Source organism: Sinorhizobium sp. B11, from assembly GCA_039725955.1.
GTDB lineage: Bacteria > Pseudomonadota > Alphaproteobacteria > Rhizobiales > Rhizobiaceae > Rhizobium.
The window spans coordinates 228,605-459,290 of the sequence record CP091033.1 but is presented as its reverse complement, the minus strand read 5'-3'; the positions used below and the strand labels follow the sequence as shown (position 1 = coordinate 459,290).

Below are 230,686 nucleotides of genomic sequence, written 5' to 3'. Positions count from 1 at the left end.
GCCGCCAGCGCTTCAAGCAGCGCGCCGAACGCCGCCTGATGAATATCAAGACCGGCACAATAACCTTCCGTCGGCAGCGCGAGCGTGGGTTCGCCTTCGCCAGCTTCAATCGTCTGGCACCAGACGACCGGGATCCCTGCTGGCGATGGCGCATACCAGAAGGCGGCCGATATTCCGTGCTCGGCGATGCGTGACAGAAGATCTTGAGCCGCTGCTCCCAGTCCCGACAACGACAGCCTCATCCGGTCCATAAGGCCGTGGGTTTCGAAAGCACGCGCCATCGCATCCCGCTCTATGCATTCCAGTAGCCCATGCAGTAAGGCGGCAAGGTCTGACCGGTGGCATGCAAGGCCGGTCGTGGTGCGCAGAAAGACGCCGTCACGCCGAGGTGGTGGATCGGTGTAGATCGTATGCACAAGTTCAAACGGCACGGGGGTGAGAGCGCCGGTCGCAATATCGACGCCCATGATCCAGTCGATCTCGCGCTCGCGCCAATTTTCCCGAGAAGCTGCGGGACTGAAACCATCGAAGAATCCGGCGCCAACCTGCAGTCTTTCTGCAGTCGACACGAAGACGCGAGAAGCAGGGATTGCCTCGGCGTAATAGCGCTCGAGCGACTCCATGATTGCACCGATGGCAGCAGTCGCTTTGGACAATCCGCGGCCGAGCGAGGTGACTTCGGACAATGCCGCGGGTCGTATGGCCTGGATGACCGGAATCCCGATCCGGTCGAGGCCGGTCAGGTCGGCGATGCGTGTGATCCGGGCGCGACGACAGAGAGGCAGCAGGGAGCGGAAATAAGCCTCTGCATCTTCGGGGTCCGATCCTGCCGATGTAGGAGACATGTTTCCATCTCTGATCCCGGCATAGAATGCCGAGAGCATCTCGCTGACGCCTGCAGGGCAAATGTCAGAACTCGCCAGCAAGGCCGAGCTCCTTCAAGGACCGTTGCGTCCGGTGCAGCAAGGCAACCGCGCCCTGCTCTTCCGCGATGGCGACGGCGATTCTCAGATCGGACAGGAGCGCCGTCTTTTCAGCCTTGGCGCTCGACAGCAGCAGCGCGCGACGCCGGTGGAGTTCGGCTAGCCAGTAACCATGGCCTGTCGCCCTCGCTTCACGGATCGCGTCGGTGGCGACATCGATCGCAGCTTGATACTTGCGCGCATGGCCGAGCATGGTCGCATGCATATAGAGATAGATCGGCAGATCCGCGACAGCCCCAAGCTCCTTCAGGAGCGCCAAACCCGTGCGGAACATCTCATGGCCGCGGGACAGATTTTCAACATGCGCAGTCGCCCATCCGCGAAAGAGCATTGCGAGGGCAGATAAGGATTGCAGTTCGTGTTTTTTCGCGAAATCACCCATCCTGCTGGAAATCTCGATCAGACGAGCATGGTCGTTGCGGTAGAATGCCGATACTGCCTCGGTATCCAGCGAGTGCGCCTTGCTCGGCATATGAGCGATGCTGTCCGCAAAGGCGACCATATCGGCAAGCGCCTTGCTTGAAGCCTCGGTCTGGCCGGTCAGCCAGAGGGATAGCGCCAACTGTCCGAGACCACAGACCTTCGCGTCATGGCCGCCGAACACGTTGCGGCTCGCCTTGGCCGCCTCATTGTCGTAAAGCGCAAGCCCCGCCCTTATCGCTTTCTGGGCATCTTCCTGCCTGCCGACATTGAACTCGATCGCCCAGATTGAATGATTGACCTGGAGTTCGATCTCGCGATCGGCAATTCCCGAAAGCATGACCTGAACTTCACGGGCACGGCTGCGCATCTCCATGAAGTTCTGCCCGGTCAGCCACCAACCCCAATAGACCGGAAACCACTTGGGCTGATCCTCCTTGGCCTGGCGTCGTGCGACCTCGACGCCTTTTTCGTAAAGGATCCGCGCCGGTGCCGAGTTGGGACCGACCGTTGCCGTCAGCAGCGGCCCGAGCTCGGTCAGCACCGAGAGGTATAAGCCATCGGCGGCACCGCCGGGAACGGTCTCACACAGCGCCAAGGCGCGTTCAAAATGGTGGCGCGCTTCGACCATTGCCGAACGTCTGGCGAGCTCCTTTCCGGCCTTTATGAACAATGCAATCGCATGCTCCCGGAGGCCTGCGGACTCTGCGTGCTGGGCAAGTGCGCCCGCATCCAGCCAATTTACGACCGGACGATTGCTGTTTGCTGCCGTGAACAGGCGCCGGTGGAGAAGCTGACGCTGGGTCTTAAGTAGGCCGTTATAGATGGTCTCCTGGATCAGAGCATGGCGAAAGCCATATGCGACATCGCCATGAGCACGCACGCGGGTCAAGAACCCGGTCTCGCAAAGCGTTTCGGCCGCATGCACGAGCGATTTCCTGCTCGTGTCCGGCAGCAACGCGCGAAGCAGCGGAATGGTGAAACGATCACCCACAACGGCTCCGGCACGGGCAACGTCTCTGGCCGGACCCAGGTGTTCGAGCCGCAAGTCCAATATTCCTTCGAAGGCGGAAACATGGCTGCGGGAGGTGTTTGGGGGCACGCTCATCGCGTCCCTAGACGTTATTTCAGAGGCCCATTGACATATTTCCTCGATGAAAAGCGGCACGCCGCCGGATATGCGCTCGGTTACTTCGAACAGCTGCGGTAGTGCATCCTGGCGATCCGTCGGCCAGCGCGCCGCGATCGCCAGCCGTGTTTCATCGCGATCGAGCGGGCCGAGGGAAATATGTTCCGCGGCGTCCGCGTCGAACATGCCGGCCTCAGAACCGGGTCGGCAGGTGACAATCAGCAGCACAGGCAGCGTGGGCACGAGCCGGGCCACTTCGTGAAGAAGATGCTCGGAAGTCGGATCGATCCAGTGAATGTCCTCGACGGCAATGACCAGCGGCGTTTCCTCGCAGATGACGCTCAATGCCTTTGACAGCGCCTGTCGTGCGCGCTGTTGTATCACTTTGGGGGAACTGCCTGCGAGAGCTTCATTGCGCCCATCGGCACCGAGTAGATAAGAAAAAATGTCGATGACTTCCGGATCCTGAATACCCTGTCGAGCGAATTGGGCGGCAACCATATCGACCGTCAGGCGTCCGCCGCCAGCGGTTTCGGATCGGCGCTGGGGGAAACTGTTAAGCAGCGGGTGAAGCGTCGAGCGAACGCCTCCCGGCAGGCATTGGAAGAGCAGCGATCTTGCGGGCTCCGCATGGATCATTCGCCTGACTTGCCGAAGCATCCGCGACTTCCCGATACCGGCCTCGCCGGTGACGACAAGGATCCTGCCCTTGCCTTCAGCGGCGGCAGTCCAGGCTTGCCCGATCCGTTCGAGTTCGTGGACACGGCCAATGAAAGTGCCGTCCAGCCTTCCGAAGGCGTGAAACCGGTCAACCTCCCGTTTGTGGCCGATCGCTCTCCAGACACTTTCGGGCTCCGAGAAGCCTTTCAACAGGCGCGTGCCCTCCGATACGAAGGCGTGGGAGCGACCGGCGAGATTTCGCGTCTCGTCCGAAACCAGGACGGTGTTTGGCTGGGCAGCGGCCTCGAGCCGTGTTGCAAGAGCGAGTGCGGCACCCGTGACGGGCTCGTGTATCCAGTTCTGCAACTGCGCTTCCCGGATGAGGGCAACGGAAGTGGCGACCCCCACACGCACTTGCATGTCATCGCGCTTGAGATCGCGGGCAAGGCGCTGGCACGCTTCAACGATTCCAAGGCCGGCGCGGATCGCAGCCGATGCTGCATCTCTCGGTCCGAGTTCGATCGGGAAAAGCGCCACTCCGCCGTCCCCGGCTTCGACCCGGATGACGCCGGAATGCGCGGTGATGGATTGGCGCGCCGCCTGCAGGAAGGCCGCCAGCAGATCCTGGTAGTCTTCGAGATCCATCAGATTGAAGAGATTTGTAGAGCCGACCAGATCATAGCAAAGCGCAGTCACGACCCGCCGCTCGCCATGAATTTCAGAAGAGCGGCTATCGCCGGTCGTGATACTTGCAGACCGCCCCTGTTTATCGATTGGCGTGTCGCGAGTCATACGCGGCTCCTGCCTTCAAAACATCGACAATCACTTCTATTCAAGCAAACGATAACATACGTTTTCCGCATTGTCGGCGGACAAAATGCATGATCGCCGGTGCGTTGAATGGCGTTGGAAAAAGCGCCAGCGGGGCGTGCAATTTCCTCGCATCGCCCTCGCCGAATGCGGTGGATTTCACGATGGCGGCAGGCACCCAAGCGAGATGATCAAACAAGAGTTTGATCATGATGCGGAAGCCATAAGGACAGATAGAAATTATCTCGTGAATCAAAACGGCGGCCCGGAAGGCCGCCGCTCGTCAAATCCGTTCAATTTTCCTGGTCGACAACCTTCCTGGTCGACAACGCTCAAGCGACGTTCGACTGCCGCTTCGGCAATTTCCAGCCCGGACGAGCGAAGTGGCATGTGTAGCCATTCGGAATACGTTCGAGATAGTCCTGGTGTTCCGGCTCAGCGTCCCAGAAATCGCTGACGGGAACGACTTCCGTCACGACCTTCCCGGGCCAGAGGCCCGAAGCATCCACATCGGCGATCGTGTCCTCGGCAATGCGATGCTGGGTCTCGTCAGCATAGAAAATTGCGGACCGATAGCTTGCGCCAATGTCATTGCCCTGGCGATTGCGGGTCGATGGATCATGGATCTGGAAAAAGAATTCCAGGATATCGCGATAGCTCGTCTTTTGCGGATCGAAGATGATCTCGATCGCTTCGGCATGGTTGCCATGATTGCGGTAGGTTGCATTGGGGACTTCTCCACCGGTGTAACCGACACGCGTTGAAACAACGCCGGGAAGGCGTCGAATAAGGTCCTGCATTCCCCAGAAGCAGCCGCCAGCAAGTACTGCACGCTCTGTCGTCATAGAACTGTCCTTTCCAATGCGCGAGTTGGACGGGAATCGTCAGGTGCGCTTCGTTGACGCCTATATGGGTACTCGGCTCAATAATCGCCAGTCCACCACAGTGACATCGAAACCTTCATCAAGAGACGTCCGGCTTCCAGAAGCTCGCAAAGCCAAGGCATATTTCGACGGAACGAGATTGACCGGCTGTATTGGGCACAGCATTCTGCGCCCACCCCGCGCCGACCGATCATCCGGGTGGGCTTTTTCCAGTACGCAACTTCTGGCCTCGCATCTTAAAAATGGCTGCGCGCGTCGTCCAGGGACTACAGATGGCACCGGAAAAACGAACGACCCTGGAGCTCGATAGGGAAACCATCCAGCGGATCGTCCAAAATCTCGATCCTGGGCGTGTCGCCGACGGCTTTGCCCGCCTTCATGGCGGCAGCACGGAGGTCTACAGGATCGACTTCGCCGGCGCTGACCGCGAACCGCTGGTTCTCAAGATCTATCCCGACGAACCTGAATGGGGACCGGCCAAGGAAAAGCTTGTGACCGGCTGGTTCACGGAACTGACGCCGCTTGCGCCAAAATGGCTTGAGATCGACGAGTCGCGAAGCCTCTTGCCGCTGCGATATGCCTTACTGCCGCTGCTGCCCGGCCGCTCGCTACGCGGGTGGGTGGCGGAGCCGGATATCGGCAATGCCTACCACCAGATGGGTGCATTGCTGAGACACATCCATGCAATGCCGATGCCGGCCTATGGCTACGTACTCGGCCACGGGATCGCCAAACCGATGCCGACGAATGCCGACTATATGACATCAGCATTCGAGGATGTGTTCCGGCGGTTCCGCGACTTCGGCGGCGATGCCGATCTTGGGCGTCGTCTGCAGCAACTGGCAGAAGGAAGCTTCGACCTCCTGCGGGAAAGCAGCGGTGCCGTCCTCTGCCACGACGATTTTCATCAGGGCAATGTGCTGGCCCTGCGCACCGATCCAGGCGGACTTCAGCTCAGTGGGCTTGTCGATTTCGGCAATGCGCGGGCAGCGGACAAGCTCTTCGATCTTGCAAAGGCGCTCTTCTGTTCGGCACATGAAGATCCGCGCAGCCGGAAACCCATCCTCGAGGGCTACGGCGCTCTCGATCATCCCGATATCGAGCGGGCCCTCTGGCTCTATACGCTGTTCCATCGGGTCAGCATGTGGTGCTGGCAGACGAAGCTCGGCCTCGAACCCACCAACGAAAACGGTCCCGGCGGATTGATCCGGGATCTCCGCACGATGACCACGGGACCTGGCTCTTGACGTCGTTACTGAAGCCGCCATTCCCGACATTGGCTCTCATGGGATATCGATCCGAGCTTCGTTCATCGCTCCGCTATCGATCGGGCAATGCTGATGGCTTCGATGCCGATTTGACGCAAAAGGCCTGTTGAGGCCGGATTGAACCCGCAGAAATAAAGACCGTCACTCCCCGGCTGGAGATCTCCTTTTTTCGGCCTGTCGGCGCCATCAAATCTCTCGGCAAAATCCGGCAATATTGCTTCCAGCAAGGGCCGGTAACCAGTCGCCAGGACGATGATGTCGAAATCCGCCGATCGGCCATCGGCGAAATGCACTTGCTGACGATCCGAGCTTTCAATGCCCTTGTATATTCTGATCTTCCCGACCCTGATCTCTGCCATGGTTCCAATATCGATCAGGGGTGTGCGATCTTTCTCCGCGATATTGGTCAGAGGACCATCGGTGGATTTTTGCAGCCCCAATCTCTCCATGTCGCGGTAGCGCAGACGCAGAAGCGGCGCGTTGAGGGCATCGACAAGTCGGTACGGAAAGTAACGTTGCGCAATGGCGATTGTCGCGGTTGGAATTCCGAACATTTCCAGCGGGACGATGTTCACCGGCCCGCGCACAGACATGCCGACCTCAAGACCCTCCTCAGCGCATTCGAGCGCGATCTCGCCGGCTGAATTGCCAAAGCCGACGACAAGCACCCGGCCCCCGCCAAATGCCTTTGCATTGGCGAACTCCGAGGAATGCAAGATCTTCCCCGCGAAGCTCTCCTGGCCTTTCCAGACGGGCCTTATCGGGGCTTTGGAAAGCCCGGTCGCGATCACCACGGTTCGGGCGTCGAAGGCGTCTCCATCGATCGTCTCGACGATCCAGCCTTGCTCCCACCGGATACGCGTGACCGGTTTGCCAAACCGTACCCTGACATCGTTGGCGCGGGCATAGGTTTCGAGATAGTCGATTACCTGCAGCCGCGAGGGATATCTTGGAAACTCTCCCGGCATCGGCATTCCGGGCAGCCCTGAATGGGCCTTGGCGGTATGCAGATGCAGCCGATCATAGTGCCTTCGCCACGAGGCAGCCAGATTGTCTGCACTCTCGAGAATTAACGAGGAGCGGCCATTTTTCCTGAGCGCCGCCGCACAGGCAAGACCGGCGGGACCTGCTCCGACGATCACTGTGCCCGTATCGGTCATGAGCCCCTCCCGCCCATTTAACGTAGCCGAAGGGTACATCATTATCATGGTGTCAGACAGCCGCCTGAACGATCACGCAGACAGCGCTTTCCGCGCGCGGATATTTGCGCTCGGTCCTATTTCGCAAACAGGTTTTTGAGCTGCGGCGGCTGGCAGCGGAGATATTGATTGGCTGCCTTGACCTGCCCGCCGAGCTCGGCGGCTGCATGCCACGGCCAGCGAGGATCGTAGAGGATGGCTCGCGCAAGTGCGATGAGGTCTGCATCCCCGGTCGCCACGATTGCCTCGGCCTGCGTTGGCTCTGTGATCAGGCCGACGGCGATGACCGGCATTTTGACGGCACTCTTGATTGCTCGTGCGAGCGGCACCTGGTAGCTCGGGCTGATCGGGATCGCCTGGGAGGGATGCAGGCCGCCGCTCGATACGTGGATGGCGTTACAGCCCCGTGCTTCGAGCATCCTGGCAAATTCCACACTCTCGGAAATCTCCAGACCACCTTGGACCCAATCGGTCGCGGAAACGCGCATCGTCACCGGCCGATCGGAGGGAAAGGCATCCCTCACGGCATCGAGAACCTCCAGCGGAAAGCGGGCGCGGTTTTCCAGCGAGCCGCCATAGTCGTCGGTTCGCTGGTTCGACAAGGGCGACAGGAACTGGTGCAACAGATAGCCGTGAGCGCCATGGATCTGAACGGCATCAATGCCGATTTTCGCCGCCCGCCGTGCGGCAGCGGCAAAGGCATCGCGGACCCGCTTCATGCCATCGCGATCGAGCGCAGTTGGCGGCACGTAGTTCGGGTTGAAGGCAACGGCGGAAGGTGCCTCGGTCTGCCATCCGTTCGGATCGGTCGGCGCGAACTGACCGCCGCCTCTCCAGGGAACCTCGGTCGAGGCTTTGCGGCCGGCATGCGCCAACTGCACGGCAATTGGCATATCCGACCATTTCCTGATGCTTTCGAACGTACGGGCCATCGCGGCTTCGGAGGCGTCATCATAAAGGCCGACATCGGCAAAGGTGATGCGTCCTTCGGGAACGACAGCGGTTGCCTCAATGGTCAGAAGTGCGGCACCGGAAAGCGCCAACTGTCCAAGATGGATCAGATGCCAGTCCGTCATGCAACCGTCGACGGCCGAGTACTGGCACATGGGCGCGATCACGATACGGTTGGCGAGTTCAAGACTGCGCACGGTGAAAGGAGAAAACAGGACGGGTTGGGGCATGGCGTTCCTCGAAGCTGAATGCAGTTGTCTCGGTTTATAGCACTCTGTCGGCGTTTTAAGACGGTTAGCAGAGCCTCCGCGTGTCAGGAACTGTTCTTTGGTGTGGGTCCGCTTTTGCAAAAAAAGCCTCAGCGGAGCGGCTTTCTCCGATTGTTTCGCTATTGGAAAGAAAGTCTTCAGCAGAACCCCTGTTCAAGCCCAATGCGGCCAGGTGTACCAATGCGTCGACGGTGTTCCGTCTGCGAATGGCCAACGGCTCGCGATCGCTCCACCAGCCAAAGCGTCACCCGACATCTTTGCCGACAGGCTCGAAACGGCGAGCGAAGAGACGACCGCTATTCGCAGCCTATGGAGAATGAAGTGAGTAAAGATCTCATAACCCCGATGATGCGCGTACAAATCGAACTGGCCATCGCAAACGCGAGACATGATCCCCACGCTGTCCGATTGCTGGAGGCGGAGGCGAAACATCTGGCGTTGAGCGGCGCGGAGATCGATGCTGCAAAACGCGGAGGCAGCTTCGACCTGCTTGTCGATATCGCCGTGAAATGCGCACTGGCGATCGAAGCCGGCGACGACGAGGCAAGCATGGTCGCGAGTCGGCAACTGACGGCTTTCGGCGTTCCGGACATCGCATCGGAACTGCCCGCCCTCATCAGGAGACTGGACCTATCGCCCGCCAGATAAAAGATTGCCGTTCAGCGGCTTGACGCTATGGGACCGACAGATTGCGATCGGAATAAAAGCGTTTAAAGCTTGGTGCGGGACCGAGATTTTCACGAGAATGTGGCGCGCATGGATCGATGGCAGGCAATGAGGGTCTTCGTGAAGGTGGCGGAGGCCGAGAGCTTTGCAGATGCAGGACGGCAACTCCACATGAGCCCGCCGGCAGTCACACGCATCGTGTCCGCCCTGGAAGACGTCATTGGGACACGCCTCCTGACGCGCACGACCCGATCTGTCAAACTGACGGAAGCCGGTGCCCAGTATTTTGCTGACTGCCAAAGGCTTCTCGCCGATCTCTCGGAGGCGGAAGCCATCGCTGCCGGCGCCTACGGCAAACCGACAGGCACCCTCACCGTCACGACCTCGGCCATGTTCGGGACAATGTTCGTCCTGCCGCTGATGACCGAATATCTCGATCTCTACCCCGATGTCATCGGTCGCGGCCTGTTCGTCGACCGGGTTGTCAGCATGGTGGATGAGGGCATCGATGTGGCCATCCGAATCGGCCATCTGCCGGACTCGGGCCTCACCGCAACACGTGTCGGCCAGGTGAGACGTGTCATCTGCGGGTCGCCCATCTATTTTGAAAAGCACGGCGTCCCGATGAGCCCAAGCGATCTGTCGCGCCATCGCATCATCGCATCGACCAGTGCATGGACATCGCTCGAATGGCGTTTCGGCGTGCAGAAGAAGTCGACCGTGCGGGTCAATCCGCGCCTCTTCTGCAGCACCAATGAAGCTGCCATCTCGGCGGCGGCCTCCGGCTGGGGCCTGACGCGCGTCCTGTCCTATCAGATCGCACCGCAGCTCGAGTCAGGTGAACTGCGCACGATCCTGTCCGATTACGAGGAGGAAGCCCTGCCGATCCACGTCGTTCATCCGGAAGGCCGGCATGCTTCGGCAAAAGTACGGAGCTTCATCGATTTTGCGGTGGGAAAACTGAGGTCCAACAGGCACTTCAATTAGCAAAGGCCCGCGCATTCATCCCTGAATGCGCGGGCTCTCGTATAAGCGATTTTTACTTTGCGACCTTGCGGTCGAGGAAGTCGTGAATAAGCGGAGCCATTTCATCCAGCTTGTCTTCGAGGGCAAAATGGCCGGTGTCGAGGAGATGCATTTCGGCGTCCGGAAGATCACGCAGGTAAGGATGTGCACCGTCTTCGGGGAAGATCTTGTCGTTCTTGCCCCAGACGATCAGCGTCGGCGGCTTGCGTTCGCGGAAGAAGGCTTGAAACTGCGGATAGAGCGGGACATTCGTGCCGTAATCGTGGAAGAGATCGAGCTGGATATCCTTGTTGCCGGGACGGTCGAGCAGGGCCTGATCGTGAACCCAGTTGTCGGGGCTGATGCGGGTGAGGTCCTTGACGCCGTCCGTGTACTGGAACTTGGTGGTCTCGAGGACCACAAGGTTGGACAGGGCCTCGCGCTTTTCCTTGGAGTCATCGGCCCAGTAAGCCTTGATCGGATCCCAGAACTCTCGCAGGCCTTCTTCATAGGCGTTGCCGTTCTGGACGATCAGCCCGGTCACCCGTTCCGGATGCTTGAGAGCCAGACGGTAGCCGACCGGTGCGCCATAATCCATGACATACATGGCATATTTCTCGGCGCCGAGTTCGTTCATGAGCGTATCGACCATGTCTGCGTAATGGGCGAAAGTGTAAGCGAACTTGGTGTGATCGGGTGCATCACTCTGACCGAAGCCCGGATAGTCAGGCGCGATGACGTGATAGCGATCCGCGAGCAGCGGAATGAGATTGCGGAACATGTGCGAGGATGTCGGGAAGCCGTGCAGAAGCAGGACGACCGGACCATCAGACGGACCGGCTTCACGATAGAACATGTTGACGCCATCGATCTTGGCCGAACGATAGTGCACGGTCACCGGCGCCTGCTCGGTGATCGCAGCCTGCTTGGCAGGAGCGGCGACGGCTTGGGAAAGGGGAGCAAAGCTGACGGTTGCCAGCATCAGGGAAAGGATCAGTCTGTTCATCTCAGTTCTCCGTTTTGACAAATTCGCCAACAGCCCTTGCTGGCCTGGGACCAACAATAGCCATTCACCGGAATCCGTTAATCTGCAGAATGCGGAAGGTATTATTCCACTTGTGGGAATAATTGCAGCCTGGCAGGAATTGCACCGCAACTGTTGATGATGTCAGAACGCTCTGCGCATATGCAGACCGGCTAACTGTTTCTTCACGCGGGGCGGATAGTGCAAGCTGATGATGATCTGTTCTGAGGGCATGATGACCTTGGCTGACACGGAAGCAATGTTGCAAATGGCGCAGCTGATGGACGTTGCGGGCGTCATGGTTGCGGTCTACGACCAGGACGACCGGCTGCGTTTTGCCAATCGCGCGTTTCGCGATGCCTGGGTTGTCACAGAAGAGGAACAGCCCCTCTGGGCCGAGCTGATGCGGCGCAACTTTCACGCCCGCCGCGGAACGATCATTGCCGCGACCGACTTTGAGAGCTGGCTGTTGTCAACGCTTGCCCGCCGAGGAAAAAGCGGGTTTCGCGCTTTTGAGACCGACCTTCATGATGGCCGTTGGTTATGGATGACCGAAACCATGCAGGCCAATGGCTGGATGCTGTGTATTGCGAGCGACGTGACATCGATCCGCTCCGATCAGAGGACGCTGCGGCAAGATCGCGACAGCGCAATCAAGGCCGCCCAGACCGACGAGCTCACAGGCATCCCGAGCAGACGTTTCGTGATGTCAAAGCTCGAGGAACTGGTGCGCAATTATGGGCACCAGCCCGAGAAGGTCGGTTGCCTCGCAGTTCTCGACATCGACAATTTCAAATATATCAATGACCGCTTCGGCCATACTGCGGGCGATGCCGTTCTCAAGGATTTCGCCGCTACTCTGCAGAGCATGGTGCGCAAGACCGATATTCTCGGCCGCGTGGGCGGCGAGGAATTTGTTCTGGTTCTTCCGAACACGGCTCCCGAGGAAGCGGCAGAAATCGTCAATCGCATGCTGGTTGCCGTCAGACAGTCCCGTCCGCTGGCCGACCAACTCAGCTTCCGCTACAGTTTTTCCGCAGGCATTGCCTGTGTCATGAGCGGAGACTATGCCAATGATATCTATCGCAGGGCCGACCTGGCGCTCTATGCGGCCAAGATGAGGGGTCGCGACCAGATCAGCATCGATCCCCACGCGCACCCGCTTGGGCGACAGAAATCATAGACAAGCCTGCCAGTCGGGCCATAAGCCAGGGAATTCCAATGGTCGAAAAGATTGCGCCCACCTCGCCCACCGCACCCTCCTCGGCCACACACGTAAACCACAGCACCTCCATCGGCTCCGAACCCGACAATGCCTGGGTCGCCGAGCGACAGGCAAAGATCACCGCCGGCAGTGGAAAAAAAGACGAGCATCATTCCGCTGACAGCGACGAAGACCGTATCGATGCGGATGATGATCCGGCAGCGGGCCGGCATCTGGACCATCATTCCACCCACCCCCATGTCGAGGCCCCTGATCCGGACGAAGAACGTCTTTCCGGTGAGAGCGAGCGCATCGGCAGCGGCAACCTGGATGAAGATGTCCCGTTCGGCGACCACGTCGGCTATCTGTAAGTGATTGCGTTCGCACACTAACAAGGCCGCAGCGCCAGGCTTCGACCAAAAGCCGGCTCATCATCGGCCATCGTACGTCGATCTTCTGCAACTTCGCTCAAGATCAAAGCAATTGCGCAAACCTTTTCCCACTTGACAAGTCTGTTGAGAAAAGCTTTTCTCATCGCAAGCTCGATGGGAGGGGTTGCTGGAGACAACAGGAGAAAAAAGAGGCCGGATTACCATTCATGACGTCGCGGCGGCAGCTGGAATCAGCATCTCGACGGCATCGAAGGCACTCAACGATACAGGCCGGATGGGACTGGAAACGCGCGAGCGGGTCAAGCGCATAGCGGCAGAGATCGGATACAGACCGAACGCTTTGGCGAGAGGGCTGCTCAGCAAGCGCAGCTTCACGATCGGGCTTCTTACCAACGATACCTATGGTCGCTTTACCCTGCCGGTCATGGCCGGCATATCGGATGCTCTCGTTGATCACGGCGTTTCGGTTTTCCTGTGCGCGATCGAGGAGGATCCGGCACTTGGTCAGATTCATGTGGAGGCGATGCTCGACAAACAGGTCGACGGCATTATCGCCACCGGAAAGCGTCTGGACAGACGGCTGCCGATCGACCTGTCGAATTTGAACGTGCCCGTCGTCTACGCCTTCACGGAGGGAGCGCCGGGAACCGTGACGTTCAGTTCTGATGATGCGCAGGGCGCGCGGCTTGCCATCGAATGGCTGGCAAAGCTCGGGCGCAAGCGGATCGTGCATGTCACCGGACCTGAGAATTTCTTTTCGGTGCGTGAGCGTGCCGATGCCTATCGTAAGGTTGCGGGAGAGGAGCGGCCGGTTCTGTTTGGAGCATGGTCGGAAAGCTGGGGCCACGAAGCCGTCGCAAGATTGTGGAGCGGCAGCGGCGAAAAGCCCGACGGCATCTTCTGCGGCAACGACCAGATTGCGCGCGGCGTCATCGATGCGCTGCGCGAGCGCGGCATCCGGGTGCCGCAGGATGTTTCGGTCGTCGGCTTCGACAACTGGGAGATTGTCGCCGGCCAGACGCGCCCGCCGCTGACGACGGTCGATATGGAATTGAAGGAACTGGGGCGGCAGGCCGGATTGACGGTTCTGGCGCTTGCGGAGGGACGTCCGGTGGAGCCTGGCATCAGGAAACTGCCGTGCCGTCTCGTCGTGCGGCAGTCATGCGGGGGAGACACCCTCGGAATATAGCAACGGCGCGAAGGAGACGCGCCTTATTGGGAGGAGAGCCATGATGAAGCGTCTATTGGTGGCAACCAGCCTTGCCACACTCTGCCTGGTTTCGACAGCTTCTGCTGCCGAAAAGATCGAAATGTGGGTCCGCACCGGTATCGGCGATGCCTTCAACAAGGTCGTCGAGTCCTATAATGCGAGCCATGAAAACAAGGTCGTCACCACCGAAGTGCCCTTCGGCGAACTGGTGCAGAAATATGCAACGGCAATCGCCGGCGGCCAGGCGCCCGATGCCCTGTCGATGGACCTGATCTACACACCGGCCTTTGCCGCGGCAGGTCAGCTCGAAGACCTGACGGACTGGGCCAAGAGCCTGCCCTATTTCAATTCGCTGTCGCCGTCGCATGTCAAGCTCGGCACCTATCAGGACAAGATCTACGGCCTGCCGCTTTCAGTCGAAACCTCTGTCTTCGCCTGGAACAAGGACCTCTACAAGAAGGCCGGTCTTGACCCCGAAAAGGCGCCCGCGACCTGGGAGGAAATCGAGGCGAACGCTGAAAAGATCCGCAAGCTCGGCGACGATACCTATGGCTTCTACTTCTCGGGCGGTGGCTGTGGCGGCTGCATGATCTTCACCTTCACGCCACTCGTCTGGGGTGCCGGCGCCGATATCCTTTCGGAGGATAGCAAGACCGCGACGCTCGATACTCCACAGATGCGCAAGGCGGTCGGCTTCTATCGCGATATGGTGAAAAAGGATCTCGTTCCGGCAAGTGCAGCAAGCGACAATGGTACGAGCTTCCTGAGCTTTACCAACGGCAAGATCGGCCAACAGAGCCTCGGCGCCTTTGCCATCGGTACGCTGGTCACCAAGTATCCGGATATCAACTTCGGCGTGACATTGATCCCCAGCGTCGACGGCAAGACTTCGTCCTTTGCCGGCGGCGACAATTTCGTCATCACCAAAGGCACGAAGAAGATCGATGCGGTCAAGGAATTCCTCGAATACATCTATTCGATGGACGGCCAGAAAGTCCTGGCGAAATACGGCAGCCTGCCGACACGCGGCGATATTGCCGACCAGGTGCTTGCCGGGCTCGACCCCCGCATGCAGGTGGGCCTGAAGGCAATCGCTGTGGCCAAGACACCCTACACGCTGCAGTTCAATGATCTGATCAACAGCGCCAACGGACCTTGGGCGACCTTCACCAACGCAGCAATCTTCGGTGACGACGTCGATGGCGCATTCTCGAACGCCCAGTCCGAGATGCAGTCCATCATCGACAGCGGCCAATAACTCTCCCGGCCGTGGCCGGGGGACGGTGGCAGTTCCCCGGCCGATTCAAAGCTAGAAGACCTTATAAAATGCGGAGGTTTCGATGACCGGTTCCGGTCCTCAGCGCACGCGCGCTGTCCGAAAACGGCGAAGGTCGCAATGGCGCGGCTTTCTCTACATTGCGCCCGCCATGGCGCTCGTCATCGTCTTCTTCGTCATGCCCGTGCTGTTCACCGGCTGGATGAGCCTGCACAACTGGCCGCTGATGGGCGCCTCGCGCTGGATTGGTTTTGCCAACTATACCCGCATGTGGAACGACAGCCGCTTTATGGCGGCTCTGAATTTCACCGCCTACTACACCGTCATCGTGACCATCGCGATCTTTGCGATCGCCTTCCCGCTGGCAATATTCGTCGAAAAGGAACGCCGCTTCGTCAGCACCTACCGGACGATCATCTTCCTGCCCGTCGTGGTGGGACTGGCGACGGCATCGCTTCTGTGGGTCTGGCTTGCCAATGTCGATAGCGGCTTCTTCGGCCCCGCCCTTCGCGCGCTCGGCCTCGTGGAGCGAAGCCCCAATATCATGGCGAGCTTCGATACCGCCTTCGCAACCATCATCGTCATGGTCGTCTGGAAGATCGCGGGCTTTACCATGATCATCCTGTTGACCGGACTTCAGGCCATTCCGTCAGAATTGACCGAGGCCGCCCGCATCGATGGCGCCGGCCGCTGGCAGCGCTTCCGGCATCTGACTCTGCCGCTGATGCGCAAAACGATTGCGCTAGCGCTGATCGTCTCGGTCACCGGGTCAATCCTTGCCTTCGACCAGTTCTACATCATGACCTCCGGTGGACCGCAGAACAAGATGATCTCGGTCGTCTACTACATCTTCAACCAGTCCTTCGTATCCTTCAATCTGGGCTACGGGTCCGCCCTGTCGATCGCTCTTCTGGCGATCCTGGTTGCGATATCCATCGTCCAGCTCTGGCTGCTGCGCGTCGGGGAGGAACGCTGATGATCTCCTCACGGGAACGCCGCGCCCGCAAGCGCTTTAGGTCGCAATCGGCCTATCATGTCGCCGGGATCGCCATTTCGGTCTTCTTCCTGGCGCCCTTCATCATCACGCTCTTTGCCTCCTTCCGGCACGGTACGGAGTCGAGCCTGCCGCCGCTGCCGCTATGGCCGACGACAGGTGTCAGCTTCGATGCCTATGCACTGCTCGATACGTTCGGCGCCGGCATCTGGCGGCACATGATCAACTCGCTCTTGGTTTCGCTGGCAACGGTACTGCTGACGGTCGCCGTCAGCCTGCTCGCTGGCTATGGCTTCTCTCGCTACCGCTTCCCACTGAAAAATGCCCTCTTCGTGCTGATCATCGCAACGCTGATGATCCCGTTCCAGTCGATCCTGACGCCGCTCTTCATCATCCTGGCAAAGCTCGGCCTCAACAATTCGCTGCTGGGGCTGACCCTCGTCTATGTCACGCTGCAACTTCCCTTCTCCGTCTTCATGATGCGCAACGCCTTCGACGCGGTGCCGAAGGAGATCGAGGAAGCCGCCCGCATCGACGGTGCCCGGGACCTGCGACTGCTGATCCGTGTTCTCTTGCCGCTGGTCCTGCCGGGCATTGCGACAGTCGCGATCTTTGCCTTCCTCAATGCCTGGAACGAGTTCCTCGCCGCCCTCGTGCTGCTCTCCAGCAACGAGAAATACACGCTTCCCGTCCTGATGACGGCGGTGCGCGCCGGACGCCTCGGCGCCATCAACTGGGGCGCGGTCCAGGCCGGCGTCGTCGTCATGACGATCCCCTGCCTGATCGTCTTCCTGCTCCTGCAACGCTACTACATGCGCGGGCTGATGGCCGGCGCGGTGAAATGATGACCTTTCAACAAAAATGGATGAAGCCATGAACCAGCTGAAAAGAGATCGCCAGTTCCGTCCCCTGCCCGTGCCAAGTGTCGAATTGCAGGGGCTGTTTGGCGATCGCCAGGACGCGATCTGCGATTCCACCGCCGAAACGCTGCTCGACCGCTGTGTCGAGGCCGGCATGCTGCAGGCAATCGACGTGACGCAGCCGAGCCCTGGCGTCGTCATTCCGATCGGTCCCTGGGGCGGCACGACACAGATGTTCTGGGACAGCGACCTCGGCAAGTCGATCGAGACCGTTGCCTATTCACTCTACCGTCGGCCCAATCCGCAACTCGAGGCCCGCGTCGACCAGATTATCGACATGTATGAGAAACTCCAGGACAAGGACGGCTATCTGAACGCCTGGTTCCAACGCGTACAGCCCGGCCGGCGCTGGACGAACCTGCGCGATCATCACGAGCTCTATTGCGCCGGACACCTGATCGAAGGCGCCGTCGCCTATTACCAGGCGACCGGCAAGAAGAAGCTGCTCGACATTATGAGCCGTTATGCCGATTACCTGATCACGGTCTTCGGCCACGGCCCCGGCCAGTTCCCCGGCTATTGCGGACACGAAGAGGTAGAACTTGCGCTGGTCAAGCTGGCGCGTGTCACCGGCGAGAAGAAATATCTCGACCTCTCGAAGTTCTTCATCGACGAGCGCGGCACCGAACCGCATTTCTTCACCGACGAGGCTGCCCGCGACGGTCGCAGTGCTGCCGATTTCCACCAGAAGACCTATGAATATGGCCAGGCGCATCTGCCGGTGCGCGAACAGAAGAAGGTCGTCGGCCATGCGGTGCGCGCCATGTATCTCTATGCCGGCATGGCCGATATCGCGACCGAATACAACGATGATCCGCTGACATCAGCACTCGAGACTCTCTGGGACGACCTGACGACCAAGCAGATGTATGTCACCGGCGGTATCGGCCCGGCCGCCTCCAACGAAGGCTTTACCGACTATTACGACCTGCCGAACGAAAGCGCCTATGCCGAGACCTGCGCCTCCGTCGGCCTGGTCTTCTGGGCGAACCGCATGCTCGGCCGCGGTCCAAATCGTCGTTACGCCGATATCATGGAGCAGGCGCTCTACAACGGTGCCATGGCCGGTCTGTCGCTCGACGGCACGCGCTTCTTCTACGAGAACCCGCTGGAAAGTGCCGGCAAGCATCACCGCTGGATCTGGCACCATTGCCCTTGCTGCCCGCCGAACATTGCCCGCCTGCTCGCCTCCGTCGGCTCCTATATGTATGCGATCGCCGAAGACGAGATTGCCGTCCATCTCTACGGGGAAAGCAAGGCGCGTTTCGATCTTGCCGGCGCCAAGGTCGAGCTTTCCCAGCAGACCCGCTATCCCTGGGATGGCGCGATCCATTTCGATGTGGCGCTCGACCATCCCGCCCGTTTCGCGCTGTCGCTACGCATACCGGAATGGGCCGAAGGTGCGGCGCTCTCCGTCAACGGCGAAAAGCTCGATCTGCAATCCGTCGTCATCGATGGTTATGCGCGTATCGAGCGCGATTGGAAGAGCGGCGACAAGGTGGATCTCTCGATCCCGCTGACCACCCGTAAGCTCTTTGCCAACCCGCTGGTCCGCCAGGATGCCGGCCGCACGGCGCTGATGCGCGGTCCGCTCGTCTATTGCGTCGAGGAGACCGACAATGGCGAGGGGCTGAATGGCATTACCCTTTCCGCCGATGTCTCGCAGGCGAAGACATCAGAAATTGCAGGCCTTCGCGGGGCAGTCGCTCTCGACCTTCCTATCAGCCGCGACGCGGCCGATTGGGGCGCCGCGCTCTACCGTACGTCTCCGCCTGCCGCAAAACAGGCGAGCGCGCGTTTCGTGCCCTATCCTTTCTGGGACAATCGCGAACCGGGCGAGATGCTCGTCTGGGTCAGAGCCGGCGAGGCGCGCGGTGAATAAAATGGCGGATACGGGCGTCGTGCTGACCGAAATTCGCAAGAGTTTCGGCAATCTGGAAGTCATCCACGGCATCGACCTGACCATATCGGAGGGGTCGTTCGTCGTCTTCGTCGGTCCCTCCGGATGCGGAAAATCGACGCTGCTGCGCATGATCGCCGGGCTGGAGGATGTCACCGACGGCGAGATCGAGATCAAGGGACGTAACGTCACCGATCTGGACCCCTCTGATCGCGGCATCGCCATGGTCTTTCAGTCTTATGCGCTCTATCCGCATATGAGTGTGCGCGACAATCTCGCCTTCGGCCTGAAAATGGCGCGGACGCAGGCCTCGGAAATCGAGGCCCGCGTCAAGGCGGCCTCGGCGATCCTGAAGATCGACCATCTGCTTGACCGCCGACCGGGCCAGCTATCCGGTGGACAGCGGCAGCGCGTGGCGATCGGCCGTGCGATCGTCCGAAAGCCGGAGGTCTTTCTTTTCGATGAGCCGCTGTCGAACCTCGATGCAGAATTGCGGGTCTCCATGCGCATCGAGATCGCCAGGCTCCACCGTGAGCTCGGCAATACGATGATCTACGTCACGCACGACCAGACCGAGGCAATGACGCTTGCCGACAAGATTGTCGTGCTGCGTGACGGGCATATCGAACAGGCGGGAACACCGCGCGAGATCTACGAAAGACCCAATAATGTCTTTGTTGCCGGCTTCATCGGTTCGCCGCGCATGAATCTGCTGGAGGCAAGCTGGGCAGGTGACGGCAGCATTCTGGTGGCCGGCAACCGCATTCGTTCGCCGATCGGCGGCGCGGGCCTGACGGCAGGGCAGAAGATCACGCTCGGCGCACGGCCGGAACATCTGAGCATTGCCGAACCGCGGGATGGGGTCCTGGCGGCAAGGGTTGATTTCGACGAATATCTCGGCGGGACTCAATTCCTCTATTGCCAGCTTGGCGACAGTCAGCCTCTGACTGTCGAATATAGAGGATCTGGCGACATCGCGACCGGCAGTCAGCTCGCTTTCGTCTGTGATCCTGCCCACCTGCATATCTTCAGCGCCGATGGCACGCGGCTCGACAAATAAATGCCGGCAGAGCTAGGCTGCATTTCCTGTTCGTTCGAGCCGACGCCCTAAACTTGAGGCACCGTCCGATCGGGATAAAGTCTTTCGCTGGAGGGCAGCTCTCGCCTGTCGCGTTGCATTGATCGTTTTCCTGGATTTCGAGGCTTCGTCCCTCAGCAAGAAAAGCGTTCCTATCGAGGTTGCCTGGGTGTTCGAGGACGGACGCTCGCACTCGACCTTGATCCGGCCTGCCCCCGACTGGGACGATTGGGCTGCGGATGCGGAAGCAATCCACGGGATTCCGCAAGCGCTGCTCGCGTCGCAGGGCGTGCCGGTGGAACAGGTCGCCGGCGAAATGATCGAGGTTTTGACCGGCCATGATCTCTATGCGAGCGCGCCGTCATGGGATGGAAAATGGCTCAGCGTTCTCCTGCGCGCCGCAGGCTTTCCGCGCCATGCTCTCAGGCTCGGCAAGTCACGTGATGCCTTTATGGCCACGGCGCGCGAATTGACAGGAGCGACTGTCACCGAGACAGAGCTGTCGAAGCTCATTGACGGTATCGTCGAGGAAAGCAAGGCGGCAATCCCGGCGCATCGCGCATTGGCAGACGCCACGCTTGAGCTTACCCGATGGAAGCTTGTCCGCGAGGCCGCCCAAAAGCGGATGGCGACAGGCAGGTAGACGTCAGCGCTTGTGAAAGCTTTCGGTGACCCAGCGTGCAAAATCCGCGGCCGGAGGTGGAAGGCGGTCGAAGCTGCGGGTCACCAGCCAATAGGCGCCGTTCGGCACAGCGAGATCGAAAAGCTGTCGTAAACGGCCACCCCGGATTTCCTCCTCTGCAAAGGCTTCATCAAGGAGCGCAACGCCCTGGCCGCGCAGCGCCGCCTGCAACACGAGGCCGTCATCGGCATAGACCGGCCCCCTCGCCGTCTCGGGCATGGCAAGGCCAGCCGCCCGAAACCACCGGCTCCAGGCGTCGCGGGTTTCCTCATGCAAAAGCCCATACGCAAAGATGTCATGCGGAGAGGAGATCGGCGTGCCACGCTCCAGAAGATCGGATGCGATCACCGGCACCATGCGGACATCGATCAGGTGCCGGCTTTCCGTTCGTGGCCATGCAGTGACGGTGGCGCTGTGCCTGATCGCGATCTGCGCCTGCCCGGTACGAAATTCGATCGTCCTCGGATCGGCATCGAGCAAGATCTCGACGTCAGGGTGACGTTTGCGGAATTCCGGCAGTCGTGGCACCAGCCAGCAAGCGGCAAAGGAAGGCTCGACGCTGACTTTCAGATCCGCAGACATTGAAGCTCCGCGGATATCCTCCAGGCACTCATCGATCCGGTCAAAGGATGGAGTGAGCATGGCAAGCAGTTTCCGTCCGCTTCCCGTCAGCAGAACACTGCGATGACGCCGCTCGAAAAGCGGCTCACCCAACAGTTGCTCCAACTCGCGGATCTGCCGGCTGACGGCCGCCTGCGAGATGAACAGTTCCTCCGCCGCAAGCGTGAAGCTTTCGAGCCGGCCGGCAACCTCGAAGCTGCGCAATGCCGTCAGGGGAAGCCTGCCGCGTTTCATCCCATAACCTCAAGTTATCCGAAACCGACGATAAGCTCGTTTGAACACTGGGCGCAAGAGGAGGAGAACACTGGCGAAAGGAGAAACGCCATGTGGAAGCAAATCATTGCCGTAGTGATGGATGCGCTTCGTCTCGTCACCTACACATCTGATGGCAGCAACAACCGACGCCGTCGGAATACCTGAACGCTCACGCAGTTTATCGGGATTTTCGCGCATTCATAATCCTGCGCTGGGGTCTATATAGACCTCTCCCATTTGAGAAGCAGGAGCATGATGATGCAGAAGCGCAAACTCGGCAGCCAGGGACTTGAAGTATCGGCCATCGGCCTCGGATGCATGGGAATGAGCCAGTCCTACGGCCCGGCGGATGAAACGGAATCCATCGCCACCCTTCACCGCGCCATCGAGCTCGGCTGCACCTTTCTCGACACGGCAGAGGTCTACGGCCCCTACAGGAATGAGGAATTGCTCGGCCGTGCGCTGAAGGGTCGCCGCAACGAGGTGACGCTCGCCACCAAATTCGGCTTTCGCCTGAAGGATGGCAAGCAGGTCGGCACCGAGCGCGACAGCCGGCCACAAACCATTCGCAGCGCCGTCGAGGGCTCGCTCAAGCGTCTTGCCACCGACCACATCGATCTCATCTACCAGCACCGCGTCGACCCGGCTGTCCCGATGGAGGACGTCGCTGCTACCGTTGCCGAACTCGTCAAGGAAGGCAAGGTTCGCTATTTCGGGCTTTCCGAAGCCGGTGTCGCCAATATCCGCCGCGCTCATGCCGTCTTGCCCGTCTCAGCCGTTCAGAGCGAATATTCGCTGTGGGAACGCAATTTGGAAGCCGACGTCATCCCCGTTTTGAAGGAACTCGGCATCGGTCTCGTGCCCTTCAGCCCACTCGGCCGAGGCTTCCTGACCGGAGAGGTCAAGCGCGCCGAGGATTATCCGGAAGGCGATTTCCGCCGTGGCGATCCACGCTATCAGGGCGAAAATTACGACGCCAATGTTCGCGCGGCCGAGGCCGTCCGCTCCGTTGCATCCTCGCTCCGAGTCAAGCCCGGCCAGGTGGCGCTCGCCTGGATCCTCCACAAGGGCAGCGATTTCGTGCCGATCCCCGGCACCAAACGCCGCGCCTATCTGGAAGACAATATCGCAGCTGCCTCCATCGCGCTTAGCGCCGAACACATGAAGGCGCTCGATGAAGCGCTTGCCCCCGGCAAGGTTTCCGGCAAGCGCTACAACGACACGATCATGGCGACGATCGACCGCTGAGGGTAGTCAGGCGTCGATATCGGTCGACAGCGTGATCTCCTTCTGTGCTTCCAGCTCGGCAAGCCGCTCGCCCAGAGCCTTGCGGATCGACTGATAGGTCGTGCTGCCAAGCGCAAGTCTTTTGGGTGCCGGTTGTTTTTCGGCCGCCGCGATCATCGCGTCGGTCATCTTCACCGGATCGCCCAGGATCTTGAACGAGCCGCCGGCAATTGCCCTGCGCACCTGGCCGGCCGGCGTGTCCTCGTAGACATCCATCTGCGGCGGCCTGACGAGACCGGCGCCGAAATCCGTGCCCGCCGGTCCCGGTTCGGCAATGGTGATGTCGATGCCAAAGGAAGCAACTTCCTGCGCTACCGCCTCGATGAAACCTTCGATCCCCCATTTGGTCGCGTGATAGAGGCTGAAATTCGGATAGGCGATCTGTCCGCCTTCCGAAGCGACCTGCAGGATGCGACCCCCGCCCTGCTGACGCAGATGCGGCAAGGCCGCGCGGATCACCTGGATGGAGCCAATCAGGTTGGTATCGATCTGATGACGGATCTGCGCATCGCTCACCTCTTCTGCAGCGCCAAACAGGCCGTAGCCGGCATTGCTGACGACGACGTCGATGCGCCCCATCTGCTGAAAGGTGGCGTCGACGACTGCACGAACGGCCCGGTCGTCGGTGACGTCCAGGTTTGCGACCCAGAGCCGTTCGCCATACTGCGCCTCAAGGTCAGCCAGGGCCTCCCGCTTTCGCAGGGTGGCGGCCACCCGATCGCCGCGCGCCAGCAGCTTCTCGGTCATGATCCGGCCGAAACCCGAGGATGTGCCCGTGATGAACCATGTCTTCGTCATCGTCTCTACCTTTCTGATGCCGCTGGATCGCGGCTTGATGACAGCAAAGATAGAGGTGATTATTGATGTGATAATCCGTTCAAACTTGCATGAGTTGTTGAAAAATACCCATGAGTTACCGGCCGACACTTGATGATCTCAACGCCTTTGCGGCAATCGTCACATACCGCAGCTTCCGCAGGGCGGCCGGTGAACTTGGCTTATCGCCTTCGACGCTGAGCCACATGATGCGCAACATGGAGGCGCGCATGGGCGTGCGCCTGCTGCATCGCACGACACGCAGCGTCGCAGTCACCGAAGCCGGCGAAATGCTTCTCGACAGGCTGAAGCCCGTGTTGCGGGATCTTGATCTGGCGCTCGACGCAGTCGGCGAATTCAGCGGTCAGCCAAGTGGCACTCTGCGCATCAATGCCAGCGAGATTGCGGCCCGAGTGCTGATGAATACGGCCATCCCTCTTTTTCTCGAACGTTATCCCGCGATATCGCTCGATGTGGTGACCGAAAACCGGCTGGTGGATATTGTCAGCGAAGGTTTCGACGCCGGCATCCGCCTGCGAGAATCCGTACCGCTCGATATGGTCGCTGTAGAATTCGGGGGAGACGCACGCTTCCTTGCGGTTGCCGCACCCACCTATCTGAGAAATCACAAATCACCGATAACACCGGAGGATCTGAGGCATCACCGCTGCATTCGCCTGCGCATGCCGAGTGGCAAGCTCTATCGCTGGGAGTTTGAAAAACACGGACAGGAAGTGACCATGGAGGTGTCTGGCGCACTGACGCTCGATCATGTGGGACTGATGGCGGAGGCGGCTGCGAAGGGTCTTGGCATTGCGTATGTGGCGGAAAGGGTTGCCCGGCCCTATCTTGCCAGCGGCGCACTGGTCTCCGTTCTTGACGACTGGTGTCCGCCGATACCCGGTCTCTGCCTCTACTATTCCGGTCATAGGCACGTGCCGCAGAGTCTGCGCGCCTTTATCTCCGTCCTGACGGAAGTGGAACGGCACAGCGGCTAGCGCACCGTTCCTGGGCCATCACTGCTGCCCGGTCTGCCTTGCCTGTTCCGCAGAACGGTAGCGGGCCGGTGTTATGCCCCGTCGTGCCTTGAAAGCCTTGCCAAAGGCAGCTTCGGATTCATAACCGACCTCTGCAGCAATATCTGCAACCGTTCGCCGCGTCCGGAGCAGCAGGTCGCTCGCCAGCATCATCCTGATATCGGTCAGGAATGCGCCGACCGTCATTCCGGCGCGCTCGCGAAATTGCCGGGCGTAGGTTGCCCGCGACATGGCCGAATGGCGGGCAAGATCATCAATCGTCCAGGCAAGGGCCGGCGAGGACATTATCGCCACTGCGGATTTGCCAAGCCTGGCATCGCCAAGCAACTGCAACAGTCCCGCCGATGCGATGGGAGAGGCCTTGCCCGCCCTTACCGCCATGATGAAGAGCGAGAGACAAGTCGCGGTGATAATCGCCAATGCTCCCGGCTTCTCTTCAGCTGTTTCCCTGTAGAGCATGGCAACAAGCGTCTTCAGCATTTCCTCCGATTCCGCAGCGAGCGATACGTGAAAGACGTCAGGCAGGCTGTCGAGCAGCAAGGCTGCCGATCCTGGAGCGCAATCAAAATGACCGCAGAGCAGGTCGACATCGGCCTCGCCTTGACCATTTTCGCGCAAGGGCAACATACCGCCCGTCGTAACGCGCAGCGGCTGCATTTCTCCGCGTGGCCGCAAACCGATAATCGCATGCGCGTCGCCGCGCGGCAGCAGCAGAAAATCGCCGGAGCGCAAGGTGATTTCACGACCGGAGCCGAGGCGAATGAGACAGTCGCCGCCCAGGATCAGATGAAACGGCAACGTACCTGCTGCAACGGGTTCGTGATCGATATGAAACGCGCCTTGCAGCCGGCAGCGAATGTCGAGCGTTGGCTGTAGGCGGGCAAGTTCAATGAGGCGGCTTAAAACATCCATGAGACGATCGCGCTAGAAAATGACCTTCCTGAGCATTCAAAGTATCGGCCCTTGCGGTCATAGTCATTTCCGGCAGCAGAGGCAATCACGCCGGTGCTGATTTCAGATGGAGTGACTTTCATGTTGGACTGGAAGGAATATCGCAGCGAACTCTTCGGCCGGATCGGCGAACTCTCCAAAATCGCGCCCGAAACCATCAAAGGCTACCAGACCCTTTCGACGGCCGGGCAGAAGACAAATCACCTCGACGCCAAACAGCGCGAACTGATAGCTCTTGCCGTCGCTGTTACCGTTCGTTGCGATGGCTGTATCGTCGTGCATACAACCGAAGCCCAGAAGCTTGGCGCCACGAAGGAAGAAATTGCCGAAGCCCTCGGCGTTGCAATTTCTGTCAATGCAGGCGCTGCTCTTGTCTATTCGGCTCGCGTCATGGACGCTGCCGACGCTATTGCTAAGTGACGACCACCTGCACTGCCGGTGGGGCGTAGCGCCCGCCGGATCAGCCCGGAGAAACGAAAATGTCGCTGCCCCGCATACCCGCTGCATTCTTTGGCATTGTTCTCGGCGTTGTCGGGCTCGGCAACAGTTGGCGCGCTGCCTCTGCCGTCTGGCCCGTCTCGCCTGGTATAGGCGAGGCGATCAGCCTGCTCGGCTTCGCCATCTGGCTGCTCCTCGTTCTCCTCTACGCAGCAAAATGGCTCATCGCGCCGAAGGAGGCGATGGCCGAGCTTGAGCATCCCATACAGTGCTGCTTTGTCGGGCTGATCGGTGTTGCGACCATGTTGGCAGGAGTTGCTATACTTCCTTATTCGCATATCGCGGCCGAAGCGCTGGCAATGGTCGGATTTGCCGTCACCCTGTTTTTCCTGCTGTGGCGAACCGGGCTTCTGTGGCGTGGCGGACGTGATCCGGTCACCAACACGCCGGTCCTCTATCTGCCAACGGTTGCCGGCTCCTTCGTCACCGCTATTGCGGCAGGTACGCTTGGTTATGCCGATTGGGGCCAGCTCGCCTTTGGCGCAGGGTTCTTCTCGTGGCTGGCGATCGAATCCGTGCTGCTGCACCGGCTGTTGATGGCCCCGGAACTTGCCGCTCCCCTTCGGCCAACTCTTGGCATCCAGATTGCCCCGCCTGCCGTTGGCAGCGTAGCTTATCTCAGCGTCACCGGCGGTGCGCCCGATATGTTCGTGCATGCAATGTTCGGCTACGCCATTCTGCAGGTTCTGATTGTCGGCCGTCAGCTGCCCTGGATCATGCAGCAGCCCTTCGCAGGCTCATACTGGGCCTTCACCTTCGGCCTGACGGCGCTTTCGACTGCCGGCTTGCGTCTGATGGGACATGGCGACACTGGAGCGATCAGCCATCTTGCGCCGGTGATCTTCATCCTGGTCAATATCGCACTTGCGCTTATCGCGATCGGCACACTGTGGCTGCTGCTTAAAGGCAAGCTCCTTCCCGCTCCCGTCCGGGCCTGAAAGCCCGAACGATTTCAGGTCCTTGCCAGCTCCTGCTGCAGATCGACCACCGCCTTGATCGGCAGGTGGTCGGACGCCATGCGGGCGAGCGGAGTGTCATGCACCTCCACTGCGGAGATGATCCCTTTCCGGTTGGCAATGATGCGGTCAAGCGCCAGGACCGGCAAGCCGGCCGGAAAACTCGGAACGGCGGGCGGCAGCGGACCGAAGGCCATCTGAAAGGTGTGAAGAGACGAGCGGTCACCGAGCCGCCATTCGTTGAGATCGCCAAGCAGGATTGTCGGCATTTCATGACGGTCGCTGATGAGATCGACCAGCGTCTTTGCCTGTTGTGCCCGCGAATGGCGCAGCAGCCCGAAATGGGCGGCAATGATGCGCAGTTTGCCGCCAGATTCGAGCTCTATTTCCGCAACCAGTGCGCCACGGGGCTCCAGGCCCGGCAGCTTCACCTGATGCACGTCATGCACCAGGCCCTTTCGCACGAGCACCACATTGCCGTGCCAGCCATGTGCTTTCACAGCCCCTGAAATTGGAACAGGAACAAGCCCGGTATCGCGCTCCAGCCGGGCGAGATCGAGAATGCCGGTACGCTCGCCGAAGCGCGTATCGGCTTCCTGCAAGGCGATCACATCGGCATCGATCTCATGGATGACACGGCTCGTGCGTTCCGGATCGAAGCGTCGATCGGTGCCGACGCATTTATGGACATTGTAGGAGGCGATCAGCGTTCCGTCACTGCGCGGCTTCAGCCCGGCACGCCAGGTCTCGACGCGTTTCTTCCTGTTCTTGATGGAAGCGATGATACTGGCGGGGAGACTGTCTTTCTTTTTGGCTTGCATCGGAAGGAACGCCGGCTCCATTGCTCGAAAAGCTTTTTTCCCAGATTATAGGCAGCGCAATAAAACTTGCCATGCCGCAATCACGAAAACTCGTTCAAAGATACGGCGAACCCAGCCAAAGCACCTTTTCGAGAAGCCGCACCAGGAAGGGCCGCGACCACAGCCCCTCAAGCGTCACGGGCGTGGCGGACTTGATGGCATCGTCTATGCGCTCATCGATTTCGCCGGCAAAGCCCGCATTCAGTACTTCAAGATCCACCTCGAAATTCAACCGCAGTGAGCGCGGATCGAGATTGGAGGAGCCGACATAGGCCCAGGTTCCATCGATGGAGAGCAGCTTAGAATGGCTGAAGCTGCCGGTCGAACGCCAGATGCGGCAATAATTCCTGACCATCTGGTCGAACTGCGCGGTCATCGCCCGGTCGACCAGAACGAGATTGTTGGCGGCGGGCACGACGATATCGACCTCCACGCCACGCCGGGCTGCTGTTGCCAGCGCACTGATCAGCTCCCGATCCGGCAAAAAGTAAGGCGACATGATCCGGATCGACTGGCGCGCTACGGAAAAGGCGCCCATCAGCATCTTGTGGTTCGTCTCCACGCTCCGGTCCGGCCCGGAAGCGACGACACGCATGAAGACCGGATCGCCGCGCTTGCGTTCTGGCCGATCGATGCGCCAAGCCTCCGCGTTCAGGACTTCGCCTGTCGTGAAACGCCAATCCTCAGCCGCGACGTCGAAGAGATCGGCAACCGCCGGGCCGCTGACGCTGAAATGCGTGTCGTGGGCAAAACTCCCGCCGACCGCCTCCTCGCTGAAGCCTTCGCGGATATTCATGCCGCCGGTCAACGCGGTCTTTCCATCCGCGATCAGGATCTTGCGGTGAGTGCGCAGGTTGGCATAGGGCAGCCTGAGCCCCATGATGACATTGCCGTTGAAGACATCGACGGTGACGCCCCCTTCCTTCAGGTACCCGAGAATGCTCGGCACCGAATAGCGTGCCCCGACGGCGTCGATCAGTACACGCACTTCCACGCCGCGCCTGACGGCTGCAATCAGCGCGTCGGCGATGCGCAGCCCGATCCTGTCGCGGTCGAAGATATAGGTTTCGAGCAGGATGCTGCTCTGCGCGTCATCGATTACCGTCTTCATTGCTGCATAGGCTTCGTCGCCGTTTTCCAGCATGTCGATCGTATTGCCTGTCGTCAGCGGGTAGCGCGTAACGCGATCGCCGAGCGTCTGCAGGGCAGCAAAACGCCGGCCGAACTGGCTGATGACGGCTTCAGTCTCCGCGTCGAATTTCTCGAGCTCGTCCAGATCGGCGGCAGGCAGCAGCGCATCACGCCGAAGGCTCAGCGACTTGCGGCGGATACGGTTGATGCCGGCAATCATGTAAAGCAGCGCGCCAACGATCGGCGAGAGGATGATGACGCCCACCCAGCCGGTTGCAGCCCGGACCTCTTCCTTGGTCATGGTGGCATGGATCGCCGCCGCTGCCCCCATGGCAATCGAGATGACGAAGAGGATATGCGGCCAATAGGTCGACAGCAGCTGAAACATCGCCACAGCATATAGCCGCGAATGGCCTGCGTTCAATCAGTCCGAAGCTCGCTTACGACGCGAATTTTTCAGATGCTTAATTTGCCGGCTCAATATCTATGGCAAAGACAACCGAATGGGGCGGCAGCGCGCCGTTCTCGGCAGGCTTTGCTTCCCGGCCGTAGTGCTCGTAGATCACAGTTCCCGCGATTGACGGCAGGACCAGTGCCTGCCCTGACAAATTGGCGCGGAGCGCCAGCGTCAGGTTGGCAAACTTCCACCAGACGGCGACCGCCCCTTCGGGCGCTTCGAGCACACCGCTCTCGATGGCCCAGTTTTGCCGCAGCAGCGGCACGATATAGGTCTTGCGCAACTTCAGGAGTTCGGCGACGAAAGCCAGGCTTTTCCGACCCTCTTCGTTCTCCCGCCGTTGCCAGTCGAGTTTTGAATTTTCGAAGGTCGAAGGCGCATTTGGATCAGGCAGATCGGCCACGCTTCTGCCGGCCTTCAATCCGCCGAAACCCTCGGCTTCCGCCATGCGACCCTCGCGGACTATCTTGGCGAGTTCGCCCGTGTAGTCGGTGAAGAAATAGAAGGGCCGCCTCTCCCCGTACTCCTCCCCCATGAAGAGAAAGGGAATATGAGGTGAAAGCAGGAGGATCGCGGTCAACGCGTCCAGCATCTCGGGATCGGAAAGGCTCACCAGCCGTTCGCCGAACGCACGGTTTCCGATCTGGTCGTGGTTCTGCAGGAAATCGACAAAGGCCGTCGGCGGCAGGTAGCGGCGTTCGCCAACGGGTAGCTCCGGCCGATCGGTTCGATCGGGATAAATGAAGCCGTGCTGGAGCGCGAGGCGAAGCTTTTGCCAGAGCTGATCGGCGAAAGGCTTGTAGTGACCGATGGTTTCGTCGGTCGCGATGATGTGGGCCACATGATGAAAATCATCATTCCATTCGGCCTTGTAGGCTTTGGGAGCGCCGGTCTCGTCGCGGACAAGCAGTTCCACGAGATTGCGTTGGTCTTCGACGACCAGATGAACCTGCCTGTCGGCGAAAGCAGCTTTCACTTCTTCCGCAATCGCTAAGAGCACATGCTTTCCGGAGGTATCGTGGATTTGCTCGACGGCATCGAGCCTGAGCCCGTCCAGCCGGAATTCACCGATCCAGTAGAGTGCGTTCTCGATGAAAAAGCGCCGCACCGGTTCCTGACCGAAATCGATCGCCGCACCCCAGGGCGTTTGCCGATCCTTATGGAAGAAGCCGGGCGCATATGTCTGCAGGTAATTACCCTCGGGTCCAAAATGATTGTAGACGACGTCGAGCAGCACCATGAGGCCGAGCCCATGTGCCGCGTCGATGAAAGCCTTGAAATCGCCAGGCGTCCCATAAGCGGAATGCGGCGCGTACTGCAGCACGCCGTCGTAACCCCAGCCGTGATTACCGGCAAATTGCGCCACCGGCATCACTTCGACCGCAGTGATGCCGGTTTGCGCAAGATGCTTCAGTTTCTCCGCTGCCGCCCGGAACGTACCCTCGGGTGTAAAGGCGCCGATATGGATTTCGCTGATCACGGCCTCCTCCCAGGGGCGCCCGCGCCAGCGCGAATTTTGCCATTGGTAGCGGGGATCGACGATCAGCGACGGGCCGTCCACCTTGCCAGCCTGCGCCCGCGACGCTGGATCCGGGACGGCTTTTCCATCCGAGAGGACGAACATGTACTCGTCACCGGCGACGGCTTTCGTCACAGTCGCCTCGAGCCAGCCGTCTCCAGCATCATGCATCGGAATATCCCGGCCACGATGGCGCAGCGAAATCGCATTCTCGCTCGGCGCCCAGAGACGAAAATGTGCGCTCCCGTCCGCCAGCAACTCTGCGCCCCAGCACCCGGTGCTTTCCATGTTCGTTCCGTTCTTTGAGATCTGGCTCATCCCTCACCCCGTATGGTTCCAGTCAGCACCAAATTCCTGAGGCCCCGGGTTGTTCCGAACAGGCAGGAACAATCGGTTGCGTGACCGGTTAAGAGTGGAAGCCAAGAGATTGCCGCCATGAACATCGCATCGAAATTTGGCCCTGCCTTCACGCTTGAAAGCGCCGACGCCGCCAGCCTCGACCAACTTGAACATCAAGCGCAAGGCTGCACACGCTGCGAACTCTACAAGAACGCAACCCAGCTCGTCTTCGGCGAGGGATCGCAGAAGGCCGACATCATGCTCGTCGGCGAACAACCTGGCGACAAGGAGGATATTGCAGGCCGCCCTTTCGTCGGCCCTGCCGGACGCCTGCTCGACATCTGCCTCGAGGAGGCCGGGCTCGAGCGCTCGCGATGCTACGTCACCAATGCGGTCAAGCACTTCAAGTTCGAGCCTCGCGGCAAGCGCCGCCTGCATTCGAAACCCAATGCGGGGGAGATCCAGCGCTGCTCCTGGTGGCTTGGCGCCGAAATCAATCTTGTGAGGCCGCATCTCGTCGTCGCACTTGGTGCGACGGCGCTTTACTCTCTTCTCGGCCCGAAGGTGAAGCTGACGCCCGAGCGCGGTCACATCCTCACGCCGGAGAACCATCCGCCGGTTCTCGTCACTATCCACCCTTCCTTCCTCCTGAGGATCCGCGATGATGAGGATATCGCGCGCCAGCGCGCGAATTTCATCGCGGATCTGCGCCACGCTGTTCAATATCAAGGCAACTAGAACGAGTTATTGCCTATAAATATTGCAACGCAAAAATATTCCCGATTTACTTGGCAAATCCACTTGAAACCGGCCCGATAGTCTGGAACCTTTTCAATAGTATCGCGTTCGGACGACGGCATGTTGTGACTGGAGATCAGCGATGGCAGAAACTCGGGATGAGTGGATACAAAAACGTGCATATGCCCTCTGGGAAGAAGAGGGACACCCGACGGGAAGGGATTCCATCCATTGGGAAAAAGCAAGGGCTGAGCATGATGCGCTCAAGGGGGTATCAAAATCTCCAAACGGCAAGGAAGTGAAACCTCGGGCGAAGCGGGCCGCGGCAGCCAAGACGCAGGCACCGGCAGCAGCCGAGATCACGAATGATGGCGAAGCCAAGAAACCTGCCAAACGGGCGGCGGCAAGCACGAAGACGAACGGCATCATCAAGCCGGCCTCAAAGCGGACGGCCGTACGCAAGTCGGCTTCCTGAAGAGAAATCTTCAGATGTTGATGAAAAAGGGCGCCTTCACGGCGCCCCTTGGCTTTTTTTGTCATAAGTTTGAATTAGTTGCGCGCTAATAAGGTCATGAAGCGCCAGCTTCTGTGCGGGGGTGACCACAAGCCGAATGAAACGTCCGTCTGGACAGCTCTTTAAAAAAGCTGCGTCCGCCCCTCGAAACGGGGAACAAGAGTATTTCCCGGCTGTTTATGGGCAAACAGGGAAGTCGTCATGACCCGCCGTTTAGCCCATCTCCTCATCATCCCTATTCCCGCGGTTTCCGGCTGCGGTTTTCCAGCTTCGGTGTGAGGGATGGAGATGTCGCTTCTTCTCATCGCTGCGGTGCTTTACATCGGTTTCGCGCTGGGACTTATCCTTTTCGTCGACAATATTGTCGGCGTTTTTTTTCGCGATCCGCGCAAACCGAGTGAGCTTCGTTCCTTTGCGCTAAGCCGCGCTTTCATTACCTCTCGAAAGCTGGATCAAGAATAACAAATATAAACGATCTCATTGAAAGTATTCGGCACCTATCCGATTAACGATATTTTCAGCTTGCTCTTTCCCTCGTGATCGACGCCTCTATTTTGCCATGGACCGGCGGATGAGGAATGAAAGCGATTTTTGATGGCACGGGTGGGGAGCCGCTGGCCGGGAGGCGATAGCGAAATCGGAAATTTGTTGCGCCGGAATGGTTTGGATGCAGCCGGCGTCGGATCAGTTGAAGCATGGCCAAGTTCCCTCCGACATATTGCGGAAATGGTTGTAAATTCCCGCCAGCCGAAATTTGTCGCCTGGGGTCCCGAACTCGCTTTTATTTATAACGACGCCTATGTCGCGATTTTTCCCGAACGGCATCCTGCCGCCCTCGGAAGGCCGTTTCAGCAAGTTTGGTCGGATATCTGGCCGCAATTCGAACCGATTGTGAAGGCCACGCTAAACGGCCAGTCGCAGCTCTACAAGGAACTGCACGTTCCCATGCGGCGCGAGGGGCAGACGGAAGATACCTGGTTCACTTTTTCATACACGCCGCTGCGGGACGACGACGGCAAGGTAGCCGGCATTCTCTGCGCGACCATGGAAGTGACGGATCAGGTACTCGCAAAGCGCCGGGAGCGCCTTGCGTTGGATGAAGCGCAGGAAAAATCCGCAACACTCGCCGTCGTCAATCGCGCCGGCTCGGCAATCACGGCCGAGCTCAATGTCGACCGCCTGACGCAGATCGCCGTCGATGCAGGAGTGGCGTTGACGGCTGCTGAGTTCGGCGCCTTTTTCTACAATGTCGATGACGGCGAAGGCGGCAGTTATATGCTTTACGCGCTGTCGGGTGTCGATCGCAAACATTTCGACAAGTTTCCGATGCCGCGCAACACCAAAGTCTTCGCACCGACTTTCGGCGGCGAAGGCGTCGTTCGATCCGACGATATCCTGCTTGATCCACGCTACGGGCAGAATGCGCCCTATTCCGGCATGCCGAGCGGCCACCTTCCTGTGCGCAGCTATCTCGCCGTACCCGTAAAGTCCCGCGATGGCAGCGTCATTGGCGGCCTTTTCTTCGGTCATAGCCAGCCCGGTCGTTTTTCGGATGCTGCCGAGGCAAGCCTCATCAGCCTGGCCGGCCAGTCCGCCGTCGCAATCGACAATGCCCGGCTCATCCGCGCGGCCGGGGTCGAAATTGCCCAACGCCGTGAGGCCGAGGACCAACTCCGCAAGCTGAACGAAACGCTTGAGGTTCGTGTTGCTACCGAAATTCTCGAACGCCAGCAGGCCGAGGCGGCTTTGCAGCAGGCGCAGAAGATGGAATCGATCGGCAAGCTCACTGGCGGCGTCGCGCACGACTTCAACAACCTGCTGCAGGTTATTTCGGGCAATCTCCAGCTTCTCGGCAAGGATGTGACGACCAACGGCCGAGCCAAAGAGCGTATCTCCAACGCGCTGTCCGCCGTCGAGCGCGGATCGCGGCTGGCCAGCCAGCTTCTCGCCTTCGGCCGCCGCCAGCCTTTGGAGCCAAAGGTCGTCAATATCGGTCGCCTCGTCTCTGCGATGGATGACATGCTGCGCCGCGCGCTCGGCGAGGAAATCGAGGTGGAGACCATGGTTTCCGGTGGCCTCTGGAACAGTCTTGCCGATCCGATACAGATTGAAAACGCGCTGCTGAACCTTGCGATCAATTCACGCGATGCAATGAACAGCGCGGGCAAGCTCACGGTCGAGGTTGGAAACGCCTTTCTGGACGATTCCTACAGCCGTACCCATCCGGAAGTCGCGCCTGGCCAATATGTGGTACTCGCCGTCACCGATACAGGCTCAGGCATGCCACCCGAGATCATCGAGCAGGCTTTCGAACCGTTCTTCTCCACCAAGCCGGAGGGCAAGGGCACCGGTCTCGGCCTCTCCATGGTCTACGGTTTTGCCAAGCAGTCCGGTGGCCATGTGAAGATCTATAGCGAAGTCGGCGAAGGCACGACGGTGAAGCTCTATCTTCCCCGCTCATTCCAAAGCGAGGACCGGATCGCCAACGGCGACAATGCTCCGGCGACCGGCGGCACCGAGACGGTTCTGGTCGCCGAAGACGATGAGGGTGTGCGCGCAACTGTGGTCGAGATGCTGACCGATCTCGGATATTACGTGCTGAAAGCCAAGGACGCACAGAGCGCGCTGACCGTGATCGAGAGCGGAGCGCATATCGACCTGCTCTTTACCGATGTCGTCATGCCTGGTTCGTTGAAAAGCCCGGAGCTCGCGCGCATGGCCCGCGAGCGCCTGCCCAATGTCGCAGTGCTTTATACGTCGGGCTATAGCGAAAACTCGATCGTCCACGGCGGCCGCCTCGATCCCGGCCTTGAACTCCTTTCAAAGCCCTACACACGGGAAGCCTTGGCGCGGAAAGTTCGCCACGTTCTCGCCAATCAGGCGCAACGGCGCCAGACCAACCCGGTGCCCTTGCCGGGCGGCGGACAGCCCCGCGGCATCGTCCAGGCCAGGCTGAAGCTTCTGCTGGTGGAGGATGATACTTTCATCCGCATGGACACTGCCGAAATACTGCAGGATCTCGGTTATGATGTAATCGAAGCCGACAGCGGCGAACAGGGCATCGAACTCCTGCGCGGCATCGATACGAATATAGATATCATTGTTGCCGATGTCGGCCTTCCGGGCATGTCCGGCCCAGCCTTCGCAGCGCTGGCGCGCGAAGCGTTCCCTTCGGTCGGCCTCGTCTTTGCGACCGGCAACAGCAATCTGCCGGATGCGAACCGCTTTTCCGGTTCCGTGCTGCTGCCAAAGCCCTTTACCACTTCAGCGCTCGACCGCGCAGTGAAGACCGCAGCCCGGCAGCGCCCCATCGCCTAGAGCCGCACCGCTTGGGAACCACTGAGTTCCGGATACCTTACGAACAAGTCCTTCCGGTTCATGCGGCATGTTTCCTGATTTCGCTCTCCTCGCAGCGGAGCGCGAAATCCCGGAACTTTTGGGAAAGCCAGCAGTTCAGTTTCATTCACACACGTCAGAGGAGGCAGCCATGCCGAAAGGTGACAAATCCGCCTACACGGATAAGCAGAAGAGGAAGGCCGAGCATATCGAGGAAGGCTACGAGGACCGCGGCGTTTCTCACGGGGAAGCCGAGCGCCGAGCCTGGGCAACCGTCAACAAGGAAAGCGGTGGCGGCAACAAATCCGGTTCGGGCCGAGGCAAGAAGGATACGCACGAATCCTCCGAGAAGGGCGGGCGCATCGGCGGCCACGCTTCTGCGTCCCGTTCGAAAGAAGAGCGCTCAGCATCAGCCAAAAAGGCGGCCGCCACGCGCAAGCGCAACGACCAGCACGCCCACCACTGAGAGGCCAGCGATCAGAAACAAAGCGGCGGGTGCGCAGGCTTGGCGTTTCTCCGAAGGATTTTTACGATGGCGAAGAAGACCAAGAAATGGTCGCAGGACGTGACCGAAAACAGTGATGCGATGGACCTCAAAGAAGGCGTTTTCAAATCGAGCAATCCGAAAAAGATAGCAGAATCACTGAAACAGTCGGCTGAAAGCAGCCAGCGGCGCAAATCGAGCCCCTTCCGCTCGGCCATGTCGATGCTGACCTTCTACATCAACCGCGCCGGTGACCAGTTGACGAAGAAGCAGAAAGGCACACTTGAAAAGGCGAAGGGTGAATTGCGCAAGGATTTCGGACGCGAATCCGGACACTGAGAAACTACGAGGGCAGATGGCTTACGAACTCTATTACTGGGACGGCATTCAAGGCCGTGGCGAATTTGTGCGGCTGGCCCTCGAGGAAGCGGGTGCCGAGTATATAGACATCAGCCGCCAGTCGGGTCGCGGGCGCGGCACTGGCGCCATGCTTGCCGTCATGCAGAGCGATGGCGAGGCGCTGCCCCCCTTTGCCCCGCCCTTCCTGAAAGACGGCGATCTCATTATCTCGCATGTCGCCAACATCCTCCTCTATCTAGGCCCCAAACTCGGGCTGGCGCCTGACGACGAAGGGCTACGCTATGTCGTAAACGGCCTGCAGCTCACCATCACCGATTTTGTGGCCGAAGTGCACGACACACACCATCCGATCGCGACCTCGCTCTATTACGAAGATCAGAAGGAAGAAGCGAAGGCCCGGTCTGCCGCCTTCATCAAGGAGCGTATTCCGAAATTCCTCGGCTATTTCGAAAGGGTGCTGAACCAGAATCCGGAAGGCTCGGACTATATCGTCGGCAATGCGCTCACTTATGTCGATCTCTCGCTGTTCCAAATCGTCGAGGGTCTCGTCTACGCCTTCCCGAAAGCGATGAGCAATTATCGCGGCAGTTATCCTCTCCTTGCGGCCCTTCGCGACAGGGTCGAACGCCGCCCCAACATAACTCACTACCTCAGATCCGATCGCCGCCTTGCCTTCAACACGGAAGGAATTTTCCGCCATTATCCGGAACTCGACATTGGCGTTTCCTGATCGGCTTCCTTGGATTTTTCGGGAACGATTAGTGCCGCCGTCGGTTTCGCCTTTGATCCCGAGTTTCGACACGAAGGAAAGAAGAAGTAATGCCTTCCATCAAATCCGCAAAAATCCTCATCCTCGCCACCGACGGTTACGAACGCTCCGAACTCCGCGTGCCCTTGGACTAACTGACGAGGCGTGGTGCCTCCGTAAAGATCGCGTCCATTAAGGAGGGTCAGATCAAGAGCTGGGACAAGACGGATTGGGGCGACACCGTGCCGGTCGACTTGCAGGCCAAGGACGTAAACATCGAGGATTTCGATGCGCTGGTCTTGCCGGGTGGCCAAATCAATCCCGACAAGCTGCGTATCGACGACAATGCCGTGAGAGTTGTCCGCGAATTCGTCGAATCCGGCAAGGTCGTTGCCGCCATCTGTCATGCGCCGTGGCTGCTGGTTGAAGTCGACGCCCTGCATGGCCGCCAGGCTACCTCCTATTGGTCGATCAAGACCGATGTGAAAAATGCCGGAGCGAGCTGGAAAGACGAGAAGGTCGTAACCGACGAGGGCATCATCACCTCCCGCTCACCCGACGATCTCGAAGCATTCGTCAACAAGATCGTCGAAGAGGTCGAGGAAGGCCGCCACGAGAAGCGCGCCGCCTGACTTATACTCCTGTTGAACTCGAAGCCCGCGGCCTGGCCGCGGGTTCTTTTTGTCATTCGGGAAGCGGGTGGCGCGTCAGAAAGTCCAGCATACGATTTTCATCTGCCCGCAGTCCCCGCAGGGGCTCGGCATCGCCCTCTTCCAAGGTCTCGCTGGAACCTGACAGGGCAATGATCGACGGATGGATATAGCTGGAGCGCGAGATTGCCGGCGTATTGTGCAGCGCCTCCGCCGCAGCCTCCGACATTTCTTTCACGCTCGGTCGCCGCCCCTCGGACATGGCGCTGCGCGCCGCGCCGAAAGCTGCAAGTGAGCCCGCCCAGGTGCGGAAGGTCTTGGCCGAAATGGTGATGCCTGAAATCTCCGCGAGATAGGCATTCAGCCGACCGGAATCGATCGGCTTCAGCGCTCCGGTCTCGTCCTTCCAGACAAAGAGCTGCCGCCCCGGCAAGTCCGCAATCTCCTCCAGGATTTTCTGCAGGCGCGGATGTTTGAGGCTGCGTTGTACGCGCTTGCCGCCTTTGGCCCGGAACTTCAGCTCGATTTGGCCATCGACAATCTTCAGATGGCGCTTGAGAAGCGTCGTCGCGCCGTAGGTGCCGTTTTCCTTGACATAGGCCTGATTGCCGACGCGCAGATGGGCTTCATCAAGCAGGGTCGTCAGTGCCGCGAGTACGCCGTCGATATCGTTGGCACCGGTGTCGAGATGGCGCAGGACCGTTCGCCGGATTCTGGGCAGCGCCCTGCCGAACTCGACAAGCTGATGGAACTTGCCGGCACTTCGGAAAGACTGCCAGTCCTTGTGATAGCGGTACTGCTTGCGCCCACGCGCGTCATAGCCCGTTGCCTGCAGGTGGCCGTTCTCGTAAATGCAGATCCAGACATTGTCATAGGCCGGTGGCAGGCCCAGGGCCTGTATGCGCGCACGCTGGAGTTCATCGGCAAGTGTCGTGCCGTCCGGCAGCTGGTAGCTGAAACCCTTGCCTTTTCTTCGCCTGCGGATGCCCGGTTCGGTGTCGCTGACATAGACCAGGCCTAGCTCAGTGATGACTTCTGCATTCATTGCTGCTTATCGACCTGTTACTTGCTCCGGCGACCGAAGTGAAACCACCTGTGTCGCTCGGCCTTGCTTGCATCCTTGGGCGGCTGGGTCTGCCCCTTGGGTGCAAAGATCGCAATGCTTTGGGCATAAACCACGATCGGAGCCTCCGGCTCATGCAGCTTGAATGCATCTTTCTCGGCGCCGGTGTCGAGAACCCGCGCCCACTGGTTCAAGCCGTTGACCTCGGGCAAGTGCACCTCGCAATCGCCGCCAGCGTTGAACACCAGATACAGATCGTCCATTTCTTCCGTGTCCGGAGAATGTGCACTCTTTGAGAGATAGACGCCAAGCACCTGCAGCCCGTCATCGTTCCAGGCGCCGTCATCCATGAAACTGGCATCCGGCTTGTACCAGGCGATTTCAATACGACCATCATCGGTGCTGTCGCCGGTCAGAAAGCGCTCCTGTCTCAGGACCGGATGAGCCCTGCGGAACGCGACGGCCTCCCGGCAGAAATCGAGGAACGCGTCATCGAGGCCGTCCCATTTCGTCCAACCTATCTCGTTGTCCTGACAGTAGGCGTTGTTATTGCCGCCCTGGCTGTTGCCGACCTCATCGCCGGCAAGGATCATCGGGACGCCCTGGGAGAGCATCAGCGTCGCCATCATGTTGCGGCGCCGGCGAGCCCGCAGCCTGTTGATATCGTCATTATCGGTCGTTCCCTCGGCCCCCATATTGTCCGAATGATTGTCTGAATGACCGTCCCTGTTATCCTCGCCGTTTGCCTCATTGTGCTTGTCGTCGAAGGAAACAGTGTCCATCAGCGTGAAGCCGTCATGCGCCGACAGCAGATTGACCGATGATGTCGCTCCGCGATCGGAGTGATTGAACTGCACGGCCGAACCGGTGATGCGCTGCGCGATCTCCGACACCATGCCGCTATCGCCCTTCCAGAAACGGCGCACATCGTCACGGAACTTGTCGTTCCACTCGCGGAACGGATGCGGGAAGCCACCAACCTGGTAGCCGCCGGCGCCGACATCCCAGGGCTCGGCGATCAGTTTCACCCCGGCAAGGATCGGATCCTGGCGGATCGCGCCAAAGAAGAGCCCCTGCCGGTCAAACTCCAGATCCTGCCGACCAAGCGTGCTGGCGAGATCGAAGCGGAAACCATCGATATGCATCACGCCGACCCAGTAACGAAGGCTGTCGAGCACCATGCGCATGACCATGGGATGGGCGACGTTCAGCGTATTGCCGGTGCCCGTCGTATCGAAAGTATGGCGCGGATCGTCGGGCGAGAGGATATAATAGCTCGCATTGTCGAGACCACGAAAAGACATGGTCGGTCCCTTCTCGCTGCCTTCGGCCGTGTGATTATAGACGACGTCCATGATCACTTCGATGCCGGCGGCGTGGAACTTCTTCACCATGGTCTTGATCTCGGTGATCTTGTCGCCCGAGAGATAACGTGTCTGCGGCGCGAAGAAACCGAGCGTCTGGTAACCCCAGTAATTGGTGAGCTTCTTCTCTTCGAGATAGCGATCATTGGGGAAGAACTGGATCGGCAGAAGCTCGATGGCGGAAATACCGAGCTTGACGAGATGATCGATGATCGGATCGCTACACATGCCGAGGAAGGTGCCGCGCAGTCGGTCCGGCACTTTCGGATGCAGCATCGTCAGGCCGCGCACATGCGCTTCATAGACGATCGTTTCCGTCCACGGCCGACGGATCGCCTGCTCGCCGTCCCAGTCAAAATCCGGATCCTGCACAACGCCCTTGATCATGAAGGGCGCACTGTCACGCTCATCGAAAGAAAGATCGTCCTCGCCAATTCTGTAGCCGTAGAGCGCATCGTCCCATTTGAGATCCCCAAGCACCTGCTTGGCATAGGGATCGAGCAGCAGCTTGTTGGGATTGAAGCGATGTCCGTTCTTCGGATCGTAGGGACCGTGCGCGCGGTAGGCATAGACCGTGCCCGGGCCGACGCCGGCGATGTATCCCGACCAGATATCGCCCTCACGCTTCGGCAGGGGTAGTCGCGCGACTTCCTTTTTGCCGTCTGGGGAGAAGAGGCAGAGCTCCATTTGCTCCGCATGCGCGGAGAAAACAGCAAAATGCGTACCTGAGCCGGTATATTCCGCCCCCAGTTCCGGTTTCAGGAAGTCGAGTTCGGAAAAGGAAAAGCTCATGACGCCCCCGCTTGTTGAATGGCCAAGCGGGAAACGTCATTGCAGTGCGAAAGTTCCGTAGATAGCGATCCTTACAGCCCCATCAGGGCATCAACTGACCGCCATTGACCTCGATGATCTGGCCGGTGATGTAACCCGACAAAGTCGGCGAGGCGAGGAAGAGATAGGCGCCGACGCAATCTTCCGACGTGCCGACGAAGCCCATCGGAATCGATTTGCGCTGCAGTTCCATCTGCTCGTCATTTGTATAGCGCTCGTGGAAGGGCGTTGCGATGACGCCCGGCGCGACCGCATTGACGCGGATCTTGTCGGCGACGAATTCCTTGGCGTGACCATGGGTTATCGTCGATACGAAGCCCTTTGAAGCCGCGTAGAGGATTGCGCCATTGCCGCCGCCGTTGCGCGCCGCAATCGACGTGGTGTTGATGATGAAACCGCCCTGCTTCTTCAGCCAGGGATGGGCCGCGCGCGTTGCTGCGAGCACCGAGCGCGCATTGAGGTTCATGACCTTCTCATAATGCTCGTCGGTATATTCTGCGGTCGGCTTGCGGCCGAGCATGCCGCCGGCATTGTTGATGAGGCCATCGAGGTGGCCGAATGTCTTCGCCGTCTCTTCGACGACGCGTTCCGTTTCGCCTTCCCTCGACACGTCGCCATGCACTAGATGAACGGAGCCGCCGGCTGCCCGGATCTCGTCGGCAAGCTGTTCTGCCGGATCACGGCTTGAATTGTAATGCACACCGACCTTGGCGCCCTGCGCAGCGAAGGCGCGTGCGACGGCGGCGCCGATACCGGTGGAGGCACCCGTAATCAGCACGGCCCTGCCGGCGAGATCAGGAATTTTGATGGATGCAAGTGATTGAGCAAGATCTGCCATGGCGACGATAGCCTCCCGAAAAACCAAGGACATAGGTGATGAAACGATATGTGCCAGTCTTAACAGGCGAGATCACGAAAGAGCAATGCACGAAAGAGCGAGATGGATACAGCTGGGGCAACCGGTACTGCCGTTGACAAATGGCCGACAGGCCATAGTCTCGGCCTTCTCGTCGCGGTGAGGGATACCGCTCTTTGAGGGGAAAACATGCTCAAGCCCGTGAAATGGCTGCTTTTTCTATGTCTTGCTTTCGGTCTTTCAGCCCACAGGCCGGCCGATGCGCAGACGCTCGACACGATCAACCAGAGCAAGACCATCCGCCTTGGCTATATCGCCGACGAGAAGCCCTTCTCCTTCAAGACGACGGACGGCAGCCCTGCCGGCTATGCGATCGATCTCTGCCGACGCATTGCCGACGAAGTCGGCCGGAGCGTGCCCGGTCTCAAGAAAGGCTATGTCGAAACAACGCTGTCCGATGGTTTTAACGCGGTGAAGGATGGCAAGATCGATCTTCTTTGCGGTGCGACCACGATCAATCTTGCCAGGCGCGAAAGCGTCGATTTCTCCCAACCCATCTTCCTGACGGGTGCCAGCGCGCTGCTGCGCAAGGATTCGCCTGATTACCTGCAGATTCTCTTTCTCGACAAGCGACCCGTCAGCGCTGTTGACCTGAAGTCGCCGGCCCGGAGTTCGATCGGCGTGCGCGCCGGCACGACAACGGGCGCGACACTGCGCGAGGCCATCGGCCCCGACGTCCCACAGACCCGTATCGTCGATTTCGCGACGCATGAAGACGGTTTGAAGGCGCTCGAGGATCACAAAATCGATGCCTATTTCGCCGATCGCTCCCTTCTGATCGGCCTTGCTGACCGGGCGGGCAACCCCGCCGAACTGGAACTCGGCAGCCGCCTTTTCACGCATGAGCCCTATGGCATCGCCATGCGGCGAGACGATTCCGCCTTTCGGCTTCTCGTCGATCGCACGCTGACGGGGTTCTATATGTCGGACGATTTTCCAAAGCTGCTCAAGACCTATTTCGGTGCCGAAGCCCCGGCCCTGCGCAGCGAAATCATGATGCAATCGATCCCCGAATAAGCGGATTCAAATCCGCTCAAGCGCCACGGCAATGCCCTGGCCAACACCGATGCACATGGTCGACAGCGAATAGCGGCTACCGGTTTCGCCAAGTTCCAGTGCTGCCGTGCCGGTGATACGGGCGCCGGACATGCCGAGCGGATGGCCAAGCGCAATTGCCCCGCCATTGCGGTTCACACGCTGATCGTCATCGGCAATGCCGAGTTCACGAAGCACGGCGAGGCCCTGGCTTGCAAAGGCCTCGTTGAGTTCGATCACGTCGAACTGTTCCTGCTTCAGGCCGAGACGCCCCATCAGCTTGCGCGAAGCCGGCACCGGGCCGATGCCCATGACACGCGGCGGAACAGCCCCGGCCGCACCGCCGAGAATACGGGCAATCGGCGTCAAGCCATATTTCCTGGCTGCCGCCTCCGACGCGATTATGAGGGCCGCGGCCCCGTCATTGACGCCCGAGGCATTCCCGGCCGTCACGGTGCCGCCCTGACGGAAAGGCGTCGGCAACTTGGCGAGCGCTTCCATGCTGGTCGCACGCGGATGCTCGTCCTTCGCCACGATGATCGGATCGCCTTTTCGCTGCGGGATGGTCACCGGAGTGATTTCCCTGGCAAGCCTGCCGCTTGCCTGTGCGGCCGCGGCCTTTCCCTGCGAGCGCACGGCGAAAGCGTCCTGGTCCTCACGGCTCACCTTGTAATCCTCGGCAACGTTCTCGCCGGTTTCCGGCATGGAATCGACGCCATACTGCTTCTTCATCAAGGGATTGACGAACCGCCAGCCGATCGTCGTGTCGTGGATTTCGGCAGCACGCGAAAAAGCAGTATCCGCCTTCGGCATCACGAAAGGCGCGCGTGACATGCTCTCCACGCCGCCGGCGATCATCAGTTCGGCCTCGCCTGATCGGACGGCACGCGCTGCGGTAGTGACGGCATCCATGCCCGACCCGCAGAGCCTGTTGATCGTCGTGCCCGGCACAGATACCGGCAGACCGGCGAGAAGCAGCGACATGCGCGCAACGTTTCTGTTATCCTCGCCCGCCTGATTGGCGCAGCCGAAGATGACGTCGTCGACCGCCTCCCAGTCGACCGATGCATTCTTCGCCATCAGCGCCTTCAGCGGAACGGCGCCGAGATCATCGGCGCGCACGGAGGAAAGCGAGCCGCCATAACGGCCGATCGGCGTGCGGATATAATCGCAGATAAAGGCTTCGGTCATGGACTTGTCCTCAAAGTTCGGGAACGACGAGGTCGGCAACCGGCCCCTCGATATGAAGCTGCGCGCCAGTCATGGCCTGCAGTTCTTCGACGGACATGCCGGCAAGTTTTTCGCGCAGCACGAAACGTCCGTCCTTGATGTCGATGACGGCGTGGCTCGTATAAATGCGGGTGATGCAAGCCACTCCCGTCAGCGGGAAGCTGCATTTATCGACCAGCTTCGGCTCGCCGTTCTTGGTGACGTGTTCGGTGATGACGCAGACCTGTTTGGCGCCGTGCACCAGATCCATGGCGCCGCCGACTGCCGGCACGCCCTTGGCACCGACGCGCCAATTGGCGAGATCGCCATTCTGAGCGACCTGATAGGCGCCGAGGATCGCAACATCGAGATGACCGCCGCGCACCATCGCAAAGCTGTCGGCATGGTGGAAGAAAGCCGCACCCGGCTTTAGCGTGACCGCCTTCTTGCCAGCATTGATAAGGTCCCAGTCCTCCTCACCTGATGGCGGCGCCTCGCCGAAATTGAGAATGCCGTTTTCCGTGTGGAAGATCGCCTGCCGGCCCGGCGGCTGATAGCGGGCAACCATTTCCGGAAAGCCAATGCCGAGGTTCACATAGGCGCCATCGGCGATGTCCTGCGCCGCCCGCCAGGCGATCTGGGCGTTGGAGAGCTTGATATCTTCTCTGGTGTCGACGGTCATATGTAGGCCACCCCGGCTCGAATGAGCTCTTCTTCCTGTTGCGGATTGGCGATCTGGACGAGGCGGTCGACAAAGATGCCGGGTGTGACGACATGCTCGGGATCGATGCCGCCGGCCGGCACGATGGTCGAGACCTGCGCGATCGTCTTGGCAGCGGCCATGCACATCAGCGGGTTAAAGTTGCGGCCTGCCTTGTTGTAGGTCAGGTTGCCGTGGACATCGCCGACTTGCGCCTTGACGATCGCGAAATCGGCCTTCAGCCAGCGCTCCTGCACATAATGGCGGCCATCGAACTCGGCGATGACCTTGCCGTCTGCAAGCTCCGTCCCGTAGCCCGTTGGAGTGTAGAAAGCAGGAATGCCAGCCCCGCCGGCGCGGATGCGCTCGGCGAGCGTGCCCTGCGGCACCAGCTCCAGTTCGATTTGCCCGGCAAGGTACCTGTCGGTGAAGGCACGCGGGTCGGATGAGCGCGGAAAGGAGCAAATCATCTTCCGCACCATGCCTGCATCGATCATGGCGGCGATGCCGATCCGGCCATTACCGGCATTGTTGTTGATGACCGTAAGGCCCTTCGGTCCCTTGTCGATCAGGGCGTGAATGAGTTCGATCGGCGCGCCGGAGCCGCCGAAACCACCGATCATGACGGTGGCGCCATCGCCGATTTCGGAGATGGCTTCCGCCGCGCTCCTGATTGTCTTGTCCATGCGGGATTTCTCCTTGCCGGATGAGGCCGTCTCGTGCCTCCCTGAGGATAGGGATAAGGCGAGAGCCGCTCCATCCGCAAGACTTTTGTGCGTTATTTGATATTTGTTCGCATATCGCACAAAGCACGACAGGTAGATGCGCACAAGCGACGGGTTACGCAGAAAGTGGTGCGTGCCCATGGCGGGGAGCCATCCACCGGATGTCATAGCAAGCCAATGCTCTATGAAGTCAAATCGTCAGCAAGGCGGGCCTAAGCGCGGCCGCAGAGAGAATATTCAAGAAGACGAAGACACGGTTGCGCTGACACCGGACTGCCTAGATGTTGGAACTCTGGCCGGATTGTTTTCAACCGTGTCGCTCTGCCTGGCCTAGCGTCCTCTGCTTTCGCGTGAGGCAGGCAGTGTCGTGCTTTCCCAATGCCACTCGACATTTCCGGGCACAAAGCCGAGTTTGAGGTTCCTGCGACCAATAATTCGGCGGCTTCCGGTGTTGGGTGCCAGGTGGTCGATATCCGTCAGGAAGGCGTCGAAACTGTCGCGCCAGCGTGGATCGATATGGTGGTCGGACGAAAGCATGCGTCGATACTGTTCCCGAAGGAACTTGTGCTTATGAGTTTTTGGCATGGCGCTCAGATGGGAATGCTGGGGTGTGGGAGCAATAGTGAGCGGGCCGTATAATTTGAGTTTAGGTTCGTTGTAAAGTGCCTCTTGCCGGCAAAACTGATCAGCCGTCGCTTTCCTTCGGCCGGTTGGGCTCGGTCGAACCCGGCCGCGAGACGACGTAAGCAGCGCTAGCCAGGATCGATGCACCGACGGCGATCGCGAGGAAAACCGACGGCTTCGACGCGATCAGGAATACCGCGTATCCAACCGACATCCCTGTCAACGCCAACATCTTGGATTTACGAGAAATCGAGCCGTTCTCGCGCCAGTCGCGCAACGGGCCGCCAAATCGGCTATTCATCAGATAGGCCTCCAGACGCGGAGAGGAGCGGCTGAAAAACCATGCTGCCAGGATCAGGAAAATCGTTGTCGGCATAAGCGGAAGGATGGCGCCGATAATGCCGAGGCCGACCATCACAAGACCAAGGCAAAGATAGACGGCCCGCTGCAGCGGGCTGCGCGATGGGCCTGGCGTAGAACTCAATTCACATACTCCCCGTCAGACCACCATCTTCCGTCGCCATATTCAACAATCCACCCGCGTTAGCATAATTTGCCGTCGACGGTCGCCCGGCTGACGCGTAAGTTCATCGAACCATCTTCAGAGAACACCCCAGACATCCGAGCGGAACTCTACCATGACGGCCCACGATTTCGTCGCAACTGCCTTTTACAACGTTCTTGGAACCTTGCCTCCGGCTTTGACGATCGCGAGCGGTGACACGGTCGTCACCCGCACGCTCGATGCCTGGGGCTACGACGAGAACGAGGTTCAGCGAGCGCACGGTCCAAACCCCATGAACGGGCCAATTCTCGTCGAAGGCGCCGAGCCCGGAGATAGCCTCAAGGTCGAAATTCTGGACATGAAACCGACAAGGGACATGGGCTTCACGCGCAGTGTTCTGGCGGCAAATGTCATCGACCCTGAGGCGGTTCGTGATCTTCCGAGATCCGAAAAGACACTCTGGCATATCGATCGACGCGCGATGACCGTCCAACTGAAGGAACCGGTTGCCGGCATCGAAAAGCTGGTTCTGCCGCTCTCGCCGATGATCGGCTGCTTTGGCGTGGCACCAAGCCACGGCCAGGCGATCTCGACGGCTACCAGCGGCGCCTATGGCGGGAACATGGATTATCGCCTGCTCGGTCCGGGCGCGACGATCTGGTTCCCGATCTCGGTATCAGGCGCATTGTTCTTCCTCGGCGACTGCCACGCCGTTCAGGGTGATGGCGAAATCGTCGGTACCGGCGTCGAGACGACGTTTGAGGTGACAGTCCGTCTCACCGTCGAAAAACAAAGGTCGATATCCTGGCCGAGAGCCGAAATTGCCGATGATATCATCGCCATCGGCAACGCCAGGCCGCTGGATCAGGCATTGCAGCATGCGACGACCGAAATGCTGAATCTGCTTGTGGCGGATTACGGCCTGTCGAAGGTGGCAGCCAGCCATCTGCTCGGCCAGGTGGTCCGCTACGATATAGGCAACGTCTTCGACCCCGCCTATACAGTCGCCTGCCGGATAGCGAAGAAATGGCTCCCGGTACGCTGATCCATAACCCATCCGATCATAGATCCCGCGAAGCCACACTTCCAAGCTGTCGGGAAGGAGCCACACAAGCCCATGCGGGAAAGTGATTTCGTCAGCGGCTTCGCCCGCGGCCTCAAGGTGATCGAAGCCTTCGGCGAAATGCATCGCCGGCTTTCGATCACGGATGCAGCGAAGCTAACCGGCCTCGATCGCGCCACGGTGCGTCGCTCGCTACTGACGCTTGCCGATCTCGGTTATGCCGATTACGACGGCAAGTTCTTCACGCTGACGCCGAAAATCCTGCGGCTCGGGCATGCCTATCTGGAGGCGACGCCGCTGCCGGTGCTCATTCAGCCGCATCTCGATGCGCTCTCCGAGAAGGCAGGCCAAAGCGCGTCCGCATCGGTACTCGACGGCGGCGAGATCGTCTATATCGCCCGTGCCTCGCAACGCCGCGTCATGTCGATCAACCTGACACCCGGCAGCCGTCTTCCCGCCTATTGCGCCTCGATGGGCCGTGTCTTGCTTGCAGCCCTCCCTGAAGCCGAAGCACGGGCAGTTCTTTCCCGAAGCGAGCTGAAGGCGAACACGCCGAACACGAAGACCGATCCTGTGGAACTGATGGCCGAGTTCCGCAAGGTTCGCGCACAGGGCTATGCTCTCATCGACCAGGAGCTTGAGATCGGCCTCTGCTCCATTGCCGTACCGGTCGAGAACGATCGCGGTCAGACCGTGGCCGCCATCAACATCGGCGCACCGGCCGCCCATGTGCCGGCGTCCGAGATGGTCGCGCGCTATCTGCCGCTGCTAAGGGAAACCCAGGCGACACTGCGCACCGTGCTGCGCTAGCCCATGTCGCACAACGCTTTAGAAACTCTGGACCAGCCAGCCGGCTGAAATCAACGAAGTCCAGCAAAACCGCATCCGTCAATCCGGGCGGCGCGAAATGCGAAAGACGCTGGCTGGCGGGATATTCAGGCGTACCCGGCCGAGCCTCTCCGCCTGCAGCCCGAACTCATCGAGCACGTCTGACGGGACCGAGCAGGCACGGCCGTAGGTGAACTGGTAGAAGGCGCCACCACGGTCCAGCAGGCCGAAACTGCCGCCGACAATGGCGCGGATGATCTCCGGGGCATATTGCGAAAGGGCAGTCCGCTGACGATTGCTGCCTGCAGTCCAAGTTCTGCCTTGCAGGCTGCAAGCTCGCGCGCATCGCGCTGGAGTACGGTCACCTCAGGAAAACGCTGCTGCAACGGAGCGATGAAGCGGGTTTCGAGCTCCACCAGTGTCAGGTCTCGCGCCGGCAGGCCGCGTTTCAGAAGCGCCTCGGTGAAGACCCCGGTCCCCGGGCCAAGCTCCAGCACCCTGCCCGCCGAAGGCTCGATCTCACTGGTCATCAACCGCGCCAGCCGCCCTCCCGAGGGCACGATCGCGCCGATTTTCCTGGGCTCGGCGAGAAGGGCACTAAAGAAGGCGGCCAACGGCGGCTGTTGCATGCAGGTCTCCAGCATCGATTGATCGACGCCGATATTCTCCTTTCAAATGATGCGAGCATGACGTTTATCCGCATCACTGAAAGTTTTAGGCGCTCTGCGCTGTCGGCTCGAAGCTCATGTTGAAGGCGGCTCCGCCGCCGGTCGCATCCGATACCCATACCCGCCCGTGATGTATTTTGACGATCTCGCGCACGAGGTGGAGGCCGAGGCCAATGCCCTGGCTGCGACCGTTCGCACGCTGGAAGGGTTCGAAGATCCGCTCCCGGTCCTCGGGCGCGATACCCGGGCCTTCATCGCTGACGGAAATCTGTGCCGGGCGCTCCACGGCGATGGTGATGGTGCCGCTCCTGCCGCCATGCTGGATGGCGTTCTGAACCAGGTTGGCGATCGCCCGCTCCAGCGCAGTCTCATCACCGAGGATACGTTCCGGCATCGAGCGCAACTCGAAATTTGCCTGATAGCCGGCGGCGATGATCAGTGGCGCAAGTTCTGCGGCCTGCCGGCGGGCGACCGTAGCAAGGTCGACGGAACAATCCGGCACCGGCTCCTGATTGAGCCTCTGCAGGTCGAGCAGCTGCTGGGCCAGTGTCGAAAGGCGGGCGACATCTTCCAGCAGCCGGTTGGTCGCCTCCGTTGGCGGCATGGTTTCCAGGCGGTTCTGCAGGATGGCGATCGGCGTACGCAGCTCATGGGCGGCGGCCAGCATGAAGCGTCGCTGCTTGTTATGGTCATCGTCGAGCCGTTGCAGCGTCTCGTTCATGGCAATCACCAGCGGCGCAACTTCTTCCGGCACGTTTTCCAGCGGCAAACGGTAGCCGCGTGTCGTCCCGTCGATGCCCTGTGCCGCCTGCGCCACCTCGCTCAATCCGCGGTGGATGCCTCGCGCCACGAATGGTGTGACCGCCAGTGTTATCAGGCCCGTCAGCAAAATCACCGGCAGCACTATACCGGAAGCGATCGCCATGAAGACGACCAGCAGTTTGCCGGCCGAAAGGCTGCCCTGTCGGCCGACGATGACGAGCAGATCGCCGTGATCCGTCCTTATTTTTTGCAGGCGTGCGGCAATCGTCGCTGGATTGTCCTCGTCCCCATTGAAACGGGCTTCGGCGATATCGCTACCCGACGCGGCGATGGCGAGATATTGCGCCGGTACATTGCCTTCGCTGACCATGCGGCCCTGCTGATCGCGCACTAGAAACCAGAAGTCGGCCGCCTTTTCGCGCTGGTAACCCAGATCGTCGGTGTTGGTGATACGCATCGAACCGTCGGCGTTCCAGGCAATCGATTCCGAAACCGCATCGATTGCATGTTCATCTGGAGCGAAAATGCCGCTCATGCCCGAAATCCAGAAGACGAAGGCAAAGGCGATCGCGATCAGCACCAGGGTCGCGGCCTGCAGCGCCACCAGCCGGCGGATCAGCCTCCATTTCAGCGAATAGAACTTCATCTTCTTCATGGCCGGGCCTGCCGGATCAGGTAACCGACGCCACGAATCGTATGGATCTCGACACCGGCGCCCGCAGCATCGAGCTTGCGGCGCACCCGCGAGACATGCGCATCCAGCGCGTTGGACTGGATCTCGTCGTCCATGCCATAGACCGCTTCCTCGAGGCTTGAGCGCTCCACCGTGCGCCCAGCCCGGCGCATCAGCGCTTCCAGCACCAGCAATTCGCGGCGAGGCAGTTCGAGTGCCGTCTCGCCGACGCGCGCCTCGCGGTTGCGCAGGTTGAAATGCAGCCGGCCGAGGCACAGGCTCTCGATCTCGATATTCCCCGGACGGCGCAGAATGGCGCGCAAACGCGCCATCAGCTCCTCGACGGCAAAGGGCTTGGCGAGATAGTCATCGGCACCGAGATCGAGACCTTCTATCCGGTCCTTCAGATCGCCGCGCGCCGTCAGCATGATAACCGGGACAGCCGGCTGGATGCGGCGCGCGTCGGCGATCAGCTCCAGCCCGTCGCCGTCCGGCAGGCTGCGGTCAAGCAGCAGCGCATCATAGCTGTTCAGCCTCACGGCCTCCTCGGCTGCCTCGATCGTGGAAACGTGGTCCGTGATGATATTGTTGTTGCGGAGCGCCGCCACCAGCACGGCAGCCATTTCCGGTTCATCTTCCGCCAGCAAGACGCGCATTTAACCGTCCAACTTCAAAAGCCGCTCTGTGCACAGGCAAGATTGCGTCAGCATGACGAGAAAGGCCAGAGCGGTGTGGCGTCAATCCCCGAAAGGCAGGCTGATTGCCTCGGTTCGCGCTTCAAGCGCGCGGATGACGGCCGCCATGTCCTCACGCCCGAAACCCAGACTTTCGGTTTCCGCGTAAAGCGCATGGCAAGCATCGAGCAGCGGCGAAGCAATGCCCGCATGCCGAGCCGCTTCGGCGACCAAACGATTGTTTTTCAGCGCGTCGGAGATCGCCGCCTGCACTGAGAAGTCCCGCTCCACCAGCTTGCCGCTCTTGATCCGCGATATGCCGCTCGCCATCTGGCCGGCATCGACGACAGCTTTGAAAAGCCCCATGTCCAATCCCTGTCGGGCGGCAAAGTGCGCCGCTTCGGCAAGCCCCGTGACCGTCGTGATCAGAAATATATTGACGGCAAGCTTCATCAGGAGCGCATTCGGCACGGCGCCGCAGACAACCGTTTCCCTGCACATGGGCTTCAAAAGCGGACGAACCTCTTCGACGACGTCCGCATCTCCCGCAAGCATGACCACAAGCTGGCCTTCCTCCGCCGGCCGGCGCGAGCCTGAAACAGGCGCCTCGACATAGTGGCCGCCGGCGGCACGAATATCCGCCTCAAGCGCTTTCGAATATTCGGGCGCGGTGGTCCCCATATGGATGACGACATGTCCGGCTACCCGTTCGACAAAACCTGGTGTACCGCGCCCGAGAACCGTGTCGATCACCGCTGCCGTTGCAAGCATCAGGATGACGGTCCGGGCTGTCGTAAACACTTCGTCGACATCCGCGGCCACTTCGGCGCCCGCTGTCCGTAGCGTGTCAGCCCTTTCCGGCGAACGGTTCCAGACGATGAGATCGGTACCTGCCCGCGCGAGATTGAGCGCCATCGGCGTACCCATCACGCCGAGACCGATGAAGCCTGTTTTCATTTTGCCGTCTCCTCGGATAGCCAGGAGCGAAGTCTACGAACAAAGGCGGCAGTTGTCTTGAAGGTTAGTGCGCAGGTGCAGGCTGCCCCGAAATTTCCAGCGCTGCCTCACGGATCGTCTGCATGAGGATCGACAGCGGCAGCGAGGGGACGGAATCGGTACGCACCGTCAATCCAACGGGACCCTTCGTCTCGCTCGTATCGACCGGCAGGGCGACAAGCACGCCGTCGGCAATATCCCGCGCAACCACGCCGTTGGAGATGATCCAGATCGCGTCGCTATCGCGCACGAAAGCGCGGCCGAAGGCATCGGAAACAGTCTCGATCTGGCTCGGCAGGCTGGCGACGCCATTGGCGATCAGGAAATTTTCGACCACCGGCCTGATGATCGAACCGCGGGTCGGCATGAGAAGCGTATAGCGGCCGAGTTCGGCGAAGAACGATTTGCCGGCGCCAAGCAGCGGATGGCCGGTGCGCACGGCAAAGACCACTTGCTCGGAATAGAGATGCTCGAACGAGAAGCCGGCCATCCTTTCTGCCCCCGCGAGACGGCCGACGACGAGATCGAGATCGCCGACACGCAGCTGCTCAAGGAGCACAGTATTGTCACCGGTGACGATCTTCACCCGGCTCCAGGTATTTTCCTTCAGAAACAGATCCATTGCCCGCGGCATGATGCGCGTCGAGACTGTCGGCAGCGCGCCGATGCGGATTGGCGGAGCATCGCCGAACTGCTCCTGCGAGACGGAATCGAGCCCTTGCCGCAGCGCTGTCAGCGCAGCGCCGGCATGGCGCAGGAAGACCTCGCCATAACGCGTGATCCGGATCCCGCGCCCGTCACGCTCGAAAACACTGACGCCAAGTGCCAGCTCGAGCTCGCGGATCGTCTTCGTCACCGCCGGCTGGCTGACATGCAGGAGTTCAGCCGCCTTCATGACGCTTTTCTGCCGCGCCACCTCGACAAAGGTCTGCAGATGGCGAAACTTGATACGACTATCGATCATAATTTTCATAACTCATAGGTTATCGAAAAGCCGAAAAATATCATTTTACTTAACCGGATCAACTCATCAAATTGGGTGGGGAGGAGATTTAAAGTGCAATTCGCCAGTATCAACGACGTAACGATCCACTACCAGCTCATCGGTGCGCCGGCTGACAGGCCGGTCATCGTGTTTGCCAATTCGCTCGGCACGGACTTCCGGATCTGGCGCGATGTGATCGTGCGTCTTGCCGGCGATTTTGCCATCATTCTCTATGACATGCGCGGCCACGGTCTTTCCGATGTCGGCCAGGTGCCATATTCCATGGAGGACCATGCGACGGATCTTGCCGGGCTGCTCGATCTGCTGTCGGTCAAGGATGCCGTCATCTGCGGCCTTTCGGTCGGCGGCCTGATTGCCCAGTCGCTCTATCAGCGTCGTCCGGACCTGGTGAAGGCGCTCATCCTTTGCGACACCGCCCACAAGATCGGCACGGCCGAAAGCTGGAACAACCGCATCGCCGCGGTCGAGAAAAGCGGCATTGCGAGCATCGTCGACATGGTCATGGAGCGCTGGTTCACACTGGCTTTCCGCCGACCGGAAAACAACGCCTATGCCGGCTATTGCAACATGCTGATCCGCCAGCCGGTGGAAGGTTATAACGCAACCTGCGCGGCGATCCGCGACGCCGATTTCACCGAGGCGGCAGCCAAGATCAAGGTGCCGACCATCTGTGTCGTCGGCGATCAGGATGGCTCGACGCCGCCGGATCTGGTGCTGTCCACCGCCAGGCTGATCCCCGACGCACGCTACGAAGTCATCAAGGACTGCGCCCACATTCCGCCGGTCGAGCAGCCGGAAGCGCTGACGGCGATCATCCGCGCCTTCCTGTCATCGATTGGAGAAAAAAGCCCATGAGTGACACCGTGTCCGAACGCTATCAACAGGGAATGGCGACTCGTCGCTCCGTTCTCGGCGATGCCCATGTCGACCGCGCCCAGGCTGCCTCGACCGACTTCGACAGGCCGTTCCAGGAACTGATCGCCGAAGCGGCTTGGGGTCACGTCTGGTCGCGGCCTGAACTGACGAAGCGTGAGCGCTCGATGATCACGATCGCGCTACTTGCCGCACTCGGCCAGGACGACGAAGTGGCGATGCATGTGCGCGCTACCGTCAATACCGGCGCCTCCCGGGAGGATATTCGCGAGGCGCTCTTGCATGTGGCAATCTATGCCGGCGTGCCGGCCGCCAATCACGCGATCAAGATCGCCAAACAGGTTTTCGAGCAGATGGACGCCGGCAAGGTGGCCTGAGGGAGACAGAATGTCGGACTTACCGAACCGCAAGCCAGAAACCGGAGCCTTCTTCGCTCGTGACCGCGCCTGGCATTCACCGGCCTATACGCCGGGCTACAAGACATCAGTTCTGCGCTCACCGCAGCGCGCGCTGCTATCGCTTGATGGCACGATTTCTGAGATCACCGGTCCTGTCTTCGGCCAGTCGATGATCGGCGAGATGGATAACGACCTGATCCACAATTTCGCGCGACCCGGCGAAAGCGCGATCGGCGAACGTATCATCGTCCACGGTCGCGTACTCGATGAGCGCGGCCGTCCGCAATCGGGCGTTCTCGTGGAATTCTGGCAGGCCAATGCCGGCGGCCGCTACCGCCACAAGAAGGAAACCTATCTCGCCGCCATCGACCCGAATTTCGGCGGCTGCGGTCGCTTTGTCACCGACGAGGAAGGTCGCTATTTCTTTCGCACTGTGCGACCCGGCGCCTACCCCTGGCCGAACGGTGTCAACGACTGGCGCCCGGCCCATATCCATTTCTCGATCTTCGGCCACGGCTTCTCGCAGCGTCTGATCACCCAGATGTATTTCGAGGGTGACCCGATGATCTGGAAATGTCCGATCGTCGGCACCATCCCCGACAAGGCGGCTATCGAGCAGCTCATTGCCCCGCTCGACTGGGGTAACACGATCCCGATGGACAGCCGCGCCTACAAATTCGATATCGTGCTGCGCGGCCGCCGCTCGACGATGTTCGAAAACAAGCTGGAGGGGAACTGACATGCAGGAACTCGGCTATCTCAAGGAAACCCCGTCCCAGACCGCCGGCCCCTATGTGCATATCGGACTGACGCCGAATTTCTGCGACATCACCGGCGTCTATGATACCGACCTCGGCGCGCAGATGGTCAATGACAAGACGCTCGGTGAGCACATCACCGTCAGCGGCCGTATCTTCGATGGCGCCGGCGCCCTCGTTCGCGATGCCGTCATCGAGATCTGGCAAGCAGACAGTGCCGGCCTCTACAACAGTCCCTCGGAAATGCGCGGCACGGCCGACCCGAATTTCACCGGCTGGGGCCGCTGCCCCACCCGTGGAGATGATGGCGTCTACAGTTTCGAGACCATCAAGCCCGGCAAGGTTCCCTTCAAGGACGGCCGCAAGATGGCGCCGCACATCACCTTCTGGATCGTCGCTCGCGGCATCAATATTGGCCTGCATACACGCATGTATTTTCCGGAGGAGCAGGAAGCCAATGCCGGCGATCCGATCCTCGCCCGTATCGAACACCGGGAGCGCGTAGCTACGCTGATCGCCACCCGCGACGATGCCAAGCTCAGCTTCGACATCTATTTGCAGGGACCGAAGGAGACGGTATTCCTGGATATCTGAGCCGGCTTGCGAGCAAGGCTCAGTACAAGTAGCGTCCCCTCACCCTATCCTCTTCTCCAGGGGAGAGGGCACCGGCTGGCGGAAGGGGATTGCAATGAAACGGGCCGTTCCATGACCACCTCCTCCTTCGACCATCCCTTCCTGTGCGGCCTGCTCGGCGACGCTGAAATTGCAACCTATTTCTCAGCCGACGCTGATGTCAGGGCAATGCTGTCTTTCGAGGCGGCACTTGCGCGCGCTGAAGCGGTGCATGGCATCATCCCGGCCGAGGCGGCCCGAAGGATCCGCGAGGCCTGTGCCGTTTTAAACGCCTGATATTGCCAGCCTGAAGATGGCGACAGCGAAGGACGGCGTCGTCATTCCCGATCTCGTCCGGCAACTGAGGAAAGCAGTCGGTGGTGAGGCCGCCGAGCATGTGCATTTCGGCGCCACCAGCCAGGATGTCATCGATACCAGCCTGATGCTGCGGCTGAAATCCGTGACCTTCCTCTTTGGTGGGCGTCTGCATGCCATCGTCAGTGGAATGGCAGCACTCGAACGACAATTCGGCACCAATCGCCTGATGAGCCATACGCGCATGCAGGCCGCCATTCCCATCGCCGCCGCCGACCGTATCGCCGCCTGGCGGATCCCGCTGGAGACCTACCGCGATCGGCTGACGGAGCAGGTCTTCCCGGTCCAGTTCGGCGGTGCGGCCGGTACGCTCGAAAAACTTGGCGACGAAGCCGCCGCCGTGCGCAGTTCGCTGGCGCAGGAACTGGGGCTATCAGACGAACCGCAATGGCAGAGCCAGCGTGCCCGCATCGCAGGTCTCGCCAATCTCTATTCGCTGATTTCAGGCAGCCTCGGGAAATTCGGTCAGGACATCGCATTGCTTGCCGAAGCTGGCGGCGAAATCGAGCTTGCGGGCGGCGGCGCCTCCTCTGCAATGGCGCACAAACAGAATCCGGTCGCCGCCGAAACGCTGGTGGCACTTGCCCGCTTTAATGCGACGCAGCTTTCGGCCATCCACCATTCGCTCGTTCATGAGCAGGAACGCTCAGGCGCGGCCTGGACACTTGAATGGCTGGTCCTCCCACAGATGGTCATGGCGACTGCCGCGTCACTGCGGCTTGCAACGGAACTCGTTGGTAACATCAAACGTCTAGGGACAAGCTGATCGCCTTTGCGTCAAGGCTGTAAAACCGGCTATGCAGGGGTGTTGAATTCAGGAGTGATCCCGTGACCTTTCCGCTCTTCGATCTTTCCGGCCGTCGTGCGCTGGTGACAGGCTCCAGCCAGGGCATCGGCTATGCACTGGCGCTCGGCCTTGCCGAGCATGGCGCCTCCGTCATCATCAATGGCCGAAACGCCCAGAAGGCGGAGGCGGCTGCCGAGACGATCCGCGAAAGGAAACGCCACGCCGTCAGCGCCGCTTTCGATGTGACGGATGCCGAGGCCAGCAGAACCGCCATTGCTTATATCGAGGCGGAGATCGGTCCGATCGATATCCTGATCAACAATGCCGGCATGCAGTTTCGGACGCCGCTGGAGGAGTTTCCGGTCGAAAAGTGGGACGAACTGTTCCGCACCAATGTTTCCAGCATCTTCTATGTCAGCCAGCCAGTGGCACAGGCGATGATCAGCCGCGGCCGCGGCAAAATCATCAACATAGCCTCGGTGCAGGCGGAACTCGCCCGCCCGAATATCGCACCCTATACCGCAACCAAGGGCGCTGTTCGCAACCTGACCCGCGGCATGGCGACGGACTGGGCAAAGCATGGCCTGCAGGTCAACGCCATCGCGCCAGGCTACTTCAGAACGCCGCTCAACCAGGCGCTTGTCGACGATCCGAAATTTTCCGCCTGGCTCGAGACGCGTACGCCGGCCGGCCGGTGGGGCAACGTGGAAGAGTTGGTAGGTGCGGCTGTCTTCCTGGCGTCGGACGCGTCGTCCTTCATCAACGGGCATATGCTGATGGTGGATGGTGGGATTACGGCATCGCTCTGAGGTTAGTCGCCTCCTCCGTCGCCACCTCCGTCACCACCACCACCACCATCGCCTCCATCATCGAGATCAAAACTCACCTCGATGCCGCCTTCGGCTTGGCCACGAACGAAACGCCTTCGAAAACGAAGACGACTCCACCATGGAGGGTTCCAAGACAAGAATACGGCAAATGCGACGATCAGGATGGAAACGGCCGAGAGGCCTATAAGGATCTCCGTGACTGGAGACATGTTTACTCCAAAGATTGCCTGAGGAAACTATCCCAGCAATTTTGGCGGGAAACAAGAACATTTAAATTTAGAGGACGCCTCAATCCGCGACCATATTGCCACGCCGCATCAGCCCCATGAGGATCAGCGGCAGCAATGTCGTGATGCAGATGGCGATGAAAGCCATCGCCATGCCGAGGCCGATGGAGCCCTGCTCGAACTGGCGCCAGATGAAGGTCGCGATCGTCTGCATGCCAACCGGTGCGACGACGACGGAAGCAACGAGCTCACGCGAGGCAAGCGCGAAGACAAGCAGCATCGAGGAAGCAAGGCTCGGAAAGACGAGCGGCAGCAGAATGCGGCGGAAGGCTGTGACGCCGCTGGCACCGCAGACGCGGGCTGCTGCCTCCAGATTGTCACCGATCTGCTGGAAGGCGGCCGTGGTATAGCGAACCGGCTGCGGCAGCAGGATGCAGCAATAGGCAAGCAGCAGAATGAAAGCGGTATTATAGGGTGTAAACGGCAGGCCCGGCATATTCCAGGCGAGGATGAGGCCGACAGCAACGACGATACCCGGCAGGGCATTCGGCAGAATGGTCATCACATCGATCGCCAAGCGGCCTGACATCTTCGTCTTCACCACGGTATAGGCGGCCGTCACACCGATCAGGCCCGTTATAAGCGCCGTACCGATACCGAGCGAGAAGCTGTTGATCAGTGCCGTGACGGCGCCGGCGCTATTGCCGAAGACCGCCATGAAATTGTCGAGGCTGACATTGTCGAAAGCGAGACCGCCTGAGATGGTCCGTGCCAACGCTGTCGCGAGGATGGCCAGCAACGGCACGCCGGTTGCAAGGAAGGCGACGACCGTGAACGCGATCATCACGGGCGCTTTCAGCGCGCCAAGTGGGCGCTTGTCCTTCGCCGTCGGCTTGCCGCCGACCGTCTGATAAGAGCGGCGCGCGAGGATCCAGCGCTGCAGGAGGAAGGTGATCAGCGACATGGCGACCAGCACGAGCGACAGGATGGCCGCGCCCGGCAGATCGATCGGCCAGTCGGTGACGCGAAGGTCGATGCCAGTTACCAGTACCTGAAACCCGGCGCGTCGGCCGAGCGCTGCCGGCGTGCCGTATTCCTCGATCGCGGCGGCGAAGACCAGCATCAGGCTCGCGGTCAGGCCGGGGGCCGAGAGTGGCAGCGTGATGCGCCAGAAGGCGCGTGCCGGAGAGGCGCCGAAGACACGACCGACATCGGCGTAACGTGCGCCGACGGCTTCGACGGTGCGCGACACGGCAAAATAGACGACAGGGAAAGTGTTGAAGGCCATGACCAGCGTCATGCCGAAAATCGAAAACAGGAAGGGCGCCAGATTGAAGCCGGCAAGCTGCTGCAGATAACCGCGCGGCTGCAGGGTCATGATCCAGCCGAGTGTCGCAATATAAGGCGGGATCATGAAGGGCACGAGCAAGAGAACGTCCCAGAGAGGCGCGAATGGAATCCTGTAGAGAGCGCGGAAAACACCGAGCGGTACGGCAACCAATGCAGAGGCGAACACCACGCAAACGCCGAGCAGGATGGTATTGCCGCCCATGCGGATCAGCGAACTATCGGCGAGGGTCGCATAGAGAGAGGAGAACGGGCTCGCAAACGAGCCCCGTCCAAGTTCGGGGAAGATGCCTTGCAGCACCACCGCAATGAAGGGAACGGCGACGACGAGAACCAGACCCGCTGTTGCAAGCCAGGCGGCCGGAGCCGTGCCGCCGATGCCGTTTCCCCTCATTCGTTCAGACCTTACTTGGCGCCGTAGAGATCAGCGAAGGTCTTCAGCGTTTCCTTGCGCTTGCCGTAGACAGCAGCCGTGTCATACTTCAGGAGCGTCAGGTCGCCGATCAGCGGACGGCTGGCGGCAATGTCGGTGCGCGATGGCATCAGCATTTCGCCGGCAACAAGCGCCTGACCTTCGTCAGAGAGCATGTAGTCGATGAACTTCTTGGCGTCGTCCTGGTTCTTCGACCAGTTCATGATCATGGCCGGGCGCGGTGCGATGACCGTACCGGACTTCGGGAACACGACTTCGATATTCTCGCCCTTCTTCTGGGCGGCAAGAGCGATGTAGTCGACGGCGCCGAAGACGACGGCCTTTGCACCCTGCAGAACCGGGTTCAGGGCATCAGCATTTGCACCGGCAATGATGGCGCCGTTAGCCTGCAGAGCTTTGAAGAGCTTCCAGTCGTCCTGGCCGGCGAGGGCAGCAGTCAGCTCGAAGGACGAACCGGACTGCGCAGGGTCCGGGATATTGACGAGATCCTTGTATTCCGGCTTTGCGAGGTCAGCCCATTCGGACGGCTTCGGCGTGCCGCTCTTGGTGTTCCAGACGATGCCGAGAGCCGAGATGCCCTGTGCAACAGCGCCTTCGGACTTCAGGAAGTCCGGCACCTTGGCAGCGTTCGGGCTTGCATAGCTGACAAGCCAGCCGCGCTTGGCGAAGTCGTTTGCCGTATCCCAGGAAGCCGAGATGACGACGTCGACAACCGGGTTAGCGGCTTCGGCTTCGATACGCGCCATGACCTTGCCGGTCGTTGCCTGGAAAACATTGACCTTGACGCCGGTCTGCTTGGTAAAGCCAGCCGACAGCTTGTCGATCAGGCTCTGCGGGCCAGCGGTGTAAACGGTGACATCGGCATGGGCGACGCCGGCCATCAGGGCTACGGCGACAACGCCAAAAGTGATGCTCTTCAATGACTTAAACATGTTCCAATTTCTCCTCTATGGATTGGTGTATTTCCCGCTGAAACCAGCGGATCTGTGCGGCGTCGATCTCAAGGCCGATTACCTCGCCGGCACGAAGCTTCACGCGGCTAAGCACCTGTAATTCCAGGCCGGGCAGGCCGGAGAGCGAAACGCTCGCCAGGTGCCCGTCGCCGCGAAACTGCGAGCGCAGCACAGTGGCGGCAAGGCGATCAGCAGAGACTTTGCCGGCCGAGATGGAGGCGACCGGGAGCAACACGCGGGCGCTGTTGCCGGCGATGCCCGCAGCCTCGGTCAGCACAATATCGCTACCCTTGAAATACCAGGCCGTACCGCGCCGCTCGATATCCGCAAGGCAGCCAAGCCGCAGGAAGTCGGCGACCTCGGGCGTTGCCGGACGCATGATCAGATCATCGGGCGACGCCAGCTGCTCGATCAGGCCGGAGCGCATGACTGCGACCTCATCGGCAAGCGTCAGTGCCTCGCTATGATCATGCGTCACATAGATTGCCGTCAGGCCGAGCGTGGAGATGAGTTCGGCAAGTTCACCGACCATGTTTTCGCGCAGTTCGCGATCAAGATTGGAAAGCGGTTCGTCGAAAAGGATGAGCTGCGGTTCGGCCACGATGGCGCGGGCAATTGCCACGCGCTGTTGCTGGCCGCCGGAAAGATCGCTCGGTCGCCTATCTGCGTAGGCAGCAAGCCCGACGCGCTCGAGTGACCGCATCGTCCTCTCGTGACGCTCGGCTTTCCCGATGCCACGCATTTCCAACGGAAAAGAAACATTGCCGCCGACCGTCAGATGCGGCCAGAGCGCATAGTCCTGAAAGACCATGCCAAGCCCGCGCCGCTCCGGCGGAACGAAGGCACCGGTCGAACCGTCGGCAACTGTCGTGCCGGCAATCGAAACGGAACCCCTGGTCGGCACAAGCAGCCCGGCGACCAGCCGCAAGAGCGTAGTCTTGCCGCAGCCCGAAGGGCCGAGCAACGCCAGCGTCTTACCCTTTTCCAGAGAAAAATCAATGCCTTTGAGGATTTGCGTCGGCCCGTAGCTCAATTCCAGACCCGCCGCAGCAACGGCACAGGACGATCGAATTGAAGGGGCGTTCATGGGAAGACCAAATGTCGCTTTAAAGAAAGTATGGCGACATTTAGGCACACCGGATGACAGCTCTGCGACAGATATATTTCAGTTTTGTGACAATATCTTCTGGACAGGAGGACGTTGGCGTTTCGTGCCGGGATGACTAAGACGCAGCCCTCCCGTAGCCGCGCCTTACCGCCGGCCATCTTCTACGCAGTTTTCATGCCGTTTCGCGGCTTCAGGACGCCCAAAAGCAACGAATTTGCATTTTCGGTCGCACGCAACCATTTAAGATGCATGATCCGCGGGAGATGTCGCACCCTCGCATGTGTCGGGACGTTTACCGAAAACGAACCATACCGGCTTGCATTCTGAGCCAAAAGCCGATTGCTTAGGAAAATCTACTTCTTCTTCGGCTAGCCGTTAGAAGAGTGCGAGGGGATATAGGCAAACCCGTGGAATTCTGCAGCTTCGCATCGGGATCGATGGTGATTACGATGACGAAGCGGGAAAGCTGGTTTGAAGGAAAATGAGTAACGATCTGTTTCAGGTGAAATTTTGGGGCGTTCGGGGAAGCATCCCCGTATCAGGCCCGGAATTCGACCGATATGGAGGCAACACCTCCTGCATTGAAATTCGCTGCGGCGAGCATCGGATGCTGTTCGACGCGGGCTCTGGACTGCGCGAGGCCGGCCTCTCGCTCATTGCTGACGAAGTCCGCGATGTCGATCTCTTCTTCAGCCACTGCCATTACGATCACATCATCGGCCTGCCCTTCTTCAAGGCGATCTACTACCCTTCGATCAACGTCAACATCTGGTCCGGCCATCTGGACGGCAAGATGAGCACGCGCGAGATGGTCGAGCAGTTCATCAGCCCGCCCTGGTTTCCGGTAAAGACCGATATTTGCCAGGCGACGATGAACTTCCGCGATTTCCATGCGGGCCAGACGCTGACGCCGCATGCAGGCGTCGAAATGCAGACCTACATGCTGAACCATCCAGGCGGCGCGATCGGCTATCGCATCAACTGGAAGGGACGCATAGTGTCGCTGATCTACGACATCGAGCACATTCCGGGCACCTACGATCCGGTGGCGCTCGAGATGATGAAGGACGCCGATCTCGTGGTCTACGACTGCACCTACAATGAAGACGAGATGCAGCGCTTCAAGGGCTTCGGCCACTCCACGTGGCAGCACGGCACTGAACTTGCAAAGATGGCGGGCGCTAAGCGCTTCGCCCTATTCCATCATGCGCCTTCGCGCACCGATGAGCAGCTTGCCGTCATGGAAAGCGAGGCGCAGGCCGCCTTTGCCGGCGCCTTCGCTGCCCGCGACAATCAGGTCGTCGACATCTGATCCCGCACGAGTGCGGCGGCAGAGACCCATTCCACCGCGGGATGGCCTGCCGTCGCCTCGAAAAGTTCGCCGAGGAAATCCCACGCCGCCGCGTCATGCACCAGATGATGCGCAAGCACGCCGATTGGCTCGTTGCCGCCCTCGAACCGATCCTGCAACTCCGCGACCAGTTCGCCGATCAACTCTGCCATCGGCCGTCCACCGCGGGTGCCGTGCCAGTCCATGAGATCGACATGGGAGTTGACGATGGCGATCGGACTTTCTCCCTTGGCGCGTCCGTAAGTGGAAAGGGATCCGAAGCCAAGCGCCGGCAGTTTGGGAATGAGGCCCTTGTCTATCCGGTTCCAGGGCGGAACCAGCATTGTCAGGAAGCGCGCGGGGTAGAGATCCCTCAGCTTCAGGAAACCTTCGTAGAGCTCGCCGAGGATGGTTTCTTCCAGCCGTGATCCGCCGAGTTCCTGTTTCTTGTCGTCAGGTCCGGAATGATTGTGATGGGCCCAGCCGTGAACTGCCACGCTGACATGTGTCTCATCCGCAAGCCTCTGAGCGAGTGGCATGCCGGTAAAGGCCGGAATGACAGCGAGCGTGAGGGGGATGCCGTAGTTTCTCGTCTCTCCAAGCAGTCGCTCGAGCGCCGCCGTCGGCTCGATCGCATCGTCATCCCGCAGCCAGAGCCGTGCAACGCGGCCAGCGTCGCGCCAGCGCTCCAGCTCCCGATGCAACGGCTCGCGGAGGGTGCTATCGATCATGTGCTGCTCCTGCATGGTTGAGGATCAAATCCAGTTCATGTGATGCGCCGGCAAGCGAACGCTCTTCGATAACAAAGCGTCGGGCGGCAGATGCCATGGCGTCACGGCGCGTCCGGTCATCCAGCAGTCCGGCAACGGCGCGCGCGTAGGCTTCCACATCGCCGGCAGGCGTCAATAGCCCGGTCACATCGGCCTCCACGACGGCAGGCACGCCGGCAGTTTCCTGCGCCACGACAGGAAGCCCCGCCGCCTGCGCTTCGAGATAGGCAAGTCCATAGGCTTCACCGCAGCCCGGCCAGACATAGATGCCGCTCTTCGAAAGCAGGTCGGCTATCTCTTGCGGCTCCCTCTGGCCGAGCCAGTCGATACGACCGGGGGCAAAGCCCGCAAACAGCGCCTCCACCTCAGCTCTTAACGGACCGTCGCCAATGATGCCGAGCGTCCAGGGCCGATCCTCGATCTTGCGCAGTGCCGCAGCGAGCATCGTGTAGCTCTCCATCTTGTCACCGGCCCGCATCATCGCCACGCTCGCCAAGCGTTGCGGAACGGGAGCAGGCGTTGCCGCTTCGAAGAGCACTGTGTCGATGAAAGGTTTTACTCCGGCAATACGCGCTTCGGGAAAGACGTCTTCCAGTCCTTTCCGGTCGCGTTCGGTAAAGGCGATATTGACCGCCGCCTGACGGATCGCCTCGCCGACCGGCTTCTGAAACAATGCCCAGCCCATCGCGTCGCGCTTGCGCGAATAGGAGGCTTCGGCGGTCACATAGGGAATGGTGAATTCCGCAGCGATCGCCGGTCCGAAGAGATCGGGGGACTTGTAGTAAGGATGATAGCAGAACCAGAGTTCCGGCTTCGGCTCGTCCCGCCATTTGTGCCGAATCCGCTGGAGCTCCTCCCCGGCCCTCGGTAGCGCTTCGGCCGCCGCTTCCGGCGTGCCGGCATGGATGCGGAATTGAGACACGACCTCGACTGAATGCCCGGCCATTTCCAGCGCCCGGATCAACAGCTGCGCCATCAAGCGGTCACCTGACGGCACCGGATGATCAGGCGATTTCATCGGCGCGTAGAAAGCGATCCTCATCGCGACACTCCGCGTATGACAGTGTGTTTTCCAATCGGCGCTCACGCCGTAAGCGAAAATTTCCGCTATTGTCACTATCCTTGAACGATACAGGCAGGCATACCGAAGCGATCGTGATTAGACGAGACGATAATTCCGCCCTTTTTCGTCTTCTCTAGTGCATTTGCGATTTGAGCTTCAAGAACAGGAATTGATGACCACGGTCTGGGCCACAGGGATTTTTTCGGAACGTACGATCAGGAAGGCCAGACTCGGTTCCGGCCTTGTGATGTTCGTCTTCATCATCCTGCATATGTCAAACCATGCGTTGGGGCTCGTTTCGCTGACGGCAGCCGACGATGCGCGCCGACTGTTTCTGGCGATCTGGCGTAATCCGCTGGGCACTCTGCTCTTCTACGGTTCGGTCCTGGTCCATCTGACGCTGGTGCTACGTGGGCTCTATATGCGCCGCAGCCTCATCATGCCGAAGAACGAGATGGCGCAAATCGTTCTCGGCCTTCTGATTCCGCTGCTGCTCATCGACCATGTTATCGGCACACGCATCGTCCATGCGCTCTACAGCTATAGCGACAATTACGAGACGATCGTCCGCACGCTCTGGATCAACTCGCCGAAGGACGGTGTACGCCAGACTTTCGCACTGCTTGCCGTATGGATCCACGGCTGCATCGGCATCCATTTCTGGCTGCGCTACCGGTCGTGGTACGTCAATTCCTCGTCGCTGCTTCTGGCCATCGCCATTCTCCTGCCGGTGCTGGCGCTGCTCGGTTTCGTCGAGATGGGCCGCACGCTGTCCGATCCCTCCTACGTCCAATCGGAATCCGACCACTACGAAGAAACGATCAATACCCGCTACTACAACGATCCCGAGGCGCGTGAGGAAATCGCGAAGATCCGCGCCGGGCTCTTCGGCAGCTTCTCCGCAGCGCTTGCTCTCGTCATTCTGGCACGAGCCCGCCGCAGGTTGAAAGAGCGGGCGACCCAGGTCGCCGTTCACTATCCCGGCGGCGAGACGGTTCGTGTGCCACGCGGCTTTACAGTCCTGGAGGCAAGCAGGCTTGGCGGCCTGCCGCACTATTCGGTTTGTGGTGGCAAGGGCCAGTGCTCCACGTGCCGCGTCCAGATTCTCAGCGATTATTGGACCCTGCCGCCACCCGACAAGCTGGAGCAGACGACGCTGAAGCGCATCAATGCGGCAGCCGATGTACGCCTCGCCTGTCAGCTCCGCCCGGACAAGGACTTGACCGTCGCGCCACTGCTCGTGCCGCAGACAGAAGCAGCCCTCCCCGCCAATAGCCAGGAAACCAGCCCCGGCCGCGAGCGCGACATCGCCGTACTCTTCTGTGACATGCGTCATTTCACGACGCTGACCGAGACCCGCCTGCCCTTCGACGTCGTCTTCCTGCTCAACCGCTATTTCGGAATCGTCGGCAAGGCGGTGGAACAGGCCGGCGGACAGCTCGACAAATTCATCGGCGACGGCGCCATGGCACTCTTCGGCCTCAACACCACGCCAGAGGAAGGCTGCCGGCAGGCTGTCGCGGCCGCAACCGCGATTGCTGCCGAGGTGGAAAAACTTGCCGCCGAACTTTCCGACGAACTGCCTTTACCGCTGCAAATCGTCATCGGCATCCACGCCGGCCCGGCAGTCGTCGGCACGATGGGCTATGGGCGGGTGCGCAGCCTGACGGCCGTCGGCGATACGGTCAATGTCGCAAGCCGCCTGGAGACGGCCGCCAAGGAACTCAATGCCGCGATCGTGATCTCCGAGCCGGTCGCAAAAGGCGCCGGCATTGATCTGGAACCGGTGGAAAGCTGCGAAATCAATGTGCGTGGACGGGCGCTGCCCTTGAAAGTCTATGTCATTCCGAGAGAGAAGGCCGCCGAACCGCTCAAGGAAAAGCGATAATGTCCGGCCAAGCGTGGCTAACTGGCAAATATTGGAGACGTCGTTTGCGCAAGGCGCGCAATGCGCTGGCCACGCGTTTCTTCAACACCCGTTTTGGCCGCCGACTGCTGATCGAAAATATCGGGACGCGCGTCATCTCCATGACGGTCGATGCAGGCGATCACCTGATGAGCTTTTCGCCCGCCGACTATATCGGCCGCAAGGTCTTCCGGAAGGGCCATTTCGAACGGGAGGCCGTCGATCGGCTGCTCGTGATCCTGCGCCAGCGCGGCTTGCTGAGAAAGGACAGCATGTTGCTCGAGATCGGCGGAAATATCGGCACCCAGACCGTCTATTTTGCGCTCGCTCGGGCATTTGCCGGCATCGTCAGCGTCGAGCCGGACCCTCGCAATTTCCGCCTTCTGGAACAGAACATCCGTCAGAATGGGCTCGCGGATGTGGTACGCCTCGTCAACTGCGCCGCCGGCGAAGGTGAAGGCGAGATCGACTTCTTTCTAAACAGTGCCAATCATGGCAAGAGCAGCGCCATCCGCCAGAGCGCTAGCGACCAGAAGATCAGCGTCCCGGTGCGCTCCGTGACCGGCATCCTCGACGACCTCGACATCGATCAGGCGTCCATCGGTCTCGTCTGGATGGATATCGAGGGGTATGAGCCGGTTGCCTGTCGCTCGATGCTACCGCTGCTTGCCCGCCGCGCGCCGCTCTATATGGAGTTCACGCCGCTCTTCTACGGCCCTGAGGGCACAAAAGCCTTCATTCGCATGCTCGCCGGCTTCTACGAGAATTGTCTCGTGGTCTTCGAGGACCACGAGAAGGAGATGAAAGTCCGTGATCTGCCGGGCGCATTCGATCAATATGACGTGCTGTTCCTGCCTTAGACCGAACAAGAGCTATCCGGCTGACTGCATCGCCAGCGATTGATGGCAATGCACACCAGCAAGTACCCCTGAGGCGGAAGCAAGCGTGGCGTTGTGCATGGCGCTCGCCGCATCGCCGGCGGCAAAGACACCCTTGACGGTCGTTTCCTTGTTATCGCCGGTCCGGATGACAGGACCAAACGGACCGTCGTCGAAGACACAGCCGAGCTGCTCGGCAACCGGACTGGCCATCGCCGTTTTCGGAGCGACAAACACGGCATCGAGCGGCACGATCCGGCCATCGGTGAGGCGAACGGCCTCAAGCCTGGGACTATCGCCCAATAATTCCACGACGGGGCTGCGCTCGATCCGTACGCCGCGAGCGGTCAGCCGCACGAGTTGCTCTTCATCGGGCTCGAATAGCGCTTGGGTGAAATAGGTTGTCTCTCCCCAGTCGGGAATCAGCATGGCGGAATGTGCTGAAAGCGGATGGTTTGCGAGAACACCGAGCCTACTGCTGCTCGCCTCATAGCCGTGGCAATAGGGGCAGTGCAGCACGGAGTGTCCCCATCGGTCTGGCAGACCGGCGATCTGGGGCAGTGTATCTCTGATCCCGGTTGCCAGGACGATGCGCGCGGCCCTTTCTTCGCCACCACCCCTGATGCCGATGACGAATTCGTCGCCATCGGCACGCGCCTGAACAACCTCCCCGTCCCGAATGGTGACGGTCGGATAAAGCGCAAGCTGCCGCTTTCCCTCCCGCATGATCGCCGCTGGCGTCTGGCCATCCTGGCCCAGGAAGCCGTGGGAGGCCGGCGAAAATCGATTGCGCGGCGCCCCCGCATCGACAAGCAGAACCCGGCGCAGCGCCCGGGCCAGCTGCATTGCCGCGGACAGGCCGGCGAAATTTCCGCCGACAACGATAGCCTCGAATGACATAGCACTCTCCTTCGACGACGCCTCAATCATGAATCAACATAAGTTACATGAAATGAAGTGGTCAAGTATCATGTTACTTGTCTTGTTACGATCCGCTTGTGATAATGGCCCCTTCGATCGACAGGAATGAAACCTCATGCGCAATGACAGCCGCCTTTCACGCATGCTGCACGTGCTGATCCATATGGATCGGCATGAGCATTCGGCGACCTCTGAAATGATTGGCAAGATGCTGAACACCAATCCCGTCGTCGTCCGCCGCACTATGGCCGGCCTTCGAGCGCAGGGCTATGTCCGTTCCGAAAAGGGGCATGGCGGAGGCTGGACGCTGGTGCGTCCGCTATCGGAAATCACCCTGCTCGATGTCTATAACGCTATCGGCGAACCGCATCTTTTCGCGATCGGGCCGGCCGATGATCAGCCTACATGCCTTGTGGAACAAGCCGTAAATGCCGCCCTCGAGGACGCGATGAAGGAGGCACAGGCGCTGCTCCTGCGGCGGCTGGGCAGCGTGACGCTGGACAAGATCGCGGCCGACTTCGAGGCAAAGTTTGCCGAGCGCTCGGCGACACCCTATTCCTGCGCCTCATGAGCGCGGATCATTTCCTGCGGTAGAGGAAATAGCGGCCTTCCTTGATGCCGTCGGGCAAAGGCAGAGGCAAAAGCTCGGCATGCTCCAGCGGCAAGCCGCTGACGGCGATGCCGTGACGCGTAAGAACGCCAGCCATCAACTGTGGCAGCCAGGTCAGCGTGACGGCATCGACCTCGTCATGTCCGGTGCCGATATCGGCATGCGCGAGCGCAGCATTGATCCCGAGGAACGCCTGGCCGGTGTCGCGGATATTGCCAGTCACCATGTTTTCGGCCGGCGGTGTTGAAGCGGAATAGGAACGTATTTCCCAATCGAAGGCGATAATGCGGCGGTCGGGAAAATGCTCGCGCAGATGGTCGTAGGTGCGACCGTTGCCGAGGCCGAATTCGAGCACCGACCCCTCTACCTCTTCCACCAGGTCAATGATCGCGTTGAGAATATCGCGTTGAGCCGTCAATCGGCGAATGAAGCTGTCGAGGCGGCTCATCTTGTCCCGTCCATCATAAAATATGTCAGCGGTGCTACCATATCGATGCAGTGTAAGTCGATTGCCGGAAACGCAAATTGCCGTTGCAGCGGTAACACGGGTCTGTGATAAACTCAGTCCCATGAACGAGATGTCCAACGACGCATTCTTCGCCAACGTGCCTGTCTTCAGCGACTTCGAAGGCGTGACCGATGAGAGCAACTATCAGCCGTTGCCCGAAGGATGGGTGCTGGCGATGGCCGATATCGTCGGCTCGACGAAGGCGATTTCCGGCGGCCGCTACAAGGACGTCAACATGGCCGGTGCCAGCGTCATTTCCGCGGTGCTGAATGCCGTCGGCAAGGGCGACTATCCCTTCGTCTTTGCCGGCGACGGCGCGTTGATCGCCTTGCCCGTTTCGCTTGAGAAGGAAGCGCGCAAGGCGCTTGCCGCGACGCAGGTCTGGGTGAAGGAAGATCTCGACCTCGATTTGCGCATCGCCATCGTACCGATCGCGGATATTCGCGCGGAGGGTCTCGACGTACGCGTCGCCCGTTATTCGGCAAGTCCTTATGTCACCTATGCGATGTTTTCCGGCGGTGGCACGATATGGGCCGAGAAGAATATGAAGATGGGCCGTTACGGCGTCGAGAAGGCCGCACCCGGCACCCGGCCGGATCTGACCGGCCTCTCCTGCCGCTGGAGCCCGATCGAGGCCCGCAACGGGGAAATCGTCTCGATCATCGCAGTGCCTGGCGAGGACGGCCCAGGGCCGGAATTCCAGGCTCTCGTTACCGGCATCGTTTCCATCACTGCAGAACAGAACCGCAGCGGGCATCCCGTGCCGGAAAACGGGCCTGAGCTTGCCTTCTCGATGAAGGGTATCAATCGCGAGGTGAAAGCCACCGCACCTGACGGCAAACGCCTGCGGCAAAAGCTCTTCATCCTCCTGCAGATCGGCCTGGTCGTCTTCCTGCATAAATTCGGAATCACCTTCGCCCATTTCGACGCAAGCCGCTACAAGAGGGACGTCTCAGGCAACTCGGATTTCCGTAAATTCGACGATGGACTGAAGATGACAATCGATGTCGACGCCACGCATCTCGCCCGCATCGAGATGCTGTTGAAACAGGCACAGGAAAAGGGTGTGGCGCGTTACGGCCTGCACCGCCAGTCGTCGGCACTGATGACCTGCTTCGTGCCGACGCCGCTGTCGCGCGACCACATGCACTTCATCGACGGCGCAGCTGGCGGTTACGCCGTCGCCGCCAGCCAGATCACCGGCAAGCAGCTTTCCGGCGTGCTCGTTACGCCTTGATGACATGATCGGCCGAGAGGCCGAGCCGGCTTAAGACGTTTCGGGTGTCGACAATCAGCTTGGCGCTCTTCGAAAGAGCCGCGTAGTCGATCATGTCATGGTCAGTCGCAATGAGAACCGCATCATACCCGGCAACGGCTTCCGGTTTCAGGTCGATGGATTTCCGGCCCTTCAGAGCCTGATATTCACGGGTCGACGGGATCTCCGCGACGAAGGGGTCATGATAATCCGCCTTGCCGCCCCGCTCTTCGATGATTTCGATCAGCCGCAACGACGGGCTTTCCCTGATGTCGGCAACATTCTTCTTGTAGGCGAGGCCGAGCACGAGGACGCGTGAGCGGCTGAGTGCCTTGCCGGCACGAATATCCAGCGCCTCTGCCAGCTTGCCGACGACATAGCGCGGCATCGCCGAATTGATCTCGCCGGCAAGCTCGATGAAACGTGTCGGCAGCTCGTATTCGCGCGACTTCCAGGTGAGGTAGAAAGGGTCGATCGGAATGCAGTGGCCACCGAGACCCGGGCCGGGATAAAAGGGCATATAACCGAATGGCTTGGTCTTGGCTGCATCGATGACTTCCCACACATCGATCCCCATCGCGGCGTAGACTGTCTTCAGCTCGTTGACGAGCGCGATGTTGACCGAGCGGAAGATGTTTTCGGTGAGCTTGACCGCTTCCGCAGTGGCATTGGAGGAGACCGGGACGACGGTCGAGACGGCGGCACCATAGAAGGACTTCATCAGCGACAGGGCTTGCGCGCCGTCGCCTGCAACGACCTTCGGGATGGTCTCGGTGTGGTAATGCTGATTGCCGGGGTCCTCACGCTCCGGCGAGAAGCCGACGAAGAAGTCGGAACCGGATTTCAGCCCGGTCCCTTCGAGAATGACCTTCACGATATCATCGGTCGTTCCGGGATAGGTTGTCGATTCCAGCACGATGAGCTGGCCCGGCCGCAGATGGGCGGCGATCGACCGCGACGTCGCTTCCACGAAGGAAAGATCGGGATCCCGATGTTTGGTGAGCGGCGTCGGCACGCAGATGACGATCACGTCGCAATCCGAAAGGCCGGCAAAATCGGTTGTCGAGGAGAACCGCCCCGCATCGATCTCGGCCGTCAGCGCCTCTTTCGTCACAGCATCGATATAGGAACGGCGGGCATCCAGCGCGACGATCTTCTTCGGATCGATATCGAAGCCGGTCACGGCAAAGCCGCTACGCGCCACGGCCATCGCCAGCGGCAGGCCGACATAACCGAGGCCGATGATGCCGGCGCGCGCAGTACGGGCCTCAATCTTCTTTGAAAGCGTCTCGAAGGTGGAAGAGCTTGCGTCCAAGGCCGTGCCTCTTGCGAAAAGTGAATCCGAACGCTGATCTAATGCATGATCGCAGCAAATAAAACCCGGCCTCTTTGGCAGCGCCTGACCCTCCCGCGGCCTGAATTCGTGAGCCGGATATAGACAAAATGATTGGGGGCGGCCGATCCCGGCAACCGGAACGCACAAAAAATTTACTGATGCCATTGTTTCGCACTTTCAGCGTGCCTATTTTGGCAAATGATAATGAACTGCTTTGCAAAGATTGCTCGCCCGTTTCCAGGAGGTCGGAAGCTGGCGGGTGTCACAGCCGGTTGTCGGCAATCGTTGACACGATAATACCGCTCGTACATCCTGATTTTCTTACCATCTGCTCATCGTGAATGGGCAGGTTTGGGCTGTTTTTGCGTTTCGGGATGGACGTGCGAAATGAGGATAATACCAAGAATGAGCACGACCGAATCCAGCGTATCCTCCATTTTGTTGGACCGTGTTGCTGAATGGCTGACGAATTCTTCGCTGGCCGGTGACGACCTTGAAAACATCGTGCGCGGCTTCTGTGAGCGGCTCGCGGCCGCCGGCCTGCCGCTCGCGCGCGTACACCTGACCTTCTCGATGCTGCACCCGCTCTATGACGCGCTGAGCTTCACCTGGAAGCGCTCGAGCGGCGTGACGATCGAGGGCTTCCGCATGCCGGCCGGCCAGAAGCCGGACCGTTTTCTGCAAAGCCCCTATTTCTATCTTCTCGACAACAATCTGCAGCATATCCGCCGCCGCATCATGCCTGACGGCCCGAGTGAATTTCCGATCTTCGACGATCTCAGGCAAGAAAAGGTCACCGACTACCTCGCCTTTGTGCAACCCTTCGGTGACGGGTCGGTGCAGGGCATGATGGGCTCCTGGTCGACCGACAGCCCGGCCGGCTTTTCCGACGACATGATTGACGCACTGTTGCGCATGCAGAACCATCTGGCGGTCGCTGCCAAGATGGCGGTGCTTGCCAAGCTCGCCAACAACATGCTGACCACCTATCTCGGCGGCGATGCCGGCAAGCGCGTTTTGAACGGACAGGTTCGCCGTGGCGATGGTGAGACCATCCGAGCCGCTCTCGTCATGGCGGATATGCGTGAATCGACCATGTATGCGGAGAAGGAGGGAAGGCAGGCCTACATCGATACGCTGAATCAGTTTTTCGATGCGATCGCTGCGCCATTCAACCGCAACGGCGGCGAAATCCTGAGCTTCCTCGGCGACGGCTTCCTCGCCGTCTATCCCTGCGGTCGCCACAAGGATCCGTCCAAAATCGCCTGCGAGGCAGCGCTTTCCGCCGTCCATCATGCGCAGGCGCGGGTTGCCGAACTGAACAAGGATCGCGAGGCAAAGGGGCTGCCGAAAATCGGCTACGGCATCGGTCTGCATGTCGGCAACGTCATGTTCGGCAATGTCGGCCTGAAGGATCGTCTTACCTTCTCCGCCTTCGGCTCGGCAGTGAACGAGGTACAGCGTCTACAGGTCCTGACGAAGAAATATAGCCGAGAGGTTGTCGCGAGCCAGGCCTTTGCCGGCTACTGCGGCGGCGAATGGATCACGCTTGGCGAGGAAAAGCTGCGCGGCATCCGTCAGAAGGTGACGGTGCTGCAGCCGCGGGCGCCGGCATCTGCAATCCGGGTCGACGAAGGTTTCCGCGAAGCCGTTCAGAACGGCCTTTCGGAAGCCGAACAGGTCATCATGCTTCACCGCGACAAGAAACAGGTAAAACGCACGCCTATCGAAAAATTCATCCAGTAACTACACGCGAACATTGCAGCCGCTTTGGCCGCTGCGCCGTATATGACAACCCCTGCATCAAGCGCTTTGTAAAACAGGCGCCATGGGTTGCTTTTCCCCATGCCTGTCATCAACTGGACACCCAGTTGACGGTACGATAGTGTGCCTTAACGGGAACACATAAGGACTGGGGAATTTCATTGGTATGGCGTCAGCTGCCGATCTGTTGCGTATTGAGAATCTGGACGTCGCCTTCTCCGTTTTCGGCGACCGGCTGCGTGTCGTAAAGGAAGCCAATCTTCGGATTCTGCCAGGCAAAGTGACCGCCCTCGTCGGCGAGAGCGGCTCCGGCAAATCTGTTATCAGCCAGTCGATCATGGGCATCCTTCCGGCCCCCGCCCATGCTGGCGGCCGCATCCTGTTTACCGACCCGCTGGATGGCAAGGCCACGGATATTCTCTCGCTGTCGCGCGATAGCGCCGAGATGCGAGACCTGCGCGGCCGGCGCATGGCGACTATTTTCCAGGAGCCGATGACATCGCTCTCGCCGCTCCACACGGTCGGCAACCAGATCAGCGAGGTCTTGCTGATCCACACCAAGGCAGACAAGAAGGAAGCACGCGAGCGCACCGAGGAAATGCTCGGCCTCGTCGGCTTTTCCAATCCGAAGCGCACATACGACATGTATCCGTTCGAGCTCTCGGGCGGCATGCGACAGCGCGCGATGATTGCCATGGCGCTGATCTGCAAGCCGGCGCTGCTGATCGCCGACGAGCCGACCACGGCACTCGACGTGACGATCCAGGCACAGATCCTCGAACTGCTGCGCGACCTGCAGGCCAAGCTCGGCATGGCGATGCTGTTGATCACCCACGACCTCGGCGTCGTCGCCAATATGGCCGACGAAGTGGTGGTCATCTATCACGGCGAGATCATGGAAGCAGGCCCGGTCGAGGCTATCTTCCGCAATCCGCAACATCCCTATCTCAAGGCCCTCATGGCCGCGGTTCCGCATTTCGACATGAAGCCAGGCGAACGGTTGAAGGCCCTGCGGGACGTCCCGGTCAATCTGGAATCGCTGATCGGCAAGAAGAAGCCGGCTGAAAAGGAAGCGCCCGGCGTGCTCCTTTCCGTCGCCAATCTTTCCAAGACCTACAAGACGCGCAAGCGTAGCTTCTTCGGTGGCCAGGAAGCCACCATCTTGCGCGCTGTCGACGATGTCAGCTTCGATATCCGCCGCGGCGAATGTCTGGGGCTCGTGGGCGAATCGGGCTGCGGCAAAACGACCGTCAGCAAAATTCTCATGCGCGCGGTCACGCCTGATAGTGGCACGGTGACCTTCAACGACGGCAAGGATGTGATCGACGTCCTCTCCGTCAAGGGGTCGGAACTGCAGGATCTTCGCACCAAGATCCAGATGGTGTTTCAGGATCCGGTTTCCTCGCTTTCGCCGCGCATGACGGTGCGCAATATCCTTAGCGAGCCTCTCGAAATCCATGATCGCGGCAACAGTGCCGAGCGCAAGGCCAAAGTCGAGGCGCTGATGGGCGCGATCGGCCTCGACCGGCGCTATCTCAACCGCTATCCGCACAGTTTCTCCGGCGGCCAGCGCCAGCGCATCGGAATTGCCCGCGCGCTCGCTCTCGGCCCCAAGCTTGTCATCCTTGATGAACCGGTCTCGGCCCTCGACGTATCCGTGCAGGCACAGATCCTCAATCTTCTGAAGGATCTGCAGAAGGAGTTGGGGCTCACCTACCTCTTCATCTCGCACAACCTCGCAGTCGTCGACTATATGGCAGACCGCATCGCCGTCATGTGCAAGGGCCGTATTGTCGAGATCGCGCCGCGCGAAATCATTCTGCGCAATCCGGTTCACCCCTATACCAGGTCATTGCTTGCCGCCGTTCCCTTCCCGGATCTCGACCGGCCGCTCGACTTCAAGGCGCTGCAGGAAAATGGTGCAGCCGACAAGCAGAACTGGGGCCCGGTCTTCAGGGCGGACCACGATGACGCCTCCGAACTTGCCTTTGCCGATCTCGGCGGCGGCCATCTGGTGCGCGCCCGCAAGGGTGCCGATGCGAAGGAACTGGTCTGATGGTGACGCGCCGTATCTTTCTCGGCGGCCTGATCGGCTCGGCCATCGCGCCTTCGGTGCTCCGGGCACAGCAGCTCGCCGAGCCAGAAATTTTGAGAGCCAGGGTCGCTGACGGCAGTCTGCCGCCAATGGCCGAGCGCATTCCGACTGAGCCGCGTATCGTCAATCTCAAGGAGATGGGCCGCGTGCCCGGCACCTATGGCGGCAATGTGCGCACCATCATCGGCGGTGTGCGCGATATCCGCTACATGACCGTCTACGGCTATTCGCGGCTGGTTGGCTACGACACCAAGCTGCAGTTCCAGCCCGATATCCTGCGCGATTTCACCTCGGAGAATGACACTGTCTTCACCTTCCGGCTGCGCGAGGGGCACAGATGGTCGGACGGTCATCCCTTCACGGCGGAAGCCTTCCGCTACTGGTGGGAAGACGTCATCCTCAACAAGGAACTGACGCCCGGCGGCGGCGCGCTGGAGCTGCGTCCGCACGGCTCCCTGCCGCGCTTCGAAGTGCTCGACGAGCTGACTGTGCGCTACAGCTGGGACAAGCCCAACCCGGTTTTCCTGTCGGCGCTTGCCGGACCTCTGCCGCTCGTTATCTATGGCCCGGGCCATTACCTGAAACAGTTCCACAAGGGCTTTCAGGACAAGGCCAAGCTTGAAGAGCTGATGAAGAAGAACCGCGCCAAGAAATGGGCCGACCTGCACATCAAGATGGCGCTCGCTTCCCGGCCCAACAATCCCGATCTGCCGACGCTCGATCCCTGGCAGAACCGCACGGCGCCGCCGGCCGACCAGTTCGTCTTCGAGCGTAATGCCTTCTTCCACCGCGTCGACGAGAATGGCATGCAACTGCCCTATCTCGATCGCTTCATCCTGAACGTCTCGTCTTCCTCGATCATCGCCGCCAAGGCCGGCGCGGGCGAATCCGACCTGCAGGCGACGGGCATCGACTTCAATGACTACACCTTCCTGAAAGAGGCGGAAAAGCGCTTCGCTGTGAAGGTCAATCTCTGGAAAGTGGCGCGCGGCTCGCGCATCACGCTGTTGCCGAACCTCAATGTCGCCGACGAAACCTGGCGCGCGCTGTTCCGCGACGTACGCTTCCGCCGAGCGCTGTCGCTGGCAATCGACCGGCATGAGATCAACATGGTGGCCTTCTACGGCCTCGGCAAGGCGAGTGCCGATACGGTGCTGCCGGAAAGTCCGCTCTTCAAACCGGAATATGCCGACGCCTATGTGAATTTCGACCCTGACACGGCCAATAAGCTGCTCGACGAACTCGGCCTCGACAAGCGCGACAGCGATGGGATCCGCCTGCTGCCTGATGGACGCCGCGCCGAGATCACCGTCGAGACAGCCGGCGAGAGCAATCTCGACACGGACGTTCTGGAACTCGTGCACGATCACTGGGCCAATATCGGTCTGGCGCTCTTCACCCGCACCTCGCAGCGCGACGTCTTCCGCAATCGCGCCATGAGCGGTTCGATCATGATGTCGATCTGGTACGGGCTGGATAACGGCGTGCCGACCGCCGACATGTCTCCCTATGGACTAGCCCCTACGCTGGATGACCAGCTTCAATGGCCGCTCTGGGGCATGTACTATCTTTCGGCCGGTCAGGAGGGCAAGGCCCCCGATCTGCCGGAGGCGGCCGAGCTTGTGGATCTCCTCAACCAGTGGGGCGCAAGTGCTACGACGGAAGAGCGCGAGGTTATCTGGCACAAGATGCTGTCCCTCTATACCCAGCAGGTCTTTTCGATCGGCCTCATCAACAGCACGCTACAGCCGATCCTCAGATCCGCCAAAATGCAGAACGTGCCGGAGCACGCGCTCTACGGCTTCGATCCAACCTCCTTCCTCGGCGTCTACATGCCGGACACCTTCTGGTTCAAGGAGGCCTGAGCGATGATCCGTTATATCCTCTGGCGTATCGCCGCCATGGTGCCGACCCTGCTCGTGATATCGGCGCTGGTCTTCGTCATTATCGAATTGCCGCCCGGCGACTTCTTCGAAAGCCAGATCGCCGAACTGCGCGCCCAGGGCGAGACCGCAAACCTGCAGGAAATCGAGGAGCTGCGCCATCAATACGGCTTCGACCAGCCGGAGATCGTGCGCTACTTCTTCTGGGTCGGGGGAATGCTGCATGGCGATTTCGGCTATTCCTTCGAATATCAGCTGCCGGTTTCCGACGTGGTGGGCGACCGATTGTGGCTGACGATCCTCGTCTCCTTCACGACCATCCTTCTAACCTGGCTGATCGCCTTCCCGATCGGCATCTATTCGGCAACCCATCAATATAGCTGGGGCGATTACGGCCTGACCTTCCTCGGCCTGCTCGGCATTGCAATTCCGAACTTCATGCTGGCGCTGATCCTGATGTATTTCGCCAATGTCTGGTTCGGGCTTTCCATCGGCCATCTGATGGACCAGCAATATCTCAACCAGCCGATGAGCTGGGAAAAGGCGAAGTCGATCCTCGCGCATCTCTGGATTCCCGTCATCATCGTCGGCACGGCCGGCACGGCCGGCATGATCCGCCGCCTGCGCGCCAATCTGCTCGACGAGATGCAGAAGCAATATGTGACGACAGCGCGCGCCAAGGGCCTGCATCCGATGCGGGCGCTGGTCAAATATCCGCTGCGCATGGCGCTCAACTTCTTTGTCGCAGATATCGGCTCGATCCTGCCGTCGATCATTTCGGGTGCGGAAATCGTCGCCATCGTTCTGTCGCTGGAAACGACCGGGCCAATGCTGATCAAGGCGCTGCAAAGCCAGGACATGTACCTTGCCGGCTCCTTCCTGATGTTCCTCGCCTTCCTGAACGTCATCGGCGTCTTGATTTCCGATATCGCCCTTGGCTTCCTCGATCCCCGCATCCGTCTGCAAGGCAGGAGCACCAAATAATGTCGCCCCTACCCGCGCCCGGTGCGCCGCTGCCGCACTATGTTTCGACTGCCCCGTTCGATCCGATCGCAACGGAGACGATGACCTCGGCACAGTCGCGTATCCACCTTGCCTCGCAGAAGCAGCTCATGTGGTGGAAGTTCAAGCGCCACAAGCTGGCGCTGGCTTCAGGCATTTTCCTTGCCGCCGTCTACCTGATGATCTTGATCGTGGAGTTCCTGGCCCCTTACGGGCTCCATACCCGCAACGTCGATTTCATCCATTCGCCGCCACAGCGCGTCCATCTTTTCGACAGCGAGGGCAATTTCGTCGGTCCGTTCGTCTATGGACGGCAGATGACGCTCGATATCGATACGCTGCACCGGTTATACAGCGACAAGCAAAACGACATCCAGCCGATCCGCTTTTTCTGCCGCGGTGATGGCTACAAGTTTTGGGGGCTCGTCGCCGCCAACTATCATCTTGTATGCCCGGCGATCGGTGGACAGATGTTCCTGCTCGGAACCGATCGTCTCGGCCGTGACGTGCTGTCGCGTATCCTTTACGGCGCAAGAATCTCGCTCACCATCGGCCTGATCGGCATCTCCATCAGTTTCGTGCTCGGCATCGTCATCGGCGGGCTCGCCGGCTATTGGGGAGGCATCTTCGATCTTGTCGTGCAGCGACTGATCGAAGTCCTGCAATCCCTTCCATCGCTGCCGCTCTGGATGGCGCTGGCTGCCATCATGCCGGTGACCTGGAGCCCGATCGTCATCTATTTCGGCATCACCGTCATCCTTGGCATTATCGACTGGACGGGGCTTGCGCGCGCCGTGCGCTCCAAGCTTCTGGCTTTGCGCGAGGAAGATTATGTGCAGGCCGCCCAGCTTATGGGGGCTAGCACACCGCGCGTCATTGGCCGGCATCTGGTGCCGGGCTTCATGTCGCATCTGATAGCATCCGCCACCATCTCCATTCCGGGCATGATCCTCGGCGAGACGGCGCTTTCCTTCCTCGGCCTCGGCCTCCGGCCACCCATTACCAGCTGGGGCATCCTGCTGACGGAGGCCAAGAGCGTCAGCGTCATCGCCTTCTATCCGTGGCTGCTGTTTCCGATCGTTCCGGTAGTCCTGGTGATTTTGGCATTCAATTTTCTGGGAGACGGCTTGCGCGATGCGGCAGATCCCTACAAATAGCGGTGAATTCGGCGGGGTGTTTCACCTCCGCCGCATTGTGGCCTCCGGCATGCGGGGGTGGTAGAAGTATGTCGTCCACCTCTAGGGGCACACCGATGGCCAGACGTCTCGAAGATGCGCGCATCCTCATGTACAGCCATGATACATTCGGCCTTGGCCACCTGCGCCGCTGCCGGGCGATCGCCCATGCCCTCGTCGAGGATTATCGCGGCCTGAATATTCTGATCATATCGGGCGCGACGATTGCCGGGGCCTTCGACTACCGTGCCCGAGTCGACTTCGTGAAAATCCCGAGCGTCATCAAGCTGCGAAACGGCGAATATACGTCGCTCGCCAGCCATATCGACCTTCAGGATACACTGAAGATGCGCGAATCGAGCATCCGGCACACCGCCGAGACCTTTCAGCCCGACATCTTCATCGTTGACAAGGAGCCGATGGGGCTAAAAGGCGAGGTCGAGGAAACGCTCGCCTATCTGAAGGCTCGCGGCACCACTCTGGTGCTGGGCCTTCGCGAGGTCATGGACGCGCCGCATCTGCTCGAAGCCGAGTGGAAGAAAAACGGCATCATGCAGAAGATCGATCAGTATTACGACAGCATCTGGGTCTATGGACCACCGGATTTCTACGACCCGCTGGTCGGCCTCGACGTGCCCTCGGGCGTCCGCCGCAAGATGGATTTCGTCGGCTTCCTGCAGCGCAGCGTTTCCAAGGGCAAGAACTCGCTGAATGCCCGCAAGGACGACTATATCCTGGTGACGACCGGCGGCGGCGGGTGATGGCTCCGACCTCGTCCACGACGTCATGAACGCCTATGAGGCCGACGAGACGCTGACACAGAAAGCGCTTGTCGTGCTCGGTCCCTATATGCCGGCCGCCGAGCGCGCGAAACTCGTGCGCAAGGGCGAGAACATTCCCTATATCGAGGTGATCGAGTTCGACAATCACATGGAAGAATTGATCGACGGGGCCACTGCCGTTGTCGCCATGGGTGGTTACAACACCTATTGCGAGATCCTCTCCTTCGACAAGCCCGCCCTTATCGTCCCCCGCGTCGCCCCGCGCGAGGAGCAGCTTCTGCGTGCCCGCCGCGCCAGCGAACTCGGCCTGGTCGACATGCTGCTGCCGGAGCAATCCGGAGACCCGACTATCATGGCCGAAACGCTGAAGCGCCTGCCCTCGCGGCTTCCGCCATCGAAAAGCGGCAGCAACATGCACCTGGAGGGGCTGAATCAGATTTCCCGCACGGTTGGTGGATGGCTGGACGGCCGTGGACGCCACCTTTCTCTCGTGGGCGCAGAATAAAGAGCCTTCCTTTGCCGCCACGCCGCAAGATTCTCGTCGTGCTGAAAGGCTATCCCCGCCTTTCGGAAACCTTCATCGCCCAGGAACTGCTCGGTCTCGAAAAGGCCGGCTTCGACCTGACGCTGATCTCCATGCGTCGACCGACCGACAAGAAGCGTCATCCCGTGCATGACGAAATCAAGGCGCGCGTCGTCTATCTGCCGGAATATCTGCACGAAGAGCCGATCCGCGTGTTGAAAGGTCTTTTCGCCGGTTTTTCCAGACCAGGCTTCGGCGCATTGATGAAACGGTTCTTCGCCGATCTGCCGCGCGATATCTCCCGCAATCGTTTCCGCAGGCTCGGGCAGGCGCTGGTACTGGCGCGCGAATGGCCCGACAAGGGGGAGTGGCTGCATGCCCATTTCATCCATACACCTGCCTCAGTGACCGAATATGCGAGCATCCTGACGGGCACGCCTTGGACCTGCTCGGCCCATGCCAAGGATATCTGGACTTCGCCCGACTGGGACCTTGGCCAAAAGCTCGGAAGTGCCCGCTGGGCAGTCACCTGTACCCGCAGCGGCTACGAACACATGAAAGCGCTGACGGCGCGCAAGGACGCGGTACATCTGAGTTATCACGGCCTTGACCTCGCCCGCTTCGGCCATTTTGCAGGCGAGCGCTCGAACCGCGATGGCAGCGATTTCCGCCGATCCCGCCTTCATTCTCAGCGTCGGCCGGGCGGTGGAAAAGAAAGGCTATGACGTGCTGCTGCGCGCCCTTGCCCTGCTGCCCCGGGAAATCAACTGGCGCATGGACCATATCGGCGGCGGCGAGGAGCTTTCCAAGCTGAAAAAGCTCGCCGCTGAACTCGGCCTTGCCGACCGTATCACCTGGAAGGGTGCACTGGCGCAGGAAGACGTGCTCGATCACTATCGCCGCGCCGACATCTTCGCCCTTGCCTGCCGCATCGCCGCCAATGGCGACCGCGACGGGCTGCCGAATGTGCTCGTCGAAGCATCCAGCCAGCGGCTCGTCTGTCTCTCCACCAATGTTTCAGGCGTGCCGGAGCTGCTGAGCGATGGCGAGAACGGCCTTGTCGTGCCACCGGAAGATCCGGCAGCCCTTGCAAAAGCGCTTGAGACGGCGATCCGCAATCCCGATCTGCGCAAGCGGCTGGGGGATGCGGCCGAAGAGCGCGTGCGACGCCATTTCGATTATCACTCCAGCATCCGGCAGTTGAGCGGCCTGTTCGAGGCAGAATGGCAGAAGGCGTCATGACGGCTCCCCGCATCTTCTTCTATGTCCAGCATCTGCTCGGCATCGGCCATATTGCGCGCGCCAGCCGTATCGCCAATGCGCTGGTAAAGGATGGCTTCGACGTCACGGTCGTCACCGGCGGCCTGCCGGTGCCAGGCTTTCCCGGCGAAGGCGTGAAGACCATCGAGCTGCCGCCGGTTGTCGCCAGCAATATCGGCTTTTCCGGCCTAGCCGATGCCGATGGGCAGGCAGCAGGCGAGGAGTTCCTTTCAAGGCGCCGCGACCTCCTTCTAAAAACCTTCGAAGAGGAAAAGCCAGATGTCGTCATCGTCGAGGCCTTCCCCTTTGGCCGCCGGCAGATGCGTTTCGAACTGCTGCCCCTGCTCGATGCGATCGAAAGGGCCAACCCGCGGCCGAAGCTTTTGAGCTCGGTGCGCGATATCCTGCAGGAAAACCGCAAGGCCGGCCGTGACGAGGAAACTGTCAAGCTGGCCAAGGAGCATTTCGATGCCGTGCTGGTCCATGGCGATCCGAACTTCGTGCGTCTGGAGGATACGTTCCCGCTGACGCCTGAGATCGCCGATCGAATTCGTTACACCGGTCTCGTTGCCCCGCCGCCCGCACCCGAACCATCCGAGACGTTCGACATCATCGCTTCGGCAGGCGGCGGCGCCGTCGGGCTGGAGCTGATCCGCGCCGCGCGGGATGCGGCGGTACTCTTGCCTGCCGATATCAAATGGCTGCTGATCACCGGCCCCAACCTTCCCGCGGCTGATTTTGCCCTATTGTCGCAGGATGCGCCTGCCAATGTCACGCTGGTACGGTTCCGCAAGGATTTCCCCTCGCTGCTGCGTGGTGCCAAAGTCTCGATCTCGCAGGCTGGCTACAACACGGTCGGTGACCTGCTTCGCACCCAGTGCCGCTCGATCCTCATCCCCTTCGTGGCGGCAGGCGAGACAGAGCAAACCGTGCGGGCCGAACGGTTGCAGGCACTTGGCCTTGCCGAAATCCTGCCGGAGGCGGGCTTGACGCTCGACGATGTCAAAACCGCTGTCGAACGCGCACTTGCAGCACCGTTGCGCCCGGCCGTTTCGCTGGATTTAGACGGTGCCGCAAAAAGTGCAGCCATCATTCGTTCAATGATCGGCTGAAACCCTCGCCTATTCTAAAATTCATGTGATATAAGGAAAATTCCGGCGAGAATCGGCGTTTCGACATCAGTCCGCTCCGCCTTGTTTTCGTTGCGATATCGGCGGTCTGACTGCATGGTCCTGTACTCGGAGATTCCCCCTTCCCCAGCATCAGGATTGCAGTGCGGACTTTTCCCACAGTCTGACGGTTAGCCATGGAAAAAAGCCTCGCGCGCTACATCTGGAAGAACACGCGGCTGCAGCAGCTCTGGATTCTGCTGGTCGTCGCCGCTTCCATGGTACCCTACTTCTTATCCTTCGACTTGCCGAAGCAAATCGTCAACGGACCTATCCAGGGTGACGGCTTCGACGGGCCAGGTGCAAGACAGATTTTCATGCACATCGCCTATGACATCCCGCTGATCGGGCATGTCGAGTTCTTCAAGGGCCTGGAACTCAATCGCTTCCAGATGCTGATGGCGTTGAGCCTGGTCTTCCTGGCACTGGTGGTGCTGAACGGCCTCTTCAAGTTCTATATCAATACCTACAAGGGCCGGCTCGGCGAGCGCATGTTGCGCCGCATCCGCTTCGAACTCATCGATCGCGTGCTGCGCTTCCCGCCTGCCCATTTCAAGCGGGTCAAATCCGCTGAAATCGCCACCATGATCAAGGACGAGGTGGAGCCGATGGGCGGCTTCACCGGCGACGCATTCGTCTCCCCCGCCCTTCTCGGTGGCCAGGCGATTACCGCACTTGCCTTCATCATCATTCAAAATTTCTGGCTCGGTATGATCGCGGCTGCCATTGTCGGCGTGCAGGCGGTGGTCATTCCCCGCATGCGCAAGCGTCTACTCGAACTCGGCCGCCAGCGCCAGCTGACCGCACGTGAACTCTCGGGCCGCGTCGGCGAGATCGTCGACGGCATCGGCACGATCCACGGCAACGACACATCCAACTTCGAGCGCGCTGATATCGCGACCCGCCTCGGACGCATCTTCTCGATCCGCTACGACCTCTATCAGTGGAAATTCCTGGTCAAGTTCATCAACAACTTCCTGGCCCAGGTCACACCTTTTCTGTTTTACGCGATCGGCGGTTATCTGGCGCTGCAGGGTCGGCTCGACATCGGTCAGCTCGTCGCCGTTATTTCCGCGTACAAGGATCTGCCTGGCCCGCTGAAAGAATTGATCGACTGGGACCAGATGCGCCAGGACGTGCAGGTCAAGTACGCGCAGGTCTACGAACAATTCAATGTCGAGCCGCTGATCGACAGCCGTATCCAGGAACTCGCGACCGCGCCGGTGGCCCCCCTGACAAGCGCCTTCGTCGTCACCAACCTCTCCGTCAGCGACGATAGCGGCGCACGTCTCGTCGATCACGTCTCGGTCGAGATCAAGCCGAACGAGACGGTTGCGATCGTCGGACCGAACGGCAGTGGTGCGGAAGCCTTCGCCGAAGCGCTTGGCCGCCTCGTCTGGCCGGATTCCGGCCGCATCACCATCGACGGACAGGACCTGCTGGATCTGCCCGAATCCATCACCGGCCGGCGCATCTCCTATGCCTCTGCCGACAGCTATTTCTTCCACGGCACGCTGCGCGACAACCTGCTCTACGGCCTGAAGCACGCGCCGATGAAAGAGCCTGAATATGACGACAAGACAGCGCAGGAATATAAATGGCATGTCACGGAATCACAGAAGGCCGGCAATCCGATCCTCGATCTCAACAGCGACTGGGTCGACTATAACTCTGCCGGCGCCAAGGGACCTGAAGATCTGCTGAAAGCGATCCGGCCGGTACTCGACGCCGTGCTGATGTCGCAGGACATTCTGGATTTGGCATTGCGCTCGACCGTCAATACCGAAGTGCATACCGCACTTGGCAGCCATATCGTGGAGCTCAGAACATCACTGCGCGAACGACTTGCCGCTGAAAATCTTGACGCCATCGTCGTGCCCTTTGATTTCGACGCCTACAACACGCAGGCGACTGTTGGCGAAAACCTGCTCTTCGGCACGATGAAACGGCCGCTGATGAACAACCGCCGGCTTGCCGGCCATCCCTATTTTCAGCAGCTCTTCCGTGACACCGGGCTGAGCACAGACCTTTACGCGATGGGCCTGGAAATTGCCGAGAACGCGGTGGAACTCTTCCACGACCTGCCGCCGGACCACCCTTTCTTCCAGCAGCTTACCTTCATGACGGCGGATGACATTCCGACCTACCAGGCATTGCTGCAGAAGCTGCAGGGCAAGCGCTTCGAGGATGCCACGCCCGAAGACCGGGCAAGCATCATCCGCCTGAGCTTTGCCTATATCGAACCACGGCACCGCTTCGGTCTGTTGACGCAGGCGCTGATGGACAAGATTGTCAATGCCCGCAAGCAGTTCCATCAAAATATCCCCGATGATCTCGCCGAGCTGATCGAGCGTTATGACATCAGCCGCTTCACGGCCTCCGCGAGCCTGATGGATAATGTGCTGTTCGGCCGCATCGCCTATCAGCAGGCCGATGCTTCCGATCGCATCCGCCTGATCATGGGCGAACTGTTCGATGCGCTCGATCTCTATGACGACGTATTGTCGATCGGGCTGGAATTCGATGTCGGCTCCGGCGGCAAGCGCCTGACAGGGGTACAGCGACAGAAACTCAATCTGGCCCGGGCGCTGCTCAAGCGTTCCGATTACTTTATCTTCAACCGGCCGATCCCGGCGCTCGACCAGCGCATCCAGGACCAGATTACCCACAACATCATTGAAGACCTTCACGAGGAAGGCAAACGCCCGGCAATTATCTGGGTGTTGTCCAACGCCAAGCTGGCGGAAATCTTCGATCGAATATTGCTCTTCGATCGCGGCGATCTTGCCGAGGCGGGCAACTATCCGGAACTTTCCGAGAAAAACGGTATGTTCAAGGAACTGTTATCGTAATACTCTATTGGGGCGGCAGAGACGGCGCCTGCAAGGCGCTTGGAGTTGGTTTTTAGCGCATGATCAAGGACCATGCGGCAGGGGGTTTAGCACTCATGCTGTTGAGAGATGAAGTAGAAATGCTGCGGCGGGTGCCGATCTTTTCGAGGATCGCACCAGCGAAACTCAAGCTCTTGGCCTTCACCTCGGACCGCATGACGTACCACCCAGGCCAAAACCTGTTCCGTCAGGGCGATGTCGGCGACGCCGCCTACGTCGTTCTGTCAGGCACGGCCGATATCATCGTTTCCTCGCCTGCCGGCGAAATCAAAGTCGCCGATGTCGAGGTCAATTCCATTGTCGGCGAAATCGCCATTCTCTGCGATGTCTCGCGTACCGCGACCGTGCGCGCCACCTCACCGCTCGAAGTCCTGCGCATCAGCAAGGAACATTTCCTCAAGCTTCTGAGCGATTTTCCGGAGATGGCCGTGGAGATCATGCGTGTGCTCGCGGACCGGCTCAACCATACGACTGCCGAACTGACCGCCGCACGTTCAGCCAAGCAGCCGCAGATGGCACAGTGAAACTCCGAATATAGATTGTAAACGAAAAGGCCCGCCGGGTTTCCCAGGCGGGCCTTTTCGTTGTGTCTTTCGGTGCCCTACTCGCGTTGTTCCAGCGCCCTGTTGAAGGCGAGGGCAGCGAGCGTGCAAATCGCGCCCGACAGCAGGTAGTAGCCGACGAAGGTCAGGCCGAACTCACTGGACAGGCTGAGTGCGACAAGCGGTGCGAAGCCCGCGCCAATGAGCCAGGCAAGGTCCGAGGTGAAGGCAGCACCCGTATAGCGATAGCCGCGGCCGAAGCGCGAGGAGATCGAACCGGTCGCCTGGCCGAAGGAAAGGCCGAGCACGCCGAAGCCGATGATGACGAAGGCATCGTGGCCGCTATTGCCGGCGCCGATCAGGAATGGACCAACGAAGCTGAAGATCGCGATCAGCACCGCGCAGATCGCCAGTTGCTTACGCCGGCCGATACGATCGGCAATCACACCCGACGCAATGATCGCGAAGATACCGACCATGGCGCCAACGACCTGAACCACCATGAAAGCGCCGATCGGCTGGTTGCCATAAAGGTTCATCCAGCTGAGCGGGAAGATCGTCACGAGGTGGAACATGGCAAAGCTTGCAAGCGGCACGAAAGCGCCGATGAGGATATCACGGCCGTGGACACGCAGTACGTCGAGGATTGGTGCCGCTTCGAGCTCGTGCTGTTCGAGCAACGTGCCAAATTCCTTGGTCATGACGAGGCGAAGACGGGCAAAGAGCGCGACGACATTGATCGCGAAGGCCACGAAGAACGGATAACGCCAGCCCCACGAGAGGAAGTCCTCTGAGGAAAGATTGGCGACAAAGTAACCGAACAGGATGCTCGCCAGCGCAAAACCGATGGGCGCGCCGAGCTGCGGGATCATTGCGTACCAGCCGCGGTGATTCGGCGGCGCGTTAAGTGCGAGCAGGGAAGCGAGACCGTCCCAGGCACCACCGAGCGCAAAACCCTGGCCCAGGCGGAAAAGTGCCAACAGCGCAATCGACCAGTAGCCGATTTCATCATAGCCCGGCAGGAAGGCAATCGATGCCGTCGAACCACCGAGCAGGAAGAGTGCGATGGTGAGCTTGGTGCCGCGTCCATAGAAGCGGTCGATCGTCATGAAGACAACCGAGCCGACGGGACGGGCGAGAAACGCCAGCGAGAAAATCGCGAAGGAATAGAGGGTGCCCGTCAGTCGATCCGGCGCGAAGGGAAATACAAGTTGCGGAAACACGAGTACGGATGCGAGGCCGTAAACGAAGAAATCAAAAAATTCAGACATGCGACCGATCACCACGCCGACCGCGATGCTGCCGGGCGAAACCGGCTTGTCATCGTGGATGCGCCGCGCATCCCGCTCCAGCGATGAAGATGATGGTCCTAAATGGGCTACAGTAGCCATATGAAACGCCTCCCTCGTTCAAGGTGCTTTTTACAAAGCACCTCAAGCTGATCTTGTTCCATATTTGCAGCTTATCAAGTCCTGATCGCGCAAATAGTTGACGTCGAATTCTCAAAAAACGATGCGACGTCAAAATCGCGTGATACCTATCCCAACCTATTCCAGAGTTTTATTGGGCAAGGCCCTGCTTTTCAGCTATACACAAGGCGGCGCCGGAGAAATTCCTTCTTACTGTTATCAGGATTTTAGGGGCGCCGTGGAAGCTGACTTCTCCCGCGGTGCAAAATGCATGTTGCACTGCGACCAAAGACCTCATATCGCTGCTTGTGCCAGTGCTTTAGTCGGCAATTGAACGAAACAAAAAGAGCTTAGAGACGTGCAAAAACTGCCAAAGTTTTCCCGCCTTCTATTAATCTTGCCGCTGTTTTTTTTGGCAGGATGCAACTTGGTAGTCATGTCGCCTTCGGGCGATATTGCTGCCCAGCAACGCGACCTCATCATCGTCTCGACGGTGCTGATGCTCCTGATCATCATTCCGGTGATCTTCCTCACACTGTTTTTCGCCTGGCGTTACCGGCGCTCAAATACGGCCGCGAACTACGCGCCCGAATGGCATCATTCCACGCGTCTCGAAATCGTGATCTGGGCAGCACCGCTCGCCATCATCATCGCGCTCGGCGCGGTCACCTGGATTTCGACGCATAAGCTTGATCCCTATCGCCCGCTTGACCGTATCGACGCGGAGCGCGCCATTCCGGCAGATACGAAGCCGCTGACCGTCGAGGTCGTGGCGCTCGACTGGAAATGGCTGTTCTTATACCCGGACCTCGGCATTGCGACCGTCAACGAGCTCGCAGCACCGGTTGATGTCCCGATCAGTTTCAAGATTACCTCCTCGTCGGTGATGAACTCCTTCTTCATCCCCGCCCTTGCCGGCCAGATCTACGCCATGCCGGGCATGCAGACGAGACTGCACGCCGTCATCAACAAGGAAGGCGAATATGACGGATTCTCCGCCAATTACAGCGGCGAAGGTTTCTCGAATATGCGCTTCAAATTCCACGGCCTGAACCAGCAGGGCTTCGATGCCTGGGTGGCGCAGGTCAAGCAGCGCGGCACGATGCTCAACCGCGACGCCTATCTGAAGCTCGAAAAGCCGAGCGAGAAGGAGCCGGTGCGCTACTATGCCAGCGCCGACGCCGATCTCTACGACGCGATCCTCAACATGTGCGCCACGCCCGGCAAAATGTGCATGAACGAGATGATGCACATCGACATGATGGGCGGCGGCGGCAAGGAAAGCGAAGCGAACCGCGAAAAGCTGACCTACGACAACCGCCATGCTGACGAGGGCATCGTCGCGCCCGCTGCGACGGTACCTGCAACAGGCGCTCCCGCACGCAGCGAGCCTGCCGAAAGCACCGATGGCAACAGCATGCAGAACATGCCCGGAATGGACATGCAGCATGATGGCCATTCCATGCCCGGCATGAGCAATGGCGGCGGTCCTGCGCCTGCGCAGCTCAACAATAACAATTAACCTGGCGCTTTGCGTCGTAAGACATAATGAACGGGTTGTTCCATGTTTTCCAATCCTGACCTCCTGAAGTTCATCTTCGGCCGGTTAACCCTCGACGCGATCCCGTATCACGAGCCGATTCTGGTCGTGACGTTTATCGGCGTTGTCATCGGCGCCATCGCGGTGCTCGGCGTCATCACCTATTTCAAGTTCTGGGGTTCGCTCTGGCGCGACTGGATCTGCAGTGTCGACCACAAGAAGATCGGCATCATGTACGTGATTCTGGCCGTCATCATGCTGCTGCGCGGCTTCTCCGACGCGCTTCTGATGCGTGGCCAGCAGGCGATCGCCTTCAACGGCAATGAAGGCTACCTGCCGCCGCACCATTACGACCAGATCTTCACCGCCCACGGCGTCATCATGATCTTCTTCGTGGCGATGCCCTTCGTCACCGGCCTCATGAACTTCGTGGTGCCGCTGCAGATCGGAGCGCGCGACGTCTCCTTCCCGTTCCTCAACAACTTCTCGTTCTGGATGACGACGGCGGGCGCGATCATCATCATGATCTCGCTCTTCATCGGCGAATTCGCCCAGACCGGCTGGCTCGCCTATCCGCCGCTTTCGGGTGCCGCCTATAGTCCCGGCGTCGGCGTCGACTATTATATTTGGGGCCTGCAGGTCGCCGGTGTCGGCACCACGCTATCGGGCATCAACCTGATCGCCACCATCGTGAAGATGCGCGCGCCGGGCATGACCTTCATGAAGATGCCGGTTTTCACCTGGACGGCACTCTGCACCAACATCCTGATCGTCGCCTCCTTCCCGATCCTGACCGCAACGCTCGCTCTCCTGTCGCTCGACCGCTATGCCGGGACGAACTTCTTCACGAACGACCTCGGCGGCAATCCGATGATGTATATCAACCTCATCTGGATCTGGGGCCATCCGGAAGTCTACATCCTCGTCCTGCCGGCCTTCGGCATCTTCTCGGAAGTGGTTGCGACCTTCTCCGGCAAGCGCCTGTTCGGCTACGCGTCGATGGTCTACGCCACCTGCGTGATCATGATCCTGTCCTACCTCGTGTGGCTGCACCACTTCTTCACGATGGGTTCGGGCGCTTCCGTCAACTCGTTCTTCGGCATCACCACGATGATCATTTCGATCCCCACCGGGGCGAAGATGTTCAACTGGCTCTTCACCATGTATCGCGGCCGTATCCGCTACGAGGTGCCGATGCTCTGGACGGTCGGCTTCATGGTGACCTTCGTCATCGGCGGCATGACGGGCGTCATGCTTGCCGTTCCTCCTGCAGACTTCGTCTTGCACAACTCGCTGTTCCTGATCGCGCATTTCCACAACGTGATCATCGGCGGCGTCCTGTTTGGCATGTTCGCCGGCGTGAACTACTGGTTCCCGAAGGCCTTTGGCTTCAAGCTCGATCCCTTCTGGGGCAAGATGAGCTTCTGGTTCTGGCAGATCGGCTTCTGGTTCGCCTTCATGCCGCTCTATATCCTCGGCCTGATGGGCGTCACCCGTCGCATGAGCCAGTTCGACGATCCGTCGCTGCAGATCTGGTTCATCATTGCTGCCTTCGGCGTCGGGCTGATCGCTCTCGGCATCGCGTCCTTCCTGATCCAGATTGTCGTTTCCTTCAGGAGGCGCGAAGAACTGCGCGACGACAGCGGTGATCCGTGGGATGGCCGCACGCTGGAGTGGTCGACCTCTTCGCCGCCGCCGGATTACAACTTCGCCTTCACGCCGGTCGTGCACGATCATGACAGCTGGTATGACATGAAGAACCGCGGCTACGAGCGCCCGCTCGGCGGCTTCAAGCCGATCCATATGCCGAAGAACACCGGCACCGGCGCGATCCTGTCGGCCTTCAGCATTACGCTCGCCTTCGGCCTGATCTGGTACATTTGGTGGATGGTCGTGCTCTCCGCCGTCGCCATGTTCGTCGTCGCGATCGGCCACACGTTCAACTACAAGCGCGACTTCTACATCCCCTCGGACGAAGTCACCGAAACGGAAGGCAAGCGCACACAATTGCTTGCCGAGCAGGTGTAAGAGACCATGAGCGATCATACTATCGACACGGCCGAGAAGCCTGAATTCTACCTCACCGAAGATCATCATCCGGAGAACAGCACCAATCTGGGCTTCTGGCTCTACCTGATGAGCGACTGCCTGATCTTCTCGGTGCTGTTTGCCACTCACGCCGTGCTCGGCCGCAACTATGCGGCCGGTCCGTCGCCGGCCGATCTCTTCGATCTGCCGCTGGTGGCCATCAACACCTCGATGCTGCTGCTCTCCTCCATCACCTACGGCTTTGCGATGCTGCAGATGGAGAGAAACGCAAAGGCGGAAACGCTGTTTTGGCTGGCAATCACCGGCCTCTTCGGCGCAGCCTTCATCGGCCTCGAACTCTACGAGTTCGTGCACCTGATCCACGAGGGCGCCGGCCCGCAGCGCAGCGCCTTCCTGTCGTCCTTCTTCACGCTGGTCGGCACACACGGTCTGCACGTGACCTTCGGCCTCGTGTGGCTGGTGACCCTGATGGTGCAGGTGTCCATGCATGGTCTGATCGAAGCCAACCGCCGACGCCTCATGTGCCTTTCCATGTTCTGGCACTTCCTCGACGTCGTCTGGATCGGCGTCTTTTCCTTCGTCTACCTGATGGGAGTTCTCGGATGAGTTCGCAAGCACCCGTACATGAGGATGCCCACGAGGCTCATCACGGCCACAGCCACGGACATCAGGCTGGTCACGGCACCTTCAAGAGCTACATGACGGGCTTCGTCCTGTCCGTCATCCTGACCGCCATTCCCTTCTGGCTGGTCATGGGCGGCGTCTTCGAAAACCATACCGTAACTGCCATTTTGGTGATGGCGCTCGCCGCCGTGCAGATCGTCGTTCACATGATCTTCTTCCTGCACATGAACACGAAGTCGGAAGGCGGCTGGACGATCATGGCGCTGATCTTCACGATCATCATCGTCGCCATCGCGCTCTCGGGCTCGCTCTGGGTCATGTATCACCTGAATACGAACATGATGCCGATGAGCCCTGAAATGATGAAAAACATGCCGTAACGGCAAAGGAGCGGGCGGCGGCAACGCCGCCCGTTGCGGTTGTCAATGAGCGATATCTCTTCCGACCATCCGGACAGGCAGCGTTCGCCCGTCACCGTTGCGATCTTGGGATTTGGGCTTCTGGCTCTCGCCGCCGCATTGATCGCCCTCGGCACCTGGCAGGTCCATCGCCTTTCCTGGAAGCTCGATCTGATCGCCCGCGTCGATGCGCGCGTCCATGCCGAACCCGTCGCGCCGCCCGCACAAGCCGACTGGAACAAGGTCAATCCCGCCGATGATGAATACCGGCGGGTAACGGCATCAGGCATTTTCGAGAACGACAAGGAAACGCTGGTCACGGCCTCGACAGCGCTCGGCAGCGGCTATTGGGTGCTGACGCCGCTCAGGCTCGCGGATGGAAGCGCGATCCTCGTCAATCGCGGTTTTGTCCCGCCTGATCGCCGCGATCCGGCTTCGCGACCGGAAAGCGAGCTCGGCGGACAGGCCAGGGTCACCGGACTGATGCGCATGACAGAGCCGAAGGGCATGCTGCTCCGTTCCAATAATCCGGCTTCCGATCGGTGGTATTCGCGCGATGTCACGGCCATTGCCGGGAAGCGCGGTCTTGCAAACGCTGCCCCCTTCTTCATCGACGCGGACGCGACGCCCAATGCCGGTGGTGTGCCAGTAGGTGGACTGACAGTACTCGATTTCCCCAACAACCACCTTGTTTACGCCATCACCTGGTATGTGCTGGCGCTCATGGTGGCGGGGCTCCTGGCCTATATCATACGGAGCGAGATCAGAATCCGCAGAGCCTCTTAGCGAGGCGTCTATGCAATGCGATTGATCGCCTCTGCCAGCTGCGCCTGCGAGAAGGGCTTGCCGAGCCGTTGTATGTCGGTGATGCCGGAGCCCTCGGGAATCTCTGCAAAACCGGTCGCGAGTATGATCGGCATATCGGGCCATTCATTGCGAATGGCCACAGCAAGCTGCGAGCCTGTCATGCGCGGCATGGCGTGATCGGAGATTACCAGATCGACGTTTTCGATGCGAAGAATGTCGAGCGCGTCAGCACCGGCCATCGCCTCGATTACGGTATGGCCGAGATCCTCCAGCATGAGCGTGGTGTTCATCAGAACCAACCCGTCGTCGTCGACGGCAAGGATGCGCAGCGACCGTGAGTTATTAGCGGCTTCCGGCACGGATTGTTCAGGTTCTTTAACGATGCTTTCGGCTCCCGTAACAGGAAACCACAGCTCAGCTGTCGTGCCTTCACCGAGCCGGCTCTTCAGCACGAGCCTGCCGCCGGACTGGGCAGCGAGCCCCTGCACCATCGAGAGCCCGAGACCCGTTCCCTTACCGATGCCCTTGGTCGTGAAGAACGGAGTCACCGCCTGCTTCAGCGTCTCGTCGTTCATGCCTTCTCCCTCATCGGCAACGGCGACACACACATAGTGGCCGGCCGGCATTGTACCGCCGTCAGGCACGAGTTCCTCAGTGGCTCTGATCCGAATAGGCCCACCACCAGCCATGGCGTCGCGGGCATTGACGACGAGGTTGAGCACCGCCGCCTCCAACTGGTTCGGGTCGGTCGCAATCATCGGCAGGCTCTCGGGAAACTCGGTCTCAAGCGTGGCGATCGGACCGAGGGAACGCGAGACCATGTCCATCATGCCGCGCAAAAGCGCGGAGACATCGATCCTTTCGACCTGCAGCTCCTGTCGGCGGGAAAAGGCGAGCATGCGCTGGGTCAGCGCCGCACCACGCTGCGCCCCGAGCATGGCATTGTCGACAAGCGGCGACAAAGCAGGATCCTGCGGCATGCGCTTCTTGAGGATTTCGAGGCTCCCGAGCACCGCCATCAGGAGGTTGTTGAAATCGTGCGCGATCCCACCGGTCAACTGGCCGATCGCCTCCATCTTCTGTGCCTGGAAAAGCTCTTCACGAGTCCGCTCCAGTGCACGCTGGGTCTCCATCTTCTCGGTGATGTCGCGGGTGATCTTGGCAAAACCGATAATATCGCCGAAATCATCCTTGATCGCATCAATGACGATATGCGCCCAGAAGCGCGAGCCGTCCTTGCGCACTCGCCAGCCTTCCCTTTCGAAGCGCCCGTCCCGGCTGGCAGTTGCCAGGGCCCGCGCCGGCAATCCGTTGAGGCGGTCCTCGTCGGTGTAAAAGGTGGAGAAATGCCGGCCAATAATCTCTTCCGAGGTATAACCCTTGATGCGCTCGGCGCCGGAATTCCAGCTTGCTACGTGACCGTCAGGGTCCAGCATGTAGATGGCATAATCAGAGACGCCTTGGACGAGCAGACGGAACTGCTCCTCGCTGCGCTTCAGCGCGTTCTCGGCCGCCTTGCGCTCCGTCAGATCGCGGGTGATCTTGGCAAAGCCGATCAGCTCACCGGAGGAATCGCGGATCGGATCGATGATCACATGCGCCCAGAAGCGTGTACCATCCTTGCGCTGTCGCCAGCCTTCACCCTCGAAGCGCCCTTCCGTCGCGGCGATTCTGAGCGCGCGAGCGGGCAATCCAGCCTCCCGATCCGCATCCAGATAAAACCGGGAAAAATGCTCGCCGAGAATTTCCGAGGCGCGATAGCCCTTGAAACGCTGAGCGCCCGAATTCCAGCTCGTCACATAACCTTCGGGGCTGAGCATGTAGATCGCATAGTCGGTGATCGCATCGACAAGGAGACGAAAACGCCCTTCGCCTTGAAGAGACGCGTCATATCGATCCACGGCTTCCATCTGCCCCTCTAAACGAATTACCAGCGCAGCATAACGCCGGCCCAGGCAGATGGTTCCAAAGGAAGTGACGAATTTCGCTAAACCGCCTGGCTTCGTGGATAGAAGCGCTCCGCAATTCGATCGGAGGCCGCGTAGGCCTGCGTAACGATTTCGGGCACGAGATCGATGTCCGGCAGGCTGCCGAGACCAAGCGGGCCGACCGCAAATAGCCCATCGATCGACGAGCCGTCGTCCAGGAACGTTTCGCCGCGGGCATTGACCGCCAGGCCAAGCGCGAGCTCGTCAGGCATGGCAAGGCGCGCCGCCAGCAAGCTTTGAATCAATGGAGCGGAAAGATCAGGCGCATGGCAGCGACAATCGACGATACGTTCGGCATGGATGACTTCTTCGCTCGACGAACCGGCCGGCGTGAAGAACAGGCCGCTGAGACCTCTGCGCCCGGCGCGGCCACGCCTGAGCACTGTACGACCTTCGGCAAGTTCCCGCTGAAGGCGCAGATGCATCGCCTCCGGCAGGCGGTTACGGTGACTGTCATAGATCGCTCGCAGGTGCCGGTTGAATTGCCGCTTCTCACGCGCTGGCAGCGACCGCCAGAGCGAGCGGGCATGCTTGCGAAGGCCGTTCATGACCGACTGCCAGCTCCGCCCCTCCTCTTCCGCTTCGCGGCAGGCCTGGCGAATGAAGCTGACGATGTCGGGCAGGTTTTGCGGCAGCGCTTCGGCCGGAAAAACCGGATCGGCGGAATTCGGCGTGTGGCTCTGCGGCAGGAAACCATGGCGCGAAATGATTGTCACCTGGCCTGTATAACCGGCGTCGCGAAGCTGCAGCAGCTGGTCCACGACCCTGATACCGCTGCCGAGCAGCAGCACCGTATGCGGCCGGGCGACGAGACGCTGCGCCCTGACCGGCGATACCTCCGGCTCGTCGACCTCAGGTCGAGGCAGGCCGTAGCCTGTCGCGAGGATCACGGTATCGAAAAGCGGATTGGACGGATTGGCGTTTTCAAGCAGGAATCGGCTGCCGTGGCTCCTGCGAATTGCCACGACCGGATCGTGGCAGACCTGGACAGTGATGTCCCGGCGGGCGGCGAGTGCTTCTGAAAAGCGTTGGTAGACATAGTCGCTGAAGATTTCACGGGGAACGAAGATCTGCCGGAAGCCGGGAATCGCGGCCGGCACGGCGGCGCGGAATTCGGCGTTGCTACAAAGCCAGTCGTTGAAATCATCGGGATCGCCAAGCGAAACGGAGAGATCACGCACACGCGTATTGAGGATGGTCGAAGACCTTGCCGACGCCAACGCCTGGCCGCCGTTCACAGTGGAGTTCGGATCGAAAAGCTGAAGGTGAAAAGGCGTGCGCACGGTGCGCATCAACGCCACCGCCATCATCATGCCGGAAAAGCCGCGGCCGACTATCGCAATACGCGGCACTGCGGAAATCTGAGCCGCCGCACTCGCCTTACTCGAAAAAAGTCCCTGAACCGTCATCTCAACTCCCTTGCGGCTCATCCGCATGTGTTTCGATCAAGGTTTCAACGCAGGACCTCTGAGGTCATGCGTTGGGCAGGTTCACGCGGCCACGCAAAACGTTCACCACCGGCTCGGGTTCCATTGGAAACCGGCTTGGCTGGAAAAGATCCTCATCCCAGCCGCTTAGTCTATTAAACTAGTCGTGTATGAAAGCGTGAAAAGCTCAATGTGGCAAGAGGTTTATTTTACCACCTGGCCAACACCCTGATCCAAAACGGAAAACGAGCCCCCGCCTAGGCGAGGATTTCGACCGTGTAGGAAAAGCGCGACGTTTCGCCCGGTGCAAGCACCTTGGTGTAAGGGCGTCCCTCAAGATCGTCAGAACCGCCATTTTCGGCAGCCGTCCCGTGCCAGGGCTCGACGCAGAGGAAAGGCGCGCCGGGCTTGGTCCAGAGCGCCAGATTGGGCAGGTTCTCAAAGCTGAAATGCATGGACGGACCGCCCTCGGCTCCATAACGCAGACCGGGGCCTGCACCTTCCGGAAAGATCATGGCATCCTGCTCGAACATGGAATGGTCGAGCACAAGCCTGCCTGCCACAAAAGGTGAAGCAAGTTTCTTCGGCGAGATCAAGCCGCCCTCAAGGCGGACGAGCGCCGGCTCGGCTCCATTGTCCAGCGTGAACGTGTGCGGCTTGTTTTCAGCATCCTGCAGCGGCCAGCGGAAAGCGGTATGAAAACCGATACCGAAAGGCATCGGCCGGTTATCGCGGTGGGTAACTTCGGCGGCAACGGTTAAAGCCCGACCCTCGACACTATGGATGACGGCCAGCAGGAAATCGAAGGGATAAACCGCCTTCGTTGCCTCTGAAGCAGCAAGCTCGTAGCGGCAACTCGCTTCGGACGAGGATGCCAGCGCGAATTCACTGCGACGGGCAAAGCCGTGCTGGCCCATAGGGGCGCTGTGACCGGCAACCTTCAGAACGTCATTCGGCGCCTTGCCGACCATCGGAAACAGGATCGGCGAACGGCCGGTCCAAAAGGCGGCGTCGCCGTTCCAGACCCAGGAGCGGCCGTCGCTTGATGTCAGCGCCTGCATTTCGGCGCCGAGCGAGGAAACGTCGACAGTGAGAAACTGATTTGCGATCCGGACCGTGGATGACATCGAACGCCCTCTTCGTGCTGGTTGGCGAGCGGACCATACATGCGCGCCACATGGATTTCCACTGGCGATGCACAGCGCCGAGACTTTCGTTTTCCGGCAGACGAATCCGCCTGCGGCACGTAGTCAGCTGGGTGTGGCGGTAGCGTTACCGTTCAACGCGAGGAAGGCTCACGTAAAAATAACCAACTGGTGAATTCTTTACTTGAACCCCCTGTCGGAATCGGCAAATGTGGGTGCGCTATCAATCCCTTCATGGATTTGCCGTCTTTCCGGGCTCGCTTGGTCCGAGCACACATCTATTGGAAAAATACCGTGAGCAGCGATGCGTCCATACGCGCGACGAAGCCTTCGGCTTCGATGGCGCTTGCAACCGCGGCAGGGTGGGGCAAGGGCCTCTACACACTGTTCCGCATCACCGTCATGGCCTTCCGCCATCCTTGGCAAGCAGGTCTTGCCATCGGCGCGACCCTGATCGCCTCAACCTTCCAGCTTCTGATTCCCCGGTTGCTCGGCCAGGCGGTCGACCATACGCAAGTGGCGCTTCACGGCGGCACGCTTGGACAGCAGGCACAGGATGCGCTTTTGACGACGGCGCTGTTGCTGCTCGGCGCCAGTGTGCTCCGCGGCATCTTCACGATGATCCAGAACTATTACAGCGAGGCGGTCGGCCACCATATGGGCTATGAGCTGCGCCTTGCCTGCTACGAAAAGATCCAACGTCTCTCTTTTTCCTTCCACGACACCGTGCATTCGGGCGACCTCATCACTGTCGGCCTGCTCGATCTGGAAGGCGTGCGTATGTATTTCTCGACGGCGCTTGTGCGCGTCTTCCTTCTCTCCATGCTGATCGGCATCGGTGCCTATATGCTCCTGTCGACCGACGTCGTGCTTGGGCTGTTGGCGCTCTCTTTCGTGCCTTTTGTCGGCTGGCGCTCCTCAATCACCCAGCTTCGCCTGCGTGCCACCTGGCTCGACCTGCAGCAGCGGCTGTCGGTGCTGACGCGTATCATGGAAGAGAATCTCGGCGGCATTCGTGTCGTTCGCGCCTTCGCAGCACAGGATCACGAGCTTTCGAAATTTGAAGCAGCCTCGAAGAATGCGCTGGAACTTGCCCACCAGCGCGTAGGTATCCGCGTCATCAATACCAGCGCCATGACCTTTTCCTTTTTTGTGGCGATGGGCCTGGTGCTGTGGATCGGTGGCGGCAAGGTGCATTCCGGCGAGATCACCGTTGGTACGCTGGCCTCGTTTCTGACTTTCATGACCATCTTGCAGATGCCGGTGCGCCAGCTCGGCCTGATGGTCAACGCCTTCGCCCGCGCCTCGACTTGCGGCACGCGCCTCTTCGAACTGCTGGACCTCGAAATTGCCGTGCGCGATGCGCCGGATGCCAAGGAATTGGCGGTCACGGACGGCACGCTGCGCTTCGAGAATGTCAGCTTCGCCTATCCGGCCTCGCCGATGCATGAAGTGCTCCATGACGTCAGCTTCGAAGCAAGGCGTGGCGAGACCATCGGCATTGTTGGCCCGCCGGGTAGCGGCAAGTCGACGCTCGCCCATCTGATCCCGCGCTTTTATGATGCGACTGCCGGCAAGATCACCATCGATGGGCAGGATATCCGCAAGGCGAAGCTGCAGTCGCTGCGCCGCTCCGTCGCCGTCGTACAGCAGGATTCCTTCCTCTTCACCACGACGATCGAAAACAACATCGCCTATGGCGACCCCTGGGCCAAGGAAGGCCGTATCGAGCGCGCCAGCGAAAGTGCACAGCTCCACAATTATGTACTCGGCCTGCCGACCGGCTACGGCACGGTCGTCGGCGAACGCGGCGTCTCGCTTTCGGGCGGCCAGCGCCAGAGGCTTTCGATCGCCCGTGCGCTGATGCTGAAGCCAGCCGTGATGGTCTTCGACGATTCGACCGCAGCAATCGATGCGGCAACGGAGCAGCGCATTCGCAGCGCCATGCGCCGCTACGCCGCCGATCGGGTGACGATCATCGTTGCCCATCGCCTGAGCTCGCTGATGCATGCCGACAAGATTTTCTTCATCGAGGACGGCCGCATCGTCGAGCAGGGCACGCATGACGAGCTCCTGGCGCTCGGCGGCCGATACAAGGCACTGTACGATCTGCAGGTGCGACCGGGCGACGACGCTTTGAGCGCGTAAGAAACCGGCGCAGGAGGAAACAAGATGGCCGAGGAACTGGAAACCGAGCGTCCGGACGTTCGCGAGGATGGCAGACGTCCGCCAAGGGCGGTCGTCGGTTCGCAGCGTGTCGAAGAGGAAATCTTCGGCAAGGTCTTCGATTCCAATATCGTCAAGCGAATCTGGGCGTTCGTGCATCCCTACCGGCGTGATGTCGTCCTGTCGGTGATTTCGGTGCTGGTCTTTACCGGCATGCAGCTTCTCATTCCACTGATCATCCGCTACGCGATCGACCATGGCATGCAGCCCGATGACGATGGCTCCGCACTGACCTTGGCGATCGGCGCGTTCCTGATCGCGATCCTCATCAACTACGGGGCCAGCTATTTTCAGGAAACGCTGGTCGGCGGCGTCGCGGAAAACGTGCTCTTCGATATCCGCAAGGCAATGTTCTCCCATCTCCAGCGCGTTTCCCTCTCCTTCATGGACAAGACCGAGGTCGGCCGGCTGATGTCGCGCCTGCAGGGCGACGTCAACTCGATGCAGGAATTCCTGGAAACCTGCGTGTTGTCCGTCGGCGATATCTTCCTGCTCTTCGGCATCGTCTTCGTGATGCTCTATCTCGACTTCAAGCTCGGCCTGCTGACGCTGTCCGTACTGCCGGTTCTCTTCGTCGTGCGCCTGTTCTGGCTGCCGCTCGCCCGCAAATCCTTCATGGCAGCGCATGAAACCAATTCGGTGGCGAACGGCGCTCTGGCCGAAGCGATCCATGGCGTGCGCGCCGTCCAGAGCATGGACCGGCAGGAGGTCAACTTCACGCTTTACGACGACAAGGCGCATGCCAACCTGCTGACGCATCTGACCGCAGCCCGCTACGCGCAGATCATGGTGCCGATCGTCGACACGCTGACCGGTATCGCCATGGCGCTCGTCATTGTCGTCGGTGGTGCGCGCGTGTTGAACCAGGCGCTCGACGTCGGCGTGCTTGTCGCCTTTCTCTTCTATATCCAGCGCTTCTTCGACCCGATTCGTTCTCTGACCTTGCAATATTCGGTCATGCAGCGCGCTATGGCGTCAGGCCAGCGGCTAACCGATGTGCTCGACGTGCCGGTCGACATCAAGGATGCTCCCGATGCCAAGGTACTTTCGCCCGACATGGACGGCTCCGTCGAATTCCGCGATGTCGTCTTCGGCTATAATCCGAAGCATCCGGTGCTCAAGCACGTGAGTTTCAGGGTCAATCCCGGCGAGACGGTTGCCCTTGTCGGCCCGACCGGCTCGGGCAAGTCGAGCTGCATGTCGTTGATCCACCGTTTCTACGAGGTGCAGCAGGGACAGGTCGTTGTCGGCGGCCATGACGTGCGCGAACTGACACAGGATTCGCTTGGCCAGCAGATCGCCATGGTGCTGCAGGAACCCTTCCTCTTCACCGGCACAGTTTTCGAGAATATCCGCTATCACAAGACGGAAGCCACCCGCGAACAGGTAATCGAGGCCGCCAAGGCCGTCGGCGCGCACGACTTCGTCATGCGCCTGCCTCAGGGCTATGACAGCATGCTCGGCGAGCGCGGCGGCAATCTTTCGCTCGGCCAGCGCCAGCTTCTCTCCTTTGCCCGCGCACTGGTGGCGGACGCGAAGATCCTCGTGCTCGACGAGGCGACAGCCAATATCGACAGCTATACCGAAATGCTGATCCAGAAGGCACTGGTGAAGCTGCTCGAAAACCGTACCGGCCTCGTCATCGCCCATCGGCTGGCAACGATCCGCGAAGCCGATCGCATCATCGTGCTGCAGAATGGCGAGATCGTCGAGAGCGGCAATCACCAGCAGCTCATGAAGAACGGCAAGCTCTACTCGAAGCTCTATAACCTCAACTACGCCTCCTTCGACGATATTCCTGAGGACGTGCTGGAAGAAACAGTAACGGAATCGGCGACCTGATGCCGCCAGTTGCGATTGCGCGTTTGACCCGGCGGATTTCGCCCTGAGGATTTCAGTGCAAAACACAGAATTTGGGTTTCCGCGCGCCGTTTATTGGTCGGCTTGCCTCAAAAGGTGCAAGATTTGAACGAACAAACGCCGCCGTGGAGCATTTTATGTTCTATAGGGGCGATTTGCGACTAAGGAGAATGTTATGAAGAGAATTGTTAGCAGTCTGTTGATTGCGACGGCCCTTGTGGGCTCGGCTATTCAGCCTGCTGCCGCCCGCGACCATCATCACCACGACAATACCGGCCGCGCCATCGCCGGCGGCCTGGCAGCGGGTGTCGTCGGCGGCCTGATCGGCGGCGCCATCGTCAACAGCGGCCCCCGCTATGTCGACGGTCCCCGTTATTATGATGCGGGCCCGCCGCCTCCGCGCTGCTGGTACGAAGATCGTGACGTCCGCAACCGCTATGATGGCGGCTATCACACCGAAACCGTGCGGGTCTGCGACTAACGGCTTCAAGAATCGCCTGATGCCCAAAGCGGCGTTGGCCTGATCTACGGTTATCGCCGCTGCCTCTCGCCCCTTCGGCCGGGATTGCACTGCAATCCCGGCCATGCTTTTCCAGTAATTGACAAAAGCTGCCGGCGACACGCCAGTTGCCACCCATTCCCGCCAATTGGAACACCCTCATCTGTCATTCGCCTGCAAAGAACCGCCGTTAGTTGTCGGCCTGGTCAATTGCATGGCTGTGCGACATGGTTGTACCTATGCAACGGCATGGAAATGAACGCAGGCGGGTCGCCCAACACCCGTTTTCAATGCTGACTGCTGATTTCCAGAAGGTGGAATTTGTCGTGCGTGAGACATTGAGGGAAAGCCGGTGACTGATAGTCCGGTGAACGACGGCAAGGCGCCAAAGAAGGAGCGCATGCGCTTCGTCAGCGCCGAACAGGTGGCGCAGCTTGCCGGCGTTTCCCGCTCGGCCGTTTCGCGCACCTTCACACCGGGAGCAAGCGTTGCGCCCGCGACGCGGGAGAAGGTGCTGCGTGCGGCTGAGGAACTCGGCTACCACGTCAACGATCTTGCGCGCGGCGTGCTTGCCAATCAGAGCCGCCTCGTCGGCATTGTCGCCACGAAACCGGAGATCGGGTTCCGCGCCCATCTCGCCGCCGCCCTTGCCAAATTCCTGATCCAGCGCGGCAGCATTCCGATCCTCATCAACACTGGCCAGACCGAGGACGAGCTGCTGGCCGCCCAGAAGATGTTGATCGGCCATCGCGCCGAGGCAATCATCATCCTGTCGGGCTCGCCGCCGGCGAGCTTCCTCGAGCTTGCGCAGCGCAACGGGCAGCCACTCGTGGTTATCGGTCGTTCCGAGCCGGACGCAGACCATGTGCGCGCCGGCAATTCGGAGGCCTCCCGCAAGGCGGCGACCATGTTCTTCGAGGCCGGACGGCGCCGGCTGGCGGTCGCCGGTTCCAACACCGGTACACCCAGCATCATCGAGCGCGAAAGCGCCTTTCTGTCGACGGCAGAGGGGCTCGGCGCCGAGGTCTTCATCGGCCGCGGCGCGGATTCGGACTATGAGAGCGGCACTACTGCGGGCCGCGCGCTGTTTTCAAAAGAAGTACGCCCCGACGCTGTCTATTGCGCCAACGACCAGATCGCCTTCGGGCTGATGGACCATGTGCGGCAGGAAATGAAGCTGCGGATTCCTGAAGATGTTGCCATCATCGGTTTCGACGACGTTCCCGAGGCGTCCTGGCTCAGCTATCAGCTGACGACCTTCCGGCAGGACCCGCTCGTCATGGCGATGCGCGCCGTCGAACTGATGGAACGGCGCTTGGCAAATCCGGACTTGTCACCGGGCTATGAACGGGTCATTCCAGAGCTCATCATCCGCCAGAGCTTCAGACCCTGATTCCCTTTGAAAGTATCTCATGCTTTGCGAATTTCCTGATGACGCCCGCTTTGTCCTTGCCAGGGATGTAATCCTCGATGCGGCGGGAAAAGCGCTCTCCTACTTTTCCGATCTCTCCTCGCTGGAAACCGGCCACAAGTTGAACGGCCAGGATGTTGGGAGCCAGGCCGACAAGGCCGTGGAGGCGATGATTCGTGACCGCATCACCGCCACCTTTCCCGATGACGGCGTGCTCGGGGAAGAAGAAGGTTTGGCGGAAGGCCCCTCGGGCTATCTCTGGGTTGTCGATCCCATCGATGGCACGAGCTGTTTCGTGCACGGTATCGACCAGTGGTGCATCTCGATCGCCGTTATGAAGGACGATGAGACCGTGCTTGGCCTCATCTGCCAGCCGACATCGGGCGATCTCTTCGTGGCGAGGAAAGGAGAAGGTGCCTTTCTGAACGGCAAGGCGATTAACGTCGATAAGACCACCAGCATTGGTACCGGGCTTCTTGGTGTCGGCGCCAATTTCCGCGTTCCGCTGAAGCAGGTGTCGATCTTCATCCACCTGCTGCTGGAGGCGGGCGGCATGTTTATCCGCAATGGCTCCGGTGCGCTCATGCTGGCACAGGTCGCCTGCGGCAGGCTGGCCGGCTATTATGAACCCCATATCAACGCCTGGGACTGCATGGCAGGGCTCTTGATGATCCGTGAAGCCGGAGGCTGGACCGAAGCCTTCCCCGGAAAGGGCACGCTTTTGACAGGCGGCCCGGTCATCGCCGCAGCGCCCGGCGTGAGGGACGAGCTCCTGACGCTCGTCGGCCGCTCGCTGCAGGATGAACCGGCCTGAAATCCGCTAGGTTCGCGCGGCCTCACCGGTCCCGGATGAGCTGAATGCGATCTTTTCCGTGAGATCGATGAAATTATGGATGAGAGCAAGCCGCGCATCGGCCCGATGGGCGACATACAGCGGCAGGGGTGGGAGTTCGCCGGGCAATAGCGGCCGATAGACCACAGATTCCTGATGAAGCACCCGCATGGACGCCGGCACCACCGTAAGGCCACGGCCACCGGCCACCAGATTGATGGCGGCGATGATTCGAGAAACCTCATCGACGATCCGTGGTGTAACGCCGGCGCTACGGAAAGTTTCGGTAAGTCGTTCGAATATCCCAGGCCCGTCCGTGCGCCGATAAACGACCATATCGACACCATGGAGCATATCGAGCGTCATGGGTTTATCTTCCGCCTTCGCATAGGGGTGGCTGCGCGGGACTGCGACCAGCATATCCTCTTCGGACAGAGCCCGTGCGGTCAGCTCCGGAAAGCGCTTCGCATCGATGTGCAGCAGCGCAACATCGATGCGCTGCTGCTGAAGGGCCAGAATCAACTCATAGGTCTCGCTCTCTTCGACAACAATCTCGGCAAGTGGAAAGGCCCGGCGAAACTGCTGGAGGAACTGCGGCGCCAGCACATGCAAAGAAGCCGAACTCGTAAAGCCGACAGAAAGCCTGCCGCTTTCGCCCTTGCTGAAACGCCGCACATTGTCGACCGCCAATTGCGCCCGTCTCAGGATATCGCGTGCCTCTTCGAGGAAGAGCTCGCCAGAACTGTTCAGTGCGACCCTGCGCGGAGACCTGTCGAACAACTGGACGCCCAGCTCATATTCCAGATCGCGGATCTGCTGTCCCAATGGTGGCTGCTGGATATGCAGGCGCTCGGCAGCGCGATTGAAACTGCCCTCCTCGGCAACCGCCACGAAATATCTGAGATGCCGGAGTTCCATCGGATCACCTAGAACTTTTTGAGTTTAAGTGTTGAACAATATAAATATTTTACATGCAGAAGTCACGCTTCTAAGCTTCTCCCAACTTGAGCACTTCAGGAGGAGACGACATGGCCAAGAGCAAACCGAAGATCGCGATCATTGGCGCCGGCATGGGCGGGCTTGCCGCTGCGGCGACGCTGCGTAAAGTCGGCATCGACGTCCAGGTTTACGAGCAGGCACCGAAATTTGCGCGCGTCGGCGCCGGCATCCAGATGCTGCCCAATTCGTCGCATGTGCTACGCGGCATCGGCGTACTCGACCGGCTCAAGAAGACTGCCTTCGAACCCTATTCCCATCTCAACCGCGTCTGGGACACCGGCGAGATCAAGCGCGAGCTGCCGATGCCGGAAAGCCTCTATGGCGCACCGTTTCTCTGCATGCATCGCGCCGATCTGCACGAGGCACTCTACTCCGTGCTTCCGCCCGAGATCGTCCATCTCGGCAAGAAGCTCGTCGGTCTTGATCAGAAGAACGACGGCGTCAGCCTGTCCTTCGCCGACGGCACCAAGGTCGAAGCAGACGCGGTCATTGCCGCTGATGGCGTTCACTCGCTGGTGCGCGAAATCATCGTCGGTCCCGACGCACCGCTGCACAAGGGGCGTATTGCCTACCGCGCAGTCTTCGATGCCAGCCTGATGAACGGTGGCACGATCGCGCCTTCGCGAACGAAATGGTGGGGCCTCGACCGGCACATCGTCATTTATTACACGGCCGCAGACCGCAGCTCGCTCTATTTCGTCACAAGCGTTCCCGAATCCGCCGACTGGATGACGGCTGAATCCTGGTCAGCGAAGGGCGACGTCAAGGAATTGAGAGCCGCCTATGAAGGCTTCCATCCGGAAGTGCAGATGGTTCTCAACGCCTGCCCGGATTGCCACAAATGGGCAATTCTCGAACGCGAGCCGCTGCCGCGCTGGAGCGATGGCCGCGTTGTACTTCTCGGTGACGCCTGCCATCCGATGACGCCCTACATGGCCCAGGGTGCGGCAACCTCGATCGAGGACGCCGCCGTGCTGGCGCGCTGCCTTGAGGCCGTCGACAATGACGATATCGAAGGCGCCTTCCGCCGCTACGAGGCGAACCGCAAGCCGCGTACGTCTCGCATTCAGGCCATCTCCAGCGCCAACACATGGATGTCGGGCGGTAACGACGATACGACGTGGCTCTACGGCTATGACGCCTGGAACGTGCCGCTTGTCGGTGAAAACGAGCTGGCCATGGCCGGCTGATCGGAACACAGATGTTGCAGCAAGAAACCCGTGAGATGGACGGTCACTACGAGTTCGTGACCGTCTCGGATGAGGCGACCATCGCCTTCCGGCATTATGGCACGCCCGGAAAGCCGCGCCTGCTGTTGATCCATTCGCTTGCCCTTGACGGCAGTATCTGGACGGACGTCATCTCAGGCCTGCAGGGTCAGGCGGAGATCATCTGCATCGACTGCCGGGGGCATGGCTGGAGCAGCCGTGCGCCCCTTTCCCACGCCATCGAACGCTACGCCGATGACGTCGCCGAGGTTCTGGACAAGGCCGGCTGGGATAAGGTGGCCGTTGCCGGCTGTTCGATGGGAGGCTGCATCACGCAGGCTTTTGCCGCGCGCCACCCTGAACGCGTTTCGGCAATGGTCCTTATCGACACTACCGCCTGGTACGGGGAAAAGGCACCTGAAGAATGGCGGGCACGGGCTCAGAAAGCGCGGGCCGAAGGCCTCGCCTCGATGGCCGCCTTCCAGGCGACCCGCTGGTTTGGCGACCGTTTCAGGGCGGATAATCCACGCAAGATCCAGGAGATGATGGAGATCTTTGTCCGCAACGATCTCGATGCCTATGAGGCGACCTGCATCATGCTCGGCGATGCCGATCTTCGCAGTGCGCTTTCCAGCTTTCACTTCCCTGTTTCGGTCATTGTCGGGGAAGAAGACTATGCGACCCCGATCGAGAGCGCACGCCAGCTTGCGGACGCAATCCCTGGGGCTTCCCTGACGATCCTGCCAGGCGCCCGGCATCTGACGCCAATCGAATGTAGCGACGTCATCGCAAAGGCGATCGGCAAGATGATTGAAGCTGTCGTCCAATAGAGTGAAACTGGCGGCAGGGGGGATGCCGCCGGCCTGTTAAAACGTGCCGATCTGGGAGGATGATATGCACGACAACAATAGCATACTGGTTGCCGGGTCGGCTGCAGGCGATGTTTCGCACGACGGCCCGCAACAGACACGACTGGCAGGCCGCGCCGCGTTTCTGACGGCCCGTTTCGAAGCGATCCCTTTTACGCCCTGGCATCGCCGGGCGCGTATCATCATGGGGAGCGCTACGTTCCTCGACGCCTTCGATGCGCTTTCGCTGGCCTTCGTTCTACCGATCCTGATCAAGCTCTGGGCCCTGACGCCGGCTCAGATCGGCTGGATGATCGCGGCAAGCTATATCGGCCAGCTCGTCGGCGCCCTTATCTTCAGCCGTCTTGCGGAAACGCTCGGCCGCGTCCACATGGCCGCCTCCGCCACCGCACTGATGTCGGTCATGAGTGTCGCCTGCATTATGGCCGGCAATTTCCATATGCTGTTCATCTGCCGCCTGATCCAGGGCATTGGTGTCGGCGGCGAAATGCCCGTTGCCGCCACCTATATCAGCGAGCTCCTGCGCGCCAAGGGTCGCGGTCGCAACTTCATGCTCTACGAGCTGATCTTTCCGATAGGCCTGATGGTAACGGGCCAGGTCGGCACAGTGATCGTGCCGATCTTCGGCTGGAAATCATTGTTCCTGCTCGGCGGGATTCCCGGTCTGCTGATTGCCTATCTGCTTTATCGGCTGCCGGAATCACCGCGCTGGCTGATCGGCCAGGGCCGCCTCGATGAAGCCGAAAAAGTGATCCGCCAGGCCGAGGAAAGCGCTCGGCGCAAGGATCCCGGCTATTCCTTCGACGACCGCGCCTATAACGAAGCAACGCTGGCGCTCGGAGGGCAAAGTCAGACGGCGGCACCTCAACCACGCAGCCGCTGGCGGGAACTATTGTCACCGACGTTCCGCATGCGCACCGTCGTCGCCTGGATCCTCTGGGCGAGCTCGTTCTTCGTGGCCAACAGCCTGAACAACTGGATGCCGACGCTCTATCACACCGTCTATTCGCTGGAACTCGGCAGCGCGCTGAGGGCAGCCTCGATGACCAATGTCGCGCAGGTCGTGATCCTGCTTGTCTGCGCCTTCTGCATCGACCGTGTCGGGCGGCGCACCTGGGCCGTCGTCTCCTTCCTGATCGGCGCTGTACTCTTGGCCGCACTCGCCGGCGGTGGTGCAAACAGCCTTTGGTCGCTCATTCTGCTGGCGACACTTGCCTATGGCGTCGTCGGCTCCGTCAACGCCGTGCTTTATCTCTATACGCCGGAAATCTACCCGACGCGCATGCGTGCGGTCGGAACGGGCCTTGCCACATCATGGCTTCGCATCGCCTCGGCCGTCGGCCCGACGACGGTCGGCTACATGGTCGGCGCACAGGGCATCAGGTCGGTCTTCATCATGTTCGGGATCGTCGCTGTGATCGGCGCGCTTGCCGCAACGCAGATGATCGAGACCGGTGGACGCAAGCTCGAGGACATTTCCTCCTAGCACTTGGCCGCCCGGCAGCGTTGGCGGAACGAAGCCCCGGTATCTGTGATGCCGGGGTTTCGACATTTGCAAAGTCTCAGACGCCGCGTGGCACGGCATCATGTTCCTTGCGCGCGATGATCATGGCGACAGCAAAGACGAGCAGCGCACCGGCGGCAAGGCAGATCGCCAGGAAGAACATCGGTGCAATCGTGCTGCCGGTTTCGTCCTTGATCCAGGGCACGACGTTCTGAGCGACAAAGCCGCCGAGATTGCCGACAGAATTGATGGCTGCGAGGCCGGCCGCAGCACCCGCCCCCTTGAGGAAGCGGGACGGCAGGCTCCAGAAGACCGGCTGTGGCGCGAAGATGCCCGCCGCGGCAACGCAGAGGAAAATGAACTGCAGCGTATTGTTCGGAACGAGCGCCGAGAGCAGCAGGCAGGCCGCACCGATGAAGGCGGGAATGACGATGTAGGGCGTCTTGGTCTTCACCTTGTCCGCAGCAGCCGGCACCGCCCAGAGGGCGATGGCCACCAGGATCCAGGGAATGATGTTGAGGAAGCCGTTCACGGTGTTGCTGACGCCGAAGGCTTTCACGATGGTCGGCAGCCAGTAGCTGAGGCCATAGGCGGCGAGCGGAAAGGCGATGTAGCAAAGCGCCATCAGCAGGACGCGGGGGTCGACGAGCGCCTTGAAGCCGTTCTCGGCATTGTGATCCATGCCGGAATTTTCGGACGCCAGGCGATCTGCCAACCAGCTCTTCTCCTCCTTGCTGAGGAAATTCGCATTTTCCGGTCGGTCATAGAGATAGAAGAACGTGATGACACCGGCAATGACGGCCGGAATGCCTGTCGCCAGAAAGACCCATTGCCAGCCGGCATGGCCGAGGAAACCATCGAGATCGAGCAGCATGCCTCCAACTGGCGCGCCGATGGCGTTGGCGAGCGCACTGAAAATCATGAAGAGGCCAACCATGCGGCCGCGATAATCCGAGGGGAACCAGAGCGTCAGAAGGTAAAGGACGCCCGGAAAGAAGCCCGCCTCGCAGACGCCGAGCAGGAAGCGCAGGATATAGAACATCGTCGCGTTCTGCGTATAGGAGAGCAGTATGGTGACGATGCCCCAGGAGACTAGGATGCGCGCGAACCAGACGCGCGCACCGAACCTGTCGAGGAACAGGTTGCTCGGCACTTCAAAGAGGAAATATCCGATGAAAAAGAGCGAAGCTCCGAGGCCATAGGCATATTCGCTCATACCGAGCGCATCGACCATTTCGAGCTTGGCGAAACTGACATTCTGACGATCGATATAGGCAATGAGATAAAGGATTCCGAGGAATGGCATGAGCCGCCAGGTGATCTTCGAGATCAACTGCTGTTCGTTGACCATTGCAAATTCTCCAAATGATTGTTGCTTTTCTCTTCAATAGATAGCCGCATCGGGACCATTATCAATCACACCGAACGGTTGGGGACGGCTCTTCCATTGACAAGCGATATGTCGATTGTCATCGCTAACGAAGCGGAAGCTTACCCGCTCCTGCCGTATCTCCAGAGAGATCATCATGACCCAGTTCTCCCCCCGCGAATTCCTGACCAGCCTGTTTTCCGCAGCCGTGCGCGCTGCCGATCCGCTGACCGGCATCACTGCGCATCTGCCAAAAAAACCAAAGGGCAAGACGGTCGTGATAGGCGCAGGCAAGGGTGCCGCGCAGATGGCGCGCGCATTGGAAAGCGTGTGGGATGGGCGGCTCGAAGGCGTGGTCGTCACCCGCTACGGCTATGGCTGCCAAACGGACAATATCGAGATCATCGAAGCCGCCCATCCCGTGCCCGATGCTGCCGGCCTTGCCGCTTCCAGACGGTTGATCGAAACCGTCGCCGGATTGAGCGAGGATGACCTTGTCATCGCACTGATCTGTGGCGGCGGCTCGGCGCTGCTGCCTTCTCCTCCCGAAGGGCTGACGCTGCAGGACGAGATTCTGCTCAATGAGCTGCTTCTGGCTTCCGGCGCGCCGATCTCGGCCATGAACGTCGTGCGCAAGCATCTCTCGACGATCAAGGGCGGACGGCTGGCGGCTGCGACCAGGGCCCGCGTCGTCAGCCTGATCGTCTCGGACATTCCCGGCGACAATCCCGCTCACGTGGCCTCCGGACCGACTGTTCCCGATGGCTCGACCCGGCATGATGCGCTTCAAATTATCCAGCAATACAGCCTCAAGCTGCCGCAGGCTGCCATGGATCATCTGAATTCTCCGAAGGCCGATGCGCCACGACCGGACGATGCGGTCTTTGCCGGTCACGAGCACCACATCATCGCTTCGGCCGGCGTGTCGCTCGAGGCAGCCGCCGAACTCGCCCGCTCGCAGGGCATCACACCGGCGATCCTGTCGGATTCCGTCGAGGGGGAATCGCGCGACGTGGCGCTGGTACATGCGGCAATCGCACGCGAGGTTGCCGGTCGCGACCGGCCTTTCACGAAACCCGTCGTCATCCTCTCCGGCGGCGAAACGACCGTGACGTTGCGCGCAAAGGGCGGCAAAGGCGGACGTAACGGCGAATTCGCGCTCGCTCTGGCTCTGGCCATCGATGGCTATAACGCCGTCCACGTGCTTGCCGCCGACACCGACGGTATCGATGGTTCGGAAAACAATGCCGGCGCCTTTGCCGACGGGGGGACCGTCAAGCGGCTACGCGCCGCCGGTCGCGACCCGCGCCATGTGCTCGACGCCAACGACAGCTATTCCGGCTTCAAGGCAATCGGCGACCTCTTCGAAACCGGTCCGACCGGCACCAATGTCAACGATTTCAGGGCAATCCTGATCGTCTGAGCGCTCCTTCATGAAGGAGTTTCTCGACGTCCTTGTTATCGATGCGTTCTCGGATAGGGATTTCGCACCGGCGGTGTCCAACCGGCGAGTGCTACGGGATCAGGCTTCCACATTTCGACCTTCAACGGATAGCAGGCGGCCACATCGCTCGAATGGCTTGCGCCGCAATCGCCGCCCGGGCATGCCGACAGGGCACCAAGAAGATCGATTTCGGCAAAGAACTCGATGAAATCTCCCGGCCGTACCGGACTTGCCTTCATGAAATACTGGTGCGTATCCTTGGTGAAGCCGGTGCACATGAAGACGTTGAGGACGTCATGCACGTGCATTTCCGCTTGCTCGAGCGGCATGCCGCTCTCGGCCGCAAGCGCCCGCGTCAGGTTCGAATGGCAGCAGTAATGGTAATCGCTACCCTTCAGCAATCGGTTGGTATAGGGATCGCAGCGCGTGCCGATGACGTCATGAACGCCAGCTCCGTCATCATCCCACCCGTACCAGCCAAGGCTGTCATAGGTGATCGTCGCCATGGGGCGCAGGTAGGGCAGCGTACTCCATAGACGATCGCCGACACCGACATGGGTCGCGCGCAATGCTCGTGTCTTGCCGCTGAAAAACCGTTCGGAGAGGTCTGCAGCGTTCCACAGATTGAGGTCACCAACCTGCGGGCCGTCGATACTGACGATGCGAAAGAAATGACCCTGCGGAACGTGAAAGCTGCCTGCCTCGCGCGGCGGCACGATTACCTCGCCGACCTTCGTCAGCGTTTGGCGGGCCGCCTCGAGCAGACCGAGATCGGCGGATGGCAGCGTTTCGACTGGGTAGACGACCACGGGCGGTGCTGACCGCCGCTCGGTTGCGTCGGAAGGAACTGGCACGATCGACTGTTTCGACATCCTGTTATTTTCGCTCCGCTGGCGGTCTCCGGGTGTTGCGCCCGGTAACACGCAATAATCGCCGAGCACTCTTAGCTGGGCCACGCCGTTGGGCAACTGAGCTGTCCCTTGCTCTCTGGACAAGTTTTGCTTAGTCATCCTGCCATGAGAAACTTTCCTCTCGCGTCACTGCGGGCATTCGAAGCAGCCGCGCGCCACGAAAGCTTCGTCAGGGCTGCTGCCGAATTGAATCTGAAACCCGCCGGCATAAGCCAGCATGTGAAGGCAATGGAGACTTGGCTCCGCATCCCCCTGTTTCTGCGTCATAGCCGTGGCGTGACGTTAACGGCCGCCGGCAGGGAATTCGGCTCGGCCGTCACGCATGCCTTAACGCATATCGAAGTCGCCGCCGGGCAGTTGAGGCTGGAAGCCAACAGCCGCCCGGTCAGCGTTGCATGCATTCCCTCCATGGCGGTGCGATGGCTCATTCCGCAACTGCCGAGGCTGAGAACTGCCTTCCCCGAAATCCGGATCAACATCGTCTACGCGCTGGATGCCAGGACGCCTGAAGCTGCAGGTGCCGATCTCCTCGTCTGCCACGGCGTGCGGCCAGGTCCCGGCGCCATCAAGCTCCTCGATGCCGAGACCAGGCCAACCTGTTCGGCGAAATTCCTTGCCCGGCATGGCCCGTTTCAAAAGCCAGCCGACCTGCTTGCCTGCGAAATCCTGCATGACGAGACGACCGATGCCTGGGCACGCTGGCTGTCAGGCGCCGGCATCCATTCCTCGCCGAAAGCCGGACCTATTTTTGCCGACTTCAACCTCATGATCGGCTCGTTGATCAGCGGCCAGGGCATCGGCCTTTGCCCGACCGCCCTGATCGCAGAAGAGATCGCGGCAGGTTCGCTCGTTTCCCTCTTCGAGCGGGCTACCGATATGGACAAGGCTTACTGGCTCATCGAGGCAAAGGGCCTCTCGCGCGAGGCAAAAACGCTTCGTGATTGGCTGCTTGCTGCAAAACAGGAGAACTGACGGACTGATCAGGCCTATGCCCGCTTCGGAACAGGCAGATCGAGAGGTGTCATGCGCCAGGTGTTGCGGCCATCGGCCTTGGCACGATAGAGCGCCCGGTCCGCCTCCTGCATGAGCGCTTCTCCATCCACTCCGTCAACCGCGGCAATGCCAATGCTGACACCGAGACGGATAGCAAGACCATTGATGGCAAAAGACTGTTCGAAGGCGTCGATACAGCGCTCGGCGAGATCAATCGCCTCACCTCTTTGCCCCCTCATCAGGATGGCGAATTCATCACCGCCGAGGCGGGCGACCAGATGGCCCTGCGCATGCATCTGCAGCCGGTTGGCGACATTTTTTAGCACTTCATCGCCGGCAGCATGGCCAAACGTATCATTGACGGGCTTGAACCCATCCAGATCCAGGCAGCAGATGATGACCCTCTCCCTGTCCTCCGATGTAAGGGCTTTTTGGAGCGCTTTGTAGAACTGCATCCTGTTCGGCAGGCCTGTGAGAATATCGTGATGTGCCAAACGGTTGGCCTCAGCCTCGGCAAGAATTCTGTCGCTGACGTCGGCCACGGTGAGCAGCAGCCGGCGCTCGGCCCCTTCGTGGAGCTGGCGAACATAGATCAGCACATGACGCTCCGATCCGTCCAGCGTCGCCTGCCGCCAGATCGTCCGTGCATCACGGTCACCATCGAGATGAAGGAGGATCTTCTCAAATGCCTGGAGTTCGCCGTCGACATGCATGTCACAGGCCCGCTTCGACAATAGCGCTGCTGGTTGGAAGCCATAGAAATCGACGGCCGTCTGGTTGGCCTGGAGGATGGCGAGGCTCTCGCCATCGCACAAAAGCATGGGCATGGGATTCGCATCGAACAATTGGCGAAGCCAGTCTTCTCGCTGCTTGAGGCCGGTAATATCGATGCGCATGCCAATGGCGCCACCGTCCGGCGTGCGCCGGTCGTCGTGGCGCAGCCAGCGGCCATCCTGCAACCGCTGTTCCTCCTGCGAAACCGGCTGACGGAATTTCTGCATGCGGGCGCTGAACCAGGCCTCCTTGTCGGCGACGAGCTCGCACATCCTGTCCCCTGCGAGACTGGTCCTCAATATATCCTCGAACGCAGCACCAGGCCTGAGGTGCTCGGCTATGTCAGCATAAAGCTCGGCATATTTCTGGTTCCAGAGAACATAGCGATCGTTGGCGTCGAACACACAGACCGCCTCCGGCAGCATCTCTATGACATAGCGCAGGCGCAGATTTGCCTCGCGCGCCGCATAACCTGCGGGACGCTCGTCATTGACAGGCTCGAGGAAAACGGCTGTGACCGTCTCTGCACCCGTGGACCAGTTTATGACCTGTAGCCGACATGATCGGCGATGACCGGCACGATCGTCAACGAAGGCGGTAGAGACGCCTGAGAGCAAGGGCCACTCGGGCATGAGCTCGGCAATATCGACTCCGGCAGGCTGACTTTCGAGATGGAGGAGATGTCCTGCTTCGTCATTGACAAAAACCACGCGGCCAGCGGTGTCGAACACGAGCACCGCCATTGGACACGCCTTCAGGAATGCAAGGATCTCGGCACCAAGCATCGTCAGCCCAACTGTTAAGTCGCTTCAGCAGATATTTCGGCGGTGACTTTAACAGCGGAACGTAAAGGAATGTAACCAAGTCTCACGGTGCGAGAATTTCAAAGCCGTCCCGAAGCAAGACAAGGTTTCTGGAAAGCTAAGAGGCGATCCGGTTGCAATGATCCCCGAGGAGGCGGCCTCGGCATTGCATGGGTTTCACTGTTCTGACCTCGATCTCATCACAACGGCGGGCCGCGTCTTCTCGCCCACGCAGAAATCGTCATGTCTTCAGCAAATAATGCGTGCGTCCGCGCCACCGGCACAATTGGTACGATTTTTCACGAACAGGCGAACGAAAGAAATAAATAGTCTATAGATTTAATAGAGAATTCGACACTCTTCCCGTTATCGCCTCCTGACATTGCAACCTTAAACGGGAAACATCAACGATGACATTGGCAAAAACTCTGGGAACGGTTGCGCTCGGCCTCCTCTCCCTTGGCACGTTCAGCAACGTTGCAGCGACAGAGGCAAGCGCACCGCTGCTTGACAAAGTGCCGCCCGGGACGGTTCTGACGATCGGCGATCCCGTGACACAGAAGGCTCTCGAGGTTTCCGGCCTCGCCAAGGAACTCACCTTCGAGGTCAAATGGGCAAATCTCAGCGGTGGCCCCCAGACATCCGAAGCCTTCCGCGCGCATGCACTTGATGTCGGCTCCGTAGCCGAAATCCCGTCGATCTTTGCAACCTGGAACAACCTGCCGGTCCGCAACATCGCCTATCGCGAACGGAAGGACCCGACTGCCAATCCAATCTACCGTTTCGGCATCGCGCCTGGCGTCGATGTCAAGTCGCTCGCAGATTTCCGCGGCAAGCGCATCGCCTTCAGTCCCGGCCAGGCCCAGGGTACACTTGTGCTTCGTGCGCTTCATTCCGCAGGCCTGACGAAGAAAGACGCCACACTGGTCGAACTGCCGAGCACCGGCGACGTCTATCCGAAGGCGCTCGCCAGCAAGCAGGTCGATATTGCGCCGCTCGGCGGCGTCAATATCCGTCGCTACGTCAGCCAGTATGGCTCCGATGGCGCGAGCCTGATCGAGCACGGACTTCGTGACGACCCCTCCCACCTCTATGCACCGCAATGGGTGCTGGACGATCCCGCAAAGGCGGCCGCCCTGGCCGAATACGTCCGCCTCTGGGCACGGGCAACCGAATGGGTCGATCAGAACCCCGAGATCTGGATCAAGGAATATTATATTGGCCAGCAGGGTCTCAGCCGCGAGGATGCCGAATTTCTCGTCAAGCTCTCAGGCACCCAGGTCATTCCGGATAGCTGGGCAGACGTGAAGAAGCGCCATCAGGAAACCATCAACCTCCTGGCTGACGAGCTTGGCTACAAGCCCTTCGACGTCGAACAGATCTTCGACAACCGCTTCGAAAAAATCGCTGCTGGCGCCCTGCCAAGAAGCCAGTGATCACGTGCGCCGTTCCATAGCGAAGAGAGGAGATCGCAAGCATGGCAACCACCTGGGATGCAGATAACGTCAAGACCTCACGGCGAGCGCCGCGCGAGAGCGCCGGCATAACAACCACTGCAAAACACGCAGCCTCCCGCGCTCGCCGTAGGCTCGGTCCCGGACGCGAGATACCGTTCGGACTTCAGATCGGCCCGGCATTGCTGGTGCTTGCCTGGATCGCTGGATCGACATTCGGATGGATCGATCCGCGCATTCTCTCTGCCCCCTGGACGGTCATCGAGGCCTTTGGTCGGTTGATCGCCGAGGGTCGCCTGCAGGATAATTTCTTGACGTCTGCGACCCGTGCACTGCTGGGCCTCAGCATCGGCCTCGTCATCGGCACGGCTCTCGCGGTTATCGCCGGCCTATCACGCATCGGCGAAGCGCTGATTGACGGGCCAATCCAGATCAAACGCGCGATCCCGACGCTGGCGCTGATCCCGCTTTTCATTCTGTGGTTCGGGATTGGCGAAAGCATGAAGGTCACGACCATCGTGCTTGCCGTCATCATCCCCATCTACATCCACACCCACAACGCACTGCGCAGCATCGACAGCCGCTACGTCGAGCTCGCCGAGACGCTGCGCATGAGCCAGAAGGACTTCATCTTCCAGGTGGTACTGCCCGGCGCCCTGCCCGGCTTCCTCCTCGGCCTGCGCTTTGCCGTCACGCTCTGCTGGGTGTCGCTTGTGGTGGTCGAGCAGATCAATTCCACTAGCGGCCTCGGCTACATGATCGATCTTGCCCGCACCTATGGCCAGACCGACGTCATTCTCGTCGGCCTCGTGGTCTATGTGCTGCTCGGCCTCGTCTCGGACGGTCTCGTCCGCCTGCTCGAACGGAGGGTCCTGTCATGGCGCCGCACTCTGGCCAACTGAAACCCGCGGTCCGCGTCGAAAATCTCGTGCGACGTTTTGCGGCGAAGACGATCCTCGACAGTGTGGATCTCGATATCGGTGAGGGCGAATTCGTGGCCCTGCTCGGGAAAAGCGGATCAGGCAAGAGCACTTTTCTCAGAGCCCTTGCCGGCCTCGATCATGAGGTCGAGGGAACGGGGACGCTCGAGACCCCGGAAAGGCTTTCGGTGGTCTTTCAGGATGCCCGCCTGCTGCCCTGGCGCACGGTCATTCAGAACGTCACGCTCGGCCTGCCGGGTGAAACCGGACAGGAAGCCGGACGCAAGGCCCTCGCCGAAGTTGGTCTCAAAGGACGCGAAACTGCCTGGCCGAACCAACTGTCCGGCGGCGAACAGCAGAGAGTGGCACTTGCCCGCTCGCTGGTGCGCGAGCCGGCCCTGCTGCTGGCTGACGAACCCTTCGGCGCGCTCGATGCGCTGACCCGGCTGAAGATGCATGATCTCTTGCGGGAGCTTTGTGCAAAACACCGCCCCGCCGTCCTGCTCGTCACCCATGATGTCGATGAGGCGATCTCGCTCGCCGACCGGATCCTGGTGCTCGACGAGGGCCGCTTGGTGGAGGATCTGCGCATCGACCTGGCCGTGCCTCGCGACCACGGCGACCCGCGCTTCGCACAGATCCGAACCCGGCTTCTGAGCCGGCTCGGGGTTGATGCCCCCGGCCGCCGCGCCGCCTGAAACCAACGGAGATCGTCATCATGGCAAGTCAGAAAAGACAGATACGGCTTGGCGCGTTCATCATGGCAACGGGCCATCATATCGCCGCCTGGCGCCACCCGGATGCGCAGGCCGATGCCGGCTTGAATATCGATCACTATCGCGACTTGGTTCAGACGGCGGAACGCGGCAAGTTCGATCTCGTTTTCGTTGCCGACAGCCCTGCCGGCTGGGAACGCGCAAAGGATCCGGAAGCCCTGCGCCGCACAGCGCAGGGCGCCCATTTCGAGCCGATCACCCTGTGGGCGGCGCTTTCGCAGGCCACAAGCCATATCGGCTTCGTCGCGACCGCCTCCACCACCTACGAAGACCCTTATCTGCTCGCCCGCAAATTCGCCTCGCTGGATTATATCTCCAAGGGACGTGCGGCCTGGAATGTCGTCACCACGGGCGCTGACGTCTCCAAGAATTTCTCTATCCCCGGCCACCCGGCTCATGCCGATAGGTATGCAAGGGCCGAAGAATTCGTCGATCTGGTGAAGGGCTTATGGGATTCCTATGAGGACGATGCCTTCATCCGCGACAAGGAAAGCGGCGTCTACCTCGATCCTGACAAGGTGCATCAGCTGAACCACAAGGGTCAGTTCTTCAGTGTCAGCGGACCGTTGAATGTCGGCCGCCCGGTTCAGGGCTATCCAGTCATCGTCCAGGCCGGTGCATCGGAGCCCGGGCGCGAACTCGCCGCACGCACTGCCGAGATGATCTTTACCGCCAATCAGACACTGGAAGACGCTCAGGAATTCTACTCGGACGTCAAAGGACGTCTTGCCCGCTACGGGCGCAGCCCGGACGAGCTGCTGATCAGCCCTGGCATTTTCCCGGTCCTCGGCGGTACGGAGGCTGAGGCCAAGGCGAATTACGACTATATCCAGTCGCTCGTCCACCCCTCGGTCGCCTGGAATATCCTGGCACGCCACTACAAGGGCGTCGATCTCACCGGTTATTCGCTGGACGATCCGGCCCCGCCGCTTCCAGACAGCACCGAACTCAACAAGAGCCGCCTCAAGCTGGTCACCGATCTGGTTTCCCGCAACAACATGACCCTACGCGAGTTCTACCTGGCGGTCGCCACTGCACGCGGCCACCGCACGGTGGTCGGCACGCCGGAACAGGTGGCGGACGCGATGCAGGAATGGTTCGACAATGGCGCGGCCGACGCCTTCAACATCATGCCGCCGATCCTGCCGACCGGACTAACTGACTTTGTCGATCAGGTCGTGCCGATCCTGCGCAAGCGGGGCCTGTTCCGTGAAGAATACGAGGGCGCGACACTGCGCGAGAATCTCGGTCTTCACCGCCCGCCGAACGGCCTGGCGCTGAGGGTGAAAGAAAGCGAAGAAAGCAGGGCGGCGGGGTAATCCATCGCCAAGGAGATACGGAGTGGCTCGCGGAAAACCCCAGCCGCCCGTTCCAGATAATTCGATAATAGAGAACCGCGGGTATATTGCATGACCAGCAATCCGGAATTCCTTTGGTATATCCCCAATGCCATCAAACCCGGCCACCGCGGCGATTCCGCCGTTGAAAGCCACAACAGCCTGGAAACGCTGACGAGCCATGCCAGGGCTCTCGAAGAGCACGGCTGGAAGGGTGCGCTCATCGGCACAGGCTGGGGCCGTCCGGACACCTTCACCGTTGCAACCGCACTTGCGGCGCGGACGACGACCTTCGAGCCTCTGATTGCGATCCGTCCCGGCTACTGGAGGCCGGCGAATTTCGCTTCGGCAGCAGCCTCGCTCGATCACCTCACCGGTGGGCGCGTGCGCGTCAACATTGTTTCCGGCAAGGACAATCTGGCGGCCTATGGCGACAGCGAAGGCGATCAGGCGCATCGCTATGCGCGCACAAAGGAATTCATGCGGCTGGTGCGAAAACTATGGACGGAGGAAACCGTCACCTATGCAGGCGAGCACTTCGGGGTCACCGAATCCACCGTGGTGCCGCGCATCGAGGCCCGCGGTGAGCGTCGCCATCCGAAGCTCTACTTCGGCGGCGCATCGGAGGCGGCCGAGCGCGTATCGGCCACCGAAGCCGACGTCCAGCTTTTCTGGGGCGAACCGCTCGATGGCGTGCGCGAACGGATCGACCGTTTGAAGCGGCTGAGCCGCGATCTCGACCGCGACCTGCCGCCGCTTCAATTCGGGCTGAGGATTACAACCTTGGTCCGCGACACCACCGAAGAGGCCTGGGCCGATGCCGAAGCGAAGGTTGCGGAAATGGCTGACAATAGCGGTGTCGGCTGGCACGATCACCAACGGGCTGTCGCCGTAGGGCAGCAGCGGCTGCTCGATCTTCATCAGCGCGGTGAAGTGCTCGACGACAATCTATACACCGCGCCGGGCAAATTCGGCGGCGGCGGCGCGGGCACGACCTGGCTCGTGGGTTCCGCCGAGGATGTCGCACGCTCGCTGCGGAAGTACCAGGCGCTCGGCATCACCCATTTCGTGCTCTCCGACACGCCTTATCTCTCGGAGATCAAGCGGCAAGGGAACCACCTGCTGCCGCTGCTAAAAGGCTCCGTGCCATCTGCTGACGCCCTGCCGGAAACGCGCAAAGCTACTGCCGACGTACTCACCTGAATGCACCCGGTCGTCTGCGACCGGGTGCAAACTGCAACAGATGATTGGGCTGGCAGGATTGAGATCGTCATCTCAATGGGCGCCCGCGCCTCCGCCGGCCTGCGGTTTTTTCGTGAGAAGCAGAGCAACTGCTGCCAGCGCGAGCACCACACCGATGACCGCGAACGTATCGCTGAAACCCATGATCAGTGCCTGACGTTTGACGATCTGGCCAAGAGCGACGATCGCCTTCTGCGATGCGACGGCCGGATCGGTGACACCGTGCTGGGTGAAGTAGCCTGACAGCTGGGTCAGGCGATCGCGCACCTCGTCACGGGTCAAGGTGATCGACTGACCGATGATATTCGAGTGGAACTGCTCGCGCTTCGTCAGGATGGTGCCGAGCGAAGCCGTGCCGACCGCACCACCGAGATTGCGCAGCATGTTGGTGAGGCCAGAGGCGGCGGCAGCGTCTGCCGGTGCGATGCCGGCCGTGGTGATGGCGGTGATCGGCGTCAGAACGAGCGCCTGGCCTATGGCACGCACTATATTCGGGATCCAGAACTGGTCGCCGGCATTGTTGGCCGAAAGTGTGATGTTCATGAAGCAGCTGATCGCGAAGATCGAGATGCCGAGGAAGCCTATGTAGCGCGCGTCGAACCGCTTCATCAACACAGGCACCAGCGGGATGAGCAGGAGCTGCGGCAGACCGGTCCAGGCGAGTACGTTGCCAATCTGCTCGGCATTATAGCGCTGAACCTGGCCAAGATATTGCGGCAGGATGTAGACGGTGCCGAAGAGTGCGACGCCAACCAGCACATTGACCAGCACGCCGATACCGAAATTGCGCTGGGTAAGCAGGCGCAGCTTTACCAGCGGCTTCTTGACTGTGAGCTCGATCCAGATGAAGGCGGCCAGGAAGACGAAGGCCACGATGGCGAGTTTGACGATGAAGGGCGAGGAGAACCAGTCGTCCTTGTTGCCCTCTTCCAGCACGGTCTGCAGCGCCGAAAGGCCGATTGCCATGGTGACGATGCCGGCCCAGTCGCCCTCCTTCAGGAGGTGAAGCTGCATCGGCTGCTTTTCAAGCGTCAGAGCGAGAGCCGCCGCCATGAGGAGGCTCGGGATGGTGTTGATGAAGAAGATCGTCTGCCAGCCGTAATTCTCCGTCAGGTAGCCCCCGATCGTCGGGCCGATGGCCGGGGCGAAGGTGACCGACAAGGCAAAGACGGCAAGGCCAAGCGGCTGCTGGTTCTTCGGCAGCTTGGTCAGCACCATGGTGAAGGCCATGGGGATAAGCACGCCGCCGGCAAAGCCCTGCAGGCCGCGCAGCAGGATCATCGTGCCGAGATCATGGGCGAAGGCACAGGCCATCGAGAAGAGCGGAAAGAGGATGGAATTGACGAGGATATAGCGGCGGAACGAGAAGACATTGCTGAAATAGGCCGTCAGCGGGATGACGACGATCTCGCCGATCAGGTAGGAGGTGGAGATCCAGGCGCCGTTATCGACACCTGTGCCGATGCCGCCCTCGATATCGAGAAGCGAGGCATTGGTGATCTGGATATTCAGGATCGCCATGAAGGCGCCGATCATGCCGGCGAGAACGGCGATCCAATCCCTTGTGCTGGCCTTGGTGCTGGCACCCGGCTGCGGGATGGCACCTGATGTTGTTGCGATACTGGACATGACACGATCTCCTGCCCCTTCGCTTAGTTGCCGCTAGCATCGACCTTGGTGTCGATGCTCGGCTGGACGGACATGCCGGGGCGCAGATCGCCCTTTTCGGCAGCATCGCCATCAAGCACGATCTTTACCGGGATACGCTGAACGACCTTGGTGAAGTTGCCGGTGGCGTTGTCGGGCGGCAGCAGCGCAAATTCCTGGCCGCTTGCCGGCGACAGGCTGTCGACATGGCCGTGATAGGTGCGGCCCGGGAACATGTCGACCTCGATAGCGACGGGCTGGCCGGCATGGACATCGGTCAGCTGTGTCTCCTTGTAATTGGCCACGATATAAGCAGCCGTCGTCGGCACCACAGCCATCAGCTGCGTGCCGGCCTGGACATATTGACCGACGCGCAGCGTACGGTTGCCGACCGTGCCGTCGATCGGAGCGACGATCGTCGCATAGGAGAGGTTGAGCTCGGCCTGCTGTGCGACAGCCTGATCATGGGCAAGCGTTGCCTTGGCCTGGGCAAGTTCGGCATTCAGAAGCTCGACCTGCTTGGTTGCGGCGTCGAGAGCCGCCGTATCCCGAACGATCGTTGCCTGGGCAGCCGCAATCGCGGACGCTGCCTGCTGGGCCGTCTGGACCGGGGCATAACCGTTGGTGGCAAGGTTGGTGTAGCGCTTGTTGTTCTGCTCGGCGAAGGTCTCGTTGGCCTTGTCGACATCCAGCGTGGCGCGAGCGGCGGCAATGGTCGACTGCTGGATGTCGAGCGAAGCCTGCTTGGCATTGACGGTGGCTTCGGCAGCAGCGACATCGGCTTTCGCCTGGTCGAGCGCAGTACGAAAATCCCGGTCATCGATGCGGGCAAGCGGCTGGCCGGCCTTCACTGTTTCATTGTCGCTGACGAGGACCTTTGAAAGATACCCTGAGACCTTAGGAGCGACCGTCGTGCTGTCTGCCTTGACATAGGCATCATCGGTGGAGACTTCGAAGCGCCCGACCGTCCAATAATCGTGACCATAATAGGCAGCCGCAGCGACGATGGCGATGGCGGCCACACCGAGCAGCAGGGAACGGCGAACACGTTTACGACCCGGCGCTTCCGCAGCCGGAGCGACGGGCTCAGCGACACGCGGCGTCTTGCCGGCATCAAGGCTCGCAGGCATGGCTTCCGCTGTCGTTTCGGTGACCGGCCCATCGGCCGTGGCGGCGTTGTTGTTCAGGGCATACAGCTTCTTGGCGGACATCGTCACTCTCCTTGTGGAAGGTCGCCGTCGTCTCGGCTGCGGCCTTGAAATTCGGCTCAAGTCCAATTTAGGAAACTTGATATTTTCCAAAATATGAGTTAAAAAGGAGAAGTCAACAAGAATTTGGAAAATCACGATGGTCCAAAATCACGATATTGAGAAGAAGCCACGTGGCAGGCCGCAGGTGCGTTGTGACGAGGATACGCGCGGCGTGCTCATCGAAGCCGCCAACAAGCAGTTTCACGAGAATGGCTATGCCGCGGTCAGCATCGCCGCAATCGCCCAGGAAGCCGGCGTTTCGACGAAGACGCTCTATCGCCTGTTCCCTACCAAAGCAGATCTGTTTTCCGAAATGGTCTCGAATCGCACGGAACGCTTTCTCATGGCGCTCGATCCCGGCACGTTAGCAACGGCCGAACTCCGCCAGGGGCTGGAACGCATGCTGATGGCCTACGGCATGCTGACGCTTTCGCAGGATACGATCACGATTACACGCCTCGTCATCGGCGAATCCGACCGCTTTCCCGAGCTCGCCAGCTCTTTCTACGACAAGGCGATCATGCGCACCAACGCGTCGATGGAAAACTGGCTGCGCCGTCAGGTGGAACACGGACTGATCAAACTCGAGGACCCGCACGCCGCTTGCGGCATGCTGCGCGGGATGATGATCATGGAGCCCCAACGCGCCACCATGCTGCGCCAGCTGCCGCCGCCGAATATCGAGGAGATCGCTTCGAGGGCGAGAATGTGCGCCGATATTTTCCTCAGGGGGTGCGCGGCTTATGATAGCGCGGAGCATATCCACGCGAAGAACGCCGACGGCTGAAATACCGAGCACTCGCCGAATTGCCCGGTGCAATATCATGAAATCTATCTCGCGCCGGAGCACCGCCGCGAGGATCGCGACGGCATCCGGCGGAACTGCGCCACATCAGGCCGCGAGAACACCCGCTTTTTTCGCTGTCCAGGTGGCGATCAGGTCCATCAGGCCGGGCGAAAGGCAATCGTAAGGCTCAAGCCCAACCCCCTTGAGGCGCGAACGTACGTCGCCCATTTTGCCGGGATCGTATCCGCTTTCGATAATCGACGATACGAAGGCGGCAAAGCCGGGTGCCGCCCAGCCTTTCTCCTGGAACCGTTCTGGATGAACGAAGGAAAGGCCCTGAAAAGCATGGTCGCGCTCGACAGGCCCGTACATGTGGACCCCGCAATCCTTGCAGGCATGGCGCTGGATGAGCGCAGACGGATCGACGACCGCCAGCTTGTTTCCGTTCTCCAGAACCTCGACGTTGGCAGTCGGCGCCACGGCAACCACTGAAAAGACCGCACCCTTCGGCTTCCAGCACTTCGTGCAGCCACAGGCATGGTTATGGGCAATATCGCCCTTGACACGGACTTTCACCGGATTGCTCGCGCAATTGCATACGAGCGTGCCGCCGACAAATGACGCATCGGTCGCCCGGTATCCTGAATCCACGATTGGGTGGATCGCTACATTGTTCATGCGTTGTCTCCTTCCCTTCCTGGGCCGCGGCGGAATGCCGTGGCCAAGCCCTGTGTCACCGCGCAAACCCCTCGATGGCCAGCACGAGACCTCCTCCGGAAGAGAGTATATCACCACGCTACCGATATCGTCCGCCCCTCTTCTGCGCGTGAGAGAGGATCAGTCGCGCTTATGCGAGCGGACGTTCGAAAGCTTATCCGACGGTCGGCTCGAGGAGCACATCGAGTTGGGATGCGGGCTCATCGGTCGTGCTCACGCACTCCCGCAAACCTGTCTTTGCGTCAGGGTTTCGCGCGGTCAGGATGGGCTGCCTGGAAGGCTGGCAATTTGGCGCATTTGCCATCGATCTCGACGATCCGCTTGAAGTCGGACATGTCCACTCCCCAGCGGCGTGCATTGTATACCTGTGGAACCAGACAGAGGTCCGCCATCGTCGGTGTACGTCCAAAGCTGAACCGGTCGCCAGCCGGATCGATCATCGCCTCCAGCTTGCGAAGTCCGTCCGAGATGAAATGCTTCATCCATTCCTCGCGGGCGTCGCTCTTGTCCGTTACGGTCATGAGATGCGCCACGACATGCGTGTTGCATATCGGATGGATGTCCATGGCGACCGCGTATGCAAAGGCGCGCACTTTCTGGCGATCGGAACTATCTGCCGGCAGCAACCCGCATTCCGGCCGAAGCTCGGAAAGATATTCGATGATTGCCAGTGATTGAGTGAGAGTTGTCCCATCGATCACCAGTGTCGGGACGAGCCCCTGCGGGTTGAGCGCCAGATATTCCGGCTTCCTGTGCGCTCCCTCCAGCAGGTTGATCGGCACTGTTTCGTAATCGATCTCCAGGAGATTGAGCGCAATGCGGACGCGATAGCTCGCCGATGACCTCCAGTAGTCATAAAGAACGACGTTGTTCACTGCAGCTTGCTCCTCAAAGGACGATTCCGGCTGAAGGAATTATCGATATTTCTCGACGGTCTGCTCGATCGCCCCGAAGATCGAATGGCCGGCATGATCCTTCATCTCGATGCGGACCTGATCCCCGAACTTCATGAACGGGGTCTTCGGCGCCCCGGTTTCGATCGTCTCTATCATCCGTATCTCGGCGATGCATGAGTAGCCGTCCCCTCCATCTTCGACCGCCCTGCCCGCTCCGCCATCCAGCTTGTTGGAAACCGTTCCCGAACCGATGATCGTTCCAGCCACCAGATTGCGGGTTTTGGCGGCATGAGCGACGAGCTGGCCAAAATCAAACGCCATGTCGATGCCGGCATTCGCCTTGCCGAATGTCGTGCCGTTCAGGCTCACAAGCAGCGGCAGACACACCTTGCCGCCATCCCAGGCCTCCCCGAGCTCATCCGGGGTCACCGCGACCGGAGAAAATGCCGATGCCGGTTTGGACTGGAAGAAGCCAAATCCCTTGGCGAGTTCGTCCGGTATAAGGCCGCGCAGCGACACATCGTTGACGAGCACTACCAGACGGATGGCATTGCGCGCAGCTTGCGGGCCGGACCCCATGGCGACGTCGCCGGTAATGACGGCAACCTCGCCCTCCATGTCGATCCCGTAGCTCTCGTCAGCCATCACGATCGGATCTCGCGGCGCAAGGAAGCCGTCCGAACCACCTTGATACATCAGCGGATCGGTCCAGAAGCTCGCCGGCATGTCGGCGCCACGCGCCTTGCGCACCAGTTCGACATGGTTGAGATAGGCAGAACCGTCGGCCCACTGGTAGGCCCGCGGCAAAGGCGATGCGGCATCGTGCTCGTGAAACCGGATCGTGGGCTGTGCTCCTGCCTCGATGCCCTCAGCAATTTGTTCGAGCCTCGGAGCCACCTGCTCCCAATTATCAAGAGCTGCCTGCAGGGTGCGGGCAATGTGACTGACTTCGGAGCAGCGGGTAAGGTCGCGGGAGACGACGACAAGCCGGCCATCTCTCGTGGAGTCTTTTAATGTCGCGAGCTTCATATCCCGTTCCCGTACCGGAGGGTGTCTGACCTATTTGCGTGATGCCTCACTTGATACCGGGGGTTCCATCGAACTTGCGTTCCAGGCCGTCCCAGCACTCCATGTAATTGTCCTGCAGTGTTTCAAGCTCGGCTGCATATTTCGTCAATTGCTGCGGGTACCGGGTCTCAAACATGAAAGCCATGGTGTGATCCAGCTTCACCGGCTTGAGCTCGGAGTTGGATGCCTTTTCAAAGGCAAGTGCGTCTGGCCCGTGGGCGAGCATCATGTTGTGCAGGCTCATGCCGCCGGGGACGAAACCCTCCTCCTTGGCGTCATACTGCCCATGGATCAGGCCCATGAACTCGCTCATGATGTTGCGGTGATACCAAGGCGGACGGAAAGTGTGCTCGGCTACCAGCCAACGCGGTGGAAAGATCACGAAATCGACATTCGCCGTGCCTGCATCTTCGGTCGGGGCGGTCAGCACCGAAAAAATCGACGGATCAGGGTGATCGAAGCTGATCGCGCCAACAGGCGAAAACGTCCGCAGATCGTATTTGAAGGGGGCATAGTTGCCGTGCCACGCCACCACATCAAGCGGTGAATGACCGATATCGGTGACATAGAATTTTCCGCACCACTTCACATGGACGCGGCAAGGCTTTTCCTTGTCTTCGAAAGCGGCGACGGGTGTCTTGAAATCGCGCGGGTTCGCCAGGCAATTGGCGCCGATGGGACCTCGGTCCGGCAGGGTGAATTTCGCGCCGTAATTCTCGCATATATATCCGCGCCAGACCGGCTGTTCGCCACCTCTCAGAACCTTGAACATCATGCCGCGCGGGATGAGGCATATTTCCAGGGGTTCGACATCCATGATGCCCATTTCGGTGAACACCCTGATGGCACCGAGCTGCGGCACGATCAGCAGTTCACCATCGGCGTTGAAGAAGTAGTCATCCACCATGTCCTCATTGAAGACATAGGCATGGGCCGACATGCCCACCTGGGTCGTGACGTCGCCCGCCGTCGTCATTGTCCGAACGCCCTGAAGGAATGTCAGTTTCTCGGTCGGCGCGGGAATGGGGTTCCAGCGAAGCTGCCCGAGGGGAAGCGAATGTTCGTCCAGGCAAGGCGCGGTTTTCCAGAGCGGGTAGGAAACATTCGAAAAGCGGCCTGTGTGGCGTACACTCGGGCGAATCCGATAAAGCCAGGACCTTTCATTCGTCCCGCGCGGTGCGGTAAACGGCGAGCCGGAAAGCTGCTCGGCATAGAGACCGTAATTGCATTTCTGGGGGCTGTTCTGTCCCTGCGGCAGGGCGCCGGGAAGCGACTCCGTTTCGAAATCGTTGCCGAATCCCGGCATATATTTCAGCTTGTTCGCAATCACTGCTTCACCCTCGGAAGCCTGGATCGATGTCTGGTCCATTGCTCAACTCCTCCCCCCGAAAACTCTTGCAGCGCCGCGCATCTCTTCAGACGCGCGGGACAGCCCCAAGAGTTTACTCCGCCGCAGTCCCGATGACACCACGCTTGATCTGATCGGCCTCGATCGACTCGAAGAGAGCACGGAAATTGCCCTCGCCGAAGCCCTCGTCGCCCTTGCGCTGGATGAATTCGAAGAAGATCGGGCCGATGACCGTCTTGGAGAAGATCTGGAGAAGGATTTTCGTCATGCCGCCATTCAGCACGCCCTCGCCGTCGATGAGGATGCCATGCCTCTTCATGCGTTCGACGGGTTCGCTATGCCCATTCACGCGTTCATAAGACATATCGTAATAGGTCTCCGGAGGGCCTGGCATGAAGCGCAGACCATTGTCGGCAAGCCCGTCGGTAGCCTCGTAGATATCTTCCGTTCCAACCGCGATGTGCTGGATGCCCTCGCCCCTGTACTTCTTCAGATATTCCTCGATCTGGCTCGTGTCGTCCTTCGATTCATTCAGCGGAATGCGGATCTTGCCGCAGGGCGACGTGATCGCCCGGCTCACCAAACCGGTGATACGCCCATCGATATCGAAGAAGTGAATCTGTTTGAAATTGAACAGGTTTCGATAAAAATCCCACCACTTGTCCATGTTGCCGCGAAAGACGTTGTGGGTGAGATGGTCGAGATAGTAGAAACCGATCCCCTGGGGATGCGGATTACGCTCGCCAAGCCAATCGAACTCGGCATCGTAGGCCGATCCCTTTGCGCCATAGGTCTCGACGAAGTAGAGCAGCGAGCCGCCAATACCGACGATCGCCGGGACGTCGAGCGCCTTGTCGTCCCCTTCATAGGGCACTGCGCCTTTTGACACGGCGTGATCGAATGCGTGTCTGGCGTCGACCACGCGCCATGCCATCGACGGAGCGCAGGGACCATGCTCTGCGACGAAACGAGCGGCATGGCTGCCGGGTTCTGCATTCAGGACATAATTGATGTCGCCCTGACGCCAGACGGTAATGTCTTTCGTTTTGTGCTTTGCGACTGGGACGTAGCCCATGCGCGCAAAGAGTTCGCCCAGTTTCTCGGGCTCAGGATGGGCGAATTCGACGAACTCGAATCCATCGGTGCCGGCCGGGTTGTCGGCAGTGATTTCCGAGGGCGGCGCGTCATGTGGAAAAGGGCCCATTTTCTCCTCCTGGGAACTGGACTTCGATATGCAAAGTGTGGCGCAAAACGCATGCAAAGTTCTTGCATTCTTCACGCAAGAGGAAAAGATTATGCACACTTCGTGAGGATTTTTGAGGTTTTGCGCAATGGATGAACAGCTCGACAAATTGGATTTACGCCTGCTCCAGGAGCTTCAAAAAGATGGGCGGTTGACGAACAATGAGTTGGGCGAGCGGATCGCGCTTTCCCCCTCGCAATGCTCGCGCCGGCGCACCAGACTGGAGTCCGAGGGATATATTCGCAGCTACCGGGCCTATCTCGATCAACAGAAGCTGGGTCTGGATATGCTGGTGGTCATCTCCGTGACGCTTGCGACCCACAACAGGGACAATGCCCGCAGGTTTTCGCAGCTGATCAACGGATTGCCGGAAGTTCTCGAAGCCTATGCGCTGACCGGTGAAATGGACTATCACCTGAAGGTAGCGACCCGCGGGCTCGCCGACCTCTCGAAATTCGTCAACGACGTTCTGTTACCCCACGAGTCGGTGCAGCACGTGAAGACCTCGATCGTGCTCGACACGCTGAAAACATTCGAAGGCTTTCCGATACACATGCCGGGTCATTGACATCGCGACCGCACTCGGTGATCCGGCACCAAGCGTCAGAGCGGCAGCTCGGTCGAGAATTTCAGCTCGCGCAGCACGAAGCTCGATACAACCGTACGCACATGCGGGTTGCGCATGAGGTAGCGGGTCATGAAGGCTTCGTAGCCTTCCACGTCTCTCGCCCTTATCTTCAGCATGTAGTCGAAGGCGCCTGACAAGGCGTAGCACTCCATGATTTCTGGCCGCTCCAGCACCACCGAAGCGAAGGATGCGACCGCCTCTTCGTGATGATCCTCCAGTGTTACATGCGCGATGACGCAGAGCTTGAGATCGAGTTTTCCGGGATCGAGCAGCGTCACGCGCTTGCGGATGACACCGTCAGCCTCAAGCTCCTGGATCTTCCGCCAGGCCGAGCTCTGAGACATGCCGGCCTTTTCCGCCAGGTCTGCCAGCGAGAGGCTGCCGTCGGCCTGGACGAGTTGCAGAAGTTTACGGCGAAAATTCCCAGATTCTTTCATTTTTGGCAGCCTGCTCGGGAATATTTGCCGCCATTATGGCGACAGCCACCACGAAAGAAAAGAAAATCCTCCAAATCTGGGGGATAATGGCGTGGACGCCGTCCCCGCGAGGATCAGATCATGACCAAGGAAAGCAGCTACACCGCAAAATTGCCCGGGACCGATGGTCTATATGACTATAGCTCCGAAGAGGATGCAATTTGGGGCGAACTTTACCGGCGCCAGATGAAGCTGCTCGCCAATACGGCCTGCCGCGAATATCTTGATGGCGTTAAAATGCTGGGGCTCAAACCCGACAAGGTGCCTCAGCTTCTCGATGTGAACAGGCGCCTGAACGAGACCACCGGCTTCGGCGTGGAAGGCGTACCGGCGCTCATTCCGCCCTCGCGCTTTTATGAACTTCTGTCGCAAGGCAAATTCCCGCTCGCAACCTTCCTGCGCCGTCGCGAACATATCGACTACATCGAGGAGCCGGATCTGTTCCACGAGGTCTTCGGCCATTGTCCGATGCTCACCAACCAGAGCTATGCCAATTTCGTGCGACATTTCGGCGAAGCCGCCGTCCGCCTTGGCAAAGGCTATTCCTGGCATCTCTTCCGTATCTTCTGGTTTACCGTCGAGTTCGGCCTGATCAATACGCCGCAAGGCCGCCGCTGCTTCGGCGCAGGGATCGTTTCATCGCCAAGCGAAGCCAAGGCGGCAATGGAAGGCACGGCATGCGAATTTCGGCCATTCGATCTCATGAGCGTGCTGAGAACGCCCTACCGGATCGATATCCTCCAACCGATCTACTACGTCATCGACAGCTTTGCCGATCTTGAAGCGATCGTCGAACAGGATATCGAAGGCATGATCCTGAAGGCGAAATCGCTGGGCGATTTCGCGCCAGCTTTCGAAGCCAAAGCTTCGTGAAACGCTGACAATATGGCGGTGGCGAGGAGCGAGCTTTGGCCTTCCCTTCACCGATCTTCCAATCCTGGCAACGCTCAATTCGGTCCAGCTCAACCTCCCAGATGATCTTGCCCTGAGGCAACTGACGACCCGACGACGTCAGCGATGCTTCGCAAACGTCAATCGCTCAGGTCTGAAGCGCTCGCACCGGCCCGGTGGACTCGCGCAGAATGAGTTCAACCGGCCATAATTCGTGGATCTCCGTCGGCGAGCGCCCCGCGAGAAGCTGCAGGACAAGATCGGCGCAACGCGTACCAGCCGCACGCATCGACGACCGGGTAGCCGACAAAGATGGGGCCATGTTGTCGGCCGTCAGATAGGGAAAGACGTCATCGTGTGCGATGACCGAGACATCGCTGCCGATCTGCAGCCCCAGCGAACGCGCGGCCCGATAAATGCCGAGCGCCGTCATCATCGATCCGGCGACGAATGCCGTCGGCCGCTTCGGCTGTTCGAGAAATGAGCGTGCAAAGCGAAAACCGAGTTCGTCGGTAAAATTGCCGTTGGCGATCAATTGCGGATCGACGTCGATCCCGTAGCTCTGCAAGGCGCTGCGGTAACCGATGTCACGATGCAGAGCATAGGTCGCACCCTGGCGGCCATTGATCATCGCAATCCTCGTATGACCGAGATCGATCAGATGCGAAGTCGCACGGCGTACGGCTCCTTCATTGTCGATATCGAGCCAGGGGTGCGGCACGTCGATATCTGAACGGCCATGAACGAGAAACGGCATTCCCAACTCATGCAGCAAAGCGATGCGCTGATCGTTGGGTCGAGGCGAATGCACGATCATTGCATCCACCCTTTGGCTTTCCGCCAGCCGCCTGTAAAGCTGCATCTCTGCATCGGATTCTGGATTAGCCATCGGAATGACCAGAATATCGGTGTCTTCCGTGACAAGACGCTCCGCCATGCCCGCCATGAATTCCGCAAAGTGAAACTCGCCGGCGCGCCCCATGACAACGCCAATAGCGCCAACCCGGCCGGTTTTCAGCCTGACCGCATTGACGTTCGGTCTATAGCCCAGCCGCACGGCCTCTTGAACGACGCGGGCGCGCGTCACCTCGCTTACCTCGGGATAGCCACTGAGCGCGCGGCTGACAGTCGTGGGAGATAATCCAAGTTGTTTTGCGAACTCTTTGAGTTTCATTGACCGAAAAGACTTTCATCGCCTGCGCTGCCGGGCATCTATACCATCGGCCTCGCAAATTCCACATTCTATGCCGTCGACTATATTTTCTCAAATCGATTTCAATTTTATTCGCCGCCTAGATGACCGCCACCAGGCTCAGGAAATCACGACTCATGACTTCACCATTGATTTATAACGACATTTTGTATTGCTAAACAAGTACCGGTAGCAGCCCAGAATCCGCCTTGACAGGGTATCAACCTTCTGACAGGTTTTCACAGCCAAATCGATTTCAATTTGGTCTTTGGGAGGAGAAAATGAAGTTTCGTTTCACAGCGGCCGCTGTCGCGGCTGCGCTTATCGGCGCGTCGGTACCGTCTTATGCCGCCGAGATCAGCATTTCAGCGAGCTCTACCGGCAAAAACCTCGATCTGCTCCGTAAGCAGCTCGATGCCTTCGGGAAGGCCACCGGCAATACCGTTAAGATCGTCACCATGCCGTCCTCATCCACGGAACAGTTTTCGCAGTATCGGCTCTGGCTCGCAGCCGGCAACACAGATGTCGACGTCTACCAGACGGATGTTATCTGGGCCCCGCAGTTGGCAGACCAGTTCGTCGATCTGAAGGATGCCACCAAGGACGTCGTCGGCGACTTTTTCCCGGCGATCGTTGCCTCCCAGACCGTGAACGGCCGCCTGGTCGCAATGCCGCTTTACACGGACGCGCCGGCTCTCTTCTACCGCAAGGATCTTCTTGAAAAATACGGCAAACAGCCGCCGAAGACCTGGGACGAGATGGAGGCAACCGCCAAGGAAATCCAGGAAAAGGAACGCGCCGCCGGTAAGAAGGACCTGTGGGGCTATGTCTTCCAGGGCAATGCCTATGAAGGCCTGACCTGCGATGCACTGGAATGGGTCAAGTCCTCGGGCGGCGGCCAGATCATCGAGACCGACGGCACGATTTCAATCAATAACGAGAAGGCTGCGGCAGCACTCAATCGCGCCAAGGGCTGGATCGGCACGATTTCGCCGAGCGGCGTGCTTGCCTATCAGGAAGAAGAATCCCGCGGCGTCTGGCAGACCGGCAACTCCGTCTTCATGCGTAACTGGCCCTACGCCTATGCGCTGGGCAACGGCGCCGACAGCCCGGTCAAAGGGAAGTTTGACGTGACGACGCTTCCCGTTGCCGCAGAAGGCGACAAGCCCTCCTCGACGCTTGGCGGCTGGAACCTCGCCGTCTCGAAATATTCGAAGAACCCGGATGCGGCGATCGAACTCGTCAAGTTCCTGACCTCGAAGGATAGCCAGAAGCAGCGCGCTATCGAGCTTTCAAACCTGCCGACCCAGTCGGCTCTGTATGACGACAAGGATATTGCCGCCGCGCAGCCTTTCATGCCGAACTGGAAGCCGATCTTCGAGAACGCCGTGCCGCGGCCGTCGGCTGTTGCCAAGGTCAAGTATAACGAGGTTTCCGCCAAGTTCTGGACTGCCGTCCACAATACGCTCTCCGGAAGCGGGACAGCTGAAGAAAACCTAGAGCTTCTCGAAGCCGATCTGACGACGCTGCAAGGCAGCGGCTGGTAACCGATCGAGGCGGCAGCGTCGGATTTCCCGCCGCTGCCGCTTCCGATAACGCCGTCGTCGATTGTCTCATGAAGCGGATATTCCATGAGTGAAGTTGCAGTCTCCCAAAATCTGAGCACGGGCGCGCGCGCAAAAGCGATCTCTTCGGATCTGAGCGCAGAACGCGTCCGGTCCGCCTGGATCTTTCTGGCTCCGACCCTGTTGATCCTTGCCATCGTTGCCGGCTGGCCACTGTTCCGCACCATATATTTCAGCTTCACCAACGCGTCGCTGACGAACCTAGGCGATGCCAAGTTCGTCGGCTTCGACAACTATCTTTCCTGGGTCACTCTGAAGAGCGGCCGCACGATCTATAGAGGACTGCTGGCAGATCCCGCCTGGTGGGGTGCGGTCTGGAACACGGCAAAATTCACGCTGTTGTCGGTGACGATCGAAACCGCGCTCGGCCTCATCGTCGCTCTTGTGTTGAACGCACAATTCGTTGGCCGCGGCATCGTGCGCGCCGCCATCCTCATCCCCTGGGCGATCCCGACCATCGTTTCCGCCAAGATGTGGGCCTGGATGCTCAACGACCAGTTCGGCATCCTCAACGACATGTTTCTCGGCCTCGGGCTCATCAGTCAGAAAATCGCTTGGACGGCGGATCCCAATACCGCGATGATTGCCGTGCTGATCGTCGACGTCTGGAAGACGACGCCGTTCATGGCCTTGTTGATCCTCGCAGCCCTGCAAATGGTTCCAGCCGACATCTACGAGGCTGCCAAGATCGACGGCATCAATCCCGTCAAAGTCTTCTGGCGTCTGACCCTGCCGCTGATACGTCCGGCCATCATGGTTGCAGTAATCTTCCGCATGCTCGATGCCATGCGCATCTTCGACCTCATCTACGTGCTGACACCGAACAACGCCCAGACCAAGACCATGTCGGTGATGGCGCGCGAGAACCTCTTCGATTTCGACAAGTTCGCCTATGGCGCGACCGCCTCCACCGTTCTGTTTCTCATCATCGCCTCGGTCACCGTGCTCTACATATGGCTCGGCCGCGTCAAACTCGGGGGGCGCGAACACTGATGCTGCTCACAGCCACCAAGAATACCCTGTTCTATCTGCTGGTCGCCGTCATCGTCGTCATCGCAGTCTTCCCGTTCTACTATGCGATCCTGACGAGCTTCAAAGCCGGCACCGCCCTTTTCGAGGTCACCTACTGGCCAAGTTCGATCTCGCTGGAAAACTATGCAGGCGTGCTGACGACGGGCAGCTTCATCCGCAGCCTCGGCAATTCGCTGCTCATTGCCTGCCTCGTGGTTGCCGCCTCTCTGCTGCTCGCCGTGACCGCATCCTACGCACTTGCCCGCGTGCATTTCCGGGGCCGAGCGCTCCTGATGCTGACCATCCTGTCCGTCTCGATGTTTCCGCAGATCGCCGTCCTGGCGGGGCTTTTCGAGCTCATCCGCTGGATCGGCATCTTCAATACCCCCTTCGCATTGATCTTCTCCTACATGATCTTCACGCTGCCTTTCACGGTCTGGGTGCTGACGACCTTCATGCGGGATCTGCCGATCGAGATCGAAGAGGCGGCCATCGTGGATGGCGCCTCCCCCTGGGTCATCATCACGCAGGTGTTCATGCCACTGATGTGGCCAGCGCTCGTCACCACCGGCCTGCTCGCCTTCATCACAGCCTGGAATGAATTTCTGTTCGCCCTGACCTTCACCTCGTCGGATGCGCAACGGACGGTGCCGGTGGCGATCGCTCTGCTTTCGGGCGGCAGTCAGTTCGAAATCCCCTGGGGCAATATCATGGCGGCATCGGTCATCGTTACCGTGCCCGTCGTCATCCTTGTCCTTATTTTTCAACGCCGGATCATTTCCGGGCTGACGGCCGGCGGCGTCAAAGGCTGAGGAAAGCGCGACATGGCACAGATTAGACTCGATAATATCCGCAAGAGCTTCGGCGCGTTTGAGGTCATCAAGGGCGTCAGCATGGACATTCGCAAGGGCGAATTCATGGTCTTCGTCGGCCCGTCCGGCTGCGGCAAGTCCACCTTGCTGCGCCTGATCTCGGGACTTGAGGACATAACGTCAGGCACGCTCTCCTTCGATGGCGAGCCGGTCAATCGCCTTTCACCATCGAAGCGCGGCATCGCGATGGTCTTTCAGTCCTATGCGCTCTATCCGCATATGTCGGTCTACGAGAACATGGCCTTCGGCATGAAGCTCTCCGGCCGGACCAGGGAAGAATGCAAGGCGCGCGTCGAACAGGCGGCCGGCATGCTGCAGCTCTCACTCTATCTGGAGCGGCTGCCGCGCCAGCTTTCGGGCGGTCAGCGCCAGCGCGTCGCCATCGGCCGCGCGATCGTTCGTGACCCGAAGGTCTTCCTCTTCGATGAGCCATTGTCGAACCTCGATGCTGCATTGCGCGTTGCCACAAGGTTGGAGATCGCCAAGCTTCACCGCGGCATGCATGACACGACGATGATCTACGTCACCCATGATCAGGTCGAGGCCATGACCTTGGCCGACCGGATCTGTGTCTTGCGCGATGGCGTTGTCGAACAGGTCGGAACACCGATCGAACTCTACGAGACCCCGAATTCGATCTTCGTTGCCGGTTTCATCGGCTCGCCGAAGATGAACTTTCTCTCCGGTCCGTTTGCAGCACCCTATAATGCCCACACGATCGGGGTCAGGGCCGAACATATCGAATTCGCCGATCAGGCCCCAGCGTGGACCGGTACCGTCATCCATTCCGAAATCCTCGGCTCGGACAGTTTCGTCTACCTCGACATCGGTTCCGCGGAGCCGCTCATCGTTCGAGAGACCGGCGTGTCCAGCCATCAGCCCGGCCAACAATTGGGCGTATCGCCGCTCAACGGCCGCATTCACCGCTTCGACCAATCCGGACGCGCGCTCGAAAGGGTTCCTTTCAAGGGCGCTGCCTGAACAACCCATCAAACCAACAGGATCTGACCGCCTCCCATCGGTTCCGGTCCGCTACTTGCTGTAAAGGAGCATAGTCATGGCCATTCGCACCGTCGTATGGGGAGAGAACATCCATGAGACAACCAATGAGATCGTCCGGGGCATCTACCCTGAAGGCATGCACACGACCATCGCCAAGGCGCTGAACACCGATCCGGCGATTTCGGCAACGACCGCGACACTGCAGGAGCCCGAGCATGGCCTCACCGAAGCCCGGCTTGCCGAGACCGATGTTCTGACCTGGTGGGGTCACAAGGACCATGGCGCTGTCTCCGACGTCGTCGTCGAGCGCGTCGCCAAGCGGGTCTGGGAAGGCATGGGCCTCCTGGTGCTGCATTCCGGTCATTTCTCGAAGATCTTCAAGCGGCTGATGGGCACTCCCTGCGCACTCAAGTGGCGCGAGGCGGGCGAGCGCGAGCGGCTGTGGACGATCAACCAGCGCCATCCGATTGCAGCCGGTATCGGCGAGCATTTCGAACTGGAAAACGAGGAAATGTACGGCGAGCAGTTTTCCGTGCCGGAGCCGCTGGAGACGGTGTTCATCTCCTGGTTCCAGGGCGGCGAAGTCTTCCGCTCGGGCCTGACCTGGCGGCGTGGTGCCGGCAACATTTTCTATTTCCGTCCGGGTCACGAAACCTACCCGACCTATCACGATGCAACCGTGCAGAAGGTGCTGATCAACGGCGTGAAGTGGGCCTATAACCCGCAAGGCGATCTGAAGAGCATCACCGATGCTCCAAATGTGCCGGTAGAAAAAGCACTGGAGCCGATCGTCGAACGCGGCCCGAGACTGCATCAGGCCGGCGAAGCCGGTTACCGCTGAGGAGAATAGAAATGCGTCTACTCGTTCTTGGTACGGGCACGATGGCCAAAAACCAGGTTGCCAACTTCCTCGCCATCGACGGTGTCGAGGTGGTCGGCGCCGTCGATACGGATCGGGCGCGGCTCGATGAGTTCGCCGATCATTTCAACATCGAAAAACGCTTCAGCACGCTCGACGAGGCGATCGCCTGGGGCGAATTCGATGCAGCCACAAACGTCACGCCTGACCGCATCCACCACGCGACAAGCCTCGCGCTGATCGCCGCCGGCAAGCACGTCTTTTGCGAGAAGCCGCTGGCGGAAAACTATGCGCATGCCTTGGAAATGACAGAAGCCGCGGAAGCGGCCGGCGTCATCAACATGGTGAACCTTACCTATCGCAATGTCGCACCGCTGCAGCGCGCCCGCGAGATGGTACTGGCCGGCGAACTCGGCACTATTCGTCATGTGGAAGCGTCCTATCTGCAGAGCTGGCTGGTATCTCGCGCCTGGGGCGACTGGCGCACGGAATCGCGCTGGCTCTGGCGTTTGTCTACCGGCCACGGATCGAACGGCGTGCTCGGGGATGTCGGCATCCATATCCTGGATTTTGCCGCCTATGGTGCGGCGACTGACATCGATCACGTCTTTGCGCGGCTGAAGACCTTCAACAAGGCACCCGGCGGGCAGATTGGCGAGTACATGCTCGATGCCAATGACAGCTTCACCATGTCGGTCGATTTCACCAATGGCGCGCTCGGAGTCATCCATGCGACCCGCTGGGCGACCGGGCATCTGAACGAGCTGAAGCTGCGCATCTATGGCGAAAAAGGCAGCCTCGAAGTCATCCACCGCCCGGATGGTTCGGATCTTCGCGGCTGCTTCGGCGACGACATTGAAAGCGCCACCTGGCGTGATATCGAGGTGCCGGCAGTGCTGACCAATTATCAGCGCTTTGCAGAAGCCGTCAGGACCGGCAAGCAGGACGATCCCACCTTCCGCCACGCCGCCAATCTGCAGAAGGTCATCGATCTCGCGATCGTATCGGAGAAAGAACGCCGGGAGCTCAATCTGCTGGCCTCTGACACGCAGCAAGCCACGGCTGACCAGGAACCGGGAGGCAAGGCGGACGATCAGGGGCCGGTGCTGGCACTCGTCGTCTGACGGGTTGGAAAATATCGAAGGCCCGAATGTTCGGGCCTTCCTTGAGCCGACTGAGCTCGCTCTGCTTACTGCTCAACCGGCAGCTAGGCAGCCCTACCAGCCGCGCTCACGCCCCGATAGGCAATGAGATCCTCGATGGTGATCAAGTGAAGGCCGTGCCGCTCGGCAAACTGCTCAAGCTCCGGCAGACGCGCCATCGTGCCATCATCATTGGCCACTTCACAGATGACACCCGAGGGTGACAGGCCAGCCAGCCTTGCGAGGTCCACAGCCGCCTCCGTATGGCCCGGACGCGAAAGCACGCCGTTCGCATGCGCACGCAGCGGGAAGATATGACCGGGCCGCGCAAAATCCTCAGGGCGGGAATCCTCGCCGATGAGCGCGCGAACGGTTGCGGCGCGGTCAGCGGCTGAAATACCGGTTGTCGTTTCAGGGATATAGTCAACCGAGACGGTGAACGCCGTCTTCAGGAGTTCGGTATTGTTGGGGACCATCTGCGGGATCTGCAGTTCGTCCAACCGCTCACCTTCCATGGCCACGCAGATGAGGCCACGGGCATAATTCATCATGAAGGCGATTGCCTGCGGGGTGATCGCTTCGGATGCAATGACGAGGTCGCCCTCGTTTTCCCGATCGCGGTCGTCGACGACAACCACGATCTCGCCCCGCGCAATCGCGGCGATCGCATCTTCTATCTTGGAAATTGCCATTTCTCTGCCTTTCAAGGGTTAGCCGCGTGAGCGGCATTCATGGCCTGTCAAAAGCCACCATTATCCCTTGGGCGAACAAGCATATGAAACGCCGCATGCCGAGCGGCGTCCTCTGCGTTGCTCTCTTCCATCCGGACTGTGACCGTCGGCTCCGGCATCTCACCGGATCTGCTGACCCTTCGCTTTCACGAAGGCGCTCGCGGGCTCCGAGTTGCCTCGATACCGCCGGTGGGGAATTGCACCCCGCCCTGAGAACACTGCTTATGTAAATGACGAATGGCTTGTTCTGCAAGAGGTTGGGTACAGATCACGTCGCGAGAATTGCCTCTCGGTGATGAAAGCACCGTTTCCTATTGTCGAACAGCGCTAGGACATGATCAGCCCGCCATCGACATTGATGGTCTGGCCGGTGATATAGGCCGCGTCATCGCTTGCAAGAAAAGTGACAAGGCCGGCGACATCTTCGCCCGATCCGGCACGCTTCATCGGGATGCCTTCGACCCATTCTTTCATGAGTTCGCCGGGTGCGTAGTTGCCGAGCAGTTTGCCCCATGCCTGGTCATTATAGGCCCACATGTCGGTTTCGATTATGCCCGGGCAGAAGGCGTTGACGGTGATGCCGTCGGTCGCGACTTCCTTGGCAAGGCTTTGGGTGATGCCGACGACGCCCATCTTCGAGGCAGCATAATGCGGCGTATAGATGAAGCCATCGCGTGCCTGGCCGGAAGCCGTGTTGATGATACGTCCGCCGCGACCATGTTTGCGCATGCGAGCGATCGCTTCCTGGGCACAGAGGAACACGCCCTTGGTATTGACCGCCATGACCTTGTCCCACTCGCCCTCGGTCATGTCCTCGATGCGGGCGATGGTGATGACACCGGCATTCTGGATTGAGACGTCGACAGCGCCGAAGGCCTCCTCAGCGGCGTCATAGAGAGCTTTGACGCTTGCCTTGTCGGTAACGTCGCCAACAAAGGAGATCGCCTTTCCGCCGTCGGCCTTGATCTGCTCGGCAACGCCATGCACACTTTCCTCGTTGGCGGAGACCACGAGATTGGCGCCCTCGCGCGCGAAGCGTTTGGCAATCGCCGCACCGATACCGCGGCTTGCACCCGTAATGACCACGGTCTTGTTTTCGAAGCGTTGCATTCTCTTTATCCTTTCACTGGAGCCCGCGTGAGCGCCGTTTTGCAAACCGGCGACACTTGCCTCCTCACCAGACTTCAAACGGCTGCAGAAATGATCCCGGCAAATTCCGATGCCTTCAGCGAAGCACCGCCGACCAGCGCTCCATCCACATTGCGAAGCCCGAAAATCGCCTCGGCATTGGATGCCTTGACCGAACCGCCATAGAGGATCCTGACCGAATGGCCGTCATCGCCCAGCCGCTCTTCGAGCATCTGCCGGATCGCGGCATGGACCTCCTCAATCTGTTCGTTGGTCGGCACCAGCCCGGTTCCTATCGCCCATACGGGTTCGTAGGCGATGACGAGATTGGCGCTCGTTGCTCCCTCGGGAACGGATTCTCTCAGCTGCCCGCCAACAACTTCGATCGCTCGCCCTTCATCGCGCTCGTGCCGCGTTTCACCGACGCACACGATCGCGATCAGGCCCGCCCGACGAGCGGCAACCGCCTTTGCAAGGACAATTTCATCATCTTCGCCGTGAGACACACGGCGCTCGGAATGCCCGAGGATGACATAGCGCGCGCCGACATCGGCAAGCATTTCAGCAGAGACATCGCCGGTATGCGCACCTGACTGCTGCGCATGGCAATCCTGTGCGCCGATGGCCAGGTTCGAATCCCTGACCCGCTCCACCGCGCGATCGATCAGCGTGAGGGGCGGGCAGACGACGATATCGCACGTCGCGCTGCCCGTTAGTCCCTTCAGCGCCTCGATCTCAGCTTGGGAGGAGATGAGACCGTTCATTTTCCAATTGCCTGCGATCAGCTTGCGCATCGTATCACCAGCAGCAGAAGCCGCCGTCGACGAGCAGATCGACGCCCGTCACGAAGCTTGCAGCATTCGACAGCAAGAAGACCGCCGGACCGACCATCTCATCGACATTGGCCATGCGCTGCATCGGCGTCTGCTCTTCGAAGAGCTTGGTCTGATGTACCATCTCCGGCCGGGTGTTCATCGGCGTTGCGGTATAGCCCGGCGAAATCGTGTTGACGCGGATGCCGCGCCCGACCCACTCCATGGCGAACGACTTCGACATATGGATCACGCCCGCTTTCGAGGCATTGTAATGGGCCTGGCTCAAACCGCGATTGACGATTACGCCCGACATGGAGGCGATGTTGACGATAGCCCCGCGGCCATTCTTCAACATCGCCCGCGCTTCAGCCTGGCAGGACAGGAAGACACCCTTCAGGTTGATGTCCATCAGCGTCTGGTACTGATCCTCTTCCATCTCCTCGGCGGGATTGGCATTGGCAATACCGGCGGCATTGACGGCAAGCGAGAGAGCACCGAGATCGGCTTCAGTGCGGGCGACCGCATCCGCCAGAGACGACTTGCTGGTGACATCGGCGGCAATCTCGATCGAGCGGCGGCCGGCAGCCCGGATATGGCTGGCCGTGGTGGCAAGGCCGTCATCGGTGCGGCGATCGAGAAGCGCTATATCGGCGCCGCACTGGGCAAGACCAATGGCGATCCTTTGCCCGATGCCGCTGCCGGCGCCGGTTACGATGGCGACCTGGCCGCTGAGATCGAATAGTTTTGGTGCGTTCAGAGAGATGTCGGACACCGCTCTTCCTTTCTGTCTTGCCTAGATTGTCGCGAGTTCCATGACCGAGACGTCGTTTGCCTCGTCACGCTTCAGAATGCCTGCCTGCTTGCCCTGCGCCAGCACGAGAATGCGGTTCGACACGCCGAGAACCTCCTCGAGGTCGGAGCTCACGACGATGACAGCAACACCCTGTTTGGCCAGGTTGACGATGATGTCGTAGATGCCGGCGCGGGCTCCGACATCGATGCCGCGGGTGGGCTCGTCCAGCACCACGACCTTGGGATCGCGCATCAGCCATTTGGCGATGACGACCTTCTGCTGGTTGCCGCCCGAGAGATCGGAAGCGAATTGCTCTGCGCGCCCCTTCACGCCGAATTTCGTTACCGCCTTTTCGGCGAAAACGCGTTTGACGCCCGAGGTGAGCCAGCGCCCGCCAAGCTTGTCGAGATTGGCGTAGATGATGTTCTCGCTGATCTTATGTGCAACTACGAGGCCCTGGTCCTTGCGGTCCTCGGGCACCATCACGATGCCCCTGGCGATCGCATCCGCAGGGCTGCGCAGCTTCAGCGCTTCGCCTTCCAGCCTGATCGAGCCGGCGCTGATTGGATCGGCACCGGAAATCGCCCGCACGAGCTCGGTGCGACCGGCGCCGACTAGGCCGGCGATGCCGAGGATCTCGCCGGCATGAACGTCGAAACTCACATCGCGGAAGGAATCGTCCGGCGACGTCAGGCCGGACACCTCAAGCACGGGCCTGCTCGTCGGCTCGGGAAGGGTCGGAAACATGCGATCGAGCGAGCGGCCGACCATGCTTTCGACGATCGTGCGCACCGGCGTCGCGCTGTCGGCAAATTCATGGACGCGCTCTCCATCGCGAAGCACGACGATACGGTCGGTGATCTTTTTGATCTCTTCCATGCGGTGGGATATGTAGATGATCCCGACACCCTCGGAGCGGAGCTTGCGGACCTGCTCGAACAAGGCCTCCGTCTCCGCGCCGCCAAGGGCTGCGGTCGGCTCGTCGAGGATCAGGAGTTTTGCGTTGAGCGCCAGCGCCTTGGCAATCTCGATCAGCTGCTGATTGGCGGTCGAAAGGCCGGCAACCTTTCGGGTCGCGGGAATGTGCAGGTTCAGCCGGGCAAGTTGCTCCTGAGCACGGCGGACCATCTGGGTGCGGTCGACGACGCCATTTTTCATGGGCCATCGGCCGATAAAGACATTTTCGGCGATGGAAAGATGCGGCAGAAGCTGCAGCTCCTGATGGATCAGCACGACGCCCTTGTCGATCGCCTCGCGCGGAGCGGCCGGGGCATAAGACTGCCCCAGCCATGTCATCGAGCCCTCGGAAGGTGTGCGCGATCCGGCAATGATGCCTGACAGCGTCGACTTGCCGGCGCCGTTTTCACCGAGAAGTGCCACCACCTCGCCGGGATAGACGTCCAGGTCCACATTTTTCAGAACCTGGAGTGGTCCGTAGCGCTTGGATATGCCCCTCAGGGAAAGAACCGGCTCGGTCACAGCACACCTCCTCGAGATTTCGGCTGATTAAGGATGGTTGGCGATGAAGCCTGCTACGTTTTCCTTGGTCGTCAGCGTCGCATCGAGAAGCTGAACCGGCGGAACCTTCTCGCCAGCGACAAGCTTGATAGCGTTAGCGACGGCTTCGCGGCCCATCTTCTGGGTCTGCTGCGTGGCCGTCACATCGAAGACACCCTTGCTGAGAGCTTCGAGGGCGGCAGTATCACCATCGAAACCGCCAACGACGATCTTCTGCGAAGGGTTTGCAACCTTGATTGCCTGGGCGGCACCAAGCGCCAGCGCGTCTGCCTGAGCGAAGACGATCGTGACATCCGGATTGGCCTGCAGCATGTTCTGCATGATCTGGAAGCCTTCGTCCTGGAACCAGTTGTTGGAATACTGTTCGGCAACAACCTTGACGTCCGGATTGGCCTTCAGGGATTCCGCGCAACCCTTGGAACGATCAAGCTCGGGCGTGGTGCCTTTCTGGCCGTGGATGATGACCATCTTGCCCTTGCCGCCGGCTTCCTTGAGGATGTAGTCGCAAACCGCCTTGGCGGAGGCAACGGAGTCCGTCGCCAGGAACGTGTCGCCCGGAGCACCTTCGGCATTGCGGTCGACGTTGACGACCGGGATGCCTGCCTGCTTTGCAAGCTTCACCGGAACGGTAGCCGCGGCTGCACCAGCCGGGATATAGATGAGAGCGTCGATGTTCTGGGTCAGAAGGTCCTGGATCTGGTTGACCTGCGTCGGGCCGTCGCCCTTGGCGTCGACGGTAACGACCTCGATGCCCCGCTTCTTGGCTTCGTCTTCAACCGACTGCTTGATCTGGTTGAAGAAGTTTGCCTGCAGGTTTGCGACGGCAAGGCCAAGCTTCTTGACTTCGGCCGCGTGAACGGATCCGAGGCTGAGACCAAGCAGGGCAGCAGACGCGAGCAGAGTGCGCGCAAATTTCATGTCAGTTCCTCCGTTGTTAGTGAACCCTTGGGTATCCTCCCCCTCGGGCAATAGATCCGCTCCAAACCTTTCGGAGAGGAATTTCACGCGGCCCGCATCACCTGCGGGCCTGATGTTCAGACAGCGCGCCGCTTGCGGATTGTCTCGGCGCCGACCGCGAGAACGATCACGACACCGATGATGACCTGCTGCAGGAAGGGTGAGACGTTGAGCAGGTTGAGGCCGTTGCGCAGCACACCGATGATCAGGACGCCGATCAGCGTGCCACCGATGCCGCCGGCACCGCCCGACAGTGATGTTCCGCCGATAACGACCGCTGCGATCGTGTCGAGTTCGTAGCCGAAGCCGCTGGACGGCTGGGCAGAGTCGAGACGGGCAGCAAGAACGATACCGGCAAGACCTGCAAGCGCGGCACTCGCCACGTACACAAGAATAGTCACAAGCTGGACATTGATGCCGGCAAGACGGGCAACTTCGGGATTGCCGCCGACCGCATAGAGCATGCGTCCTTCTGCGCGGAAGTGCAGGAAAATCCAGGCAGCTGCGACGACTGCCAGCATCAGGAAGACGGTTGCAGTCAGGATGCCGAAATGGCGGTCAATGGCCAGCATCATGAACCAGTCAGGAAAGCCCACGATCTGCTGGCCGTCGGTGATCATGTTTGCCACGCCGCGCGCAGCCGACATCATCGCGAGCGTCGCGATAAAGGCGGGGACCCTGAACCAGGTGACCATGATGCCGACGATAAGGCCGCTGATCATCGAGGCAATAAGCGCCGCCACGATGCCGAGGCCGAGCGGCAGACCGGCGATATTCGCCGTCCAGCCCATCACCATCATCGCGAGAGCTAGGACCGAGCCTACCGAAAGGTCGATGCCGCCGATCAGGATCACGAAGGTCATGCCGACTGCCATGATCCCGAGCACGGTGATCTGGTCGAGAATGTTCAGACCATTGCGGACGGAGAGAAATGTATCAGTGCTGAAGGTCAGGAACAGGCAGAGCAAAAGCAGTCCGATGAGCGGACCGGTTGCTCCCGTGAGCTTGCTGACCCACGTACCGGACGGCCGGCTCTGTTCATTCACGTCGATCGCCACCATCGTTCCTCCCTAAAGATCAAGGCCGGCGGCCACTATTTCCTCAAGCTAGAATATTTATTCATGCCTGCTGGAAAATTCATTAACAACTTGCTTAGATGCTGTCAACCGGCTTTTCTGCGGATACTGGAGGCTGGACAATCAACAAGGGGCTTGACTAAGCTCGCTCATATGCAAAAATATAACATAGTGAATATTTATGCACGAGAGGAAACGATGGAGCCTTCCGAACTTGAACGTGTTGCTCGCCAGATACGTCTGCGCGACCTCCAGGCCGTATACGAGGCGGGCGCTGGCCATATCGGTGGCGAGATGTCGGTGATCGATCTCCTCACAGCGCTGTATTTTCGGGTGCTGCGCGTCTGGCCCGATCAGCCCAGACATCCCGATCGCGACAGGTTCGTGCTTTCAAAGGGCCATACGGCCTGCGCGCTCTATGTCACGCTCGCCAAGCGCGGTTTCATTCCGGAAGAGGAAATCTCGACTTTCCTGAAGCCGCATTCCCGTCTGAACGGCCACCCGAACTGTAATAAGGTGCCGGGCGTCGAAACGAATACCGGCCCGCTCGGACACGGGCTGCCGGTTGCTGTCGGCATGGCCAAGGCGGCAAAACTCTCAGGTGCGAAATACCACACCTATGTCATCACCGGTGACGGCGAGATGCAGGAAGGCTCGAACTGGGAAGCCATCATGGCAGCATACCAGTTCCGCCTGGACAACCTGACCTTGATCATCGACCACAACAGGTTCCAACAGGGCGCTTCGCTCTCGGACACCAACGATGTCGCACCGCTTCGCCCCAAGCTCGAGGCCTTCGGCTGGGAGGTCAGCGAAATCAACGGCAACGACATGCACGCGATCGTGCCCGCCCTCGAGCATCGCTCCGACCGGCCCCATTGCATCGTGGCGCACACCAACAAGGGCCATGGCATCTCTTTCATGCAGGATCGCGTCGACTGGCATCACAAGGTTCCGAGCAAGGAACAGTATGAAACCGCATTGGCAGAACTGTCGGAGGCACTCTAATGAACGCGCCCGTAAACCCACCGAAGCTCTATGACTGCCGCGATGCCTTTGCGGCGACGCTCGAGCGCCTGGCCGCCGAGAATGAAACCATCGTCGCCGTCTGCAACGACTCGGTCGGTTCCTCCAAACTCGGCGGCTTCAAGTCGAAATTCCCTGATCGCCTCGTCAATGTCGGCATCGCCGAACAGAACATGGTTGGCGTCGGCGCCGGTCTCGCCAATGGCGGACGCTTGCCCTATGTCTGCGGCGCCTCTCCGTTCCTGACCGGCCGATCGCTCGAGCAGATCAAGGCCGACATTTCCTACTCCAATGCCAACGTCAAGCTCGTCGGCATTTCCTCGGGCATGGCTTACGGCGAACTCGGCCCGACCCATCATTCGATCGAGGATTTCGCCTGGACGCGCGTGCTGCCGAATCTGCCCGTGATCGCCCCTTGCGACCGCATCGAGACTGCCGCCGCGGTCGAGTGGGCCGCAAGCTATAATGGTCCCTGCTTCCTGCGCCTCTCGCGCGTCGGCGTTCCGGATCTGCTGCCTGAAGGTCACAGGTTCGAAGTCGGCAAGGCGAACCTGCTGCGCGAAGGCTCTGATGTCACGCTGATTGCCAACGGCACGCTGACCCACCGCATGATGAAGGCCGCCGAAATCCTGGCTGGGCGCGGCATCAAGGCGCGCGTGCTCAACATGGCGACGGTTCGCCCGATCGACGAGGCCGCCATCATTGCGGCGGCCAACGAGACTGGCGCGATCGTGACGGCGGAAGAGCATTCGATCTTCGGCGGCCTCGGTTCCGCCATCGCCGAAGTGGTCGTCGACAACGCGCCCGTACCGATGAAGCGTCTTGGTGTTCCCGGCATCTATGCGCCGACAGGTTCGGCCGAATTCCTCCTTGACGAATTCGGCATGGCGCCAGCGGCGATCGCCGATGCGGCCCAGGCGCTGATCAAGCGCAAATAATCTGATAGCAGGTCTATTGCACCGGGGCGCGCATCTGCCCCGGCCGTTCGTTTGAGGAGAAGATGATGCGGGCTATTCTGGCGATCGACCAGGGCACAACCAATTCGAAGGCAGTGTTGGTTTCCGAAACCGGAGAGGTGCTTGCCAGAGGCTCGGCCGCCGTCGGTATCTCCTATCCGCAGCCGGGCTGGGTCGAGCAAGATCCCCGCCGCATCTTTGCCTCCGTTTGCGAGGCGATCGAGGCCTGCCTGAAGACAGTTTCCGACGTTACTGTCGAGGCGGTGGCAGTTTCCAATCAGCGTGAATCCGTCACGATGTGGGATGCAGAGAGCGGCGAGGCACTGGGTCCGGTGGTGGTCTGGCAGTGCCGCCGCACAGCGCCGGACTGCGAGCGCCTGATCGCCGAAGGTCATCTCGACCGCGTGGAAACGCTGACCGGCCTTCCACTCGACCCGATGTTTCCCGGATCGAAATTCCGCTGGCTGCTCGATCGCGTACCAGCCGGGCGCCGTGTGCGCCTCGGCACGGTCGACAGTTGGCTGATCCATTGCCTGACGGGTGGGCGCCGCCACGTCTGCGATGCCTCCAATGCCGCCCGCAGCCAGTTGTTCGACCTCAATTGGCAGGTCTGGAGTGAGGAACTCGGCCAGATTTTCGGCGTTGATATCGCCCTGCTGCCGGAAGTGCTCGACAGTTCTGCCGATTTCGGCACGACGCGCGGCCTTCCCGGCATCCCGGACGGCACGCCGATCCGATCTGCTATCGGCGACAGCCATGCGGCGCTCTTTGGTCATGGGGCCTTCAAGCCCGGCGATGGCAAGGTAACGTTCGGAACCGGCTCCTCCGTCATGACGACATTGCCGCGCTTCATCGCGCCGCAAAACGGGATAACCACGACGGTCGCCTGGCGGATAGCCGGCGAGCCGACCTTCGCCTTCGAGGGCAACATTCTCGTTTCGGCAGCAAGCCTTCCGTGGATGGCCGACATTCTGGGCCTTCCCGATGTCGCAGCCCTCGTCGACCTTGCGGCGACGGCTGAGCCGGGCGGACCGGGATTCGTGCCGGCCTTCGTCGGCCTCGGCGCCCCCTACTGGAATTCCGACGCCCGTGCGCTCTTCGCCCAGATCAACTTTTCCACGACCCGCGCCCAGATGGCCCGCTCAGTGACGGATTCGATCGCCTGCCAGGTGCATGACGTGATCGCCGCTATGCGCGCCCAGAGCGGCGGCAAGCTCGGCGCTCTTTATGTCGACGGCGGCCCGAGCCAGAACCGCTTCCTGATGCAATGCGTGTCGAACCTGATCGAACATGCCGTCATCCAGTGCGAGGCGCCGGAGGCTTCCGCTCTCGGTGCCGCCTATCTCGCCGGGCTTTCGCTCGGGCTGTGGAAGGATCTCGACGCGATCGAAGCACTCCCGAGAAGCACCACAGTGATCCGCCCCGAAGAGATCGATCGCACCGGACTTCTCAATACATGGAATGATGCGCTGGCCCGCTCGACGTCGCGACCGACACCGGTTAAATGTGAATAAAAATTCAAGCCGGTATCGCCCATGTCCCGTCTCAACGAACTCCGCCTGATCTCCAGGGTTGCCCAGATGTACCACATCGAAGGGCGGCGGCAGGCGGAGATCGCGCAGCATCTGCGGCTTTCCCAGGCGACGGTCTCGCGAATGCTGAAGAGGGCCGAGGCCGAGGACATTGTTCGCACCAGCGTCATTCCGCCGGTCGGCACCTACAGTGAACTCGAAGGAGCCCTGCGTCAAAAGTTCGACCTTCCCGAAGCAATTGTCGTCGAGTGCAGCGAGGACCGGGACGGCGCCATCATGGCCCGGATCGGTGAAGCCGCAGCCCATCTTCTCGAGATCACACTTGCACCTGGCGAGATCGTCGGGGTTTCGAGCTGGAGCCAGACCATCTTCAAGATGGTCGAAAACATCCATCCGCAGAAAAGCGCCCAGGTAAAATACGTCGTGCAAACCCTCGGCGGCATGGGCGACCCTTCGGTGCAGACACATGCCACGCAGCTTACGACGCGCCTTGCACGCCTCACCGGAGCCGAACCCAAGCTGCTTCCCGTACAGGGCGTGACGACATCGAGGGAAGCCAGGCTCCTGATGCAGTCAGATCCCTTCGTCCGCGAGACCATGGATTTGTTCGGCAGTATCACGCTCGCCATTGTCGGCATCGGCGCCGTGGAGCCGTCCGAATTGCTTGCTCGTTCGGGCAACATCTTTTCGTCGCGGGAGCTTGCCGATCTCGCCGAGGCCGGCGCCGTTGGTGACATTTCACTGCGCTTTTTCGACAAGGACGGCAAACCGGTGAAGACGCCGCTGGATGACCGGGTCATCGGCCTTCCGCTCGAGGATCTTGCGCGGGTGGATCGCGTCATCGCGCTGGCCGGCGGTGCGAAGAAGACGGCGGCGATCTCGGGCGCGCTGCGTGTTGGCGTCATCGACATGCTGGTGACCGACAAATTCACCGCGCAGCGATTGATCGATACAACGGCTTGACGTGGCCGTCGGCCATGCCCGTGGCACATCTGGAAGCGACGGTTAACGAACTGTTAAATAATTCCACGCAAATCTAGTCAGCAGTTTGCCCCAGGAGAAACAGGCCGGAAAACGCACCGCGTTTTCGGAAGTGCTTCTTCGACTTCCGCCGCCTGTTCTGGATCAGCTCAATGACCATCATCTCCCGAATTCTGAAGATTAAAAGTCGATCCCATATCCTCGTCGAACGTCAGAGGATCGGCGTTGACGACAGGATCCCGGGCACGAGAAAGATGCGGAGTGGCAAGACGCGGCAACGGTTAGGCATTCTGATCGGCGCCTTCGTCTGCGGGTTTATTCTGATCGGCGGCCGTCTTGTCCAATACGGGCTTGCCGAGGAGCCCACCACCAGTTCGCTGGGCAATCCCAACGGCGTCGCCTCCCGGCCCGACATCGTCGATCGCAATGGCCAGCTTCTGGCGACCGACCTGAACATGGTTTCCCTCTACGCAGACCCCCGTCGCATCATCGACGCCGACGAAGTGGTGGAGAAACTCGCAGTCGTCATTCCGAGCCTCGATTGGAGGGAGACCCACAAGAAGCTCAAGATGGACAGCGGCTTCCAGTGGCTGCGGCGCCAACTCACGCCGAGGCAGCAAGCTGATATCCTTGCCCTTGGACTTCCCGGCATAGGGTTCAGACCGGAAAAACGTCGCTTCTATCCCGGCGGGCGCGCTGCGTCGCATATCCTTGGTCACGTCAATGTCGACAATCAAGGACTGGCCGGCATGGAGCGGTATCTCGACCAGCAAGGCCTGGCCGATCTGAGGGCTGTGGGGCTGACATCCGGAGTTCCGCTTGAACCCGTCAGCCTATCGATCGACATCCGCGTCCAGAACCTCGCCCGGGAAGTCGCCGCCAAAGCGATGAACGCCTATCAGGCGGAAGCCGCCGGCGCACTCGTTCTCGACGTCGAGACAGGCGAGGTCCTGGCGATGGCCTCGGTGCCGGATTATGATCCGAATGAGCCATCACGCACATTGGCGGACGGCAGCGTAGACAAGGATTACGAGAAAGGCTGGTTCAACCGGATCAGCAATGCGACATTCGAGATGGGCTCGACCTTCAAGAGCTTCACCTTGGCGATGGGCCTCGATGCGGAAAAGATCACTCTCAACTCCGTCGTCGATGCATCGCGTCCGATCCGAATGGGCGGCTTCACGATCAAGGACTTCAAAGGCAAGCACAGGCCACTGTCGATCCCGGAGGTCTTTCAGTATTCGTCCAATATCGGCACCGCGGCGGTCGCGGACATGGTAGGCATTGAGGGACATCAACAGTTCCTGACCAAGCTCGGACTTTTGTCGAAGGTGGAGACGGAGATGCCGGGCGTCGCAACGCCCACGCAGCCACGCACATGGAAGAAGATCAATTCGGTCACGATCTCCTTCGGTCACGGCGTCGCCACGACCCCGCTGCAGACGGCCTCCGCCGCCGCATCTCTCATCAATGGCGGCAATCTCATTCCGCCAACTTTCCTGCCACGGTCGCCCGAACAAGCTGCAACTCTGGCGAAAACCGTGGTCAAGCAAAGCACAAGTGCCGATATGCGCTATCTCTTCAGCTGGAACGGGCTGAAGGGTTCAGGCCGTGCCGCCCAGGTCGAGGGCTTCAATGTCGGCGGCAAAACCGGGACTGCCGACAAGGTCGTCAATGGGCGTTATGCCAGCGACCTGAACTTCAACGCCTTCGTTGCGGCTTTTCCAATGGACAAGCCGAAATATATGGTCCTTGCGATCATCGACGCCCCGAAAACCGGTGAGCATGGCGGACGGACGGCAGCCTCCACAGCCGCGCCGATGGTGAAGGAAATCATTGGTCGGGCAGCCCCGCTGCTCGGGGTCCAGCCTCGCTTCGGATCGAATGATGCGCCCTATTCGCTGATCAGTTACTGAGCTATCCGCCAAGATCTGCGAGGCGCGACAGTGGCCCGGTCACGTCATCCCAAAATACGAGTGTCAGATGAAAGTCGCTTCGAATAGCTCACGCGCATATTCGTCATGCGTTTTCCCGTCCTGCAAATCGCGTTTCGAAAGCTCATCGATGAATCGGCCATCCTTCATGATCAGCACGCGATCGCACATATGGGCGATCACCGCCAGATCGTGACTGACGAGCACGAAGGTCAGTCCCATCTCATCGCGCTGGTCCGCCAGCAGGTTCAGGATTTCGGCCTGTATCGACACATCGAGCGCCGAAGTCGGTTCGTCGAGGAGCAGGATCGGCGGCGACAGGATCAGCGCTCTTGCGATGGCCACGCGCTGGCGCTGGCCGCCGGAAAGTTCGTGGGGAAACCGGTTTGCGAATGCGGCCGGCAGACCGACCTGGCGCAGAGAACGCTCCACGGTTTGCCAAATCTCCTGCCTGCCCATAGCCCGCAAGGGTTCGGCGAGGGCTGTGCCGATCCGGTGGCGCGGATGCAGCGAACCGTAAGGATCCTGGAACACCATCTGAGCGCATTTGAGGTCGTCAAGGTTTCTCGACTTGCCGACCATGCGACCAGCGAGCGCGATTTCTCCCGACCAGCCTTTTTCCATGCCCGACAGGCATCGCAAGACGGTGGACTTGCCGCAGCCGGACTCACCGACGATACCCAGAGTTCCCCCACGCGCGACGCTGAAGCTGATGTCCTTGACGACATGGTTTTGCCGTTTGCCGGATGTGAACGTGACGTTGAGGTCGCGGACTTCGATCATCATGCTCTCTCCAGGTCGATCTTCGAGCGGTCGAGAACCGCAAGCCGCCGGACGGGATGTCGCGGATCCGGCATCGCGGCGATCAGGCCCTTCGTATAGGGATGGCTGGCATCTTCCAGCCGTGTCAGCGTTTCGACGATGCGCCCTGCATACATGACGATGATTCGCTCACAGAAGGCGGAGACCATGCGGATATCGTGACTGATCAGCAGCAGGCCGGAATCATTCTCTCGGACGAGTTCGTCAAGCAGCGTCAGCACGTCTTTGCGCACGCTGACATCGAGCGCCGAAGTCGGCTCGTCTGCGATGACGAGCTTCGGCTTGGCGAGAAGCATCATTGCAATCATCACACGCTGGCCCATGCCGCCGGATATCTGATGCGGATACTGCGCCATGACGCGCTCCGCGTCGCGGATGCGAACGCGCTCGAGCATCGCTTTGGCCGCAGCAGTCGCTGCTGCGCCACGCAGATTGAGATGCAGGCGGGCCGCTTCAGCGATCTGCTTGCCGACTGTCAGCACGGGATTGAGCGAATAGCGAGGGTCCTGCATGATGAGCGCGATATCCTTGCCGCGTATCTTTCCCATCTGCCTCTCGGAGAGCGACAGAAGCGGACTGCCGTCAAGGTCGAGGCGCTTTGCGGAGACGGTGGCACCCGCCGACAGGAGGCGCATGATTGCCCGACCGGTCGTCGATTTTCCCGAGCCGGACTCGCCGACGATGCCGACGCGCTCGCGCCCGATATCGAAGCTGACATGGGAGACGGCGGGCACCGCATTCTTGCCGAAGCTGACATTAAGGTCTTCGATGGAGAGAACTGGCTTCATATCAGGACCTCGCATGACGGGGATCCAGAATGTCGCGAAGCGCGTCACCTGCCACGTTGAAGGCAAGGCTGGTAACAAGAATGGCGACACCCGGCATCACCGCAACCCACCAATAATCGAGCATGAACTTTCGCCCGCTCGAGATCATCGCGCCCCATTCGGGCGCCGGCGGCTGCGCGCCCAATCCGAGAAAGCCCAACGAAGCGGCCGTCAGAATGATGCCCGCCATGTTGAGGGTCAGACGTACGATCACGGACGGAATGCACATGGGAGCGATGTAGACCAACAGGATGCGCAGGGGCGAGGCGCCGTAGAGACGGGCGGCGGCCACATAGTCGGCATTTCTGACGACCAGCGCCTCGGCGCGTGCCAGACGCGCAATGGGTGGCCATGCGGTGAGTGAAATGGCGATGATTGCCGTCGTCAGGCCGGCTCCGAGGGCGGCGGCGAATGCCAGCGCCAGAATCAGCGAGGGAAAGGACAGGACGATATCCGTTGCCCGCATCAGGAGTGCATCGGTGCGACCGCCAAAGAAACCGGCGACGACACCGATCAGCAGGCCGATCGGGCCAACGATGAGAGAAATCGAAAGCACGGTCTGGACGGTGATCCGCGTTCCGTAGATCAGGCGGCTCAGAATATCCCGGCCGAACTCGTCGGTGCCCGCCCAATGCGCGGCACTTGGCGGCTGCAGCGCGTCGGACAGGACCTGGATGTTGGGATCATAAGGCGCGAGCCAAGGCGCAAGGATCGCGACGACGCAGAGCACCGCCAGAATAATAAAGCCGGCCATGCCGAGCGGTTCCTGCCCCAGTCTTGAGACGATCCTCATCGTTGAGCCTGAGATCCGTGCCGGCAGGCTCGGTGGGCGCACGGTGAGGTCGGTTTGGATTGCATCGCTCATAGCGCAGCCTCCCGCGTCCGCGGATCGAATATCGCGTAGGCGATGTCCGCCAGGAAATTGAGGAACATGAAGATGAAGCCGATAATGATGGTGGCGGCAACGACGGCGTTCATGTCGCCGATCATCAGTGCGTTCGTCATGTATTGGCCGATACCCGGCCAGGAAAAGACGATCTCGGTCACGACGGCACCTTCCAGCAACCCGCCATAGGAAATAGCCAGGATGGTGATGAGCTGGACCGCGATATTCGGCAGGACGTGGCCGATGACGGTGCGGGCCGGGCCGACACCCTTTGCGCGCGCGGCGATCACGTAATCCTGGCTCAATTGCTCGAGAGTGAAGCTGCGGGTCATACGGGTGATATAGGCCATGGCGGCATAGGCAAGGATCACGGCAGGCAGGATGATATGCCCAAGCGCATTCCAGAAGATCTCTGTTTCTCCCTGCAGCAGACTGTCAACGAGCAGCAGCCCGGTCTGTGGCGTCACCATGCCCTCGTAGAAGACATCGACACGGCCGGGACCTCCAACCCAATTCAGCCCTGCGTAAAAGATGACCAGGCCGACGATGCCGAACCAGAAGACCGGAATCGAATGACCGACAAGCGCCACGATCCGGGCGATCTTGTCGATAAACGTGTCTCGAAAAAGTGCCGCCGTCAGCCCAAGCGGGACGCCGACAAAGGTCGAGATAAGGATCGCCAGGGTGGCGAGTTCGAAGGTCGCTGGAAATGCCTGAGCAAGATCCGAGGAGACCGGATTGCCCGTCAGCACCGCCGTTCCGAAATCGCCATGCACCAGGCCATTCAGGTAGATCAGGAACTGCTGGTAGATCGGCAGGTCAAGACCAAGCTTCTGACGCATGGCGGCATAGGCGGCAGGGTCTGCCAGCTCGCCGACGATCGCTCCGACCGGATCGGCCGGAAGAATACGGCCGATCACGAAAGTGACGCACAGCAGGATGAACAGGCTGACGGCCAGGTGTCCCACCCGGCGCGCCAGTTCCTTCACGGAGAGTTCCTTCATGATCGGCGACCTTGCTTAATCGGTCTCAGCTTTCGTGACGCCCTCAAGGCGCGTCGTCTGATTCGGATGGCCGACATAACCCTGAACCTTGTCATTCAGCACGATCGGCTCGAAGCGCTCGAACATCGGCAGGACGGCCGGCTTCTGATCCACGAACATCTTCTGCATATCGACATAGATTTCGCCGCGTTTCTTCGGGTCCGCCTCAAGTGAAGCCTTCGCCGTCAGCGCCGTCAGTTCCGGAATGTCCCATGCCGAGCGCCAGACGAAGTTGCCGGCATTGTTTGCTTCGAGGGAATTGTCGGGATTGGACGCGAACTGCTCCATCGCTCCGAGCACGTTCGGCATATAGGCACCAGTCTGTGGAATGAGCAGATCGAAATTTCGCGCACGATGGGCCGCGATAATGTCCGATCCGTTGCCCTGCTGGATGTCGACCTTGATGCCGATCTGGCCGAGCGAAGCCTGGATCGCGGTGGCAAGATCGATGCGGGGCGTCTGCGCGATGGTTTTCAGGCTGAGCGTAAAGCCGTCCTTGAAGCCCGCTTCCGCAAGAAGCTCCTTTGCCTTGGCGACATCGAGGTGCCAGTCGGGGCTTGGGATTGCATATTCGAAGTTTTCCGGGACCGGCACGGTACGGGCACGCCCGTAAGGACCCATGATAGTCTTCTCGATCCCCTTGTAATCGATACCGTAGGCGATTGCTTCGCGCACTTTCGGGTTCGACAGATATTTGTTGCCGGCATTCATCGACAGCACGTAGAAGCCACCGGTCGGTACGCGCTGGATTTCGAAGCCCTTCTTGTTGTCGAAGGTGGCGAGATCCGACGCGGTCATTGCGCTTGCTATGTCGATATCGCCGCGTTCCAGCATCAGGCGCTCCACCTGGCTTTCGGGAACATGGCGGACGATGACGCGGCGCATCTTCGGAGCACCCGCAACATAGTTCTTGTTGGCGTCGAGAATGACAAGTTCATTGGGCGCCCAGCGGTTCAACGTGAACGGTCCGGAGCCCGCCGAATGGGTTCTAAGCCAGGCGTTGCCATAGTCATCGTTGGCGACATGCTTCTGGACTTCAACGCTGTCGACGACGCTGGCAATGACCATGGCCAGACGGTAAAGCAGAAGCTCCGACGTCACTTGGTCCGAAAGATCGACGCGCACCGTCTTGTCGTCGACAGCCTTAACCAGTTGATCGATATTATCCTTCGTATAGCCGACGCGCTTCAGGTTGGCGGCTGCGGCCTGATCGAGCTTCAGCAAGCGGCCGAGTGAATAGGCGACGTCCTTAGACGTGACCGGGTTTCCCGAGGCAAAAGTCGCATCGCGCAGCTTGAAAGTGATCCCCTTGTCATCAACCTGCCAGCTTTCGGCAAGCTGCGGCACGATCTTGCCGTCAGGCGTCGAAGCAACCAGGCGATCATAGAGGTTCGACATGATCTCGTTGGCCTTGGCTTCCGTCGCCTGCTGCGGATCCAGCGAAAGAACCTGGGCGAGTGAGGTGCCGATCACCAGCTGATCGGTAGGCGTCGCCGCCCGAAGCGCGGGTGCTGCCAAGGTCAGCGCGCAGAGAGCGACACCAACAAACAGGCTTCTGGAAAAATGCTTCATTGCAACTCCTCCCTGAGTTACTATACAAGACATAATATGTCGTCCGTATGTCGTACTATGATTTTTCCAAGACGTTTGCAAGTGCCATGCGGAAGAGGACGCGAAAATGGGGAACAATGAAAATGGTGGCGGGCACGCGTGGCAGGCAGCGCTTGGCGCAGCAGATGATCGATCAGTTGCGAATGCAGATCGAGACGGGAAAGCTCCGTGAGGGAGATCAGCTTCCAACCGAGCCCCAGCTTGAGGCGGCCTTCGGCGTGAGTCGCACAGTGGTGCGGGAAGCGATTGCCGACCTGCGCGCGGCCGGATTTGTCCGGCCTGTCCAGGGCAAGGGCGTCTTCGTGTCGGATCCCAACGTGCATGCCAGGCTTGTCCTGACGCCGGTCGAAGTCAAAAGCATTCCGGAAACACTGGAATTGCTGGAGTTTCGCATGGCAGTCGAAGGAGAGGCCGCCGCTATCGCAGCCTATCGCAGGACGGCCGAACAGGAAGCTGCGATTCGACTTGCCAACCGAAAAATGGCCCAACTCATCGAGAGCGGCGAGCCCACGGTCGAGGCCGATTATGAATTCCACACCGCCATAGCCAATGCTTCTAACAACAGATTCTATATCGATGCCCTGCGCCATTTCGGACCGCGCGCGATCCCGCGCGGACAGTTTCCGACCTTACCCGAAGCCAATGACCGCACCTATCTCGAAAAGGTTCATGCAGAGCATGGTGAGATCCTGGCCGCCATTGCGGAGCAGGATCCGGATCGTGCAAGACAGGCCATGCGCGCGCACATGATGGCGAGCCAGCGACGATACCGAATGCTTGCAGAGCAGCAATGAGGCTCGACAACCTTAAAAATTCATATTATGTCATACGACATGATTTGAATGATCGGGAGGTTAGTTGTGTATTTGGGAACCCAGGTCGCCGCACGGGACGACGATGATTTTCGTGTTTTTGCCCAACTGGGCGTAAAACACATTTCCGCTGACCCGCCCGGGGCGCCGTCCAGCTGGACACTTGATGATCTGGAGCGCCACCGCGATCACGTGGAGAGCTTCGGTCTCGTGCTGGACATGATCCAGCTCCCCCTGCCCTCCAGGCCGATCGAAAACGCGTCCTACCCCGACATCCTGCTGGCCGGTCCCGAACGCGACCGGCAGATCGACGCCGTCTGCCGGATGATCGAGAACTGTGCAAAGGCCGGAATCCCTGCCACGAAATACAATCTCAACCTGATAGGCATTCCGCGAACGGAGCTCGAAAAGGGCCGTGGCGGTTCGCTCAATGAGGCTTTTCGCTGGGACAAGGCCGATCAGCAGGCGGCACCCGGTCTTGCCGGCGTCCTCTCGGAAGATGAGAACTGGGAGCGTATCGACTATTTTCTCGAGCGGGTGGTTCCCGTTGCGGAGAGCAACAAGGTGCGCCTTGCCTGCCATCCGCACGATCCCTATACGCCACCGGGCTACCGCGGCGTCACTCGTGTCCTTGGTACAGTCGACGGCTTGAAGAGATTCGTGCAGATGCGCGAGAGCCCCTATCATGGCCTGAATTTCTGCCAGGGTTCGATCGGCGAGATGCTCGACAATCCGCGTGAGGAAATCGACGATATCATCCGCTGGTTCGGCACGCGCGGAAAGATCTTCAACCTGCACTTCCGCAACATCAGCGGCGGCAAGCTCTCCTTCATGGAAACCTTTCCCGATGAAGGCGACATGGACATGGTGCGGTCGCTCAAGGTCTACCGCGAGGTCGGCTACAAATACATGGTCATGCCGGACCATGTGCCGCGCATCAGCGGTCGCGACGCGACGGGCGTCGCCTTCAGCTTCTGCTACGGCTACATCGCCGCTGTGCTCGAGGCGATGGAAGCCGGCCATATGTGAGCAAAGCGCTCACCTTCAATCAGCAATTATTCAAGGAATTCAACATGGATCCCAACGCCATCAAGAAAGCCGTGGGCGACGGCCTCCTCTCCTTCCCGGTGACGCATTTCGACAGCGAGAACAGGTTCAATGAAGCCGCCTACCGCGACCATGTGAACTGGCTTGCCGGTTTTGACGCAAGCGCACTTTTCGCCGCGGGCGGTACGGGCGAATTCTTCTCGCTCAATCCGGCCGAAATCCCTGCCGTCATCCGCGCCGCCAAGGCTGCCGCAGGCAAAACGCCCATCATTTCCGGTACCGGTTATGGCACCTCACTTGCAATCGACATTGCGCGCGCTGCCGAAAAGGCCGGTGCCGATGGCCTGCTGCTGCTTCCGCCCTATTTGATGTTTGCCGAGCAGGCTGGGCTTGTCGCCCATGTGAAAGCTATCTGCCAGGCGGTCGGCATCGGCGTGATCGTCTATAACAGGGACAACGCGATCCTCTCGGCCGACAGCATCGCTCAGCTTTGTGATGCGTGCCCCAATCTCATCGGTTTCAAGGACGGCGTCGGTGATGTCGACCGGGTCATCGAGATCACCACCAAGATCGGCGACCGGCTGGTTTATGTTGGTGGCATGCCGACCCACGAAGTCTATGCTCAGGCCTATTTCGCCGCTGGTGTAACCACCTATTCCTCGGCTGTCTTCAACTTCGTTCCGGCTCTTTCGCAACGGTTCTACAAAGCGCTCAGGGCGGGCGACCAGAAGACCGTCGACCAGATCCTGAAGGATTTCTTCTTCCCCTTCGTCGCGCTGCGCAACCGCAAGAAGGGCTATGCCGTCTCCATCATCAAGGCGGGACTGAAAGTCATCGGCCGCGATCCGGGCACCGTGCGCGCGCCGCTCACGAACCTGACGGACGAGGAACTCTCCGTGCTGCGGGCGATTGTCGAGGCTAATGACCAGGCGAGGCTGGCCGCGGAGTAAAACCGCGGCCACCGGCGCTCAGCCTCATCGCCGTATTGCCGCGACGATCGGCTGCACCGCCGCTCTCATGCTCTCCGGCGTCGTGCCGGTGACGATAACGCCGAGCAGAGGGGCAGCAATGCCCGCGTCCCTCAGCTTCGGCATATCGTCGGGCACAAACATCTTCTGGCTTGGCGCGATGACCGGAATACCCGCCTTGCCCGTGATGGTCCGGTAGCGATCAAGATCGCTCTCGTCGAGCGGCTTTCCGTAGTCGGCAAAGGAAGCGACCGAGGCTTCCATCATCGCACCGGGAATGTCGAGAATGCCTTGCAAATCCTCGTCAGTGCTCGCCTCGCCAAGCGCCGGAATGGGCCGTAGCCTCGATTGCAGCAGATGCGGCTGCATATCGCTGACATAGATATTGAAACCCTCGAAGCCGAGATCGGCGAGCGCCTCCATCTCCTGCGGGCTGGGAACCTTTTCTTGTCCTGCCATGACAAGAAGCGGCGCGCCCAGCGTTGCAAGGCCCTCGAAAAACCGCCGCTCCTCGGCAAAGCTGCCGAAGGTTGTGCCGGTCGCGCGGTGATAGGCGTTGAGATGGACCTTGATCGCGAACGCGCCTGCCTCGATGGCAGCCTTCGCGAGGTCGAGATCGTGACGCGCGAGCGAGACGATGACAGGGAATTCGCCTTCGCGCAGCGCCTTTGTGAGCCTGGTTTCCGGATAGGTCGGCATGGAGCTGCCTCAGTTCAGACGTTCGCCGCCATCGGCAGCGAAGAGATGGATGTTGGAAAGCTCCGGGCGCACGTGAATTATCGCTCCTGGAGCCATCGATACGCGCTCACGAAAGACACCGGTGACCTGCGTTTCACCGAGTTTCATCGTCACCTGGGTTTCCGAACCCATCGGCTCGACCAGAACGATCTCAGCCGGGACGCCAGCGTCATCGAGCGAGAAATGCTCGGGCCGGATGCCATAGACAAGCCTGCGGTCGCTCAATGCAGGGGCAGTTTGCGGAAGTGGCAAGACAATGCCGGGTGCCGCGAACCCCTTATCGGTGATTGTGCCCGTGAGGAAGTTCATGGACGGCGATCCGATGAATCCGGCTACGAACTGGTTGGCGGGCCGATCGTAAAGGTCGAGCGGAGCGCCGATCTGTTCCACCCTTCCCGCATTGAGCACGACGATCTTGTCGGCCATGGTCATCGCCTCGACCTGGTCATGGGTGACATAAATGGTGGTCGTCTTCAGCCTCTGGTGCAGGCTCTTGATTTCGCCGCGCATGACGACGCGCAGTTTGGCGTCGAGGTTCGACAATGGCTCGTCGAACAGGAAGACCTGAGGGTCGCGAACAATCGCCCGGCCCATGGCAACGCGCTGGCGCTGGCCCCCGGAGAGCTGGCGCGGATAGCGATCGAGAAGGTGAGACAGGCCGAGTATATCGGCCGCCCATTTCACCCGCTCGGCGATCTGCGCCTTGCCGGTACCACGATGTTCCAGCGAGAAGCCCATATTGGTCGCGACCGTCATATGCGGATAGAGCGCATAATTCTGAAAAACCATGGCAATGTCGCGATCCTTGGGGTCGAGATCGTTGACCACCCGCCCGCCGATCCTGATATCCCCGCCGGTAATCGTCTCGAGCCCGGCGATCATCCGAAGCAGCGTGGACTTGCCGCAGCCGGATGGCCCGACCAGCACGACGAATTCGCCGTCGCGGATGCCGAGGTCGGCACCATGAATGATATCGAGAGCGCCATAGCTCTTGCGGACACGGGAAAGGGTAACGTCAGCCATAGGAGAAATCCGGTTCTTCAGCCCTTGAGGCCGGTATGCGCGAGCCCTTCGACGAATTGCTTCTGCGCGATGATGAAGACGATGAGCACGGGCAATGCCGTGAGCGTTGCCGCAGCGAGCTGGATATTCCACATCGGCCCGCCATAGGCGTCGGTATATTGGGTGAGCGCCTGAGGCAGCGTGAATTTGTCCGCGCTCGACAGGAACACGATCGGTTCGAGATAGAGATTCCAGGAATGCAGGAAGGTAAAGATCGCAACAGAGGCGAGCGCCGGCCTTGCAAGCGGCAGGGCGATCTTGCGAAAAATCTTGAAACGCCCGAGGCCATCGACGCGGGCGGCCTCTTCCAGCTCGACCGGTAGCGTCACGAAAAACTGCCGCATGACGAAGGTGGCAAAGACGCTGGGCGCGCCGAAGATCGGCACCAGGACCAGCGGCCAGTGGGTGTTGACCATGCCGGCCTTCAGGAACATCTGGAAGAGCGGCACGATCGTCACTTCCGAAGGGATCAACAGGCCGAGCAGCACGACCATGAAGATCGTGTTCGCGAATGGGAACTTGATGCGCGCGAAGGCGTAGCCCGCCATCGACGAAACGATCATCGTGCCAACAGTGACGACCGCAGCAATATATGCTGAGTTCCAGTATTGCTTCACGAAAGGCTGCAGCTCGAAGACCTTGCTATAGGTCGTCCAGTCATAGCTCTGCGGAAAAAATTGCGGCGGAAAGGCAAAGATATCGCTGATCGGCTTCACCGAAGACGTGACCATCCACCAGGTCGGGAAAACGAACGGGATGAGAAGCACGCACATCAGCCCGTATAGAATGACCTTCATGCGCGGGGAGATCTCAGCTTTCATAGAACACGATCCTCTTGCGCAATTGCCACTGGGCGAAGGTCAGAACGGCGACGATCAGGAAGAGCAGGATCGACAGCGTCGACCCGTAGCCGAAGAAATGGAACTGGAAGGCCTGCTGGTAGAGGTAATAGACGAGCACGGTCGTCGAAAGGCCCGGCCCGCCCTGCGTCAGGACCGCGATCTGGGCAAAGACCTGCAGCGATCCGACGATGGTGATGATCGAGGTCAGCAGGATGGTCGGGCTGATCAGCGGCAGGGTGATGCGGCGGAACTGCTTGAAGCGCGGAGCACCATCGATGCGAGCTGCCTCGTAGAGCTCGTTCGGCACGCCCTGGAGGGCTGCCAGGAACAGGATCATGTTGAGGCCGACATTCTTGAAGACCTGGACGACGATCACCGAGATCATCGCGGTGGTCTCGCCGCGCAGCCAGTTCGGACCCTCGAGGCCAAACAGCAGCAGCATGCCGTTGATGCCGCCATTCTTCTGCAGGAGAAAGCCCCAGACGATTGTCCAGGCCACGAGCGACACGACAACAGGCGAAAAGAACAGCGTCCGGAAGATCGTTATGCCCGCGAGTTTCTGGTTCAACAGTACCGCCAGCAACAAGGCCAGCGACAGGTTGAGAACCACAAGCCCTGCAGAGAAGATGGCGGTCGAACCGAGCACCTGCAGCAGGTTCGGGTCTTCCATCAGCATCTGGTAGTTCTGCGTGCCTGTATAGGTGAAGGTATTGGCGAGCACGTTCCACTCATGCAGCGAATACCAGAAGACCAGACCAAGCGGGATCAGCACGAAGATGGTGATCCCGATCAGTTGCGGCGCGATGAAGAGGAAGCCGGCGAGGCTGTCGCGCCGTGCAACCGTCCAGAACGGCGACGAGGAGCGGCCTTCCAGTGTTGCGTTGTCCTGTGCGACAGCCATTCCTTGTCTCCCTAGCGCTTGAGCAGCGGGCCGATCTGGCCGCAGATCGTCTGGAGCGTGCCGGGAACATCGGCATCCGGGCGCCAGACGGCGTCGAGGCCGGAGCGCACGGTCTGCTGGATCTGGGCAAAGCCCGTATGGCCGGGGATGACCTTGCCGGTCGCAATGCCGGCAATGACGACTTTATCGATCTGCTCCTGGCTGAGCAGCGGATTGGTCTTTTTCAGCACTTCCGCGTTGAGCAGCGACTTGCGGGCCGAGGGGAAGAACTGGCTGAGCTTGGCCGAGTTTTCCGGGTTCGTCATATAGGCGACGAATTCAGCGGCCGTCTTGGCATTCTTGCCCGACTGCATGACGCCGATACCGGCCTGGCCGATCAGCGCATAATCGCCGGCAGGTCCCTTGGGCAGCGGTACGAGATCCCAGGAGAAGGGCTTGTCCTTCGGAAGCAGCGATGCACGGCTGATCTGGGTGATAGTCATGGCCGCATTGCCGGCAAAGAAATCGACATTTTCGCCAGGACCGGGGATCGCTTTCTTGTTGAAGATCGCGTCATGGATGAAGGTGAGCGCATCGACCATCGGCTTTTCGGTCATCGTGCAGGTCTTGCCGTCGGCACTCCAGGGGGCCGCACCAAAACCGTTCCAGATCGATGTGAGGTTCTGCCAGATCTGATAGTTGAAATCACGTACGATCAGCCCACCCTTGCCCTTCTGGCCTACGGCCGAAGCCGTGGCGATCGCGTTGTCCCATGTCCATTCACCGGCGGCGATCAGTTCGGCGGGCGTCTTTGCAGCGGCCGCCTTGATCAGGTCGTTGTTGACGAAGACCGCAAAGGGGGAGGTGGAGAATGGGTAGGCATAGAGCGTGCCGTCCTTCTGCCAGCGCTCCGTGGCGCTCGTGCTCACTTCGTCGAGATTGTATCCAGCCGTCGCCTTCAATGTATCATTGAGCGGATAAAGCGCACCGGAGTTGACGAAGTCATAGGCGGCCGTCTCGAAGATCCAGGCCATGTCAGGCGCATTGCCGCCGGCGATCTGGGTGGTCAGCGCCGTCGTATAGGTGTCGAATGGCAGCGACTCGAAGGTCACCGTGACGTTGGGGTGGTCCTTCTTGAAGCCGGCAGCAATCTCGTTGAAAAGCTTCAGATGTGCTTCCGCCGCGCTCCAGATGGTCATGCGCAGGTTGACTGCGTCGTCGGCCCTGGCGATGCCGCTGCAGGCGAGCGGCACAGTGAGCGCAAGCGCCGCCAGCGCGGATTTCAATGTCCTGTTCTTGTTCATTCCCGTTCCTCCTCCAAAGATGGGTTGCACTGACGGCTGCTCAGTAGGCTGCGACGACCGGCCAGCGAATCTCGATACCTTCCCGGACGATTTCCCTCTGGAAATCGTGGAGATGCGCGTCATTTTCCTGGACCTGATGAGGCTTCAGCCCCTTGTCGAGGCAGTGAGCCGCGAGCATGCCGGCCGCTTCGCCTATGTTCCATTCGACGGGATGCAGGCGGTAACAGCCGTTGGTGATATGGGTCGTGCCGATATTCTTGCCGGCCGCGATCAGGTTCGTCATGCGCTGTGGCAGCAGGGCGCCGAGCGGAATCTCGAAGGGGCAGGACGGCACGTCGATATAGTTGTCGCCGCCGGTCGAGGGGTGCAGGTCGATGCGGTACATGCCGATGCCGACGCTGTCGCGATAGTTGACCGCGCCCTTGTCACCGCGCACCGCATAGGAGAGATCCTGTTCGGTGATACGGGTGATCGGCTTGATACGGCGGCTCTCGCGGATATAGGGGGCCATCGCAAGGCCGTGTTCGGTGCCGGTGATGTCCCCACGCAGCCGCAGGCCCTGATAGCCCTGGCCGCCATCGATACGCGGCGCCTCCGTCTGCAGCCAATAGAAGACCGAATAGGAAAGATCGGCCGCCGATTTCAGATGCCGTGCCTTGTCCTCTTCGGACACGTCGATGATCGTGCCGTCCATGTAATCGATCATCGGCCAGTTCACGAAGCAGATGTCGGACTGGTAGAAACCGGGCTCAAAATTGCGCCGTGCAGCAATGCGGCGGAAGAGCCAGAGATTCTCGTCGCCGCCGCCTTTGCGCTGATCGGCATCGACGAGCAGCGGATTGTCGTCGACATTGGGCGTGAAGCTGCGGGTAGTGGATTCCAGCGTACGCGGATGCGGCGCGGTAAAGCCAAGCAGCGGGCCGCCCCAGAAATGCGGCTGGTACTTGCGCCAGTAGTCGTAATTCTCCGGCTTGTCGATCGTCTGGTCGCCGTCGACGCAATCGACTGCAAAGCAGATCGACACGGCCTGGACATTGTCCGGCTGCGGCTGCGACGGCGCACTTGGCTCGCCGGTGTCGGATTGCGCCTCGAAACCTTTGACATAGTCCGTACCGGTCATTGGCAACAGGTCGCCGAGCTCGGTAGCGTCAAGGATATAGTCGGCCGAGATGACGATCTTGCGTTCGCTATCGCGGTGGCGCACGGTAATCGAGCGCACGCTGTCACCCTCGACATCGGCAGCGACGGGACGGTAGGGCTGCAGCACCCGGAGACGACCGGCGCCGCGATAGGGCATCAGCATCGCTTCCATGACTGCAAGGCTGACGCGTGGCTCAGCACAGATGCGGCTCACCCAGCCGCCGCCGGGATTGAGATCACCCCAGGCGCGGGCGCCCTCGGTCAGCGGATAATTGTCGCGATAATATTGCCGCACGCCGTTGCGCAGCTTGCGGTAGGAGCGGGTTATACCGAATTGTTCGACCCAGGTATGTTCGTCTGATGGCACGGCCTGACTGGTCAGCTGGCCACCGATCCAATCGAATTCCTCGGTCATGATGACGCTCTTGCCGGCCCGGCAGGCGCCAACTGCCGCCGCCACGCCGCCGAGGCCGCCGCCCACCACCAGAATATCCGCTCGCATCTCTTTTGCCGCCATGTCTGTCACGCTCTCAGGTCCGTTTCTTGGCTGGTCCGAGGGTTTGCCCCTCGACCGGTTCGCAGGTCAGAAGAATTTGTTCGACGGGAGAGGCATCCTCGATGCGGCGCACCAGCATCGCGGTCGCCTGACGCCCCATTTCCTCGCGAGGAATATTGAAGGAGGTGAACTGCACATGGCTGCGCTCGGCGCGCACATGACTGCCGAGCACCACGACCGAGAAGTCGTCCGGAATGGACAGGCCGCGTTCGCGCGCGGCTGCTTCGACACGTACCGCGTCGGCCAATTCGACGAAAAAGACCGCGCTCGCGCCGCTCTCTACGATCGCATCAAGTGTTTCGGCAGCACCCCCGCCGACCTCGTCAACATGCAAAACCACTTCCGCATTTCCGGTGGTCGCGTCCGAAAAACCGCGCCAGCGGTCGACGACGGACTCAGCCGATCCGCTCGGACCAATGAAGGCCAGCCGGCCATGGCCGAGAGAGCGTGCCTTTTCGACCAGCGCCCGCGTGGCACTGGCATAGTCGCCGCCGACGTAAGGAACGGGTCCGCCTGCGTCCTCACGTCGGCCGATCGCCACGAATGGATAATCACCGGTTACAAGCCGTTTCAGCTCAGCCCGATCAAATTCACGACCGAGGACAAGGCAGCCGTCAGCGATCCGCAGCCGATTGCCATCGGCAAACATCTTGCGCTCACGGCCGACGCCGGCGCCGGTCAATAGCAGCAGGTCATAATTCTGCGCCTGCGCCTCTTCCTCGATACCGAGCAGGAAGGGCGCAAAAAAGTCCGCCTGCTCGCTCGGAAAGGCGGGCTCGTAGGTGAAGACGCCGAGAATGCGATTGAGACCCTTGGCCATCCGCCGTGCGATCGGATCGGCCACATAGCCTGTCGTGCGGATGACCTGCTGGACGCGCTCACGGGTCTCTTGGGGAATACGCGCCAGGGCTGTCGGCGCACCGTTCAGCACAAGCGAAACGGTTGCCTGGCTAACGCCCGCCAATTTCGCAATATCGTGCTGAGTCAAGCGCTTAGTGCCCGCCACGCTGCATCCTCCATATCTCCTCTTGACTGCTAATGCGTATTAGCAGCTAATACGTATAAACAGGATTTGACTGATTGCTGTCAAGCGCGAAAATGTGAGTCGATCGATGACGTTTGCGGGGCATTTGAAATCGCTTGGATTTTCCGGAATCCGCGTGTTCGGCGACAGCATCAGCGCCGGGTTCAATGCCAGCCATCGGCATCTGGCCTGGCCGGCGCTGTTTGCGGCCGAGCTAAGCGCATTGACGCTCCGCAATCATGCGATCCCAGGGACGGTGCTGCAGGCATCACCGCTTGCCGACGGTAGAGCCCGAGCAGACAACGGCGTCAGCAGGTATGCCGGCGCCCTGCTCGATGCCCCGCATAGCGACGCGATCCTCATCCTCTACGGCTATAACGACGCCCGCTACATGGCTGCGCCTGACAGCATGAACGCGAAGAGCTTCAGTCGTGACTATGCGAATATGCTAGAGAGACTGATCGAAGCGGGCCATGCGGAAAGACTTGCGATCGGCAGTCCGCCCTATATTCCCGACAGCGGTTTCTCAGTTGGAAGCGCCGGCTTTACCGGCCAGACACGCCAGGGCTTTGAAGTCTATGTCCGTGCCGTGCGGGAGCTGGCGCAGGCTTTTCGCATCTTCTATGCGCCTGTTTACGAACGGATGAAAGCATGCGGCGATGGCGCACTGGCGTCGCCCGATCTAACGCACCCCAATGATGCCGGTCATCGCGTCATCTGCGACGCGTTTAGACATGCCATCATTCATGAGAAACCGGTTTAGCCGCGCTTATCGCCGAGCGACTTTGGGTCGGGCGACGCCGCGGAGCTCGGCGAAGGGTTCGCCTGAGGTGGAGATTCCAACAGGAAAAGGGCTCACAGCGACCGGCGGGAAGCCGGTCGCTTGCCCCACGCTTTCAACGCGCGCTGTATTTTGCGTCGAGCTCATCGATCGCGGAGACATTGCCGGCCGAACGGCCGTTCTGGTCGAATGTCTGGGCGAGGAACGCGTCGGCGATCGACTTCGCGAGCTCCGGCCCAATGACACGCGCGCCCATCGTGATGATCTGCGCGTTGTTGGAAAGGGCGGCACGCTCGGCCGAATAGGTGTCGTGCGTCAATGCAGCGCGGATGCCAGGCACCTTGTTGGCCGAAATGCAGACGCCGATGCCGGTGCCGCAGATCAGGATTGCCTTGTCATAGGTGCCGTCGATCACGCCCGAGGCAACGCGATCCGAAAGGTTGGCATAGAACGGATCGAGCCCGTCGTTGATGCGCGACACTTCATGGACATCGAACCGATCCTTGAGGTGTTCGGCAAGCACCTTGGCGAGACCTTCGCCGGCACTGTCTCCAGCAATTGCAAGCTTCATCTTTTTTCTCCTTGGAGTTTGGTGGCACATTTCGCGAGGATGTCGAGATAGCCCTCGACGTTCCAGGCGGAACGGCCGATGAAGAGTCCGTCGATATGCGGGCTCGAAATCAGTTCCTCGCAGTTCTGCGGATTGACCGACCCGCCGTAGAGGCAGGGGATTTTTCGCCCAAGTACGGCTTCAGCAACCGCAATGATCTCGGCCTGGCGGGCATCGGCATAGTCGGCCGTTGCCGGGATGCCTCTTTCGCCGATCGCCCAGACAGGCTCGTAGGCAAGCAGGATTTCCGCCGATTTCTGTTCGCCGGACAGCTTCGACAAGGCCCCGCGAACCTGGACTGCGAGAATTTCCGCGGCTTTTCCGCTCTCCCGGTCGGCAAGTGTTTCGCCGATACAGATCAGCGGGATCAGGCCGTGGCGAACCGCCGCCTCGGTCTTCAGCCCGACAGTCTCGTTCGTCTCTCCGAAAAACTCCCGCCGCTCCGAATGCCCGAGCTCGACGATATCGAGATCGCAATCCTTCAGCATCAAGGGGGAGATTTCGCCCGTCCAGGCGCCCTGGTCCGCCCAATGCATGTTCTGCGCACCGACCTTGACGGAGGTCTTCGCAAGCATGCGCTTGACCTCCCGCACAGCGGTAAACGGCGGGATCACAAAGCGCTGGATGATAGGATCGCGCATAGCATCGGCCGCCTCGAGGCCGCGGGCAAAATGCTCGGCCTCGGCGAGCGTCTTGTTCATCTTCCAGCTGGTGCCAATCCAGAAGCGTGGTTTCTCCGTCATGCCTGATCCTGCGCTGGTGCGATGGTGAGCTTGATACCCACCCGATCGAATTCGTCGAGAACAGCGGCCGATGGCGCGCTGTCGGTGATAACAGTGTCGAAATCAGTCAGATCCGCCATAACATGCAGCGCCGTGTGGCCGATCCGCTGGTGGTTGACCAGGAGGCAGCTCCTGGTCGAAGACGCGATCATCGCCCGCTTGGCGCGAACGACATTGTCGTCCATGTGATAGGCGAGCCTGCCGCTGACCGCGGGCGTCGAAATGAATGCGATATCAGCCCTCAGACGAGACAGCGATTCCTCCGTAACGACGCCGAGATAGGCGTTGAACTTCGCGGAATAGATGCCGCCGAGTGCAATCAGGGTGATACCGTTCTCGCCCTTCAGCCGTTCCATGATCGCCGCATTGTTGGTAATCACCGTCAGCGGTCGCTTACGCAACAGCATCTCGCCGAGAACCGCAGCCATCGATCCGTCATTGACCATGACCGTCATGCCCGGTTCGACAATGGCCAGCGCTTCCTGCGCCATCGCAACCTTGGCTTCCCCGCCCTGACGCTCGCGAATGCGAAAATCACTCTCGAATTGCGTTCCGGCATCGATCGTCGCGCCACCGCGTACCTTACGCAGGACACCCGCCTGCTCGAGGTCGTCGAGATCGCGGTGAATGGTCATCTTCGAAACGGAAAAACGTTCAGCAAGATCATCCACTTCGACGGTCTTGCCCTCGACAAGCAGATTGACGATCAGCTGCTGGCGTTCTTCCCGTTTCATTCTTCTCAATCCTGATTACCAACAAAGTAACACAAAAATTGTGAAAATCAACAATTCAAAATGTTATTATGTGACAAATGTTCGTTACCAGACGTCAGGCAAGGAGGGCTCGCGCGGTCCGTTCGTCCGTAATCAACCCATGCAGGCGTCGGCTGCGCAGGATCGCCCGTATCGCCGCCACCTTGGCCTGTCCGCCCGCCAGGGCCACGAGGCGTTCCTTCATCGTTGTCGGAAAAGATGCCGAAAGGGTACGCCCGGTCAGTGCTGTATCGAGGATTTGGCCGTCTGCGTTGAAAAAGTGACCGAGTATTTCACCGACGCCGCCCGCGGCAGCGATATCTTCGATCTCGCCCGGTTCGACCAGGCCAGAGAGCACCAGCTGGGCCTCGGCGTCCACCGTACCCAGGCCGACGAGCTTCAGGTCAGCGTCATTGGCGAGATCGAATACTTCCTTGACACCACGCTGTGCCCTCAGCACCTCTCGGTCCTCGGCGGTATTGGCGAAGAAGGGAACCGGCATGACATAGGCATGCGTGCCGGTCTTTTCCGCGATACGGTGCATGACGTCGTAGGGATTGGCACCGTAATTTCGCGTGAGACCGCCAAGCAGGGAAACGAAGCGTATGTCCTTGGCATTTGTCCGCGGCATATACTGAACGGCAGCCGAAAGCGTGCGGCCGTGGCCAAGGCCAATGACTGCGTGATCACCGTGTTCGATCTCGCGCTTCAGATAGCCGGCTCCCGCGTGACCGAGCGCGCGCAGCGGCAAGCCCTCTTCGCCAAGATCAGGTGCTACCTCGCAATATTGCAGTCCGAAGCGTTCGGCGAGGCGTGCCTCCAGTTCGACGCATTCGACGATATCGCCGTCGATCGTGACCTTGACGACACCATCGGCAACGGCCCGCGCGATGAGCCGATGCGCCTTGACCGAGGGTATGCCGAGGCGCCGGGCAACGTCGGACTGTGTCAATCCGCCGGCGTAATGAAGCCAGGCGGCCCGCACGGCAAGTGTATCATCGGCATCCGTCATCGCCGCACCCTTCCCATTTCTTCGACGGCTATACCGCCTGACAACAAGCAGCCCTTGTAAATCGCCGGCTCATATCTTCAAGTCCGCGGCGCCGGTGTCGATATGCGGCGCCCAGAAGGCGACGCTTTCGGCAATCTGCGCGATAACCTCGCGATCATTCGGCTCGCGTTCCTTGAAGGAAAGTTCGAGACAGATCTCGTTGTCATCGGCACCGCCTGCCGCGAAAGCCTCCAACAGCGGGGCGGGTTGTATCCGCCCTTTGGCATTGAATTCCGCCGTGAACGGCCGGTGGCCGCCCTTGTCCATCAGGCTCTGCTTGATGTGGATGATCGGCGACAGCTTCGGCACGGCCCGCGCCCAGGCATAGGGGTCATAGTCGTCGGGATTGTCGGAGGTGACGTCGCCGTGGTCGATATCGGCCATCATCCACATCGGCACCGCCATATCGGCAGCGCTCAATCGCGCCTGCAGCGAAAGGCAGGATTGGATCGTGTCACCGAATTCACGGCCGATGCTCATCGGCTCCCAGAAGATGTAGGAAAGACCGGCGGCACTGGCATGCTCTGCGACTTCGCACCAGCAGTCGATGGCGATCTTGGTTAGCTCCTCGCGCCGGCTTGCGTCGTCGAAATCCTTGTAGGTGAAGATCGCAAACTGCGTTCCGACGGAATGTCCGCCGAGATCGGCAGTAATGTCGGCAAAGGTCTTGAACCAGTCCACGTAATAGCGGCGGACCTCGGCATCCGGATGCCCGAAATGGTTCAGCCGTCCATACGGCCCGGTCATGCCGGAGGTAACGCGAACGCCGGTACGTGCCAACGCGGCTTTCATCTGGCGGGTCAGGCGGCGGATGACAGGGGCTTGCCAGCTTGGATTGATGAATTCATGCGTCAACTGGAGATCGCGAATGCGCAGATCTCGCGCCACCGTCTCGATCAAGTCGTCGGGGTCGGCAAAGCGGTTCACAAGCGGGTTGGTATTCAGCGAAAGCGAAAGCGGCACCAAGACCTCCTCAGGCGGCGGCAAGATGGGATGAAGCAAACCAGTCGGCAAAGGCTGCCCGTTCTGCCTCGCTGAGATGCAGGTAGTGCTTGGTGCGGCGATAGAGGACGTCCTCGGCCGTCTCCGCCCATTCGTTGGCAGCGAGATAACGGGCTTCCGCCTCATAGAGCTGCCCGCCGAAATAACGCCCGAGGCCTTGCAGGTCCGTTGCCCCGGCAACCAGGTTCTTCGTGCGCGTGCCGTAGAGACGGCCATAGTGATGGACGAGTTTTCGCGGCATCCACGGATAGGTGTCACGCAGGCTGTTGGCGAAGGTCTCGTAGTCGGCATTGGGCATCTCCCCGCCCGGCAGCGGTGCCTTTTCCGTCCAGTCGCCGCCCATGTTCGGGAAGATGTGCCTGAGGCGCTGCATGCCGCGTTCGGCAAGCTCCCGGAAAGTCGTGATCTTGCCGCCAAAGACATTGAGAAGCGGCGCTCCCCCGGTCTCATCAAGATCGAACACATAGTCGCGGGTCACCGCTGATGGATTGCCCTTGCCGTCGTCAAACAACGGGCGCACGCCCGAGAAGCTGTGCAATACGTCCCGGCGGCGCAGCTTCTCCTTGAAATAGCGGTTCACCGCCTTCAGCAGATAGTCGATTTCCGACTCATCGGCTGCCACATCCTCGGCTCGGCCCTCATAGGCGATATCGGTCGTTCCGATCAGCGCCTTGTCGCCTTCGTAAGGGTTGATGAAAATGACGCGTTTGTCGTGATTCTGAACCAGGTAGGCATTGGAACCGGCCCAGAATTTCGGCACGATGATGTGGCTGCCCTTGACGAGACGCACATTGCGGCTGGAATTGGAGCCGGCGACGCGGTTGATGATGTCGGTGACCCACGGGCCGGCGCAATTGACGAGACATCTGGCGCGGAACGTCCGCATCTCGCCGCTGGTGCTGCTTTTCGTCGTGATCGTCCATTGGCCGTTTTCCCGGCGTGCCGACACAGCCGGCGAGCGGGTCAGCACCAGGGCGCCCTTCTCGGCAGCGCTCACCGCATTCAACGTGACGAGGCGGGCATCGTCCACCCAGCAATCCGAATATTCGAAGCCGCGGGTATATTGATCGAGTATGGGCGTGCCTTCAGGATCGCGCAGCAGATTGAGCGTGCGGGTGCCCGGCAGCTTCTTGCGCCCGCCGAGATGATCGTAGAGGAAAAGGCCGAGCCGGACGAGCCAGGCGGGGCGATCCTCGGGACTGTGCGGCAGCACGAAACGCATCGGCCAGATGATGTGCGGAGCCGCATTGAGCAGCACCTCGCGCTCGATCAGCGCCTCCCGCACCAGTCGGAATTCGTAGTATTCCAGATAGCGAAGGCCGCCATGCACGAGCTTGCCCGAGCGGGAGGAAGTGCCCTGCGCCAGGTCGTCCTTTTCACATAAGGCGACTTTCAAGCCACGCCCGGCAGCATCGCGGGCAATTCCCGCGCCGTTGATGCCACCGCCGATGACGAAAAGATCCAGGATTTCGGGTTCAGTCATGTCATGCTCCCTCGGATGCCTTTTGCATCAGCGATTCATTTTGCGGACGCCGCCGCCGCGGCTCTGGCCAATGCCTCCCAGGCAGTGGGCATGGCCTTTCGGATATCGGCATAGGCGGAAAAAAGGAGATCGAAGCGTGCGGCTTCCTCACTGACCGGCTCTTCGGCTTCGCCGAGCAGTGGCGTGACCCAATCGGCGATGCAATCGTCCATGGTCCTGTAGGCGCCGATCGACACAGCAGCCATCATCGCAGCACCTGCAGCTCCGGTCTCTTCGCGACGCGACAGCCGGATAGGTGCCTTGAGCGAAGCGGTGAGCGAACGGCGCAGCGCGCTCGAACGCACGGCGCCGCCGGTGACGCGCAGTTCTTCCGGCATCTCGCCCATGGCCGCGTAACAATCGCGCGTCGCCAATGCCAGACCTTCGACAACCGCGCGAACGAGGTCCGGAAATCCATGACGGACCGAAAGACCGGAAAAGCCTGCCCTGGCCTGGGCATTGACGAAAGGTCCACGCTCCCCGGCCTCGGAAATATAGGGGTGATAGACGACCGATCCGGGCTGGCTTTCGAAAAACCAGCGGTCGATCCTGGCGACGAGCTCGGTGTGAGTAGCAGGTTTTCCGGCCTCCGCCATCAGATAGGCAGCCATCTCAAGCAGCCAGTCGATATTGATCGTCGCACCCATATTGGTCTGCACCTGGGTAACGGTATCAGGGATCGGCAGGGCAATGACGTAGCCCGTGCCCTCTCGGTTGAGATGGACGTCAGCCACTGGCTTTGCGCGCAGATGCACGCCGGTCGAACCAATCGTCGAACAGGCTGCATTACGCCCGCCGCTGCGAACACCGGCGCCGAGCGCGGTCATCACCATGTCGACGTAACCAAGACTGACAGGCGTGCCGGCCAGCAGGCCGCAGGCCCGCGCCGCTTCCGCCGTCAGCGGATGGCTGATCTCGGTTCCATCGACAATCTCCGGCAGAAGCATGCGGCGATGCGTCAACCCAAGGGCGTCAATGGCAACGGGCGAATACTGCCGGGTTCTGAAATCACCAAAGGTAAAGCTTGCCTCGGAAGGGTCGGTCGCCCGCACACCGGTAAAATTGAGGTAGAGCCAGTCCTTGCAGTGCAGCGCCGTTTCCGCTCCGTCCAGGAGCTCTGGCGCCACCCGATCCATATGCGCGAGCTGCGCGCCCTGCTGGCAGGTATTCAGTCCCGTGCCCGTCTGCTCGAAACGCGCCCTGTTCGTTTCCTGGCCGGCAAGGGACACCACAGTCGGCGCGGCACGCGCGTCGAGCCAGAGCCAGGCATCAGCGACAGGCTGATTTCCAGAACCGACCAGCCATGTTCCGTCCCCCTGCCCCGTCACCGCGATCGCCGCGGTGCGCGACGCAAGACCCTCAACCTTCTCGCCAAGGCCGCGAAGCGCGCCGACACAATCCTGCCATGTCTGCGCGAGCGACTGCGTGGCCGAACCATCACTGCCGCTTGAATATTTGTTGCGAACCGATGCTGCGGCGATCTGGCGGCCGGAAAGGTCGAAGGCAACCGCCTTGATGACCGAAGTTCCCGCATCGATACCAACGATGACTTGGCGGCTAACGTCCATCACGGATTATCCGGCAAACACGTCGAACATTGCGAGGAGCAAAACACGCGTCGAATTCATCTCTCATCCTCCTGGTCGGCACAACCAGCAAAGGTTGCAGGCGACCACATTTCGAATTCACGAGCAAGCCGGCCGGTGCGCAGTCCCGCCTTTGATATTCGATACTTTTCGGAGCGCCCGCGCGCTTCATCAAAAAGATAACACAAAGATATCATTGGTACAGTAAGTTTTTTCTCGCAATGAAATTTTTTTTCAGATAAAATAATAGCAACCTGTTCGATGAGCATCGAGAGCCGCCTCGACTATCGGCGACACTGGCGTCACGGTACGGGGACGGGTGTCAGAATAATTTATCTTCTAATATCAAGTATATAGAATAACATAGCCTGCCGGACGAGCGCCTTCGCAGTCGACACGAACCCCGGGGGAAAGACTATTTTTCCGGACGCCGATCACGCTTTGAATGTTATGTTATAAACGTCAGTTCACAAAACTCCTGTTGACAGACGAACAATTTGATAACATGATTTTTGACAGAATTACCATTTACCTATCATGCAGGCATTGCTGCTGAGGGATTTGCGGTCCGGGCGATTGAAGGAGACAAGCGCCTGTCCCGACACGTAGGAGGTACGGATGCACAATCTTTCCGGCTATCATCACGCCACAGGCAGCGACCGGCGAGGCAGGGTCCCGAATATTCGCGTGCTTCTCGGAGCATGCCGTCTTCGATGAAGCAGCCATAGGCTTTGCCAACTTCCTCCCGCCTTCGCCGTAAATCCGACCAGCCGCAAAGGTCGCCAGCAATGAATACTCAGCCCGCCCACGCAGCCTCCGCGCCAGGCAAAGGCAACTTGAAGATGGTCATCACCGCCGTTGCGGCTATCGTGGTCATCGGCGCCATCGCGCTCGATACCACGGTTGTGAAGATCGGCTCGGAAGACGACGTCAGGCAGCAGGCATTTTCTCCGGAAGCCTTTGGGGCGGAGCAGTTCCCGAAAATCCAGGCGGATGTCGAAAAGCGAGCGGTGGCTGCGATTGACCTGGCGACGGCGATCGCTGCCGACAAGAAGGCGGCCGGCGAGAAATACGGCGTTGCCACGAGCACAGGCCCGGTCATCCCGGTGACACTGACTGGCACCTTCGGTGAACGCAAATCCAATACCAACGAAATGAAGATCGACGGACTTCCCCCCGAGACGGTGGTCCGTGTCCAGACCGGCCCTGCGGTCAATGGCACGGACCTCCGCGATGCCACGGGCACAATTCACTTCGGCCAGTTCACCAATCAGATCCAGTATCAGGACGCCGGGTCGGCCATCAACAACGAGATGAAGAAGGCCGTATTCGCCGGCCTTGATCCGGACCAGCTCAATGGCAAGACGGCAACCGTCATCGGCGTCTTCAGACTCATCAACCCCAAAAACTGGCTCGTTACCCCGGTCAAGGTCGACGTCAAATGAGCCAGCCGATCCCCACATCAAAAGGCCTTGGCGAGGTGGTCCTGGCCGCCCGCAACATCGCCAAAACCTACGGTAGCGTGCATGCCCTCAAGGGTGTCAATTTCGATATCCGTCGCGGTCAGGTCACCACGCTGTTCGGCGAGAACGGCGCGGGCAAATCGACGCTGATGAAAATCCTTTCGGGCGTCGTCCAGCCTACGTCGGGCGAGATCATTCTCGATGGTGCGCCGATCAGCTTCAACTCTTCGACCCACGCGCGCGACTGCGGCATCTCGATCATTCACCAGGAACTCAGCCTGGCGCCCAATCTCAGCGTGCGCGACAACATCTTCATGGGCCGCGAGATCATCAAGAGCGGCGTGGTAGACTTCGCGGAAGAGGAACGCCAGACGCGCCTTTTGATGGAGGCATTGGAAGAGGAGATCGATCCGCTGACCAAGGTGGAGGATCTTCGTCTCGGCCAGCAGCAGATCGTCGAAATTGCCCGGGCGCTATCCGTCAATTCGCGTATCCTGATCATGGACGAGCCGACGTCGGCGCTGAGCGCCACGGAAGTGGAGGTGCTTTTCAGGGTTATCCACGACCTGACCAATCGCGGCGTGTCGATCGTCTATATCTCGCATCATCTCGAGGAGGCGCTGCAGATCACCAACCACGCCGTCGTGCTGCGCGACGGTACCATGACAGCCTATGCGCAACGCAAGGACATCGATCTCGAATGGATCGTGCGAAACATGGTGGGCGACAACTTCGATCTCGGCAGCCCGCCTGAAGGTTATACCTTCGGTAAGCCTGCACTTTCGATCGACAACCTCACCGTCCCGGGTCCCGCCGGATCAGCCTTGAATTCCGTCGACCGCTTGTCGCTGGACGTGCGCGCCGGGGAGGTCGTCTGCATCTACGGTCTGATGGGCGCCGGCCGCACCGAGCTTCTGGAATGTGTCGCCGGACGGTTGCGCGCCAGTGGCGGCACCGTCAGGCTTGAAGGCCAGGATGTCGGGCATCTGAGCATCGCCGGACGCATCGCAAGCGGCCTTGTGCTGGTGCCGGAGGATCGCCAGCGCGACGGCCTCGTCCAGACGATGACTGTCGGCTCCAATCTCTCGCTCGCCAGCATCGGCGCCTTTACCAAAGGACTGTTCACATCCGGCCGTCGCGAGCGCGAGCTTGTCGATGCCTCCATTCGCAAAGTCCACGTCAAGACCGATGGTGGTGAGGCGGCCATCGGTTCGCTGTCGGGTGGCAATCAACAAAAGGTGGTCATCGGCAAGATGCTGGCGACAGACCCGAAGGTCATTCTTCTCGACGAGCCGAGCCGCGGCATCGACATCGGTGCCAAGGCGGAAGTCTTCAAGCTTCTTGCAGAACGCGCCCGGCAGGGTCTAGCCGTCATCTATTCGACTTCCGAGGTCAACGAGTGCCTGAGCATCGCGCACCGCATCATCGTCATGCATCGCGGCCGCATCTCGGCTGAATTCGGTGCTGACGTCACCAAGGAAAAGATCATGGCCGCTTCCGGCGAAGCCGTGGTCGCGCACTAGCCCAGAATTATGGAGCACTGATCATGTCAGTCACGAACATCACAGAAAAGCAGTCAGTGTCGCATGGGCAAAAGCGCAACATCAACCTCGTGCGCCTGATCCTGGAAGGCCGCGCCTTCTTCGCTCTGATCGTCATCATTGCGGTCTTCTCGTTCCTGTCACCCTATTACTTCAGCCTGAGTAACTTCCTGACCATGGCCTCGCATGTCGCGATCTTCGGCATCCTGGCGATCGGCATGCTTCTGGTGATCCTGAATGGCGGCATCGATCTTTCAGTCGGCTCGACGCTCGGGCTCGCGGGCTGCATTGCCGGCTTTATGATGAAGGGTGTGACGCTGGACGCCTTCGGCGTTATTCTCTATCCGCCGGTGTGGGCCGTCGTGGTTATCACCTGCGCCCTCGGTGGCGTCGTCGGCGCGGTCAATGGCGTGCTGATTGCCTATCTGAAGGTACCCGCCTTCGTCGCCTCGCTCGGCGTGCTTTATGTCGCCCGCGGTGTCGCGCTGCTGATGACCAATGGCCTGACCTACAACGATCTCGACGGCAGCCCCGAACTCGGCAATACCGGCTTCGACTGGCTCGGCTTCAACCGCCTCGCGGGCATTCCGATCGGTGTCGTCGTGCTCGCCGTGCTTGCGATCATCTTCGGCATTGTCCTCAGCCGAACGGCGTTCGGCCGCTGGCTTTACGCCTCTGGCGGCAACGAACGCGCTGCCGATCTCTCGGGCGTGCCGGTCAAGCGTGTCAAGATCATCGTCTATGTACTTTCTGGCGTCTGCGCGGCAATTGCCGGTCTGGTCCTGTCGTCGCAGCTGACCTCCGCCGGCCCGACCGCCGGCACGACCTACGAATTGACGGCGATCGCAGCCGTCGTCATCGGCGGAGCGGCCCTGACCGGCGGACGCGGCACCGTTCGCGGCACGATGCTCGGCGCCTTCGTGATCGGCTTCCTGTCGGACGGGCTCGTGATCATCGGCGTCTCGGCCTACTGGCAGACCGTCTTTACCGGCGCGGTCATCGTTCTCGCCGTCCTCATGAACAGCATCCAATACGGACGCCGGACAAAATCGTCCTGACGTCAGCAGAACTTATCCGCGACGGCAACTGGATTTCCAGAGGGCCGATCGCGGAAAGCACCGCCGGTTTCCGGCAGCACCCGAACTCACAAATGGGAGAGAGACTATGTTTAAGAAAGGCATGCGCATTCTTCTGGCAGCCGCGGCTGTCGCCCCGATTCTCGTCAGCTCCGCCTGGGCGGCAGGCCAGATGACGATCATCGTCAATGATCCGTCCAACCCCTACTGGCTGACGGAAGGCAATGTCGCCAAGGCAACAGCCGAAAAGCTCGGCTACACGGCTACGGTCAGCGCGCATAGGGGTGACACCAACACGGAAAGCAACCTGATCGACACTGCCATCACCAACAAGTCGGTCGCCATCATCCTCGACCCCGCCAATGCCGACGGCTCGGTCGGAGCAGTGAAGAAGGCGGTTGCTGCAGGCATCCCGGTCATTCTCGTCAATGCGGAGATCAACCAGGAAGGCCTTGCCAAGGCACAGCTCGTTTCGAACAATGCCCAGGGTGCTGCGATCGGCGCGCAGCAATGGGTCGAAGCGGTCGGCGACAAGGGCAACTATGCCGAACTCCTTGGCGCGCCGTCCGACAACAACGCTGCCACCCGCTCGAACGGCTACGAAACCGTCCTGACCCAGTATCCCGACCTCAAGAAGGTCGCCCAGGAAGTCGCCAATTGGGACCGCACCCAGGGTCACAACAAGATGCAGTCCATATTGCAGGCCAATCCCGACATTATCGGTGTGATCTCCGGCAATGACGAAATGGCGCTCGGTGCCATTTCGGCCCTGAAGGAAGCTGGCAAGCTTGCCAATGTCAAGGTCGGTGGCTTCGACGGTTCGCCGGATGCGGTCGCCGCGATCAAGGCCGGCGAATTGCAATACACCGTCCTCCAGCCCGTCGCCGTCTTCTCCGAAGAGGCCGTCAAGCAGGCTGACAACTTCATCAAGACGGGCAGCACCGGCGCCAAGAGTGAAAAGCAGCTGTTCGATTGCCTGCTGATCACCAAGGACAATATCGACAAGTACACCGGACCGTTCGTTCTGGCCCAATAATCAGGACGGAGGGCGCCCATCCGGGCGCCCTCCTTCGACCCTTTCAACCACATCAAGCCGCTTTCGCCTTCTTTGCCTTGGCATGGCAATCACTATACGAAGCTGGGATATGGAATTCAGCGACAAGGGTGACCCGTGACACAGAAGACCAACCAGGGCGATGAGCTGTTGGACCAGCTGACCAGCGACAGCCGTCAGACGCGTCAGGTCGCGCGCCGGCGCATGATCGCGGAGGCTGTGATGAGCGAAGGTTCGATGCGCATCGAAGATCTGACGGATCGCTTCGGCATCAGCCTGATGACGGCGCATCGCGATGTGGATGAACTCGTGAGCCGCGGGATCTTCCGAAAAACACGCGGCATCGTTACGGCGGCAGCCACCAACCTTATTGAATCCAGCGATGTCTACCGTTCGAGCCGGCAGTCGGCGGAAAAGAAAGTGATCGCCGAAGCTGCCATGCAGTTCGTCGAACCGGGACAAGCCATCTTCTTCGACGACTCGACCACCGTCCTGCAGATGGCATCGCATCTCTCCTCGAAGGTGCCGATCACCGCGATCACCAATTCGCTGACCCTGATGAATGCGCTGACCGGCATGCACGACGTTACCCTGCTGGCGCTCGGCGGCCAGTACTACAACTGGTGCAATGCCTTTATGGGACGCATGACGATCACCGAGATCAAGGGCTTGCGGGCGGATATCGCATTCATTTCCATGTCGGCCATCAACGACGGCATCGTGCTGCATCAGTCACCCGAAACCGTCGATACCAAACGCGCCATGTTCGACTGTTCCGTCAAACGCATCCTGCTTGCCGACCACACCAAATTCGAGCGGCGCGCGCTTCACAGCTTCGCGTCGCTCGATGAATTCGATGTCGTCATCGTCGACGACAAGACCCTCCCCGTTCACATCGATCGGATGCGGTCCAGGGATATCAACGTCGTCGTTGCCAGGACCGGCCACGAGCGCATGTGACCGGACCGCCCGGTCACGACAGAAAGGTGAATGTGCATGCCGAGCCTTCTCGGGATCGATAGTGGACTGACCGTCACGAAGGCTGTCATTTTCGATATCGACGGCACGCCGATCGCAGTCGCTCGGCGGCGCGTCAGCCAGCTCATTCCGAGGCCGCGTTTCGTGGAACGGGACATGCGCGAGTTGTGGACCGCAACGGCTGAGGCGATCCGGGAAGCGGTCGCCCTCAGCGGCCGTCCGGCAAGCGATATCCAGGCCGTGGCGGCGACGGCGCATGGCGATGGCATTTATGTGCTGGATCAGACGCGTGCGCCGCTTGGCAACGGCATCGTGTCGCTGGATAGCCGGGCGGGCGATATCATCGATCGATGGACGAAGAATGAGGTCTCCGACGCGGCGATTGCTCTCACAGGTCAGGTGCCGCACGTCTCCGCCCCCTCGGCGCTGCTCGCCTGGATCCGGGACCATGAGCCGGAACGGTTTGCACGTATCGGCCATATCATGAGCTGCAAGGACTGGCTCCGATTTTGCCTCACCGGCACCGTTGGCACCGATCGCACCGAAGCAAGCACCTCATTCACCGATGTCGGGACCCAAGACTATAGCGTGGACGCCCTGCGCCTCTTCGGTCTGCAGGCGCTTGCCGATGCTCTGCCGCCAGCCTCGCGCTCGGACGAGATCGTTGGACGAATTACCGCCGATGCCGCGTGCTTGACCGGCCTCTTGGAAGGCACGCCTGTCGCGGCTGGATTGCACGATGTCACCGCCTCGGCGCTCGGCGCGGGTGGTTATGCCGATGGCGTCGTTGCCGTCATTGCCGGCACCTATTCGATCAACGAGACGCTGTCTTTTGAACCGCGTGTCGATCGACGCTGGTTCTGCCGTAATGGAATTGCGCCGGGCGTCTGGAACAGCATGTCGATTTCGCCTGCATCGAGCGCGAACTACGAATGGTTCATCGAAAAACTCTGCAGCCGCGAATGGACAGACTGCGAAGCCAAGGGCACGTCCATTCACGCTTTGCTGGCATCCGAGATCGACGCGGCTTTTGACCGGCCATCGCCCGTGCTTTTCCATCCCTATCTCTTCGGCTCGCCCTACGGCGCGTCGGCAAGCGCAAGCTTCTTCGGTCTCGGCGGCTGGCATGACCGCGGCGACATGCTGCGGGCCGTCATGGAAGGCATCGCATTCAACCACCGCATCCACGTCGACGCGCTGCGCGACGGTTTCGCCTTCAAGGAAGCACGGCTTGCCGGCGGCGTGTCACGCAACCCCGCAGTCGCGCAGATGTTTGCTGATGTGCTTGCGATGCCGGTGACCGTGACCGGCACCGATGAAGCCGCGGCCTGGGGCGCCGCCATCTGTGCCGGCGTAGCCGCAGGTCTTTACCCGGACCCACAGAGAGCTCCAAAAACGGACAAGCAGGGCAAGACCTGCGAGCCGGACGCCGCCCGCAGCGCCGAGTATGAGAAGCGCTACCGGCTTTTCCTCGAAATTGCAGAAACAATGATGCCGCTTTGGCCGAAGATCGCCGGCCTTGCGCAGGATAGTGCGGCAGCGGCCGCAGTTTAGGACGGCAGTACCATGACCCCCAATACGCTTGGACGCAGCCTGGATATTCGCGAACACGATGTCGACGTCGTGATCCTTGGAGCAGGCGTCAATGGCGCCGGTCTGTTTCGCGATCTCGCGGCTCAGGGCATCAACTGCATGATCGTCGACAAATCGGACTTCGGTTCCGGGACCAGCGCAGCGCCATCCCGCCTCATCCACGGCGGATTGAAATATCTGGAAACCGGTGAGTTCGGCCTGGTTGCCCAATCCACTCTGGAGCGCAATCTGCTTTTGAAAAATGCGCCGCATTGCGTCGAACCGCTTCCAACATTTATTCCGGTCTTCTCCTGGACTCGCGGCATCTGGGCCGCACTGCGGACATTGGCCGGCTCCAAGACGGCACCACGCAGCCGCGGTGCCGTGCTCATCAAGATCGGGCTTTCCCTTTACGATTTTTTCGGCTCACGCGATCGCGTCATGCCACGCCACCGGCTGATCCTGAAAAACAAGGCCATACGGGAAATGCCGCATGTGACGCCGGCGATTGTCGCCGGCGGCATCTACTACGACGCAAAAATCAGCCGGCCGGAACGTCTCGTCTACGAACTCGTCAAGGATGGGCTGGAAGCCAACCCGCAATGTGTCGCAGCAAATTTCGTGACGCTGACTGCTTCCTCGGAAGGCCGTCTGAGCTTTCAACGGGAGGATGGTACTGAATTCATGGTGCGGCCGAAGCTCGTCGTGAACGCGGCAGGCCCGTGGATCGATCATGTCAACGAGGCGCTCGGCGCGCCTTCGCGGCTGATCGGCGGCACCAAGGGCTCGCATATCCTGATAGATCATCCCGAATTGGTGCGCAGTCTCAACGGTCATATGATCTATTTCGAAGCCGATGACGGCCGTATCTGCCTGGTCTACGGCTATCTCGGGCTCGCGCTCGTCGGCTCGACGGATATCCCGAGCCGAGATCCCGACGCCGTACGCTGCGAAGAACCCGAGATCGATTACTTCCTGCAGAGCCTCAGATCGCTGCTGCCGACGCTGCGCTTCGATCGCGACCAGATCGTCTACACCTATAGCGGCATCCGGCCGCTTCCCGCCTCCGACGGAACAGCGCCCGGCCTGATCAGCCGAGACCATTCGGCACCGGTCATCGAAGCGGATGGCAAGCGGCCTTTTGCCATCATGTCGCTGGTCGGCGGCAAGTGGACGACATTTCGCGGTTTTGCCGAGGAGGTTGCCGACAGTGTCCTGACCCGGCTCGGGCGTTCGCGCAAGCAATCGACCCGCTATCTTGCGATCGGCGGCGGAAAGGCTTTCCCGGCCGATGCGCAGGCGAGACGGGGCTTTATCGACAGGATCGCCACAGCTGCAAGCATCCCGGCCGCGCGCGCGGAACAACTTCTGAACCGCTATGGAACGACGGCCGAGGCGGTAGCGATGTTCCCTTCCGATCATCCTGACGACCGGCGGTTATCGGGAGCTACACACTACAGTTTTCGCGAGATCGACTGGATCGCGCGCAACGAGCTTGTGGTCCATCTCTCCGATATCGTGTTGCGGCGCACGACGATCGCGATCGAAGGTCATGTGACCTATGCAGGTTTGACGGACATTGCCGGCATCGCCGCGAAAGCGCTCGGTTGGGACGCTGCGCGTGTCGCGCATGAGATCGATGACGTTGTTTCCCTGCTCAAGGAATTTCACGGACAGACGCTGGCAGCAGGCACGCCGGATATCGAGCCGGAAAAAAGTGCTCGTCCCGTCAGCAGATGAGATCCAGGAAAAGAGCAGAACGCGCGCCGACCGCAGAGCATTTCGCGAAGGCGGAAGCGAGAATGATCTTATGAATTGACGCCTCCGGAGGCTTCAATCGACCCAGTCCCTGTAGCCGGTGTCAAGCGCACGTCGGGCAAGAGACAGAATCGGTTCGTATTCGGCATCTGTGAGCATCGCGACATCAACGAGACCGAGAGTATCGCGCGCACCGGAAAGCGATGGCTCGGCGATTGCAGCGACCAGCGCTTCGCGTAGCAGTGCCACATCCGCATCTGAACCCTTTGCTCCTGTAATGAAGGGTAAGCCGGGCGTTGCGGGTGTCTCGGCAAGAACGCGGATGCCTGCGACGCGAGCAGGCGTAAAACGCAGGAGATTGGCAAAGGTGATGCAGTCGATTGCAGCGCATTCCGCCTGCCCACTCGACACAGCATCGATACTGCCGCCATGGCTGCCGGTCTCGACCGTGCCACCGAAGAAGCGGCCATTGCAGGCAAGAGGGGCGACGGCGGCGCGAAGCAGATTTGCCCCGGAATTGCTGTCGGGACTATTGATCGCGGCCGTCGCACCGAGCAGGTCCTGCACTGAAACGAAGGTGGAAGCTCGGCGCACGACAATGAAGCTGCGCATCAAAGGTCCGTCGCAGCCGGGATGGGAATAAACCGGTGTCGCCACGAGACGCACCTTGCCGCGCAATCGCTTCACATAGGGATAACCACAGGTCTGGGAAAAGAGCAGGTCCTCATGCAGCCAGGCCTCGTCGTAGGGGATCGTCGCATCGAGGTTTTCCGGCGGATCCGAAAGCCCGGCCTGCCCAAGATAGTACCGCAGGAACGACCAGAGTTCAGCTTTTGCATCCGCAAGCGGCTGCGGCGTAGCGTACATTGCAAGACTGGCGAGGCGCATGCTTTTCACCCGCCGTGGTGCTCGTCGAGCAGGCGGGAAGCAAGGATGGCCACATCTTCGCCGAGCGAACGATCCTCCGTCATGACCGGTGCGATGCCTCGAACGAAGGCATGGGCCCCTGCCGTTCCCACGCCGCAAAGGTGTCCGGGGCGCTGGTCGACCGCCTGAGCGGCTGCGAGCATTTCGCAGGCGATGAGCACGCGCCACAGTTCCAGCATCTCGCCGAGTTTGCGCACGGCAAGGGAGGATTGTGTTGCATGATCCTCGACGCCTTCCGATACCGCAAGAAAGTCGAGCATGACAGGATTGGCCTTGTGCCTGATATCGGCCATCAACGCCGCGACCGTCTTCTGCATCGGCACGAACCCGGCCGATGGACCGCCAATCGGCGACAGATAGCGCGGCAGGCCATTGCGACCCGGGCCTGTCAGCTGAATGAAGCGCGCAGCCGATGCCGCAGCCGCCTGAGCGATCGCAAGGCCCAGTGTCTCGAAGGCAAGCGAAAGTGCCGGCGTCTGGAAATTGCCTGATGACAGCACCTGTTGCTCTTCGAAGAGAACGACGGGATTATCGGCCGCGGCATTGAGCTCGATCTCGACAGCTTCGACCGCCCTCAAGAGCGCATCGACAAGTGCGCCGTGGATGGGTGCAACGCAACGCAGGCTCAGCGGATCCTGGATGGCGGCGTTCGCCTCGAAAAGCGTCGAGCCCTCAAGCATCTGCAGCAACCGGTTGGCCTCTTCTGCCTGGCCCGCTGCCGGCCGGGCGCGTTGGATCGCAGGTGACAGGATGAGCGGATTGCCAGCAAGGCCCTCAAAACTCAAGGCAGCCGCCCGGCGCTGGGCATCGAGTAGTTCTTTGGCATCGTACAGGATGAGCGCGCCACGGCCAGCAGACACGGCTGAAGCATTGAGAAGCGATATCCCGTCCTTCGGTTGCAGGCTCGCTGGGGCAAGGCCCGCAAGCTCAAGCGCTTCAACCGCCGGGTAGACGATGCCGCGATACTCAGCTTTCCCTTCGCCGATCAGGGCGCGGGCCATGGCGGAGAGCAACACGAGATCACCCGCACCGATCGAACCAATCGAGGGCATGACCGGATGAACACCGGCGTTCAGCATGGCAAGCAGCGCCTCGAACACGGGCAGTGAAATACCGGATCCTCCGACTGCCAGCATCGAGAGCCTGGCGGCGATGACAGCACGGGTCGCATCGCGCGGCAGAGCTTCACCGACCGCCATGCCGCGGCCGCGGATCAGCTGCAGTTGAAAGGCCTCGAAATCGCCGGTCACTGCTGTCTTCAGATTGGCACCGAGCCCGGTGTTCATGCCGTAGATCTGCTGGCCGGAAGCTGCAGCGCCTTCCAGGATGCGCCGCGCCGCAATCAGCCGCTCACGGACCGCGCCGGAAACCTCGACGGTGGCATCACAGCGGGCGATCGCCTCTATGTCGGCAATTGTGATGCCAGAGCCGGCCAGCAGGATCCCGGTCATGCGAAACGCAGCCTCTGACCGATACCGGCCGAGCGCGCCTTGGAAAGCAGCGCGTGGCCAAGAGCAATGTCGCTGAGCGACAGGCCGCGATGCCACAGCAGGATAGTCTCGTCCTCACTCTCGCGGCCCGGCTTCAGGCCGGCGACGACCTGCCCCAGTTCGGCATGCAACGTCTGCTCGGAAAGCCGGCCGGTCTCGACATGGGCGCGCAGCGAGCCGAATTTGCCGGTCTTGCACTGGCCCCAGTCGTCGACGACGAGCTTGGCCATGATGTCGGTCAGCGACAGTTCCACGGCGCTCATCGTGCCATAGGGCACGACGAAGGCACCCTTCTTGATCCACTCCGTCTTCAGGAGGGGCTCGGGCTGCGATAGGCGTGATGCCTCGACGACGATATCTGCCCCCTCGACGCAGTCGCGCCAATTGTCGACCACGGTGATCTTCTTGCCGAGATCGGCCTCCAGCTTGGCGCCGAAGGCATCGCGGCTTTCGGGCCGACGCGAATGTACGCGGATCTCGTCGAAATCAAAGAGATGATCGAGCAGGCGGACATTCCAGTAAGCCGTGCCGCGCGCGCCGATATGGCCGAGGACCTTCGAACCCTTCCGGGCGAGATGCCGGGCGCCGAGCGCGGTGACGGCGCCGGTGCGCATGTCGGTGATGACAGTTGCATCAAGGATCGCCTTGGGCACGCCGGTGCGCGGATCGAAGAGGTTGAGCACGCCGAATTCGGAGGGATAACCGAGCTTGTAGTTGTCGACATAGTCACCGACCACCTTCACTCCGGCAAGGCCGAGCGGCGCCACATAGCCACGCAAGACGTTGAAATGGCCGTGAAAGCTTGCATCCGGCTCGAGATGGACACGCGGCTCGATCACCGTCTGGCCCCTGCCCTGAGCGGCGAGCGAAGTCTCGATCGCCGCCAGGATTTCATCATTGGTCAGGTCGAGCGCCTCGATGTCGAAGGCATTCAGATAGTCGATATAGATCGGATCCATTGTCATCTCGTTTATCGTTTGATCAGCGCGTCGAGGCCGAGGTTCTGGCGAAGCGTGCGGCCCTCGTAGTCTTCGCGGAAAAGGCCGCGGCGACGCAGTTCCGGCACGACATGGGCTACGAATTCCTCAAGCCCCGAGGGGAAGAGCGGGGCCATGACATTGAAGCCGTCGGCGGCGCCTTCGCTGAAGCGTTCTTCCATCGCATCGGCGATCTGCGCCGGTGTTCCTACAACCTGCCAATGGCCGCGCGCGCCGGCGAAATGGCGGGCAAGTTCGCGGATCGACAGGTTTTCGCGCCTTCCGAGATCAATGATCAGCTGCTGGCGGCTCTGGATGAGGTTGGTCTGCGGCATGTCTGGCAGCGGACCATCGAGCGGATAGGCTGACAGATCCTGGATGCTGAGGTAGCTTGCAAGAAGGGCGACACCAACGGCGTCGGGGATGAGTTCCTGCAGGGCCTGGTATTTCGCCTTGGCCTCGTCTTCGGTTGTGCCGACGATCGGCGATATGCCGGGCATGATCTTGATATCGTCGGGCTTGCGCCCGTATTTGGCGAGCCGCGACTTCACATCGGCATAATAGGTCTGTGCTTCGGCAAGCGTCTGCGAGGCGGCAAACACGACATCTGCGGTTCGGGCCGCAAGTTCCTTGCCGACATCGGATGCGCCCGCCTGCACCATGATCGGCCGGCCCTGGGCCGAGCTTGGGCTTTCGAGCAGGCCTTCGACGGTGAAATGTTTGCCGCGGCGATGCACGGGATGAAGCCTCGTACGATCGGCAAACCGAGCCCCACCCTCAGGAAAATAGGCTCCGTCATCGACGCCATCCCAAAGCGCGAGTGCTGCATCGGCAAATTCCTCGGCCCGCTCGTAGCGCTCGGAATGCGGGCGAAGGCCACTGCTCGCAAAATTCTCCGCCTCGAGTTCGCTTGCCGAGGTAACGAGGTTCCAGCCTGCCCTGCCGCCGCTTAGCTGATCGAGCGAGGCGAAGGTGCGGGCAAGGCCGTAGGGCTCGTTATAGGTTGTCGACGCCGTTGCTACGAGGCCGATATGACTGGTGTTCACGGCAAGAGCTGCAAGCAGGCTCAGCGGCTCGAATGCCGTCGAACGCGCTGCCTGGCTTGCCATTTCCGGATTGCGCTCTCGGATGGCGGCGGCATCCTCGACAAAGAGCATGTCGAATTTGCCCCGCTCGGCGATGCGGGCCAGCTCGATGAAATGATCGATATCGACACCGGCTTGAGCATGGGCTTGCGGATGTCGCCATGCCGCGATGTGATGCCCGCCCGCCATCAGGAAGGCGCCAAGTCTCATCTTGCGATCGCTGCTCATTGTGCTTGCTCCAATGCTGCCGCCGGATGAGCCGGACGGGCAAGACCAAGACGATCGCGCAAGGTTTTACCCGCATTCGCCTCGATCAATCCGAGGTGGCGCAACTCCGGAACCACCTTCGTCAGGAACAGATCCCCGATCGCAACGGTCGGGGGCAGTATCGTGAAACCGTCGATCTGCCCAAGGGCGAGCCATTCCCGTAGGGATTCGGCGATCTCCACCGGCGTCCCCACCAGACGTGACGCGGAAAGCGGTTGGCTCATCCGGTCGGCCTCACCAAACCGGAGCGCATCGCTTGCCGCCTGCGCCGCTTCGGAAGTTTCGGCAACGAATGGCACGACATTGGCCAGTATCCGCACGTCCTGCCGGCGACGGCCCGCCTTTTCAAGCAGGCGCACGAAGTCGACCACCGTCTCGTTTGTACTTTCCGGCGTCCGATCTTGAAGCAGGACGACTTCGGCACTTTGCGCGGCCAATGCTTTGTTATCTCCACGCAGAAGCTGGGCGATGATCGGTTTGCCCTGCGGTGAGCGATTGACATTCAGCGGACCGCGCACCGCAAAATGCTCGCCTCTGTGGTTGAGCACATGCATCTTGGCTGGCTCGAAAAACCGACCCTCAGCCTTGTCGTAGATGAAGGCATCGTCATCCCAGCTGTCCCAAAGCGCGCTCACAAGGCCGAGATATTCCTGGTCGCGTTCGAATTCGCCGGAAACGGGAAGGGCTACCCAGCCTGTCCGTCCGCTGCTGATCTGGTCCAGCGAGGCGAAGCGCCGGGCGAGATTATAGGGCTCATGCTGACTGGTTGCGGCAGCTGCCAGGAAGCCGATCCGGCGCGCCCGGGTGGCAAGGGCTGCGACCAGTGTCGTCGGCTCGAAGGGCGTGGCGACCGACGAGAGTTCCTCGATCGGCCTGGTACCGAGCCGGTCCGGAAGCAGGACGAAATCGAAACCGGCCTCCTCCGCTTTGACCGCCTGGGAAAGCAGCGCATCAAAACCGAGATGCTCGAGCGTTCCGGCATCGCGCCAGGCTGCGGGATGATGGCCGAAAGGTGTGAGGGAAAAACCGAGATGCATCAGAAACTCCTGCACTCAGATCGAGAAGATCGCGTCGCGCGTCAGTTGCCCGGTAACGATGCCACCGCCATCGACCACCGACAGCACGTCACTGTTGGCGGCGACCATCAGCGACAGCGCATCGCGCAGATTGGCACTCGCGGCAACACTGGCCGCGGGTGAAGAGGGAACACCAGGCCGCATCGCGTCGGCAACAGAAAACAGGCTGAGCCGCTTGATGGCGCGATCGATACCCACGAAATTCGCAACAAAATCGTCGGCAGGATGGGAAAGGATCGCATCCGGCGCATCATATTGCACGATCTTGCCGGCACGCATGATGGCGATCCGGTCGCCGAGGCGAATTGCCTCATCGAGATCGTGAGTGACCAGCACCACCGTCTTGCGCACGCGTTTCAAAATTTGCCTGAATTCGTCCTGCAGGCGTGTTCTGGCGATCGGGTCGATGGCGCCGAAGGGCTCGTCCATCAAGAGGACCGAGGGATCGGCGGCAAGGGCGCGCGCTACGCCGATGCGCTGGCGCTGGCCACCGGAAAGCTGGCGCGGATAGCGCTTCAGCATTTCCTTCGGATCGAGACCGACGAGATCGAGAAGTTCATCCGTCCGCCTGGCGATCCGCGGCCGGTCCCAGCCGAGCAGGTTCGGTACCGCAGCGATATTTTCGGCGATCGTCATGTGCGGAAAGAGGCCGACATTCTGGATGACGTAACCGATATGGCGGCGAAGCTTGACCGGATCGGCTTTTGTCACGTCTTCGCCATTGACGAAGATGCGCCCTTCCGTTGGCTCGATCAGCCGGTTGATCATGCGCATCGTCGTTGTCTTGCCGCAGCCCGACGGGCCGATCAGCGCGACCGTCGAGCCCTCGGGCACATCGAGCGTCAGGTGATCCACCGAAGGTGCTGCACTTTCACCGTAACGCTTTGTGACATTTTCCATGCGGATCATGCGGCGGTTCTTTCTGCAAACAGGTGCTTCTCGGCGCGGCCGAGGATGAATTCGGTGGCGAGTGCCAGGATCGCGATCGGCACGGCGCCGACGATGAGCCGCGACATGTCCATCATACCGATGCCGGTGGCGATAAAATCGCCGAGCCCGCCGCCGCCGATGAAAGGGGCGAGTGTCGCTCCGGCCAGCACCTGGACAGCTGCGGTGCGCGCGCCGGCAAACATCGCAGGGGCTGCGAGTGGAATGCGGATCTTGCGCAGGACCTGACCTCTGTTCATGCCCATGCCGATCGCCGCCTCCACGGCATCGGCATCGACATCGCGCAACCCGACATAGGCATTGAGCAGGATCGGCGGCAGGGCAAGCACGGTCAGCGCCACGATCGATGGCAGGATGCCGATACCGAGAAGCGGCAGCATGATCGCCAGGATCGCAAGACTCGGGATGGTTCTGAGGCCGTTGACGATGTTGATGACGCCAAAGGCAAAGCGACCGTAATTGACGATGAGGATCGAAAGCGGCAGCCCAATGGCAAGCGCAAGCGCAAGCGACACGCCGGACATCAGGAGATGCTGGCCGAGCGCGCGGAAGAATTCGTCCTGATGATCGACGATCCAGAAAAAGGCGGTGCTCAACATTGACACGCCCTCACTGCCAGCGCACCAGGGCCCGCTCGGCCCGGGTGAGAATGAAATCGAAGATGATGGCCAGCAGTGCCGTCAGAATGCCGCCGACGAGGATCTTTTCCGCGTATTCCTGATCGATGCCTATGAGGATGATGGTGCCAAGACCTCCGCCATCGATGAAGGCAGCGACCGTCGCGATGCCGATGACAGTGACGAGCGCGATCCGGGCCCCGGAAACGATAAGCGGCAGGGCAAGCGGCAGTTCGATGCGAAAGAGGCGCTGCCAAGGCCCATAACCCATCCCGTCGGCGGCATCGAGTATGTCAGCCGGGACGCCGCGGATGCCGGTGACGACATTGCGCAAGAGGATCAGCAGGCAATAGGAGGAAAGCCCGATCAGCGCTGGTTCCATGCCGAGACCGACGAAAGGGATCAAAAGCGCAAAGAGCGCCAGGCTCGGAATGACGAAGATGATATTCGTCACCGTCAGCGCAAAGGCATAGAGTCTCGGCCGGCGGGCGCAGACGATGCCGAGTACGAGCGCGATCGCAAGGCCGATCAGCACGGATGAAATCGACAGCACCAGGTGCTGCCAGACGGCAAGCGCGATTTCCGGAATATGTTTGGGTGCCCAGTTCAACGGCGAGAAATCCTGTCCGCACGGTCACGACAAAGCGGCGAAGCTGCAAGCTTCGCCGCATTTTTTCTTCAGGGAAAGCGAAACTTTGGAGCCGCTCTCGATCAGATGCCCTTGGCCTTCAGGAATTCAGCGGCGACATCGGCCGGCTCTTCCTTGTCGCGATCGACCTTGGCGTTGAGTTCGCGCATGGTCTCATTGTTGAGGAGCGGGCTGACCTTGTTCAGAACCTCGGCGATCTTCGGGTTCTTGGCGAGAGCATCCTGTCGCACGACCGGGACGAGGTAATAGGGCGGGAAGAGATGCTTGTCGTCATCAAGCACCACCAGCTTGTTGTCGGAAATCTGCCAATCCGTCGCAAAGCCGTAGGAGACGTCGAGATCCTTGCTCGTCAGCGCGCTGTAGCGGATGCCGAGCTTGGCAAAGATCTTGAATTCCTTGAACTCGATGCCGTAGGTCTGCTTCAGCCCCGGCAAGCCGTCCTTGCGCTCGCCAAAGCCGCCCTCTGCACCAAAGGTCAAGCTCTTGGAGGCTGGACCGAGGTCGGTCAGCGTCTTCAGCTTGTACTTCTCGGCTGTTTCCGGAAGCGTGATGATCGCATAGCCGTTGTTGACCTGCGTCGGCTGAAGGAGCGTGAGCTTGAGGTTCTTTTCGTAGTAATCCTTGACGTCCGAATAGATCTTGTCGGCGGAGCCCGACAGGTCACCCTTGACGACGGCGGCAAGCGCCGTGCCGGTATATTCCGGGTAGAGATCGATGTCACCGTTCGTCAATGCCGTGTGGGCGACAAGCGTGGCACCGAGGTTGAGGTGGCGCTCGACCTCGACGCCGGCCTTTTCAAGCGCCTGGGCGTAGATCTCGGCGACGACGAACTGTTCGGTGAAATTCTTGCTGCCGATCTTTACAGCATCGGCCTGTGCCGGTGCTCCGATGAAGGCTGCCAGGATCGCACCGGCGAAGAGGCCGGCGAAAGATTTCGAAAGCATTGCGTTCCCTCATTTGAAATTCGAGTTGTTCAGGAGAGGTGATAAAGGTTTCCGATAAGGCAAGCGCGGAATGGAATACCAATTTTCTAGCGATTTAGATGAAAATTGATCTCCCAGGAGGACCCTTGATCATCGAAGGGTCGGAGAAAGCAGAGCCGACTAAGATCGGCCATCATATGCTGTCAAAAACAAACCGTGGAAAAGCGCAGCGATGCCGTCTACAAGTCAATGGATTAAAATACGAAAGAGACAGAAGGTAGGCCATGAACGTCAAGACACCGAACGCGATTGATACCTATGTCGGCATGCGCATGCGCAGGCGCAGGCAGCTTCTCGGCATGAGCCAGGAACGGCTTGCCGAACAGATCGGCGTTACCTTCCAACAGGTGCAGAAATACGAGAAAGGCATCAATCGCATCGGCGCCAGCCGCCTGCAGAGGATCGCCGAAGTGCTGCGCACCTCGCCCGCTTTCTTTTTCGAGCAGGATGATTTGGAAGCGCCGAGCCTTGCCGGCCTCGATTTGTCTGCTCCTGTCGATCCGGTCACAGAATTTCTGCGGTCGAAGGAAGGTCTCGTCCTCAACAGGGCGTTCATGAAGATCGAGGACCGGCGTATCCGCGAGACGATCATCTCGCTGGTCAAAGCGATGGCGCAGTCCGAAAACAGCGACATTTCGCTGAACGCGCCGCGAATGGACGAGCCTGATACCCGCAGAGAGTGAAAGCAGACGATACCGTCCCATGTCCTTCCGGCTCGAGTCATTCGGTACATTACGACTGCTGGACGCGGCGGGAGAGCCTGTATTCTTCCCCGAAAAAGGCCTGTTGACGCTTTGTTACCTGCTCGACAGACCTGACAGAGAATGTCCGCGCGGCACACTCGCCCGCTTCCTGTGGGATAGCACCGACAATCCCGATATCATGGCGAATTTGCGCAAGATGATCTCGCGCGTCCAGGCGAGGCAGGCAGAAATCGGCGCGGAGCTGCTGATCTTTACCGCGACCGGTGTCCGGATCAGACGGGAGGTCTTCGTCGCAGATCGCTCGGAACTTGATTCCCAATCCTCGGCCGGCCCGCTCGATGTGCTGCGAAGGCTCGTATCCCTGTTGCAAACGGATTTCCTCGCCGAACTCGCACATCAAAGCGCCAGCATAAGAGAATGGGTATCGAGCGAGCGCAACCGGCATATGGCAATCCTCGTCGACACAGTGAAGCGAGCCTTGCCGGAAGCGCGCTCGAGAGCAGATATCGGCCTCATCAAGGAGGCTGCGCTCAGGATCTTCCGCGATGCGCCTGATGACGAAAACATCCGCCATATCCTCCTGCAAGCCTACGAGGCCGAGGGACATCTGGAAAACGCCAGGCAGCTATTTGAGAGCCGCAGCCACGATCTACAACATTCGCTCGACATCGGCCTTGATCTGCAGGCCCTGAAGGAAGTGCGCAAGATTTTCGACGCCAGCAGGCCGGCGGCGCTGGCGGCTGTGCCGTCGGTGGAGAGCGGCATCGTCCTGAAACCTGCGCCCCTGCCCCGGCTCGTCCTGTTGCCGCCGGTCGAGGCCGCTGAAACCGGGCTCGCGCCGATGCTTTCTGAAGCGCTGATCGAGGACGTGACCATCGGCCTTTGCGCCCTCAGCAACGTCTCGGTCGTCGCGCCCCATACCGCCGCACAAATCGCCCGCCATGCCGACCGGGCGGGCATGATCCTGCGCCATTCGATCTCCTATGTTCTCGACACCCGGTTGACAGCGGGCAGCGGCACGCCGTCGCTGTTCGTCCAGCTCGTCTATGCCGCCAACGACGAGGTCATCTGGGCCGAGCGCTTCAGCCTCGAGAAATACGACCTTATCGCTGACCGGCGGGAGATCGCACGGCGCATCGCCAAGGAGCTCTCCCGACAAATCCGCCGGAACGAGACCGTGCGCGGCGCTTTCGAAGATAACCCGGCCGCCTATCACAGCTATCTCCTGGGGTTCCGGGACATGAAGCGGTTTTCCCTGCCGGATGTCCGGCGCGCTCGGAAAGCGTTCCGCGACGCCGTCCAGCACAGCGCGCATTTCTCGCCGGCGCTCGCAGGCCTTGCGCATACCTTCCTGATGGAATGGCTGCTGACGGCACGCGGCGATGGCGAGTTGATCCGGCTTGCGGAAGATTATGCGAACAGGGCGATCGTCGCCGACCCGTCGCTCGCATCCGGCTTCCGCCAGCTCGGCGTCGCCAAGCTTTATCTGAACGATCTCGATGAAAGCGTGGTGGCGCTGAAAGTCGCCGAAGAGCTGAGCCCCCATTATGCCGACGGCATCGCGAGTTATGCCGATACGCTGGTGCATGCCTCGCGCCCTGCCGATGGGCTCGCCAAGATCGAGCGGGCGATCTCGCTTAATCCGCTAAGCCCCACAGATTATCTCTGGACTGAGGCCGGCGCGAATTTTGCTCTCTTCCGCTATAAGGAAGCGCTGGATGCGATCGGCAGAATGGATGATCGCACACCGGCCGACCGGCTCGCAGCAGCCTCCTGGGCAATGCTGGGCGACATGAAAAATGCGCGCCTCTACATGCGCAAGGCACGCGAGACCAATCCCGATTTCGACGTCGATAGGTGGCTGAGCCTCGTGCCCTTCAAGGAGGCGTGGCAGAAGGAACAGTATCGTGAGGCTTTGCTGAAGGCAGGCTTCTAGCTCCGCCGGTCCGACTCGACCGAGTTGCCGCTTCCCGATACGCCATCCAGAATGGTGTCACGCCGGTGTCACGCGCTTTCCTTGACCACATCCGCTAGAACTCCCTCCAACACGGCTGGGGAGTTTAGCGGCAATGGAAGACATCATCGAAATCGGGAGTGCCGAGAAGGATCAAAGGCTTCGGGATATCGCATCGCTTGCACGGCTCGTTTCCTACGCCCGGCAGAGCGCCCGGGAGCTCAATGCCGAGTTCTCCGTCTATTGCCTCGATCTCGCGCTTGGCGCGCTGCTTCAGGATCTCGCCGAGAGCGGCATAAACCTGCCAGTCGAAGCAACAATCGAAGATGCACCGGCGGGCCTAGTGCACTGAAGGCCGATAACTTCACCCTGCCTGCGTCAGTGGATTGGGCGCGGCGAAATGGCAGGCTGAGAACTGGTTCGGCGATACTTCGCGCAAGCCCGGACGCTCGACCTTGCAGATGTCCCTTGCGATAGGACAGCGCGTGTGGAAGCTGCATCCCGACGGGACGCGGGACGGGCTCGGCACGTCGCCCTGCAGCACGATACGGTTTGCCTTGCGATCCGGATCGGGCTCGGGCGCGGCCGACAGCAGTGCCTGCGTATAGGGATGCTGCGGCATGGAATAGATCGACTTCTTCGGTCCGATCTCCACGATCCTGCCGAGATACATGACCGCCACGCGATCGGCGATGTGGCGTACGACCGCCAGGTCATGGGCGATGAACAGATAAGAGAGCTTTCGTTCGACCTGCAAATCCTGCAGCAGATTGACGATCTGCGCCTGCACGGAGACATCGAGGGCCGAGACCGGCTCGTCGGCGACGATGAATTTCGGATTGACCGATATGGCACGGGCAATGCCGATGCGCTGGCGCTGGCCGCCGGAGAACTGGCGCGGATAACGGTCCATGAAGCTCGGCGACAGGCCGACCTGCGTCAGTAGCTCCGCCACACGATCACGCCGTTCCCTCGAGGATTTCGCCATGCCGAAGACTTGGAGCGGCTCGGAGATGATCTGAGCGATCGAACGACGCGGGCTGAGCGAGCCGTAGGGATCCTGGAAGACCATCTGCATCCTTGCGCGCATCATGCGCATCTCGGCCGCACCCAGCGATGTGATATCGCGCCCCTCGAACAGCACTTCACCATCGCTCGGCTGGATCAGCCGCAACAGAAGGCGGCCAAGTGTGGACTTGCCGCAGCCGGATTCACCGACCAGCGCCAGCGTCTCGCCCGGCTTGACGGAGAAGGAGGCTCCGTCGACGGCGCGTACGCCGCCCGAGGTAGAACTCGTAAAAGACAGGCCACCAGCATCGGAAAAGGTCTTGCCGAGGTTGCGGACGATCAACAGGTCGTCGGCGCTGTTCATCTCTGTCATGCTGTTGCTCCGGCGGTGACCCAGCAGGCCGCCTTATGGCTTTCTGATATGGTGAACATGGGCGGCATTTCGGCCGCGCATCTGTCGGTCCGGTTCCCACAGCGGGCGTAGAAGGGACAGCCCTGCTTGACGGTGCCGGCAAGCGGCACGGAACCGGGAATCTGATAGAGGCGCGAGCGCTCGTCGTCGAGGCGCGGAATGGACTGAAGCAGGCCGCGCGTATAGGGATGGCTCGGGTTCCTGAAGATCGAGCGGACATCCGCGTCCTCGACCACTCGGCCGGCATACATGACGATGACGCGATCGCAGACTTCGGCGATGACGCCGAGATCGTGCGAAATCAAGAGCACGGCGGTGTTCAGCGTCTTGCGCACCTTCGCCATCAGGTCGAGCACCTGGGCCTGGATGGTAACGTCGAGTGCCGTTGTCGGTTCGTCGGCGATCAAGAGTTTCGGATTGCAGGCAACGGCCATGGCAATCATCACGCGCTGGCGCATGCCGCCGGAGAACTGGTGCGGATAGGCATCGAGGCGGCCTTCCGGATTGGGGATGCCGACGAGTTTCAGAAGCTCGATGATGCGCGCGCGGCGCTGTTCGCGGCTCATCCTCTCATGCAGCTTGATCGCCTCGCCGATCTGATCGCCGATCGTCATGACCGGGTTCAGAGAACTCATCGGCTCCTGAAAGATCATCGCGATATCGCGACCGCGGATCTCCGGCAATTTCGTCTTCGGCAGATCGAGAAGGTTGACGCCCTCAAGCTCGATACGACCCTGTGCAATGCGGCCGGGCGGGTTCGGGATCAGCCCCATGATCGATAGCGAGGTGATCGACTTGCCCGATCCGGATTCACCAACGATGCCGACCGAACCCCCGGCCTCGACCTCGAAGGAGACGCCATTCACGACACGGATCGGGGAATCCTTCGGGCCGAATTCGACGGCGAGACTATCGACCTTGAGCAACGGAGACTGCGTTTTTAATGTCATTGGCTCGTCTCCGGATCCAGCATGTCGCGCACCGCATCGCCGATCAGGTTGAAGGACAGCACGACGCAGGTGATGGCAAAACCGGCGGCAATGATCGGCCAGGGCGAGCCGAAGAGATTGTTGAGACCATCGCGGATGATATTGCCCCAGCTTGGATTGGGGGCGCGGGTACCGATGCCGAGGAAACTGAGCGAGGCCTCAAGGCGGATGGCAGACGCGACCCAAAGTGTCATCAGCACGACGATGGGGGCTGCGATATTCGGGATGATATGGCGGAAGATGATAACGGGCGTGCGCACGCCGACGGCGATTGCCGCTTCCACATACGGCTCCTGCTTGACCGACAGGGTCGAGGCACGAGCGACACGGGCAAAGCCGGGAATGAACGCGACCGTGATGACGGCGATGATGTTCCAGAAGGCGCCACCGAGCACGGCTGCGATGATGATGGCGAGCAGCAGTTCCGGGAAGGCGAGCAGCAAATCGATAAACCGGCTGATGATACGATCGATCAGGCCCCCGAAATAACCGGCTGTTACGCCAAGTGCGGTACCGAGCAGCGCAGCGAGCGCCGGCGAGATCAGGCCGAAGAGCAGCGAATTGCGTGAACCGTGGATCATGCGCGAGAGAACGTCGCGCCCAAACTGGTCGGTGCCGAGCCAGTGTGCGGCCGAGGGCGCCTTGTTGATCGAGAGGATGCTCTGGGCGAGCGGATCATAGGGCGCAAGCACCGGTGCGAAGACTGCTATCACGAAGAAGACGAGTGCAATCGCCAGCGCGAAAAGGGTCGAGGGCCGGTGCAACAGCGTTTTCGAGAAGAGCGACAGCAAGCCGGGCGCTGGTGCCAGCAGAGGCTGCTCGGAGGTCTGTAGAGCAGACGCAGGTGTTTGAGTGATGATGCTCATTATTTCACCCGGATGCGAGGATCGATGACGATGTAGAGGAGATCCATCACCAGATTGATCAAAAGGACGAGAAGCGCGAAGACAACGACGCCGCCCTGGATGACGCCATAGTCACGCTCGTTGATCGCCTGGATGAGCATGCGCCCGAGGCCGGGCCTATTGAAGACCAGCTCTACGGCGACCGAACCGGACAGCGTGGCAAGCAGGCTGAGGCCCATGCCGGTCGAGAGCGGCAGAAGCGCATTGCGCAGACCGTGACGATAGATGACGCGAGGTTCGCGGGCACCCTTGGCGCGGGCGGTGCGGACATAGTCTTTGCCGAGCGTTTCCAGAAGCGCGGTCCGCGACAGCCGGCCGATGAAGGCCGCCTTGACAAGTGCGAGCGTCAGGGCCGGCAGCACGATATGGTACATGCGATCCATGAACCCATCGCCGCCCCCATTGATCGGGAACCAACCGAGGTTCAATGCAAAGCCGATCAAGAGAAGCGCGCCGAGATAGAAATCCGGAATGGCATAACCGAGAAGGGAAAAGACGCGCATGCCGGAATCCGGCAACCTGTCACGATGGGTTGCCGCCACTACGCCGAAGGGCACGCCGGCACCGACGCCAATGATCATCGCCACAACGGTGAGTTCGATCGTATAGGGCAGATTGGCGGCGATCAGGTTCAGCACCGGTTCGCCATTCATGTAGGACTGGCCGAAATCGAGGCTGAGCACGCCGCGAAGGAAGTTGATGTACTGCTGCCAGAGCGGCACATCGAGCCCCATCTGGTGGCGGAAGGCTGCAAGCTGCTCCGGGAGAGCCATGTCTCCCAGAGCCGCAATCGCCGGATCGCCCGGCAGGATCCGCATCGCGATGAACACGAGCGTGAGCACCAGCCAGATTGTCGGAATGGCATCCGCCAGCCGGAGGAGAAAATATCTAGCCATGGTCATTCACCCGCATTCATCGCGACCTGGAAATCAGGCCTTCTTGGTTGCGTGGTGGAAGCGCCAGCGCGCATAGCCACTCTGCACCTTGTAGCCGAGGTCGAGACGGGCATTACGGGCAACCGTGAAGGACAGCGTCGACATGCCGATCAGCGGTAGGTCACGCAGGACCTGAAGCTCGATCTGCTGGCAGTAATCGACATAGGACTTGTAGTCGGTCGCCTGCAGGGCCTTGGCGAGAAGGTCGTCGATGCCCGGAATGACCACGCCGTAGTGGCTGTAGTTGATGCCGCCGGATCCATCCGGCTTGACTTCCGCCTTGGTCGAAAGCTGCTGAGTATAAAGCTGCGTCGGGATAGGCGGATAGCTCGAGGAATGCAGGGCCAGCGTGTTCTTGTCGTGCTGATTATCAGCATGATAGGCGGTGTGGTCGCCGATATGCAGGTTCATGCGCATGCCAACGGCACGCAGCTGTTCCTGTACGATCAGCATGATCGACGCATAGTCTTCGCGCTGGCTGACATTGCTTTCGAAGTCGAAACCATCGGGGAAGCCGGCTTCGGCGAGCAGAGCCTTGGCCTTGTCAGGATCATAATTGTACTGAAGCTCCGGCGGCAGCTCTTCGGTCTTGAAGCCGCCCGGGAAGGATTCCGGCTGAAGGTCGGCGGTAAAGCCTCCCATCGGCTTCATGGCCTCGGCAACCGCATGGCGATCGACAGCATACATGATTGCCTGACGCACCTTGATATTGTCGAAAGGCTTGCGCTTCAGGTTGATATGCAGCGTGTTGAACGAACCCGGCGACGTCATGTCGAACTGCAGCGTCGAGTCACGCTGCAGCATGGAATCGACCCAGCCCGGTGCGCGCACGGCCTCGATCATATCGACATCGCCCGCCAGGAGTGCCAGCGTACGCGCCGTGGTGTCCGCGATGTAGACGGACTCGACCTTGGCGACCTTCGCTTTCTCCCCCCAATAGGTTTCATGACGCTTCAGCGCCGTGCCCCACTTGCTGTCGAAACGCGTAAGTTCGTAGGGACCGGTGCCGACTGCATCGGTCTTGAACTTCTCCGCACCCATCTGGTCGACGGCCTTCTTGGAAACGATCGCCGTATTGTTGAGGAAGATCGACGTACCCAGCAGGTTCACGTCGGAATTCTTCAGCGTAATCACGACCTCATAGGGTCCGGTGGCGACGACGTCGGCGATGTTGGACAGGATCGGCTTGTTCGTGCCGTCGGCCATGGCGCGCTTGAAGGAGAAGACGACGTCTTCGGACGTCATTTCACCAAAACCCTTGTGGAACTGCACGCCCTGACGGAGTTTGAAGGTCCAGGTCTTGGCATCCGACGAGGCCGACCATTCGGTGGCGAGTGTGGGCCGGTACTGATCCGGCGTCGTCGCGAACGTGCCGTCATCCGGGCGAACGAGCTGTTCGTACATCTGCTCGGTCGCCCAGTTATCGCCGCCCTGTGTTGTGTAGTTCGGATCGCTGGTGCGCGGGCCGTTGGCGGCAATGCCGATGCGAATAGTGTCGGGATCGTTCGCCGCACGGGCGAGAGCGGGTCCGAGCATGCTCATTGCAGCCGTGGCCGCGCTCAATTCCAGAAACTGGCGTCTTCTCAGGTTCATGTCATTTCCTCCCATGTGTCAGAGTATTCAGCTTCGCCGCTTGTCGAGCTCGGCGTCGTTGACGATCAGGCCGAGGCCCGGGCCGGACGGCACCTTGAACTTGCCGTCCTCCGGGATCGGCGGATTGGCGAAGCCGACATGCATGCGTGTCGATGGATCGGAGAATTCGGCGGGCTTGGTGTTGTGCATCAGCGTTGCCAGCACATGCAGGTTCGCCACATGGGCGATCGTCGGCTGGGTCTGGTGCGGAACGAGTTCGACGCCGTGGGCAAAGCAGATCGCGGCGCACTGCATGAGACCGGTAATGCCGCCCATCTTGACGATGTCAGGCTGAACCATGCGCACACCGGCATTGATCATGTCGACAACGGCCTGGGTCGTGTAGGACTGTTCGGCGGCGGAAACGGTGATGTCGAGACGCTGGGCGACCTCGCCCATGGCGCGCACGTTGTAGTGCTGAACCGGCTCCTCGAACCAGACATAACCAAGCTCTTCGAGCGCACGGCCGACGCGGATGGCGCCACCGACCGAATATTGGTTGTTGGCGTCGAACGCGAGCGGGAAATCATCCCCCACCAGCTTGCGCACGGCCTTCGCCTTGGCGATGTCACCAGGAATGTCATAGTCCTGACGGGTGCGGTCACCGTCCCAGCGGATCTTGATGGCGGCCGGCTTTTCGGACTTCCAACGCTGCTCGACCACACGAACGGTTTCATCGACGGTCCGCCCGGCATTATTGCCAACCGACGAATAGAAGGGCAGTTCGGTGCGCCAGGCGCCGCCAAGCAGCTTGTAGACGGGCTGGTTGAAGTGCTTGCCCTTGATGTCCCAGAGGGCAATATCAAGTGCGGCAAGCGCGCCGGTGACAGCGCCTTCAGGTCCAAGCTTCACATATCTGTGCAGCAGCCGATCGTAGAGGACCGCCTGATCGAGCGCATCCGCGCCGACGAGCGAGGCTGCGAAATCCCTGACGACGCCAAGCGAGTGCTCGCCGCCCATCATCGGCGAAGCTTCACCATGGCCGACGATGCCATCTTCCGTGGTTACGCGCACGAAAGCCGTGCGGCGGCCCGGCGGCTCGTTGGGCTCCCACTTCACCTGAAAAGCTTCAACGGACTTGATAATCGTACCCACTGGCATTCCCTCGAAGAACGGACGTTTTCAGCGCCGGTGTTGTCGTTACCAAAAGCATCTTCCAGTTTGCATCCGTATGCAACACGGGGATTGAGCTGAAATTGGAATAGGTTTTATGTCGGAATCAGAAAAAGTGCCCTCTGCTGGATATCAGACGTTCAAAGATGAAATGACGCCTTATTTCTTTGGATTTTTGATGCTGCAGCGCATCCCGGCGCCGATATTCGGAAGCCAAAAGAGTTCATAAGGAACTAGCGAGCCGCCGCGTATAAGAAGTAGTTGAAATTCTTGCATCCGAATGCAAAAAGAAAAGAGAAGGTAGACAGTGGCGATCGGGGAATTGGATTATGCGCAAACAAGGATTGCCATCCTTGCACGGGGAACCGTCAAAGCCGATTACGGCCCGCGAGCTCGCGCGCATGCTTGGCGTCAGCCAATCGGCAGTCTCGCGTGCCTTCACACCAGGCGCAAGCATCGCAGCCGATCTGCGCGAGCGAATTCTGAAATATGCGGCAGAAGTCGACTATCAGCCGAATGCGATCGCCAGCATGCTCTCGAAGAGCCGCACGAACATCATCGGCATCGTCGTCTCCGACATGCAGAACCCCTTCTACCCGGGCCTGATCGAAAAACTCTCCCGCGCACTGCAGCGCATCGGCCTGCAGAGCCTGCTCTTCAACATCGCCAAGGGGTCCAATCTAGAGGAGCAGCTTTCGGCATTGCGACGCTACAATGTCGATGCGGTTATCGTCATTTCCGCAACGATCCTGTCGGGCGCGACGCTGAGCTGGGCGACGGAAGGCCGGCCGGCCATCCTGATCAACCGCGTCATCGAAGAGACGAACCTCAGCTGTGTTGCCTGCAACAATGTCGAAGGCGCGCGTGCCATTGCAGATCATTTTCACAAGCAAGGCGCTCGCAGGGTTGCCTATGTCGCCGGCCTCAGTCACACGACCACCAATCGGGAAAGGCAGAACGGCTTCGTCACGCGCATTGCCGAGCTCGGCATGACGCTGAGCGCACAGATCGAGGGGCGGGAATACAGCTATCATGCCGGCCGCACGGCCGCCCTTGAAATCGCCGCGAAGAAAAGCACCGACGCCATTTTCTTCGCCAACGACATTCTGGCGATCGGCGGCATTGATGCACTCCGGGAGGAGGCCGGCTGCCGTGTTCCCGACGATGTCTTGGTTGCAGGTTTCGACGACATTCCGATGGCCGGCTGGCCGCACTACAATCTCACCACTTTCCGCCAACCCGTCGACGAAATCGTACGCGTCGTCGTCGAAATGATCGAGGGTGATACGTCGGCGCTTCTGAGGGCCGCGACGACGATCCGCCTTTCCGGAGAGCTTGTCGAGCGGCGCTCGACTGGCGTCGAGCAAAAGGCCCGGTAAGTCCGCCTATAGCCTATATATGAAGCGCGTTGCCAAGTGCCTTCAGCGCTGCCTCCATCACAGCCTCGCTGCGGGTCGGGTGCGCATGGATTGTACCGGCAATATCCTCCAACCGTGCGCCCATTTCGATGGCGAGCGCGAAGGCGGCCGAGAGTTCGGATACACCTGCGCCAACCGCCTGCAGGCCGAGAACGAGGTTGGTATCGGCCCGCGCCACCACCCGCACGAAGCCGTCTTCGGAGAGCATGGTCATGGCGCGGCCATTGGCGCTGAAGGGAAACTGGCCGGTTTTGATCTCATATCCCTGGCTACGCGCCTCTGCCGGCGACAGGCCGGCGCTGACGATTTCCGGATCGGTGAAGCAGATTGCGGGGATGCAGCGTTTGTCCCAGGCCCGCTTCTTTCCGGCAACGATCTCGGCGACCATCTCCCCTTGCGCCATCGCCCGATGCGCGAGCATCGGTTCACCTGTGACATCGCCGATGGCATAGATGCCACGCATGGAGGTGCGGCAGCGATCGTCGATCCTGAGGAAGGGGCCGGCGCGGTCGAGATCGAGTTCTTCGAGCCCCGATCCCGCCGTTCTCGGACGGCGGCCGACAGTGACGAGAATGCGGTCCGCGGCAAGCGTCTGCTGTCGGTTATCGGGCGTTTCGACAATAAGCCCTTCGCCGGCATCGGAAAGGCCGATCGCCTTTGCACCGGTCAATAGAAGAATGCCGCGTTCAGTCATCTTGCGCATGACGGGCCGCACGAGTTCCGCGTCATATAGCGGCAGGACCTGCTGGGTTGCCTCGACCACTGTTACCTGCGATCCCATTTTCTGAAATGCGATCCCGAGTTCCAGCCCAATGTAACCGCCGCCGACGACGACAAGGTTCTTCGGCAACTCCCTCAGCGACAATGCCTCGGTGGAAGAGATGACCCGACCGCCGAAAGGCAAGTTCGGAAGCTCTACGGGATCGGAGCCAGTCGCGATGACGACGGTCTCGGCGCGGATGATCTGCTGGCCCGTCTCCGTTTCCACCTCGACCGTCTTGCCATCGCGGAAATGCGCGCGACCGTGGACGATCTTCACGCGCGCCTTCTGCAACAGGCCGGAGACGCCGCTCGTCAGCCGACCGACGATACCGTCTTTCCAGCCGATCATCTTCGTCAGATCGATGGAGGCGCCTTCGACGCGGATGCCCATCGCGTTCTTGCCCGCCAGCATGCGCTGGGTGGCATCGAATTCCTCGGCCGCGTGGATTAGCGCCTTGGAAGGAATGCAGCCGACCGTCAGGCAGGTGCCGCCCGGCTTGCGGGCCTCGACGATGACGGTATCGACTCCCAACTGGCCAGCGCGGATGGCGCAGACATAACCACCGGGACCGGCGCCGATGACGAGGAGCTTGCAAACAATCTCTTTCATGGCTCAGCCTTCGATGAAAATGAGCGCCGGCGTTTCGAGCAGCGTGCGGATGCGCTGCACGAAGGTCGCCGCATCCCAGCCGTCGATGATGCGGTGGTCGAAGCTGGAGGAAAGGTTCATCATCTTGCGCGGCACGAATTGCGTGCCATCCCAGACCGGTCGCGTCGCGATCTTGTTGACGCCAATGATGGCCACTTCCGGGTGGTTGATGACAGGTGTGGAGACGATACCGCCAAGCGCCCCGAGCGAGCTGATGGTGATGGTCGAACCCGACAACTCGTCTCGAGTCGCCGTACCCGAGCGCGCCGCTTCCGCCAGCCGGTTCATTTCGAGGGCGCAATCGAAGATGCCGCGCGCTTCCGCATGGCGCACGACAGGCACGGTAAGTCCTGCCGGCGTTTGTGTGGCAATGCCGATGTGCACGGCGCCATGGCGCGTGATGATGCCGGCATCGTCATCGAAAGTGGCGTTGACATCGGGCTGATCGGAAATCGCCTTGACGAGCGCCCGCATGAGGAAGGGCAAAACCGTCAGCTTGGGATGCTCCGCCTTGCGGTCGGAATTCATCGTGGCGCGCAGCTCTTCGAGGGCGGTCATATCCACCTCTTCCACATAGGTGATGTGGGGAATGCGCGAGGTGGAAAGTACCATCTTTTCGGCAATACGGCGGCGAAGACCGGTCAATTTGACCTCCTCGGTCGCCGTTTTCCTCGCGAAGCCGGCGCGCGCCGGAGCGGGTGCCGCGCCCTGATTCAGGAACTGCTCGACATCCTCGCGCAGGATGCGCCCAGCCGGGCCGGTAGCCTGCACCTGCCGGAGATCTACGCCGCTCTCTCGGGCGAAGAGCCGGACCGACGGAGCTGCTAGCGGCTTTTCGTCCGGCGGAGTTGCCGGCGTTGGTGCTTTTGGCACGGGCTTCGGAGTTTCAACTTTCACCGGCTCGGCCGCTTTTGGCTGAGCAACGGCTGTAGGCTCTGCGCCTGCGGTCGACGCCGCCGTCTCGATCCGCACGAGCGGTGCCTTCACCGCGATACGGTCGCCCACCTCGCCGGCAAGCCAGGTTACGATGCCGCTGACAGGCGAGGGAATTTCGACGGTCGCCTTGTCGGTCATGACGGCGGCAATCACCATATCCTCGCGCACCGGATCGCCGGTCTTCACATGCCATTCGACAAGTTCCGCCTCGGCGACACCTTCGCCGACATCGGGCATCTTGATGATGAATTCGCCCATGGTTCAGGCCTCCATCACTTCGGCAAGCGCGCGCCCGACGCGGCCGGGTCCAGGGAAATAATCCCATTCCTGTGCATGCGGATAGGGCGTGTCCCAGCCGGCGACGCGCACGACGGGGGCTTCAAGCTGATAGAAGCAATATTCCTGCACCAAAGATACGATTTCGGCGCCGAAGCCCGAGGTCAATGTGGCCTCATGCACGACGACGCAGCGGCCGGTCTTGGTGACGGATTTGACGATCGTATCGAGATCGAGCGGCAGGAGGCTCCGGAGATCGATCACTTCCGCATCAATGCCCGCATCCTCGGCAGCGGCAAGCGCCACATGCACCATCGTGCCATAGGCGATGACGGTCACGGCCGAGCCCGTGCGTCGCACCTCGGCCTTGCCGATCGGGATCGTATAATGATCCTCCGGCACTTCGCCGAGATCATGTTTCGACCAGGGTGTAACAGGCCGCTCATGATGACCGTCGAAAGGCCCATTATAGAGCCGCTTCGGCTCCAGGAACATGACGGGATCAGGATCCTCGATCGCGGCAATCAAAAGGCCCTTGGCATCATAGGGGTTGGAGGGCACGACGACCTTCAGGCCGCAGACATGGGTAAACAGTGCCTCGGGACTTTGACTATGCGTCTGGCCGCCGAAGATGCCGCCGCCGGTCGGCATGCGCACGACGATCGGGCAGGTGAAATCGCCGTTGGAGCGATAGCGGATGCGCGCAGCCTCCTGCGTAAGCTGGTCGTATGCCGGATACATATAATCGGCGAACTGGATCTCGACGCAGGGCTTCAGCCCATAGGCGGCCATGCCGATCGCGGTGCCGACAATACCGGATTCGCTGATCGGCGTATCGAAGCAGCGCGTCTTGCCGTATTTCGCCTGCAGGCCTTGCGTGCAGCGGAAGACGCCGCCGAAATAACCGACGTCCTCGCCGAAAACCACGACATTGTCGTCACGTGCCATCGAGACATCCATGGCGCTGCGCACCGCCTCGATCATAGTCATCCGGGCCATGTCAGTACCCCGCCTTCTGCCGCTGACGGCGGATATGCGGCGGCATCTCGGCATAGACGCCTTCAAAAATGTCGCGTACCGATGGTTTGCCGCCATCATGCAGCGTGCCGTGCGCCTCGGCCTGGCGCTGCGCCTCGATCACCTCGTCCATGATCTCCGCTTCGGCCTGGGTATGGCGTTCCTCCGACCAGACGCCTCTGACGATCAGGTGCTTCTTCAGGCGCAGGACGGGGTCGCCGAGCGGCCAGGCTTCCGATTCCGTCTTCGGGCGATAGGCACTTGGATCGTCGGACGTGGAATGGGCGCCGACGCGATAGGTGACATATTCGATCAGCGTTGGGCCGAGATTGCGACGCGCCCGCTCCGCCGCCCAGCGAGCGACGGCATGGACGGCGAGATAGTCATTGCCATCGACGCGCAGCGCCGGAATGCCGAAGCCGAGACCGCGAGCCGCAAAAGTGCCCGAACCGCCGCGCGCAATGCCCTGGAAGGTGGAGATCGCCCACTGATTGTTGACGATATTGAGAATGACAGGCGCCTTGTAGGTGGAGGCGAAAACCAAAGCCGAATGGAAATCCGATTCCGCCGTCGAGCCATCGCCGATCCAGGCGGCTGCGATGCGGCTGTCATTCTTGATCGCCGAGGCCATCGCCCAGCCGACCGCCTGCACATATTGCGTGGCAAGATTGCCTGAAATGGTGAAGAAGCCGTGCTCCTTGGAGGAATACATGATGGGAAGCTGGCGCCCGCGCAGCGGATCGCTCTCGTTCGAGTAGATCTGGTTCATCATCTCGACCATCGGATAGTCGTCGGCAATCAAGAGGCCGGCCTGACGATAGGTCGGGAAATTCATGTCGCCCTTCTGCAGCGCCTTGCGGAAGGCGCAGCTGACCGCCTCTTCGCCGAGATGCTGCATATAGAAGGATGTCTTGCCCTGCCGTTGCGCCATCAGCATGCGGGAATCGAAAGCGCGCAGCTTCATCATATTGCGAAGCCCCGTCAGCAACTCCTCATCGGTCGATGAGCCAGCCCAGGGACCGACAGCTTCACCGTCGCGGTTCAACACGCGGATGATCGAATAGGCGAGATTGCGGATGTCTTCAGACGCGACATCGACCTCCGGCCGCGGCACGGAGCCGGCCTTTGCGATGTTGACGTTGGAAAAATCGGGATGACCGCCCGGACGGACGGCGGGTTCGGGGACATGCAGGCTCAAACGAGCGGATTCCACCATCTGGTCTTTTTCCTCCCTTTGGCAGCCCCGCTCCTCTCCTCCAGAAGCCGGACCTTATTGTTATAGGTTGCGGGCAATCACCATGCGCTGCACGTCACTCGTACCCTCATAGATCTGGCAGATGCGCACGTCGCGATAGATGCGCTCCACCGGATAATCGGCCATATAGCCGTAGCCGCCATGAATCTGGATGGCATCTGAGCAGACGCGCTCGGCCATCTCGGAGGCAAAGAGCTTGGCCATCGACGCTTCCGACAGGCATGGCAGTCCTGCTTCGCGGAGTGAGGCCGCGTGGAAGACCAGCTGCCGCGCCGCCTCGATCCGCGTTGCCATATCGGCGAGCCGGAATCCGACGGCCTGATGCTCGACGATCGGCTTGCCGAAGGCGCTGCGTTCGCGGGCATAATCGCGCGCCGCCTCGAAGGCAGCCTTCGCCATGCCGACGGCCTGCGCCGCAATACCGATCCGTCCACCCTCCAGATTGGCAAGGGCGATGCGATAGCCCTCGCCCTCTTCGCCGAGCCGAAGCTCTTCGGGAAGACGCATCCCGCTGAAGGCAATCTGGCAGGTGTCGGAGGAATGCAGGCCGAGTTTTTCCTCGACACGGATCACTTCGTAACCCGGCGTATCGGTCGGCACGATGAAAGCGGTGATACCCTTCTTACCGGCATCGGGATCGGTGACGGCAAAGACGATGATGACCTGGCCGTTCTTGCCTGAGGTGATGAATTGCTTGGTGCCGTCGAGCACATAATGATCGCCATCGCGGCGCGCCCGCGTCTTGAGGTTCGAAGCATCCGAACCTGCCTGCGGCTCCGTCAGCGCGAAACCACCGATCCATTCGCCACTCGCAAGCTTCGGCAGGAAGCGCTGCCGCTGGTCATCATTGCCGAATTTCAGGATCGGCACGCAGCCGACCGAGCTATGCACACTCATGATGGTCGAGCATGGTCCGTCACCGGCAGCGATTTCTTCGAGTGCTGCGGCATAGGCGATGACACCGGTGTCGGATCCGCCATAGGCTTCCGGCACCAGCATGCCGAGCAGACCGAGTTCGCCCATTTCCTTCAATTCTTCACGCGGGAAAAGAGATTCCCGGTCGCGCTTGGCCGCTCCCGGCGCCAGCCTTTCCTGAGCGAAGTCGCGGGCTAGATCGCGGATCTGCTGCTGAAGTTCGGAAAGGATCATCAGCGCGCCCCTCCCCTAATGCCGCTCGAGAGCGACAGCGGTCGCTTCACCGCCACCGATGCAAAGTGCAGCCATGCCGCGCTTCAGGTCGTAACGCTCGAGCGCCGACAGCAGCGTCACCAGAATGCGTGCACCGGACGCGCCGATCGGATGGCCGAGCGCGCAGGCGCCGCCATGCACATTCACCTTGTCATGCGGCAGGTCGAGATCACGCATTGCAGCCATGGCAACGACGGCAAAGGCTTCGTTGATCTCGAAGAGGTCCACCCCGGAAAGCGGCAGGCCGGTGCGGTCCGAGAGCTTCTGCAGGGCACCGATCGGCGCCGTGGCAAAGAGATTGGGCGCTTGCGAATGTATGGCGTGGCCGAGGACGGTGGCCAGCGGCTTGAGGCCGCGGCGCTCCGCCTCCGAACGGCGCATCAGAACAAGCGCGGCGGCACCATCGGAAATCGAACTGGAATTGGCGGCCGTCACCGTGCCGCCATCGCGGAAGGCAGGTTTCAGAGTGGGGATCTTGTCCGGCTTTGCCTTGCCGGGCTGCTCATCAACGCTCGCCACCTGCTCGGTCCTGCCGGATTTCACCGTTACCGGCACGATCTCCTTATCGAAGCGGCCCTCGGCGATCGCTTTCTGCGCTCGTTTCAGCGACGTGACCGCGTAGGCGTCCTGCGCCTCGCGCGTAAACTGATAGGCTTCGGCGCAATCCTCCGCGAAGCTGCCCATCAAGCGCCCCTTGTCATACGCATCCTCCAGCCCGTCGAGGAACATATGGTCCACGACCCGCCCATGGCCGAGCCTGTAGCCCGCACGGGCGCGATCAAGAAGATAGGGCGCATTCGTCATGCTTTCCATGCCGCCGGCGACCGCGATAGAACCGCTGCCGGCAGCAATCAGGTCATGCGCCATCATAACGGCCTTCATGCCGGAGCCGCACATCTTGTTGACCGTGCTGGCGCCCGTGGCAAAGGGCAATCCGGCATGGATCGCCGCCTGGCGAGCCGGCGCCTGGCCTTGACCGGCCGGCAAAACACAGCCGAAAACGACCTCCTCGATTGCGTCAGCCTCAACACCGCTGCGTTCAAGCGCTGCGCGGATCGCCGCCGCGCCCAGTTCGGGAGCGGCGGCGTCCTTGAGTTCACCCTGAAAGCTGCCGATCGGCGTTCGGGCCGTGCCGACGATGACGATGGGATCCTGCAGGATCATGTTTCCTCCTTCGGGCTGACGCTCAGCGCGCGCCCATGCGCAATGCGCCGTCGAGGCGAATGACCTCGCCGTTCAGCATGCTGTTTTCCAGGATATGGCGCACCAGCGCGGCAAATTCGGCTGGATGCCCAAGCCGCGGCGGGAACGGCACGCTCTTGCCGAGTGCTTCGCGCACCTCGGCCGGCACGCCGGCCATCATCGGCGTTTCGAAAATGCCGGGCGCAATCGACACGGTACGAATACCATGGCGGGCAAGCTCGCGGGCAATCGGCAGCGTCATTGCAGCGACGCCGCCCTTGGACGCGGCATAGGCCGCCTGCCCGATCTGTCCGTCGAAGGCGGCAGCCGAAGCCGTGTTGACGATCACGCCGCGCTCGCCTTCGGCATCCGGCTCTGCGTTCTGGATGGCAGCGGCCGCGAGCCTGATCATGTTGAAAGTGCCGATGAGATTGATGCTGATCGTCCGGACGAAGCTTTCCAGCCGGTGCGGCCCATCGCGGCCGACGACCTTCTCGGCCGGTGCCACGCCGGCACAATTGATAAGCCCGCGAAGCGGACCGAAGGCATCGACAGCTGCGGCGATGACAGCAGCGCCGTCTTTTTCGTCCGTCACATCGGCCCTGATGAAGCGCGCGCCCTGCCCCAGTTCGCGGGCAATCGCCTCGCCTGCGTCAAGATTGAGATCGGCGATCGTCACGCGACCGCCAGCTTCGACGAGCATACGCGCCGTTGCCGCCCCAAGCCCGGAGCCGCCGCCGGTAACGATGAAATTTGCGCCGCTGATCTGCACGGATCGCTCCTCCTTGCCCAGCAGACATTCCCTCCAGAGTCTACCTGAAATGGAATTCTAATCCCTCACCCTATTGCAAGCGATGACAGAATTGCCGCATTATCGCGGCCAATTTTGCCACAGGCGGCGGAGCGGCAATGGCTGAAATCGAGCGACGCATGATTGCGCCAGGCTTTGTCGAGGAAGCCCTCGACAGCCTGCGAAGGCTGAGGAGGCCGACCGCGCCGATCCTGGCCAGGCTCGGCCTGCCCGAGCAGATCAGTCAGCCGGTTTCGGCCGAAGTCTATGGTGCGCTCTGGCTAGCAATCGCCGCCGAACTCGACGACGAATTCTTCGGCATGGGCGCCCGGCCGATGCGCAGCGGCAGTTTCACCCTGCTTTGCCATTGCGTGCTGCACGCGCCCACCCTCGGCCATGCGCTGCGGCGGGCCTTGCGTTTCCTCGATGTGGTGCTGGACGATCCGCGCGGCACGCTCGTCGTCCGCGACGGGCTGGCTCAGATCGAACTGCGCGACGCCGGCGAATCGCGCTCGGCCTTCGCCTATCGCACTTACTGGATACTCCTTCACGGCATCATCTGCTGGCTGGTAGGCCGACGCATCCCGATCCGGCTCGTCGATTTTCGCTGCGCAGAACCTCGCCAGGGTGCCGACTATCGGCTCTTCTTCGGCGCCCCGGTACGCTTCTCGCAGCCGATCAGCCGGCTCGGCTTCGATAGCTCAATGCTCGATCTGCCGATTTCGCGCAGCGAACAATCCCTGAAGCAGTTCCTGCGCGGGGCCCCGGCTAACATCCTCGTGCGCTACCGCTATGATGCCGGCATCGCCGCTGCGGTGCGCCGCCGCCTCTCCCAGACCTCTCCCGCCGCCTGGACGAGTTTTCAAACACTGGCGAAAGACATGCACATGCCCTCCTCGACACTGCGACACCGCCTGCACGACGAGGGCCAGAGCTATGCCGGCATCAAGGACGATATCCGCCGCGATCTCGCCGTCGACATGCTGATGAACACCCAGAAGACGATCGGCGAAATCGCCGTGCAGCTCGGCTATTCCGAGCCTAGTGCCTTCTTTCGCGCCTTCAAGAAATGGATAGGCAAGAGTCCCGAGGCTTTCCGCCGTGAAGAGGCAAAATCGGCGCAATGGGAATAGGCTTCGTTGAAGGGGAGCTTTGAACCGGCCGCAACCCGCGCTACATATTTTAGTGGGAGGAATGCCATGTTTGATTTTTCGTTGGGCGAAACCGCGGATGCAATCCGTGACGCGACGGCGCGCTTTGCCGCTGACAATATTGCTCCGCTCGCCACGGAGATCGACGAAAGCAACACGTTTCCCCGCCAGCTCTGGCCGAAGATGGGGGAGCTCGGTCTGCATGGCATCACTGTCGAGGAGGAGTTCGGCGGTGCTGGTCTCGGTTACCTCGAGCATGTCGTTGCCATGGAGGAAGTATCGCGTGCATCGGCCTCCGTGGGGCTGAGTTACGGCGCTCATTCCAATCTCTGTATCAACCAGATCCGCCGCTGGGCGGCATCGGAGCAGAAGCACCGCCATCTGCCAAAGCTGATTTCGGGCGAGCATGTGGGCTCGCTTGCCATGTCCGAAGCCGGTTCCGGTTCGGACGTCGTTTCCATGCGGCTCAGGGCCGAGCGCAAGGGTGATCGCTACCTCCTTAACGGGACCAAGTTCTGGATCACCAATGCACCTCATGCCGACGTACTTGTCGTCTACGCGAAGACCGATCCGACCGCCGGACCGAAGGGAATTTCGGCATTCATCATCGAGAAGGGTCTGCCCGGCTTCAGCGTTTCGAAAAAGCTTTCCAAACTCGGCATGCGCGGCAGCGATACGGCAGAGCTTGTCTTTCAGGATTGCGAAGTGCCCGCGGAGGCTCTGATGGGTCGAGAAGGCGACGGTGTGAAGATCCTGATGTCAGGCCTCGATTATGAGCGTGCCGTGCTTGCTGCCGGTCCGCTTGGCATCATGCAGGCCTGTCTCGACGTGGTGCTGCCCTATGTGCGGGAGCGCAAACAGTTCGGCAAGGCAATCGGTGACTTCCAACTCATGCAGGGCAAGATCGCCGATATGTATGTCGCGCTGAATTCGTCTCGCGCCTATGTCTATTCCGTCGCTCGTGCCTGTGATGCCGGCCGCACGACACGCGCGGATGCGGCAGCCGCCATCCTCTTTGCCAGCGAAAATGCTGTAAAGGTCTCGCTGGAGGCAATCCAGGCGCTTGGCGGCGCCGGGTATACCAAGGAGTGGCCGGTCGAGCGCTTTCTGCGCGATGCCAAGCTTTACGATATCGGTGCAGGGACCAACGAGATTCGACGCTATCTGATCGGTCGGGAGCTCATCACATCATGACGGTGATTTCCTCAGCGATCGATCGGGACAGCGAAACCTTCAAAGCCAACAGCATCAAGAACAGGGGACTGATCGCCGAACTCTACGATCGCTCGGCCAAGACCCGCGAGGGCGGCTCACAAGCGGCCCGCGAACGCCACGCGAGCAAGGGCAAGCTACTGCCGCGCGACCGCATCCAGCTGCTGCTCGACGGCGGCAGCCCGTTCCTGGAGATCGGCACACTGACGGCAAACGGCATGTATGGCGATGAAGCCCCGGGTGCCGGCATCATCACCGGGATAGGCCGCGTCTCCGGCCGCGAGGTCATGATCGTCGCCAATGATGCGACGGTGAAGGGCGGCGCCTATTTTCCGATGACGGTGAAGAAACATCTGCGAGCGCAGGAAATCGCGATGCAGAACCGGCTGCCCTGCATCTATCTTGTCGACAGTGGCGGCGCCAATCTTCCGCATCAGGCCGAGGTCTTTCCCGACCGCGATCATTTCGGGGCGATTTTCTACAATCAGGCGCAAATGTCGGCGGAAGGCATTCCGCAGATTGCCTGCGTGATGGGAAGCTGCACGGCCGGCGGCGCCTATGTGCCAGCCATGTCCGATGAGACGGTCATCGTGCGCAACCAGGGCACGATCTTCCTTGCCGGCCCGCCATTGGTGAAAGCCGCGACCGGCGAGATCATTTCGGCCGAGGAGCTCGGCGGCGCCGAGACCCATGGCCGCCGCTCCGGCGTCGTCGATCATGTCGCCGAAAACGACGAGCATGCGCTGCTTCTCGTGCGCGATATCGTCGCCAGTCTCAACAGCGTGAAATCGGTCGATATCGACATTCAGGCCCCTCGCCCACCCAAGCTCGATCCCGAAGATCTCAGCGGCATCATCCCCGAGGACGTCCGCTCGCCCTATGACGTGCGCGAGGTCATCGGCCGGGTCGTCGATGGGTCCGAGTTCCATGAGTTCAAGCCGCTCTATGGCACGACGCTCATCTGCGGTTTTGCCCGTATCTGGGGCCTGCCGGTCGCCGTCATCGCCAACAATGGCGTGCTGTTTTCCGAGAGCGCGCTGAAGGGCGCACATTTCATCGAGCTTGCCTGCCAGCGCCGCGTGCCGCTGCTGTTTTTGCAGAACATATCAGGTTTCATGGTCGGCGGACGTTATGAGGCGGGCGGCATCGCGAAGGATGGGGCGAAGCTCGTCACCGCAGTTGCCACAGCCACGGTGCCCAAGGTCACCGTCATCATCGGCGGCAGTTTCGGGGCTGGCAATTACGGCATGTGCGGCCGAGCCTATCGCCCACGCTTCCTTTTTACCTGGCCGAACAGCCGCATCAGCGTGATGGGCGGCGAGCAGGCGGCTTCCGTACTTGCCACCATCCGCCGTGATGCGATGGAAGCACGCGGGGAGACATGGCCAGTCGAAGATGAAGAAGCCTTCAAGGCGCCGATCCGCGCCGGCTACGAGGCCGAGGGCAATCCCTATTACGCCACCGCACGTCTCTGGGACGACGGCATCATCGATCCGCGCCAGACGCGCGATGTGCTTGGCCTTGCCTTTTCCGCCTGCCTGAATGCACCTATCCCCAAAGGGCCGCGTTTCGGCCTCTTTCGGATGTGAGGTGGCGATGATGGAAAGCCTGCTCATAGCCAACAGGGGCGAGATCGCCCGCCGGATCATCCGTACGGCAAAGGCTCTCGGCATCCGCACAATTGCCGTTTATTCAGAGGCGGATGCCAACCTGCCCTTCGTGACAGAAGCGGACGAGGCTATTGCCATCGGCCCCGCGCCCGCTCGTGAGAGCTATCTTTCACAGGAGCGGATACTGGAGGCCGCCCGCAGAACAGGTGCGGCCGCAATCCATCCCGGCTACGGCTTCCTGTCGGAAAATGCCGAATTCGCCGAAGCCGTCGAGAATGCCGGCATCATCTGGGTCGGTGCCCCACCCGCCGCAATTCGTGCCATGGGTCTCAAGGATGCCGCGAAACAGCTGATGCAGGCCGCCGGCGTGCCCGTCACACCAGGCTATATGGGCGCTGACCAGAGCGACGAGCGGCTCGCCGCAGAAGCTATGGCAACAGGGTATCCGGTGCTTATCAAAGCCGTCGCCGGCGGCGGCGGCAAGGGCATGCGCCGGGTCGACCGACCGGAAGATTTCGCAGAACTGCTTGCCTCCTGCCGCCGCGAGGCTGCCTCGTCCTTCGGTGACGACCGCGTGCTGATCGAGCGCTATATCGCCAATCCGCGCCATATCGAGGTACAGGTCTTTGCAGATCGCTTCGGCAATTGCGTCCATCTCTTCGAACGTGACTGCTCGCTTCAACGCAGGCACCAGAAAGTGATTGAGGAGGCACCCGCCCCGGGCCTCGACGCCGGAACCCGAGCCTCAATTTGCGAAGCAGCGGTCAAGGCGGCGAAGGCGGTAAATTACATGGGTGCCGGGACCATCGAATTCATTGCCGATGCCTCGGGGGGCCTGCGCCCGGATCGCATCTGGTTCATGGAGATGAACACGAGGCTGCAGGTGGAGCACCCTGTCACCGAAGCCATCACCGGCGAGGATCTGGTGCTCTGGCAACTGAAGGTCGCCGCCGGCGAGCCGCTGCCGAAGGGACAAGACTATATCCTGATGAACGGCTGGGCCTTCGAGGCTCGCCTTTACGCCGAAAACCCTGCTGCCGGCTACCTGCCCTCGATCGGCCATCTCGATCATCTGCGCTTGCCTAAAAATGTCCGCGTCGACAGCGGCGTCGAGGAGGGTAACGAAATCACCGCCTTCTACGATCCGATGATTGCCAAGATCATCGCCCACGGCCCAAATCGTGACGCAGCCCTCGCGAGACTCACCAGGGCCTGCGAAAGCATCGAAATCTGGCCGGTAAAATCCAATGCCGGTCTGCTCGCGCGCGTCGCCATCGACGCGGATTTCCAAGCGGCAAAGATCGATACGGGCTTTCTCGACCGTCACGGTGAAACCCTGCTGCCGAAGGAGCCCGACGAGACGACGATCGACGGGGCAGCGACGGCATTGGCAGCGAAAGAAGCCACCGATCCCTGGTCAGCCCTCGCCGGCCTGCGTGTTGCGAGCACAGGCGATAGCCGCGCGCGCGTCCGCGTCGGCGACCATCTCTATTGGGGGCACGTCCGCTCCGGCCTCGAAACCAATGCCGTCAGGTTCGGCGATACCGTCGTTCTCTTCGATGGCGGCAATGCCTGGCCGATCGGCCTTCCCGTCGCCAGCGAAGTCGAAGCGCATCAGGGAGCCGGCGATGGCGCGATCCTTTCGCCGATGCCGGGTCTCGTCATTTCCGTCGATGTCGCGGAAGGCGATCGCGTTGCCAAGGGCGACAGGCTGCTGACGGTGGAGGCGATGAAGATGGAACATACGCTGCGTGCGCCCTTTGACGGCATGGTCGGCAAACTGCCGGTCTCCGTGGGCACGCGGGTCTCGGAAAACCAGCTCATCGCCAGCGTCATGAAGGAAGAGCACTGATGGCCGGCCGCTACTTCGACGAATGGATGGTCGGCGACCGGATCGCCCACGAGATCCACCGCACCGTCACGGAAACCGACAACCTGCTCTTCACCACGCTCTCCCATAATCCGCAGCCGCTCCATCTCGACGCAGATTATGCGGCGGGGACTGAATTCGGCCGCATCGTCGTCAATGGCACCTTCACCTTCGCGCTCACCGTTGGCCTCTCGGTCGGCGACACGACGCTCGGCACGCTGGTCGCCAATCTCGGCTACGACAAGGTGACGATGCCGAGGCCGGTGTTCATCGGTGACACGCTTCGGGTGGAAACGGAGGTGACGGAGCTCCGGCGCTCCAATTCCCGGCCCGATGCCGGGATTGTCACGTTCAAGCATATTACGCTGAATCAGCGAAACGAGATCGTTTGCCAGTGCCTGCGGACGGCCATGCTGCAGGTGAAGCCGTCATGAGGCTGCGCTCGCTGCTTTTCGTGCCCGGCGACAGGCCGGAGCGTTTCGACAAGGCGCTCGCATCAGGCGCCGATGCCGTCATCCTCGATCTGGAAGATTCCGTCTCCGCGCAGAACAAGCCGCGGGCGCGAGACGCCGTGCACGACTTCGTCACGCGCCGAGCGGCCAATGCGACGCTTGTGATCCGCATCAACCCCCTTGCAACGTCTGCCTGCCAAGACGATCTGGCTGCACTCGCTGAGATCAGCCCCTTCGCGATCATGTTGCCGAAGGCTGAAGGCGCAGCTTCGGTGCGCCAGCTCGCAAGCCACCTGTCATCATCCGCGGTGTCTATCCTGCCGATCGCGACTGAAACGCCGGCTGCCATTTTCGAGATCGGCAGTTACCGGGACGTCACCTCTCATCTCTGCGGGCTGACCTGGGGCGCGGAAGATCTGCCGGCCGCAATCGGCGCTGTTACCGCCCGCGAGGCAGATGGACGCTACACCGCCCCCTATGAGCTCGCCCGCTCTCTGGTGCTGTTTGGCGCGCACGCCGCCGCGGTTCCCGCCATCGAAACCGTCTATCCCGATTTCCGTGATCTCAGCGGTCTTGCGACCTATGCTGCCCGCGCCCGGCGCGACGGTTTCTCGGGAATGATGGCGATCCATCCAAGCCAGGTCGAACCGATCAACCGGGCCTTCACGCCGGACGCATCTGAGATCAGTTGGGCGGAAAAAGTCGTAGCCGCCTTCGCTTCCTCGCCGGACACCGGCGTCATCCAGATCGACGGGCGCATGCTCGACCTGCCGCATCTGAAACTCGCAAAACGCATTCTAGAGGCCGGAAAGCTATCCAATGACGGATAACTGGGCCGCAATCCGGTCGAGGGCGGCGAGAAACCTTCAGCCACCGGGACTTGGAAACGTGGTTGGCCGGCGATGGAAGCGCCCAATAAATAGGCAAAATGCTCCGGAAGTCGCAAATAGAATATTAAACGTCGTATTTTTATAGCTCAACGCACAGCTGTGCAAAGCTATTTCCGAGGTCGAATCCTCCTGATAGCAGGTTGTTTCCGGTTAAGCTTTCTCGCCATTTTTGATAACGGCCTAATAATAATTACCGCCAATAGAATTGAATAGACAAGTGAGCTTTCGATTCTTGCGCTATATTTCATATATAAATGAAATATAGACAATCACTTCGGCGAAATCGACAAACGAAAGGCATCGATGTTCGATGAGCAGTTCACAAAATTCGGACATGAATATTTTGTGACAGAAACTTTCTACTCTATTCATGTCATAGAAACTTCATTGGTTACCGCAAATTGAACCAGTTAATAGGGCGTGCGCTCAAGAGGGGGCGCGTCCTATTTTTCGAGGGTTCTCATGCAAGCCAAGCTTCTCGGCGCCGTAGGCGCCCTACTCGCTTCAGCTTTCGTTGCTGCTGGTCCCGCCGCTGCTGCCGAAAAGACCAAGATCGACTTCTGGTTCGGCAACTCTGGCGATATCGCTACGCGCGTTCAGGAACAGTGCGACCGTTTCAACAAGTCGCAGAACGACTTCGAAGTCGTCTGCACCAGCCAGGGCTCTTACGACGCCTCGCTGCAGAACACGATCGCCGCTTTCCGCGCCGGCAAGCAGCCGACCATCGCTCAGGTTTCGGATGCCGGCACGCTCGACATCATGCTTTCGGGCGCCTACTACCCGGCCAACAAGCTCATGAAGGACATGGGCTACAATGTTGACTGGAACGACTACTTCTCCGGCATCGCCGGCTACTATGCAACGTCGAAGGGCGAGATGTACTCGTTCCCCTTTAACTCCTCGACGGCTCTGCTGTACTGGAACAAGGACGCCTTCGCCAAGATCGGCAAGGACCATGCTCCCGCTACCTGGAAGGAAGCTGGCGAAGACTTCAAGGCTCTGAAGGATGCAGGCTATGCTTGCCCGCTCGGCTTTGACATCTCCAATAACGAAGTCTGGCAGTTCATCGAGCAGTTCGAAGCCGTCAACGGCGAACCGATTGCTACGAAGAAGAACGGCTTTGAAGGCCTCGACGGCGAGCTGGTGTTCAACAAGAACCCGATGCTCGTCAATTTCGTCAAGGACCTGAAGGGCTGGTACGACGCCAAGGAAGCTGTCATCAAGAACAAGGCCGTTGGCCAGACCTTCGTTGAAGCTTTCGCTGCTGGCGATTGCCAGGTTATCCTGACCTCCGTTGGCGACCATGGCAACATCGGCCGTACCGCCAAGCAGGGCATGAACTGGGGCGTTTCCATGCTCCCGACCTATGGCGATGCAAGCCGTCACAGCTCCTACGTTGGCGGTGCTTCGCTCTGGGTTCTGAAGGGTCATTCGGACGCCGAATACAAGGCTGCCGCTTCCTTCTTCAACTTTATCGCAAAGCCGGAAGAAGCCCTCACCTGGTCGACCGTTACCGGCTACATCCCGGTTCGTAACTCGGGCTTCGAGTACCTGAAGAAGCAGGGCTTCTACGACAAGGCTCCTTATGCCGGTCGCGAACTTGCCATTCAGAGCCTGACCGCTTCGCCGGCTGGCGACACGGCTGCCAAGGGCATCCGTCTCGGTGGCCTGCTCCAGGTCCGTACCGAAATCGCGAACGGCCTGCAGGCAATCTTCGTCAACAACGCCGACGTACAGGCTTCGCTCGACTCTGCTGCCGACCGCGGCAACCAGCTGCTGCGTCGCTTCCAGCAGACCTACAAGGGCGTTCAGCTCCCCTAATCGACTGATATGAGACGCACCCGGCCCGCTTCTGGCGCGCCGGGTGCGTCTTTGTAAATCCTACCGGCTGCGGCAGCAAGATCGCCGTCCGCGCCAGAACCCAACCAGTGCGAAAACGACCACTCATGGAAAAGCGCGTCACTTTCTCCTCGACGACGACCGGCATTCTCTTCGTATTTCCGATGCTGTTGCTGATCTTCGTCTTCTTCTACTGGCCGAGTGCGCAGGCGCTGTATTGGGCGTTCACGCTCGAGCAGCCATGGGGCGGCGGCAATGCCTGGGTCGGTTTCGACAATTTCAAGCAGCTGCTTTCGGACCCGGTCTATTGGGACTCCATCACCCGCAGCATGATCTTCGGCTTCGCCTCGACCGCCATCGCCATGGGCCTGGCGCTCATACTGGCGCTTCTGACCGATCGTGAACTGCGCGGCCACAAGATCTATCGCTCGGTCTTCATCTGGCCCTATGCGATTGCCGCTCCCGCTCTCGGCCTTGCCTTCCGCTTCATCCTGGCACCGGAAGCCGGCCTCCTGTCGGTCATCAACCACGTCTGGCCCGGCCTCTGGAACCCTGCCTTCGACGGCAAGGATGCGATGATCGCCGTCATCGTCGCCTTTTCTTGGAAATATATCGGCTACAACTTCATATTCTTCCTATCGGCGCTTCAGGGCATTCCACGCTCGCTGATCGAAGCTGCCGCCATGGACGGTTCCGGACCGATGCGCCGGATCTGGGATATCCAGCTGCCGCTCCTCACCCCGACGCTGTTCTTCCTTCTGGTCATCAACATCACCGAAAGCTTCCAGGATTCCTTCGGTATCGTCGACGTGATGACCCAGGGTGGTCCGGCGCGTGCCACCGAACTCATGGTCTACAAGATCTTTTTCGACGGCTTCAAGGGCCTCGATTATTCAGGTGCCGCAGCTCAGTCCATGATCCTGATGGGTCTCGTCATGCTCCTTACCATCGTCCAGTTCCGCTTCATCGAGCGGCGCGTGCATTACAAGTGAGGTCGCGAACATGATCGAACGCACGCCAATCTTCAATTTTATCTGCTACACGCTGCTGGCATTGGGCATGGTGATCGCCCTTCTGCCCTTCCTGATCGTCATCGTCGCATCGACGCTTGATCTGGAAACCGTCAACCGGGTGCCGCTGCCGCTGGTTCCGAGCAGCCATTTCTGGGAGAACGTGCAGACCGCTTGGGTGCGCGCCGATCTCGGCAACAAGCTTTTCCACAGCGTCATCTTTGCTGCCACCGTCGGCGCCGGCAAGGTCATCCTTTCCGCGATGGCAGCTTTCTCGATCGTGTATTTCCGCTTCCCCGGCCGCCATCTGATCTTCTGGATCATCTTCATCACGCTGATGCTGCCGCTCGAAGTGCGTATCGTGCCGACCTATTCGATCGCCGCCAACGCGCTCCAGCCGTTCCAGACGATCCTCGATGTAACCGGCATCAGCTGGCTGGTCGCCCAGGTCACCGGCATCCAGATCAAGCTCGAATGGGGTCTGCTGAACTCCTATCCGGGCCTCGTGCTGCCGATGGTCGCCACCGCAACCGGCACCTTCCTCTACCGCCAGTTCTACCTGACGGTGCCGGACGAGCTTGCGGAGGCATCGAAGATGGACGGCTCCGGTCCGGTCCGCTTCTTCTGGGACGTGTTGCTACCGCTGTCGCGCCCGAACATGATCGCGCTCTTCACCATCATGTTCGTCTGGGCCTGGAACCAGTATCTCTGGCCGCTCCTGATCACGACCGACCCGAAGTTCGGCATCGCCGTGACCCAGCTCAAGACGCTCATTCCCTCCGAATTCGGCCTGCCCGACTGGAACGTCGCGATGGCCGGAACATTGATCATCATGTCGCCGCCGCTGATCCTCGTCATCCTGATGCAGCGTTGGTTCGTGCGCGGCCTTATCTCCACCGAGAAGTGAAAGGAACAGAACCTTGGCACCGATCTCCATCCGTGGCGTGAAAAAGAACTATGGCAAGCACGCCGTCGTTCATGGCGTCGATCTCGAAATCCAGTCGGGCGAATTCATCGTCATCCTCGGCCCGTCCGGCTGCGGCAAGTCCACGCTGCTGCGCATGGTCGCCGGCCTGGAAGAAATCACCGGCGGCGAAATCGCCATTGACGGCCGCGTCGTCAACCAGCTCGAGCCGCGTGAACGCGGCTGCGCGATGGTCTTCCAGAACTACGCGCTTTACCCGCACATGAGCGTTGCCGAAAACATCGGTTATGCACTCAAGGTCGCCGGCGTACCGAAGGCCGAGCGTGACCGCCGGATCGCCGACGTTGCCAAGGCGCTCAGCCTCGAGCCCTTCCTCGAGCGCCGCCCGGCCGCTCTCTCGGGCGGTCAGCGCCAGCGCGTCGCCATGGGCCGCGCCATGATCCGCGAGCCGAAGGTCTTTCTTTTCGACGAGCCGCTGTCGAACCTCGATGCCAAGCTGCGTATCGCCATGCGTGCGGAAATCCGCCGCCTGCATCGCCGCCTCGGCGCAACCTCGATCTTCGTGACACACGACCAGAACGAGGCCATGACACTTGCCGACCGCATCATCGTCATGAATGCCGGCAATGTCGAACAGGTCGGCACGCCGGAAGAGGTCTATCACTATCCCGCAAGCCGCTTCGTTGCCGGCTTCGTCGGCACGCCGGCAATGAACCTGCTGGAAGGCCGCGTCAACGAAACAGGCGTGTTCATTTATGACGAAGGCCGCACCGTGACGCTTCCCGCTGAGCGCGGCAAGCAGCTTGCCGGCCAGCGCGTTGTTCTCGGCGTGCGCGCCGAAGCCGCTCGCCTCGTCTCCCCGGATGCGCCGGGTGCACTCGTTGCGACCGCCGACTTCATCGAAGAACTGGGCGCCAGCCGGATTGTCCATGCCGATTTCGATGGCCTGCCCTTTGCTGTCGCCATGACCGGTTCGGTCTCGCTGAAGACCGGCGATCGGATCGGCATTGCGATCGATCAGGATTCGATCCATCTCTACTCGGCTGAGACCGGCAAAGTGCTCGTCGCGCCGGCAAGAAGCAACGCCGTGACCGTTAACGCCTGAGCTGATGCAGATGATGAGCTTTCTTGATCTCGCCAGCGGCGACCGCAACCTGGTTGCGGCCGCCGTAGAGGCGCTTGCCGTACCCCCAGCCACGTTCTTCGATGAGGCGCGTTCTGCCGAACTGACACAGGCCGAGCATGACCGGCTTGCAGCGACCCTGCCGGCGCTTTCGACGATCGAAGTCGTACGGACTGCCAGCGAAGCCAGCATCGGAAACGGTCTCGTCGTCGCCGCTTGGAACGCCGAACGGCTGAAATATCATGCGCCTTCGGTGGAACTCGTCCGCCAGAGCGTCGCCGATATCCTGTTGCTCACGGAGGCTGATCTCGGCATGGCGCGCGCCGGCAACCGGCACACTGTTGCCGACCTCGCCCGCGATCTCGGCATGTCCTATGCTTTTGGCGTGGAGTTCGTGGAACTTGGTCTCGGCGATTCCCGTGAGCGCGAATGGCATAAGGGCGAGACGAATGCCGTCGGGTTTCACGGCAATGCGCTGCTCTCCCGTTTGCCGTTGCTTGATGCGGCATTGATCCATCTCGATGACTGTGGCACGTGGTGGACGGATGCAAAGGACGGGCAGGGTCGGATCGGTGGCCGCATGGCAATCGCGGCCAAAATCGAAACCGCATTCGGGCCGATCATTGCAGTCAGCGTGCATCTGGAAAGCAAGACCGACATTGCGGATCGGGCAATGCAGACAAAGAGGCTGATCGCCGCCGTTGAAAAGCTCGCCGATGGCTTACCCGTGGTTTTGGGTGGCGATTTCAACACCAATATCCTTCCCGAGGGGTCGCGTGAACCCGAAGCGCACGAACCGCTTTTCGGTCTCCTCGCGGAGGCCGGCTACAATTGGGAGACTGCCAACGACTTCACGGTCACACAGCGCACGCGCCCCGACGGAACGCCACAGCCTCCTTTTGCTCGCCTCGACTGGCTGTTTACCCGCGGCCTTTCGGCAAGCGACGCCGTGACTGTTGCTGCCGTCGACGCAGACGGAGCAGCGATCTCCGATCACGAACTGATCAAGGCGCATTTTTCCGCGCTCTGAGCCGCCGGAGGCGAAAGAGTCCACTAGCCGATCAATGGTGACGGTGGTCCGCCGTCACTTCGCCGGAAACCTTTCATGAAGTGTTGCATTCACGCACTAGCGGGGACGCTTTAGGCGTTGCTAACATTTCGGTGACTGGCGGGGGCCGGCTGCAAGCGTTCGACGAGGGAGCGCTTGCTCAAATGGGATGGCTGTGCATTGCGGATCCGCAGCCATCCCATACTCGCCCAGCTGAACAGCTCATCGCATCGGAGCCCACGCAGGCCCGATGAGCCCCCGAAACAAATCACTCTCCTGGTGAAACCTACAGCCGCCAGTTTTTGCAAATTGGTCCGCCTGTCGGTCGATCATGAAATGAGAAACTCGTGACGGCACAAGTTCCTTTCGTAAATCGAGGAACAGTCGGATCGCACCATCGTTATGTTCGCAACGGATGGAGGACGACATGTCTAACGTGTCACGAACAGGAAACGACGAGATCAACAACGCCACAAATCCGAACACGTTTGGGCGTTCGGTCGAAAGCAAGGCGCAGATCGCGGACGCGGCGGCGGAAAGTTCAACCCTCCCGGCAGGCGAGCCCCTTGGTATCTATCGACTTGAACCGACCGCGGCGGCAGATGATCCGAGATGGGAAAATTCGCCGGGCCACGGCGTCGTGGTGGTCGCAGCGAGAACGGCGGGTGATGCCCGGATCGTGGCGGCCGGGCGCGAGCTCGACTTCATGGAGGTCGACGCGGCGCCCGCTGACGATGTCACCACGACACATGCGAGCGCATTTCGCGACGACAAGCTTTACACAGTCGTCGAGATCGATCGGAATCGCACGGATGTCGTACGAGGCGTGATTGAAGGCGAAATCTCGGTTGATACGATCAGGCCTGTGCAGCCCGATTAAGTAAGGCGAGTATTTCGCGATGCTGGCTCCAAGGCC

At 60.3% G+C, this 230,686-nt stretch carries 203 protein-coding genes, 6 pseudogenes and 1 riboswitch (1 of these 210 only partly in view); of the genes and pseudogenes, 109 read left to right on the top strand and 100 right to left on the bottom strand.

The window, feature by feature from the left end; all coding sequences use genetic code 11:
- The 4 genes from LVY75_02085 to msrA form a co-directional block, all read right to left on the bottom strand.
- A protein-coding gene (locus LVY75_02085) for a YcaO-like family protein (GenBank protein XAZ20776.1) crosses the window boundary here: on the bottom strand, positions 1-845 show its 5' portion. The gene continues 295 nt to the left of window position 1, outside the view; only the first 845 of its 1,140 coding nucleotides appear in the window; the start codon lies at positions 843-845; the stop codon falls past the left edge of the window.
- Positions 846-909: 64 nt separating this feature from the next.
- A complete protein-coding gene (locus LVY75_02080) occupies positions 910-3,984 on the bottom strand; it encodes an AAA family ATPase (GenBank protein XAZ20775.1) in 3,075 nt (1,024 codons plus the stop codon).
- A 40-nt stretch (positions 3,985-4,024) separates the two neighbouring features.
- The gene (locus tag LVY75_02075; protein XAZ20774.1) at positions 4,025-4,213 is read right to left on the bottom strand and encodes a hypothetical protein; all 189 of its coding nucleotides are present in this window, start codon (positions 4,211-4,213) and stop codon (positions 4,025-4,027) included.
- 121 nt (positions 4,214-4,334) lie between these two features.
- Positions 4,335-4,847, bottom strand: coding sequence for a peptide-methionine (S)-S-oxide reductase MsrA (gene msrA, locus LVY75_02070; protein XAZ20773.1), 513 nt, complete (start codon positions 4,845-4,847; stop codon positions 4,335-4,337).
- Positions 4,848-5,158: 311 nt separating this feature from the next.
- Here msrA and LVY75_02065 point away from each other — a divergent pair, with 311 nt between their 5' ends.
- Positions 5,159-6,133, top strand: a complete 975-nt coding sequence (locus LVY75_02065) for an aminoglycoside phosphotransferase family protein (GenBank protein ID XAZ20772.1) — start codon at positions 5,159-5,161, stop codon at positions 6,131-6,133.
- A 62-nt stretch (positions 6,134-6,195) separates the two neighbouring features.
- On the opposite strand, the gene LVY75_02060 is transcribed toward LVY75_02065, so the two are convergent.
- Complete coding sequence (locus tag LVY75_02060) at positions 6,196-7,314, bottom strand: NAD(P)/FAD-dependent oxidoreductase (protein XAZ20771.1); 1,119 nt, start codon at positions 7,312-7,314, stop codon at positions 6,196-6,198.
- 116 nt (positions 7,315-7,430) lie between these two features.
- Complete coding sequence (locus LVY75_02055; protein ID XAZ20770.1) at positions 7,431-8,534, bottom strand: NADH:flavin oxidoreductase/NADH oxidase; 1,104 nt, start codon at positions 8,532-8,534, stop codon at positions 7,431-7,433.
- A 360-nt stretch (positions 8,535-8,894) separates the two neighbouring features.
- On the opposite strand from LVY75_02055, the gene LVY75_02050 reads away from it, so the two are divergent.
- Both LVY75_02050 and LVY75_02045 read left to right on the top strand, forming a co-directional pair.
- Positions 8,895-9,221 carry a hypothetical protein gene (locus LVY75_02050; GenBank protein XAZ20769.1) on the top strand — a complete coding sequence of 109 codons (327 nt, stop codon included), beginning with the start codon at positions 8,895-8,897 and terminating at the stop codon, positions 9,219-9,221.
- 108 nt (positions 9,222-9,329) lie between these two features.
- The gene (locus LVY75_02045) at positions 9,330-10,226 is read left to right on the top strand and encodes a LysR family transcriptional regulator (protein XAZ20768.1); all 897 of its coding nucleotides are present in this window, start codon (positions 9,330-9,332) and stop codon (positions 10,224-10,226) included.
- A 52-nt stretch (positions 10,227-10,278) separates the two neighbouring features.
- Here LVY75_02045 and LVY75_02040 read toward each other — a convergent pair whose 3' ends face one another.
- Complete coding sequence (locus LVY75_02040; protein XAZ20767.1) at positions 10,279-11,250, bottom strand: alpha/beta hydrolase; 972 nt, start codon at positions 11,248-11,250, stop codon at positions 10,279-10,281.
- A 286-nt stretch (positions 11,251-11,536) separates the two neighbouring features.
- Between LVY75_02040 and LVY75_02035 the strand changes: the two genes are divergently transcribed.
- The 9 genes from LVY75_02035 to LVY75_01995 all read left to right on the top strand — a co-directional run bounded on the left by LVY75_02035 (position 11,537) and on the right by LVY75_01995 (position 20,885).
- Complete coding sequence (locus tag LVY75_02035) at positions 11,537-12,451, top strand: diguanylate cyclase (protein ID XAZ21293.1); 915 nt, start codon at positions 11,537-11,539, stop codon at positions 12,449-12,451.
- Between the two features lie 38 nt (positions 12,452-12,489).
- On the top strand, positions 12,490-12,843 hold the full coding sequence (locus LVY75_02030; GenBank protein ID XAZ20766.1) for a hypothetical protein: 354 nt from the start codon (positions 12,490-12,492) through the stop codon (positions 12,841-12,843).
- Between the two features lie 184 nt (positions 12,844-13,027).
- Entirely contained in the window at positions 13,028-14,053 is a 1,026-nt protein-coding gene (locus LVY75_02025; protein XAZ20765.1) for a LacI family transcriptional regulator, read from the top strand.
- A gap of 40 nt (positions 14,054-14,093) precedes the next feature.
- Entirely contained in the window at positions 14,094-15,332 is a 1,239-nt protein-coding gene (locus tag LVY75_02020) for a sugar ABC transporter substrate-binding protein (protein ID XAZ20764.1), read from the top strand.
- 82 nt (positions 15,333-15,414) lie between these two features.
- The gene (locus LVY75_02015) at positions 15,415-16,326 is read left to right on the top strand and encodes a sugar ABC transporter permease (GenBank protein ID XAZ20763.1); all 912 of its coding nucleotides are present in this window, start codon (positions 15,415-15,417) and stop codon (positions 16,324-16,326) included.
- A complete protein-coding gene (locus tag LVY75_02010; protein ID XAZ20762.1) occupies positions 16,326-17,189 on the top strand; it encodes a carbohydrate ABC transporter permease in 864 nt (287 codons plus the stop codon). Before LVY75_02015 ends, LVY75_02010 begins: the two co-directional genes overlap by 1 nt.
- A gap of 28 nt (positions 17,190-17,217) precedes the next feature.
- Complete coding sequence (locus tag LVY75_02005; protein XAZ20761.1) at positions 17,218-19,146, top strand: glycoside hydrolase family 127 protein; 1,929 nt, start codon at positions 17,218-17,220, stop codon at positions 19,144-19,146.
- Position 19,147: 1 nt separating this feature from the next.
- A complete protein-coding gene (gene ugpC, locus LVY75_02000) occupies positions 19,148-20,224 on the top strand; it encodes a sn-glycerol-3-phosphate ABC transporter ATP-binding protein UgpC (GenBank protein XAZ20760.1) in 1,077 nt (358 codons plus the stop codon).
- A gap of 118 nt (positions 20,225-20,342) precedes the next feature.
- Positions 20,343-20,885 (top strand): transcriptional regulator, encoded by a 543-nt coding sequence (locus LVY75_01995; GenBank protein ID XAZ20759.1) that lies wholly within the window; start codon positions 20,343-20,345, stop codon positions 20,883-20,885.
- 3 nt (positions 20,886-20,888) lie between these two features.
- Here the strand turns inward: LVY75_01995 and LVY75_01990 are convergent, their stop codons facing one another.
- The gene (locus tag LVY75_01990; GenBank protein XAZ20758.1) at positions 20,889-21,779 is read right to left on the bottom strand and encodes a LysR substrate-binding domain-containing protein; all 891 of its coding nucleotides are present in this window, start codon (positions 21,777-21,779) and stop codon (positions 20,889-20,891) included.
- Positions 21,780-22,052: 273 nt separating this feature from the next.
- On the opposite strand from LVY75_01990, the gene LVY75_01985 reads away from it, so the two are divergent.
- A complete protein-coding gene (locus LVY75_01985; protein ID XAZ20757.1) occupies positions 22,053-23,048 on the top strand; it encodes an aldo/keto reductase in 996 nt (331 codons plus the stop codon).
- A gap of 6 nt (positions 23,049-23,054) precedes the next feature.
- Here LVY75_01985 and LVY75_01980 read toward each other — a convergent pair whose 3' ends face one another.
- Positions 23,055-23,885, bottom strand: coding sequence for an SDR family oxidoreductase (locus LVY75_01980; GenBank protein XAZ20756.1), 831 nt, complete (start codon positions 23,883-23,885; stop codon positions 23,055-23,057).
- Positions 23,886-23,995: 110 nt separating this feature from the next.
- Between LVY75_01980 and LVY75_01975 the strand changes: the two genes are divergently transcribed.
- Positions 23,996-24,901 carry a LysR family transcriptional regulator gene (locus LVY75_01975; GenBank protein ID XAZ20755.1) on the top strand — a complete coding sequence of 302 codons (906 nt, stop codon included), beginning with the start codon at positions 23,996-23,998 and terminating at the stop codon, positions 24,899-24,901.
- Between the two features lie 18 nt (positions 24,902-24,919).
- On the opposite strand, the gene LVY75_01970 is transcribed toward LVY75_01975, so the two are convergent.
- Entirely contained in the window at positions 24,920-25,852 is a 933-nt protein-coding gene (locus LVY75_01970) for an AraC family transcriptional regulator (protein XAZ20754.1), read from the bottom strand.
- Positions 25,853-25,972: 120 nt separating this feature from the next.
- Here LVY75_01970 and LVY75_01965 point away from each other — a divergent pair, with 120 nt between their 5' ends.
- Both LVY75_01965 and tehA read left to right on the top strand, forming a co-directional pair.
- Entirely contained in the window at positions 25,973-26,311 is a 339-nt protein-coding gene (locus LVY75_01965; GenBank protein ID XAZ20753.1) for a carboxymuconolactone decarboxylase family protein, read from the top strand.
- Positions 26,312-26,370: 59 nt separating this feature from the next.
- Positions 26,371-27,327 (top strand): dicarboxylate transporter/tellurite-resistance protein TehA, encoded by a 957-nt coding sequence (gene tehA / locus LVY75_01960; protein XAZ20752.1) that lies wholly within the window; start codon positions 26,371-26,373, stop codon positions 27,325-27,327.
- A 14-nt stretch (positions 27,328-27,341) separates the two neighbouring features.
- Here the strand turns inward: tehA and LVY75_01955 are convergent, their stop codons facing one another.
- The 3 genes from LVY75_01955 to treZ all read right to left on the bottom strand — a co-directional run bounded on the left by LVY75_01955 (position 27,342) and on the right by treZ (position 31,630).
- Positions 27,342-28,166 carry an endonuclease/exonuclease/phosphatase family protein gene (locus tag LVY75_01955; GenBank protein ID XAZ20751.1) on the bottom strand — a complete coding sequence of 275 codons (825 nt, stop codon included), beginning with the start codon at positions 28,164-28,166 and terminating at the stop codon, positions 27,342-27,344.
- Between the two features lie 94 nt (positions 28,167-28,260).
- Positions 28,261-29,724, bottom strand: a complete 1,464-nt coding sequence (locus LVY75_01950) for a phosphatidylserine/phosphatidylglycerophosphate/cardiolipin synthase family protein (GenBank protein ID XAZ21292.1) — start codon at positions 29,722-29,724, stop codon at positions 28,261-28,263.
- Positions 29,725-29,800: 76 nt separating this feature from the next.
- Positions 29,801-31,630, bottom strand: a complete 1,830-nt coding sequence (gene treZ / locus LVY75_01945; GenBank protein ID XAZ20750.1) for a malto-oligosyltrehalose trehalohydrolase — start codon at positions 31,628-31,630, stop codon at positions 29,801-29,803.
- 117 nt (positions 31,631-31,747) lie between these two features.
- Between treZ and LVY75_01940 the strand changes: the two genes are divergently transcribed.
- The 8 genes and pseudogenes from LVY75_01940 to LVY75_01905 all read left to right on the top strand — a co-directional run bounded on the left by LVY75_01940 (position 31,748) and on the right by LVY75_01905 (position 38,463).
- The gene (locus tag LVY75_01940; GenBank protein ID XAZ20749.1) at positions 31,748-32,389 is read left to right on the top strand and encodes a UdgX family uracil-DNA binding protein; all 642 of its coding nucleotides are present in this window, start codon (positions 31,748-31,750) and stop codon (positions 32,387-32,389) included.
- Between the two features lie 142 nt (positions 32,390-32,531).
- Positions 32,532-32,864, top strand: a complete 333-nt coding sequence (locus tag LVY75_01935) for a DUF2934 domain-containing protein (protein XAZ20748.1) — start codon at positions 32,532-32,534, stop codon at positions 32,862-32,864.
- A gap of 321 nt (positions 32,865-33,185) precedes the next feature.
- Positions 33,186-33,365 (top strand): hypothetical protein, encoded by a 180-nt coding sequence (locus LVY75_01930; GenBank protein ID XAZ21393.1) that lies wholly within the window; start codon positions 33,186-33,188, stop codon positions 33,363-33,365.
- Positions 33,366-33,497: 132 nt separating this feature from the next.
- A complete protein-coding gene (locus LVY75_01925; protein XAZ20747.1) occupies positions 33,498-36,221 on the top strand; it encodes a response regulator in 2,724 nt (907 codons plus the stop codon).
- Positions 36,222-36,390: 169 nt separating this feature from the next.
- Complete coding sequence (locus LVY75_01920) at positions 36,391-36,705, top strand: plasmid stabilization protein (GenBank protein XAZ20746.1); 315 nt, start codon at positions 36,391-36,393, stop codon at positions 36,703-36,705.
- Between the two features lie 66 nt (positions 36,706-36,771).
- A complete protein-coding gene (locus tag LVY75_01915) occupies positions 36,772-37,062 on the top strand; it encodes a DUF3175 domain-containing protein (protein XAZ20745.1) in 291 nt (96 codons plus the stop codon).
- 16 nt (positions 37,063-37,078) lie between these two features.
- Complete coding sequence (locus LVY75_01910) at positions 37,079-37,813, top strand: glutathione S-transferase (GenBank protein ID XAZ20744.1); 735 nt, start codon at positions 37,079-37,081, stop codon at positions 37,811-37,813.
- Positions 37,814-37,902: 89 nt separating this feature from the next.
- A pseudogene (locus LVY75_01905) lies at positions 37,903-38,463 on the top strand (type 1 glutamine amidotransferase).
- Between the two features lie 52 nt (positions 38,464-38,515).
- On the opposite strand, the gene LVY75_01900 reads toward LVY75_01905, so the two are convergent.
- From LVY75_01900 to LVY75_01890, 3 genes are all read right to left on the bottom strand, one after another.
- Entirely contained in the window at positions 38,516-39,526 is a 1,011-nt protein-coding gene (locus LVY75_01900) for a DNA topoisomerase IB (GenBank protein XAZ20743.1), read from the bottom strand.
- A gap of 17 nt (positions 39,527-39,543) precedes the next feature.
- Entirely contained in the window at positions 39,544-41,700 is a 2,157-nt protein-coding gene (gene glgX / locus LVY75_01895; protein ID XAZ20742.1) for a glycogen debranching protein GlgX, read from the bottom strand.
- Positions 41,701-41,782: 82 nt separating this feature from the next.
- Entirely contained in the window at positions 41,783-42,577 is a 795-nt protein-coding gene (locus LVY75_01890) for an SDR family oxidoreductase (GenBank protein XAZ20741.1), read from the bottom strand.
- A 207-nt stretch (positions 42,578-42,784) separates the two neighbouring features.
- Here LVY75_01890 and LVY75_01885 point away from each other — a divergent pair, with 207 nt between their 5' ends.
- On the top strand, positions 42,785-43,672 hold the full coding sequence (locus tag LVY75_01885) for an amino acid ABC transporter substrate-binding protein (GenBank protein XAZ20740.1): 888 nt from the start codon (positions 42,785-42,787) through the stop codon (positions 43,670-43,672).
- 6 nt (positions 43,673-43,678) lie between these two features.
- Here the strand turns inward: LVY75_01885 and pcaF are convergent, their stop codons facing one another.
- From pcaF to LVY75_01860, 5 genes are all read right to left on the bottom strand, one after another.
- Positions 43,679-44,881, bottom strand: coding sequence for a 3-oxoadipyl-CoA thiolase (gene pcaF, locus LVY75_01880; GenBank protein ID XAZ20739.1), 1,203 nt, complete (start codon positions 44,879-44,881; stop codon positions 43,679-43,681).
- A 10-nt stretch (positions 44,882-44,891) separates the two neighbouring features.
- Positions 44,892-45,581 (bottom strand): CoA transferase subunit B, encoded by a 690-nt coding sequence (locus LVY75_01875; protein XAZ20738.1) that lies wholly within the window; start codon positions 45,579-45,581, stop codon positions 44,892-44,894.
- Positions 45,578-46,285 carry a 3-oxoacid CoA-transferase subunit A gene (locus LVY75_01870; GenBank protein ID XAZ20737.1) on the bottom strand — a complete coding sequence of 236 codons (708 nt, stop codon included), beginning with the start codon at positions 46,283-46,285 and terminating at the stop codon, positions 45,578-45,580. The genes LVY75_01875 and LVY75_01870 overlap by 4 nt, the downstream gene beginning before the upstream one ends.
- A gap of 369 nt (positions 46,286-46,654) precedes the next feature.
- Entirely contained in the window at positions 46,655-46,861 is a 207-nt protein-coding gene (locus LVY75_01865) for a hypothetical protein (GenBank protein ID XAZ20736.1), read from the bottom strand.
- A 148-nt stretch (positions 46,862-47,009) separates the two neighbouring features.
- Positions 47,010-47,432: a YbaN family protein gene (locus tag LVY75_01860; GenBank protein XAZ20735.1), complete on the bottom strand. Its 423-nt coding sequence runs from the start codon at positions 47,430-47,432 to the stop codon at positions 47,010-47,012.
- Positions 47,433-47,586: 154 nt separating this feature from the next.
- Between LVY75_01860 and LVY75_01855 the strand changes: the two genes are divergently transcribed.
- The gene (locus LVY75_01855) at positions 47,587-48,498 is read left to right on the top strand and encodes an acetamidase/formamidase family protein (protein ID XAZ20734.1); all 912 of its coding nucleotides are present in this window, start codon (positions 47,587-47,589) and stop codon (positions 48,496-48,498) included.
- 72 nt (positions 48,499-48,570) lie between these two features.
- On the top strand, positions 48,571-49,326 hold the full coding sequence (locus LVY75_01850) for an IclR family transcriptional regulator (protein XAZ20733.1): 756 nt from the start codon (positions 48,571-48,573) through the stop codon (positions 49,324-49,326).
- Between the two features lie 78 nt (positions 49,327-49,404).
- Here LVY75_01850 and LVY75_01845 read toward each other — a convergent pair.
- From LVY75_01845 to pcaQ, 5 genes and pseudogenes are all read right to left on the bottom strand, one after another.
- A pseudogene (locus LVY75_01845) lies at positions 49,405-49,973 on the bottom strand (methyltransferase domain-containing protein).
- Positions 49,974-50,058: 85 nt separating this feature from the next.
- Entirely contained in the window at positions 50,059-51,429 is a 1,371-nt protein-coding gene (locus LVY75_01840; protein XAZ20732.1) for a HAMP domain-containing histidine kinase, read from the bottom strand.
- Positions 51,426-52,103 (bottom strand): response regulator transcription factor, encoded by a 678-nt coding sequence (locus LVY75_01835; protein ID XAZ20731.1) that lies wholly within the window; start codon positions 52,101-52,103, stop codon positions 51,426-51,428. Before LVY75_01835 ends, LVY75_01840 begins: the two co-directional genes overlap by 4 nt.
- Before the next feature lie 81 nt (positions 52,104-52,184).
- Positions 52,185-53,078: an NAD(P)-dependent oxidoreductase gene (locus LVY75_01830; protein XAZ20730.1), complete on the bottom strand. Its 894-nt coding sequence runs from the start codon at positions 53,076-53,078 to the stop codon at positions 52,185-52,187.
- A 64-nt stretch (positions 53,079-53,142) separates the two neighbouring features.
- Complete coding sequence (gene pcaQ, locus LVY75_01825) at positions 53,143-54,081, bottom strand: pca operon transcription factor PcaQ (GenBank protein ID XAZ20729.1); 939 nt, start codon at positions 54,079-54,081, stop codon at positions 53,143-53,145.
- A gap of 93 nt (positions 54,082-54,174) precedes the next feature.
- Here pcaQ and pcaD point away from each other — a divergent pair, with 93 nt between their 5' ends.
- The 6 genes and pseudogenes from pcaD to LVY75_01795 all read left to right on the top strand — a co-directional run bounded on the left by pcaD (position 54,175) and on the right by LVY75_01795 (position 58,735).
- Positions 54,175-54,978, top strand: coding sequence for a 3-oxoadipate enol-lactonase (pcaD, locus tag LVY75_01820; GenBank protein XAZ20728.1), 804 nt, complete (start codon positions 54,175-54,177; stop codon positions 54,976-54,978).
- Positions 54,975-55,373 carry a 4-carboxymuconolactone decarboxylase gene (pcaC, locus tag LVY75_01815; GenBank protein XAZ20727.1) on the top strand — a complete coding sequence of 133 codons (399 nt, stop codon included), beginning with the start codon at positions 54,975-54,977 and terminating at the stop codon, positions 55,371-55,373. The genes pcaD and pcaC overlap by 4 nt, the downstream gene beginning before the upstream one ends.
- 10 nt (positions 55,374-55,383) lie before the next feature.
- Positions 55,384-56,133 (top strand): protocatechuate 3,4-dioxygenase subunit beta, encoded by a 750-nt coding sequence (gene pcaH / locus LVY75_01810; protein ID XAZ20726.1) that lies wholly within the window; start codon positions 55,384-55,386, stop codon positions 56,131-56,133.
- Position 56,134: 1 nt separating this feature from the next.
- Positions 56,135-56,746, top strand: a complete 612-nt coding sequence (gene pcaG / locus LVY75_01805; protein ID XAZ20725.1) for a protocatechuate 3,4-dioxygenase subunit alpha — start codon at positions 56,135-56,137, stop codon at positions 56,744-56,746.
- Between the two features lie 111 nt (positions 56,747-56,857).
- Positions 56,858-57,905 (top strand): annotated as a pseudogene (locus LVY75_01800) (3-carboxy-cis,cis-muconate cycloisomerase).
- A gap of 62 nt (positions 57,906-57,967) precedes the next feature.
- Positions 57,968-58,735: an SDR family oxidoreductase gene (locus LVY75_01795; protein XAZ20724.1), complete on the top strand. Its 768-nt coding sequence runs from the start codon at positions 57,968-57,970 to the stop codon at positions 58,733-58,735.
- Positions 58,736-59,044: 309 nt separating this feature from the next.
- On the opposite strand, the gene LVY75_01790 is transcribed toward LVY75_01795, so the two are convergent.
- Genes LVY75_01790 through LVY75_01780 form a run of 3 tightly spaced genes read right to left on the bottom strand, consistent with a single transcriptional unit; the run spans position 59,045 to position 62,803 of the window.
- The gene (locus tag LVY75_01790) at positions 59,045-60,724 is read right to left on the bottom strand and encodes an iron ABC transporter permease (GenBank protein XAZ20723.1); all 1,680 of its coding nucleotides are present in this window, start codon (positions 60,722-60,724) and stop codon (positions 59,045-59,047) included.
- Positions 60,725-60,735: 11 nt separating this feature from the next.
- On the bottom strand, positions 60,736-61,695 hold the full coding sequence (locus tag LVY75_01785) for an ABC transporter substrate-binding protein (GenBank protein XAZ20722.1): 960 nt from the start codon (positions 61,693-61,695) through the stop codon (positions 60,736-60,738).
- Entirely contained in the window at positions 61,688-62,803 is a 1,116-nt protein-coding gene (locus LVY75_01780; protein ID XAZ20721.1) for an ABC transporter ATP-binding protein, read from the bottom strand. Before LVY75_01780 ends, LVY75_01785 begins: the two co-directional genes overlap by 8 nt.
- A 502-nt stretch (positions 62,804-63,305) precedes the next feature.
- Between LVY75_01780 and LVY75_01775 the strand changes: the two genes are divergently transcribed.
- The gene (locus LVY75_01775) at positions 63,306-64,136 is read left to right on the top strand and encodes an MBL fold metallo-hydrolase (protein ID XAZ20720.1); all 831 of its coding nucleotides are present in this window, start codon (positions 63,306-63,308) and stop codon (positions 64,134-64,136) included.
- Here the strand turns inward: LVY75_01775 and LVY75_01770 are convergent.
- Positions 64,118-64,885, bottom strand: a complete 768-nt coding sequence (locus tag LVY75_01770; protein XAZ20719.1) for a polysaccharide deacetylase family protein — start codon at positions 64,883-64,885, stop codon at positions 64,118-64,120. The genes LVY75_01775 and LVY75_01770 overlap by 19 nt on opposite strands.
- Positions 64,875-65,966 (bottom strand): glycosyltransferase family 4 protein, encoded by a 1,092-nt coding sequence (locus LVY75_01765; GenBank protein XAZ20718.1) that lies wholly within the window; start codon positions 65,964-65,966, stop codon positions 64,875-64,877. Before LVY75_01765 ends, LVY75_01770 begins: the two co-directional genes overlap by 11 nt.
- Positions 65,967-66,159: 193 nt before the next feature.
- On the opposite strand from LVY75_01765, the gene LVY75_01760 reads away from it, so the two are divergent.
- Positions 66,160-67,875 carry an adenylate/guanylate cyclase domain-containing protein gene (locus LVY75_01760; protein ID XAZ20717.1) on the top strand — a complete coding sequence of 572 codons (1,716 nt, stop codon included), beginning with the start codon at positions 66,160-66,162 and terminating at the stop codon, positions 67,873-67,875.
- Positions 67,875-68,753, top strand: a complete 879-nt coding sequence (locus LVY75_01755) for an FkbM family methyltransferase (GenBank protein ID XAZ20716.1) — start codon at positions 67,875-67,877, stop codon at positions 68,751-68,753. The genes LVY75_01760 and LVY75_01755 overlap by 1 nt, the downstream gene beginning before the upstream one ends.
- 12 nt (positions 68,754-68,765) lie before the next feature.
- Here LVY75_01755 and LVY75_01750 read toward each other — a convergent pair whose 3' ends face one another.
- Positions 68,766-69,671 carry an NAD(P)/FAD-dependent oxidoreductase gene (locus LVY75_01750; protein ID XAZ20715.1) on the bottom strand — a complete coding sequence of 302 codons (906 nt, stop codon included), beginning with the start codon at positions 69,669-69,671 and terminating at the stop codon, positions 68,766-68,768.
- 136 nt (positions 69,672-69,807) lie between these two features.
- Between LVY75_01750 and LVY75_01745 the strand changes: the two genes are divergently transcribed.
- Positions 69,808-70,263, top strand: coding sequence for an Rrf2 family transcriptional regulator (locus tag LVY75_01745; protein ID XAZ20714.1), 456 nt, complete (start codon positions 69,808-69,810; stop codon positions 70,261-70,263).
- A 7-nt stretch (positions 70,264-70,270) separates the two neighbouring features.
- Here LVY75_01745 and LVY75_01740 read toward each other — a convergent pair whose 3' ends face one another.
- The gene (locus tag LVY75_01740; GenBank protein ID XAZ20713.1) at positions 70,271-70,750 is read right to left on the bottom strand and encodes a class I SAM-dependent methyltransferase; all 480 of its coding nucleotides are present in this window, start codon (positions 70,748-70,750) and stop codon (positions 70,271-70,273) included.
- 121 nt (positions 70,751-70,871) lie between these two features.
- Between LVY75_01740 and LVY75_01735 the strand changes: the two genes are divergently transcribed.
- Positions 70,872-72,047 (top strand): DUF3095 domain-containing protein, encoded by a 1,176-nt coding sequence (locus LVY75_01735; GenBank protein XAZ20712.1) that lies wholly within the window; start codon positions 70,872-70,874, stop codon positions 72,045-72,047.
- Here LVY75_01735 and LVY75_01730 read toward each other — a convergent pair.
- The gene (locus LVY75_01730; protein ID XAZ20711.1) at positions 72,037-73,380 is read right to left on the bottom strand and encodes a nucleotide sugar dehydrogenase; all 1,344 of its coding nucleotides are present in this window, start codon (positions 73,378-73,380) and stop codon (positions 72,037-72,039) included. The genes LVY75_01735 and LVY75_01730 overlap by 11 nt on opposite strands.
- A gap of 426 nt (positions 73,381-73,806) precedes the next feature.
- Between LVY75_01730 and LVY75_01725 the strand changes: the two genes are divergently transcribed.
- The 10 genes and pseudogenes from LVY75_01725 to LVY75_01680 all read left to right on the top strand — a co-directional run bounded on the left by LVY75_01725 (position 73,807) and on the right by LVY75_01680 (position 88,469).
- Entirely contained in the window at positions 73,807-75,147 is a 1,341-nt protein-coding gene (locus LVY75_01725; GenBank protein ID XAZ20710.1) for an adenylate/guanylate cyclase domain-containing protein, read from the top strand.
- Between the two features lie 184 nt (positions 75,148-75,331).
- Positions 75,332-77,221, top strand: coding sequence for an ABC transporter ATP-binding protein (locus LVY75_01720; GenBank protein ID XAZ20709.1), 1,890 nt, complete (start codon positions 75,332-75,334; stop codon positions 77,219-77,221).
- Positions 77,221-79,125 (top strand): ABC transporter substrate-binding protein, encoded by a 1,905-nt coding sequence (locus LVY75_01715; GenBank protein XAZ20708.1) that lies wholly within the window; start codon positions 77,221-77,223, stop codon positions 79,123-79,125. Before LVY75_01720 ends, LVY75_01715 begins: the two co-directional genes overlap by 1 nt.
- Before the next feature lie 3 nt (positions 79,126-79,128).
- Positions 79,129-80,127: an ABC transporter permease gene (locus LVY75_01710; GenBank protein XAZ20707.1), complete on the top strand. Its 999-nt coding sequence runs from the start codon at positions 79,129-79,131 to the stop codon at positions 80,125-80,127.
- The gene (locus tag LVY75_01705) at positions 80,127-81,302 is read left to right on the top strand and encodes an ABC transporter permease (protein ID XAZ20706.1); all 1,176 of its coding nucleotides are present in this window, start codon (positions 80,127-80,129) and stop codon (positions 81,300-81,302) included. The genes LVY75_01710 and LVY75_01705 overlap by 1 nt, the downstream gene beginning before the upstream one ends.
- 95 nt (positions 81,303-81,397) lie before the next feature.
- Positions 81,398-82,607: pseudogene (locus LVY75_01700) on the top strand (glycosyltransferase family protein).
- Positions 82,608-82,618: 11 nt separating this feature from the next.
- Positions 82,619-83,867, top strand: a pseudogene (locus tag LVY75_01695) (glycosyltransferase).
- Positions 83,864-84,997, top strand: a complete 1,134-nt coding sequence (locus LVY75_01690) for a glycosyl transferase (GenBank protein XAZ20705.1) — start codon at positions 83,864-83,866, stop codon at positions 84,995-84,997. Before LVY75_01695 ends, LVY75_01690 begins: the two are co-directional and overlap by 4 nt.
- A gap of 194 nt (positions 84,998-85,191) precedes the next feature.
- Entirely contained in the window at positions 85,192-87,906 is a 2,715-nt protein-coding gene (locus tag LVY75_01685; GenBank protein XAZ20704.1) for an ATP-binding cassette domain-containing protein, read from the top strand.
- Positions 87,907-88,001: 95 nt separating this feature from the next.
- Positions 88,002-88,469 (top strand): cyclic nucleotide-binding domain-containing protein, encoded by a 468-nt coding sequence (locus tag LVY75_01680; protein ID XAZ20703.1) that lies wholly within the window; start codon positions 88,002-88,004, stop codon positions 88,467-88,469.
- A 77-nt stretch (positions 88,470-88,546) separates the two neighbouring features.
- Here LVY75_01680 and LVY75_01675 read toward each other — a convergent pair whose 3' ends face one another.
- Positions 88,547-89,878 (bottom strand): MFS transporter, encoded by a 1,332-nt coding sequence (locus LVY75_01675; GenBank protein ID XAZ20702.1) that lies wholly within the window; start codon positions 89,876-89,878, stop codon positions 88,547-88,549.
- Between the two features lie 376 nt (positions 89,879-90,254).
- Between LVY75_01675 and cyoA the strand changes: the two genes are divergently transcribed.
- From cyoA to LVY75_01650, 5 genes are read left to right on the top strand one after another with little or no spacing between them, the layout of a single operon-like run.
- Positions 90,255-91,418 carry a ubiquinol oxidase subunit II gene (gene cyoA, locus LVY75_01670; GenBank protein ID XAZ20701.1) on the top strand — a complete coding sequence of 388 codons (1,164 nt, stop codon included), beginning with the start codon at positions 90,255-90,257 and terminating at the stop codon, positions 91,416-91,418.
- A gap of 42 nt (positions 91,419-91,460) precedes the next feature.
- On the top strand, positions 91,461-93,464 hold the full coding sequence (gene cyoB, locus LVY75_01665; GenBank protein XAZ20700.1) for a cytochrome o ubiquinol oxidase subunit I: 2,004 nt from the start codon (positions 91,461-91,463) through the stop codon (positions 93,462-93,464).
- A gap of 6 nt (positions 93,465-93,470) precedes the next feature.
- Positions 93,471-94,091 carry a cytochrome o ubiquinol oxidase subunit III gene (gene cyoC / locus LVY75_01660; GenBank protein ID XAZ20699.1) on the top strand — a complete coding sequence of 207 codons (621 nt, stop codon included), beginning with the start codon at positions 93,471-93,473 and terminating at the stop codon, positions 94,089-94,091.
- On the top strand, positions 94,088-94,489 hold the full coding sequence (cyoD, locus tag LVY75_01655) for a cytochrome o ubiquinol oxidase subunit IV (GenBank protein XAZ20698.1): 402 nt from the start codon (positions 94,088-94,090) through the stop codon (positions 94,487-94,489). Before cyoC ends, cyoD begins: the two co-directional genes overlap by 4 nt.
- A gap of 45 nt (positions 94,490-94,534) precedes the next feature.
- Positions 94,535-95,293, top strand: coding sequence for an SURF1 family protein (locus LVY75_01650; GenBank protein XAZ20697.1), 759 nt, complete (start codon positions 94,535-94,537; stop codon positions 95,291-95,293).
- An 8-nt stretch (positions 95,294-95,301) separates the two neighbouring features.
- Here LVY75_01650 and LVY75_01645 read toward each other — a convergent pair whose 3' ends face one another.
- From LVY75_01645 to LVY75_01635, 3 genes are all read right to left on the bottom strand, one after another.
- Positions 95,302-97,224: a PAS domain S-box protein gene (locus tag LVY75_01645; protein ID XAZ20696.1), complete on the bottom strand. Its 1,923-nt coding sequence runs from the start codon at positions 97,222-97,224 to the stop codon at positions 95,302-95,304.
- Positions 97,225-97,301: 77 nt separating this feature from the next.
- On the bottom strand, positions 97,302-98,711 hold the full coding sequence (locus LVY75_01640; GenBank protein XAZ20695.1) for an FAD/NAD(P)-binding protein: 1,410 nt from the start codon (positions 98,709-98,711) through the stop codon (positions 97,302-97,304).
- A gap of 275 nt (positions 98,712-98,986) precedes the next feature.
- Entirely contained in the window at positions 98,987-99,856 is an 870-nt protein-coding gene (locus LVY75_01635; GenBank protein XAZ20694.1) for an aldose 1-epimerase family protein, read from the bottom strand.
- 312 nt (positions 99,857-100,168) lie between these two features.
- Between LVY75_01635 and LVY75_01630 the strand changes: the two genes are divergently transcribed.
- The 5 genes from LVY75_01630 to LVY75_01610 all read left to right on the top strand — a co-directional run bounded on the left by LVY75_01630 (position 100,169) and on the right by LVY75_01610 (position 106,684).
- Positions 100,169-102,022 carry an ABC transporter ATP-binding protein/permease gene (locus LVY75_01630; protein ID XAZ20693.1) on the top strand — a complete coding sequence of 618 codons (1,854 nt, stop codon included), beginning with the start codon at positions 100,169-100,171 and terminating at the stop codon, positions 102,020-102,022.
- 24 nt (positions 102,023-102,046) lie between these two features.
- Entirely contained in the window at positions 102,047-103,942 is a 1,896-nt protein-coding gene (locus tag LVY75_01625) for an ABC transporter ATP-binding protein/permease (GenBank protein XAZ20692.1), read from the top strand.
- Between the two features lie 193 nt (positions 103,943-104,135).
- A complete protein-coding gene (locus tag LVY75_01620; GenBank protein ID XAZ20691.1) occupies positions 104,136-104,441 on the top strand; it encodes a hypothetical protein in 306 nt (101 codons plus the stop codon).
- Positions 104,442-104,811: 370 nt separating this feature from the next.
- Positions 104,812-105,852, top strand: coding sequence for a LacI family DNA-binding transcriptional regulator (locus LVY75_01615; protein ID XAZ20690.1), 1,041 nt, complete (start codon positions 104,812-104,814; stop codon positions 105,850-105,852).
- 19 nt (positions 105,853-105,871) lie between these two features.
- Positions 105,872-106,684, top strand: coding sequence for an inositol monophosphatase (locus LVY75_01610; GenBank protein XAZ20689.1), 813 nt, complete (start codon positions 105,872-105,874; stop codon positions 106,682-106,684).
- Between the two features lie 6 nt (positions 106,685-106,690).
- Here LVY75_01610 and LVY75_01605 read toward each other — a convergent pair whose 3' ends face one another.
- Positions 106,691-107,620: a LysR family transcriptional regulator gene (locus LVY75_01605; GenBank protein ID XAZ20688.1), complete on the bottom strand. Its 930-nt coding sequence runs from the start codon at positions 107,618-107,620 to the stop codon at positions 106,691-106,693.
- 110 nt (positions 107,621-107,730) lie between these two features.
- On the opposite strand from LVY75_01605, the gene LVY75_01600 reads away from it, so the two are divergent.
- The 3 genes from LVY75_01600 to LVY75_01590 all read left to right on the top strand — a co-directional run bounded on the left by LVY75_01600 (position 107,731) and on the right by LVY75_01590 (position 111,264).
- A complete protein-coding gene (locus LVY75_01600; GenBank protein ID XAZ20687.1) occupies positions 107,731-108,891 on the top strand; it encodes an FAD-dependent monooxygenase in 1,161 nt (386 codons plus the stop codon).
- An 11-nt stretch (positions 108,892-108,902) separates the two neighbouring features.
- The gene (locus tag LVY75_01595; GenBank protein XAZ20686.1) at positions 108,903-109,739 is read left to right on the top strand and encodes an alpha/beta hydrolase; all 837 of its coding nucleotides are present in this window, start codon (positions 108,903-108,905) and stop codon (positions 109,737-109,739) included.
- Positions 109,740-109,803: 64 nt separating this feature from the next.
- On the top strand, positions 109,804-111,264 hold the full coding sequence (locus LVY75_01590; protein ID XAZ20685.1) for an MFS transporter: 1,461 nt from the start codon (positions 109,804-109,806) through the stop codon (positions 111,262-111,264).
- Between the two features lie 76 nt (positions 111,265-111,340).
- Here LVY75_01590 and LVY75_01585 read toward each other — a convergent pair whose 3' ends face one another.
- Positions 111,341-112,633 carry an MFS transporter gene (locus LVY75_01585; GenBank protein XAZ20684.1) on the bottom strand — a complete coding sequence of 431 codons (1,293 nt, stop codon included), beginning with the start codon at positions 112,631-112,633 and terminating at the stop codon, positions 111,341-111,343.
- A gap of 175 nt (positions 112,634-112,808) precedes the next feature.
- Between LVY75_01585 and LVY75_01580 the strand changes: the two genes are divergently transcribed.
- Positions 112,809-114,074, top strand: coding sequence for a glycerate kinase (locus tag LVY75_01580; protein XAZ20683.1), 1,266 nt, complete (start codon positions 112,809-112,811; stop codon positions 114,072-114,074).
- Positions 114,075-114,109: 35 nt separating this feature from the next.
- Here the strand turns inward: LVY75_01580 and LVY75_01575 are convergent, their stop codons facing one another.
- Positions 114,110-114,967 (bottom strand): DUF1989 domain-containing protein, encoded by an 858-nt coding sequence (locus LVY75_01575; GenBank protein XAZ20682.1) that lies wholly within the window; start codon positions 114,965-114,967, stop codon positions 114,110-114,112.
- 144 nt (positions 114,968-115,111) lie between these two features.
- On the opposite strand from LVY75_01575, the gene LVY75_01570 reads away from it, so the two are divergent.
- Positions 115,112-115,978 (top strand): LysR substrate-binding domain-containing protein, encoded by an 867-nt coding sequence (locus tag LVY75_01570; GenBank protein XAZ20681.1) that lies wholly within the window; start codon positions 115,112-115,114, stop codon positions 115,976-115,978.
- Between the two features lie 14 nt (positions 115,979-115,992).
- Here the strand turns inward: LVY75_01570 and LVY75_01565 are convergent, their stop codons facing one another.
- Positions 115,993-117,516, bottom strand: a complete 1,524-nt coding sequence (locus tag LVY75_01565) for a diguanylate cyclase (GenBank protein ID XAZ20680.1) — start codon at positions 117,514-117,516, stop codon at positions 115,993-115,995.
- Between the two features lie 470 nt (positions 117,517-117,986).
- On the opposite strand from LVY75_01565, the gene LVY75_01560 reads away from it, so the two are divergent.
- The 5 genes and pseudogenes from LVY75_01560 to LVY75_01540 all read left to right on the top strand — a co-directional run bounded on the left by LVY75_01560 (position 117,987) and on the right by LVY75_01540 (position 123,200).
- A complete protein-coding gene (locus LVY75_01560) occupies positions 117,987-119,012 on the top strand; it encodes an ABC transporter substrate-binding protein (protein XAZ20679.1) in 1,026 nt (341 codons plus the stop codon).
- Positions 119,013-119,053: 41 nt separating this feature from the next.
- Entirely contained in the window at positions 119,054-119,932 is an 879-nt protein-coding gene (locus LVY75_01555; protein XAZ20678.1) for an ABC transporter permease, read from the top strand.
- A complete protein-coding gene (locus tag LVY75_01550) occupies positions 119,908-120,648 on the top strand; it encodes an ABC transporter ATP-binding protein (protein ID XAZ20677.1) in 741 nt (246 codons plus the stop codon). Before LVY75_01555 ends, LVY75_01550 begins: the two co-directional genes overlap by 25 nt.
- A gap of 20 nt (positions 120,649-120,668) precedes the next feature.
- The gene (locus tag LVY75_01545) at positions 120,669-122,045 is read left to right on the top strand and encodes an LLM class flavin-dependent oxidoreductase (protein ID XAZ20676.1); all 1,377 of its coding nucleotides are present in this window, start codon (positions 120,669-120,671) and stop codon (positions 122,043-122,045) included.
- 90 nt (positions 122,046-122,135) lie between these two features.
- Positions 122,136-123,200 (top strand): annotated as a pseudogene (locus LVY75_01540) (LLM class flavin-dependent oxidoreductase).
- A gap of 138 nt (positions 123,201-123,338) precedes the next feature.
- On the opposite strand, the gene LVY75_01535 reads toward LVY75_01540, so the two are convergent.
- Together LVY75_01535 and LVY75_01530 are read right to left on the bottom strand one after the other, a co-directional pair.
- Positions 123,339-124,934: a DHA2 family efflux MFS transporter permease subunit gene (locus tag LVY75_01535; protein XAZ20675.1), complete on the bottom strand. Its 1,596-nt coding sequence runs from the start codon at positions 124,932-124,934 to the stop codon at positions 123,339-123,341.
- Positions 124,935-124,957: 23 nt separating this feature from the next.
- The gene (locus tag LVY75_01530; GenBank protein ID XAZ20674.1) at positions 124,958-126,163 is read right to left on the bottom strand and encodes an HlyD family secretion protein; all 1,206 of its coding nucleotides are present in this window, start codon (positions 126,161-126,163) and stop codon (positions 124,958-124,960) included.
- A 136-nt stretch (positions 126,164-126,299) separates the two neighbouring features.
- Here LVY75_01530 and LVY75_01525 point away from each other — a divergent pair, with 136 nt between their 5' ends.
- Positions 126,300-126,989, top strand: a complete 690-nt coding sequence (locus LVY75_01525) for a TetR/AcrR family transcriptional regulator (protein XAZ20673.1) — start codon at positions 126,300-126,302, stop codon at positions 126,987-126,989.
- Between the two features lie 105 nt (positions 126,990-127,094).
- Here the strand turns inward: LVY75_01525 and gfa are convergent, their stop codons facing one another.
- From gfa to hppD, 5 genes are all read right to left on the bottom strand, one after another.
- Positions 127,095-127,667, bottom strand: coding sequence for an S-(hydroxymethyl)glutathione synthase (gene gfa / locus LVY75_01520; GenBank protein XAZ20672.1), 573 nt, complete (start codon positions 127,665-127,667; stop codon positions 127,095-127,097).
- Between the two features lie 281 nt (positions 127,668-127,948).
- A complete protein-coding gene (gene maiA / locus LVY75_01515; protein ID XAZ20671.1) occupies positions 127,949-128,581 on the bottom strand; it encodes a maleylacetoacetate isomerase in 633 nt (210 codons plus the stop codon).
- 39 nt (positions 128,582-128,620) lie between these two features.
- Complete coding sequence (locus LVY75_01510; GenBank protein ID XAZ20670.1) at positions 128,621-129,631, bottom strand: fumarylacetoacetate hydrolase family protein; 1,011 nt, start codon at positions 129,629-129,631, stop codon at positions 128,621-128,623.
- A gap of 46 nt (positions 129,632-129,677) precedes the next feature.
- The gene (hmgA, locus tag LVY75_01505) at positions 129,678-131,039 is read right to left on the bottom strand and encodes a homogentisate 1,2-dioxygenase (GenBank protein XAZ20669.1); all 1,362 of its coding nucleotides are present in this window, start codon (positions 131,037-131,039) and stop codon (positions 129,678-129,680) included.
- Positions 131,040-131,112: 73 nt separating this feature from the next.
- Positions 131,113-132,222: a 4-hydroxyphenylpyruvate dioxygenase gene (gene hppD / locus LVY75_01500; GenBank protein XAZ20668.1), complete on the bottom strand. Its 1,110-nt coding sequence runs from the start codon at positions 132,220-132,222 to the stop codon at positions 131,113-131,115.
- A 127-nt stretch (positions 132,223-132,349) separates the two neighbouring features.
- Between hppD and LVY75_01495 the strand changes: the two genes are divergently transcribed.
- Positions 132,350-132,829 carry an Lrp/AsnC family transcriptional regulator gene (locus LVY75_01495; GenBank protein ID XAZ20667.1) on the top strand — a complete coding sequence of 160 codons (480 nt, stop codon included), beginning with the start codon at positions 132,350-132,352 and terminating at the stop codon, positions 132,827-132,829.
- A gap of 35 nt (positions 132,830-132,864) precedes the next feature.
- Here the strand turns inward: LVY75_01495 and LVY75_01490 are convergent, their stop codons facing one another.
- Positions 132,865-133,326: an Lrp/AsnC family transcriptional regulator gene (locus LVY75_01490; GenBank protein ID XAZ20666.1), complete on the bottom strand. Its 462-nt coding sequence runs from the start codon at positions 133,324-133,326 to the stop codon at positions 132,865-132,867.
- 120 nt (positions 133,327-133,446) lie between these two features.
- Here LVY75_01490 and LVY75_01485 point away from each other — a divergent pair, with 120 nt between their 5' ends.
- Complete coding sequence (locus tag LVY75_01485; GenBank protein XAZ20665.1) at positions 133,447-134,238, top strand: phenylalanine 4-monooxygenase; 792 nt, start codon at positions 133,447-133,449, stop codon at positions 134,236-134,238.
- 166 nt (positions 134,239-134,404) lie between these two features.
- Here the strand turns inward: LVY75_01485 and LVY75_01480 are convergent, their stop codons facing one another.
- Complete coding sequence (locus LVY75_01480; protein ID XAZ20664.1) at positions 134,405-135,430, bottom strand: substrate-binding domain-containing protein; 1,026 nt, start codon at positions 135,428-135,430, stop codon at positions 134,405-134,407.
- 299 nt (positions 135,431-135,729) lie between these two features.
- Here LVY75_01480 and LVY75_01475 point away from each other — a divergent pair, with 299 nt between their 5' ends.
- From LVY75_01475 to LVY75_01450, 6 genes are all read left to right on the top strand, one after another.
- A complete protein-coding gene (locus LVY75_01475; protein ID XAZ20663.1) occupies positions 135,730-136,995 on the top strand; it encodes an ABC transporter substrate-binding protein in 1,266 nt (421 codons plus the stop codon).
- Between the two features lie 84 nt (positions 136,996-137,079).
- Positions 137,080-138,066: a sugar ABC transporter permease gene (locus tag LVY75_01470; GenBank protein ID XAZ20662.1), complete on the top strand. Its 987-nt coding sequence runs from the start codon at positions 137,080-137,082 to the stop codon at positions 138,064-138,066.
- Positions 138,066-138,896: a carbohydrate ABC transporter permease gene (locus tag LVY75_01465; protein XAZ20661.1), complete on the top strand. Its 831-nt coding sequence runs from the start codon at positions 138,066-138,068 to the stop codon at positions 138,894-138,896. Before LVY75_01470 ends, LVY75_01465 begins: the two co-directional genes overlap by 1 nt.
- A gap of 12 nt (positions 138,897-138,908) precedes the next feature.
- Positions 138,909-139,937: an ABC transporter ATP-binding protein gene (locus LVY75_01460; GenBank protein XAZ20660.1), complete on the top strand. Its 1,029-nt coding sequence runs from the start codon at positions 138,909-138,911 to the stop codon at positions 139,935-139,937.
- A gap of 76 nt (positions 139,938-140,013) precedes the next feature.
- Complete coding sequence (locus LVY75_01455) at positions 140,014-140,799, top strand: ThuA domain-containing protein (GenBank protein XAZ20659.1); 786 nt, start codon at positions 140,014-140,016, stop codon at positions 140,797-140,799.
- An 11-nt stretch (positions 140,800-140,810) separates the two neighbouring features.
- Positions 140,811-141,941: a Gfo/Idh/MocA family oxidoreductase gene (locus LVY75_01450; GenBank protein XAZ20658.1), complete on the top strand. Its 1,131-nt coding sequence runs from the start codon at positions 140,811-140,813 to the stop codon at positions 141,939-141,941.
- A gap of 83 nt (positions 141,942-142,024) precedes the next feature.
- On the opposite strand, the gene ribB is transcribed toward LVY75_01450, so the two are convergent.
- From ribB to LVY75_01415, 7 genes are all read right to left on the bottom strand, one after another.
- A complete protein-coding gene (gene ribB / locus LVY75_01445) occupies positions 142,025-142,651 on the bottom strand; it encodes a 3,4-dihydroxy-2-butanone-4-phosphate synthase (GenBank protein XAZ20657.1) in 627 nt (208 codons plus the stop codon).
- Between the two features lie 115 nt (positions 142,652-142,766).
- Positions 142,767-142,911, bottom strand: a riboswitch (FMN riboswitch).
- 106 nt (positions 142,912-143,017) lie between these two features.
- Complete coding sequence (locus LVY75_01440; GenBank protein XAZ20656.1) at positions 143,018-143,800, bottom strand: glucose 1-dehydrogenase; 783 nt, start codon at positions 143,798-143,800, stop codon at positions 143,018-143,020.
- Between the two features lie 74 nt (positions 143,801-143,874).
- Positions 143,875-144,612, bottom strand: a complete 738-nt coding sequence (gene tpiA / locus LVY75_01435) for a triose-phosphate isomerase (protein XAZ20655.1) — start codon at positions 144,610-144,612, stop codon at positions 143,875-143,877.
- 4 nt (positions 144,613-144,616) lie between these two features.
- On the bottom strand, positions 144,617-145,405 hold the full coding sequence (locus LVY75_01430; GenBank protein XAZ20654.1) for an SDR family oxidoreductase: 789 nt from the start codon (positions 145,403-145,405) through the stop codon (positions 144,617-144,619).
- A gap of 21 nt (positions 145,406-145,426) precedes the next feature.
- The gene (locus LVY75_01425) at positions 145,427-146,905 is read right to left on the bottom strand and encodes a sugar ABC transporter ATP-binding protein (GenBank protein XAZ20653.1); all 1,479 of its coding nucleotides are present in this window, start codon (positions 146,903-146,905) and stop codon (positions 145,427-145,429) included.
- 27 nt (positions 146,906-146,932) lie between these two features.
- Positions 146,933-147,862: a sugar ABC transporter substrate-binding protein gene (locus LVY75_01420; protein ID XAZ20652.1), complete on the bottom strand. Its 930-nt coding sequence runs from the start codon at positions 147,860-147,862 to the stop codon at positions 146,933-146,935.
- A gap of 116 nt (positions 147,863-147,978) precedes the next feature.
- Positions 147,979-148,962 (bottom strand): ABC transporter permease, encoded by a 984-nt coding sequence (locus tag LVY75_01415; protein XAZ20651.1) that lies wholly within the window; start codon positions 148,960-148,962, stop codon positions 147,979-147,981.
- 213 nt (positions 148,963-149,175) lie between these two features.
- Between LVY75_01415 and LVY75_01410 the strand changes: the two genes are divergently transcribed.
- The 5 genes from LVY75_01410 (at position 149,176) to LVY75_01390 (ending at position 155,388) form a co-directional block, all read left to right on the top strand.
- Positions 149,176-149,985, top strand: a complete 810-nt coding sequence (locus LVY75_01410; protein XAZ20650.1) for a transketolase — start codon at positions 149,176-149,178, stop codon at positions 149,983-149,985.
- Positions 149,985-150,941: a transketolase family protein gene (locus LVY75_01405; GenBank protein ID XAZ20649.1), complete on the top strand. Its 957-nt coding sequence runs from the start codon at positions 149,985-149,987 to the stop codon at positions 150,939-150,941. Before LVY75_01410 ends, LVY75_01405 begins: the two co-directional genes overlap by 1 nt.
- Positions 150,942-151,006: 65 nt before the next feature.
- Positions 151,007-152,473, top strand: a complete 1,467-nt coding sequence (locus tag LVY75_01400; protein ID XAZ21291.1) for an FGGY-family carbohydrate kinase — start codon at positions 151,007-151,009, stop codon at positions 152,471-152,473.
- A gap of 21 nt (positions 152,474-152,494) precedes the next feature.
- Positions 152,495-153,454, top strand: a complete 960-nt coding sequence (locus tag LVY75_01395) for a sugar-binding transcriptional regulator (GenBank protein ID XAZ20648.1) — start codon at positions 152,495-152,497, stop codon at positions 153,452-153,454.
- Positions 153,455-153,624: 170 nt separating this feature from the next.
- Positions 153,625-155,388: a penicillin-binding protein 2 gene (locus LVY75_01390; GenBank protein ID XAZ20647.1), complete on the top strand. Its 1,764-nt coding sequence runs from the start codon at positions 153,625-153,627 to the stop codon at positions 155,386-155,388.
- A gap of 63 nt (positions 155,389-155,451) precedes the next feature.
- Here the strand turns inward: LVY75_01390 and LVY75_01385 are convergent, their stop codons facing one another.
- Genes LVY75_01385 through LVY75_01365 form a run of 5 tightly spaced genes read right to left on the bottom strand, consistent with a single transcriptional unit; the run spans position 155,452 to position 160,556 of the window.
- Positions 155,452-156,189, bottom strand: coding sequence for an ABC transporter ATP-binding protein (locus tag LVY75_01385; GenBank protein ID XAZ21290.1), 738 nt, complete (start codon positions 156,187-156,189; stop codon positions 155,452-155,454).
- Positions 156,189-157,031: an ABC transporter ATP-binding protein gene (locus LVY75_01380; protein XAZ20646.1), complete on the bottom strand. Its 843-nt coding sequence runs from the start codon at positions 157,029-157,031 to the stop codon at positions 156,189-156,191. Before LVY75_01380 ends, LVY75_01385 begins: the two co-directional genes overlap by 1 nt.
- A complete protein-coding gene (locus tag LVY75_01375; GenBank protein XAZ20645.1) occupies positions 157,018-157,920 on the bottom strand; it encodes an ABC transporter permease in 903 nt (300 codons plus the stop codon). Before LVY75_01375 ends, LVY75_01380 begins: the two co-directional genes overlap by 14 nt.
- A complete protein-coding gene (locus tag LVY75_01370) occupies positions 157,917-158,945 on the bottom strand; it encodes an ABC transporter permease (GenBank protein XAZ20644.1) in 1,029 nt (342 codons plus the stop codon). The genes LVY75_01375 and LVY75_01370 overlap by 4 nt, the downstream gene beginning before the upstream one ends.
- Before the next feature lie 15 nt (positions 158,946-158,960).
- On the bottom strand, positions 158,961-160,556 hold the full coding sequence (locus tag LVY75_01365) for an ABC transporter substrate-binding protein (GenBank protein ID XAZ20643.1): 1,596 nt from the start codon (positions 160,554-160,556) through the stop codon (positions 158,961-158,963).
- A 122-nt stretch (positions 160,557-160,678) separates the two neighbouring features.
- On the opposite strand from LVY75_01365, the gene LVY75_01360 reads away from it, so the two are divergent.
- The 3 genes from LVY75_01360 (at position 160,679) to kdgD (ending at position 163,404) form a co-directional block, all read left to right on the top strand.
- On the top strand, positions 160,679-161,389 hold the full coding sequence (locus LVY75_01360; GenBank protein ID XAZ21289.1) for a FadR family transcriptional regulator: 711 nt from the start codon (positions 160,679-160,681) through the stop codon (positions 161,387-161,389).
- A gap of 66 nt (positions 161,390-161,455) precedes the next feature.
- On the top strand, positions 161,456-162,436 hold the full coding sequence (locus LVY75_01355) for a mannonate dehydratase (GenBank protein ID XAZ20642.1): 981 nt from the start codon (positions 161,456-161,458) through the stop codon (positions 162,434-162,436).
- 44 nt (positions 162,437-162,480) lie between these two features.
- A complete protein-coding gene (gene kdgD, locus LVY75_01350; protein ID XAZ20641.1) occupies positions 162,481-163,404 on the top strand; it encodes a 5-dehydro-4-deoxyglucarate dehydratase in 924 nt (307 codons plus the stop codon).
- Positions 163,405-163,428: 24 nt separating this feature from the next.
- Here the strand turns inward: kdgD and LVY75_01345 are convergent, their stop codons facing one another.
- Genes LVY75_01345 through LVY75_01315 form a run of 7 tightly spaced genes read right to left on the bottom strand, consistent with a single transcriptional unit; the run spans position 163,429 to position 170,950 of the window.
- Complete coding sequence (locus tag LVY75_01345) at positions 163,429-164,121, bottom strand: hypothetical protein (GenBank protein XAZ20640.1); 693 nt, start codon at positions 164,119-164,121, stop codon at positions 163,429-163,431.
- 9 nt (positions 164,122-164,130) lie between these two features.
- Positions 164,131-165,183 (bottom strand): sn-glycerol-3-phosphate ABC transporter ATP-binding protein UgpC, encoded by a 1,053-nt coding sequence (gene ugpC / locus LVY75_01340; GenBank protein XAZ20639.1) that lies wholly within the window; start codon positions 165,181-165,183, stop codon positions 164,131-164,133.
- A gap of 17 nt (positions 165,184-165,200) precedes the next feature.
- The gene (locus LVY75_01335) at positions 165,201-166,043 is read right to left on the bottom strand and encodes a carbohydrate ABC transporter permease (GenBank protein ID XAZ20638.1); all 843 of its coding nucleotides are present in this window, start codon (positions 166,041-166,043) and stop codon (positions 165,201-165,203) included.
- Positions 166,033-166,965 carry a sugar ABC transporter permease gene (locus tag LVY75_01330; protein ID XAZ20637.1) on the bottom strand — a complete coding sequence of 311 codons (933 nt, stop codon included), beginning with the start codon at positions 166,963-166,965 and terminating at the stop codon, positions 166,033-166,035. Before LVY75_01330 ends, LVY75_01335 begins: the two co-directional genes overlap by 11 nt.
- 11 nt (positions 166,966-166,976) lie before the next feature.
- Positions 166,977-168,248 (bottom strand): sugar ABC transporter substrate-binding protein, encoded by a 1,272-nt coding sequence (locus tag LVY75_01325; protein XAZ20636.1) that lies wholly within the window; start codon positions 168,246-168,248, stop codon positions 166,977-166,979.
- Positions 168,249-168,288: 40 nt separating this feature from the next.
- Positions 168,289-169,890, bottom strand: coding sequence for an FAD-dependent oxidoreductase (locus tag LVY75_01320; protein XAZ21288.1), 1,602 nt, complete (start codon positions 169,888-169,890; stop codon positions 168,289-168,291).
- Positions 169,891-169,918: 28 nt separating this feature from the next.
- Positions 169,919-170,950, bottom strand: coding sequence for a LacI family transcriptional regulator (locus tag LVY75_01315; GenBank protein XAZ20635.1), 1,032 nt, complete (start codon positions 170,948-170,950; stop codon positions 169,919-169,921).
- A gap of 154 nt (positions 170,951-171,104) precedes the next feature.
- On the opposite strand from LVY75_01315, the gene LVY75_01310 reads away from it, so the two are divergent.
- The gene (locus tag LVY75_01310) at positions 171,105-171,731 is read left to right on the top strand and encodes an SGNH/GDSL hydrolase family protein (protein XAZ20634.1); all 627 of its coding nucleotides are present in this window, start codon (positions 171,105-171,107) and stop codon (positions 171,729-171,731) included.
- A 133-nt stretch (positions 171,732-171,864) separates the two neighbouring features.
- Here LVY75_01310 and LVY75_01305 read toward each other — a convergent pair whose 3' ends face one another.
- The 8 genes from LVY75_01305 to LVY75_01270 form a co-directional block, all read right to left on the bottom strand.
- Positions 171,865-172,320 (bottom strand): RpiB/LacA/LacB family sugar-phosphate isomerase, encoded by a 456-nt coding sequence (locus LVY75_01305; protein ID XAZ20633.1) that lies wholly within the window; start codon positions 172,318-172,320, stop codon positions 171,865-171,867.
- Positions 172,317-173,102, bottom strand: coding sequence for a triose-phosphate isomerase (locus LVY75_01300; GenBank protein XAZ20632.1), 786 nt, complete (start codon positions 173,100-173,102; stop codon positions 172,317-172,319). The genes LVY75_01305 and LVY75_01300 overlap by 4 nt, the downstream gene beginning before the upstream one ends.
- Positions 173,099-173,875, bottom strand: coding sequence for a DeoR/GlpR family DNA-binding transcription regulator (locus LVY75_01295; protein XAZ20631.1), 777 nt, complete (start codon positions 173,873-173,875; stop codon positions 173,099-173,101). The genes LVY75_01300 and LVY75_01295 overlap by 4 nt, the downstream gene beginning before the upstream one ends.
- Positions 173,876-173,969: 94 nt before the next feature.
- Entirely contained in the window at positions 173,970-174,905 is a 936-nt protein-coding gene (locus LVY75_01290; GenBank protein XAZ20630.1) for a sugar-binding transcriptional regulator, read from the bottom strand.
- A gap of 69 nt (positions 174,906-174,974) precedes the next feature.
- Positions 174,975-175,907, bottom strand: coding sequence for a sugar phosphate isomerase/epimerase (locus tag LVY75_01285; protein XAZ20629.1), 933 nt, complete (start codon positions 175,905-175,907; stop codon positions 174,975-174,977).
- A 10-nt stretch (positions 175,908-175,917) separates the two neighbouring features.
- Complete coding sequence (locus LVY75_01280) at positions 175,918-177,429, bottom strand: glycerol-3-phosphate dehydrogenase (GenBank protein ID XAZ20628.1); 1,512 nt, start codon at positions 177,427-177,429, stop codon at positions 175,918-175,920.
- Between the two features lie 35 nt (positions 177,430-177,464).
- Entirely contained in the window at positions 177,465-179,036 is a 1,572-nt protein-coding gene (locus tag LVY75_01275; protein XAZ20627.1) for a carbohydrate kinase, read from the bottom strand.
- A 56-nt stretch (positions 179,037-179,092) separates the two neighbouring features.
- Positions 179,093-179,323, bottom strand: coding sequence for a hypothetical protein (locus LVY75_01270; protein XAZ20626.1), 231 nt, complete (start codon positions 179,321-179,323; stop codon positions 179,093-179,095).
- 519 nt (positions 179,324-179,842) lie between these two features.
- Here LVY75_01270 and LVY75_01265 point away from each other — a divergent pair.
- The 7 genes from LVY75_01265 (at position 179,843) to LVY75_01235 (ending at position 188,478) form a co-directional block, all read left to right on the top strand.
- On the top strand, positions 179,843-180,499 hold the full coding sequence (locus tag LVY75_01265; protein ID XAZ20625.1) for a DUF2291 domain-containing protein: 657 nt from the start codon (positions 179,843-179,845) through the stop codon (positions 180,497-180,499).
- Complete coding sequence (locus LVY75_01260) at positions 180,496-182,040, top strand: sugar ABC transporter ATP-binding protein (GenBank protein ID XAZ20624.1); 1,545 nt, start codon at positions 180,496-180,498, stop codon at positions 182,038-182,040. Before LVY75_01265 ends, LVY75_01260 begins: the two co-directional genes overlap by 4 nt.
- Positions 182,041-182,063: 23 nt before the next feature.
- On the top strand, positions 182,064-183,116 hold the full coding sequence (locus LVY75_01255) for an ABC transporter permease (GenBank protein XAZ20623.1): 1,053 nt from the start codon (positions 182,064-182,066) through the stop codon (positions 183,114-183,116).
- Between the two features lie 106 nt (positions 183,117-183,222).
- Positions 183,223-184,170, top strand: a complete 948-nt coding sequence (locus LVY75_01250) for a D-ribose ABC transporter substrate-binding protein (protein XAZ20622.1) — start codon at positions 183,223-183,225, stop codon at positions 184,168-184,170.
- 135 nt (positions 184,171-184,305) lie between these two features.
- Entirely contained in the window at positions 184,306-185,148 is an 843-nt protein-coding gene (locus LVY75_01245) for a DeoR/GlpR family DNA-binding transcription regulator (protein XAZ20621.1), read from the top strand.
- Between the two features lie 36 nt (positions 185,149-185,184).
- Complete coding sequence (locus LVY75_01240; protein XAZ20620.1) at positions 185,185-186,720, top strand: carbohydrate kinase; 1,536 nt, start codon at positions 185,185-185,187, stop codon at positions 186,718-186,720.
- A 12-nt stretch (positions 186,721-186,732) separates the two neighbouring features.
- A complete protein-coding gene (locus LVY75_01235; protein ID XAZ20619.1) occupies positions 186,733-188,478 on the top strand; it encodes a glycerol-3-phosphate dehydrogenase/oxidase in 1,746 nt (581 codons plus the stop codon).
- A gap of 93 nt (positions 188,479-188,571) precedes the next feature.
- On the opposite strand, the gene LVY75_01230 is transcribed toward LVY75_01235, so the two are convergent.
- The 9 genes from LVY75_01230 to LVY75_01190 form a co-directional block, all read right to left on the bottom strand.
- Complete coding sequence (locus tag LVY75_01230; protein ID XAZ20618.1) at positions 188,572-189,384, bottom strand: PhnD/SsuA/transferrin family substrate-binding protein; 813 nt, start codon at positions 189,382-189,384, stop codon at positions 188,572-188,574.
- Between the two features lie 5 nt (positions 189,385-189,389).
- A complete protein-coding gene (locus tag LVY75_01225; GenBank protein XAZ20617.1) occupies positions 189,390-190,874 on the bottom strand; it encodes a histidine ammonia-lyase in 1,485 nt (494 codons plus the stop codon).
- Complete coding sequence (locus LVY75_01220; GenBank protein XAZ20616.1) at positions 190,871-191,872, bottom strand: ornithine cyclodeaminase family protein; 1,002 nt, start codon at positions 191,870-191,872, stop codon at positions 190,871-190,873. The genes LVY75_01225 and LVY75_01220 overlap by 4 nt, the downstream gene beginning before the upstream one ends.
- Before the next feature lie 11 nt (positions 191,873-191,883).
- Positions 191,884-193,203, bottom strand: coding sequence for an LLM class flavin-dependent oxidoreductase (locus LVY75_01215; protein XAZ20615.1), 1,320 nt, complete (start codon positions 193,201-193,203; stop codon positions 191,884-191,886).
- Positions 193,200-194,279, bottom strand: coding sequence for an LLM class flavin-dependent oxidoreductase (locus LVY75_01210; GenBank protein XAZ20614.1), 1,080 nt, complete (start codon positions 194,277-194,279; stop codon positions 193,200-193,202). The genes LVY75_01215 and LVY75_01210 overlap by 4 nt, the downstream gene beginning before the upstream one ends.
- Positions 194,280-194,294: 15 nt before the next feature.
- Positions 194,295-195,227 (bottom strand): ABC transporter ATP-binding protein, encoded by a 933-nt coding sequence (locus LVY75_01205; GenBank protein ID XAZ20613.1) that lies wholly within the window; start codon positions 195,225-195,227, stop codon positions 194,295-194,297.
- A complete protein-coding gene (locus tag LVY75_01200) occupies positions 195,224-195,865 on the bottom strand; it encodes an ABC transporter permease (protein XAZ20612.1) in 642 nt (213 codons plus the stop codon). The genes LVY75_01205 and LVY75_01200 overlap by 4 nt, the downstream gene beginning before the upstream one ends.
- A gap of 10 nt (positions 195,866-195,875) precedes the next feature.
- Positions 195,876-196,493, bottom strand: coding sequence for an ABC transporter permease (locus tag LVY75_01195; protein ID XAZ20611.1), 618 nt, complete (start codon positions 196,491-196,493; stop codon positions 195,876-195,878).
- Between the two features lie 101 nt (positions 196,494-196,594).
- Complete coding sequence (locus LVY75_01190; GenBank protein XAZ20610.1) at positions 196,595-197,476, bottom strand: ABC transporter; 882 nt, start codon at positions 197,474-197,476, stop codon at positions 196,595-196,597.
- Positions 197,477-197,739: 263 nt separating this feature from the next.
- Here LVY75_01190 and LVY75_01185 point away from each other — a divergent pair, with 263 nt between their 5' ends.
- The 3 genes from LVY75_01185 (at position 197,740) to LVY75_01175 (ending at position 200,525) form a co-directional block, all read left to right on the top strand.
- Positions 197,740-198,198: a helix-turn-helix domain-containing protein gene (locus LVY75_01185; protein ID XAZ20609.1), complete on the top strand. Its 459-nt coding sequence runs from the start codon at positions 197,740-197,742 to the stop codon at positions 198,196-198,198.
- A 19-nt stretch (positions 198,199-198,217) separates the two neighbouring features.
- The gene (locus tag LVY75_01180; protein ID XAZ20608.1) at positions 198,218-200,155 is read left to right on the top strand and encodes an SARP family transcriptional regulator; all 1,938 of its coding nucleotides are present in this window, start codon (positions 198,218-198,220) and stop codon (positions 200,153-200,155) included.
- A gap of 133 nt (positions 200,156-200,288) precedes the next feature.
- A complete protein-coding gene (locus LVY75_01175; GenBank protein ID XAZ20607.1) occupies positions 200,289-200,525 on the top strand; it encodes a hypothetical protein in 237 nt (78 codons plus the stop codon).
- A 12-nt stretch (positions 200,526-200,537) separates the two neighbouring features.
- Here the strand turns inward: LVY75_01175 and LVY75_01170 are convergent, their stop codons facing one another.
- Genes LVY75_01170 through LVY75_01145 form a run of 6 tightly spaced genes read right to left on the bottom strand, consistent with a single transcriptional unit; the run spans position 200,538 to position 207,149 of the window.
- Complete coding sequence (locus LVY75_01170; GenBank protein XAZ20606.1) at positions 200,538-201,554, bottom strand: ABC transporter ATP-binding protein; 1,017 nt, start codon at positions 201,552-201,554, stop codon at positions 200,538-200,540.
- A complete protein-coding gene (locus tag LVY75_01165) occupies positions 201,551-202,543 on the bottom strand; it encodes an ABC transporter ATP-binding protein (protein ID XAZ20605.1) in 993 nt (330 codons plus the stop codon). The genes LVY75_01170 and LVY75_01165 overlap by 4 nt, the downstream gene beginning before the upstream one ends.
- Positions 202,540-203,448: an ABC transporter permease gene (locus LVY75_01160; protein ID XAZ20604.1), complete on the bottom strand. Its 909-nt coding sequence runs from the start codon at positions 203,446-203,448 to the stop codon at positions 202,540-202,542. Before LVY75_01160 ends, LVY75_01165 begins: the two co-directional genes overlap by 4 nt.
- Positions 203,448-204,383, bottom strand: a complete 936-nt coding sequence (locus tag LVY75_01155; protein XAZ20603.1) for an ABC transporter permease — start codon at positions 204,381-204,383, stop codon at positions 203,448-203,450. Before LVY75_01155 ends, LVY75_01160 begins: the two co-directional genes overlap by 1 nt.
- A 33-nt stretch (positions 204,384-204,416) precedes the next feature.
- Positions 204,417-206,015, bottom strand: coding sequence for an ABC transporter substrate-binding protein (locus tag LVY75_01150; protein ID XAZ20602.1), 1,599 nt, complete (start codon positions 206,013-206,015; stop codon positions 204,417-204,419).
- A gap of 27 nt (positions 206,016-206,042) precedes the next feature.
- Positions 206,043-207,149, bottom strand: coding sequence for a mandelate racemase/muconate lactonizing enzyme family protein (locus LVY75_01145; protein XAZ20601.1), 1,107 nt, complete (start codon positions 207,147-207,149; stop codon positions 206,043-206,045).
- 371 nt (positions 207,150-207,520) lie between these two features.
- On the opposite strand from LVY75_01145, the gene LVY75_01140 reads away from it, so the two are divergent.
- The gene (locus LVY75_01140; protein XAZ20600.1) at positions 207,521-208,546 is read left to right on the top strand and encodes a LacI family DNA-binding transcriptional regulator; all 1,026 of its coding nucleotides are present in this window, start codon (positions 207,521-207,523) and stop codon (positions 208,544-208,546) included.
- A 13-nt stretch (positions 208,547-208,559) separates the two neighbouring features.
- Here LVY75_01140 and lpdA read toward each other — a convergent pair whose 3' ends face one another.
- Genes lpdA through LVY75_01105 form a run of 7 tightly spaced genes read right to left on the bottom strand, consistent with a single transcriptional unit; the run spans position 208,560 to position 216,622 of the window.
- On the bottom strand, positions 208,560-209,957 hold the full coding sequence (lpdA, locus tag LVY75_01135; protein ID XAZ20599.1) for a dihydrolipoyl dehydrogenase: 1,398 nt from the start codon (positions 209,955-209,957) through the stop codon (positions 208,560-208,562).
- Positions 209,958-209,960: 3 nt separating this feature from the next.
- A complete protein-coding gene (locus LVY75_01130) occupies positions 209,961-211,190 on the bottom strand; it encodes a 2-oxo acid dehydrogenase subunit E2 (GenBank protein ID XAZ20598.1) in 1,230 nt (409 codons plus the stop codon).
- Between the two features lie 3 nt (positions 211,191-211,193).
- The gene (locus LVY75_01125; protein XAZ20597.1) at positions 211,194-212,207 is read right to left on the bottom strand and encodes an alpha-ketoacid dehydrogenase subunit beta; all 1,014 of its coding nucleotides are present in this window, start codon (positions 212,205-212,207) and stop codon (positions 211,194-211,196) included.
- A gap of 1 nt (position 212,208) precedes the next feature.
- Entirely contained in the window at positions 212,209-213,441 is a 1,233-nt protein-coding gene (locus tag LVY75_01120; GenBank protein XAZ20596.1) for a 3-methyl-2-oxobutanoate dehydrogenase (2-methylpropanoyl-transferring) subunit alpha, read from the bottom strand.
- 60 nt (positions 213,442-213,501) lie between these two features.
- The gene (locus tag LVY75_01115) at positions 213,502-214,629 is read right to left on the bottom strand and encodes an acyl-CoA dehydrogenase family protein (protein ID XAZ20595.1); all 1,128 of its coding nucleotides are present in this window, start codon (positions 214,627-214,629) and stop codon (positions 213,502-213,504) included.
- A 15-nt stretch (positions 214,630-214,644) separates the two neighbouring features.
- Positions 214,645-215,832 (bottom strand): acetyl-CoA C-acyltransferase, encoded by a 1,188-nt coding sequence (locus LVY75_01110; GenBank protein ID XAZ20594.1) that lies wholly within the window; start codon positions 215,830-215,832, stop codon positions 214,645-214,647.
- A gap of 22 nt (positions 215,833-215,854) precedes the next feature.
- Positions 215,855-216,622 carry a 3-hydroxyacyl-CoA dehydrogenase gene (locus tag LVY75_01105; GenBank protein ID XAZ20593.1) on the bottom strand — a complete coding sequence of 256 codons (768 nt, stop codon included), beginning with the start codon at positions 216,620-216,622 and terminating at the stop codon, positions 215,855-215,857.
- A gap of 137 nt (positions 216,623-216,759) precedes the next feature.
- On the opposite strand from LVY75_01105, the gene LVY75_01100 reads away from it, so the two are divergent.
- The 12 genes from LVY75_01100 to LVY75_01045 all read left to right on the top strand — a co-directional run bounded on the left by LVY75_01100 (position 216,760) and on the right by LVY75_01045 (position 230,650).
- Positions 216,760-217,773 carry an AraC family transcriptional regulator gene (locus LVY75_01100; GenBank protein ID XAZ20592.1) on the top strand — a complete coding sequence of 338 codons (1,014 nt, stop codon included), beginning with the start codon at positions 216,760-216,762 and terminating at the stop codon, positions 217,771-217,773.
- Positions 217,774-217,839: 66 nt separating this feature from the next.
- Positions 217,840-218,985 (top strand): isovaleryl-CoA dehydrogenase, encoded by a 1,146-nt coding sequence (locus LVY75_01095; protein ID XAZ20591.1) that lies wholly within the window; start codon positions 217,840-217,842, stop codon positions 218,983-218,985.
- Positions 218,982-220,592 (top strand): methylcrotonoyl-CoA carboxylase, encoded by a 1,611-nt coding sequence (locus tag LVY75_01090; GenBank protein ID XAZ20590.1) that lies wholly within the window; start codon positions 218,982-218,984, stop codon positions 220,590-220,592. Before LVY75_01095 ends, LVY75_01090 begins: the two co-directional genes overlap by 4 nt.
- A 7-nt stretch (positions 220,593-220,599) precedes the next feature.
- Positions 220,600-222,465: an acetyl/propionyl/methylcrotonyl-CoA carboxylase subunit alpha gene (locus LVY75_01085; GenBank protein XAZ20589.1), complete on the top strand. Its 1,866-nt coding sequence runs from the start codon at positions 220,600-220,602 to the stop codon at positions 222,463-222,465.
- On the top strand, positions 222,465-222,917 hold the full coding sequence (locus tag LVY75_01080; GenBank protein ID XAZ20588.1) for a MaoC family dehydratase: 453 nt from the start codon (positions 222,465-222,467) through the stop codon (positions 222,915-222,917). The genes LVY75_01085 and LVY75_01080 overlap by 1 nt, the downstream gene beginning before the upstream one ends.
- Complete coding sequence (locus LVY75_01075; GenBank protein ID XAZ20587.1) at positions 222,914-223,765, top strand: CoA ester lyase; 852 nt, start codon at positions 222,914-222,916, stop codon at positions 223,763-223,765. The genes LVY75_01080 and LVY75_01075 overlap by 4 nt, the downstream gene beginning before the upstream one ends.
- A gap of 522 nt (positions 223,766-224,287) precedes the next feature.
- A complete protein-coding gene (locus LVY75_01070) occupies positions 224,288-225,646 on the top strand; it encodes an extracellular solute-binding protein (GenBank protein ID XAZ20586.1) in 1,359 nt (452 codons plus the stop codon).
- A gap of 125 nt (positions 225,647-225,771) precedes the next feature.
- Positions 225,772-226,656, top strand: a complete 885-nt coding sequence (locus LVY75_01065) for a sugar ABC transporter permease (GenBank protein XAZ20585.1) — start codon at positions 225,772-225,774, stop codon at positions 226,654-226,656.
- A 10-nt stretch (positions 226,657-226,666) separates the two neighbouring features.
- Entirely contained in the window at positions 226,667-227,581 is a 915-nt protein-coding gene (locus LVY75_01060) for an ABC transporter permease subunit (GenBank protein XAZ20584.1), read from the top strand.
- A 13-nt stretch (positions 227,582-227,594) separates the two neighbouring features.
- Positions 227,595-228,704 carry a sn-glycerol-3-phosphate ABC transporter ATP-binding protein UgpC gene (ugpC, locus tag LVY75_01055; protein XAZ20583.1) on the top strand — a complete coding sequence of 370 codons (1,110 nt, stop codon included), beginning with the start codon at positions 227,595-227,597 and terminating at the stop codon, positions 228,702-228,704.
- Between the two features lie 10 nt (positions 228,705-228,714).
- Positions 228,715-229,752, top strand: coding sequence for an endonuclease/exonuclease/phosphatase family protein (locus LVY75_01050; GenBank protein XAZ20582.1), 1,038 nt, complete (start codon positions 228,715-228,717; stop codon positions 229,750-229,752).
- A gap of 433 nt (positions 229,753-230,185) precedes the next feature.
- Positions 230,186-230,650, top strand: a complete 465-nt coding sequence (locus LVY75_01045; protein XAZ20581.1) for a hypothetical protein — start codon at positions 230,186-230,188, stop codon at positions 230,648-230,650.
- Positions 230,651-230,686 lie beyond the last annotated feature (36 nt).

Coding starts and splice junctions, on each gene's coding strand:
- LVY75_02080 (XAZ20775.1), bottom strand. CDS start 3,984: ATGACTCGCGACACGCCAATCGATAAACAGGGGCGGTCTGCAAGTATC.
- LVY75_02075 (XAZ20774.1), bottom strand. CDS start 4,213: ATGATCAAACTCTTGTTTGATCATCTCGCTTGGGTGCCTGCCGCCATC.
- msrA (XAZ20773.1), bottom strand. CDS start 4,847: ATGACGACAGAGCGTGCAGTACTTGCTGGCGGCTGCTTCTGGGGAATG.
- LVY75_02065 (XAZ20772.1), top strand. CDS start 5,159: ATGGCACCGGAAAAACGAACGACCCTGGAGCTCGATAGGGAAACCATC.
- LVY75_02060 (XAZ20771.1), bottom strand. CDS start 7,314: ATGACCGATACGGGCACAGTGATCGTCGGAGCAGGTCCCGCCGGTCTT.
- LVY75_02055 (XAZ20770.1), bottom strand. CDS start 8,534: ATGCCCCAACCCGTCCTGTTTTCTCCTTTCACCGTGCGCAGTCTTGAA.
- LVY75_02045 (XAZ20768.1), top strand. CDS start 9,330: ATGGATCGATGGCAGGCAATGAGGGTCTTCGTGAAGGTGGCGGAGGCC.
- LVY75_02040 (XAZ20767.1), bottom strand. CDS start 11,250: ATGAACAGACTGATCCTTTCCCTGATGCTGGCAACCGTCAGCTTTGCT.
- LVY75_02035 (XAZ21293.1), top strand. CDS start 11,537: ATGGCGCAGCTGATGGACGTTGCGGGCGTCATGGTTGCGGTCTACGAC.
- LVY75_02030 (XAZ20766.1), top strand. CDS start 12,490: ATGGTCGAAAAGATTGCGCCCACCTCGCCCACCGCACCCTCCTCGGCC.
- LVY75_02020 (XAZ20764.1), top strand. CDS start 14,094: ATGATGAAGCGTCTATTGGTGGCAACCAGCCTTGCCACACTCTGCCTG.
- LVY75_02015 (XAZ20763.1), top strand. CDS start 15,415: ATGACCGGTTCCGGTCCTCAGCGCACGCGCGCTGTCCGAAAACGGCGA.
- LVY75_02010 (XAZ20762.1), top strand. CDS start 16,326: ATGATCTCCTCACGGGAACGCCGCGCCCGCAAGCGCTTTAGGTCGCAA.
- LVY75_02005 (XAZ20761.1), top strand. CDS start 17,218: ATGAACCAGCTGAAAAGAGATCGCCAGTTCCGTCCCCTGCCCGTGCCA.
- ugpC (XAZ20760.1), top strand. CDS start 19,148: ATGGCGGATACGGGCGTCGTGCTGACCGAAATTCGCAAGAGTTTCGGC.
- LVY75_01990 (XAZ20758.1), bottom strand. CDS start 21,779: ATGAAACGCGGCAGGCTTCCCCTGACGGCATTGCGCAGCTTCGAGGTT.
- LVY75_01985 (XAZ20757.1), top strand. CDS start 22,053: ATGATGATGCAGAAGCGCAAACTCGGCAGCCAGGGACTTGAAGTATCG.
- LVY75_01980 (XAZ20756.1), bottom strand. CDS start 23,885: ATGACGAAGACATGGTTCATCACGGGCACATCCTCGGGTTTCGGCCGG.
- LVY75_01975 (XAZ20755.1), top strand. CDS start 23,996: ATGAGTTACCGGCCGACACTTGATGATCTCAACGCCTTTGCGGCAATC.
- LVY75_01970 (XAZ20754.1), bottom strand. CDS start 25,852: ATGGATGTTTTAAGCCGCCTCATTGAACTTGCCCGCCTACAGCCAACG.
- LVY75_01965 (XAZ20753.1), top strand. CDS start 25,973: ATGTTGGACTGGAAGGAATATCGCAGCGAACTCTTCGGCCGGATCGGC.
- tehA (XAZ20752.1), top strand. CDS start 26,371: ATGTCGCTGCCCCGCATACCCGCTGCATTCTTTGGCATTGTTCTCGGC.
- LVY75_01955 (XAZ20751.1), bottom strand. CDS start 28,166: ATGCAAGCCAAAAAGAAAGACAGTCTCCCCGCCAGTATCATCGCTTCC.
- LVY75_01950 (XAZ21292.1), bottom strand. CDS start 29,724: ATGTTTCAGCTGCTGTCGACCTATTGGCCGCATATCCTCTTCGTCATC.
- treZ (XAZ20750.1), bottom strand. CDS start 31,630: ATGAGCCAGATCTCAAAGAACGGAACGAACATGGAAAGCACCGGGTGC.
- LVY75_01940 (XAZ20749.1), top strand. CDS start 31,748: ATGAACATCGCATCGAAATTTGGCCCTGCCTTCACGCTTGAAAGCGCC.
- LVY75_01935 (XAZ20748.1), top strand. CDS start 32,532: ATGGCAGAAACTCGGGATGAGTGGATACAAAAACGTGCATATGCCCTC.
- LVY75_01930 (XAZ21393.1), top strand. CDS start 33,186: ATGGAGATGTCGCTTCTTCTCATCGCTGCGGTGCTTTACATCGGTTTC.
- LVY75_01925 (XAZ20747.1), top strand. CDS start 33,498: ATGGCACGGGTGGGGAGCCGCTGGCCGGGAGGCGATAGCGAAATCGGA.
- LVY75_01920 (XAZ20746.1), top strand. CDS start 36,391: ATGCCGAAAGGTGACAAATCCGCCTACACGGATAAGCAGAAGAGGAAG.
- LVY75_01915 (XAZ20745.1), top strand. CDS start 36,772: ATGGCGAAGAAGACCAAGAAATGGTCGCAGGACGTGACCGAAAACAGT.
- LVY75_01910 (XAZ20744.1), top strand. CDS start 37,079: ATGGCTTACGAACTCTATTACTGGGACGGCATTCAAGGCCGTGGCGAA.
- LVY75_01900 (XAZ20743.1), bottom strand. CDS start 39,526: ATGAATGCAGAAGTCATCACTGAGCTAGGCCTGGTCTATGTCAGCGAC.
- glgX (XAZ20742.1), bottom strand. CDS start 41,700: ATGAGCTTTTCCTTTTCCGAACTCGACTTCCTGAAACCGGAACTGGGG.
- LVY75_01890 (XAZ20741.1), bottom strand. CDS start 42,577: ATGGCAGATCTTGCTCAATCACTTGCATCCATCAAAATTCCTGATCTC.
- LVY75_01885 (XAZ20740.1), top strand. CDS start 42,785: ATGCTCAAGCCCGTGAAATGGCTGCTTTTTCTATGTCTTGCTTTCGGT.
- pcaF (XAZ20739.1), bottom strand. CDS start 44,881: ATGACCGAAGCCTTTATCTGCGATTATATCCGCACGCCGATCGGCCGT.
- LVY75_01875 (XAZ20738.1), bottom strand. CDS start 45,581: ATGACCGTCGACACCAGAGAAGATATCAAGCTCTCCAACGCCCAGATC.
- LVY75_01870 (XAZ20737.1), bottom strand. CDS start 46,285: ATGGACAAGACAATCAGGAGCGCGGCGGAAGCCATCTCCGAAATCGGC.
- LVY75_01865 (XAZ20736.1), bottom strand. CDS start 46,861: ATGCTTTCGTCCGACCACCATATCGATCCACGCTGGCGCGACAGTTTC.
- LVY75_01855 (XAZ20734.1), top strand. CDS start 47,587: ATGACGGCCCACGATTTCGTCGCAACTGCCTTTTACAACGTTCTTGGA.
- LVY75_01850 (XAZ20733.1), top strand. CDS start 48,571: ATGCGGGAAAGTGATTTCGTCAGCGGCTTCGCCCGCGGCCTCAAGGTG.
- LVY75_01840 (XAZ20732.1), bottom strand. CDS start 51,429: ATGAAGAAGATGAAGTTCTATTCGCTGAAATGGAGGCTGATCCGCCGG.
- LVY75_01835 (XAZ20731.1), bottom strand. CDS start 52,103: ATGCGCGTCTTGCTGGCGGAAGATGAACCGGAAATGGCTGCCGTGCTG.
- LVY75_01830 (XAZ20730.1), bottom strand. CDS start 53,078: ATGAAAACAGGCTTCATCGGTCTCGGCGTGATGGGTACGCCGATGGCG.
- pcaQ (XAZ20729.1), bottom strand. CDS start 54,081: ATGATCGATAGTCGTATCAAGTTTCGCCATCTGCAGACCTTTGTCGAG.
- pcaC (XAZ20727.1), top strand. CDS start 54,975: ATGAGTGACACCGTGTCCGAACGCTATCAACAGGGAATGGCGACTCGT.
- pcaH (XAZ20726.1), top strand. CDS start 55,384: ATGTCGGACTTACCGAACCGCAAGCCAGAAACCGGAGCCTTCTTCGCT.
- pcaG (XAZ20725.1), top strand. CDS start 56,135: ATGCAGGAACTCGGCTATCTCAAGGAAACCCCGTCCCAGACCGCCGGC.
- LVY75_01790 (XAZ20723.1), bottom strand. CDS start 60,724: ATGAGGGGAAACGGCATCGGCGGCACGGCTCCGGCCGCCTGGCTTGCA.
- LVY75_01785 (XAZ20722.1), bottom strand. CDS start 61,695: ATGTTTAAGTCATTGAAGAGCATCACTTTTGGCGTTGTCGCCGTAGCC.
- LVY75_01780 (XAZ20721.1), bottom strand. CDS start 62,803: ATGAACGCCCCTTCAATTCGATCGTCCTGTGCCGTTGCTGCGGCGGGT.
- LVY75_01775 (XAZ20720.1), top strand. CDS start 63,306: ATGAGTAACGATCTGTTTCAGGTGAAATTTTGGGGCGTTCGGGGAAGC.
- LVY75_01770 (XAZ20719.1), bottom strand. CDS start 64,885: ATGATCGATAGCACCCTCCGCGAGCCGTTGCATCGGGAGCTGGAGCGC.
- LVY75_01765 (XAZ20718.1), bottom strand. CDS start 65,966: ATGAGGATCGCTTTCTACGCGCCGATGAAATCGCCTGATCATCCGGTG.
- LVY75_01760 (XAZ20717.1), top strand. CDS start 66,160: ATGACCACGGTCTGGGCCACAGGGATTTTTTCGGAACGTACGATCAGG.
- LVY75_01755 (XAZ20716.1), top strand. CDS start 67,875: ATGTCCGGCCAAGCGTGGCTAACTGGCAAATATTGGAGACGTCGTTTG.
- LVY75_01750 (XAZ20715.1), bottom strand. CDS start 69,671: ATGTCATTCGAGGCTATCGTTGTCGGCGGAAATTTCGCCGGCCTGTCC.
- LVY75_01745 (XAZ20714.1), top strand. CDS start 69,808: ATGCGCAATGACAGCCGCCTTTCACGCATGCTGCACGTGCTGATCCAT.
- LVY75_01740 (XAZ20713.1), bottom strand. CDS start 70,750: ATGAGCCGCCTCGACAGCTTCATTCGCCGATTGACGGCTCAACGCGAT.
- LVY75_01735 (XAZ20712.1), top strand. CDS start 70,872: ATGAACGAGATGTCCAACGACGCATTCTTCGCCAACGTGCCTGTCTTC.
- LVY75_01725 (XAZ20710.1), top strand. CDS start 73,807: ATGAGCACGACCGAATCCAGCGTATCCTCCATTTTGTTGGACCGTGTT.
- LVY75_01720 (XAZ20709.1), top strand. CDS start 75,332: ATGGCGTCAGCTGCCGATCTGTTGCGTATTGAGAATCTGGACGTCGCC.
- LVY75_01715 (XAZ20708.1), top strand. CDS start 77,221: ATGGTGACGCGCCGTATCTTTCTCGGCGGCCTGATCGGCTCGGCCATC.
- LVY75_01710 (XAZ20707.1), top strand. CDS start 79,129: ATGATCCGTTATATCCTCTGGCGTATCGCCGCCATGGTGCCGACCCTG.
- LVY75_01705 (XAZ20706.1), top strand. CDS start 80,127: ATGTCGCCCCTACCCGCGCCCGGTGCGCCGCTGCCGCACTATGTTTCG.
- LVY75_01690 (XAZ20705.1), top strand. CDS start 83,864: ATGACGGCTCCCCGCATCTTCTTCTATGTCCAGCATCTGCTCGGCATC.
- LVY75_01685 (XAZ20704.1), top strand. CDS start 85,192: ATGGAAAAAAGCCTCGCGCGCTACATCTGGAAGAACACGCGGCTGCAG.
- LVY75_01680 (XAZ20703.1), top strand. CDS start 88,002: ATGCTGTTGAGAGATGAAGTAGAAATGCTGCGGCGGGTGCCGATCTTT.
- LVY75_01675 (XAZ20702.1), bottom strand. CDS start 89,878: ATGGCTACTGTAGCCCATTTAGGACCATCATCTTCATCGCTGGAGCGG.
- cyoB (XAZ20700.1), top strand. CDS start 91,461: ATGTTTTCCAATCCTGACCTCCTGAAGTTCATCTTCGGCCGGTTAACC.
- cyoC (XAZ20699.1), top strand. CDS start 93,471: ATGAGCGATCATACTATCGACACGGCCGAGAAGCCTGAATTCTACCTC.
- cyoD (XAZ20698.1), top strand. CDS start 94,088: ATGAGTTCGCAAGCACCCGTACATGAGGATGCCCACGAGGCTCATCAC.
- LVY75_01650 (XAZ20697.1), top strand. CDS start 94,535: ATGAGCGATATCTCTTCCGACCATCCGGACAGGCAGCGTTCGCCCGTC.
- LVY75_01645 (XAZ20696.1), bottom strand. CDS start 97,224: ATGGAAGCCGTGGATCGATATGACGCGTCTCTTCAAGGCGAAGGGCGT.
- LVY75_01640 (XAZ20695.1), bottom strand. CDS start 98,711: ATGACGGTTCAGGGACTTTTTTCGAGTAAGGCGAGTGCGGCGGCTCAG.
- LVY75_01635 (XAZ20694.1), bottom strand. CDS start 99,856: ATGTCATCCACGGTCCGGATCGCAAATCAGTTTCTCACTGTCGACGTT.
- LVY75_01625 (XAZ20692.1), top strand. CDS start 102,047: ATGGCCGAGGAACTGGAAACCGAGCGTCCGGACGTTCGCGAGGATGGC.
- LVY75_01620 (XAZ20691.1), top strand. CDS start 104,136: ATGAAGAGAATTGTTAGCAGTCTGTTGATTGCGACGGCCCTTGTGGGC.
- LVY75_01610 (XAZ20689.1), top strand. CDS start 105,872: ATGCTTTGCGAATTTCCTGATGACGCCCGCTTTGTCCTTGCCAGGGAT.
- LVY75_01605 (XAZ20688.1), bottom strand. CDS start 107,620: ATGGAACTCCGGCATCTCAGATATTTCGTGGCGGTTGCCGAGGAGGGC.
- LVY75_01600 (XAZ20687.1), top strand. CDS start 107,731: ATGGCCAAGAGCAAACCGAAGATCGCGATCATTGGCGCCGGCATGGGC.
- LVY75_01595 (XAZ20686.1), top strand. CDS start 108,903: ATGTTGCAGCAAGAAACCCGTGAGATGGACGGTCACTACGAGTTCGTG.
- LVY75_01590 (XAZ20685.1), top strand. CDS start 109,804: ATGCACGACAACAATAGCATACTGGTTGCCGGGTCGGCTGCAGGCGAT.
- LVY75_01585 (XAZ20684.1), bottom strand. CDS start 112,633: ATGGTCAACGAACAGCAGTTGATCTCGAAGATCACCTGGCGGCTCATG.
- LVY75_01580 (XAZ20683.1), top strand. CDS start 112,809: ATGACCCAGTTCTCCCCCCGCGAATTCCTGACCAGCCTGTTTTCCGCA.
- LVY75_01575 (XAZ20682.1), bottom strand. CDS start 114,967: ATGTCGAAACAGTCGATCGTGCCAGTTCCTTCCGACGCAACCGAGCGG.
- LVY75_01570 (XAZ20681.1), top strand. CDS start 115,112: ATGAGAAACTTTCCTCTCGCGTCACTGCGGGCATTCGAAGCAGCCGCG.
- LVY75_01565 (XAZ20680.1), bottom strand. CDS start 117,516: ATGGCGGTGCTCGTGTTCGACACCGCTGGCCGCGTGGTTTTTGTCAAT.
- LVY75_01560 (XAZ20679.1), top strand. CDS start 117,987: ATGACATTGGCAAAAACTCTGGGAACGGTTGCGCTCGGCCTCCTCTCC.
- LVY75_01555 (XAZ20678.1), top strand. CDS start 119,054: ATGGCAACCACCTGGGATGCAGATAACGTCAAGACCTCACGGCGAGCG.
- LVY75_01550 (XAZ20677.1), top strand. CDS start 119,908: ATGGCGCCGCACTCTGGCCAACTGAAACCCGCGGTCCGCGTCGAAAAT.
- LVY75_01545 (XAZ20676.1), top strand. CDS start 120,669: ATGGCAAGTCAGAAAAGACAGATACGGCTTGGCGCGTTCATCATGGCA.
- LVY75_01535 (XAZ20675.1), bottom strand. CDS start 124,934: ATGTCCAGTATCGCAACAACATCAGGTGCCATCCCGCAGCCGGGTGCC.
- LVY75_01530 (XAZ20674.1), bottom strand. CDS start 126,163: ATGTCCGCCAAGAAGCTGTATGCCCTGAACAACAACGCCGCCACGGCC.
- LVY75_01525 (XAZ20673.1), top strand. CDS start 126,300: ATGGTCCAAAATCACGATATTGAGAAGAAGCCACGTGGCAGGCCGCAG.
- gfa (XAZ20672.1), bottom strand. CDS start 127,667: ATGAACAATGTAGCGATCCACCCAATCGTGGATTCAGGATACCGGGCG.
- LVY75_01510 (XAZ20670.1), bottom strand. CDS start 129,631: ATGAAGCTCGCGACATTAAAAGACTCCACGAGAGATGGCCGGCTTGTC.
- hmgA (XAZ20669.1), bottom strand. CDS start 131,039: ATGGACCAGACATCGATCCAGGCTTCCGAGGGTGAAGCAGTGATTGCG.
- hppD (XAZ20668.1), bottom strand. CDS start 132,222: ATGGGCCCTTTTCCACATGACGCGCCGCCCTCGGAAATCACTGCCGAC.
- LVY75_01495 (XAZ20667.1), top strand. CDS start 132,350: ATGGATGAACAGCTCGACAAATTGGATTTACGCCTGCTCCAGGAGCTT.
- LVY75_01490 (XAZ20666.1), bottom strand. CDS start 133,326: ATGAAAGAATCTGGGAATTTTCGCCGTAAACTTCTGCAACTCGTCCAG.
- LVY75_01485 (XAZ20665.1), top strand. CDS start 133,447: ATGACCAAGGAAAGCAGCTACACCGCAAAATTGCCCGGGACCGATGGT.
- LVY75_01480 (XAZ20664.1), bottom strand. CDS start 135,430: ATGAAACTCAAAGAGTTCGCAAAACAACTTGGATTATCTCCCACGACT.
- LVY75_01475 (XAZ20663.1), top strand. CDS start 135,730: ATGAAGTTTCGTTTCACAGCGGCCGCTGTCGCGGCTGCGCTTATCGGC.
- LVY75_01470 (XAZ20662.1), top strand. CDS start 137,080: ATGAGTGAAGTTGCAGTCTCCCAAAATCTGAGCACGGGCGCGCGCGCA.
- LVY75_01465 (XAZ20661.1), top strand. CDS start 138,066: ATGCTGCTCACAGCCACCAAGAATACCCTGTTCTATCTGCTGGTCGCC.
- LVY75_01460 (XAZ20660.1), top strand. CDS start 138,909: ATGGCACAGATTAGACTCGATAATATCCGCAAGAGCTTCGGCGCGTTT.
- LVY75_01455 (XAZ20659.1), top strand. CDS start 140,014: ATGGCCATTCGCACCGTCGTATGGGGAGAGAACATCCATGAGACAACC.
- LVY75_01450 (XAZ20658.1), top strand. CDS start 140,811: ATGCGTCTACTCGTTCTTGGTACGGGCACGATGGCCAAAAACCAGGTT.
- ribB (XAZ20657.1), bottom strand. CDS start 142,651: ATGGCAATTTCCAAGATAGAAGATGCGATCGCCGCGATTGCGCGGGGC.
- LVY75_01440 (XAZ20656.1), bottom strand. CDS start 143,800: ATGCAACGCTTCGAAAACAAGACCGTGGTCATTACGGGTGCAAGCCGC.
- tpiA (XAZ20655.1), bottom strand. CDS start 144,612: ATGCGCAAGCTGATCGCAGGCAATTGGAAAATGAACGGTCTCATCTCC.
- LVY75_01420 (XAZ20652.1), bottom strand. CDS start 147,862: ATGAAATTTGCGCGCACTCTGCTCGCGTCTGCTGCCCTGCTTGGTCTC.
- LVY75_01415 (XAZ20651.1), bottom strand. CDS start 148,962: ATGGTGGCGATCGACGTGAATGAACAGAGCCGGCCGTCCGGTACGTGG.
- LVY75_01410 (XAZ20650.1), top strand. CDS start 149,176: ATGGAGCCTTCCGAACTTGAACGTGTTGCTCGCCAGATACGTCTGCGC.
- LVY75_01405 (XAZ20649.1), top strand. CDS start 149,985: ATGAACGCGCCCGTAAACCCACCGAAGCTCTATGACTGCCGCGATGCC.
- LVY75_01400 (XAZ21291.1), top strand. CDS start 151,007: ATGCGGGCTATTCTGGCGATCGACCAGGGCACAACCAATTCGAAGGCA.
- LVY75_01395 (XAZ20648.1), top strand. CDS start 152,495: ATGTCCCGTCTCAACGAACTCCGCCTGATCTCCAGGGTTGCCCAGATG.
- LVY75_01390 (XAZ20647.1), top strand. CDS start 153,625: ATGACCATCATCTCCCGAATTCTGAAGATTAAAAGTCGATCCCATATC.
- LVY75_01385 (XAZ21290.1), bottom strand. CDS start 156,189: ATGATCGAAGTCCGCGACCTCAACGTCACGTTCACATCCGGCAAACGG.
- LVY75_01380 (XAZ20646.1), bottom strand. CDS start 157,031: ATGCGAGGTCCTGATATGAAGCCAGTTCTCTCCATCGAAGACCTTAAT.
- LVY75_01375 (XAZ20645.1), bottom strand. CDS start 157,920: ATGAGCGATGCAATCCAAACCGACCTCACCGTGCGCCCACCGAGCCTG.
- LVY75_01370 (XAZ20644.1), bottom strand. CDS start 158,945: ATGAAGGAACTCTCCGTGAAGGAACTGGCGCGCCGGGTGGGACACCTG.
- LVY75_01365 (XAZ20643.1), bottom strand. CDS start 160,556: ATGAAGCATTTTTCCAGAAGCCTGTTTGTTGGTGTCGCTCTCTGCGCG.
- LVY75_01360 (XAZ21289.1), top strand. CDS start 160,679: ATGGTGGCGGGCACGCGTGGCAGGCAGCGCTTGGCGCAGCAGATGATC.
- kdgD (XAZ20641.1), top strand. CDS start 162,481: ATGGATCCCAACGCCATCAAGAAAGCCGTGGGCGACGGCCTCCTCTCC.
- LVY75_01345 (XAZ20640.1), bottom strand. CDS start 164,121: ATGCCGACCTATCCGGAAACCAGGCTCACAAAGGCGCTGCGCGAAGGC.
- ugpC (XAZ20639.1), bottom strand. CDS start 165,183: ATGGCTGACGTTACCCTTTCCCGTGTCCGCAAGAGCTATGGCGCTCTC.
- LVY75_01335 (XAZ20638.1), bottom strand. CDS start 166,043: ATGAAAGCTGAGATCTCCCCGCGCATGAAGGTCATTCTATACGGGCTG.
- LVY75_01330 (XAZ20637.1), bottom strand. CDS start 166,965: ATGGCTGTCGCACAGGACAACGCAACACTGGAAGGCCGCTCCTCGTCG.
- LVY75_01325 (XAZ20636.1), bottom strand. CDS start 168,248: ATGAACAAGAACAGGACATTGAAATCCGCGCTGGCGGCGCTTGCGCTC.
- LVY75_01320 (XAZ21288.1), bottom strand. CDS start 169,890: ATGCGAGCGGATATTCTGGTGGTGGGCGGCGGCCTCGGCGGCGTGGCG.
- LVY75_01305 (XAZ20633.1), bottom strand. CDS start 172,320: ATGAAGCTTGCAATTGCTGGAGACAGTGCCGGCGAAGGTCTCGCCAAG.
- LVY75_01300 (XAZ20632.1), bottom strand. CDS start 173,102: ATGACGGAGAAACCACGCTTCTGGATTGGCACCAGCTGGAAGATGAAC.
- LVY75_01295 (XAZ20631.1), bottom strand. CDS start 173,875: ATGAAACGGGAAGAACGCCAGCAGCTGATCGTCAATCTGCTTGTCGAG.
- LVY75_01290 (XAZ20630.1), bottom strand. CDS start 174,905: ATGACGGATGCCGATGATACACTTGCCGTGCGGGCCGCCTGGCTTCAT.
- LVY75_01280 (XAZ20628.1), bottom strand. CDS start 177,429: ATGACTGAACCCGAAATCCTGGATCTTTTCGTCATCGGCGGTGGCATC.
- LVY75_01275 (XAZ20627.1), bottom strand. CDS start 179,036: ATGGACGTTAGCCGCCAAGTCATCGTTGGTATCGATGCGGGAACTTCG.
- LVY75_01270 (XAZ20626.1), bottom strand. CDS start 179,323: ATGCTCATCGAACAGGTTGCTATTATTTTATCTGAAAAAAAATTTCAT.
- LVY75_01265 (XAZ20625.1), top strand. CDS start 179,843: ATGAATACTCAGCCCGCCCACGCAGCCTCCGCGCCAGGCAAAGGCAAC.
- LVY75_01260 (XAZ20624.1), top strand. CDS start 180,496: ATGAGCCAGCCGATCCCCACATCAAAAGGCCTTGGCGAGGTGGTCCTG.
- LVY75_01255 (XAZ20623.1), top strand. CDS start 182,064: ATGTCAGTCACGAACATCACAGAAAAGCAGTCAGTGTCGCATGGGCAA.
- LVY75_01250 (XAZ20622.1), top strand. CDS start 183,223: ATGTTTAAGAAAGGCATGCGCATTCTTCTGGCAGCCGCGGCTGTCGCC.
- LVY75_01240 (XAZ20620.1), top strand. CDS start 185,185: ATGCCGAGCCTTCTCGGGATCGATAGTGGACTGACCGTCACGAAGGCT.
- LVY75_01235 (XAZ20619.1), top strand. CDS start 186,733: ATGACCCCCAATACGCTTGGACGCAGCCTGGATATTCGCGAACACGAT.
- LVY75_01230 (XAZ20618.1), bottom strand. CDS start 189,384: ATGCGCCTCGCCAGTCTTGCAATGTACGCTACGCCGCAGCCGCTTGCG.
- LVY75_01225 (XAZ20617.1), bottom strand. CDS start 190,874: ATGACCGGGATCCTGCTGGCCGGCTCTGGCATCACAATTGCCGACATA.
- LVY75_01220 (XAZ20616.1), bottom strand. CDS start 191,872: ATGGATCCGATCTATATCGACTATCTGAATGCCTTCGACATCGAGGCG.
- LVY75_01215 (XAZ20615.1), bottom strand. CDS start 193,203: ATGAGCAGCGATCGCAAGATGAGACTTGGCGCCTTCCTGATGGCGGGC.
- LVY75_01210 (XAZ20614.1), bottom strand. CDS start 194,279: ATGCATCTCGGTTTTTCCCTCACACCTTTCGGCCATCATCCCGCAGCC.
- LVY75_01205 (XAZ20613.1), bottom strand. CDS start 195,227: ATGATCCGCATGGAAAATGTCACAAAGCGTTACGGTGAAAGTGCAGCA.
- LVY75_01200 (XAZ20612.1), bottom strand. CDS start 195,865: ATGTTGAGCACCGCCTTTTTCTGGATCGTCGATCATCAGGACGAATTC.
- LVY75_01190 (XAZ20610.1), bottom strand. CDS start 197,476: ATGCTTTCGAAATCTTTCGCCGGCCTCTTCGCCGGTGCGATCCTGGCA.
- LVY75_01185 (XAZ20609.1), top strand. CDS start 197,740: ATGAACGTCAAGACACCGAACGCGATTGATACCTATGTCGGCATGCGC.
- LVY75_01180 (XAZ20608.1), top strand. CDS start 198,218: ATGTCCTTCCGGCTCGAGTCATTCGGTACATTACGACTGCTGGACGCG.
- LVY75_01175 (XAZ20607.1), top strand. CDS start 200,289: ATGGAAGACATCATCGAAATCGGGAGTGCCGAGAAGGATCAAAGGCTT.
- LVY75_01170 (XAZ20606.1), bottom strand. CDS start 201,554: ATGACAGAGATGAACAGCGCCGACGACCTGTTGATCGTCCGCAACCTC.
- LVY75_01165 (XAZ20605.1), bottom strand. CDS start 202,543: ATGACATTAAAAACGCAGTCTCCGTTGCTCAAGGTCGATAGTCTCGCC.
- LVY75_01160 (XAZ20604.1), bottom strand. CDS start 203,448: ATGAGCATCATCACTCAAACACCTGCGTCTGCTCTACAGACCTCCGAG.
- LVY75_01155 (XAZ20603.1), bottom strand. CDS start 204,383: ATGGCTAGATATTTTCTCCTCCGGCTGGCGGATGCCATTCCGACAATC.
- LVY75_01150 (XAZ20602.1), bottom strand. CDS start 206,015: ATGAACCTGAGAAGACGCCAGTTTCTGGAATTGAGCGCGGCCACGGCT.
- lpdA (XAZ20599.1), bottom strand. CDS start 209,957: ATGAAAGAGATTGTTTGCAAGCTCCTCGTCATCGGCGCCGGTCCCGGT.
- LVY75_01130 (XAZ20598.1), bottom strand. CDS start 211,190: ATGGGCGAATTCATCATCAAGATGCCCGATGTCGGCGAAGGTGTCGCC.
- LVY75_01125 (XAZ20597.1), bottom strand. CDS start 212,207: ATGGCCCGGATGACTATGATCGAGGCGGTGCGCAGCGCCATGGATGTC.
- LVY75_01120 (XAZ20596.1), bottom strand. CDS start 213,441: ATGGTGGAATCCGCTCGTTTGAGCCTGCATGTCCCCGAACCCGCCGTC.
- LVY75_01115 (XAZ20595.1), bottom strand. CDS start 214,629: ATGATCCTTTCCGAACTTCAGCAGCAGATCCGCGATCTAGCCCGCGAC.
- LVY75_01110 (XAZ20594.1), bottom strand. CDS start 215,832: ATGATCCTGCAGGATCCCATCGTCATCGTCGGCACGGCCCGAACGCCG.
- LVY75_01100 (XAZ20592.1), top strand. CDS start 216,760: ATGGCTGAAATCGAGCGACGCATGATTGCGCCAGGCTTTGTCGAGGAA.
- LVY75_01095 (XAZ20591.1), top strand. CDS start 217,840: ATGTTTGATTTTTCGTTGGGCGAAACCGCGGATGCAATCCGTGACGCG.
- LVY75_01090 (XAZ20590.1), top strand. CDS start 218,982: ATGACGGTGATTTCCTCAGCGATCGATCGGGACAGCGAAACCTTCAAA.
- LVY75_01085 (XAZ20589.1), top strand. CDS start 220,600: ATGATGGAAAGCCTGCTCATAGCCAACAGGGGCGAGATCGCCCGCCGG.
- LVY75_01080 (XAZ20588.1), top strand. CDS start 222,465: ATGGCCGGCCGCTACTTCGACGAATGGATGGTCGGCGACCGGATCGCC.
- LVY75_01075 (XAZ20587.1), top strand. CDS start 222,914: ATGAGGCTGCGCTCGCTGCTTTTCGTGCCCGGCGACAGGCCGGAGCGT.
- LVY75_01070 (XAZ20586.1), top strand. CDS start 224,288: ATGCAAGCCAAGCTTCTCGGCGCCGTAGGCGCCCTACTCGCTTCAGCT.
- LVY75_01065 (XAZ20585.1), top strand. CDS start 225,772: ATGGAAAAGCGCGTCACTTTCTCCTCGACGACGACCGGCATTCTCTTC.
- LVY75_01060 (XAZ20584.1), top strand. CDS start 226,667: ATGATCGAACGCACGCCAATCTTCAATTTTATCTGCTACACGCTGCTG.
- LVY75_01050 (XAZ20582.1), top strand. CDS start 228,715: ATGATGAGCTTTCTTGATCTCGCCAGCGGCGACCGCAACCTGGTTGCG.
- LVY75_01045 (XAZ20581.1), top strand. CDS start 230,186: ATGGAGGACGACATGTCTAACGTGTCACGAACAGGAAACGACGAGATC.